The 230686-nt window shown below is 44.3% G+C and carries 191 protein-coding genes, 11 pseudogenes and 1 other annotated feature (2 of these 203 only partly in view); of the genes and pseudogenes, 155 read left to right on the forward strand and 47 right to left on the reverse strand.

Going from position 1 to position 230686, the window contains the following annotated elements; translation table 11 throughout:
- Nucleotides 1-554, reverse strand: the beginning of a protein-coding gene (locus tag ACFTRD_RS11840; RefSeq protein WP_379379979.1) for an MATE family efflux transporter. It extends 799 nt beyond the left edge of the window; 554 of the gene's 1353 nt are visible here — the first part of the coding sequence; its start codon is at nucleotides 552-554; its stop codon lies beyond the left edge, outside the window.
- A 180-nt stretch (nucleotides 555-734) separates the two neighbouring features.
- On the opposite strand from ACFTRD_RS11840, the gene ACFTRD_RS11845 reads away from it, so the two are divergent.
- The 11 genes and pseudogenes from ACFTRD_RS11845 to ACFTRD_RS11895 all read left to right on the forward strand — a co-directional run.
- On the forward strand, nucleotides 735-1427 hold the full coding sequence (locus ACFTRD_RS11845) for a TetR/AcrR family transcriptional regulator (RefSeq protein ID WP_379379981.1): 693 nt from the start codon (nucleotides 735-737) through the stop codon (nucleotides 1425-1427).
- 23 nt (nucleotides 1428-1450) lie between these two features.
- Nucleotides 1451-2341 carry an AraC family transcriptional regulator gene (locus ACFTRD_RS11850; protein ID WP_379379983.1) on the forward strand — a complete coding sequence of 297 codons (891 nt, stop codon included), beginning with the start codon at nucleotides 1451-1453 and terminating at the stop codon, nucleotides 2339-2341.
- A gap of 167 nt (nucleotides 2342-2508) precedes the next feature.
- Nucleotides 2509-3477, forward strand: coding sequence for a sugar phosphate isomerase/epimerase family protein (locus ACFTRD_RS11855; protein ID WP_379379985.1), 969 nt, complete (start codon nucleotides 2509-2511; stop codon nucleotides 3475-3477).
- Between the two features lie 18 nt (nucleotides 3478-3495).
- Nucleotides 3496-4560, forward strand: a complete 1065-nt coding sequence (locus ACFTRD_RS11860) for a Gfo/Idh/MocA family protein (RefSeq protein ID WP_379381328.1) — start codon at nucleotides 3496-3498, stop codon at nucleotides 4558-4560.
- A gap of 157 nt (nucleotides 4561-4717) precedes the next feature.
- Entirely contained in the window at nucleotides 4718-5644 is a 927-nt protein-coding gene (locus ACFTRD_RS11865; protein ID WP_379379987.1) for a helix-turn-helix transcriptional regulator, read from the forward strand.
- A 93-nt stretch (nucleotides 5645-5737) separates the two neighbouring features.
- Complete coding sequence (locus ACFTRD_RS11870; protein ID WP_379379989.1) at nucleotides 5738-7642, forward strand: class I mannose-6-phosphate isomerase; 1905 nt, start codon at nucleotides 5738-5740, stop codon at nucleotides 7640-7642.
- Entirely contained in the window at nucleotides 7639-8604 is a 966-nt protein-coding gene (locus tag ACFTRD_RS11875) for an ROK family protein (RefSeq protein ID WP_379379991.1), read from the forward strand. The genes ACFTRD_RS11870 and ACFTRD_RS11875 overlap by 4 nt, the downstream gene beginning before the upstream one ends.
- A gap of 25 nt (nucleotides 8605-8629) precedes the next feature.
- Nucleotides 8630-11146: a glycoside hydrolase family 38 N-terminal domain-containing protein gene (locus tag ACFTRD_RS11880; protein WP_379379993.1), complete on the forward strand. Its 2517-nt coding sequence runs from the start codon at nucleotides 8630-8632 to the stop codon at nucleotides 11144-11146.
- 143 nt (nucleotides 11147-11289) lie between these two features.
- Nucleotides 11290-11525 (forward strand) — a binding site (T-box leader).
- A gap of 49 nt (nucleotides 11526-11574) precedes the next feature.
- Complete coding sequence (locus tag ACFTRD_RS11885; RefSeq protein WP_379379995.1) at nucleotides 11575-12384, forward strand: GNAT family N-acetyltransferase; 810 nt, start codon at nucleotides 11575-11577, stop codon at nucleotides 12382-12384.
- A gap of 41 nt (nucleotides 12385-12425) precedes the next feature.
- Nucleotides 12426-12956, forward strand: a complete 531-nt coding sequence (locus tag ACFTRD_RS11890) for an AAA family ATPase (protein ID WP_379379997.1) — start codon at nucleotides 12426-12428, stop codon at nucleotides 12954-12956.
- A 47-nt stretch (nucleotides 12957-13003) separates the two neighbouring features.
- Nucleotides 13004-13135 (forward strand): annotated as a pseudogene (locus ACFTRD_RS11895) (RCC1-like domain-containing protein); the annotation flags it as partial.
- A 209-nt stretch (nucleotides 13136-13344) separates the two neighbouring features.
- On the opposite strand, the gene ACFTRD_RS11900 reads toward ACFTRD_RS11895, so the two are convergent.
- The gene (locus ACFTRD_RS11900) at nucleotides 13345-14214 is read right to left on the reverse strand and encodes a LysR family transcriptional regulator (RefSeq protein ID WP_379379999.1); all 870 of its coding nucleotides are present in this window, start codon (nucleotides 14212-14214) and stop codon (nucleotides 13345-13347) included.
- 133 nt (nucleotides 14215-14347) lie between these two features.
- Between ACFTRD_RS11900 and ACFTRD_RS11905 the strand changes: the two genes are divergently transcribed.
- Nucleotides 14348-15424 (forward strand): NAD(P)H-dependent flavin oxidoreductase, encoded by a 1077-nt coding sequence (locus ACFTRD_RS11905; RefSeq protein ID WP_379380001.1) that lies wholly within the window; start codon nucleotides 14348-14350, stop codon nucleotides 15422-15424.
- A 317-nt stretch (nucleotides 15425-15741) separates the two neighbouring features.
- Here the strand turns inward: ACFTRD_RS11905 and ACFTRD_RS11910 are convergent, their stop codons facing one another.
- Complete coding sequence (locus tag ACFTRD_RS11910) at nucleotides 15742-16266, reverse strand: DinB family protein (protein WP_379380003.1); 525 nt, start codon at nucleotides 16264-16266, stop codon at nucleotides 15742-15744.
- 170 nt (nucleotides 16267-16436) lie between these two features.
- Nucleotides 16437-18446: an ATP-dependent DNA helicase gene (locus ACFTRD_RS11915; protein ID WP_379380005.1), complete on the reverse strand. Its 2010-nt coding sequence runs from the start codon at nucleotides 18444-18446 to the stop codon at nucleotides 16437-16439.
- A 483-nt stretch (nucleotides 18447-18929) separates the two neighbouring features.
- On the opposite strand from ACFTRD_RS11915, the gene codB reads away from it, so the two are divergent.
- The 3 genes from codB (at nucleotide 18930) to ACFTRD_RS11930 (ending at nucleotide 22900) form a co-directional block, all read left to right on the forward strand.
- Nucleotides 18930-20207 (forward strand): cytosine permease, encoded by a 1278-nt coding sequence (codB, locus tag ACFTRD_RS11920; RefSeq protein WP_379380007.1) that lies wholly within the window; start codon nucleotides 18930-18932, stop codon nucleotides 20205-20207.
- On the forward strand, nucleotides 20176-21444 hold the full coding sequence (locus ACFTRD_RS11925; protein WP_379380009.1) for a cytosine deaminase: 1269 nt from the start codon (nucleotides 20176-20178) through the stop codon (nucleotides 21442-21444). Before codB ends, ACFTRD_RS11925 begins: the two co-directional genes overlap by 32 nt.
- A 217-nt stretch (nucleotides 21445-21661) precedes the next feature.
- Entirely contained in the window at nucleotides 21662-22900 is a 1239-nt protein-coding gene (locus ACFTRD_RS11930; protein WP_379380011.1) for a DUF418 domain-containing protein, read from the forward strand.
- A 742-nt stretch (nucleotides 22901-23642) separates the two neighbouring features.
- Here ACFTRD_RS11930 and pdxR read toward each other — a convergent pair.
- Nucleotides 23643-25133, reverse strand: coding sequence for a MocR-like pyridoxine biosynthesis transcription factor PdxR (gene pdxR, locus ACFTRD_RS11935; RefSeq protein WP_379380013.1), 1491 nt, complete (start codon nucleotides 25131-25133; stop codon nucleotides 23643-23645).
- Between the two features lie 132 nt (nucleotides 25134-25265).
- On the opposite strand from pdxR, the gene pdxS reads away from it, so the two are divergent.
- Nucleotides 25266-26150, forward strand: a complete 885-nt coding sequence (pdxS, locus tag ACFTRD_RS11940) for a pyridoxal 5'-phosphate synthase lyase subunit PdxS (protein ID WP_379381330.1) — start codon at nucleotides 25266-25268, stop codon at nucleotides 26148-26150.
- Between the two features lie 205 nt (nucleotides 26151-26355).
- Here pdxS and ACFTRD_RS11945 read toward each other — a convergent pair whose 3' ends face one another.
- Nucleotides 26356-27318, reverse strand: a complete 963-nt coding sequence (locus ACFTRD_RS11945; RefSeq protein ID WP_379380015.1) for a helix-turn-helix transcriptional regulator — start codon at nucleotides 27316-27318, stop codon at nucleotides 26356-26358.
- Between the two features lie 106 nt (nucleotides 27319-27424).
- On the opposite strand from ACFTRD_RS11945, the gene ACFTRD_RS11950 reads away from it, so the two are divergent.
- The 13 genes from ACFTRD_RS11950 to ACFTRD_RS12010 all read left to right on the forward strand — a co-directional run bounded on the left by ACFTRD_RS11950 (nucleotide 27425) and on the right by ACFTRD_RS12010 (nucleotide 40397).
- Nucleotides 27425-27904, forward strand: a complete 480-nt coding sequence (locus ACFTRD_RS11950; protein WP_379381332.1) for a GyrI-like domain-containing protein — start codon at nucleotides 27425-27427, stop codon at nucleotides 27902-27904.
- A gap of 17 nt (nucleotides 27905-27921) precedes the next feature.
- Nucleotides 27922-28386 carry a phage tail protein gene (locus tag ACFTRD_RS11955; RefSeq protein ID WP_379380017.1) on the forward strand — a complete coding sequence of 155 codons (465 nt, stop codon included), beginning with the start codon at nucleotides 27922-27924 and terminating at the stop codon, nucleotides 28384-28386.
- A 33-nt stretch (nucleotides 28387-28419) separates the two neighbouring features.
- Nucleotides 28420-28815, forward strand: a complete 396-nt coding sequence (locus ACFTRD_RS11960; protein WP_379380019.1) for a VOC family protein — start codon at nucleotides 28420-28422, stop codon at nucleotides 28813-28815.
- Nucleotides 28816-29072: 257 nt separating this feature from the next.
- Nucleotides 29073-29402 (forward strand): PadR family transcriptional regulator, encoded by a 330-nt coding sequence (locus ACFTRD_RS11965; RefSeq protein WP_053779376.1) that lies wholly within the window; start codon nucleotides 29073-29075, stop codon nucleotides 29400-29402.
- 14 nt (nucleotides 29403-29416) lie between these two features.
- Nucleotides 29417-30280: a pentapeptide repeat-containing protein gene (locus ACFTRD_RS11970; RefSeq protein WP_379380021.1), complete on the forward strand. Its 864-nt coding sequence runs from the start codon at nucleotides 29417-29419 to the stop codon at nucleotides 30278-30280.
- 12 nt (nucleotides 30281-30292) lie between these two features.
- Nucleotides 30293-31054: an ABC transporter ATP-binding protein gene (locus ACFTRD_RS11975; RefSeq protein ID WP_285075366.1), complete on the forward strand. Its 762-nt coding sequence runs from the start codon at nucleotides 30293-30295 to the stop codon at nucleotides 31052-31054.
- Nucleotides 31055-31831 (forward strand): ABC transporter permease, encoded by a 777-nt coding sequence (locus tag ACFTRD_RS11980; protein WP_379380024.1) that lies wholly within the window; start codon nucleotides 31055-31057, stop codon nucleotides 31829-31831.
- Nucleotides 31832-32085: 254 nt separating this feature from the next.
- On the forward strand, nucleotides 32086-32826 hold the full coding sequence (locus ACFTRD_RS11985) for a LytR/AlgR family response regulator transcription factor (protein ID WP_379380026.1): 741 nt from the start codon (nucleotides 32086-32088) through the stop codon (nucleotides 32824-32826).
- A gap of 1 nt (nucleotide 32827) precedes the next feature.
- On the forward strand, nucleotides 32828-34126 hold the full coding sequence (locus ACFTRD_RS11990; protein WP_379380028.1) for a GHKL domain-containing protein: 1299 nt from the start codon (nucleotides 32828-32830) through the stop codon (nucleotides 34124-34126).
- A 117-nt stretch (nucleotides 34127-34243) separates the two neighbouring features.
- On the forward strand, nucleotides 34244-36295 hold the full coding sequence (locus ACFTRD_RS11995) for a serine hydrolase domain-containing protein (protein WP_379380030.1): 2052 nt from the start codon (nucleotides 34244-34246) through the stop codon (nucleotides 36293-36295).
- A 324-nt stretch (nucleotides 36296-36619) separates the two neighbouring features.
- Nucleotides 36620-36757, forward strand: a complete 138-nt coding sequence (locus tag ACFTRD_RS12000) for a YjcZ family sporulation protein (RefSeq protein ID WP_379380032.1) — start codon at nucleotides 36620-36622, stop codon at nucleotides 36755-36757.
- Nucleotides 36758-37006: 249 nt separating this feature from the next.
- Nucleotides 37007-38629, forward strand: coding sequence for a helix-turn-helix domain-containing protein (locus ACFTRD_RS12005; RefSeq protein ID WP_379380034.1), 1623 nt, complete (start codon nucleotides 37007-37009; stop codon nucleotides 38627-38629).
- Nucleotides 38630-38651: 22 nt separating this feature from the next.
- Nucleotides 38652-40397, forward strand: a complete 1746-nt coding sequence (locus ACFTRD_RS12010; RefSeq protein ID WP_379380036.1) for a cache domain-containing sensor histidine kinase — start codon at nucleotides 38652-38654, stop codon at nucleotides 40395-40397.
- A gap of 70 nt (nucleotides 40398-40467) precedes the next feature.
- Here ACFTRD_RS12010 and ACFTRD_RS12015 read toward each other — a convergent pair whose 3' ends face one another.
- The 3 genes from ACFTRD_RS12015 to ACFTRD_RS12025 are packed head-to-tail and all read right to left on the reverse strand — an operon-like array spanning nucleotide 40468 to nucleotide 43899.
- Nucleotides 40468-41358: a carbohydrate ABC transporter permease gene (locus ACFTRD_RS12015; protein WP_379380038.1), complete on the reverse strand. Its 891-nt coding sequence runs from the start codon at nucleotides 41356-41358 to the stop codon at nucleotides 40468-40470.
- 14 nt (nucleotides 41359-41372) lie between these two features.
- Nucleotides 41373-42263 carry an ABC transporter permease gene (locus tag ACFTRD_RS12020; RefSeq protein ID WP_379380040.1) on the reverse strand — a complete coding sequence of 297 codons (891 nt, stop codon included), beginning with the start codon at nucleotides 42261-42263 and terminating at the stop codon, nucleotides 41373-41375.
- Between the two features lie 31 nt (nucleotides 42264-42294).
- Nucleotides 42295-43899 (reverse strand): type 2 periplasmic-binding domain-containing protein, encoded by a 1605-nt coding sequence (locus tag ACFTRD_RS12025; protein WP_379380042.1) that lies wholly within the window; start codon nucleotides 43897-43899, stop codon nucleotides 42295-42297.
- A gap of 277 nt (nucleotides 43900-44176) precedes the next feature.
- Here ACFTRD_RS12025 and ACFTRD_RS12030 point away from each other — a divergent pair, with 277 nt between their 5' ends.
- Nucleotides 44177-46459 carry a glycoside hydrolase family 3 N-terminal domain-containing protein gene (locus ACFTRD_RS12030; RefSeq protein WP_379380044.1) on the forward strand — a complete coding sequence of 761 codons (2283 nt, stop codon included), beginning with the start codon at nucleotides 44177-44179 and terminating at the stop codon, nucleotides 46457-46459.
- Between the two features lie 276 nt (nucleotides 46460-46735).
- Here the strand turns inward: ACFTRD_RS12030 and ACFTRD_RS12035 are convergent, their stop codons facing one another.
- The 3 genes from ACFTRD_RS12035 to ACFTRD_RS12045 form a co-directional block, all read right to left on the reverse strand.
- Nucleotides 46736-48016 carry a glycoside hydrolase family 27 protein gene (locus tag ACFTRD_RS12035; RefSeq protein ID WP_379380046.1) on the reverse strand — a complete coding sequence of 427 codons (1281 nt, stop codon included), beginning with the start codon at nucleotides 48014-48016 and terminating at the stop codon, nucleotides 46736-46738.
- Between the two features lie 109 nt (nucleotides 48017-48125).
- On the reverse strand, nucleotides 48126-49007 hold the full coding sequence (locus tag ACFTRD_RS12040; RefSeq protein WP_379380048.1) for an AraC family transcriptional regulator: 882 nt from the start codon (nucleotides 49005-49007) through the stop codon (nucleotides 48126-48128).
- 269 nt (nucleotides 49008-49276) lie between these two features.
- On the reverse strand, nucleotides 49277-50296 hold the full coding sequence (locus ACFTRD_RS12045; protein WP_379380050.1) for an alpha/beta fold hydrolase: 1020 nt from the start codon (nucleotides 50294-50296) through the stop codon (nucleotides 49277-49279).
- Between the two features lie 143 nt (nucleotides 50297-50439).
- Here ACFTRD_RS12045 and ACFTRD_RS12050 point away from each other — a divergent pair, with 143 nt between their 5' ends.
- On the forward strand, nucleotides 50440-51339 hold the full coding sequence (locus tag ACFTRD_RS12050; RefSeq protein ID WP_379380052.1) for a LysR family transcriptional regulator: 900 nt from the start codon (nucleotides 50440-50442) through the stop codon (nucleotides 51337-51339).
- 61 nt (nucleotides 51340-51400) lie between these two features.
- A complete protein-coding gene (locus ACFTRD_RS12055; protein ID WP_379380054.1) occupies nucleotides 51401-51772 on the forward strand; it encodes a winged helix-turn-helix transcriptional regulator in 372 nt (123 codons plus the stop codon).
- A 57-nt stretch (nucleotides 51773-51829) separates the two neighbouring features.
- Here the strand turns inward: ACFTRD_RS12055 and ACFTRD_RS12060 are convergent, their stop codons facing one another.
- Nucleotides 51830-52900 carry an SDR family oxidoreductase gene (locus tag ACFTRD_RS12060; RefSeq protein WP_379380056.1) on the reverse strand — a complete coding sequence of 357 codons (1071 nt, stop codon included), beginning with the start codon at nucleotides 52898-52900 and terminating at the stop codon, nucleotides 51830-51832.
- Between the two features lie 187 nt (nucleotides 52901-53087).
- Here ACFTRD_RS12060 and ACFTRD_RS12065 point away from each other — a divergent pair, with 187 nt between their 5' ends.
- Both ACFTRD_RS12065 and ACFTRD_RS12070 read left to right on the forward strand, forming a co-directional pair.
- Entirely contained in the window at nucleotides 53088-53216 is a 129-nt protein-coding gene (locus tag ACFTRD_RS12065; RefSeq protein ID WP_379380058.1) for a hypothetical protein, read from the forward strand.
- Between the two features lie 2 nt (nucleotides 53217-53218).
- Nucleotides 53219-53371, forward strand: coding sequence for a hypothetical protein (locus ACFTRD_RS12070; protein WP_379380060.1), 153 nt, complete (start codon nucleotides 53219-53221; stop codon nucleotides 53369-53371).
- A 53-nt stretch (nucleotides 53372-53424) separates the two neighbouring features.
- Here ACFTRD_RS12070 and ACFTRD_RS12075 read toward each other — a convergent pair whose 3' ends face one another.
- Nucleotides 53425-54324, reverse strand: coding sequence for a LysR family transcriptional regulator (locus ACFTRD_RS12075; RefSeq protein WP_379380062.1), 900 nt, complete (start codon nucleotides 54322-54324; stop codon nucleotides 53425-53427).
- Between the two features lie 158 nt (nucleotides 54325-54482).
- Between ACFTRD_RS12075 and ACFTRD_RS12080 the strand changes: the two genes are divergently transcribed.
- Genes ACFTRD_RS12080 through ACFTRD_RS12095 form a run of 4 tightly spaced genes read left to right on the forward strand, consistent with a single transcriptional unit; the run spans nucleotide 54483 to nucleotide 59078 of the window.
- Nucleotides 54483-55580: an ABC transporter substrate-binding protein gene (locus ACFTRD_RS12080; protein WP_379380064.1), complete on the forward strand. Its 1098-nt coding sequence runs from the start codon at nucleotides 54483-54485 to the stop codon at nucleotides 55578-55580.
- A gap of 10 nt (nucleotides 55581-55590) precedes the next feature.
- The gene (locus tag ACFTRD_RS12085) at nucleotides 55591-57375 is read left to right on the forward strand and encodes an ABC transporter permease (RefSeq protein ID WP_379380066.1); all 1785 of its coding nucleotides are present in this window, start codon (nucleotides 55591-55593) and stop codon (nucleotides 57373-57375) included.
- Complete coding sequence (locus ACFTRD_RS12090) at nucleotides 57359-58444, forward strand: ABC transporter ATP-binding protein (protein ID WP_379380068.1); 1086 nt, start codon at nucleotides 57359-57361, stop codon at nucleotides 58442-58444. Before ACFTRD_RS12085 ends, ACFTRD_RS12090 begins: the two co-directional genes overlap by 17 nt.
- Nucleotides 58437-59078 (forward strand): metallophosphoesterase, encoded by a 642-nt coding sequence (locus ACFTRD_RS12095; RefSeq protein ID WP_379380070.1) that lies wholly within the window; start codon nucleotides 58437-58439, stop codon nucleotides 59076-59078. Before ACFTRD_RS12090 ends, ACFTRD_RS12095 begins: the two co-directional genes overlap by 8 nt.
- Before the next feature lie 141 nt (nucleotides 59079-59219).
- On the opposite strand, the pseudogene ACFTRD_RS12100 reads toward ACFTRD_RS12095, so the two are convergent.
- Nucleotides 59220-59557, reverse strand: a pseudogene (locus tag ACFTRD_RS12100) (cupin domain-containing protein).
- Nucleotides 59558-59613: 56 nt separating this feature from the next.
- A complete protein-coding gene (locus ACFTRD_RS12105) occupies nucleotides 59614-60495 on the reverse strand; it encodes a helix-turn-helix transcriptional regulator (protein WP_379380072.1) in 882 nt (293 codons plus the stop codon).
- Between the two features lie 273 nt (nucleotides 60496-60768).
- Here ACFTRD_RS12105 and ACFTRD_RS12110 point away from each other — a divergent pair, with 273 nt between their 5' ends.
- From ACFTRD_RS12110 to ACFTRD_RS12145, 8 genes are read left to right on the forward strand one after another with little or no spacing between them, the layout of a single operon-like run.
- Nucleotides 60769-61320, forward strand: a complete 552-nt coding sequence (locus tag ACFTRD_RS12110) for a hypothetical protein (protein ID WP_379380074.1) — start codon at nucleotides 60769-60771, stop codon at nucleotides 61318-61320.
- Nucleotides 61230-62393: a CehA/McbA family metallohydrolase gene (locus ACFTRD_RS12115; RefSeq protein ID WP_379380076.1), complete on the forward strand. Its 1164-nt coding sequence runs from the start codon at nucleotides 61230-61232 to the stop codon at nucleotides 62391-62393. Before ACFTRD_RS12110 ends, ACFTRD_RS12115 begins: the two co-directional genes overlap by 91 nt.
- The gene (locus ACFTRD_RS12120; protein WP_379380078.1) at nucleotides 62390-63142 is read left to right on the forward strand and encodes a glycerophosphodiester phosphodiesterase; all 753 of its coding nucleotides are present in this window, start codon (nucleotides 62390-62392) and stop codon (nucleotides 63140-63142) included. Before ACFTRD_RS12115 ends, ACFTRD_RS12120 begins: the two co-directional genes overlap by 4 nt.
- A complete protein-coding gene (locus tag ACFTRD_RS12125; protein ID WP_379380080.1) occupies nucleotides 63127-64191 on the forward strand; it encodes a LacI family DNA-binding transcriptional regulator in 1065 nt (354 codons plus the stop codon). Before ACFTRD_RS12120 ends, ACFTRD_RS12125 begins: the two co-directional genes overlap by 16 nt.
- Nucleotides 64167-64991: an ABC transporter permease gene (locus ACFTRD_RS12130; RefSeq protein WP_379380082.1), complete on the forward strand. Its 825-nt coding sequence runs from the start codon at nucleotides 64167-64169 to the stop codon at nucleotides 64989-64991. Before ACFTRD_RS12125 ends, ACFTRD_RS12130 begins: the two co-directional genes overlap by 25 nt.
- A gap of 42 nt (nucleotides 64992-65033) precedes the next feature.
- Nucleotides 65034-66074, forward strand: coding sequence for an ABC transporter ATP-binding protein (locus tag ACFTRD_RS12135; RefSeq protein WP_379380084.1), 1041 nt, complete (start codon nucleotides 65034-65036; stop codon nucleotides 66072-66074).
- Nucleotides 66075-66088: 14 nt separating this feature from the next.
- On the forward strand, nucleotides 66089-67252 hold the full coding sequence (locus tag ACFTRD_RS12140) for an extracellular solute-binding protein (protein WP_192267231.1): 1164 nt from the start codon (nucleotides 66089-66091) through the stop codon (nucleotides 67250-67252).
- The gene (locus ACFTRD_RS12145) at nucleotides 67249-68088 is read left to right on the forward strand and encodes an ABC transporter permease (RefSeq protein ID WP_379380087.1); all 840 of its coding nucleotides are present in this window, start codon (nucleotides 67249-67251) and stop codon (nucleotides 68086-68088) included. The genes ACFTRD_RS12140 and ACFTRD_RS12145 overlap by 4 nt, the downstream gene beginning before the upstream one ends.
- 222 nt (nucleotides 68089-68310) lie before the next feature.
- On the opposite strand, the gene ACFTRD_RS12150 is transcribed toward ACFTRD_RS12145, so the two are convergent.
- A complete protein-coding gene (locus ACFTRD_RS12150) occupies nucleotides 68311-68670 on the reverse strand; it encodes a MerR family transcriptional regulator (RefSeq protein WP_379380089.1) in 360 nt (119 codons plus the stop codon).
- A gap of 102 nt (nucleotides 68671-68772) precedes the next feature.
- Here ACFTRD_RS12150 and ACFTRD_RS12155 point away from each other — a divergent pair, with 102 nt between their 5' ends.
- The 6 genes from ACFTRD_RS12155 to map (ACFTRD_RS12180) all read left to right on the forward strand — a co-directional run bounded on the left by ACFTRD_RS12155 (nucleotide 68773) and on the right by map (ACFTRD_RS12180) (nucleotide 73592).
- Nucleotides 68773-69483, forward strand: a complete 711-nt coding sequence (locus ACFTRD_RS12155; protein WP_379380092.1) for an SDR family NAD(P)-dependent oxidoreductase — start codon at nucleotides 68773-68775, stop codon at nucleotides 69481-69483.
- 189 nt (nucleotides 69484-69672) lie between these two features.
- Entirely contained in the window at nucleotides 69673-70026 is a 354-nt protein-coding gene (locus ACFTRD_RS12160) for a VOC family protein (protein ID WP_379380094.1), read from the forward strand.
- A 197-nt stretch (nucleotides 70027-70223) separates the two neighbouring features.
- On the forward strand, nucleotides 70224-70742 hold the full coding sequence (locus tag ACFTRD_RS12165; RefSeq protein ID WP_379380096.1) for a hypothetical protein: 519 nt from the start codon (nucleotides 70224-70226) through the stop codon (nucleotides 70740-70742).
- 300 nt (nucleotides 70743-71042) lie between these two features.
- Entirely contained in the window at nucleotides 71043-71783 is a 741-nt protein-coding gene (map, locus tag ACFTRD_RS12170) for a type I methionyl aminopeptidase (RefSeq protein ID WP_379380098.1), read from the forward strand.
- 341 nt (nucleotides 71784-72124) lie between these two features.
- A complete protein-coding gene (locus ACFTRD_RS12175) occupies nucleotides 72125-72820 on the forward strand; it encodes a TetR/AcrR family transcriptional regulator (protein ID WP_379380100.1) in 696 nt (231 codons plus the stop codon).
- A 25-nt stretch (nucleotides 72821-72845) separates the two neighbouring features.
- Nucleotides 72846-73592 carry a type I methionyl aminopeptidase gene (map, locus tag ACFTRD_RS12180; RefSeq protein ID WP_379380102.1) on the forward strand — a complete coding sequence of 249 codons (747 nt, stop codon included), beginning with the start codon at nucleotides 72846-72848 and terminating at the stop codon, nucleotides 73590-73592.
- A 301-nt stretch (nucleotides 73593-73893) separates the two neighbouring features.
- Here the strand turns inward: map (ACFTRD_RS12180) and ACFTRD_RS12185 are convergent, their stop codons facing one another.
- The 4 genes and pseudogenes from ACFTRD_RS12185 to ACFTRD_RS32555 form a co-directional block, all read right to left on the reverse strand.
- Nucleotides 73894-74367, reverse strand: coding sequence for a tyrosine-type recombinase/integrase (locus tag ACFTRD_RS12185; RefSeq protein ID WP_379380104.1), 474 nt, complete (start codon nucleotides 74365-74367; stop codon nucleotides 73894-73896).
- 29 nt (nucleotides 74368-74396) lie between these two features.
- Nucleotides 74397-75145 (reverse strand): annotated as a pseudogene (locus ACFTRD_RS12190) (Tn3 family transposase); the annotation flags it as partial.
- Nucleotides 75146-75190: 45 nt separating this feature from the next.
- Nucleotides 75191-75790, reverse strand: coding sequence for a DUF4158 domain-containing protein (locus tag ACFTRD_RS12195; RefSeq protein ID WP_483875043.1), 600 nt, complete (start codon nucleotides 75788-75790; stop codon nucleotides 75191-75193).
- A 171-nt stretch (nucleotides 75791-75961) separates the two neighbouring features.
- A pseudogene (locus ACFTRD_RS32555) lies at nucleotides 75962-76036 on the reverse strand (transposase); the annotation flags it as partial.
- A 152-nt stretch (nucleotides 76037-76188) separates the two neighbouring features.
- Between ACFTRD_RS32555 and aiiA the strand changes: the two are divergent.
- The 5 genes from aiiA to ACFTRD_RS12220 all read left to right on the forward strand — a co-directional run bounded on the left by aiiA (nucleotide 76189) and on the right by ACFTRD_RS12220 (nucleotide 80708).
- Entirely contained in the window at nucleotides 76189-76947 is a 759-nt protein-coding gene (gene aiiA / locus ACFTRD_RS12200; RefSeq protein WP_379380108.1) for a quorum-quenching N-acyl homoserine lactonase AiiA, read from the forward strand.
- Nucleotides 76948-76961: 14 nt separating this feature from the next.
- Nucleotides 76962-78284 carry an MFS transporter gene (locus tag ACFTRD_RS12205; RefSeq protein ID WP_379380110.1) on the forward strand — a complete coding sequence of 441 codons (1323 nt, stop codon included), beginning with the start codon at nucleotides 76962-76964 and terminating at the stop codon, nucleotides 78282-78284.
- Between the two features lie 45 nt (nucleotides 78285-78329).
- Nucleotides 78330-79718, forward strand: a complete 1389-nt coding sequence (locus ACFTRD_RS12210; protein WP_379380112.1) for an amidase — start codon at nucleotides 78330-78332, stop codon at nucleotides 79716-79718.
- 29 nt (nucleotides 79719-79747) lie between these two features.
- Nucleotides 79748-79939, forward strand: a complete 192-nt coding sequence (locus ACFTRD_RS12215; protein ID WP_379380114.1) for a hypothetical protein — start codon at nucleotides 79748-79750, stop codon at nucleotides 79937-79939.
- A 151-nt stretch (nucleotides 79940-80090) separates the two neighbouring features.
- A complete protein-coding gene (locus ACFTRD_RS12220) occupies nucleotides 80091-80708 on the forward strand; it encodes a TetR/AcrR family transcriptional regulator (RefSeq protein WP_379380116.1) in 618 nt (205 codons plus the stop codon).
- 85 nt (nucleotides 80709-80793) lie between these two features.
- Here ACFTRD_RS12220 and ACFTRD_RS12225 read toward each other — a convergent pair.
- A pseudogene (locus ACFTRD_RS12225) lies at nucleotides 80794-80991 on the reverse strand (sterol desaturase family protein); the annotation flags it as partial.
- 764 nt (nucleotides 80992-81755) lie between these two features.
- On the opposite strand from ACFTRD_RS12225, the pseudogene ACFTRD_RS12230 reads away from it, so the two are divergent.
- The 6 genes and pseudogenes from ACFTRD_RS12230 to ACFTRD_RS12260 all read left to right on the forward strand — a co-directional run.
- A pseudogene (locus ACFTRD_RS12230) lies at nucleotides 81756-82045 on the forward strand (N-acetyltransferase family protein); the annotation flags it as partial.
- 12 nt (nucleotides 82046-82057) lie between these two features.
- A complete protein-coding gene (locus tag ACFTRD_RS12235) occupies nucleotides 82058-82267 on the forward strand; it encodes a hypothetical protein (protein ID WP_379380118.1) in 210 nt (69 codons plus the stop codon).
- Nucleotides 82268-82472: 205 nt separating this feature from the next.
- Nucleotides 82473-83198 (forward strand): annotated as a pseudogene (locus tag ACFTRD_RS32560) (IS110 family transposase); the annotation flags it as partial.
- Nucleotides 83199-83332: 134 nt separating this feature from the next.
- On the forward strand, nucleotides 83333-83515 hold the full coding sequence (locus ACFTRD_RS12250) for a DUF4358 domain-containing protein (protein WP_379380122.1): 183 nt from the start codon (nucleotides 83333-83335) through the stop codon (nucleotides 83513-83515).
- A 452-nt stretch (nucleotides 83516-83967) separates the two neighbouring features.
- Entirely contained in the window at nucleotides 83968-84819 is an 852-nt protein-coding gene (locus tag ACFTRD_RS12255; protein ID WP_379380124.1) for an ROK family protein, read from the forward strand.
- Nucleotides 84820-84963: 144 nt separating this feature from the next.
- Nucleotides 84964-85536 carry a sugar O-acetyltransferase gene (locus ACFTRD_RS12260; protein ID WP_379380126.1) on the forward strand — a complete coding sequence of 191 codons (573 nt, stop codon included), beginning with the start codon at nucleotides 84964-84966 and terminating at the stop codon, nucleotides 85534-85536.
- 167 nt (nucleotides 85537-85703) lie between these two features.
- Here ACFTRD_RS12260 and ACFTRD_RS12265 read toward each other — a convergent pair whose 3' ends face one another.
- Entirely contained in the window at nucleotides 85704-86174 is a 471-nt protein-coding gene (locus tag ACFTRD_RS12265) for a ferritin family protein (RefSeq protein ID WP_379380128.1), read from the reverse strand.
- Between the two features lie 194 nt (nucleotides 86175-86368).
- On the opposite strand from ACFTRD_RS12265, the gene ACFTRD_RS12270 reads away from it, so the two are divergent.
- From ACFTRD_RS12270 to ACFTRD_RS12300, 7 genes are all read left to right on the forward strand, one after another.
- Nucleotides 86369-86935: a sigma-70 family RNA polymerase sigma factor gene (locus ACFTRD_RS12270; protein ID WP_379380130.1), complete on the forward strand. Its 567-nt coding sequence runs from the start codon at nucleotides 86369-86371 to the stop codon at nucleotides 86933-86935.
- On the forward strand, nucleotides 86925-87419 hold the full coding sequence (locus ACFTRD_RS12275) for a DUF3600 domain-containing protein (protein ID WP_379380132.1): 495 nt from the start codon (nucleotides 86925-86927) through the stop codon (nucleotides 87417-87419). Before ACFTRD_RS12270 ends, ACFTRD_RS12275 begins: the two co-directional genes overlap by 11 nt.
- 287 nt (nucleotides 87420-87706) lie before the next feature.
- On the forward strand, nucleotides 87707-88381 hold the full coding sequence (locus ACFTRD_RS12280) for a response regulator transcription factor (protein WP_379380134.1): 675 nt from the start codon (nucleotides 87707-87709) through the stop codon (nucleotides 88379-88381).
- A complete protein-coding gene (locus ACFTRD_RS12285) occupies nucleotides 88348-89460 on the forward strand; it encodes a HAMP domain-containing sensor histidine kinase (RefSeq protein WP_379380136.1) in 1113 nt (370 codons plus the stop codon). The genes ACFTRD_RS12280 and ACFTRD_RS12285 overlap by 34 nt, the downstream gene beginning before the upstream one ends.
- Nucleotides 89461-89511: 51 nt before the next feature.
- Nucleotides 89512-90972: a serine hydrolase domain-containing protein gene (locus ACFTRD_RS12290; protein WP_379380138.1), complete on the forward strand. Its 1461-nt coding sequence runs from the start codon at nucleotides 89512-89514 to the stop codon at nucleotides 90970-90972.
- A 216-nt stretch (nucleotides 90973-91188) separates the two neighbouring features.
- A complete protein-coding gene (gene bglS, locus ACFTRD_RS12295; protein WP_379381336.1) occupies nucleotides 91189-91902 on the forward strand; it encodes a beta-glucanase in 714 nt (237 codons plus the stop codon).
- Nucleotides 91903-92101: 199 nt separating this feature from the next.
- Nucleotides 92102-93790 carry an extracellular solute-binding protein gene (locus ACFTRD_RS12300; protein ID WP_379380140.1) on the forward strand — a complete coding sequence of 563 codons (1689 nt, stop codon included), beginning with the start codon at nucleotides 92102-92104 and terminating at the stop codon, nucleotides 93788-93790.
- Nucleotides 93791-93945: 155 nt separating this feature from the next.
- On the opposite strand, the gene ACFTRD_RS12305 is transcribed toward ACFTRD_RS12300, so the two are convergent.
- Both ACFTRD_RS12305 and ACFTRD_RS12310 read right to left on the reverse strand, forming a co-directional pair.
- Complete coding sequence (locus ACFTRD_RS12305; RefSeq protein ID WP_379380142.1) at nucleotides 93946-95586, reverse strand: response regulator; 1641 nt, start codon at nucleotides 95584-95586, stop codon at nucleotides 93946-93948.
- Nucleotides 95587-95596: 10 nt separating this feature from the next.
- Complete coding sequence (locus tag ACFTRD_RS12310) at nucleotides 95597-97306, reverse strand: sensor histidine kinase (RefSeq protein ID WP_379380144.1); 1710 nt, start codon at nucleotides 97304-97306, stop codon at nucleotides 95597-95599.
- A 146-nt stretch (nucleotides 97307-97452) separates the two neighbouring features.
- Between ACFTRD_RS12310 and ACFTRD_RS12315 the strand changes: the two genes are divergently transcribed.
- From ACFTRD_RS12315 to ACFTRD_RS12335, 5 genes are all read left to right on the forward strand, one after another.
- Entirely contained in the window at nucleotides 97453-98403 is a 951-nt protein-coding gene (locus ACFTRD_RS12315; RefSeq protein WP_379380146.1) for an ABC transporter permease, read from the forward strand.
- Nucleotides 98404-98418: 15 nt separating this feature from the next.
- Nucleotides 98419-99297, forward strand: coding sequence for a carbohydrate ABC transporter permease (locus ACFTRD_RS12320; protein ID WP_379380148.1), 879 nt, complete (start codon nucleotides 98419-98421; stop codon nucleotides 99295-99297).
- A 41-nt stretch (nucleotides 99298-99338) separates the two neighbouring features.
- Nucleotides 99339-103781 carry a carbohydrate binding domain-containing protein gene (locus tag ACFTRD_RS12325; protein WP_379380150.1) on the forward strand — a complete coding sequence of 1481 codons (4443 nt, stop codon included), beginning with the start codon at nucleotides 99339-99341 and terminating at the stop codon, nucleotides 103779-103781.
- A gap of 184 nt (nucleotides 103782-103965) precedes the next feature.
- Entirely contained in the window at nucleotides 103966-104460 is a 495-nt protein-coding gene (locus ACFTRD_RS12330) for an RNA polymerase sigma factor (protein ID WP_379380152.1), read from the forward strand.
- Nucleotides 104457-105437: a hypothetical protein gene (locus ACFTRD_RS12335; protein ID WP_379380154.1), complete on the forward strand. Its 981-nt coding sequence runs from the start codon at nucleotides 104457-104459 to the stop codon at nucleotides 105435-105437. The genes ACFTRD_RS12330 and ACFTRD_RS12335 overlap by 4 nt, the downstream gene beginning before the upstream one ends.
- A 370-nt stretch (nucleotides 105438-105807) precedes the next feature.
- Here ACFTRD_RS12335 and ACFTRD_RS12340 read toward each other — a convergent pair whose 3' ends face one another.
- The 5 genes from ACFTRD_RS12340 to arfA form a co-directional block, all read right to left on the reverse strand.
- Nucleotides 105808-106950: a sensor histidine kinase gene (locus ACFTRD_RS12340; protein WP_379380156.1), complete on the reverse strand. Its 1143-nt coding sequence runs from the start codon at nucleotides 106948-106950 to the stop codon at nucleotides 105808-105810.
- A complete protein-coding gene (locus ACFTRD_RS12345; RefSeq protein WP_379380158.1) occupies nucleotides 106943-107623 on the reverse strand; it encodes a response regulator in 681 nt (226 codons plus the stop codon). The genes ACFTRD_RS12340 and ACFTRD_RS12345 overlap by 8 nt, the downstream gene beginning before the upstream one ends.
- A 47-nt stretch (nucleotides 107624-107670) precedes the next feature.
- Nucleotides 107671-108237 carry a class I SAM-dependent methyltransferase gene (locus ACFTRD_RS12350; protein WP_379380160.1) on the reverse strand — a complete coding sequence of 189 codons (567 nt, stop codon included), beginning with the start codon at nucleotides 108235-108237 and terminating at the stop codon, nucleotides 107671-107673.
- 39 nt (nucleotides 108238-108276) lie between these two features.
- Complete coding sequence (locus ACFTRD_RS12355; protein WP_379380162.1) at nucleotides 108277-108780, reverse strand: DedA family protein; 504 nt, start codon at nucleotides 108778-108780, stop codon at nucleotides 108277-108279.
- A 339-nt stretch (nucleotides 108781-109119) separates the two neighbouring features.
- Nucleotides 109120-110613, reverse strand: coding sequence for an arabinosylfuranosidase ArfA (gene arfA, locus ACFTRD_RS12360; protein ID WP_379381338.1), 1494 nt, complete (start codon nucleotides 110611-110613; stop codon nucleotides 109120-109122).
- Nucleotides 110614-110816: 203 nt separating this feature from the next.
- Here arfA and ACFTRD_RS12365 point away from each other — a divergent pair, with 203 nt between their 5' ends.
- The 5 genes from ACFTRD_RS12365 to ACFTRD_RS12385 all read left to right on the forward strand — a co-directional run bounded on the left by ACFTRD_RS12365 (nucleotide 110817) and on the right by ACFTRD_RS12385 (nucleotide 118050).
- Nucleotides 110817-111737 (forward strand): ArsR/SmtB family transcription factor, encoded by a 921-nt coding sequence (locus ACFTRD_RS12365; RefSeq protein ID WP_379380164.1) that lies wholly within the window; start codon nucleotides 110817-110819, stop codon nucleotides 111735-111737.
- A 275-nt stretch (nucleotides 111738-112012) separates the two neighbouring features.
- Entirely contained in the window at nucleotides 112013-112861 is an 849-nt protein-coding gene (licT, locus tag ACFTRD_RS12370) for a BglG family transcription antiterminator LicT (protein WP_379380166.1), read from the forward strand.
- Nucleotides 112862-112999: 138 nt separating this feature from the next.
- Complete coding sequence (locus tag ACFTRD_RS12375) at nucleotides 113000-114922, forward strand: beta-glucoside-specific PTS transporter subunit IIABC (RefSeq protein WP_379380168.1); 1923 nt, start codon at nucleotides 113000-113002, stop codon at nucleotides 114920-114922.
- Between the two features lie 77 nt (nucleotides 114923-114999).
- Entirely contained in the window at nucleotides 115000-116469 is a 1470-nt protein-coding gene (locus tag ACFTRD_RS12380) for a glycoside hydrolase family 1 protein (RefSeq protein WP_379380170.1), read from the forward strand.
- Between the two features lie 282 nt (nucleotides 116470-116751).
- Nucleotides 116752-118050: an NCS2 family permease gene (locus tag ACFTRD_RS12385; RefSeq protein ID WP_379380172.1), complete on the forward strand. Its 1299-nt coding sequence runs from the start codon at nucleotides 116752-116754 to the stop codon at nucleotides 118048-118050.
- A gap of 54 nt (nucleotides 118051-118104) precedes the next feature.
- Here ACFTRD_RS12385 and ACFTRD_RS12390 read toward each other — a convergent pair whose 3' ends face one another.
- Entirely contained in the window at nucleotides 118105-118506 is a 402-nt protein-coding gene (locus tag ACFTRD_RS12390; protein WP_379380174.1) for a VOC family protein, read from the reverse strand.
- A 214-nt stretch (nucleotides 118507-118720) separates the two neighbouring features.
- On the opposite strand from ACFTRD_RS12390, the gene ACFTRD_RS12395 reads away from it, so the two are divergent.
- Both ACFTRD_RS12395 and ACFTRD_RS12400 read left to right on the forward strand, forming a co-directional pair.
- On the forward strand, nucleotides 118721-119440 hold the full coding sequence (locus ACFTRD_RS12395; RefSeq protein ID WP_379380176.1) for a class I SAM-dependent methyltransferase: 720 nt from the start codon (nucleotides 118721-118723) through the stop codon (nucleotides 119438-119440).
- Nucleotides 119441-119604: 164 nt separating this feature from the next.
- A complete protein-coding gene (locus tag ACFTRD_RS12400) occupies nucleotides 119605-120027 on the forward strand; it encodes a hypothetical protein (protein ID WP_379380178.1) in 423 nt (140 codons plus the stop codon).
- Between the two features lie 300 nt (nucleotides 120028-120327).
- Here the strand turns inward: ACFTRD_RS12400 and ACFTRD_RS12405 are convergent, their stop codons facing one another.
- Nucleotides 120328-121638 (reverse strand): amidohydrolase family protein, encoded by a 1311-nt coding sequence (locus ACFTRD_RS12405; protein WP_379380180.1) that lies wholly within the window; start codon nucleotides 121636-121638, stop codon nucleotides 120328-120330.
- Between the two features lie 156 nt (nucleotides 121639-121794).
- Here ACFTRD_RS12405 and ACFTRD_RS12410 point away from each other — a divergent pair, with 156 nt between their 5' ends.
- The gene (locus ACFTRD_RS12410; protein ID WP_379380182.1) at nucleotides 121795-122223 is read left to right on the forward strand and encodes a MarR family winged helix-turn-helix transcriptional regulator; all 429 of its coding nucleotides are present in this window, start codon (nucleotides 121795-121797) and stop codon (nucleotides 122221-122223) included.
- 431 nt (nucleotides 122224-122654) lie between these two features.
- Nucleotides 122655-123440 carry a glucose-1-dehydrogenase gene (locus tag ACFTRD_RS12415; RefSeq protein ID WP_379380184.1) on the forward strand — a complete coding sequence of 262 codons (786 nt, stop codon included), beginning with the start codon at nucleotides 122655-122657 and terminating at the stop codon, nucleotides 123438-123440.
- Nucleotides 123441-123690: 250 nt separating this feature from the next.
- On the opposite strand, the gene ACFTRD_RS12420 is transcribed toward ACFTRD_RS12415, so the two are convergent.
- Nucleotides 123691-124281: a TetR/AcrR family transcriptional regulator gene (locus tag ACFTRD_RS12420; protein ID WP_379380186.1), complete on the reverse strand. Its 591-nt coding sequence runs from the start codon at nucleotides 124279-124281 to the stop codon at nucleotides 123691-123693.
- A 192-nt stretch (nucleotides 124282-124473) separates the two neighbouring features.
- Here ACFTRD_RS12420 and ACFTRD_RS12425 point away from each other — a divergent pair, with 192 nt between their 5' ends.
- The 3 genes and pseudogenes from ACFTRD_RS12425 to ACFTRD_RS12435 all read left to right on the forward strand — a co-directional run bounded on the left by ACFTRD_RS12425 (nucleotide 124474) and on the right by ACFTRD_RS12435 (nucleotide 126902).
- Nucleotides 124474-125133 carry a nitroreductase family protein gene (locus tag ACFTRD_RS12425; protein WP_379380188.1) on the forward strand — a complete coding sequence of 220 codons (660 nt, stop codon included), beginning with the start codon at nucleotides 124474-124476 and terminating at the stop codon, nucleotides 125131-125133.
- A 440-nt stretch (nucleotides 125134-125573) separates the two neighbouring features.
- Nucleotides 125574-125792: an XRE family transcriptional regulator gene (locus tag ACFTRD_RS12430; RefSeq protein WP_192267278.1), complete on the forward strand. Its 219-nt coding sequence runs from the start codon at nucleotides 125574-125576 to the stop codon at nucleotides 125790-125792.
- Between the two features lie 499 nt (nucleotides 125793-126291).
- A pseudogene (locus ACFTRD_RS12435) lies at nucleotides 126292-126902 on the forward strand (GNAT family N-acetyltransferase).
- A gap of 232 nt (nucleotides 126903-127134) precedes the next feature.
- Here the strand turns inward: ACFTRD_RS12435 and ACFTRD_RS12440 are convergent.
- From ACFTRD_RS12440 to ACFTRD_RS12455, 4 genes are all read right to left on the reverse strand, one after another.
- Nucleotides 127135-127620, reverse strand: a complete 486-nt coding sequence (locus ACFTRD_RS12440; protein ID WP_379380190.1) for a hypothetical protein — start codon at nucleotides 127618-127620, stop codon at nucleotides 127135-127137.
- A 129-nt stretch (nucleotides 127621-127749) separates the two neighbouring features.
- Nucleotides 127750-128502: a MerR family transcriptional regulator gene (locus ACFTRD_RS12445; RefSeq protein WP_379380192.1), complete on the reverse strand. Its 753-nt coding sequence runs from the start codon at nucleotides 128500-128502 to the stop codon at nucleotides 127750-127752.
- A gap of 22 nt (nucleotides 128503-128524) precedes the next feature.
- A complete protein-coding gene (locus ACFTRD_RS12450; protein WP_379380194.1) occupies nucleotides 128525-129142 on the reverse strand; it encodes a CPBP family intramembrane glutamic endopeptidase in 618 nt (205 codons plus the stop codon).
- A gap of 535 nt (nucleotides 129143-129677) precedes the next feature.
- Nucleotides 129678-130484 (reverse strand): MerR family transcriptional regulator, encoded by an 807-nt coding sequence (locus ACFTRD_RS12455; protein ID WP_379380196.1) that lies wholly within the window; start codon nucleotides 130482-130484, stop codon nucleotides 129678-129680.
- 108 nt (nucleotides 130485-130592) lie between these two features.
- On the opposite strand from ACFTRD_RS12455, the gene ACFTRD_RS12460 reads away from it, so the two are divergent.
- The 12 genes from ACFTRD_RS12460 (at nucleotide 130593) to ACFTRD_RS12515 (ending at nucleotide 151662) form a co-directional block, all read left to right on the forward strand.
- Nucleotides 130593-131117, forward strand: coding sequence for a GNAT family N-acetyltransferase (locus tag ACFTRD_RS12460; RefSeq protein ID WP_379380198.1), 525 nt, complete (start codon nucleotides 130593-130595; stop codon nucleotides 131115-131117).
- 234 nt (nucleotides 131118-131351) lie between these two features.
- Nucleotides 131352-131477, forward strand: coding sequence for a hypothetical protein (locus ACFTRD_RS12465; protein WP_379380200.1), 126 nt, complete (start codon nucleotides 131352-131354; stop codon nucleotides 131475-131477).
- Between the two features lie 447 nt (nucleotides 131478-131924).
- Nucleotides 131925-132872 (forward strand): ABC transporter permease, encoded by a 948-nt coding sequence (locus tag ACFTRD_RS12470; protein ID WP_379380202.1) that lies wholly within the window; start codon nucleotides 131925-131927, stop codon nucleotides 132870-132872.
- A 13-nt stretch (nucleotides 132873-132885) separates the two neighbouring features.
- Complete coding sequence (locus ACFTRD_RS12475; RefSeq protein ID WP_379380204.1) at nucleotides 132886-133755, forward strand: carbohydrate ABC transporter permease; 870 nt, start codon at nucleotides 132886-132888, stop codon at nucleotides 133753-133755.
- 65 nt (nucleotides 133756-133820) lie between these two features.
- Nucleotides 133821-135407 carry an extracellular solute-binding protein gene (locus tag ACFTRD_RS12480; protein ID WP_379380206.1) on the forward strand — a complete coding sequence of 529 codons (1587 nt, stop codon included), beginning with the start codon at nucleotides 133821-133823 and terminating at the stop codon, nucleotides 135405-135407.
- Between the two features lie 91 nt (nucleotides 135408-135498).
- Nucleotides 135499-137238, forward strand: coding sequence for a sensor histidine kinase (locus ACFTRD_RS12485; protein WP_379380208.1), 1740 nt, complete (start codon nucleotides 135499-135501; stop codon nucleotides 137236-137238).
- Nucleotides 137238-138860 (forward strand): response regulator transcription factor, encoded by a 1623-nt coding sequence (locus ACFTRD_RS12490; RefSeq protein ID WP_379380210.1) that lies wholly within the window; start codon nucleotides 137238-137240, stop codon nucleotides 138858-138860. Before ACFTRD_RS12485 ends, ACFTRD_RS12490 begins: the two co-directional genes overlap by 1 nt.
- A gap of 99 nt (nucleotides 138861-138959) precedes the next feature.
- The gene (locus tag ACFTRD_RS12495) at nucleotides 138960-141176 is read left to right on the forward strand and encodes an FAD-dependent oxidoreductase (protein ID WP_379380212.1); all 2217 of its coding nucleotides are present in this window, start codon (nucleotides 138960-138962) and stop codon (nucleotides 141174-141176) included.
- A gap of 17 nt (nucleotides 141177-141193) precedes the next feature.
- Complete coding sequence (locus ACFTRD_RS12500) at nucleotides 141194-142402, forward strand: SGNH/GDSL hydrolase family protein (protein WP_379380214.1); 1209 nt, start codon at nucleotides 141194-141196, stop codon at nucleotides 142400-142402.
- A gap of 261 nt (nucleotides 142403-142663) precedes the next feature.
- Entirely contained in the window at nucleotides 142664-147256 is a 4593-nt protein-coding gene (locus tag ACFTRD_RS12505; protein ID WP_379380216.1) for a golvesin C-terminal-like domain-containing protein, read from the forward strand.
- Nucleotides 147257-148041: 785 nt separating this feature from the next.
- Nucleotides 148042-150330 (forward strand): preprotein translocase subunit SecA, encoded by a 2289-nt coding sequence (locus tag ACFTRD_RS12510; RefSeq protein ID WP_379380218.1) that lies wholly within the window; start codon nucleotides 148042-148044, stop codon nucleotides 150328-150330.
- 435 nt (nucleotides 150331-150765) lie between these two features.
- The gene (locus ACFTRD_RS12515; protein WP_379380220.1) at nucleotides 150766-151662 is read left to right on the forward strand and encodes a hypothetical protein; all 897 of its coding nucleotides are present in this window, start codon (nucleotides 150766-150768) and stop codon (nucleotides 151660-151662) included.
- Between the two features lie 347 nt (nucleotides 151663-152009).
- Here ACFTRD_RS12515 and ACFTRD_RS12520 read toward each other — a convergent pair whose 3' ends face one another.
- Both ACFTRD_RS12520 and ACFTRD_RS12525 read right to left on the reverse strand, forming a co-directional pair.
- Nucleotides 152010-152612, reverse strand: a complete 603-nt coding sequence (locus ACFTRD_RS12520) for a hypothetical protein (protein WP_379380222.1) — start codon at nucleotides 152610-152612, stop codon at nucleotides 152010-152012.
- Nucleotides 152613-152950: 338 nt separating this feature from the next.
- Nucleotides 152951-153793 (reverse strand): SPL family radical SAM protein, encoded by an 843-nt coding sequence (locus ACFTRD_RS12525; protein ID WP_379380224.1) that lies wholly within the window; start codon nucleotides 153791-153793, stop codon nucleotides 152951-152953.
- A 345-nt stretch (nucleotides 153794-154138) separates the two neighbouring features.
- Here ACFTRD_RS12525 and ACFTRD_RS12530 point away from each other — a divergent pair, with 345 nt between their 5' ends.
- The 6 genes and pseudogenes from ACFTRD_RS12530 to ACFTRD_RS12555 all read left to right on the forward strand — a co-directional run.
- Nucleotides 154139-154900 (forward strand): AraC family transcriptional regulator, encoded by a 762-nt coding sequence (locus ACFTRD_RS12530; protein WP_379380226.1) that lies wholly within the window; start codon nucleotides 154139-154141, stop codon nucleotides 154898-154900.
- A gap of 157 nt (nucleotides 154901-155057) precedes the next feature.
- Nucleotides 155058-156383, forward strand: coding sequence for a replication-associated recombination protein A (locus ACFTRD_RS12535; protein ID WP_379380228.1), 1326 nt, complete (start codon nucleotides 155058-155060; stop codon nucleotides 156381-156383).
- 24 nt (nucleotides 156384-156407) lie between these two features.
- The gene (locus ACFTRD_RS12540; protein WP_379380230.1) at nucleotides 156408-156749 is read left to right on the forward strand and encodes an MmcQ/YjbR family DNA-binding protein; all 342 of its coding nucleotides are present in this window, start codon (nucleotides 156408-156410) and stop codon (nucleotides 156747-156749) included.
- A 652-nt stretch (nucleotides 156750-157401) separates the two neighbouring features.
- Nucleotides 157402-158652 carry a multidrug effflux MFS transporter gene (locus ACFTRD_RS12545; RefSeq protein ID WP_379380232.1) on the forward strand — a complete coding sequence of 417 codons (1251 nt, stop codon included), beginning with the start codon at nucleotides 157402-157404 and terminating at the stop codon, nucleotides 158650-158652.
- Between the two features lie 333 nt (nucleotides 158653-158985).
- Entirely contained in the window at nucleotides 158986-159408 is a 423-nt protein-coding gene (locus tag ACFTRD_RS12550) for a MaoC family dehydratase (protein ID WP_379380234.1), read from the forward strand.
- A gap of 123 nt (nucleotides 159409-159531) precedes the next feature.
- Nucleotides 159532-159976 (forward strand): annotated as a pseudogene (locus ACFTRD_RS12555) (transposase domain-containing protein); the annotation flags it as partial.
- Nucleotides 159977-160290: 314 nt separating this feature from the next.
- Here the strand turns inward: ACFTRD_RS12555 and ACFTRD_RS12565 are convergent.
- Complete coding sequence (locus ACFTRD_RS12565) at nucleotides 160291-160470, reverse strand: H-type small acid-soluble spore protein (RefSeq protein WP_379380240.1); 180 nt, start codon at nucleotides 160468-160470, stop codon at nucleotides 160291-160293.
- Between the two features lie 11 nt (nucleotides 160471-160481).
- Nucleotides 160482-160652 (reverse strand): hypothetical protein, encoded by a 171-nt coding sequence (locus ACFTRD_RS12570; RefSeq protein WP_192267798.1) that lies wholly within the window; start codon nucleotides 160650-160652, stop codon nucleotides 160482-160484.
- A gap of 428 nt (nucleotides 160653-161080) precedes the next feature.
- Here ACFTRD_RS12570 and ACFTRD_RS12575 point away from each other — a divergent pair, with 428 nt between their 5' ends.
- Both ACFTRD_RS12575 and ACFTRD_RS12580 read left to right on the forward strand, forming a co-directional pair.
- Nucleotides 161081-161770, forward strand: coding sequence for a glycosyltransferase (locus ACFTRD_RS12575; RefSeq protein ID WP_379380243.1), 690 nt, complete (start codon nucleotides 161081-161083; stop codon nucleotides 161768-161770).
- Between the two features lie 89 nt (nucleotides 161771-161859).
- On the forward strand, nucleotides 161860-162630 hold the full coding sequence (locus tag ACFTRD_RS12580; RefSeq protein ID WP_379380245.1) for a hypothetical protein: 771 nt from the start codon (nucleotides 161860-161862) through the stop codon (nucleotides 162628-162630).
- A 976-nt stretch (nucleotides 162631-163606) separates the two neighbouring features.
- Here ACFTRD_RS12580 and ACFTRD_RS12585 read toward each other — a convergent pair.
- A complete protein-coding gene (locus tag ACFTRD_RS12585) occupies nucleotides 163607-166135 on the reverse strand; it encodes a helix-turn-helix domain-containing protein (protein ID WP_379380247.1) in 2529 nt (842 codons plus the stop codon).
- A gap of 130 nt (nucleotides 166136-166265) precedes the next feature.
- Here ACFTRD_RS12585 and ACFTRD_RS12590 point away from each other — a divergent pair, with 130 nt between their 5' ends.
- From ACFTRD_RS12590 to ACFTRD_RS12715, 26 genes and pseudogenes are all read left to right on the forward strand, one after another.
- Nucleotides 166266-166649 carry a tautomerase family protein gene (locus tag ACFTRD_RS12590; RefSeq protein WP_379380249.1) on the forward strand — a complete coding sequence of 128 codons (384 nt, stop codon included), beginning with the start codon at nucleotides 166266-166268 and terminating at the stop codon, nucleotides 166647-166649.
- A gap of 46 nt (nucleotides 166650-166695) precedes the next feature.
- Nucleotides 166696-167331 (forward strand): FMN-dependent NADH-azoreductase, encoded by a 636-nt coding sequence (locus ACFTRD_RS12595; RefSeq protein WP_379380251.1) that lies wholly within the window; start codon nucleotides 166696-166698, stop codon nucleotides 167329-167331.
- 124 nt (nucleotides 167332-167455) lie between these two features.
- A pseudogene (locus tag ACFTRD_RS12600) lies at nucleotides 167456-167674 on the forward strand (MFS transporter); the annotation flags it as partial.
- Between the two features lie 260 nt (nucleotides 167675-167934).
- Nucleotides 167935-168618: a metal-dependent hydrolase gene (locus ACFTRD_RS12605; RefSeq protein WP_379380253.1), complete on the forward strand. Its 684-nt coding sequence runs from the start codon at nucleotides 167935-167937 to the stop codon at nucleotides 168616-168618.
- 238 nt (nucleotides 168619-168856) lie between these two features.
- Complete coding sequence (locus ACFTRD_RS12610; protein ID WP_379380255.1) at nucleotides 168857-169102, forward strand: ABC transporter ATP-binding protein; 246 nt, start codon at nucleotides 168857-168859, stop codon at nucleotides 169100-169102.
- Between the two features lie 40 nt (nucleotides 169103-169142).
- Nucleotides 169143-169691 (forward strand): carboxymuconolactone decarboxylase family protein, encoded by a 549-nt coding sequence (locus ACFTRD_RS12615; RefSeq protein WP_379380257.1) that lies wholly within the window; start codon nucleotides 169143-169145, stop codon nucleotides 169689-169691.
- A 259-nt stretch (nucleotides 169692-169950) separates the two neighbouring features.
- Nucleotides 169951-170661 (forward strand): FadR/GntR family transcriptional regulator, encoded by a 711-nt coding sequence (locus ACFTRD_RS12620; RefSeq protein WP_379380259.1) that lies wholly within the window; start codon nucleotides 169951-169953, stop codon nucleotides 170659-170661.
- Between the two features lie 292 nt (nucleotides 170662-170953).
- Entirely contained in the window at nucleotides 170954-172300 is a 1347-nt protein-coding gene (locus ACFTRD_RS12625; protein ID WP_379380261.1) for an MFS transporter, read from the forward strand.
- Nucleotides 172301-172420: 120 nt separating this feature from the next.
- A complete protein-coding gene (locus ACFTRD_RS12630) occupies nucleotides 172421-173254 on the forward strand; it encodes a transketolase (protein WP_379380263.1) in 834 nt (277 codons plus the stop codon).
- Nucleotides 173254-174216 carry a transketolase family protein gene (locus ACFTRD_RS12635; RefSeq protein ID WP_379380265.1) on the forward strand — a complete coding sequence of 321 codons (963 nt, stop codon included), beginning with the start codon at nucleotides 173254-173256 and terminating at the stop codon, nucleotides 174214-174216. The genes ACFTRD_RS12630 and ACFTRD_RS12635 overlap by 1 nt, the downstream gene beginning before the upstream one ends.
- Nucleotides 174217-174300: 84 nt before the next feature.
- A complete protein-coding gene (locus ACFTRD_RS12640) occupies nucleotides 174301-175059 on the forward strand; it encodes an SDR family NAD(P)-dependent oxidoreductase (RefSeq protein ID WP_379380267.1) in 759 nt (252 codons plus the stop codon).
- 455 nt (nucleotides 175060-175514) lie between these two features.
- Nucleotides 175515-175661 carry a DUF3237 family protein gene (locus tag ACFTRD_RS12645; protein ID WP_379380269.1) on the forward strand — a complete coding sequence of 49 codons (147 nt, stop codon included), beginning with the start codon at nucleotides 175515-175517 and terminating at the stop codon, nucleotides 175659-175661.
- Nucleotides 175662-176183: 522 nt separating this feature from the next.
- Complete coding sequence (locus ACFTRD_RS12650) at nucleotides 176184-177755, forward strand: response regulator (RefSeq protein WP_379380271.1); 1572 nt, start codon at nucleotides 176184-176186, stop codon at nucleotides 177753-177755.
- Nucleotides 177752-179491: a sensor histidine kinase gene (locus tag ACFTRD_RS12655; RefSeq protein ID WP_379380273.1), complete on the forward strand. Its 1740-nt coding sequence runs from the start codon at nucleotides 177752-177754 to the stop codon at nucleotides 179489-179491. The genes ACFTRD_RS12650 and ACFTRD_RS12655 overlap by 4 nt, the downstream gene beginning before the upstream one ends.
- A gap of 120 nt (nucleotides 179492-179611) precedes the next feature.
- Nucleotides 179612-181273: an ABC transporter substrate-binding protein gene (locus tag ACFTRD_RS12660; protein WP_379380275.1), complete on the forward strand. Its 1662-nt coding sequence runs from the start codon at nucleotides 179612-179614 to the stop codon at nucleotides 181271-181273.
- Between the two features lie 43 nt (nucleotides 181274-181316).
- Complete coding sequence (locus tag ACFTRD_RS12665; RefSeq protein ID WP_379380277.1) at nucleotides 181317-182993, forward strand: ABC transporter substrate-binding protein; 1677 nt, start codon at nucleotides 181317-181319, stop codon at nucleotides 182991-182993.
- 136 nt (nucleotides 182994-183129) lie between these two features.
- Nucleotides 183130-184071 (forward strand): ABC transporter permease, encoded by a 942-nt coding sequence (locus ACFTRD_RS12670; protein ID WP_379381340.1) that lies wholly within the window; start codon nucleotides 183130-183132, stop codon nucleotides 184069-184071.
- A 15-nt stretch (nucleotides 184072-184086) separates the two neighbouring features.
- Nucleotides 184087-185007 (forward strand): carbohydrate ABC transporter permease, encoded by a 921-nt coding sequence (locus ACFTRD_RS12675; RefSeq protein WP_379380279.1) that lies wholly within the window; start codon nucleotides 184087-184089, stop codon nucleotides 185005-185007.
- Nucleotides 185008-185449: 442 nt separating this feature from the next.
- Nucleotides 185450-186733, forward strand: coding sequence for a carbohydrate-binding protein (locus ACFTRD_RS12680; RefSeq protein ID WP_379381342.1), 1284 nt, complete (start codon nucleotides 185450-185452; stop codon nucleotides 186731-186733).
- 445 nt (nucleotides 186734-187178) lie between these two features.
- Nucleotides 187179-188429: an MFS transporter gene (locus tag ACFTRD_RS12685; RefSeq protein ID WP_379380281.1), complete on the forward strand. Its 1251-nt coding sequence runs from the start codon at nucleotides 187179-187181 to the stop codon at nucleotides 188427-188429.
- A gap of 508 nt (nucleotides 188430-188937) precedes the next feature.
- Nucleotides 188938-189741 (forward strand): undecaprenyl-diphosphate phosphatase, encoded by an 804-nt coding sequence (locus ACFTRD_RS12690; protein ID WP_379380283.1) that lies wholly within the window; start codon nucleotides 188938-188940, stop codon nucleotides 189739-189741.
- 458 nt (nucleotides 189742-190199) lie between these two features.
- Nucleotides 190200-190970, forward strand: coding sequence for a helix-turn-helix domain-containing protein (locus ACFTRD_RS12695; RefSeq protein WP_379380285.1), 771 nt, complete (start codon nucleotides 190200-190202; stop codon nucleotides 190968-190970).
- A 20-nt stretch (nucleotides 190971-190990) separates the two neighbouring features.
- Nucleotides 190991-192019 carry an alpha/beta hydrolase family protein gene (locus tag ACFTRD_RS12700; protein ID WP_379380287.1) on the forward strand — a complete coding sequence of 343 codons (1029 nt, stop codon included), beginning with the start codon at nucleotides 190991-190993 and terminating at the stop codon, nucleotides 192017-192019.
- 39 nt (nucleotides 192020-192058) lie between these two features.
- Nucleotides 192059-193162, forward strand: a complete 1104-nt coding sequence (locus tag ACFTRD_RS12705) for a DUF418 domain-containing protein (protein ID WP_379380289.1) — start codon at nucleotides 192059-192061, stop codon at nucleotides 193160-193162.
- A 183-nt stretch (nucleotides 193163-193345) separates the two neighbouring features.
- Nucleotides 193346-193650: pseudogene (locus tag ACFTRD_RS12710) on the forward strand (EamA family transporter); the annotation flags it as partial.
- A 253-nt stretch (nucleotides 193651-193903) separates the two neighbouring features.
- Nucleotides 193904-195406 carry an alpha/beta hydrolase family protein gene (locus ACFTRD_RS12715; protein WP_379380291.1) on the forward strand — a complete coding sequence of 501 codons (1503 nt, stop codon included), beginning with the start codon at nucleotides 193904-193906 and terminating at the stop codon, nucleotides 195404-195406.
- A 64-nt stretch (nucleotides 195407-195470) separates the two neighbouring features.
- Here the strand turns inward: ACFTRD_RS12715 and ACFTRD_RS12720 are convergent, their stop codons facing one another.
- Nucleotides 195471-197369 (reverse strand): serine hydrolase domain-containing protein, encoded by a 1899-nt coding sequence (locus ACFTRD_RS12720; RefSeq protein WP_379380293.1) that lies wholly within the window; start codon nucleotides 197367-197369, stop codon nucleotides 195471-195473.
- A gap of 166 nt (nucleotides 197370-197535) precedes the next feature.
- Here ACFTRD_RS12720 and ACFTRD_RS12725 point away from each other — a divergent pair, with 166 nt between their 5' ends.
- Nucleotides 197536-198252, forward strand: coding sequence for a response regulator transcription factor (locus tag ACFTRD_RS12725; RefSeq protein WP_379380295.1), 717 nt, complete (start codon nucleotides 197536-197538; stop codon nucleotides 198250-198252).
- The gene (locus ACFTRD_RS12730; protein ID WP_379380297.1) at nucleotides 198249-199316 is read left to right on the forward strand and encodes a HAMP domain-containing sensor histidine kinase; all 1068 of its coding nucleotides are present in this window, start codon (nucleotides 198249-198251) and stop codon (nucleotides 199314-199316) included. The genes ACFTRD_RS12725 and ACFTRD_RS12730 overlap by 4 nt, the downstream gene beginning before the upstream one ends.
- Before the next feature lie 524 nt (nucleotides 199317-199840).
- Here ACFTRD_RS12730 and ACFTRD_RS12735 read toward each other — a convergent pair.
- The gene (locus ACFTRD_RS12735) at nucleotides 199841-200809 is read right to left on the reverse strand and encodes a ketopantoate reductase family protein (RefSeq protein WP_379380299.1); all 969 of its coding nucleotides are present in this window, start codon (nucleotides 200807-200809) and stop codon (nucleotides 199841-199843) included.
- Between the two features lie 70 nt (nucleotides 200810-200879).
- On the opposite strand from ACFTRD_RS12735, the gene ACFTRD_RS12740 reads away from it, so the two are divergent.
- From ACFTRD_RS12740 to ACFTRD_RS12790, 11 genes are all read left to right on the forward strand, one after another.
- Nucleotides 200880-201470 carry a TetR/AcrR family transcriptional regulator gene (locus tag ACFTRD_RS12740; RefSeq protein ID WP_379380301.1) on the forward strand — a complete coding sequence of 197 codons (591 nt, stop codon included), beginning with the start codon at nucleotides 200880-200882 and terminating at the stop codon, nucleotides 201468-201470.
- Nucleotides 201471-201588: 118 nt separating this feature from the next.
- Nucleotides 201589-202062: an HIT family protein gene (locus ACFTRD_RS12745; RefSeq protein WP_379380303.1), complete on the forward strand. Its 474-nt coding sequence runs from the start codon at nucleotides 201589-201591 to the stop codon at nucleotides 202060-202062.
- Nucleotides 202063-202220: 158 nt separating this feature from the next.
- The gene (locus ACFTRD_RS12750) at nucleotides 202221-202454 is read left to right on the forward strand and encodes a DUF3953 domain-containing protein (RefSeq protein ID WP_379381344.1); all 234 of its coding nucleotides are present in this window, start codon (nucleotides 202221-202223) and stop codon (nucleotides 202452-202454) included.
- A 265-nt stretch (nucleotides 202455-202719) separates the two neighbouring features.
- Nucleotides 202720-203634 carry a hypothetical protein gene (locus tag ACFTRD_RS12755; RefSeq protein ID WP_379380305.1) on the forward strand — a complete coding sequence of 305 codons (915 nt, stop codon included), beginning with the start codon at nucleotides 202720-202722 and terminating at the stop codon, nucleotides 203632-203634.
- 95 nt (nucleotides 203635-203729) lie between these two features.
- The gene (locus tag ACFTRD_RS12760) at nucleotides 203730-204068 is read left to right on the forward strand and encodes a VOC family protein (protein ID WP_379380307.1); all 339 of its coding nucleotides are present in this window, start codon (nucleotides 203730-203732) and stop codon (nucleotides 204066-204068) included.
- 105 nt (nucleotides 204069-204173) lie between these two features.
- Nucleotides 204174-204734 carry a helix-turn-helix domain-containing protein gene (locus tag ACFTRD_RS12765; protein ID WP_379380309.1) on the forward strand — a complete coding sequence of 187 codons (561 nt, stop codon included), beginning with the start codon at nucleotides 204174-204176 and terminating at the stop codon, nucleotides 204732-204734.
- 218 nt (nucleotides 204735-204952) lie between these two features.
- Nucleotides 204953-206197 carry a CynX/NimT family MFS transporter gene (locus ACFTRD_RS12770; protein WP_379380311.1) on the forward strand — a complete coding sequence of 415 codons (1245 nt, stop codon included), beginning with the start codon at nucleotides 204953-204955 and terminating at the stop codon, nucleotides 206195-206197.
- Nucleotides 206190-206621, forward strand: coding sequence for a universal stress protein (locus tag ACFTRD_RS12775; protein ID WP_379380313.1), 432 nt, complete (start codon nucleotides 206190-206192; stop codon nucleotides 206619-206621). Before ACFTRD_RS12770 ends, ACFTRD_RS12775 begins: the two co-directional genes overlap by 8 nt.
- 778 nt (nucleotides 206622-207399) lie before the next feature.
- Entirely contained in the window at nucleotides 207400-209331 is a 1932-nt protein-coding gene (locus ACFTRD_RS12780; RefSeq protein WP_379380315.1) for a fructose-1,6-bisphosphatase, read from the forward strand.
- A gap of 790 nt (nucleotides 209332-210121) precedes the next feature.
- Nucleotides 210122-210589, forward strand: a complete 468-nt coding sequence (locus ACFTRD_RS12785; protein WP_379380317.1) for an NUDIX domain-containing protein — start codon at nucleotides 210122-210124, stop codon at nucleotides 210587-210589.
- 188 nt (nucleotides 210590-210777) lie between these two features.
- On the forward strand, nucleotides 210778-211416 hold the full coding sequence (locus ACFTRD_RS12790; RefSeq protein ID WP_379380319.1) for a class D sortase: 639 nt from the start codon (nucleotides 210778-210780) through the stop codon (nucleotides 211414-211416).
- 257 nt (nucleotides 211417-211673) lie between these two features.
- On the opposite strand, the gene ACFTRD_RS12795 is transcribed toward ACFTRD_RS12790, so the two are convergent.
- Together ACFTRD_RS12795 and ACFTRD_RS12800 are read right to left on the reverse strand one after the other, a co-directional pair.
- Nucleotides 211674-214772 carry a hybrid sensor histidine kinase/response regulator gene (locus ACFTRD_RS12795; RefSeq protein WP_379380321.1) on the reverse strand — a complete coding sequence of 1033 codons (3099 nt, stop codon included), beginning with the start codon at nucleotides 214770-214772 and terminating at the stop codon, nucleotides 211674-211676.
- A gap of 129 nt (nucleotides 214773-214901) precedes the next feature.
- Entirely contained in the window at nucleotides 214902-216059 is a 1158-nt protein-coding gene (locus ACFTRD_RS12800; RefSeq protein ID WP_379380323.1) for a response regulator, read from the reverse strand.
- A 267-nt stretch (nucleotides 216060-216326) separates the two neighbouring features.
- On the opposite strand from ACFTRD_RS12800, the gene ACFTRD_RS12805 reads away from it, so the two are divergent.
- From ACFTRD_RS12805 to ACFTRD_RS12840, 8 genes are all read left to right on the forward strand, one after another.
- A complete protein-coding gene (locus tag ACFTRD_RS12805) occupies nucleotides 216327-218066 on the forward strand; it encodes an ABC-F family ATP-binding cassette domain-containing protein (protein ID WP_379380325.1) in 1740 nt (579 codons plus the stop codon).
- Nucleotides 218067-218457: 391 nt separating this feature from the next.
- A complete protein-coding gene (locus tag ACFTRD_RS12810; protein WP_379380327.1) occupies nucleotides 218458-218976 on the forward strand; it encodes a PadR family transcriptional regulator in 519 nt (172 codons plus the stop codon).
- A gap of 371 nt (nucleotides 218977-219347) precedes the next feature.
- Complete coding sequence (locus tag ACFTRD_RS12815; RefSeq protein WP_379380329.1) at nucleotides 219348-221165, forward strand: cache domain-containing sensor histidine kinase; 1818 nt, start codon at nucleotides 219348-219350, stop codon at nucleotides 221163-221165.
- A gap of 42 nt (nucleotides 221166-221207) precedes the next feature.
- On the forward strand, nucleotides 221208-222791 hold the full coding sequence (locus tag ACFTRD_RS12820; RefSeq protein ID WP_379380331.1) for a response regulator: 1584 nt from the start codon (nucleotides 221208-221210) through the stop codon (nucleotides 222789-222791).
- A 152-nt stretch (nucleotides 222792-222943) separates the two neighbouring features.
- Nucleotides 222944-223849 carry an ABC transporter permease gene (locus ACFTRD_RS12825; protein WP_379380333.1) on the forward strand — a complete coding sequence of 302 codons (906 nt, stop codon included), beginning with the start codon at nucleotides 222944-222946 and terminating at the stop codon, nucleotides 223847-223849.
- A gap of 2 nt (nucleotides 223850-223851) precedes the next feature.
- Nucleotides 223852-224721, forward strand: a complete 870-nt coding sequence (locus ACFTRD_RS12830; RefSeq protein ID WP_379380335.1) for a carbohydrate ABC transporter permease — start codon at nucleotides 223852-223854, stop codon at nucleotides 224719-224721.
- A gap of 64 nt (nucleotides 224722-224785) precedes the next feature.
- The gene (locus ACFTRD_RS12835; RefSeq protein WP_379380337.1) at nucleotides 224786-226354 is read left to right on the forward strand and encodes a type 2 periplasmic-binding domain-containing protein; all 1569 of its coding nucleotides are present in this window, start codon (nucleotides 224786-224788) and stop codon (nucleotides 226352-226354) included.
- Between the two features lie 115 nt (nucleotides 226355-226469).
- Entirely contained in the window at nucleotides 226470-229115 is a 2646-nt protein-coding gene (locus tag ACFTRD_RS12840) for a glycosylhydrolase-like jelly roll fold domain-containing protein (RefSeq protein ID WP_379380339.1), read from the forward strand.
- Between the two features lie 493 nt (nucleotides 229116-229608).
- On the opposite strand, the gene ACFTRD_RS12845 is transcribed toward ACFTRD_RS12840, so the two are convergent.
- Entirely contained in the window at nucleotides 229609-230166 is a 558-nt protein-coding gene (locus ACFTRD_RS12845) for a TetR/AcrR family transcriptional regulator (protein ID WP_379380341.1), read from the reverse strand.
- 142 nt (nucleotides 230167-230308) lie between these two features.
- On the opposite strand from ACFTRD_RS12845, the gene ACFTRD_RS12850 reads away from it, so the two are divergent.
- Nucleotides 230309-230686, forward strand: partial view of an acyl-CoA dehydrogenase family protein gene (locus tag ACFTRD_RS12850; protein WP_379380343.1) — the 5' portion only. The gene runs 888 nt beyond the window's last position; only the first 378 of its 1266 coding nucleotides appear in the window; it begins with the start codon at nucleotides 230309-230311; the stop codon falls past the right edge of the window.

Genomic DNA, 230686 nt, shown 5'->3' on the forward strand with positions numbered 1-230686 from the left:
AGCGCATCGAGAATAATATTCACGATAACACTGAGCATCATGCCGATCATTGACGTGATAGCTGCCCCCTCCGAGCGTACGATATTCTCCAGCGTGAAGAATAAGATCACGAATGGTGAACCGATAAGCATTATCGTGACATAGTCTTTCGTAAATCCGAAGGAGTCCGACGTTGCCCCCAGCCCATGAACAATAGGCTCAATCAAAGGGAGGCCAACAGCTATTACGATAAGTCCAAGAACTAAACTACTGTAAAAGGCAAATGAAGATACATGCTTCAGATCATCCACTTTTTTCTCACCCAGCAAACGAGAGATGAATGTGCCGCTGCCTATACCAATTAAGTTGCCCAGCGCCATAATGACCGCGAATAACGGCAAGGTCAGTGCAAGTGCAGTTAACATCGCCGTATTCCCCAGTGTACCAAGGAAATAGGCATTCAAGATGGAATAGATGACACTCATTGATGTGCCTAGCATCATTGGGACAGCAAAGTGAGCTACAGCTTTGGCGATCGGTGCTTTTTCAAAGTAATGGAGGTTTTCTGCTTCCATGTGGATCACTACTTTCTTCGTTTATTTTAGTCTTGAAATGAATTGTAATGATGGAATTCGAACGATATATCAACTCCCAATCTAACAGTGTTAGTTTGTGCCTTACAGTGTTAGATGGTATCATGAACCTATGAACCTGTAAAGATAAACTTACACTGTTAGATAAAAGGGCGGATATGAATGAAAAAACAACAGCCTCAGATTTCAGAAGATATGATTTTGGAAACCTCGTGGAAGCTTCTAGGGGAAGAAGGCATTGAAAAATTCAGCATGAGACGATTGGCCGATCGGCTTGGTATTCAGGCTCCCTCTCTGTATTGGTACTTTAAAAGCAAGCAGCATCTTTACCAGCATTTGGCCAACCAAATATCAAAAATAATTTTGGAAGAGTTCCAATCGGAGGGGGATTGGAAAGAGCAAATGTCGGGACTTGCGGTAACGATACGAAGTGTGCTCCGTCAGTACCCCTGTTCCACGCAGCTTATGATGCTCACACTGCCCCACGAGCCGGACATGATTCGTTTCACCAACCGCATGCTGCTCTGCATGGAATCGACGCCACTTGAGCAAGAGCAAAAGTTGCAAGCGGTTCTTACGCTTGTGAACTATGTTTTCTACTTCGTTCTGGACGGATATCAGCATCAACGTACAGTTTCCGTTATCTCTAAAGACCAGGGGGGGCTTTCCAGCGGGGAGATGATGCATCTTTTGGACTCCATGAGCGAGACGGAAGTGGGACTGTTCCGGAGAATGTATGGGAGCGGGCTATTTGAGAAGATGGGGACAGATGGGGCGTTTGAGTTCGGGTTGAAATTGATTCTGTTGGGGATTGAACAGGTGATAAAAGAGCGGGAGAAGTATGATGCAATATGATTAAATGAGGGGAGCTAGCGGAAATGAGTTTATATCTGGAAATCCCGGAACTTGACAAACGACTTCCGTTTCGGAGCTTTATTCACAAAGGGGATGTGCTTTGTTATCCTCACTGGCATAAGGAAATCGAAATTATTTATGTGACTCAAGGAAGCTTGGATCTGGGGATGAATGATAAGGTGATCCGCCTGAAGCAGGGGGAGGTTCAATTCATTAATGGCGGGGACGTCCACTTTTTTTTGTCATCCCCGGATAGCGAACGAATCGTTATTCAATTTGACCTGATTCTTTTCCAGGACGTATCCACACTAATTTACGATGACCGGTCGCTTCGAGACATCTTTACTGAGATGGAGCAATCAAGCTGGAACTGGCCTCATGAAACGGTAACCAAACTTATTCCTCTTCTTCAAAGCATAAGCACAGAAGATATCGAGCGCAAAGAGGGCTATGCTTATATGATCAAGGCCAAGCTTTATGAAATGTTGGCTTTTATTCTAAGAGAAATACCGAGGAGTATGGAGCAGCAACGGCACCAAAGTTCAGAGAATACCTTGACTCCGACCAAGGAGATGCTTATGAAACTGGAACGAATCTTTGAATATGTAGAAAATCATTATCAAGAATCAATTATCTTAAAGGATGTTGCCGACTATATAGGGTTCAGTCCTTATTATTTCACTAAGTTTTTCAAAAAGAATACGGGAATGACCTTTGTAACTTTTCTAAATGAATATAGAATTAATAAAGCCAAATGGATTTTGCTCAACGAAAACTATTCGATTACCGAAGTAGCTGAGGAGGCAGGTTTCAGTAGCGTAAAAACGTTTCATCACTTTTTTAAGGAAGCGACGGGCACATCGCCTTTAAAGTACCGCATGACAATATCCGGGAATAAAACAGCAAGAATATAGGAAGATAGTCTTTAATCAGACTTGTATGATAAGGGTGGAAACAAGTTGGGGGCTAGAGTACTTTGCATTTTTGATATCATCGGTAAAATGTGATCAGCTACTCAACTTTTTTACATATACCAAAACCAAAACAATTAAAGTTCATACAAAAAGAGAGGAATGTTACGATGAAACTGGGCGTTTTTGATCCGTTATTTTCTAATTTGTCGTTAGATGACATGCTGGATAAGTTAGTAGCTGCCGGTTTGGATGCCGTTGAGATCGGTTCCGGAGGCAACCCGGGAAATGCGCATTGTCCTACAGATGAATTGCTTGCGAGCGAAGAGAAACGAAAGGCTTATCTTGAGAAGTTTGAGCGACGCGGTTTGATCATCAGCGCTTTTAGTTGCCATAACAACCCGATTTCTCCAGATCCTGAGGAGGCCCGAGAAGGCGACGACATTTTGCGTAAATCAATCAAGCTGGCTTCACTCATGGGCGTACCTGTCGTTAATACATTCTCTGGTACTGCTGGAGACAGTGAGGATGCGAAAGCTCCAAACTGGCCCGTTATTCCATGGCCAACTGTATACAGCGATATTAAGAAATGGCAGTGGGAAAATAAGCTTATCCCCTATTGGAAGGAAATCGGTAAACTGGCTGAAGAGCATCATGTAAAAATAGGAATTGAACTACATGGCGGATTTTTATGCCATACACCCTATACGATTTTGAAATTACGAGAAGAGACCAGTGATGCAATTGGCGTAAATCTGGACCCTAGCCACTTATGGTGGCAAGGTATCGATCCGGTAGGTGCCATTAAAATATTGGGCAAAGCCGGCGCGATCCATCATTTTCATGCCAAAGACACTTATCTGGATCAGGATAACATTAACATGTACGGGTTGCTCGATATGCAACCATATGGGGATGTGCAAACTCGCTCCTGGACTTTTCGCTCTGTAGGCTGTGGTCATAGCCTGTCTGAATGGTCCGACATTATAAGCGCTTTGCGAACTTACGGGTATGACTATGTTATAAGCATCGAACATGAAGACCCCCTGATGTCTACTGAGGAAGGATTCAATCGTGCTGTTACCAACCTGCAATCTATCTTGATTCGCGAGCAGCCTCACGATATGTGGTGGGCCTAGTCAGAATAGGGAAGGATGATGAAAATGAATAACCAAGTCTATAATGTGGCAATTGTTGGATATGGAGGGATGGGCAGTTATCATGTCCAGTTGATTGAGCCTGTATCTCAGATTTCCGTAATCGGTGTATATGATACCGTTGAATATCGGATGGAATTGGGAAAGGAAGCCGGCTACAAAACTTATGAAAGTCTGGATGCCGTTCTGGCAGATGAGCTTGTGGACGTGGTCTTGATTGCTACGCCTAACGATGTTCATAAAGATATAGCGATCCAAGCCCTTCAAGCTGGTAAACATGTCATTTGTGAAAAACCGGTGACGATAACCAGTACGGATTTTAAGGATATCGTCAAGGTAGCGAATCAGGAGAATCGCGTGTTTACGGTGCATCAAAATCGTCGCTGGGATGAAGATTTCCGGATTGCCAAGGACATCATCGACAAGAAGACCTTGGGAGAACTGTTCCACCTGGAATCCCGGGTTCAGGGAGCCAATGGTATTCCTGGTGATTGGCGTCAACTGAAGGATTACGGTGGAGGTATGTTGTTGGATTGGGGCGTGCATTTGCTAGACCAATTGCTTCTGGTTACCGACAGCCAAATTGAAAGCGTGACAGCTACTCTAAGTTATATTTTGGGAACCGAAGTGGATGATGGATTTACCAGTTATATTACGTTTAAAGATGGCTTGACGGCACTTGTTGAGGTGGGAACGACCAACTATGTGAAGTTACCGAGATGGTACATCAAAGGAACGGAAGGTACGGCGGTTATTAGGGACTGGGATTTGAGCGGGGAGATCATCACCCGGAATCCGGATGTTGCTCATGTGGAGCCGAAACCCATCAAAGCAGGGCAGGGATTGACCAAGACGATGGCGCCGCCGTCCGAAGAGTCCACGCTAAAGTTTGCGATAGAGAAGCCGGATTTGAAACCGCAAAGCTTTTATGAAAATTTTGTCTCTGCAATCGAAGGGAAATCTGAACTTGCAATTAAGCATGATGAAGTTCTCAGAGTACTTGTGCTGATTGAGACCATTTTTGAGGCGGCAGAGACCAAAAGTGTGATCCATAGAAGTATATAACATGCTTTCTGTGTTTCCTTTGCGCACCTTCCCTGTCAAGTAGACAGTCTTAAAAAGCAGACTTGAACAACCTTATTTCGGTATTCAACCGGACTAAGGTTGTTTCGTTTTAGCGCTATGCAAACGTATAATGAGAGCTTGAAGGGAGAGGAACGCCATGACCATCGAAGCCAGCTTCCGCAGGGCCAATCACATATGCAATCGTTATATTACAAAAGTGGAGCAGTCAGGGCTTTCGTTGTCCATTTTATATTGGGGATTCATGCCTGATCATTTCGACAATGCCTTCCATCGGCATTCCTTTTTTGAAGCCTGTTATGTGGTAGACGGTGAAGGAAGCTACATAGAACAAAACCAGCATTATGTATTAAATAAAGGCACGGCCTTTCTATCTCTTCCAGGTGCTTGGCATCAAATTCGCAGCCAGACTGGTCTGACGCTTTGTTATGTTGCTTTTGAGCTCGATGAAGCCCACACAGATGGCTATTATACCGAATCCTTCCGTCGTCTTGCCGAGCTTGGGCAAAGCGTTGCCCAGTATGCGGATCTTACGGCGACGGGTCATTTATGGCAAGCGCTAATCGCTTCTGTTGACTTGCCCGGGGCAACTCTTCCTCTTGCTGCAAAACAAATTTCGGCTTCCTTGCTGTTATCCATAGCGGATTTGCACACTCCAGCCCCAACAAACTCGGCCGACACGGGAGAGCAACCCGTGGAATCGAATACGCTGTTCCGTCAGGCTAAACGTTATATTGATGATAATTTGATCAATGAGCTTACGCTTATGACGGTGTCAAGGCATCTCCATATTTCATCCCGTCACCTGACACGGTTGTTTCAGGAAAATCTGGGGCAGTCCTTCGTCCACTACATTCAGGAACGGCGCGTGCAGCATGCCGCATGGCTCTTGTTAAATGAGCAGACTCCCATCAAAGATATCGCCATCCAGTGCGGGTTCCAGTCTGTGCATTATTTTACCCGGGTTTTTACCCGTGAACGTGGTGTTTCCCCGGCGAAATTTCGCCGCATTCAGTTTGCTGAAGGCCGTTCTGGCAAAATGCACTATCCGCCTCAAATGTCCTGATTGTACAAAAACACAGCTTGATCCTTTAAAGACAGCACCTCCAACTCTCTATACAATAATGAACATAAATCGATATAGAGTTGGAGGAAAATCATGCCCCGAATAACCCCCTTGACCTTTCATACCAAGCCAGTCAATTTCATACAGCTTCCCATCAACCAAGAGACAGAATCAGGGATCTGGAATGGGTACGAAGAATGGCTTAATCACGTTTGGTCCGACTTCGTACGGAGTAATTCGCTTCCCTTTTATATGGTCATTGATGGTACGCACGGCGCCGCATTCAGCGAATGTCTGGAAAGTCTCCGGTCGCGCTGCCGCCGGGAAAACAGGCTTTTAATTGAATTAGATAGCACTGTTTATTTGAAACCTACAGCAGATTTGCTGAAGCAATTTCACCCTTATCTGACGGGAAACCGCACTTTTGGCGTTGTAGCCTCGGACGTAAGCGTTGAGGATTATTTCCGGCCACATGCTCAGGAAACGTGGTTCAGTGATGTGGAGCATCAGTTGCGGCTTTGTGAATCCGTTGAAAATGCAGAGGCCCAGTTGCCGATAGTCGATCAGTCCGCCCCCATCGTTGTGACCTTTGGACCTGGCTCTGGTTTTCTTTCGGCAGCATGGAGGGCGGCCGACGTTTCTCTTTTTTGTGACTTATCCAGAGAAGCTCAGCAGAACCTGCACCAGCAGGGGATGGGTTCCCTGGGATTAGGTCCTTGTCGGGATACGATCGAAACCTACAAACAGTCCTTGTTCCTGGAGTGGCCCGTCTGGGAGGAGTATCGGAAACGCCGTTTGTACGATGTGGACTACTATGTGGATACGAACAACTGGGAAAGGCCCGTTTTGGTCACCATCCCCATGCTGCGCCGACTTTTGGCTACGGCAGCTCGTCAGCCTTTTCGAGTAAAACCGTTTTTTGCTCCGGGGATTTGGGGCGGACAGTATTTGAAAAGGCTGTGCGGCCTGCCCCGGGAATGGAATAACTGCGCCTGGGGTTTTGAACCTGTCGCACCGGAGAACACTCTTCTAATCGGCTATCGGGATTTTATACTGGAACTTCCCTTTCCACTGCTCCTGTCAGCTCATCCTGAAGCAATTATGGGGAAGCGCAATGTCTGGCTGTTTGGGGACTACTTTCCGATCCGGTTTAATTATCTCGATACAATAGATGGGGACCATCTGTCTTTGCAGGTCCATCCCCGACAGGATTACATTGAGCAGACATTCAATGAAACGATGACGCAGCAGGAATCCTATTACATTATGGAGCAGAAGGAAGGGGCCAAACCTTTTGTGGGACTGGGTTTCACCGAAGGAACAACCGGGGAAGAGCTGCTTCAGGCGGTTGACTCTGCACATACTTCGGGAACACCGCTAAAGATCGCAGCATATGTGAACATTCTGGACGCGAATAAGGGCGATCTGTTCTTAATTCCGCCGGGAGTCGTACATTTTTCGGGCAAAAACAATCTGGTGCTGGAGATCTCTTCGACAACATGGTGGTATACCTTCAAAATTTACGACCATTTGCGGCTCGACAGAGACGGGCGTCCGCGGCCGATCAACGTCGATCATGCGAGACCCAACATGGAGGACCAATATGACACCTATTACGTTCAGGAACATTTGATAGCGGTTCCAAAGGAAGGTCGGATACAGGGAGCCAGCAGCGAAGAGCTGCTTGGTGAACGGGAGGATCTGCTTTTCCAGATAAAAAGATTAAAGCTGGACGGGGCGTGGATCGATGATACGGCTGGAGAATTTGTCATGTTCAACCTCGTAGAAGGCGACCGCGTGCGGCTCACTCCACTTGATAATGATGCAGCGGCCGTGGAATGGGGCTACGCAGAGGCGTATATCGTTCCTGCCTGCGTCGGATGTTTCCGTCTGGAGTCTGTGGGAGATCGCTCGTGTACCCTGATCCGGGCACAGGTTTCGCCAGAATGGAACATCCCCCTGCTCCCACATCACTGGAAATCTGGTGAGCGCGTATGAATACTGACGTCACCATTGCCATTGATGCCGGCGGCACTTTTTTGAAGGCTGGCGTCCTGAGGGGCGGGCATCTTCTGCCTCAACTCTATGTCAAAAAGTCGTCCCTATCCAATGGCAGCGCCTGCGAAATCGCCGCCAATCTGGCTGACGTGATCCAGAAGCTTGCCGCGGCCTACATTGCCCAGATGGAGTTGCTTAATTCAAATAAAGACAACGCGGCAAGCTACCCCAAATTTCATATCGGTTTTGCTTTCCCCGGCCCCTTTGAGTACGAAACAGGCGTTTCCCGTATCCAGGGATTGAATAAATACGATCAGCTATATGAACACAATATAAAAACGCTGCTGCGGCAAAAATTAATCACGCTTGCGGCAGAACGCTCCGCTCCAATATGGATGACACGCCTTGCCGCTGCAGACATTCGTTTTGGCAATGATGCCGTCATGTTCGCTTTGGGGGTCAGCAGGCTATTTCCAAAGGACCGATTAATTTGCCTTACCCTGGGAACTGGCCTCGGTTCCGCTTTTGTTGAGAACCGGTCCATGGTCAGCGGAAAATGGAACATTCCCGACTCAGGCATGTTGTATGCTGAGCAATACAAGGGAGATACCGTGGATGATTTGTTCGGAAGCCGAGGAATTTTGGCCTTGGCGGACAGCCTTGATGCTCGAAGGGAGGGTGAAGATGTATATCACCTGGCCATAGAGGCTCGAAGGGGGAATTCTTCCGCCGTCCAGGTATGGAAGCTTTACGGACAGAGACTCGGGGATATGCTGCGTCCGTACGTGGCAGCGTTCCGCCCATCATGTCTGATCCTGGGTGGACAGATTGCCGACACCCAAGATTTATTTGGCGGCACTCTTTTGGAAGCGCTTTTGCCCGAGAGGATCTCGCTGCATGTTGAGAAGCAAATGCAGGAACACGTGTTTCATGGGATTTCCCAGCTTGTAAACGGTACTTAATCCATCAGTGAAGGAGAAAATAAATATGACACTCGAACGACAAATCAAGCAGGCCGCCATCCCGACGCTTAAACGAAAATGGAAAATATACGTCATTCACCATTCCCATACCGACCTCGGTTATACCGACCGTCAGGAAAAGATTGAACAATATCATGTCGATTTTATCCGTCAGGCGCTGTGTATTGTTAATGATGCGCACAACTGTATAAACCCAAAGTGGAAAGGATTTCGCTGGACCTGTGAGACCTTCTGGGCTGTGGAACAATTCCTGAAGCAAGCTGGAGACGAGGAGAAAGTCGCATTTGCCGATGCCGTGAGGCGCGGTGATATCGAGCTGTCCGGCACATATCTGAATATGACCGAGTTACCCGACCTTCAGTTACTGAACAAAATACACAGCAAGGCTCAAACCTATGCTACCTCGATCGGTCACCAAATAGACAGCGCGATGACGGCGGATATCAATGGCTATAGCTGGGGATATGCCGACAGCCTGTTGGATAACGAAATCCGGCATTTATTCAGCTGCATACATACCCATCACGGTATGTATGCGTTGGGCCGCAAGCAGTCCCCTTTCTGGTGGGAAGCCCCAAGCGGGGAACGCCTGCTGGTCTGGAATGGAGACCACTACATGCTTGGCAACGAGCTCGGCTTCTGCCCCGGTGCGCTTGGCAAATACATGATTCGTGATGAATTCGGACATAGGCTTGTAGAACCGGGGGACATTCACGATCAAATCGCAAACATCCGCATCCACAGGTATTTGGCCGAGCTTGAGAGGGAACGGTATCCGTATGATTTCGTGCCGGTGATGCTGTCCGGACTGCCCACAGACAACGGATCGCCCAACAGCGCGATCATGGAATGGATCGATGCATGGAACCGCCAAAATGGAGGGGAAATTTCCGTGCAGATGACCACCTTGAGCGGTTTTTTTGCCCGGCTGAAAGAGGAAGGAACGGATGACTTACCCGTGCATAAAGGGGATTGGCCGGACTGGTGGTCGGACGGGGTAAGCTCCACGCCGATGCACACCCAGATTTACCGAGATGCACAGCGAACACTCCGCAAGGTGGAAAAGCTCGATCCCGAACAAAATAGCGTCAGTCTTCAGGAAATCGAGGCGGTGGAGCAGGCGCTTGCTCTGTATGCCGAACACACTTGGGGTTATCATTCCTCCGTTTTTGAACCGTGGCACAAAAATGTGCAGCTGCTCGAAGTCCGCAAGACGGCCCACGCCGCAGAGGCAAGCAGGCTTGCTTATCGCGCGCTGGATCAGGCACTGCTGGCCGATAACGCCGCCACCTTATACCCTGGGCGTCCTTACCGTTTCAAGGTTACGAACCTGTCGGAACTAGAGGTAACCGAGTTGGTTGAGCTGAAGCTCGAAGGATGGGAACCAGATGAGCTGTTGAACGGAGTGGAGGTGATCCGGGAAGACACAGGAGAGGTACTGATCCAACAGTCAACCCATCCGCAGACGATTATAGCGGAGCTTAAGCTTCAAGGGATGGAGAATTGCATACTGATCCTGCGCCCACTCCTGGTGGCGCAGCAGGGTCATTCTTCCTTAACGTCAACCTCCAATTCAAAGCTAATCGGCGCTGATCAGGTTTACGATATGGAGGATATGTATTCCTTAACTCCGGCTGGACTGCAAGCACCAATCTCCGTTTCCCAAAACGGGCTGGAGTCACCTTTTGCACGCTTGACTTGGTCGAAAGAGCGAGGCATCGTCTCGTGGATCGATAAGGAGACAGGGCAAGAATTACTGAAAGCGGATGATCCGTATGGCGCTTTCACACCTATCCATGAGGTGACGAATCCAGCAAACCCTGCCGATGCTTCTCAGGTGTGGAGTATCCGTTCAAAGATGGGGCGCAACCGTAAAGGGCTGAACGTGGAGCGTTCGGTTGGTCAGCTCATCTCCGTCCGCGCGGTGGAGAATGGACCGCTGTATGCTACCGTAGAGCTTGGCTATCAGCTAAAGGGCATCTCCTATTTTTCACTGTTCCTGCGGATATATGCCTGTCAAAACCGGCTGGACATTTCGGCACGGTTCCATAAAGAGAGCGTTTGGAATCCGGAGAACGTGTATCTGGCCCTGCCGTTTACCCCGGGAGGCACAGGACCAGTCACCCTATTTGCCGACAAGCCGGGCGGCCTCGTTCGCCCCTGGAAGGATCAGATTCCCGGAACCTGCCTGGACTATTTCTGTGTGCAGGCGGGCATTGCCTGGGAGGATAACGACCGCTGCCTTCTGCTTGCTGTTCCGGACACGCCGCTTGTGCAGTGGGGAACACTAGATTACGAATCCAGAAAGGTACACACCCAGCAATCGCCTGACGCCCAGCCGGAAGCCTATGCCTGGGTGATGACGAATTACTGGGAAACCAATTTTAAGGCAACCTTGGGTGGCTTCTATGAATTTCAATATCATATTTCGGTCGGCGACAGACTTTCGCCTGCCGACATGGCCGCCGCTCTGCAGGCGTTGAACGAACCATTTGTAGTTACTAGAGTCAATGAAAAATAAACTGAGCCGATGCACACTGCCCATGTAGATGAATAATAGACGGAAACACGTTTCCCATATAAAAAGTGGTTTCTTTAACCCGCTGTTCATAATAGTTGACAAAATATTCCTTAATCCAATATAGTAAATTTAATTAATTTCATTTAAATGCGATGAAGAGGACAAGTAGATATGGAAACGCCGTTCAGAGAACTGCCGGTTGGTGCGAGGCAGCGGATATCCTTATCAAAAATCGCCTCTGAGCAGGCCCCCGAACTAATAGTAGACGGGCCCGGGATTCTGCCGTTACCAAGAAGCATCGTTGTTGGGCGATGGCGAGTGGGTGTATTCATTCATACACCAATCAGGGTGGTAACGCGGAGATGACTCCGTCCCTTATGGGACGGAGTCTTTTTTGTGTTATATGGGTCAACCGAGGAGGAAATAAGATGCTGCAAAAATTGGATTCGAACGATCGAGTACTCAGTCAGAAAATGTTTTTAGCCAATGAAGTACAATACAATCTCTTTCATCGTATTTGCGAATCAAGAAACTCTAGATGCCTAAAAACAACGGATGAACAGATGATCTTTGCCCAATCAGAAGGCCAGAACGCTTGGTTATGGATTTCCAAAGAACTCGCAGAAGATAAAAAGCACAAAGTTTTCCAAGAACTCGTAGGATTACTCAACGGAACGGCATTGCCAGGTGTATCTGGAGATCCAGCGATGGTAGAACACTTTGCACAGGTGTATTCCGAGACAAATGATATTCAATACTTTTCTCATATGATCATGGAATCTTATTCTTGTTCAAAAGTAAAAAAACCACATAACGTACGCGGGACAATGCATCAAGCGAAGAAACATCATGTGGAGATCGTAGCAGCGTTTTTGGCTGGATTCTCAGAAGAAGCTTACGGGCTTTCAGTTGATCCGGATAGTCAGATTCCAGCAGCTGAGGAAATGATCAAGGCAGGGAATTTATATCTCTGGTATATAGATAGTCATCCTGTTTCAATGGCTAACATTGCACATCGTTCTCCTAGACATGCAAGAATTAACGCAGTCTACACTCCATCCGTCTTCCGTAAGAGAGGATTTGCAAGTGCAGTTGTGGCTGAAATATGTTCGGTCATTGAATCAGAGGGCTTACAGCCGATGTTGTATGCGGATTTGAAAAACCCAGATTCAAATAGGGTGTATCAGAACATAGGTTTTCAAGAAAAAGGAAAAGTTGTTGACATCAAATTCAAGTAGGATATTTTTGAGTTCCATACTATAGCAAGGAGGAAATTGCCATGGGAGAAGCGATTTACTTAATCACAGGTGTTATGGCTTCTGGAAAGTCAACGGTAGCCGAGCTGCTGGCTTCCAAGCTGGTAAAGGGTGTTCATCTGCGTGGCGATGTCTTCCGTCGCATGATTGTAACAGGACGTGAAGAAATGTCCGCTGAACCATCCGCTGAAGCAGTTCGTCAATTATATTTGCGTTACCGGTTAGCCGTAAATGCCGCAAAGACCTTTTATGAAAATGGTTTTTCTGTTGTATTGCAAGACAACTACTATGGAGCGGAGCTATCCTACATGATGGAGCAGTTAAAAGAGTACCCGATTCAGTTAGTTGTGCTGTGTCCCCATGTAGAGGTAATTAAAAAGCGTGAGCAATTAAGAGGCAAAGTCGGGTACACTGGCTTTACGGTAGAACATCTGTATTCATCGTTTATAAAGCAAACGCCAAAAATCGGGTTTTGGCTGGATAGTTCGGAGCAGTCACCAGAGCAATCGGTGGAAGATATTTTACTGCACTTTGGGAAAAATGAAGTTAATTAAAATCATTTATTGTCTCGGAGAAAAAAGACAGGAGGAGGACTGACAAGATGAAAAGGTGGTATAAAGATACCATTGCGGCGGGTCGTCGACATACCGTAGGTCTCATATCGGACGGCTCGGTGAGGGCCGTCGGTGATAATAAATATGGTCAGTGTGATGTAAGCGGCTGGCGCGGCATTCAACTGCCCGTCAATTAGTTATATGTATGCGTTAATCAGAGTTGGTTCATCCGAAACATATAAATCGAGGAGCACAAATATACTCCCGTTGAAAGTCGCTATTATAGCGGCTTTTTTTTCGCTAGTATTGGGGGTCTTTTCATTTAACACTTTGAGAGTTAGGAGACACGGCATCTGGATCAGATAAATAAATTATAAACAAAAGATCACTAGAGCATTTCTTTTTTGGTTTCTTCTAAAAAAGCAGATAGCGCCGGTGTAATGAGGGTGTCTTTTCGTTTAACAAACATAGTCGTTACTGAAGAATACTTCTCCGGTAAGGAGTGGCAGGTTACCTTGTCACGTACTTCATATTCCGCCATGATGGAATAAGGCAGTAAAGTAATGCCCATACCTGCACTAACACAAGCAATTATCGTTTCGAGGGTTCCAAATTCCATTAATTTCACAGGCAGTAATCCTTCTTCTTGTAGGATCGTGTTAAGCTTGGCACGGTATGAACATCCTTTGGGAAAAACCAGCATCGTATGATTTTGCAAATCATGAATGGATTGTATTAAAGAAGATTTTTTTGAAGTTACAAGGACTAGTCTCTCTTCGATGACTTTTTCTTGTATAAGATCTGGATGTTCAATCGGACCGCAAACAAAAGCCCCATGCAGTTCATAATGAAGAACTCCATGAAGCAGGCTTTCTGTGGGGCCTGTAACTAAAGAAAAATCCACCTTCGGATATTTCAAATGATATTGTGCGAAAACGGAAGGCAGCCGGACTGCTGCTGTTGTTTCCATAGAACCGATAACAAGAGGTCCTGCAGGAATGGAGCTGCTTCCTACTGCGGCTTTAGCTTCGTTAATGGTATTTAGAATCTTTTCGGCGTAGGTTACTAAAACTTGGCCAGAAGGAGTAAGCGTAACTCCCTTTTTGTGACGATAAAATAATATCGTCTGAAGATCCGCCTCTAACTGTTGAATTTTGTGAGTAACATTGGATTGAGCATAATTTAGTTTTTTCGCTGTTTTGGAAATACTTCCTTCATGAGCGGTTTGGATGAAAATCTCCAGCAACTGAATATCCAAGTTGACCCTCCTTTAGAAAACAAATATATCTGTAATCATGATATATAACATCTGATTTAAGGATTATACAAGATGGATAAACTCGATGTAAACTTAAGAAGAACCCAATCTACTGAATGAGGAGAACATATCGATGCCTATTCAATTAAACAGTAAGCTCTGTGAAAGCTTCAATATTCGTTATCCAATCGTTCTTGCGGGAATGGCGGGTATTGCAAGCATGATACCACTAGTCACTGCAGTTTCTAATGCAGGTGGGTTAGGTACTCTTGGCGCTGCGTATATGAGTCCTGAAGAACTAGGAAATGCTATACACGAGATCAAGAAACGGACTCACGCACCGTTTGCCATAAATATTTTTGCTCATGTTGGACCGGATCAATATATGAATTTTGATGCGGTAAACAGAGAGTTGACACCAATTCGAGAGTCTTTGGGTGTGAAGCAGCGTACTCAAGATGAAATACGTACACCCAATCATTTTGAGGAACAGTTTGACATCTTGCTGGACGAAAAAGTTCCGATCATTAGTACAACGTTTGGCTTGCTTTCCGAGTCTCATATGCAGAAGGCAAAATCGTTAGGCATCAAAATCATTAGTAAGGTCACAACGGTAGAGGAAGCTGTTCAAGCGGAGAAACGCGGATGTGACGTGATTGTTGCACAAGGCAGTGAAGCAGGAGGGCATCGGGGAACTTTTGATGTATCATCTCAGCCCAGTGGAGCAAATATCGGAACCATGGCACTTGTCCCGCAAATTGTAGATCACGTCCATATTCCTGTTCTTGCTGCTGGCGGAATTATGGATGGCAGAGGGCTCGTGGCTTCACTCGCTTTAGGAGCACAAGGTGTACAAATGGGGACTCGTTTTTTGACATCAGTTGAGTCTGGCGCACATGATGTATATAAACGTGCGTTACTTGAGAGCACGGAGGAAAGCACCGTAATTACAAAAGCATTTTCTGGACGGCCAGCGCGTGGAATAAAGAACGACTTTATACAACATTGGGAAGAATCCCGAATCAAGCCGCTAACATTCCCTACCCAAAATACATTAACGCGAGAGATTCGAAATGCTTCTGCGCGACAAAATAATCCGGAATATATGGCTCTCTGGGCAGGTCAGGGGACGAGAATGTTAACAGATAACCAATCTGCAGGCGATATCATTAATCAAATCGTAGAAGAGGCCAGAACAATCATTCAGTAACTTCCAATGCTGTCCTTTGGTTTTAAATGACCGTACGCGCTGGCGAATTCCATGTAAGGATCGTGGGGAACTCTCAACAATTTTGGCGACGAAATGACCTACCGAACGCAGCCGGCATTTGTGACCCTCAATAATTATTCCACGTTAACGTCGGAAAGGGATGCAGATTCAATAACTTTTGAGAAGTAAAGTATAAGGAATCGACTTAAGTGTTCATCTTCAGGAACGAAAAAAACTTTGATCCTTCAAAGAACGAAGGTTCAAAGTCTGTCCGGTAGCAAAACACGAATGAAATGTTAAAAAAGGCCGTGTCAATTTTATTTCACATTTACAGCATATCGATTGCGAAGAACAGACAGATGGTGCAGCTCATGTCCAACCAAAACATAGGCGATTGATCGAGCCGAAGCAGGGTTATCACTAACGATCCCTTTGCAAAGCCAAGCCTCCGGCGTGAGGCGACGGAGCATGAGAATGGTCGAGCGGCGTGTGACCGTATATTCTTCGTTTAAATCGGCCACGGTGTACGCATCGAAGGGATGGTTTTGCATAAGCACGTCCTGATCGTAGCCAGGATGATTCGCTTTGTCGCCTCTGGCGATGCGAAGCAGGCGGCTGCTCATGATGCGTTCGTTATCCATAAGGTGGCCAATGACCTCCTTCACGCTCCATTTGCCTTCGGCGTAACGATAATTTGCTTGCTCTTCTGTCATTGTAGAAAGCAACGTTTGTACGATGTTGGACTGGTGCTCCATCAGTTCAATGATGTTCCCTTCGGGAACAAGTTGAATGTACCTTTCATAATAAGCTGCATACTCCTCTGTAGTTGGTTTTTCAACCATGTCAATGCCTCCTTTGGTATTCATAGCTTGGAATTATATTGTAGCATAGGTGGATCTTGGAGGAACCCAAAAGAATTGAAGCCTTGCTTGCTGAAATGTAAATGGCTCTCCGTATTTTGGGTGAAAGGGCCATTTCATGTGAAATGTTTGTTCCATTTTCAAACCGTACGTCATATCCCCTTTTTTTGGACAAACTTCTTCAAAACCGAAAAATCCTCAGTCACTTTTTTGAACGGCAACGTTTCAAGCACCTGTTCCCGGTAATTTTTTTTAGCCGCGGCGCTGAGGCGGGAGTCAAGGATGCTGAATACGCCAAGGTCCGTTTCACTGCGAATCAAACGTCCGGTTCCTTGTCGTAACCGGAGAAGCATGTCCGGTACAAACACCTCCGTAAACGGATTCTCCGTTACAGCTGCCTTATATTCATAAATAGGATCCGACGGAACAGGAAAGGGCAGACGGAAAACAATGACTTGCGACAGATCGGGACCCTCGATATTCACACCTTCCCAGAATACACCGGTACTCAGGAGCACGCCTTTACTTTCCCGGAATTCGGCGATCACACCGTCCTGGGAAGATCCCTCTTTTTGAACATGAACAGCCCATGTATAGTCACTAGTCCCGGAAATCAATTTCTTATGAATGAACTTCATGTCATCCTTCGCTGAAAAAAGGACGATAGTTCTTCCTTGTGTTAAATTACAGAGTTGAACCATTTCTTGGTAGGCTGCTTCAAGATAAACTTCGCGCTGCTCATGATGGTAATGTGGAACCTTGCTGGAGATGTACATCATGGCATGGTTTGTATAGTCAAAAGGCGAGGATTTGCGATCCATAAAATCACCCTTATAACCAAGGGACTGCGTTAAATAAGAGTATTGTTCCTCCAGCGTTTCCCCGCCTTGGCACAGGGTTGCCGACGTTAGAATGACAGATGTCTTGCCGTTAAACAACGTGTATTTTAGAAACTGGCTTATATCTTTGGGACAGATGCTGATCATGGCTGCTCGCAGGGAATTGCTTGCCCACAAGAGATAGTTGTCTTCTATTCCAGCAAATACATTTAAGAGGGTAATAAGTCCGTTTATTGCTTCAAAAGCGTCATCAATCTCTCGCTCATGGCGGGATGTCAAAATGGAAAGTCGAAGACTGAGATCTTTCAAATCGTTCGCAACTTGTTTTAATGGTATTCCTTTGATCTCTGACACTTTTATACGGTCGCTATCCTGCTTGGCATGGTGGAGCAGATCAGCATTTATTTGTGTAAAGATACCTTCAACGCATCTTTTTATAAACTTGGATTGTGAGAGGAGACTCTTGTCTCCGGACTGCTTCGTGAGAAGCTGCACTGTGGTATCCAGAATGCGGAAAATCCCCCGAAAAGTGAACTCGAGCGTTCTTGCGTCTCGAACTTTTGCTTCCAGATTATGTGCTTCATCAATGACGATCAGAGCCGGCCGTTCCGAGATGATGCTCCTGGTTCCTTCTTTTTTCTTCATCAAATCCCGTATGAGTAGATCCTGGTTCACGATAATAAAATCAATCTCGTGAGCCTTTGCATTCAATTTTGCTCTCATATCGTAAAACAAGCATGCATTTTTATGAGGGCAGCGTTCAAATGTGCAATCATTCACGGAAACGTTGGACCACTCGGCATCACTAATTCCACCTTTAATATCTGCTCTTTCATCAATTTCATAATCTAAAACGCGCTGGGCAAGGGCAGACAGTGAAGAGTTCGGATCATCAGGCCTGGACAATTCCGCTGCTCTGCTTCGGCAGGCATACTGGCCCATTCCTTTTCCCACGACGGAGCGAACTGTTGTGAATCCGAGCCGGCTACCAATGACCCTTAAATCTTTATGTATCTGTTCCGAAAGCTGAATGGAGGATGTTGCAATAATGATTGGCTGCTGGGACATCTGATTAATGAGCAGACTGGGAATGAGATATCCAAAAGACTTGCCGATCCCCACCCCAGCTTCAATCATGGCGTTACGTCCGTTAATATAGGCATCCGTTATATCCAGAGACATATCCTGCTGCCCTATCCGTTCTCGAAGGCCAATCCGGGGAAACCGGTCATAAACCCGAAAGATGGCTTCAACCAAGGAGCGTTCGAGGTCCTTTTTCGGCTCACGCTGCTGTGATTTATAGAGTTCATTTAACCAATTCATGACGATCACCTCACTTTATGGATATTTTTAGTGAAACCATAATTATCTTTAAAGCTGCGATAACAGTCAAGTGTTCGCTTACAAGCGCAACAAAATGATGCGCTCACCATGAAGGCGAGTGCAGAGCAAATAAAGCGGTGGAACGTCACGTCTCCACAAGTGCAGTCCATAAGGCGGATGATTATATCACGCAAATAACCATTGGTGTCTCGATTGGATAATAATGACATTGACATCTACAGCTTTTTTCAAAATAATAGAGTGTAATTGAATACTGGTACCTTTAATTCAGTCCAGAGAGGCTGGCAAGGGCAGCGGATTTTTATAATCACGCGTGATTCGGGGCATATTCCGTCAGGGATGCTCTGCGTCTTCGCGCGGGTTATGATACAAAAAAGAGGCTACTTGTCAGTTTAAGACTTGACGAGTAGCCTCTTTTTTCTGCTTTTTGGTATCAGGACACTTTAAGTTGGAGGTATTCTGATGAGCACACAAGATCAAGAATTTTCATGGCAGGAAGTGCCAAAAACGCAGAGAAACCATTTTTGGAAGACGTTGTCCGTGATGTTGGGATTCACTTTCTTCTCGGCCAGCATGCTGGCCGGAGGAACGCTTGGCGTCAGCTTAACGTTTATGGAGTTCATTGGCATTGTGCTTGCGGGTAACTTGGTGCTGGGGATCTATACGGGAGCACTGGCACATATCGCGGCGAAAACAGGCTTGTCCACACACTTGCTGGCCAAATATGCTTTCGGTGAGAAAGGGTCGTATCTGCCATCGTTCCTGCTCGGCTTCACACAGGTCGGATGGTTCGGGGTAGGTGTGGCTATGTTCGCAATTCCGGTTGCCAAAGCGATGGATTGGAACGTGTACCTGCTGATTATTTTGTTTGGTCTTGCTATGACGGCATCTGCCATCTTCGGTATGAAGTCGCTCGTCATCTTGGGTTATATCGCGGTTCCGGCTATTGCCATTCTCGGCGGTTACTCCATGTTCGAAGGAGCAGGATCGCTGGGCGGTCTGCAAGGATTGCTCGAGTACACGCCAGCACAGTCGCTTACTGCAGCAGCGGCACTAACCATTTGTATCGGATCATTTATCAGCGGCGGAACGTTAACGCCTGACTTTGCCCGGTTTTCCCGTACGTCACGCCAGGCCGTTACCGCAACAGTCATTGCATTCTTCCTGGGTAACTCGCTCATGTTCCTGTTCGGTGCAGTCGGAGCCATGGCGTATAACCTGGCAGATATCTCAGAAGTCATGTTCCTGCAAGGTTTGATCATTCCTGCGATCATCGTCCTGGGACTGAATATCTGGACAACGAACGATAATGCCCTTTATGCTTCCGGACTGGGTTTTGCCAATATCACTAAAATTTCAAAAAAATTCTTCGTCATCGTCAACGGCATCGTGGGTACTATCTTTGCTATGTGGATGTACAACAACTTTGTTGGTTTCCTGAATGTGCTTGGCGCAGCCGTACCGTCCATCGGGGCCATCATCATTGCAGACTACTTCTTCGTGAAGCGCAGAAATTATAAAGCGTTTGCCGAGATGACTTTCAAGACGGTAAACTGGTTAGCGATGGTGGCTTGGGCTATCGGCGTGGCATTCGCCCAGTTGGCACCAGGAGTAACGCCATTAAATGCACTTGTCGGTACAGCGGTGGCCTACATCGTACTAATGCTGATCGTTTCTGCCAAAGAATCCAAAGAAAAGGGGAAAATAAATGATTATACAGAACGCGAAATTGCGGGGTAAAGAAGGTCTATGGAATATTGTCGTGAAGGACGAGAAGTTCGAACAAATTATACAGGAGCAGCAATCAACTGCAAGTGAGGAAGTACTTGATGTCAATGGTTCAATTGTACTGCCGCCGTTCATTGAGCCTCACATCCATCTGGACACAACGTTAACGGCTGGCGAACCGGAATGGAATCTGAGCGGTACGCTGTTCGAAGGTATCCAGCGCTGGTCGGAACGCAAGGCATTCCTGACGCATGAAGACGTTAAAACCCGCTCCAAAACAGCACTGAAATGGCAGATGGCGCAAGGAATCCAACATGTTCGGACACATGTGGACGTTACAGATCCAAGCTTGACGGCGGTCAAAGCGATGCTTGAAGTAAAAGAAGAAATGGCACCATACATCGACATCCAGCTTGTGGCTTTCCCACAGGAAGGTATTCACTCTTACCCAAACGGTGCAGAACTACTGGAAGAGTCACTGAAAATGGGCGTTGACGTGGTCGGCGGCATTCCGCACTTCGAATTCACAAGGGAATATGGCGTGGATTCGATGAAGGTTGCTTTTGACCTTGCTGAAAAATACGACCGTCTCATTGACATTCATTGCGATGAAATTGACGACGAGCAGTCGCGTTTCGTGGAAGTCGTTGCGAAGGAAGCCTACGAACGCGGACTGGGCTCCCGTACGACGGCAAGTCACACGACGGCGATGGGGTCATACAATGACGCATATACGTACAAATTATTCAGATTGCTGAAGATGGCTGACCTCAATTTCGTCTCCAATCCGTTGGTCAACATTCACCTGCAAGGTCGCTTCGACACATATCCAAAAAGAAGAGGTCTGACTCGCGTCAAAGAGCTGCAGGAAGCAGGGCTGAATGTATGTTTTGGTCACGATGACATCTTCGATCCATGGTATCCGCTGGGTACAGGTAACATGCTTCAAGTGCTACATATGGGAATTCACGCTTCGCAGCTGCTAGGTTACGATCAAATTGTGAATTCGGTTGATCTCATTACGAAGAACAGCGCAAGAACGTTGCACATCGAGGATGTATACGGCATTGAAGAAGGAAAGCCTGCCAACTTCATCGTTCTTGAAGCAGAGAACGAATATGAGGCTGTTCGCAAACAGGCTGGTGTACTCTACTCGTATAGAGCTGGCCGCAAAATTGCAGAAACGAAGCCGCGGGATACGTCCATCATTTTGGAGAGTGGTACAGAGAAGGTTACTTTCAATAAATAATGAAGAAAATATAACTCATTAAAAGTCGCTATTTTAGCGGCTTTTTTTATTTTAGAAGATGAGGTGGAAATAGAGGGAAATCAAATAGAGGACATGGTACAAACTGGGATGGCTTCGAATCAAGTACTGGAGTTCGCGACAGAGTTATAGTTGAAATTTTGGAAAGATTTAACGTATATTTAGGATTGATCTTTATGCTATAGACAGAGGTGATTGATTGAGCACATCAAAAAATCGCATCCAATTAATTGATGGACTGCGCGGATTCAGTCTGGCCGGTATCGTGCTGGCGAATATGCTGGCTTTCCAATACGGAATGTTCGGCCAGAGTAAACCCCAACTATTCGGGATCGGTGGTGTAAACCAGGCATTTCTCTCGTTTCTGCAGATCACTGTGGTAGGTAGTTTTATGCCGATCTTTGCATTCATGTTCGGCTTCGGTATGATCAAACTGTCAGAAAGCCTTCAATCGCGAGATTTACGACCAAAGTGTCATCTTGCTCGACGTTTTCTACTACTGTTTGGTATCGGATTGCTGCACATAACCTATCTTTGGGAAGGGGACATCCTATCCTTTTACGGTGTACTCGGTTTCTTTCTGCTGATGTTCCTGAATCGAAAGCCAAAAACGCTGCTCATTTGGGCAGTACTGCTACTTGTCGGAGCAGGGCTGCTTGGTTTGCCGGCATCCAATCCAATGAATCCGCTATCTATTGAATCCACTCATATGGATAACTACATCATTCAAAGTCAGGATGTATACGGTAATGGCAGCTACGAGGAGATTAGGGATTTCAGCAATAACGGCGATCCATTCGGTGGGGATTTGGATGTGTCATTTGCCTTGTTGGCCCTGGTATTAGCCCCGCTAATGACGGTACCGATGTTTCTGCTTGGTATGCACGCTGCCAGAATTGGCACGTTTAGCGATCCTCAGGCAATGAGACATATGTATTTACTTCGTGCCTCGTTGTTGATTCCAGTTGGTTTGATACTCAAAGCTTACAGTGTGTTAGCGCCACAATTTGGTGCGGAAGGTTGGCCCGGAATCGGAATCGGCGGGACGCTCGGGGGAATGTTGCTTGCACTCGGATACATTTACGCATTTGCACTGTTATACGCAGGAAGCCGCCGTTCTAGCCTGATGCGCAGGTTTGAGGCGGTCGGCCGTCTCTCACTGACGAATTACCTGATGCAGAGTGTCATCTGTACGACTATTTTTTATGGTTACGGTCTGGGTCTGTTTGGACGTGCTGGTGTATTCATTGGAGCAATTATTGCACTTGCTGTCTATGGTACTCAATTATGGCTCAGTCCGTTATATCTTAAGAAATTTAGCAGTGGACCAGTCGAGTATCTCCTTCGGATCTGGACATATCTGTCTTGGAAAGGACAGCCAAGACAGAAGAAAAGATCGAACACGAATTTGCAAGATAGTGCTCCTAGAGTGCACTGAGCATAAAACGTTGCTACAAATGCACAAAGAAGGCCTTTCTGTTAAAAGAAAGGTACCTTTGTGCCGTAGTAATCATCATCCAAAGCTAAACCCTAGAGTGTGTCTCAAAAACGCTATAAACGGAGATACATCCCGATATAGCATGTCTCAGGTTCCTTAGATTTCTGACAACTTGACCGCACGTGAACCACACATTTTGCACATTCAGAATGTAGCGAGTCTAATACATAAGCTAACTATTATAGTGCGGGCAGCGTTAAGGTATACGAAATGAAAGATGCAGCGTATACATCCAACTGTTTCCACTCGGACTTGAAAGGATCGTTATTGTGCTAAAAATAATTAATTTTCTTCTATTATTGCTGATCATTTGGGTAGCAATCCTGTATCCTTTTCGTTTTGCTTGGTTTGAAGGCTTAAAACAGATTCCTGAAGATCTTCATGGTGTTTATTTACTTTTCTTGTTCTTTGGATATCTTATATGTTCATCTGGTATGGGACTTATTGTTGGAAAGATGTGTTTTAAACGAAAAGAACAGTAAACGTTGGAGGAAACCTTTTGTATTCAGCTAGGAAGGCAATGGTTGTAACTTAGTGAGCGCATCAGACTAGCTGAAGTTGGAGGGAGGGGGAGAGGTCCTTTTCGCAGTTGCCTCTCAAATTCGGAAAACTTGAAAAGCTGGACAATACTCCCTCTTCCAAATGTTGATCTTCTTATACTGCATTTATGAGACGAGTGCCCTTACAATGCAGCTATGACGGCATTTTTTAATTTGAATACGCCTTCCTTTAATTGAACATCTGACAAATGTGCAAATGATAAATAGATACCATACTTCGTACCTTCAGACGTTGAACTGCTGACCTCTGAGTATACAACCCCTTCCGATCTAGCCGCTGCCCGAAAGACTTCAAAAGTGGTCGCATCACCTCGCCACCAGCCAAACACGTGCAGACCCGCTTCATTTTCCACCCAATCAAACCATGTTGAGAGTTGCTGGTTCAAAAGTTTGAGTAACAGATGAAATTTGCGACTGTATAAACGATTCATCCTACGCAGATGACGCTCATATTGGCCGCTTGTCATAAATGCTGCTAATGCCCGCTGCTCGATCAGATTGACGGGTCTTGGCTCGTATAATGCCTGTGCTTTTCTAAAGGTATCTGCCAAAGTGGGGGGGAGAACCACATAACCAAGCCGTACTTCTAAAGGCAATGTTTTCGTGAAGCTGCCGAGATAGATTACGCGTCCCGCTTTATCCAATGTTTTTAGCGGTTCAACATGCATTCCACGATATCGGAATTCACTATCATAATCATCCTCGACAATCATGGCATCCTGACGATGTGCCCAGTCCAGCAAAGTTTGTCTACGTTCAAGGCTGAGCATTTCGCCGGTAGGAAATTGTCGTGATGGCGTGACAAACAACATACGTGCTTCCCAGTTCTGGGGAACAACTCCCTGACCATCTAGATTGGCTTCAATCAACTGTGCACCCGCAGCCAAAATCGCTTGAGAAATCCCGACATAACAAGGACTTTCGGTTACTACATGATCCCCAGGATCTGCAAGTAATTGAGTGAGTAGAGCGATAGCTTGCATAGATCCTGCAGTCACTGCAATATGATCTGCATCGACTTGAATCCCTCGCATCCGCCGAAGATAGGCAGCAATGGCTTCTCGTAATTTCGGCTCCCCAGTTGAACTAACAAGAGCGGTGGTTGTTTCTATGTGATGCTCGCGATTCCGTATCTCTGCATACAATCGATTGTTCCATTCATCGTAAGGGAATTTGGAAAAATCAGGCTGGTATTTGCTAAAGTCAATGACTTCGTCACGCTCTATTCTGGAATCACTTGTTTGTGCATTTGTTTGTGAATTCCTTTGAGTTGTTTGCTGTTCAAACTGCTGAATACGATTCCCCCAAGCTGATAAGTGATGAGTGTAAGCTTTCACGGTGGATGCATCATTGCTTAAATCCAACTGATAAGCAACAAAGGTTCCTCTTCCATGCTCTGATTGAATGTAACCTTGAGCAGTCAACGTATCGTATACCTGATTTACTGTGCCTCGGGAAATGTGATACGTTGCAGCTAACTCTCTCGTAGATGGTAACTTTTCGCCATACACCAGATTACCTTCATGAATAGCGTCACGAATCGCATGATAGAGAGCCTTCATCTTGGTATATTTTCGGTTCAAATATGAACTGTAAGCTACATGAAATTGCATATGCCCTCCAGAAGTTAATTTTGAAGTGGTACAATAAAAACCGAAAATATTGGATCTTTTTAGTCGTCCATTTTCATTTTATACTAATTCATAGGATGAAGTGAAACAATAAATTTAATTAGGGGGAATACAATCATGCAAACAGGTACAGATCGTGTAAAAAGAGGAATGGCTGAGATGCAAAAGGGCGGCGTCATTATGGACGTCATGAATGCAGAACAAGCTAAAATTGCTGAAGCGTCAGGGGCAACAGCTGTTATGGCACTTGAACGGGTACCTTCCGATATTCGCGCAGCTGGTGGTGTAGCTCGTATGGCAGATCCAACCATCGTGGAAGAGGTTATGAAGGTTGTGTCTATTCCGGTTATGGCCAAGGCACGTATCGGTCATTACATAGAAGCCAAAGTGCTTGAATCTCTGGGTGTGGACTACCTGGATGAAAGTGAAGTTCTTACGCCTGCAGACGAAGTATTCCATATCGATAAACATGAGTTCACTGTACCATTTGTATGTGGAGCCAAAGATCTGGGAGAGGCTCTGCGTCGTATTGGCGAAGGCGCATCCATGATTCGTACAAAAGGTGAGCCAGGAACGGGGAACATTGTTGAGGCCGTTCGTCATATGCGTCTGATTAACAGCCAGATCCGCAAAGTGAAAAACATGTCCAAGGACGAGTTATACGCTGAAGCAAAAAATCTGGGCGTAGCTTATGAATTATTGCTCGATGTTCATGAAAATGGAAAACTTCCTGTTGTTAACTTTGCAGCAGGTGGTGTAGCCACTCCGGCAGACGCAGCACTAATGATGCATCTGGGAGCAGACGGTGTGTTTGTAGGGTCCGGTATTTTCAAATCGGATAACCCTGAGAAATTCGCTCGTGCAATCGTTGAAGCTACAACACATTACACGGATTACAAACTGATTGCCGAAGTATCCAAAAACTTGGGTGCACCTATGAAAGGGATTGAAATTTCTAAATTGTCTCCGGATGAGCGCATGTCCAACCGTGGATGGTAAGAGTGAACAGAACAGCGGTTTTAAAGTAGTGTTATGATTCTACACAGCGCTGTAAATGAGCGTTAAGCTTGAATAGAGTATAAATAGATATTAGACAAAGCCGATCAGTGGAGCAAATTGATCGGCTTTGTTGTTATTTTTGACAATAATGAATTGAAATGCAATATATGTGGAAAACAGAGAAGAGCGGGAAGCTGAACATTGTTTATGGGCAGAATAAGCTTAATCTCTCTTGTATACCGTTTAGGATTTCTTCCGGAATCTCCTTGACCTTGATATCTCCACCTAGAAAAAGCAACCAATTGGTTATTTCGGTTAATTCTTCTAAATGATAAACATTGATACATGTCTTTATAATCGCTGTGGTTTGGTAAGGATTCGTATAAGCAAGGGAACAGTTTAAAGGATGGTATTTTTTGAACTGAGCAATCGCTTTTGGACCAAGTTCAAGGACAAGGTTGATTACCTCTTCCTGCTTGCTTAGTTGTTCTAAAATCTTTTTCTTACTTACCCTTTTTTTCTTTGAGTATGGTTCTACTTGTGTGAGATTGTCGACGGATATAATCCGTCTCTTCTCATCCTCTAAGTCAAAGCCTTCAATTAGCCATAGACTTTTCTCACGATACAGGTGCAAAAGATAAATGGGATAAGACTTTATTTCCCGCTCTTCTTTGACAGTAACCAATAAATAACTCTCTAAAAGAAGAATTTGAATGAGTTTTTCCAACATAGGGTGGGGCAGGTCTGACAGATCAAGCAAGTCGGGATTATGAGGGTTAGTTCCTTCGAAGAGCAATATTTGATTTAAAAGAACCAGGTCATCCTGCTGATTTTCTGAGATGAGGCCCAATAATTTTTCTGTTAAAGACTGACGACTCTTCAGATAAGGGAGTTGTTGATTTCTGGTGGCCATAAAGGCGATAAACAGAGCTTTGATTTCATTATCAGTAAAGCGGACAGTGGGCAGGACAGAGTTATTCATGACAAAATAACCCCCGTCCCTCCCGACTTCAGCGACTAGCGGCATGCCCATGCCTTCGATTTCTTTAATATCACGAATAGCTGTCGAACGAGAGATGTTAAATTCTTGCATGATTTCAGAGATGGTAAAGTGGGCGCGGTTGTTGATATAGCGCATGATGATATTAATCCGTTCAACTTTTTTCATTGGGCCCCCTAAACAGTATCATATTTTGACATGATTTAAGGTTATTATAAACCCATCAAGTGAAAAGACAAATCAATTGATAAATTTAAAGAGGACGGTGTTCATGATGAGTAATTATAATTTTGAAGAAAAAGACAGCTTTATCGTTTTAGGAATTGGAACTGAGCTTAAGAGCCCCTACACAGACTTTGCTGGCATCAACAAAGAAAAGGCGGATTTTTGGTCGACTGTGAAACAAGATGGAAGCCTCGACACTTTAAAAGCACTAGCGACAAATGACTACATTTTTGCTGTGAACGAAGCGGTGAATAACAAGATGATGCATTATGCTGGCGTTATGACAGAAGCATCTCTGCCAGAAGCAACCCGAGTGATCCAATTCCCTAAGGGAGAATACCTGGTTGTTAAGGGTGAAGGGGAAACGGCTGAGGAGTTGAGTAATCATCTTACTGGCATTGCTTTTGGTCAAGTCCTGCCACAAGAAGAGAGTTATGCCTATGTTGGTGGGCCAAATGCAACGGTTGAGATGGGGCAGCGAAACGGCTTGGTATTTGGTGAAATGTGGATTCCAGTTGTTAGGAAATAACGAGAAGGAGGATGGAAATGTCGTATATCGTTGATTTTAAAAATGTGTCTACGGTTGGTTTGGAGTCTTCACCGGTAGCAGAGGCGCTTGCTGGTTTGCGTGCGAATGAAGCCCGTTACTTTATGAACAAATATAAACATGAATTTACGGTTGTATCAGCCAGCGAAAGTCAGGAGACCCTTGATTATGTGAAGCGAATTTTGAAAGAAGAACGTGATATTGAGTTTGCGGCCAAGCCTCTGGAAACGTCCTGTTTTCAAGTGGAGAATATACAATTTTCCTATGTCTTTTATGAAGATGGTCTTGGTCTCAATGTCATGTATACGGTTGATGACCCTAAGAAGCGGGCCGTTGGTTTTAAGCTTTCTGAGGGGATGGAGGTACCAAAGGAGTTAGAAGGGAAGTTTAAGTTTGCCAGACAGAAATCTAAACTAGCTGGAACCATTCGGGGGTCGTTTTTTGTAATTAAAGGAGCGTATTAAAGTAAACAAAAGTGTATGTGAAGGGGTATACCTATGAGGACATTAGGTTCAATGAATGTTGATGTTATAACGTTGTTTGTGGAGGACTTGCCTATGGTGAGGGCATTCTATCAAAACGTATTCGGATTGTCCGCTGTATATGAAGACGATGTTTCTGCCGTATTCAACTTCGGAAATATGAGTATTAATCTCCTGAATATTTCCGAAGCACACGGTCTGATCCATCCTGGAACAGTCGCAAGTCGAGAATCCGGATCTCGTTTCCAGTTTACCATCCGTGTGGAAGATGTGGATGCAGTGTGTAACGAATTGAAACCACATGGCGTTGCTCTGCTTAACGGTCCAGTGGATCGGCCTTGGGGAGTACGTACGGCCGCCTTCACAGATCCGGCAGGACATGTCTGGGAGATTGCGCAGCAATTGACTTAGAGATAATGTATGGACATTAACTTATATCCATAGCTGATCAGATGATGTATCTAATGTTGATTAACACGAGATAAGCCGACAAGAGCATACACGATCAAAAGCCGCATTGTTGCGGCTTTTTTGAGTTTTAACGCTATATGTTCTTGTCTAAATCGTACAGACAAACACAGAAGTGCATTCAACAGAGTATTATAATTAAAACACTACCTTGACAGTCATAGTAGTATATCGTATGATGCAGATGTGGAGGTGCTTACATGAGCGATAACAAAATCACATCCGACCTGCTGCGCGGCCATACCGACACAATGATTTTACGACTTTTATCCGAAGCTGACCGCTACGGCTATGAAATTGTCAAGCTGATTGGCCAGCGCTCAGGTGGAGAGTATGAATTAAAAGAAGCCACGATGTACTCCAGCGTACGCCGGCTTGAGGCCGACGGTGATATCGAGTGGTATTGGGGCGATGAATCTCAGGGCGGACGGCGTAAATATTTTAGGATTACCGAAAAGGGCAAAATGGCTTATGCCCGCAACAAAAGCAACTGGGAGTATGCAAAGCGCGTGCTTGAAAATTTATTATAAGGAGAGTTGATGTGATGAATGACAAATTGAACAACTATTTGAACGGCGTGTTCGCACCGTACGATGGGGTAAAAAGTGTTACAGAATTAAAGGCTGACCTGCTTTCCGATCTGCAAGAGCGTTTCCATGAACTTAAAGCCGAGGGCAAGGACAATGAAACTGCGTTTGAAATGACCATTGAAAGCATCGGCGACATTGAGCAAACGGTACAAGAGGTGGCTAACCTTTCCCGATCGCTGGAACGACAGGTGGTAACCAATTTAAGCGCGAGCAACCTGGTGAAGAGTGACTTTGCGGGTGTCATCGCGCATAAAGGGAAATTTGAAGGGAGTGCGTTACCGGGCTCTGACTTTACGGGTGCTGACTTGACTGGTAGCACATTTGCGAGCAGTGATGTCCGCGAAGCTATTTTTGACCAGGCCAATCTGACGGATTGCAACTTTTCCACCCTTGACCTATCGCATGCGAGCTTCCATAAGTCCATACTTGTACGAACCAATATCAGCAAATCGGGGCTGGACGGAGCAAAATTCAAAGATGTAAAACTGACCGACGTTAAGCTGACCATGAACGACCTCAGAAAAACCATCTTTGAAAACTGTATCTTTGATGGCGTGGAGTTCAAATCTTGCGATCTGGGAGGGGTGTGTTTTGACGGGCAAACCTTCATCGGCGTCAAGTTTGACAAATCGGCGCTAAACAACGTTACGTTTAAGGACGCGACCCTCAAAAATGTGTCTTTCCCTGTGTCCGTCCTCTCCAAGAAGTATTACCGTGCCATCAAAACCATCTGCTTTGATGGCGCAATGATGGATAAACTGACCTATGCCGCTCTTAAAGGCATGGATGCCGATTTGTCAAAGGTAACCGTTATTTAAGGAGGGGATAATATGCAAATCAAGTCGATTCAAGTGAGTGGGCTGCAAAAGTCCTACAAGCAGCTACAAGTCCTAAAGGGCGTAGACTTCGAGGTGGATAAGGGCAGTATTTTTGCCCTGCTTGGCTCCAACGGGGCGGGCAAGACAACGGTTGTCAAAATTCTCACCACGCTGCTCAAACCAGACAGCGGAACTGTCACCGTAAACGGATTCGACGTTGCATCCAAGCCCGACAATGTGCGACAGGAGATCAGTCTGACCGGGCAATTTGCCGCCGTGGATGAAATGCTGACCGGACGGGAAAATCTGATCATGATTGCCAAGTTGCGTTACCTCAAAAATCCGCGTCAGGTTGCAGACGATATGCTTACACGTTTTGGTTTGACTGAGGCTGCCGACCGCAGGGCGTCTACGTATTCAGGTGGTATGCGCCGCAGGCTCGACATCGCCTTGAGTCTCGTGGGGAAACCACAGATCGTTTTCCTCGACGAGCCGACCACTGGGCTTGACCCCGAGTCGCGCATCGAGGTTTGGAAGATTGTCCGGGAGCTTGCCGCCGGAGGTACGACGATATTTCTCACTACACAGTATTTGGAGGAGGCTGAGCAGCTTGCCGACCGAATTGCCATTTTGCACGAAGGCAGGATTATCGCGAATGGCACGCTCTCGGAGCTGAAAAAGCTGTTCCCACAAGCTAAGGTGGAGTATGTTGAAAAGCAGCCGTCATTAGAGGAGATATTCCTCGCAATCGTCGGTAAGAAGGAGGCCATGTAAATGGAAGCCGTAAAGAAACACTTTTTTAGCGATATGGGTGTTATGCTCGGGCGCTCCATGCGTCATATTACCCGCAGTATGGACACCATCGTCACGGTCACCGTCATGCCGATCGCAATGATGTTGCTGTTCGTCTATGTGTTAGGCGGCGCCATTCAAGCCGGAACGGATAACTATGTGAATTACCTGTTGCCCGGCATACTACTGATTGCGATTGCCAGCGGAGTATCCTACACGGCTTTCCGTTTGTTCACCGATGTACAACGGGGCATAATAGAGCGATTTCACACCATGCCGATTTCACGTTCCGCCGTTCTGTGGGGACATGTGCTGACCTCGCTGGTATCCAACGCCATTTCGGTCGTTGTCATCATTCTCGTAGCGCTTGTTATGGGCTTTCGTTCGTCGGCGGGGATTCTGCCATGGCTTGCGGTAACCGGCATACTCTTGCTGTTTACGCTGGCATTGACTTGGGTCGCAGCAATTGCAGGTCTGTCCGCTAAAACGGTGGATGGCGCAAGCGCCTTTTCCTACCCGATTATCTTCCTGCCATTTGTCAGCTCGGCCTTTGTGCCGACCGAGTCGATGCCATCGGTTGTTCGCGCCTTTGCCGAAAACCAGCCGGTGACGGCGATCGTGGAAGCCATTCGTGCGCTGCTGTCAGATCAGCCGGTTGGCAATGATATATGGATCGCTCTTGCGTGGTGTATTGGGATTTTGCTCGTAGCGTACTTTTTTGCAATGAGGATGTATAAAAAGGGAGTGCGAAATAACTAAGGAAGCATTTAAAAGAAAATGCCAAGCCGGGAGACATACTCGCAGTCTTGTGTTGAGTGGCAAAGAAACATTATCCCATTAAAAGTCGCTATTTTAGCGGCCTTTTTGTTTTATTGGGATACGTTTTTATGGGTCCAGCATTTTAGGGTCTGAATAATGCATTTCATCCCATATCCGCTCCGAAACCTATGATAAAATAGTATATTCGAGAGTGAAATTCAGAGTCGATGTCAAAGAAGGGCGGATGTTCCCACATGTTCAATGTTGCAATCTGTGATGACGAGGAGAAACAAAGAGAACTTGTAAAAATGATGCTGATCTCCTTATCCCTAAAAACGAATATTGATTTCCAAATTACATTATTTGCATCCGGTGAGCAGCTCGTCTCTCATTATAAAAACGTGGGGGACACGTTTCATGTTCTGATCATGGATGTGGAGATGAGTGGAATGGATGGAATCCAGACAGCCAAAGAAATTAGAAATATGAAGCATTTGGATGTGCAGATCATGTTTCTAACGAGCTATCCGGAGTATATGGTGGAGAGCTTTGATGTGGTTACCTTTCAATATTTAATCAAACCGATCCAGCCCCATGTCTTCGAGGAGAAAATGATTAAACTGTGCCAGTACTTTAAAGCGATGGATAAAAAGTATGTGATAATCAAGTCGGATTATGAAGAACTTCTGTTGAAATACGATGATATTCTCTGGATTGAGGTCATGAAGAGTTTAACGATCAAGAACAAATTAAAATTTGTGACTCAGGAGAATTCGCATGAGAGCAAAGGCATCCTTTCCAGTTATGCCACCGCCTTGAAAGACCATGGTTTCCTGCAGATTCATCGTTCAATTATCATCAACCTGTTGCATGTTCAGAAGTTTGCGGGTACCCAGGTCGTCATGTTAAATGGTACGGAATTGCCCATAGGCCGCTCCAAAGTCAAGGAAGTCAAAGATGCATATACCAAATATATGATCATGAGGATTCAGTGATATGGATATGTATGTAAACTTGTCTATTTTCGTCGTTCCTTTACTTATGGCATTCCAGGTGAATTTTTATTTCAATTCCGTGCTGGGCAAGTCCAGACAAAAGCCATACAGAGTAATTTATTTCATTGTATTTGTTGTACTGGGCTATTTCTATTTGGTATCTTCATTTTCACCTGTCGTTTCATCCGCTTTTGCATTGTTATTCATCTTCAGCCTGGCACAATCCTATGAGGTGGAATTCATAATAAAACTTGTTTTTACTATCCTCTATGCAGTACTGCTCACAACGGTAAATTACATTGCCGTATATATTATGAGTGCGATCGACTCCACGGATTATAGCATATGGGATCATTTCAACGTGGAATATCATTGGGTGTTCTCCAAAGTGATGCTGCTTGGTTGCAGTATCATGTTTATTGTTATCCAGATTGTTCGTTTGATTGCCAAACGGAGAAGTTTCGCTATGCATTATCGTTATTATTTCTTCTTTCTGATCGTACCCACCATTACGATCTATCAGATCAATGTGGCCTCGACTTATAGTGAAAAAAACATATATTACGTCGTCTCCGTGCTGGGCTCCCTTTTTCTCAATGTGTTCATTGTTTATGTATTCGATAATATGGTAGAAAAGGTTCAGCTCGCGAATGAAAATGCCCAGTTGCAGCGTCAGATGGATTATCAGGATGCCAATTATGAGAAGACGGTGCACAGTTTCAAAAATGTGAAAAGCATAATTCACGATATCAATCAGCAATTCCTATACATTGATGAATGTATTAAGCAAAACAAGCTGGATTCGGCAGGAGATCATATTAAACTCACATTGAATAAGATTGAAGGAGCATACCAGCGGGTGAACTCCGGCAATCTCGTCATCGATGCTCTTGTTACGAATACCATTGCTCTAGGGCAGGCAAACGGGATCAAAATCGATACCCGAATTCAGCTCCATTCACAACATGTCCTCATTGATCGATATGACCTGTGCGTTGTACTCGGTAACATGCTGGATAATGCCATCGAAGCTTCCAAGAAAGTAAGACATGCCGAAGACAGATATATCCTGATCGCGATTCATTCTACAGCGTCAGCACTTGTCATCCAGATTCTGAATCATGTGGAGCAAAAACTGGCTCACTTAAAGACGGAGAAGCCCAATCCGGAGTATCATGGGATCGGTCTGACCAATATATCGAGAATGTGCGAAAAGTATGGTGGACATATGAGTATTGAGAATCATCATCGAACATTCAATAACATGGTCGTGCTTCCTTTTGACATGAACAATCCCTGAACATACCGTTCAGGGATTGTTTTTTTCCGTTCACGGCTCATTATCGTTCTAAATGCCTCTTCCCGGATATGATGAATCCAATCATACAAGCAGCATCATAAGGGAGGAAGTTATTAAATGAAAAAATTAATCAGTATGTTATGCACGGCTGTGCTTGTGATCACACCGATGACACATGCCATGGCAGAGTCGAACAAGGGCTCAACGATTGAAGCTCAGGCCAACAAAATTGCCACAGAGATGGTGCAAAATTATGGGGTTACAGGACTGCAATATGCCATCATGGATGAAGGAAAGATCATTTTATCGGATAGTGTTGGCCTTCACGATAAGGCATCCCGGAAACCAGTCGACAAGGACACCATGTTTGGAATAGGTTCGGTTAGCAAAATGGTTGTCACGGCTGCCACCATGATCCTGGTCGATTCCGGCAAAGTAGATCTGGATCAGCCCCTGACTTCGTATATCAAAGACTTTGAAATGGCGGATGCCCGATATACTCAAATTACTCCGCGCATGCTGATGAACCATTCATCAGGGCTCTACGGCACACATTATGGGAACAGCATGTTGTTTAACGATAATGATACCCGCAATCATGATGAATTGTTGCTCAAACTAAAGTCAGAAAAGCTTAAATCCAAACCGGGAGCTTATTCTGTTTATTGCAATGATGGTTTCCAATTGCTTGAGATATTGGTTGAACGGGTGAGTGGATTAAGCTATAGCGAATATATCGCCAAGTTCATCAGCGATCCGTTACAGCTGGAAGCAACCAAGACACCACTCGATTCTTTTGATAGAGAACGATTATCTGAAACATATTGGCCTACGATTGAAACGAAACTCCCTATAGAAAATGCCAATATTATCGGTACAGGCGGTATCTATTCGACTGCAGAAGAATTGAGCCAATTCGCTGAAGTGTTGATGGGGAACAGACCCGACATTCTTTCCAAATCTTCGGCAGAATCCATGCAAAATCATGAATATCGTCATGGAATCTGGGTGCCTGAAGAGAGAAATACCTTCAATTACGGTCTTGGTTGGGATGCTGTTGCACTCGCACCGTTCAGCGATTACGGCATTACTGCACTTACCAAAGGTGGAGACACCATGTTGTATCATGCCTCGTTAATCACTATACCTGAACATGATATATCGATGGCCGTTCTTTCTTCTGGCGGATCTTCTATGTATAACCAGATGTTTGCCAGCAAAGTTCTGTTGGAGGTTCTGGAGGATCAGGGTATCATCGAGGAAATCAAGCCCGATCAAACGTTCTCAGCACCCGTCAAAGTGAAGATGCCGACCGAGCTGACTGCGTATTCCGGTCTTTATGGCACGGTAGGTACAACGCTGAATATAGACATTAAAAATAGCGAGTTCAAACTGCCGGCTTTGCAGGGAGGACTTATCCCGGAGCAGAGCTATGTGTACACAGGTGAAGGGAAATTTACGAGTCCCGATGGAAGTGTGGAGGTCCGTTTTGAGAAAGAACGTAACGACAAGGTGTATGTTAAAGTACAGTCAAATATAACGTTGCCTGGTTTAGGCCAAACGGTGATGAATACCTATGATTATCAAAAACTGGAACAAAATCCATTGGACGTAACAACGAAAGCAAAATGGGAAGCACGCAACGGCTCGAAATATTACGCGCTGGATGAAAAAATAACGTCGATCTTCTATCTGCTTCCTTCGATGCTGATCAAGAATCTGTCCGTCGATACGGAGAATGGATACACGAATGGCACAAAAGTCATTGATCCGAACAACGCAAAGAATGTGGTTGAGATTCCTGTTATGAATGGAAGAGATGCATTCGACTTGCAGCTCTACACAAAGAATGGAGCTGAAGTTTTGATTCAGGATGGACAGGAGTACATCGCTGAGGCTGCCATAACACCGATCTTTGCCGGCAAAACAGGAGTTACCACCATTCCGTCAAACGGGCAAGCCCGGTGGTATGCTATCGACTCCCGTTCGGCGAACAAATCGTTAACAGTTGATTCTCCGGAAAGCGGAGGGTATGCCGTGTATAACGATAAAGGTGAAGTGGTTCACTTTTCCGTAGCGACCAATCAACAATCGACACAGCTTCCAAAAGGTGGTTTTATCGTTTTTGGTGGTGAAGCCGGAGATAGCTTTAAAACCCACCTAAAGTAAATTGCTGCGTAGCTATTTAAAACAACCGACGCAAGAAAAGTGAGCTTATTCCACTTTCGTTAATACAAAAAAGAGCCCTTCCACTTCGTATTGAAGGGAGGGGCTTGTCGTGTTTTGAATATCCTCCAGTGGGTTGACTTCTCAAGCAGCACGAGATCGGCGAGCTTTCCTTTTTCTGCGGTGCCCAGTCCCTGCTCTCGCTGCAAATTAAGCGTTGCCGCCTGCGGGCAGATGAAGTCGATTATGCCCTTTTTTATTCACAGCCTTGTCAAATTAATCGAAACTGAATAATCTATCACATACCACAAAAGAGGGGGAAGAAGCATGAGTGAAGTAGGATATGGAAATGGAAGTGGAAATGTAGGAGGACTTGGTGGTGGATATGGTAGTTTCACGTCCATCGGTGCAATTCTGGTTCTCTTTATTTTGTTGGTTATCATCTCCAAAGCTTTCTTGGTTTAATATTTAGCTTGCAATTCGGGAAAAGAACATTGTTCTCTTCCAAGCCGCTAATATAGCGGCTTTTTCCATTTCATCTAATATGCATTTCACTCCTGATCATCTGTCGTTTCATCTACCATTGTTTTCTCTCCCAATACAAAGTATATGGTTGCCAAAGGCCCTAATATATGAGGTAATATTGGTTGATAAGAATGGGATTCAATGGTGTTTTGGAGAAAAGGACATGACTAATGAAAATTGGAGGATCGCATGTATAAACTGATGATCGTAGATGATGAATTACTCATGCGGGTTGGAATTCGTTCCATGCTGAGTTGGGAAGAGTACAATTTCCATGTAGTTGGTGAAGCGGGGAACGGAAAAGAAGCCTTGGACCTTGCGCTTGAAGTAAATCCCGATCTGATCATTACGGATATCAAGATGCCAATTATGGATGGGCTACAGCTTATACAAGAGGCTTCGATCGTACTGAACACCTGTAAGTATGTCATTCTTAGTAATTTTGACGAATTTCATTATGTGAAAGAGGCATTAAAACTGGGTGCCTCAGACTACTTGATTAAAAGCGAGATTACAGAAACCTCCCTTATCGATCTGCTGACCGCCATTGAACAGAAATTGCAGAGCGAACAGGTTAACCCGACAAAAATCCCCTCCATGGCATATGATTATTCAAAGAGTCTTAGACATCTAAAGGATAGCTTCTTTCAAGATGTTGTAAGCGGATTCATAAGTGAAAAGGATATAGTCACCAAAGCTGAAGAATTGCATTTGCGCATCAGATCGAATCAGCTGGTCGTCATCAAATTCATCGTAAACTATTACGAGGATGCAAAGAGCAAATATGTGGAAAAGGGAGAGAAATTACTCCGATTTTCCATTCTCAATATTATGGAAGAGATCATTCCGTCCAAATGGGAGAAGGAGATTTTCGTTGAAAGTTCGTCTGAGTATTGGATTATTGTCAATGTCTGTCCTGAGAGTGGATCAGTACACACCGATCTAAATAAACGATGTACTAAGCTTCTATCCTCCATGAAGGACTTTATGAATCTATCGCTTACCGCGGGTGTAAGTACAATCGTTTCCGGTTTCCATTGTATAAGAGCGGCATGCCAAGAAGCGGAATTCGCCCTAAGGCAGGGTTTCTTCACAGGCAGCAACCAGGTACTGTATTACGAGGACGTGATTCGAGCTCCAGCTCGGAAAGAAGTGAACGGAATGCTGAGCTCCCAGCAAGAACGGGATTTCCTCAAATTGTGGGTAAGTAAAGACTACAAAAAGGCAGAGGATTTCCTTGAAGGAATACGATCTAATCTGGAGACGCTGCTAGCGGATGAGAGCAGTATCCGTAAGCAGTATATTATGGTGATGGAAACCATACACTCCCATTTATCACGGGCTGCAGAAAGAGGGAAACCTTCTTTTAAGGAGAGATCCCCTTATGAAATCGTTCTGAAGGGAGAATATTGGGAGGATATTCACCAAGAAATGCTGGCTCATATTACGTATTACTTTAAAGCCGATTCCCAGATTATGCAGGAACGTACCTACACTGACCTCGCCATTGAGTTGATCGACAAGTATTACGCCGAGGATATTTCATTGCAAAGTGTAGCTAACCAAATTAATGTCAATCCCTCGTATCTCAGCCGATTGTTCAAGCAGGAGAAGGGAGAGAACTTTATCTCTTACTTGACACGAGTTCGGATCGAACATGCAAAGGCTTATCTGTTCAGCAGGGAATTGAGGGTGTATGAAATTGCAGATAAGGTTGGCTACCACAATTACACATATTTCAGTAAGATTTTCAAGAAATCTGTAGGGTATACTCCTGAGGAATATCGAGAACGGCAGCAGGGATCCATGTAATCCGTGAATAGAGGTGCATCTTATGAGGCGTCCCCAACTCTTTCGAATCCAGTACAAAATTATGATCATTTGTATAACCGTCATTATCCTTCCGGTATTTGTGATGACGATCAATTCGTATTACTCCTCTGAGCGGTTATTGGCACAGAATTACACGAAGCTGCTAGGCGATCTGGCCAAACAGACGAATATTCGCATTGACGAATTTCTAAAAGAGATCGAGAAAATCTCGCTGCTGGCCAGTAATGGACTAAGCAACAATCTATCTGCGACACATGAAGGAAGTTTTCCGATCCAGGATTTCCTGCGCGATGGGGACAAGCAGCATGAGATAGCTGCCTACAATATTTTGATGAATTATATCATGATGAAGGATCGCGTATTCTCGATCTACCTTTACAATTTGAACGGGGGGGAAGATCTGTTCGTCAGTCCTCACCAACCCATTGACCCTGACTTTAAAGTGGCAAACGAGTTGTGGTTTAAAAAGTTCATGCATGATCAAGATCGAACCATCACGTTGACAACCCGAATGGATGAGCAATTGGAGAATAAAATTCTGGCAGTCTCGCACGCTCGAAAAATCCATGATGTCGCTAGCGGGAAACTGCTTGGCGTGATCGTCGTCAGCATTGATATCAAATTCATCGAAATCGTTAATCGTAACCTGCAGGAAGGGCTGCGCTCCAGGTTCATGATCATTGATGAGAATGACAAGATTGTATATAACGTGAATGAGCGTTTGATCGGCACACTATTCCGGGACAACGTTCGCCCATCCGAAACAATGAATGTCGTGGTGACAAGTCCCCTTAGTCAGCAAAAATGGACAACATACTTATATATGCCTATGGATGAGCTGACTGCTGATGGCAAAATATTGGGCCGCAATCTGGTGACGTTGGCCATTGTCATGTTTCTTTTTGCTGCCATAATATCCATCTTTCTATCTCATGTCATCACAACCCCCATTAAGAAACTGCTGCGCAACATTGCCTTGGTCGAGAAGGGGCAGTTTGAACAAGTCGAATATATTCGCTCGCGAGACGAGATTGGACATTTATCCATTCGATTTAACAAGATGTCGCATGAATTGAAGCGTATGGTCGAGCGGATGCAGCAGGAAGAAATAGAGAAAGCCAAAGCCGAGATGCGTGCGCTCCATGACCAGATCAAGCCTCATTTCCTGTATAACACACTTGGGTCGGTGAAATGGATTGCATCCATGCAGCAAGCTGACAAAATCGTGGAAATGACAGATGCACTCATCTCGATGCTCCGTTATGCGACAAGATCCGATGGAACTCTCGTAACGATTCGTGAGGAGATCGATAATATAGCCAATTATGTGACCATTCAGAACGTCAGGTATTATGATTGTATTCAGATGAGATATGAAATTGAGGATCGACTGATGGGTTATCGTATGCCCAAAATGATCCTTCAGCCTCTAGTGGAGAATGCGATTTTTCATGGTCTGGCCGAACTCGAAGAAGACGGAGTCATTACCATTCGCATTCAACCGAGGGACAGTGATATTACGATCGAAGTCTGTGATAATGGAGTCGGTATGGATCATCATACGATCCAGAACGTTATGGAGAAAAAGCTCGAAGCAAGTTCCGGAACCACGGGAATCGGTCTGCAGAATGTGCAGAGGCGTATTCAACTTCATTTTGGCAGGTCCTATGGTATACAGATAGCTAGTCAAATGGGTGAAGGTACGATATTTACGATCTTGCTGCCTGCCATATCAGAAAACAAGTAGTATTGTTCTCTGGGGTAACAGAAGGGAATACAACACAAAGGCTTGCAGTCAATTCTGCAAGCCTTATGCTTTACCCCTTAACGCTACCGAGCACCAACCCTTTGGTAAAGTACTTCTGGAGGAACGGATACACGAGCAAAATTGGAATGGCCCCCAAGAACATTTGAGCAGCGCGTCCAGTTCTGGCATTCATCATGGATAGCAGTTGGGTATAATCGGATCCTGATTTCAGCATGATTTGTTCAAAGCTCTGCAGAAGGGTCTGCAAGTAGCTTTGCAATGGGTAATTCTCTGGATTGTTCATATAGATAATACCATCGAACCACGAATTCCAATGGGCGACGATACTAAATAAGCCGACAGTTGCAAGAGCGGGCTTGAGGAGCGGAAGTAAAATATGAAGCAATACCTGTACTGGCCCGGCACCGTCGATGATCGCTGATTCCTCGATTTCTTCTGGCAGCCCCCTAATGAAATTCATAAGAATAATCATACTGAATACGGGAAGAGCACCGGGCAGGATCAGAGACCAAATCGAATCAATCAGTCCCATTTTGACGACCACCAGATAGGTGGGGATTAAACCTCCACTAAACAACATGGTGACAATGAAAAATCCCATATAAATATTGCGCCCCATCAATTTCTGTTTCGATTTGGAAAGTGGATAGGCAGTCAGCACGATCAAAACAAGATTCACAAGCGTTCCGAGAACCGTTCGTTGGACAGCAACCCAGAGAGAGGAAAAGAACGACCCTCCAGTTAAAGCAAATTCGTAGGCTTTTGTCGTGAATTCAACCGGCCAGAACGTTACGCTACCGGCCGATACTGCCGAACTGCTGCTGAATGAAACAGCCAACAGGTTGATAAACGGGAGGATGCAGAGTAGAGAGATTAGAAGCAATATCGTGTAGTTTATGATATGAAACAACCGCCTGCTCATACTTTTATCATGAATCATATGACAGTCCCTCCCTAGAAGATACGATAGCCAGCTACTCTGTAGGCCAGGAAGTACGATACGGCCACCAGAACACTAGAAATGATGGATTTGAATAAACCGACTGCGGTTCCGATCGAATACTGTGCCTGCTGAATTCCCAGACGGTATACATAGGTGTCAATAATATCACCGGTCTGATACACGACAGGGGAGTACAGATTATAGATTTGGTCGAAGCCTGCGTTGAGGACGTTACCCAGTGATAACACCGTCATTAAGACAATCGTCGGCATAAGCAGGGGCAAAGTTATATAAATGGTCTGCTTCAATCGTTTGGCTCCGTCAATCACCGCTGCCTCGTAAAGTCCCGGATCGATGCTGGTTAGGGCTGCTAAGTAAACAACCGTGCCAAAGCCGAATCCCTTCCAGATGTCACTCACGATCATCGTCCATGGGAATATGGATGGTGTGCCAAGAAAGGAGATAGGCGCAATCCCGAATACGCCCAAAAATGTGTTGATGATGCCATCGGAGCTAAGTATATCCAGCATGATGCCGGCCATAATGACCCAAGAGAGAAAATTCGGTATATATACCAGAGTTTGAAATGTGCGTTTGACTCCACTATTCAGTACTTCGTTAAGCAATAATGCGAAAATAACGGGCACGATAATGCCACCGATAATCTTGAAGACAGACATGTACAGTGTATTCCAGATGGTTCTTACGAAATTCGGCTGATTAAATACATGGGTAAAATTATCCCATCCTACCCATGGTGAGTTGAAGCCAAGGCCTGGATTGTATTTCTGAAATGCAATAATAAGCCCGTAGAAAGGGATGTAACTGAAGATAAAGACCAAGACCAGGCTTGGGATCAACATTAGATGGTAAGGACTCTGCTGCTTCCATTTTCTCAGCATTCATATTCCTCCGTTCATGGCAACAGCATTTTTATTTCCCGTAGGCCTCATTGACTGCCTGTGTTGCGTCATCGCCCCCGGCTGCTCGCCAATTCTGGACGACTACATCGAAATAATCGATACTTTCGCTACCCATAATGATCTTGGTGAAGCCTTCTGTCAGGATATCATCCAAGGTTGTGCCGTAGCTCGACAGAATCTCTGGTGTAACACCCCATAGAGCCGTCTTTATATAGTTCTCACTGTCGAGCACTTTTTTGGCAAGACCATATGCATTTTTGGGAGCACCTTGTTGCAAATAATCACCGACTGCTCCTGGTGTTGCATTCTTCATGAACTCAACACTGTTGTTATATTTTTGCCACATTCCCGAAGTCGTGAGTCCACTGGTATCCTTGGATTGAAGGGCTGCTGATACAGCCTCAAACTGCTCGTAGTCGGAGTTCGGATTAAGTACACGGAACGCTCCGACAACATGAGCAATATCGTTGTCCAGCAAGGCAGACAGTGTTTCTGTGGATTCCTTGCCATTGCCTTCATCCACAATATAAGCATAGTCATTCAAAATCTTGATCACTTCTTGCGGGCTCTTGAATCCCTTTTTCATGACTATATAGTTGTTGTTGGCGAAGAAGATAGATTGTTTCGCTTCCTTTCCATCGATGGTCGGAATGATATAAGGGTAAAAGATCGCGTCCTTACCCAGATTGGATACCGTATCGACACCCGGATTATAACCCCACCACTGGTAATAAGGCTGCATGCCTACTTTGCCGGCTACGATATCCGCGTTCATTGCATTAAAGTCTTTGATTGCAAATTCCGGATCAATGATGCCTCGCTTGTACCATTCCGACCACTCAGCCAGTGCATTCTTCATCTCAGGCTGAACTGAGCCATACACCAGTTTTCCACTGTTATCCTCCATCCACATATCCGGATGTGCATTCCATGCAATGGCGAGCAAGTTGAGGTAATCCAACGTTTGATCTACCGCTATACCATAACCGCCGTGCTTTTCCATAAATTTTAATGCAATATTCTTGATGTCCTCCACAGATTTCGGATCCTGGAGACCCAGTTCTTCTTTCCAATCGTTCCGGATCCAGATGAAGTCTGGTTGTTCAATTAATCCCCAGTGCATCTGCGGTATACCGTACAGCTTACCGTCTTTCTTTCCAGACTCGTAACTGTCCGCATCTGCTTCCATGTAACCTTTGAGACGGTCTGACGCGTTTTGCTCAAAGACATCGGTAAGGTCCATCACCATATCCGCTTCGACCAACTGCCTCAATTGTGAAGGATTGACCCTGAACACGTCGGGAAGATCGCTGGATGCTATAGCCAAATTCAGTTTGGTTTCGTACTCATCGCTGACCCAATCTGTTTTGACATCGATATTAAACTTCTCCTTGTATCGCTTAGTCCACACATTGTTTGTGATATCATTGCCCTTTGGATATTTCGCAGAAGAGTATTCAGACGTTACCGTGTGAATGGTTGTTGTTCCGCCCTCGTTGGCATCCGAATCTGTATTGGTCGAACTTTGCTCGTTACTACTTCCATTTGCACAGGCTGCGAGTAATAAGGTCGACATACATAAAGACAACATCAAGGTTTTCGTTTTCTTTTTCATATTGCTCCCCCTTTTTCGCGATAGTTAATGGTGACTTGCTTAAAATATTGTAAACGAGAAAAGAAGCAGGTGATATAGACGTTATTGACGAGCAGCAGTAAGTTTTTTTACTTTCAATTCACTGGGGGAGAAACGAGAAAGGAGGATCATGCACTTATTTTACTTCGAACCTATCCTTTTTTTACTTACAGTGAGCTTGACTATAAAATAGGGAAACAAAGTGGGGCTTGGTTGCGTCTAATGATCGAAACACAGAACATCAACAGGAGTGAAACAGATGCATATCAAACGGATGACAATGATTGCTGCCGTTCTCGGTTCTATGCTCTTATGGGCAGGAAGTGCAGCTGCGGAAGAACGATTTGTCGATCTGCAGCATTCAAAATGGGCAGAAGACGGTATTTCATATATGGCAAAACGGGGAACTGTGGCTGGATACGGCAATGGGATATTTAAGCCTGAGGGGCTTGTAACCCGGGCACAAGCCGTCACGTTCATGGTGCGTGAGCTTTATCCTCAAGAGCTTCAGCTATCAGCGAAAGGAACAACATATTCGGATGTTCCGACAACCCATCCGTTTTATCGCGAGATCGCCATTGCTGCAAAGCATGGACTTGCCAGTGGGTTTCCTAACGGTACCTTCCAGCCGGATGCACCGATTAATCGCGCAGAGACTACGGCATTCCTAACACGCGCATATTCACTCGTGGAAGGAAGGCATCCCGTAAGTTTGACTGATACGGATAAACATTGGGCGGCAGCGCCTATTCGTATCATGAGCTCAAACGGATTGGTAGGCGGTTATTCGGATCGTACTTATCGCCCGGCTCGACCTGTCACACGAGCGGAATTTGCCGTATTCATGGCGCGAGTGATTCGCTTCGAACGTGATGCAGCCATTCAGGCACACGATTGGGATCAGCTCATTTCATATATGACCATCAGCGAGCAAGTCGGTCAGATGCTCATGCCTGACATCAGGCAATGGAACGGTAAAGTAACAACGACCATTAATGAAGGACTGAAGCACAGTATTCATAACCAAGATTTGGGCGGATTTATTCTTTTTGATAAAAATATTGTAGACGCTAGACAGGTTACAACGTTTACGCATGATCTGCAATTGGAAGCAGGCGACATTCCTTTGTTTCTTGGCATCGATCAAGAAGGTGGTGTTATTAAGCGAATTCCGGGCGGGACGAATCTGCCAGGTCAAATGGCGCTTGGGGCAACCGGAGATGCAGCGCTGGCTGAAGCGGCTGGACGGCTGACAGGGGAGGAGCTGAAAGCACTTGGGCTGCAGATTAACTTTGCACCAGTACTCGATATTAACAGCAACCCTGACAATCCGATTATCGGTATGCGATCATTTGGCTCGGATGCGGATTTGGTGACGCGGCTGGGCCTTGCAACGATCAAAGGGCTACGGCAATCGGGGATGATCGCCGCAGTCAAGCATTTCCCGGGGCATGGCGATACGACGGTAGATTCCCATCTTGGAATGCCGGTGCTAACTCATAACCGAGAGCGGCTTGATGCAGTGGAACTGAAACCTTTTCTAGCTGCGATCAATAATGGGGTAGATATGATCATGACCGCGCATATTGCTTTCCCTGCTGTAGACAACGAACATGTTACTTCACTCCACGACGGAAAAAGTGTGCCGATCCCTGCCACGTTATCCAAAAAGGTATTGACTGGGCTCCTCCGGGAAGAGATGGGGTACGAAGGTCTCATTATTTCGGATGCCTTCACCATGAACGCGATAGCAGAGCATTTTGGGGAAAATAAAGCGGTAGAACGCGCGGTTTCCGCTGGTGTGGATATCATCCTCATGCCGCAAGATTCGGCAGCTGCCCATCAAACCCTTGTGAACGCTGTTAAAAAAGGGACTATCTCGGAGGAAACCATCCACGCGTCCGTAAAGCGAATTTTGGAGATGAAATCAAAATATGGTTTGTTTGAACGCAGCGAGTCGATTGCAAGCAAGCTATCCAAGCTGGAGGTTGTGATCGGATCGGAGGCCCATCGCATGGTCGAACAGAGCATCGCAGAGCGAGCGGTCACCTTATTGGCAAGCCGTGAAGGTGTGAAACCAGATCCAATCCACCAAGGCGACCGGGTTGTTATTGTTGCAGCTGAAGAAGAACAGGGGAACCAACTAGAGAAGCAGCTGGTGCAAGCCGCAAAGAGCCAGTCGATAAAAACGGAGGTTACCGTTATGCGTCCAGGGAAGATGAATGAAACGCTCCAGGCGATGACTCATGCAGATTATGTTATCCTGGCTTCCTACCAATTCCGTAATGCAGCCAGTCAGTTCGGATGGACAGACTATCAAGCCTTAATTAATGAGTTGAACAGACGTAATCAGCGATACACGCTGTTATCGCTCGGTAATCCTTACGAGATGCTCCATCTACAGAACGTACGCTCAGGGCTTGCCGTGTACGGAAAGCAGGAGCCAAATACTTCAGCTGGAATTAACGTGCTTCTTGGGAAACGGGAAGCACGCGGCATGCTCCCAGTGAAAACGGATCAAGGTATCGTACCGATTAAGTGAAGCAGCAAGGGCGTTTATGCTATCGCCGTAGAACGTGTGAAAGAAAAAGCCAGAGTGTCCTTGAACAATTAAATGTAGTAGAGAACACTGGAGTACCCGGATATTTCCTCACTACAAATGAACACAAAGCAATGAAAGTCGCTATTCTAGCGGCTTTTTTGTCTTTCATAGCAAGAGCAACTCCACGATTCGCACGTACTGATTCATTCGAATTGTTAGCTGAAATAAAGAAAGAGATCTGTTCTGATAGAACAGATCTCTTGAAGCATTGTATGTTTAGACAAACTCATAGAGTCGCACACCATGCGGCGGTACAGTCACATGTAACAATGTCTCTCTGAACTCGGCTGGTTCTCCGCTCCACAGTTCAGTACCTTCGGTTATACCGCAGATTCCAATTTCCTCTATGTTCATATCCAGTGGAAGAGCGCTATCTCCAATGTTGAATACAGCAGCGTAAGTGGCCCCTTCAGCATGTTGAGCTGTCCATACTATAAGATCTCCTCGACGAACAGCTTCTCTGGCTCCAAAACTCTCTCGGTGCATGCGCAGAACTTCACGGTTGGTTAACAGCGACAGCGTCCAGTCATCGTTGTCTCGCAGTTCACCACCAAAGATGAGCGGGGAACGGAAAATACTCCACAGTGACATCATAGTCAACTGTTCATCAGGCGTAAACCGGGTCCAACGATCCGCTCCTCCGCCATCCACAGAACGAATACCGATGTGTCCCAAAGGCAGCATATCACAATCCGGCCAACAGCCTTTCCGGGGGACACCCTGCCATGTCCGGCAACGGTCAAACATATCCAGTAACAATGGCCAAAGGTCCCAGAAGTCGTCGGTGACACGCCACATGTTGGCATGTTCAGCGAAAAACGCAGAGGATTCTACCGGAGCTGGTCCTGGGGACAGACTCAACACCATTGGCCGGCCGGAGCGTTCAATGGCTTTAGAGATCATTTCAATCTCCGGGTGATGGGTATCGTATAGTCTTGAAGCGGCAATATCGTCTACCTTCACCAGATCAACGCCCCATTGAGCATACAGTTCAAAGAGGGAATCGTAATAAGCCTGTGCTCCTTCTTTAGTTGAATCCACACCGTACATATCCGTGTTCCATGGACAGATAGAGTTCGTATGGGCAATATCACGTGCAGTTGCGGCTGAGCCCAGGATCGGAGTAGCCGCGTGAACCGCTTGTCGCGGAATGCCGCGCATGATATGAATGCCAAATTGTAACCCAAGACTATGTACATAATCCGCTAACGGTTTAAACCCACGTCCTCCTGCGGCAGAAGGAAAACGGTTCTCCGCAGGCATAAGACGGGAATATTCATCCATGACCAGCGGAACAAATGGACGGTATTGCGAAGAATTTGCATGAGGTTCATACCATTGAATATCGACAGTAATATAGCTCCAGCCAAATTCTTTGAGATGTTCTGCCATATATTCCGCGTTACCACGGATTTCGTCTTCGGTTACGGCCGCGCCATAGCAATCCCAACTGTTCCAGCCAAGCGGTGGCGTTGATGCTGCAAGTGTATGATTCATGGTAATACTCCTTTACTGATTAATTATTGCTCTTACTAATTACATCATAGTATAGGAGTTTATTAATAATCCACTGTAATCTTGAAGGTAAAATAGCATAATATTGCGGTTAGTCGAAGAACAGCTTGCGATAAGCCAGGCTTTCTCCGCCACTGCGGAATTCACCCGGCGTAAGCCCGGTCAAACCGCGAAATGCCTTGATAAAATAGCTTCCGCTGGAGTAACCGACTCGTTCGGCGATGGCTTCAACGCTAAGGGACGTCCCTCGAAGCAGTTCCATAGCCTTTTCGGTACGTACGCGGGTCAGATAAGCTCCTGGTGTCAAGCCTGTGCTGGAGGAGAACCGACGGATAAAGTGATATTTTGATAGGGAAACATGCTCAGAAAGTTGATCAATACTGATCATCCTGGAATAGTTATGCTCTATAAATTCGGCTGCACGTTGTATGTTATACGACCAGCTTTCCCTGTTCCGTAGCGTTGTTTTTTGTAATCTGACCAGTTCTGTCATGAACTGATAAACGCAAGACGAAGCGATCAGAGGATCGGTGATCCGGCCTGCTGCCGCATCGGTCACAATCATCCGCAACAGCCGGACTGGTGTACAATCGATGGGGAGATAAGGAACTTCCCCCGCCTCACGATAGAACTTTTGCCAATGGGGCAGAATCAGCTTGGGCCGGAATAGCAGGAACAGGAACTCCCACGGTTCTTTCGATTCCGAGTCATAATAATAGCGATGCGGGCCTGGAATTTCGGCCAAAAAAGCCTGTCCTGTAGTGACATGGTGAATCTGGCCTTTCGACTCAAAAATACCTTCACCGGAGAGCGTATACTGGAATAACAGCAGGGGGCCATCCGTACGTTCCAGTCCATCCCAGTGATAAGTAGGGTCGGTTATCGAATCACATCCTGCTGCAAATAAAACGCATAGCTGGAGCTCCTTATCTTCGGCGAACCGAAAGCCATAGGTACCTCTGGGAATGTTCATAGATGTCCTCCTGATGATCGTAAATAGGCATACTGGTCAGAGTCATGATCGTTATTCTGCAACTATGGTACATAACAATAGAAGTTAACTTCATTATATGAAATAGGAGCAACTTGCTCAATTAAACCTTTTTGTACTACTTAAATTGGATTAGTGTGATAAGTGCAATAGCATTGTCTCCCTATACGCGCAATTTTGTTACCTTTTTTGTTATAAGGAGGGGGCCAGTTCTTTTGCCAAACTTCTGCCATTTCGATGTTAATGAACATTTATTCGTCTACACTATACGCCAACAATTGTCTCAGGCTGTCCTCAATATACTGATTATCAACGTTGTTCATACCGCGACCGGCAAAGTGTCCCCAGATCGAATCAATGGGACAAAACACAGCATTAGGCATCCGCTGAGCCTCGTATTCGTTATCGGCCGCCGTGCAAAAGAGGTCTGTGGTCCCGGGCATGATACACGCACGCGCTGTAATGCTCCGAAGGGCCTTATCGAAATTCCCGTTATACATCGGGTTAGCACTAATATCTGCGAATTGGCCTGTCCATAACATCGCCAACACATTGTGAGGGTCCATTTTCATAAACGCCTCTTCCCAGAACCCGGCTACGAAATCCGCCAATGAGTCATATCCAATCCCCCGATAAAGTTCCTCTCTGTAAAACGCCTGTGACAAACCCCATCCCGCATAGACACGGCCTACAGCCCGCAAGTCTGCAGAAGTTAAATTTTGTCGTTTGTTTGCATCGAAGAGGGAGGCAGCCATGAGGGGAGCGATTACCCCGTTCAGGACAACAAACGTATGAGGCCAAGTCTTCGCCATGCCGGCGATGGGCGCAATTCGTTCCACCATGTCTGGATAACTTGCTCCCCATTGAAATGCTTGAATGCCTCCCATGGACCATCCCACAACAAGTGCAATCTTCTGAATGCCGAATTTTTCGGTGACCAACCGATGTTGAAATGTAACGTTGTCATAGATTGTGACCTGCGGAAAGTGAGTTCGGTCAAATGGAGGCGGCGTATTGCTGGGAGACGAAGATAATCCGTTACCCAGCAGATTCGGAACGATAATGAAGTATCTTTGCGTGTCTAAGGCTGCGCCGTCGCCAATCAACCATTCATTCTGAATATGCTGATCTCCAAATGCGGTCGGATAGATGATGACATTATCCTTTTTTTCATTCAATGTTCCATACGTTTTATAAGCCAGAAAAGCGTTAGGTAACGTTACTCCGGATTGCAATGTCACATCACCCAAATTAAAAATTTCATAATCCATCTTATTTCTCTCCCTTCAAATGAAAACCACATCTGTGGCATGTGATTTCTTGTTGTCAGTATAGACCTGTGGTACTCTCAGTAAAAGTGAATAGAATTCAAAACTGTATTCAATAAAATTGAAAGTAAGAGGGTGACTGCAGGATGGAACTACGCCAACTGAAAACATTTCGCACAGTTGCAACCACATTAAATTTTACGCGGGCTGCGGAAGTGCTGAATTATGTTCCCTCGAACGTCACGATGCAAATCAAAGCATTGGAGGATGAACTTGGCGTTCGTCTTTTTGACCGCCTCGGCAAACAACTCGCGCTTACAAATGCGGGTATACGATTTTTAGCGCATGTCCAAGGCATTCTTAACCAGTTGGACGAAGCTCGCAGCATGGTTCTTGACGATGAGAATCTAAGCGGTACTCTGACCATCAGTGCCAATGAGGTTCTATGCGCTTATCGGCTTCCTGTTGTCTTTCATCTGTTTCGTTCGCGTCATCCGGGAGTGCGTCTCATTTTTCGTTCCGTTCCCAATCAACAACTTAAGCAAACGCTCTTTGATGGCACTGCGGATGTCGTCTTTATGTTGGATGAATCCATTCGTTCAGGCGGCCTGACCGTGGAACCGTTGGTAGAAGAAACGTTCCGCCTTTACGCTGCTCCGGACCATCCGCTCACGAAACGAAGGGTGCTGCAACTGGAGGATTTTCATAGCGAAGTGTTCCTGACAAATGAAAAGGGCTGTACGTACCGCACCATGTTTGACCGGGGATTCGAGAAAGAAGGTATGGACAGCATTACGTATTTGGAGTTTCAAAATGCTGAGGCTATTAAACAATGTGCTATAACGGGAATCGGCATCGCCTTTCTTCCTGAAATGACAGTAAAAGCTGAAGTTACACGGGGCGAGCTTGTTGCGCTTCCGTGGGAAATACCTGACTTGCATGTGCATACTCAGATGTTGTGGCACAAGGACAAATGGATCTCGCCAGTCATTTTATCTTTCATAGAGGCGGCCAGGGAAGTTATTGGTATGGAAGAACATCATTAAATTTTTGAATCCTGGAATATGATCAGAGCATATTGATATTGGAAAGGGAGAGGAATGTGGCATGCAGGAACCCATCAAAGTATATAACACTGCAGTCGAGGCTCTTCTTGAAGTAATTGGCGGCAAATGGAAGCCAGTTATTCTATTCCATCTTACTTTTGGTAAGAAACGTAATGGGGAATTGTTGAAGCTGATCCCCGCCATTACACAGAAGATGTTGACGCAGCAGCTAAATGAATTAATAGAGGCAGGGATCATCTTACGCATCTCACATCACCAAATTCCGCCAAAGGTGGAGTATGAATTAACGGAATATGGGTGGAGTTTGAAAGAGATTCTTCATCTCATGTGCAGATGGGGGGATATGCATGTGGAAAAAGTTTATGGTGATCGAGGGAAGATTCTATTCAAGCCGCCAAACTCAAATGATTGAAAAACAATAAGGCATAGCCGATTCCAGAGAGGAATCGGCCTTTTCATCATATTTTCATTACGGAATGATCTTCCGTTCTCTTAAATTTGTAAATATGTCCATAAACATCGCTTCTGTGTCAATGAATTCATGAAAGCCGAACCGGCGGGCTTTGGAACCATCTGCGAAAAAATCATAATCCCATGAGAAGACAAAGTCACCGAATGCCCATGAAGAGACGGACTCATAGGAATTATTCATTAAGCCATACTTCTCAATCATCGAATTCCACAGGATTTCTTTATCGGCCATTACGGTTGCAAGCGAAAGGGTTAGCGGAGGAGCTGTTTCCAATTCGAAAAAGTCAGCAATTTTGGGCCAGAGTTCATCCCAGCGAAAGAGATCACCGTTGGTAATGTTGAACGCCTGATTGGCACAGCGCGGATTCGTTGCTGCCCAGACGGTCGCCCGTGCAAGTAGCGATGCATCGGTCATCTCAAGCAAGGAATGGTAAGCTCCCGGTTTCCCGGGGAAGCGAAGCGGCAAGCCAAGCTCTTTAGAGATAGAAGCATACATTCCGATCACCATCGCAAGATTCATTGGATTACCAAGAGCAAATCCGCATACAACAGAAGGGCGCAGGGCTGACCAGGTCCAGCTGCTTGCTGGCTGGCGATCCTCAAGAAACCGCTGCTGATCCACATTGAATTCAGGCGGCATATGATAAGCATCCGTTTCCCTTGCAGGTGTTTTGAAGGGGCCTAGATGTGCGCCATACACTTTATAACCCTGCATCAGACTGATATGTTGCAGGTTGGGGGCGATTGGTTCAATTGTATTTACCACATGGACGAGCATCGCCAGGTTCGGCTCCACCAATTCGGCCCACGTCGGGCGATCCTGATAAGCAGCATAGAAAATATGAGTAACCGTCGTTAAATCGCTCAGTTTCGCTCGAGTATCCGCTTCGTTCAGTAAATCGGCAGATATATAACGTAAACCTGGAGCATCTTTCCCTCCGCGGCGAGATACCCCAATGATATCCCATTCGGGAAGGGTCATAAGATGATCAATTAGATTTCTTCCAATGACTCCTGCAGCACCGATGACAAGGGCAGTATATTGGGTAACAGATTGTTCGGGTTTCATTGGGCATTTCTCCTCTCTTCTTCTGTTCATTATTGTGACTCAGAACAAGAAAGATGAGAAGTACGCACCTTAAAGTTCCATACGAACTTAAAAGTAAGATATGGTTGTTATATGGGATTAGGGGAGTAAGGAGAAGCATCACTTCAAATGAAACGGTCGGCGATCAAATACGGCTGAAGCACTCGAAATGCAGGAGTGGGTAGTTTCTGGCCAATTGGCAAATGCCATTGGATTACAGGCCAGACAAGCCCCAGCCATTAATGATGTGAAAGATCTATTGGCAGACGGTTATGTTGGAATTCAGGATTTATTCTGAATATGGCTCAGGCTTACCGCAAATTTGCCGAAGATATCCAGAATGCAACATCCTTAACACCAGGGTTTGCGGATGCGGTCGAACTGCATCAGTTACTTGATGCAGTGGAAAAAGCAGAACAGACCGGTGAGCGTCAAGTTCTTGTCCCGAGTTGAGATGGGGCGTGGAATAAAGAACGACTTTATCCAGGAAAAGAGTGTTATGTTTATTATTTTATTCGTGAGTTGAAACTCTCAATCAGCATACGCCAAAAGAGATTCAGCGAAGGTGTAAGAAGCTTGTTACGGTGACGAACAGCATATATGGTCCTTACAGGGTTCCAATCAGGAATGGAGCAGGATTTCAATTCTCCCTTGACAAGTTCTTGAAGGATTGAAGCTTGGGACACCATCCCTATGCCCATGTTAAGACGTACCATTGATTTCAATGCTTCTGAACCTGACGATTCCATCACCTCTGTAAATTGAATATCATTGTTGGCAGCCCATTGATCGATAAGCTGGCGACTAGTAGAGCCTCTTTCATGAGCAATGATGGGGAGCCCTGCTAAATCTTTCGAGGTGATATTTGTTCGAGCAGCAAGGAAATGATCTGGATGAAAGATAATCACCAGATCATCTTTCATTAATGGCTCATAGATAAAATCAGTATCATCTGGCTCCGCAAGCGAAATGACTCCGACATCCAGGTCATAATGTTTAATCTTATCCAAGATTTGGGCTGCAGGCTTGACATCGATACTCAAAAAAAGTTGATGTTCTTGTCTGACTTTGGACAACAACTCAGGAAGGATATATGTAGCAGGGGTATGTGTACTTCCAATCCTCAAACGCCTGGAAGCTGTTCCCCTCTGTTCTTCAAGCGTGCGAAGCATCTCCTCGTTTAATGCAACCATTTGTGCAGCGTAATGATACAGTGATTTTCCAGCTTCAGTCAATTTGATGACATGATAGGTTTTCGTATGGAACAAAGCCACGCCGGCATCATCCTGAAGCTTGTTTAGATGGAACGTCACTGTAGGCTGCGTAATATTAAGTTTGTCCGCAACCAAATATAATTTCTGCATTTCCACAACATGTACAAACACTTTTAACTGCTGCAAGTTCATATGTAGGGCCTCCTCTTGTCCAAACATAGATAATATCTATCTTATTATATAATTCATTAATAATATTTAAAACAAGTTTAACTCTAGCATAATATGAATCTTCAAGATCCCCATTATGATGATTAAAGGCTTTAAAAATATTATCTAGGGGGATAAACATGAATTTTAGTTGGAGAAAACGTTTGAGTGGAATCAGTCTATTACTTGTATTGATCGTGGCAGGATGTGGTGGGGGAAACGTCACGGGCAGCAACACAACTTCGGGGGGATCCGAAACATCAACAACATCGTCCAAAGGGGAGAATGCCAGCTCTTCCAATGAAGATACGGGGGAGACCATTTATTTATATGGCAATGATTTTGTGGATATTGTAGCTCCTGAGTTTGCCAAGCAGACTGGCTTCAAAATTGAAGCGGTCCATTATGGTGGAGGAGAGGCGCTGGCCAAGATTGAAGCGGAACAGGGCAACCCCCAATGGGACGTAGTTATGATGGATGGTCACGGTTCCATTCGAAATCTTGCAGATCGAGGATTCCTCATGACGGATTGGGTTCCGGATAACATCGGAAACCTTAGCGATTATGGAGCATCGCTTATTCCTGAAGACCACGCTTATACGCCTATCACTATTCATGCTTCAGCTGTCATTGCATACAACACTAATCGTCTTACCAAAGAACAGGCACCCAAGTCATGGGATGACTTCTTCAAGTATGACGGCAATGCAGGCCAGGCTGATCCAGCGGTTGCAGCGCCTGCATATCCGCTCGTTTCTTCCCTGTTCCACCACTGGGGAATTTCCGATGCAGAGCAAAAGTATAGTCAAATGATGGATAAGGGCTTACGAGTATATCCCAAAAACGGACCTTTAGGAAGTGCTCTGGTTTCGGGAGAAATTGATATTGCCGCCCTGCAGGAAAGCAATGCTTATGACCTCAAGCTATCCGGAGAACCAGTGGATATTATTTGGCCGGAAGAAGGGGCCCCAGGAAGCCTAAGAGTCGCTGCGATCAGTAAACATACCAAAAACCCGGCTGCGGCAAAAGCCTTTATTGAATTTATGCTCAAACCCGAAACCCAACAAATGCTGGCCTCTCTGGACTCTTCCGACAGCTTCTTCACACCACTTGTGCAGGGCGTAGTACCTCGGAAAGACCGTGAGCTGAACCCAACATTCATGATTCCACCAGCCGTCTGGGCTGCGGAGCACGAAGTGGAAATTAAAACATGGTTTGCAGACCAAAACGTAAAATAAGGAATTATCTATGAAAAATTCAGGTACTCGTTGGGGATTGGGCATTGGAATTCTTTTATTCATCGTCATCTTTCTCCCGTTGCTGGCTGTTCTGTTAAATGCCTTTTTGCCTGGCATATTTTTTGGAAACATACATTTTCAGGGGTTCGGATTACTTGGCGAGATTTTTCAACGTCCGTTATGGCGTCAATCATTATTAAATTCGTTATGGCTAGGCCTTGGAACAGCCCTATTAGGAACTGTGTTCGGTACTTGCCTTGCCATGATGAGAGCACGTTGGCAGTATGCAACAGGACGTCTATTGGATGCAGGAGTATGGCTTTTACTCATTACACCCTCTTTCATGCTGGCACAAGGCTGGGTGCTTTTCGGAGGGGCCGATGGAATTGCAAGTCGTTTACTTGGCATGGAATGGTTAACATCGTTCTTATTTCAACCCGTTGGGCTAATGGTCATTATGGCTTTGAGCAAGTTCCCCTTGGCATATCTAGCAGTGCTCGCTTCAGCAGAATGGAGTGTTAGTTATTATGGACATGCTGCTCGCATGAACGGTGCAGGTCCTTGGACGGTATGGCGTACTGTAGAGCTTCCGCTTGCGGTACCATCGATCATCGCTGGAGCTACGCTTGTATTTATTGATACAGTAGGGGATTTTGGGCTGCCGGCGGCACTGTCGACAGTGTATCGTTTTCCAACGCTAACCTATTCAATTTATTCAGCGATCTATCAATCACCGGTCCGATTTGATATGGCCGGCGTGCTTGCTTTCTATTTAGTAGTTTTATTAAGCCTGGCGATGTTCATTCTTGTGATGAGTCTGCGCAAATCCAGATTTGATTTTCTGAGTGCTAAGGCAACCAAAAGCGTGAAAAGGAAACCCCAAAAAAGCTATTTAATTAATGCGATTACAATGGTTTCGATAGCAATAAGTATTGGCATTCCTTTAGGAAGCAGCTTGTGTGTGTCCATCATGAAAAGGATAGGCGAAGGCTTCACGCTTCAAAACTTAACAATGGATCATTATCTTTCACTCTTTTCCAAAGCTGCAGCAGATCATACCCAGCTCAATTTTATAGAAGGAATGGTCCATTCGCTCGCCATAGCTGCACTTGCAGCAGTACTCAGTATTATCATCGGTTTCATAGTCGCGTACGTGCTTACGTTTACCGAATCGAAGATGAAGGGGGGACTACAATTATTTTCTATCGTCTCTCTGGCCGTGCCGGGAATTGTTATGGGCATAGGTTATATCTTCGTCTGGAATCAGAAATGGCTTGAATACTTGCACCTGCATCTATATGGCACACCTGCCTTGCTTGTCATTGCAGTTATAGCGGGAGCTATTCCTTATGCCGTTCGCGTTCAATTGGGATCGTTCGGAACCATCTCGCCATCTGTATTAAATGCAGCAGCTGTACAAGGAGCCGGAACGGTTGGTCGAATGGTACATATCGTTCTGCCGTTGGTGCGCAGATCATTGCTTCTTGCGATGCTGGCTGCTTTTGGAACAAGTGTGTTCGATTTGGCTTTAGCTTCCATGTTGCAGCCAGCAAATTATGTTCTCATGCCAATCGTAATTGACCAAGCCTTTGAATTCGGCCGATACGGATACGCAACAGCAGCTACAGTTCTAAGTGGAATGACGTTACTTCTTCTCATCCTCCTGATTCAGTTTGCAGGGGAATGCATGTTTCGATGGAGTGACAATCGCCGAAGCAAGCGTACGGAGATGACCATTCCAGCAGAAAACCAACGAATAACACATGGAGGTTCATCATATGAATTCGATTCTTAAACTTGAGGGAATTCACAAGTCCTTTGACAAACAGGAGGTTCTTCGCCCCTTATCTTTTGCATTGAACCATGGCGAAAGAATCTGCATTCTCGGTCCTTCGGGATGTGGAAAGTCCACTTTGCTACAACTCGTCGCCGGGTTACTGAGAGTAGATGGGGGAGTAATCGAAATGGATGGCAAATGTGTGGATAGCTTGAAAGATTTTACGCCTCCAGAGAAGCGCCCGGTCAATATGGTGTTTCAGGATTACGCATTATGGCCGCATATGACAATTCGCCAAAACATTGAATATGGCATGAAACGATCCAAAACGGAATCAACTATGCGAAAACAAAGGCTTGATCACCTCCAAACCATGCTGCAATTGGAAGGTTTGCTGGATCGATTGCCATCCCAATGCTCAGGTGGACAGCAGCAGCGAATCGGGATGGCGCGCGCACTTGCAACAGAACCCTCCATCCTGCTGATGGATGAGCCGTTGTCTAATCTGGACGTGAAGCTGCGCACCGAAATGCGCAGCGAGCTGGCTTCCCTTTTGTCTGATCTTGAAACAACCGTGCTGTACGTTACTCATGACATGCTTGAGGCTTTTACGCTGGCGGATCGAATCATGGTTCTGAGAGACGGAGGAATCGATCAGTTCGCTGAACCCCATCAGCTATTCAATCGCCCAGCAACCCCTTGGGTTGCCCAGCTTATGGGTTATCACAACAAACTTTCCGGAAGCTATACCATACATAAATCGGTAGTTTTGGCAGAAGGTCAGTGCATTTCCGGGCAAATCATGAACCATGGAATGGCCGGTCAACGAGCAGTTGTTATGATTCACCCACAACATATAACAGTTGTTAGCGAGCCGGAGGATGGTGCTTTTAATCAACTTCAAGTTTGGGTAAAACAATCCATTTTTGAGGGCATTCATTGGAGGATCATTATGCAAACCAAGGATAATCAAAGTGTTCATGCTTTCAACACAGAATATATTGAACCCGGATCTGTGCGTTGGCTGCAGTTTCGTTCAGAGCAAACTATGATTTACCTAGGAGGAACAGAACCGGAAAATGGGTAGACTTCTCGCTGTGTCCGATATCCATGGATATGGACATCTTCTAAAAGAGCTTTTGAATGCTGCGGGATATCGCGCATATCGTGACCAATTGGTTTTGCTTGGGGATTATGTAAATAAAGGTCCCGACTCCTGGGGAACTCTGCAGTTGGTAGATGCTCTAACCCAACAAGGAGCGATTGCATTACAAGGGAACAATGAACGTAAGTGGTTGAAATGTATGCAAAATTCGGATTCAGTTAGTCCGGATAAAATTCAATTTTATCGGAACTTTCTGGATCGCCTGCCACTTTTCTTTATAAGTGAATCATACTTGTTTGTGCATGCCGGAATACGACCAGGTGTTCCTTTGGGCTTTCAGACGCCTGAAGATCTGACCGAAATTCGACAACCGTTTTTGGAAAGTCCAATGGACTCAAGGTATACTATCATTTTTGGTCATACGTCAACGTTCCGGTTTCACATCCCTCCGTGGCAGATATGGTCAGGCGATGGAAAATTAGGTATTGATACTGGGGCTGGTCACGGGCACTTCCTCACCCTCGTGGATCTTACGAATCAGGTACGTTGGTACGTTTCCGTTCAGCAACCTTTAAACATTCAGTTCGATTCTTTACTTGGAAATGAGTCTGTATAACTCAACAAGGCTGACGTAGATCGAGCAGTTATTTTACATTATCTAATGAATGCGTATCTGGGGGTACAAACGTTGGTAAGACAACAAGACCACTCTGGCTGAATGCTGAATGCCGAGTGGTCTTTAAGCTATTGTCTCACTTTATTCGGACTCAGTCTCACCAGTGCTTACTTCACTTTTGGCTCCATCAACATGATATGACATTCCTTTTCGGCGGAAGGTTTGATCTCCAGTCCCCTCGGGACAATAAACATCTCACCCTTGGAGATTTTCACTTGACCATCCCGAAAATCAATAATCATCTCCCCTTCGAGCACGAAAAATAACTTATCGGTTACTTCATGAACGTGCCATTCAAAATCACCAGCAATCTTAACGATCTTAAATTGATCATCATTCATTTCACCAATGAATTTCGGAGACCAAAGATCTTTTAAATTAGATAGTTCCTCACTCAGATTAATAGCTTGGTAATGGATCATAATCCCTCCTTGTTTTTGGACTAAAACGTCCGACATGATGTTTCCTTGGCTTTCTACCTATTAGTATACTGATTTAATTTTTGGGTTAGAATGGATGCCTGTTGAAGCTGGCATGGATTATTAATGAACTCCTGTCGATATTCAGTAGGAGGAAAATTAAATTGTTTCTTAAACACTCTACTAAAATAAAAGGGGTCTGCAATTCCAACCGTTTGTGCAATTTGCTGTACGGGCACATCGCTCGTAATTAACATTTTCTGTGCCGTGTGTAAACGGTATTTTAATATATACTCTGCTGGTCCCATGCCTGAATGACTTCTAAATACATAAGAAAGTCGATTTCGATTGACGTTATATTGTTCTGCGAGCGATGCTATCGTAAGGCTTTGGTGATAGTATTCATGAATATAATTAGATACCTGTTCGAATAGAGCATGTGATTCACTGCTACTTTGCCTATTCACAACACCTATTAAGGCTTCATTCAGTACATCGCGAAACAGCATTTCCGTCTGAAACATCGAAATGCCTCCACGCTGATTATACACATGCCAAAGCCGCATAATTAATTCGAGAAGACGAGGAGATTGTCCCGTTGATAATTCAAAATGCTGATGAGAAAAGCTTGAATCTTCTAATTCTGAGTTACATATTCGGTATAAAACAAGAATATATTCCCAGTGGGTGTTATCAAACACTTTTTTATCCAATTTCATTTTTGCACCACCATGCACCACTTTTCCTGGCGAAAGAATATAAGGCATTCCATTAAATAGAAATTGTATCTTGCCTGAAAGTGGGAACACAAATCCAGGAAAAGAATCTGTATAGTCAGCGTTAGGCACCCCTGGATTGGTAGCATACCGATATACTCCTTCTACTTGAAAAGGAATTTGTGCAAAATGCTCTGCTAACTGATTAACGTCAATTTTCACATGCGTACCTCAATTCAATCATAGTTTGCCGATAATCCTGGGATTAATCGTGTACACCTACATTATTGATAACGATTATCATTGTCAATATATTTAATAATAAGGGCTACGGAAAGGTGGATACCTCTCATATGCCAGTGCGATAACAATCTAGCGATAAAAAGATAAGATGGCCTGACTTCTTTTAATAGAAGCACGGCCTTTTTTGCATTTACAGAATATTAACACGATGCAAATACGGACCTGATTTTTCACCCGTAACATAAGGAGTAGATGTGGGAACGGTCCCACATTCAGCCAAAAGTGCATAACGTAAATGATGAAGATAACGGAAAAATGAAAGGTGGTGCGGCGCAAGTGAAGCTGCTGGATCTACAAGGATATGCATCTCCGGAGGATTCCAAAACGCATATCCGCATTCCTTTTGAGTTGGACGAGGGCTGTGGGAAGCTGAACCTGCGATTACAATATGCGCCGAAGACGCTAGAGAATCGGGAGAAGGCGGTACAGCTACTCAAGAATAGTTACGACCTATATATTTTGCCGGAAAATCGGAAATACGCAATGGAGAACGCCGATCGACATCTCCCCCTGAAAAATTTGATGACACTCTCCCTGGACGACGCGCGGGGATACCGAGGAGCGTGCCACCGCCAAGACGAGCTGCAGGAGCTGTTCGTATCAGAGCGAGAAGCTTCACCCGGCCTGATGGCGGGCGAACTGGTTCCTGGACCTTGGAGCGTCACACTCAGCCTGCATTGTATCGTGACGGATACCTGCGATTACCACCTGCAAATCTGGACGACGGAGGAGGACGCGATATGAAATGGCTCGCCTGCGAACTGCATACGCATACGCTGCACAGCGACGGCAGCCAAACACTGGAGGAGCTGGCGGCAGGAGCGGCCAATCTGGGCTTCGACGCCATCGCGCTGACCGATCACAACACGATGTCCGGCCTGATTGGCAAAGAAGAAATCGAGCGGGAATACGGACTGCGAATTATTCCCGGCATGGAGTGGACGACCTTTTACGGTCATATGGTGACGATAGGCTTGAGCGCTTTTGCCGACTGGCGTCAAGTAGATCGGGATAGAATCGATGCGGGTATTGAGGCCGTGCATCGGCTCGGCGGAATCGCCGGGCTTGCGCATCCGTTCCGCATCGGCAGTCCGGCCTGTACCGGTTGCTTCTGGGAATACGAAATCGAAAATTGGTCCGCCGTCGATTATATCGAAGTCTGGTCCGGCACGTTCCCTTCCATCCAGACGAACAATCGGCGGGCATTTGACCTGTGGACAGACAAGCTGAACGAAGGGTATCGGATAGCAGCCACTTCAGGCAGGGACTGGCACGCGCAGGGCGAGACGGACGAGCCAATCTCGGTCACGTATCTGGGCATTGAGGACGACGCAGTGGCAGAGAACGGGGATGCGGCAGCCCTGTCGATCCATGAAGAAACACTGATTCAGGCGCTGCGGGAAGGGCGCGCATCCGTAACGATAGGTCCTCTACTGACCTTGAAGCTGAACGCTGATGGTGCAGACTATCCAATCGGCTCCACGGTTCCATCGGTCGTCGAGAGACAGGAAGCCGCAGCCCAGCCGATCTTGGTGAACTTGACGCTGGACTTCTCGGTCCGCGCCGGACTGTGGTCGCTGCCGAAACAGATCTGCAGATTGAAGCTGTGCTCCAATCTGGGCGAGGAACTAAGCTTGGAAGTCCCCTCTTCATCGGACGGACAGATGATGCAGTTCGAAATCCAACTAACGCAGTCTGCTCCTGATATTCCCCGCAGGTGGATTCGCTCCGAGCTGTGGGGAACCGTACGGGGCGCTTATGTACGTGTCGCCTTTACCAACGCGATCTATTTCGAAGAAGGAGGGTACCCGCGATGAACAAATTCCCACTGATCACGGCCCATACCGGCTGCATGGGTCATCCCGATCATTCTTTCGAGTCGCTACAGGCGGCCCTGACACTTGGCGCGGATATTTATGAAGACGATATTCGGTTGACTCGGGACGGCGTACCGGTGCTTGCACACGACGACGATATTGCTTTGGCGGACGGCAGCCGCGGCAGCCTTGCAGAAATAACGCTGAAGGAGTTGAACGCCAGCATGTCGGCACCAATTCCGACCCTTCAGGATGTGCTTGAGCAGATCCGCGAAGCCGGTAAAATCATGAATCTCGATATCAAAACGGACAGCGCTCTGGAGCCCGTATCCGTCCTGGTTGAACGGATGGGTATGGCGGAGATGGTGTTCCTCAGTGGCTGCGAATACGGGATGGCGGTCAAAGCCGGTCGGTATGCTCCGCACATCCGCAGGCTGCTTAATGTGAACATTCAGAGCTTCCAAAGTCTGCGCTACGACGAGGCCATGTTTCAGGCATGTGCAGAAGGCCGCGAAGTCGGCTGCTTCGGGCTTAACGTGCCGTATCAGGTGGTGCGGCCAGAACTAGCGGAAGCCGTGCGGCGGTATGGTTTGGATCTCTACGTCTGGACGGTTAGGGAGGCGGACGACATGCGGCGACTTGCGCAGTGGGGCGTCAATTCGATAACAACCCGCGATCCGGGGAAGCTGATCGCCGTCCGGGGAGAAATGGAGTATGCAGAGGAGAATAGGGATTGGACAATAAGCTGAATCATAGTTTGCGGGAGCTGGCACAGCTCGCCGGCGTATCGAAATCGACTGCTTCTCGGGTCATCTCCGGAAACGGCTACGCGAGTCCCGAAGTTCGGGAACGCGTTCTCAAGGCGGTCGAGCAGCTTCGCTACAAGCCGAGCGCCGTCGCCCGGGCGATGGTCGCCAAGCGGACGCACAACATCGGAGTAATCGTTTTTCGCGACAGGCTGCCAATCGTGTCCCACACGCTGTATGGCAGAATCATCGACGAAATTCTGATGGCCGCTGAAGCGCTGGGCTACTCGATCTTCCTGAAAACCGACCGGGAGATGTCACTGCGCTCCACCGATTATATGCTGGAGCAGCGGGTCGATGGACTCATTCTGGTTAGCCGGCTGCAGAAAAATGTCATCGACTACGTCAAAAACTTCAATATTCCGTACCTGATGGTGAACGGATCGACGGAAGATCCGGATGTGGTGCATCTCGTGAGTAACGACGAAGCTGGCGGAGAACGGGCTGCAGAGCATCTGTACGCGTGCGGACATCGCAGATTCTTCATTATCGCCGGACCCGGAGAGCATCGGAGTCACTCGCTGCGACTGGGGGGCTTCCGCAAACGTCTGGAATCCCTCGGTATTTGTTCCGGCCAGGACGGATTTACCATCGTCGAGTCATCGGAATCCAGCTTCGATTCTGGCCGGAAGCTGATGGAGGCGCATTATGCGGCATTCCGGGAGGGACGATACAGCGCCCTGTTCAGCACCAATGACATGCTCGCACTGGGCGCCATGAAAGTGCTGCTGGAGCGCGGCGTCCGCATTCCGCAGGAAGTGTCTGTTATGGGTTATGACAATACCGAAGTGGCCGACATGTATCACCCGTCACTGACTACCGTCAGCGTGGATGCATCTGGAATCGGCCGAGACGCGGTATCCATTCTGGACCGTCTGATCAGCGGCGAGGGGAGCGTGCCGCACCTGATCGAATACGAAAGCGAAGTGATCGTTCGTCAATCGACGAATAGCAAGGAGGAAGAGACATGTTTTGGTACTGGAAACACGTAGGCCCGAGAAGAATTATTGAATTTGTGCTGCTGACCGTGTTCGCTGTTTTTTTTGCGGGTCCGTTGGTCAACCTGCTTGTGCTTGCCTTTAGCGAAAAATGGAATTATCCGGAAATTCTGCCCCAGGTATGGGGCTTCAAATGGTGGGAGTTCGTGCTGGCGAAGGACGATATCGTCTCGTCGATCTCGCTGTCGTTCCTCATTGCCACCCTGGTGACCCTGCTGTCCATCGTGGTCTGCATTCCAGCAGCGTACGCCTTTGCAAGACTCCAGTTTCCGCTGAAGCGGATGTTCCTGTTTTCGTTCCTGCTGACGCACGCCTTTCCGAAAATGGGCTTGTACGTCTCCATCGCGGTCCTTTTCTACCGAATCGGACTAATGAATACGCTGCTTGGCGTTGTGCTAATCCATATGATCAACGTGTTGATGTTCATGACCTGGATTCCAACCTCCGCTTTCCGTAACGTGCATCAAGCGCAGGAAGAATCGGCGCGGGACGTCGGGGCGAGCCCGTTCAAAGTGTTCCGCAGCATCACACTTCCAATGGCGATGCCGGGCATCCTGGTCGCTTCGATCTTCACGTTCCTCAATTCGCTCGACGAAGCGCAGGGGACGTTCCTGGTCGGCATTCCTGATTACAAAACGATGCCAATCGTCATGTACTCCATTATTTCCGACTTTCCGAGCAGTGCCGGGGCTGTATTCTCAATCATCCTGACGCTGCCGACCATCATCCTGCTGGTGGCAGCCCAGCGGCTGGTAAGCGCGGACGTGCTGGCGAGTGGTTTTCAAATGAAATAGAAATGTTTCGGTCTACATACCGGGGCAAAGGGAGGCAGAAGCATGCAGTTGTCTGTACGAGAGTTAGCCAAGCGCTACAAAACCGGTGACGGGGTCAGCGGCATCAACATTGATATCGAAAAAGGCGAGCTGGTCACCCTTCTGGGTCCTTCGGGGTGCGGGAAAACCACCGTGCTACGGAGCATCGGCGGTTTTCTCGAACCGGACTCCGGTGACATCTTGATCGAGGGTAAGAGTGTCATTCAACTTCCACCGGAGAAACGGCCGACCTCAATGGTGTTCCAGAGTTATAATCTGTGGTCGCATATGTCGGTATACGACAATCTGGCGTTCGGCCTGAAGATTCGCAAAATGCCGAAGGCGGAGATCCGCACGGCGGTCGAGGATGCGCTCAAGCTGGTCCGGCTGTCGGGCTTCGGGAAGAAGTATCCGGCCGAGCTTTCAGGCGGACAGCAGCAGCGGGTTGCGCTGGCTCGGTCCCTGCTGCTCAACCCGGCGGTACTGCTGTTGGACGAGCCTTTCTCGGCGCTGGACGCCAAGCTGCGGCACGAAATGCGCGAGGAGCTGCGTGAGATCCAAATGAAGACCGGACTCACGATGGTCTTCGTCACGCATGATCAGGAAGAAGCACTGTCGTTATCTGATCGTATTATTGTCATGAATCACGGGCACATCGAGCAGATTGCTCAGCCGCAGAAGATTTACGATGAGCCGGCTTCACTATATGTCGCCGGTTTTATCGGGAAAATGAATTTCCTGAAGGGGGTGGCGGAAGGGGAGAGTATACACATTGGAAATCTCCGCCTGCCGAACGAGAAGGGCTTAAGCGGCCAGGTGACGGCGGCGGTTCGCCCAGAAGACGTTCAGGTGAGTGGTACTACGATGGGTGAAGGTATTTTGGCAGGCAAGATCAAGCAGGTGATGATTCTGGGACATTACGCGGAAGTTACCGTGGAACTGCTAGATTTCGGCATCATACGTGCTTTTCTGAATAAGGAATTCGTTGAGCAGCTGCAGGTAGGAAAAGACGTCGGTATCTCGATAGCGAAAATGACCGGATTTCCGGTTGATGAATCGAACTGAGGAGGATGAATGATATGCGTTTGAAGAAGCCATTTGTATCATTGTTGACTGTTGTGGGATTGTCCATGTCACTGCTGGCTGGGTGTGGAAACGGAAGCGAGAATACAAGCAGCTCCACCGGGGGGAACGCTGCGGCATCAGGCGATCCGGTATCTTTTAACTTCTATTTTACTGGTTCGCAAAACGTCAAGGACCTATGGGATTCCCTGGAGCCGATGTTTGAGAAGCAGCATCCGGATATCGACGTGAATCTGGTCTACATCCCATCCGGTACCGGCGCTGAGCCGACCTACGACCGGATCGTGGCCGCTAAGAAGGCGGGCAAGGGCTCAGGAGGGATCGACCTGTACGAGGACGGCATCACCTCCGTCGCGCAGGGTACGAAGGATGGTATCTGGGCGCAACTGAATGAGAAGGACGTCCCGAACCTGAGCAAAGTCAACGCGGACACGATGAAGGATGTGGATAACTTCGCGATTCCGTATCGTTCGTCTGCCGTGGTTCTGGCCTATGACAGTAGCAAAATCTCTAATCCGCCAACTACACTGGACGAGCTGCTGAAGTGGATCAAAGCCAACCCCGAGCAGTTCGCCTATAACGACCCGTCTACGGGCGGTTCCGGAAGCTCGTTCGTTCAGACGATCGTCTATAAGGATCTGCCGGAAGAAGACATTCATAACTCCGATCCGGCAATCATGGAGAAGTGGGATAGCGGCTTCAGCACCATCAAAGAGCTTGGACCGTATGTCTACGGAAAGGGCATCTATCCGAAGAAAAACCAGGGCACGCTTGATTTGCTGATGAACGGCGAAGTATCCTTAATTCCGGCTTGGTCGGACATGGTGCTGCAGCAGCTGAACGAAGGCCTGCTGCCGGATACGATCAAGATGCAGCAGATTACGCCGGGCTTCAACGGCGGACCGACTTACCTGATGGTCAACCAGGAGTCGGACAAGAAGGAAGCGATCAACGAATTCCTGAATTTCGTTCTGTCTCCCGAAGCGCAGGAAGTCATTGTTGACAAAATGAACGGCTTCCCGGGCATTGAGCTCTCCAACATGTCTCAGGATATGCAGAATAAGTTCGACGGTGTAGCCGAAGGCTTCCGCACATTCAACATCGGGGATCTGGGCACAGAGATTAACAAACGCTGGCAGAGCGACGTTGCCGCGCAATGAGTAAGGAAACCAGACAGTCAATTACGGGTCTGGCGATGGTGCTCCCCTCCTTCGCCATCCTGTTGATCGTCGTCATTATCCCGATCATCCAATCCTTTATCATGAGCCTGAGCAACGGTTCGGGTGGATACGATCTGAGCCGCTATATGTATCTGTTCACGGATAAGGGGATGCAGAGCAATATCGTATTTACGCTTCGAGTGACCGCCATTACGTGTGTTGCGGTGATATTGGTCAGCTATACGCTGGCGATTTACATGCGCTTCAACCAGGGGCCAATAGTCAATCTGATTCGTAAAACGTACATGATCCCGCTGTTCATCCCTGGCGTCATTGCCACCTACGGCCTGATCAACCTGCTTGGCAACCACGGCTGGCTTGCCCGTATGCTTGAGGTGGTAGGAATCACGCTACCACGCATCATTTTTGACGAAAAAGGAATCATCATCGCGAACCTATGGTTCAACATTCCATTTACGACGATGCTGCTCAGTTCCGCATTGTCGGGCATTCCTTCGTCGATCATTGAGAGCGCAAAGGACGTGGGTGTTGGCAAACTGACACTGTTTACACGGTTTATTTTCCCGCTGTCTTACAAGACATTTCTTGTAGCCCTGACTTTTGTCTTCATGGGAGTCATTGGCTCGTTCACCGCGCCCTACCTAATCGGAGCCAACTCTCCGCAGATGCTGGGTGTCTCCATGCAGCAGGTGTTCAGCGTCTTCCAGGAGCGTGAACAAGCCGCGGCGATCGCGTTCTTCTCATTCCTTCTTTGCTCGGTACTGGGTGCTTTCTACATCCGGTCGATGGCAGAGGAGGAGAAGGCAAAGATTTAAACAGGGATGTAAACAGCACGCCAGAGTGATGAGAAGCATTTGGGAGGGTCGCGTCTTTTTGCGAATGTCTTGGACTCTCCACGAACTACCCCTCTGCTGTTGGAGTATTTTGATTGTGGAAGGTTTTGAAAAAGCTAAAGCGCTCCTTTATAGGGAGCGCTTTTTTTGATGAAAATACATGAACGTTGTATGAGAACGGTCCACAAACTCGGAAGGTTTATATTAATAATTTTCCCCACGATAATAACGCTCCAATTTTTTGTCCAAATGAACGAGCTGTGCCTTTTTCTCCTCGATATCTGCCAACAGCTTTTGCCTTTGATCTTGTATCAGTTTGGTTCTTTCCGGCAGGGTTGAGGTGCCTTCATTTACTTTGTCATAATACGTTTTGATGTCCTCCACACACATACCGGTTTCACGAAGACATTTGATAAATACCAGCCAATTCAGATCATCATCCGAATAAAGACGGTTATTCTGCTCGCTTCGCGCAGCAGGTTTCAGCAATCCTTTTCTTTCGTAAAAGCGGATCGCTCCGATCGTGATCTCGACTTTCTTTGCCACTTCTCCAATCGTTAACATGCTAACCCTCTTTTATCAAAATTTATTGTTGACCTACACTAAGTGTAGCATAGTAATTTATACATTGTTAATGAAAATCAAATTAGAGAAAGAAGGATTCGCATGAAAAAGACCGCTTTTGTAACAGGAGCCAATAAAGGAATCGGATTCGAAATCGTAAAGCAGTTAGGTCAAGCCGGCTGGAAAGTTGTCCTTGGCGCACGCAGCGCCGAACGGGGTGAAGCAGCTGTTTCCGAGTTAACTTCCATAGGGTTGGACATAGAATTTGTACAAATCGACATGGGTGAATTAAAAACCATCGAACAGGCAGCCACTGCGATTACCCAGAATTATCCGAACTTAACACTTCTAATCAACAATGCGGGTATGCCTGGTGCTTTCTCTCGTTCTTTTACCGATACCAAAGAGGAGGATCTGAGAAACGCTTTCGAAGTTAACTTTTTTGGAACCTTCCGTTTGAACCAGCGTCTGTTCCCGTTGATTAAAAACAACGAAGGCACAATCGTCAATGTCTCGACCGACATGGCTTCTCTGGATCATATGCAAAATGCAGGATTTGCTTTAAACGCATTCGATTATAACTCATCCAAAACCGCCAACAATGCCATGACCGTTTCGATGGCTTATGAACTGAAAAGCAGCAAAGCTCAAGTGTTTGCGGTAACGCCCGGATTCACAACAACAGATCTTAACGGTAATGCGGAAGGCGGCAAATCGAAAGAAGCCGCCGCTGCGATTATAGTGGGCTATGCAACAGATGGCAAACATCATAATGGTGAATTCTTGGATGAGAAAGGCATTTACGCCTGGTAAAATTAGTCCATATTGAAAACCGCACGCTTATAGATTAAGAAACAAGATGCAGCCGATCAGAACATGATTGGCTGCTTTTGTTCAACTTGCTAGCTGGAAGATTGAATAACGTGATGCCAGATGATAATGTAAAATAAAGGCGATTCTTCTGAATTGGGGAAGTATACTATTGGAATCGAGGGTCTCAACATGCGGGTAAAACGAATTGTTACCAATATTAATACGCAGAATACGTCGGCAGCAAAAAGCTTTTATCAGGAAGTGCTTGAACTTGATTTATTAATGGATCATGGTTGGATTGAGACATATGGCTTGCTCGGGGAGGAGAACGTTCAAATAAGTTTCGCTTCACAAGGCGGCTCCAATACACCTACGCCTGATCTTTCGATTGAAGTTGATGATGTCGATGAGGTGTTTGAACGCATGAGGAGTGCTGGATACACGATAGAATATGGTCCTGCAGATGAGCCTTGGGGAGTTCGTCGATTCTTTGTCCGCGATCCATTTGGTAAACTTATTAACATCCTTGCTCATAGACACTAGATCTGCGGTCGGAAGCCATTCCCCCTTCAGATCGGCTCAGCACCCCGATAGGGGGATGTATTGGAGGCGTTATATAGGTATCATTGTTTTTGATGAACTGACCTATAGTCAATACCGCACGGATGTCCCATTCGCACAGGCAAGCAGTCCAGTTATCGCGTAAACTGAAGTAAATCAGTGGAGCGAGGTGAAATTCAATGGCTAAAACCAACGAAATACGCCTAAAGGCAAAGCGGTATGAGGCCCGGCCCGTCTGCGTGACTCTTCATAGTGGTGAAACATACATCGGTTACATCACTGACGTGAATAATGGAGGCGTGGTGCTTTCCGGGGGAGGAAAAGTATCGCAAACGGTGAAAACTGGGGTCAGTTCCCGTCGTTCCAACCGAAAGGCTTTTTCAAGCAGCAAGGGTGGTCGTTCTCAGAACCGGAAAAGGGTGAATGGCACGCGCAAGTCGTATACTCGTTCGCGCCCCGTGCCGCGCGCACAGGTTTCATCCTTTCTGCCCATGATGGGGTCGCTGTTTGGCGGACTTGGCGGTGCAGCTTCGGTTGGGGGCATGCTTGGCGGCGGCATGCGGCTATTCGGCATGATCCAGCAATTTATGCCGGTAGTGAAAATGGGCTACGGCATGATTAAGTCCATTCATCCGTTTATGGGTGCCGTCAAAGGTCTGATGGCTCCGCCTAGTCAGGCCGAAGAGGAAGAGGCCTGATCCGATGTTTCAGCCCCTTTGAAGGCATAAGGGGCTTTCTTTTTTTTTGAAGGCAAGGATAAGGACTTGTTCCGATACCGATTACTTAATAAACAGACACCTTATTTCCACTAAGAGCAAACACAGCTCAACCTGTCTGTTAGATGTTCTTGGCCACGACGTTTATAAAAAAGTTGCGAAGCTTTGCACCTTTGGATATGATTATCTAATGGGATGTTTTTGTATCGAAAAGAAAAAGAACATCGAAAAGTGGATTATACAGGTCTTAATTGATGATAAAAGATAGTGAGGTCAGACAAAATGATTGCAAAAACAGAAGAAGACTTTAATGGTTTGAAGGAAATTGGCAAAATTGTCGCATCTATTAGAGATGAATTGGTACAAAGAACCATTCCTGGCATAACGACTAAAGAACTTGATGATATAGCCGGAGAGCTTTTTGAGAAAGAGGGCGCAGTTTCAGCCCCAAAAAGTGAATATAATTTTCCTGGCTATACTTGTATTAGTGTTAATGAAGAAGTGGCACATGGTATTCCCGGGAATCGGATTATTCAAGAAGGGGATCTAGTAAATATAGATGTTTCTGGTTCAAAAAACAGTTATTTCGCAGATACAGGGATTTCGTTTGTAGTAGGCGAAGGAGCGGAAGTGCTAACGAAAATATGCGCCGTGGTTAAACAAGCATTTGAGGCTGGGCTTAAGAAAGCAAAACCCGGTTCCAAAAAAAGTGGAATCGGAAAAGCGGTATTCCTAACAGCGAAACAGCATGAATTAACGGTTATTAAAAACCTTACAGGACATGGTGTTGGACGTGCAATACACGAAGCACCTGACCACATTTATAATTATAATGATACATCGGATGATGAGTTATTGAAGGAAGGTATGGTTATCGCATTCGAACCATTTATCTCGACCTTGGAAGAAGAAGTATTTCAAAAAGAGGACGGTTGGACCTTTGCTACAGAAAAAAGTTATGTAGCTCAATTGGAACATACCATAATTCTTACTAAAAATGGTCCGATTATTGTTACCCTTTAATGTCGAAGGACAAGAACATAATCCATGGAAAGTCGCTCTAGTAGCGACTTTTTTTGTTTTGTTATATCGGAGTACGTCGCTTCGGCTTGCTGAATAAAAACTGTTGTACGGTTGGAGAGCAGGAAATCTCTCTGATGTAGAGGTGTTGTAGAATAACTCAGGAATTAGTTTTATAACCTTGACAGAAACACTGTTCGTTACCGATGTGACGTTATTAAAAGGTTACTACGATGAGTTTTCCTTATAAGAAATAAAGATCGTACTGTCATGGCTTGTTATTTGCAAGCCGATGTTTTATATTGACATTATAGCAGGTCAAAAAAAAGAGGTGAACAGACGAGATGACTCCACGCACAAAAGAACAAAACGAAGAGATCCGGCTGCGACGTCTGGCACAAATCCGTAGAGCAGCTGCCGATGTGTTTTTGAAGAAGGGGCCCTTACTGGAAATTCGCGATGTAGCCGCACAGGCAGGACTCGGCTATGGTACGGTATATCATTATTACAGCAATAAGGGTGATTTACTCCACGATTTGCTGTGGGACGCGTTGGAGCGGGCATCGGGTTGGCTGGAGCAACCGCGTGCTTCGGCTTCGGGGGAGGCATCGGTGGATGGACATTTGGGATCGGTTGCCGCGGATTTCAAAAGCGGCAGCCGTGAAACGACCACTGGTTCAGTGCTGGGTCCCGTCGCCGTTGCCAGCGTCCGGCTGCTGCAGATTTGGGCGGAAGACCACGCCCTATATCTGCTGCATAAGCTGGCCATTGAGGGCTTTTCCTCGCTGCCTGAAGCTCGCTCGACCACACTCTCTGCCGCCTTTCACCAGGAGGTGATCGTGCCGTTTGCCACGCTGCTGGAAACCGGGCTTGCGGTGGATCATGCGGCCACTTCCAACGGAAACGCGGAAGCAGCGCTGTATCGGCTACAGCGCGCGGAAATGCTGCTGGCTGCATTGGTCGGCTGCGCCTCGCTTTCGCTTCGCCGCGGAAAGCTGCACGAGGAAGCCCGAGATATTGTCCTATTTTTAAAATTATAAATGGATAGGGAGCGTACAACCAAAGATGATCATTTTAAAATCACCTAGGGAAATCGAAGAGATGAAGCCGGCAAGCCAAATCGTTGCAGACTGTTACCGCAAGGTGACCAAACTGATCGAGCCTGGGATCACGACACGGGAAATCAATGACTTTGTTGCCAGACACATCACCAAGCTGGGCGGCAAGCAGTTTACGAAAGGCTATAACGGTTTCCCGGCCGAAACCTGCATTTCGATCAATGATGTGGTGGCTCACGGCATTCCGTCGAACCGGGCACTTATGGACGGTGACTTGGTAAAGCTCGACATCGTCGTGGAATATGGCGGCTGGTTCGGCGATTCGTGCATGAGTTATGCGGTGGGCAATGTTCGGCCGGAAGTGCAAAAATTAATGAAGGTGACCAAGGAATGCTTGGATCTGGGGATCGCCCAGGCGCTCCCCGGTGGGCGGCTCGGCGACATAACATCAGCGATTCAACAGCATGCGGAAGCAAACGGATTTTCGGTCGTACGCGATCTGTTGGCGCACGGGATCGGGCGTAGCCTGCACGAGGAGCCGAACTACGAGCATATCGGCGTAGCCGGTAAAGGTATTCGGTTAAAGGAAGGCATGGTGTTCACGATTGAACCGATGATCAATGAAGGTACGTTCCGCATCACGATCGACGATGATCAATGGACGGCGAGAACAGCTGACGGCAAGTTGTCGGCGCAATATGAGCATACAATCGCAATCACGTCGGACGGACCGCTGATTTTAACGGCCCAGTAAAGAATAGAGGCGAACGAAATCCGTGATCCGAGATGACCAAAAAGGAGGGGGAACTTACAATGCATTATGACGTAATTGTAATTTTAAGTGAGTTGATTATATCAGGGAAAACGGAACATAACATTTCCCCTTTTTCACTCCATCGGTTTTAATAAAGAATGGTCAAGAAACTTCTCGGCGCATGTCGAGGAGTTTTTGTTTTAGAAATTTTTAATCAATCAAATATCTATGGAGATGGCTTAGAACTTTGCCAGTTGGGGTAGTACCAGCGTCGCTGATACCACCCGCAAAGTAGCAGAAATTATATCGGGAACTTATTGATAACCTCGTTGTATTCAAACTGTGCATCGGTGATCGCCAACTTTGAATACACTTCCAGCGATTTACGGCTTTCGTGGCCGGAATATGGTTGTATGAGCGCGTCATCGATGCCCTGCTTTTTTAGCCAGGTCAACAGAAAGTGACGCAGCTTGAGCGGGGATAGGTTTTCAGTTAGCCCGGCTTCCTCGGAATATTTGGCCAAAATCTTACGGATTCCCCGATCCGTATATTTTTTCTTCAAGGAGGATTCAAATAAATAGACCGCCTGTTTCTTTTTCATTACATCGACGTGCATGGCCAGCAGCTCTTTAAAGGTCTGTGGGAAAGGAACAATCCGATCCTTGCTGCCCTTACCTTTATTAATCCGGATCTGGCAGTAATGAAAATCGATATCCGTCAGCTTGATGTTGATTAATTCACTGACGCGGACATCGGTATACATGAGTGTTTTCACGATCATCATGTCCTGAAAATTCTTTGCTCTGGGGTTAGTGCCTGGAAATCTTCTGGACTCATCAGTTCAAACCATTTCCTCTCTGATAAAATATTTTGAAACATGATTGTGTTGATGTATACCAAGCAGTTTTGTAACAAATGCAGGGATAAAACGGCCATTTCCTGATCTTCCATACGATTGGTCGCAATTTCTCCTCCTTTGCCATAGAAGATAAAGCTGTTGGCCGAGTTCCAGTTTTCTACAACATTTAACCCTTCGTTGATTTCGCGGCGCAGCTCTTCAGCGTGTAGGTAATTACAAAGGAAGATGGTTTTCACTGCCTTTCCCAGCTCTCCTAAAGCTTGATACGTAGGATGCTTCAGGTTATTCCGTGTGAATCGTTTCAGAATGGCTTCCGTTTCTGCGGTTCCCAAACGTAGAGCTGTAGCATATTTCACCATTTGCTCATACTGCTGTCGGATCAGCTCCCAGTTGATCGGGCGTGTCAGGACCGGTTGTAGATGGGGGTATGCATCTGTCATTCCTGCCTCTGGACGATACAGCTTTTGTGAATGGATCGCTTTTATCGCGGCATAAGATGAAAGCCCAGTAGGTGGCAAAAAGCAAAGGCTACTTCGCTTTGGCCGTGAGAATCCACATAGTTTTTCTCCACTTCCATATCGGTACAATGCCGGAGCAGCCCTTCGATCATGGTGGCAATCTCGGAAGAGGAACATGATTTAAGCTGAGAGTAGATGCAAGTCGAGTTTTTCTCCACATGCCAGTAAATCATGATCTTCGTCATCGGTTTCCAAATAGGAGATGCTTTCAATCAAGGAGTCTAACTTAAACAGGGTTGTGGAAGGTAGTTTTTGATAAATGGCTTGGAAAAAATTATCTTCAAAGGTGTGAATAGCGGATCGAATGAGTCGTTCGATCCGGTCTGGGGAGGAAGGACAATTTTTAACTCGCGGAATCGACCATATACATGTTCTTTGAGATGTTCAAATTCATGATCGTGGTAAAGGACGTGCTTGTTCAGCCAAACAATCATTTCCTGTGCATCCTGAATGGTACCCTCACGGAACCCAAAGAACTCCCGGATTTGTGTCCGATGGTACGTAATCGACCTACCGGACCAATCGTATTGGACATACAATTCTGGTAGGACATTGACTTGCTTGGCAATAAAATTGATGACTGCCTTTGAAACTTCGAATTTTTGACTGGGAAATCTGGCTTCACATTGAAAGAGTGAGTATCGGAACAGTTCAGATAGGATCAGTATAACTTTACTGGGAAAATGTACAAATAAACAGATAAAACACCCTAAGTTCCGTTTACTAAAACAAAGTCGGAACTTAGAGTGTAGTAGATGCTGATTCAAAGTAAGGCTTTGTGGATGCAACAAAATAATATTCAAGTAAAGTAGGAAATTCACTCCCAAAAGGCTGTTTGGACAAATCGATCCAGCAGACTTTTTGCTATTTTTGGGGAATCGTTTTTCCGCAAGGCGAACGGTGTCAAAAAGCTGACCGCTTGCCGCAATTCGACCGGCGATGTCAGGGGTAATCCCTTCCTTGTAAACCGGCTCTTCTTCGAGCAGTGTAAAGCTTGGGGATATGTCGATTCCGTAGAGTTGATTTAAGTGATCATGAATATCTCTAGTGGTCATGCCTTTCGCATAATATAGAAATGTTGACAAACATAAAAAATACCTTAGCAAAATGATCGGCCTTATTTTCTGATGACGAATTGACACCGGACAACTTGTCCGATATAATCAAAAAACAAAACGGACAAGTTGTCCGAATTTATAATATGAAGGGTGAAATTGGGATGTATGTCAAGAAGCTGTATTTTTTACCTGTAGGTGAATGTTTCCTAGATCAATCGGCAGTTAATCGAACCCTTGCCCCCGGAAAATTAGTCGGAATGCCTGTGTGGTCCTTTCTGTTGGAAACGACCAGCGGACCAATACTTATCGATACGGGAATGCCCGATGCTTTTATCAACAATCCGGATTACTACAAGGGGACTAGACGTGAAGGGCGCGTCGTCCCCAACATGTCAGAAGGCGATTCGATCGTGAATGTGTTAAAGCGTGTCGGTTATCGACCTGACGATATTCAGATGGTCATTAGCTCTCATTTACACTTGGATCATTCTGGGGGAAACGGGCATTTCCGCAATACGCCGATCCTTATTCAAAGGGCAGAGTATGATGCGGCCATAGGTAATGAGGATTACTCTCCTTTAGAGTGCAGGCTGCCCGATTTACAATATCAAATCATTGATGGTGACCATGAATTGATGCCGGGGGTTCAAATTTTCTTTACTCCAGGTCATTCCCCTGGCCATCAATCAGTCCTCGTCACAACGGAAAAGTCGGGTCCAGTGCTTCTGACGATTGATGTTGCTTATACTCGGGAGAACTTCGAGAGTAGCGTACCGTTCTTGACATTCGATCAAGAGATGGCTGCCAAATCGATTACTCGCATGCAGGAGTTGATTGAGGATGTTCGGCCGTCCTATGTTTTCTTGGGACACGATAGAGATCAAGCGCAAACATGCCACACCTTTCCTGACTTCCTGTAATGGAGGAATAGGCTATGGATACTCAATCAATGGCTTTATCCGGTAATGAGCGGAAATTAATGGGGACACTTTGCTTACTCATTATTTTCGGAAACATCAATATGACCATGTTTAACTTGGCTATACCGTCGATTTCCGCTGACTTTGCTCTGACCTCCTCGCAAGTAAGCTGGGTCATGGTCGGATATAGCATTTTGATGGCCATCGGCGCCGGTACTTACGGCAAGTTAACGGAGTCCTTTTCCTTCCGTCAGCTGTATGTCATTGGTTTAATCCTTTTTGCTTTCGGCTCTATGATCGGCTTCTTTGCAGCTTCATACTTGCAAGTCATTATTGGGAGATTAATGCAAGCAGCAGGGGCTTCGTCCATCTCGCCCCTGTCTTATGCGGCAGTAACCCTATATTTTAAGCCTGCCGTCAAGGGACGGGTACTGGGAACGTTGTCCGCCACAATTGCCTTTGCTTCCGGCTTCGGGCCTGTGTTCGGCGGTTTCGTGGAGCAATACTTTGGCTGGCGCGCTTTGTTCATCGTGTCCAGTCTAAGCCTATTTGTTATCCCTTTGGTATTCAAATATGTTCCAAGCAAGAAACACGACCGCAGTTCATTCGATATTCTCGGAGCTGTTTTGTTCTCCACCGGACTGGCGTTTGTATTGCTAGGGGTTACTAACTATTGGTTTATGCTCATTGCAGGAGCAGCAGTTCTTCTATGGTTCGGTACTCATATTCAGAAAAAAGAACATCCATTTATCGATGCATCTTTCATGAAAAATGTTCCTTACCGACGGATTCTAGGAATTGGATTTCTTACCTTCGTATGCAACACGGGGTTAACCTTTACTCTTCCTGTCATGATGAAGAATTCCTTTCATTTACCGACTAGCAAAATCGGTCTGCTGATGCTTCCAGGTGCCGCCTGTGCAGCCTTGCTCGGATCCCGGATCGGAGGTTGGACAGATCGTTTCGGAAGCTCTCGCGTGCTTGTCATATCGCAAAGTCTTGTCATCGGCGGATTTATACTACTGGGTGTATCCGTACATTTGCCGCCATGGATCGACGCTTTGTTGATCATTATGCTTATGATTGGATTTAACGGTGTCCTCACCTCTAGCAGCAATTTAGTTTCGACGACACTCCGTTCGGCTGAGCTGGGTGTGGGGATGGGTATTTTCACACTGGCCTATCTGCTAGGCGGAGCATTCGGCCCTGCGCTGGTCGGACGACTGATAGATCTAAAGATACCTTTTTCTGTTGTATATTTTACCATTGCCCTGTTGGCAATCCTGACATACTTATTCGCAAGAAAAACAAATCCTAGCGGAATCTATGGTAATTAGTTTGGTAGACGGACGACGTGTCCGAAAGATAGGGAGGATGAATAGATGAGTAAATTAAATTCCCAACTGTCCTTTGCTGCTATTCATGAGCTAGCCGATGGGATCCGGACAAGGAAAATATCCCCGGTAGAGATTACGGAACATGCACTTCATCGCATCGAACGTTTGAATCCGAAACTGAACGTTTTCGTTACCCAAACGGCCGAGCTGGCGGTTGAACAAGCGAAGCAAACGGAACGCGATATTATGCATGGTCGGTACAAAGGGCCCCTTCACGGGATTCCCATCGTTCATAAGGATCTATATTACACTAAAGGGATCCGAACAACTGCCGGTTCAAAAATACTAAACAGCTTCGTCCCCGATTACGATTCGACGGTTGCAACTAAGCTACATGAGGCTGGAACAGTTCTGCTAGGCAAAGTACAGACTCACGAGTTCGCTGCGGGATTGACAACAACTAGCCCGCACTTCGGTCCTTGCCTCAATCCGTGGAACACTGAACTTGTACCGGGAGGTTCAAGCGGCGGCTCGGCTTCTGCTTTGGCGGCTGGACTTACTTATCTGGGAACAGGCTCGGATACCGGAGGATCGATCCGCATACCCGCCGCATTGTGCGGCGTCGTAGGAATGAAGCCGACGTACGGTCGGGTCAGCCGGTATGGTATCATTCCAATGGCCTGGTCATTGGACCACTCGGGTCCGTTGACCCGAAGCGTCATGGATGCGTCCCTGTGCTTGGATGTGATGTCAGGCTTCGATCCGAAGGATGAATCGACGGTCGATCTGCCTGCGCCAGGTATCAAGATGTATCCGAATGGTCTCAGGGGTGTACGTATCGGATTGCCGACAAGCTACTATTACGAGGATTTGATGCCGGAAGTGGAAGCTGCGATGAAGGCCGCTATCAATAAATTCCGAGAACTGGGAGCGGAAATCATCGAAGTTAGCCTGCCCCTGATCAAACATGTTAAAAGCGCGACGATGGCCATTATGATGACGGAAATGTACTCGAACCACGAGAAGTGGCTTGAGACTGAATTCGAACAGTATGGACCCGACGTCCGAATGTTTCTTGAAAGCAGCAGAGATATTCCGGCTTCCATTTACCTCCAGTCTCAGCGGGCCCGGCAGCTAATTGTCAATGATTTTTTGAATGCATTGTCCGGAATCGACATCTTGTTGACGCCAGCAACACCTATCACTGCGCCGCGCGCAGATGATAGTGCTAGTGTATTCAGATTGAACTCACTTACGGTTCCTACCAATTTGACTGGCTTGCCTAGCCTGAGTATGCCTTGCGGTTTCTCACCTTCCGGTCTGCCGATTAATATGCAATTGATTGGCCGCCCCTTCGAAGAAGCGACAGTACTAGGTATCGGCAATACTTATGAAATGAATACTGAATGGCACAAGAGACATCCGGATTTGTAAGCCTGACTAAATTTGATGGAGGGTAATCTATGGAACAGAAGCAGCTTAACTCTGAAGTTAACAGGAAAGCATCGACCGAAACCGGATCAGATGCGACGAGCGGTAACAAAAAAGCGTACGAGCAGTTTATTCCTACGATCGCAAGTTTGAAGGAGCTGGACCTGACGAACATTGAACCGCATTTATCTCCAATTTACAAAAACCACTATACCAAGAAATAAAAAAGGTTCATCGTTCACCCGAATGAATGTATTTTTAATTTTTCACGAAATGTATTATAATATGATTAACGGACAACATGTCCCATACACAAAAACGGACATTTTGTCCGTTTTTCGCTTTAATTAACAGTTAAATTAATGCTAAAGGGAGATGTTTATAGTGAATTCAGAATCGCAATCTGCCTCGCTGAAAATTCCCAGAGAGGAGTTAAACCGAAGACGAATTTTGGCGTCTGCTAGAGAACTTTTTATCAAAAACGGTGTTGACAATGTCAATATGCATCAGATTGCGAAGACTGCTGGAGTAGGACAAGCAAGCCTATACCGCCGCTACTCGGATAAGGGTGATATATGTCAGGAGATCGCGTATGAAGAATACCAACCCCTGTTTGATGAAGTTCAAACATTTCTTGATCAATCCCCAGAAACCGCTCCCTTGGACCGGCTTTACCATGTAATCGTAAGATATGTTTCTTTTTTAGAGGCGAAAGTTCCTTGGCTCTGTGAGGTCAGTCGGGCCTCAACCGGGCATCGTCCGTTACAATCTCCGTTATGTCAATGGATGCGCAATATAAGCAGAAATCTGCTAAATGAGGCGGTTGAACGGGGAGACGTATCCGGGGTGGACATTCCATATACCATTGAAGCCCTGCTGGCCGTGCTTCACAATATCGATTACCATCTCCAAGATGAAGGCTTTACGAGCCAACGAGTTCTTGATGGTTTACAACGCATATTTATCGAAGGTTTAAAAGCTCATAGACATTAATTGAGGGGCTGGCCCAAAGCCACACAACATGCAGAACTACGCAGCTTACAATGACGAAGGAGAAGGCGTTGCCGCTATTCACTTTTCCCCGTTGCTCCAGATCACGCACAGTTGCACTTTTTTCCACGTCTTTTGGATCTCGAAATGTGCCCATAAGCACGTCGTACACAGGGTGCGTTACCCTGTACCAATAATGTTCGTTTTTAAAATGATGCCATAAGTGCACTTTTTTCATCCATTTTCCCCATGTTGTTATAGGCTGGATCGGACGATGCGCTACGTATCGTATATAATAGTAGTAACGATTGTAGGGTTACTTTATTACCCAACAGATACCAGTAATTCCTTTAACTCAGGAAAAACCGGCTTTTTATTGGACATTACGTACAAAATCCCCTGAAAGGGTACTCGATTTTATGTTTTGTTAATTCATACCTGCCTATGAACCTAAAAACAGTTCGGTGCCCGCGGCAGTCTGCGATCCAAGCAGCGCTTCCTAAATGAAGAAGCATTTGCGCACGCCGGGTTCCGGCCCCTAAACGCTCCAGAAGCCAGCCGAGAAAAGGCAAAACTGTAGAGCATGAAAACCAAGGCCGTGCAGGACGATGATATTGCCGCCCGTTCAGGACGATCATCCACAAGCCGGCCGCAAAGGCAATTGTCACCGACAAAAATGAATAGCTCAGAAGCGGCCGTTTAACCAAAAGGCTTCGGCGAAAAAAGGAACGGCAACAACGGTCGTCACGATAATAAGAACGAAGGATGCTAGTCCAAATACCATTCCCGCGATCATATCGAGGTTTGAACCAAGTTGCGTGAGCCGCAGGTTAATTCCTCGAAAATGTTGGATCGTCTCCACAGCGTATGAATATATGACGATCGGAACAAACAAAACACCCATCGGATGGTTATCCGCGCTCTTGTCTTAAAGCCAGACAGTGGCAGTAGCATGCAATCGACAACATGAATACGCCGATCGCTGCATCGAACGATAAGGCACTGGCGATGTCGCCTTACAGCGGTACAAAAAGGAAAATGCTAAACAACGAGATCGCAGGATGGGCATCTCTGAATCGATATTCTCATCGAGCTGCTTATGATGGTGTTGCCGATCTATCCATCTATATCGAACGCTCACACAGGGGAATAGGTATGGGAAAAGCTCTTCTCGAAATTAGAAGAAATCGCGAGATCCAACCATTTTCAAAAGATTGTATTTTCCACGTTCTCTTTTAACGGACTTGGTCAAAGACTATACAAAACAGCTGGTTATCGCGAGGTAGGCGTTTTCAAAAACCAGGGTATTGATGTTAATGGCGATGGAAAAGTTGCTTTGAGGAGGAGGAAGAATGAAAGTGAATCGGGGAAGTGTACTTAGTAAAGATTACTTTCACGCATACTTGAAGCATATTATGCTAGTCTTTCAATGTGATATTGATGATGCTAAGTCAAAAACAGTGAATCGACTTTTTCGTGGTAATTTAGAAGCTTATGGAAAAGATACACGTCAAAACTCGAAAAAGCGTATGGTGAACTCATCCAACAATAAAAGTAGTTAAGTTAATCAGTACATTTTAGGCATGCCAATTATGGCTGCCTTTTTTCATGTTTTCATGCAAGATTAGTATTATCTTTATTGACGAAATTGATGTCTGTTGACGTAAACATTACTCCATAAAAGGAGCCATTCCTGTAAAGAATGAATTTGGGGTTTGAATAAAAAAAGCACCTTCTGTAAACTGGGAAACGTTCCACCAAAGAACAATTACCCATACAGGAGGTACTCCACTAGCTGGCCTGACGAAACTCGTTTCGTGGATGAAGGAGATTCAACAGCAATACGCCAAGACGGACGTCATCTTGGGCATTGAGCCAACCGGACACTACTGGTTTCCACAGGCCGAATTTCTGCATCGAGAAAACATCAAAATGGTTATCGTAAATCCACATCACGTTAATAAAAGCAAAGAACTGGAAGACAATTCACCGACGAAGAATGATTACAAGGATGCTAGACTCATTGCCGATTTAGTTCGTAATGGCAAGTACAGCGAGCCTACATTGCCTACGAGCGTTTATGCCGACTCATGAACCTTCGAGAAAAGGTGATGGTGAATTTCGGTCAAGTCCAACGGCGTATCCAAAACTGGCTGGATCGCTTTTTTCCGGAGTACAGCCTGGTGTTTAAAGATTGGGAAGGCAAGGCCTCGCTTATCACACTTCGTGAATTTCCGACTCCGCAGAAGATCGTATTACTTGGCGCGAGTGCAATCGTGCACCGATGGAAGGAAGACGTGAAGCGAGCGATTGGCTCCAAACGCGCAGCGCAGCTCCGTCAAGCTGCCACCAACTCGATTGGGCTTACCGAAGGACTGACTGCAGCGAAAATCGAGCTTAGAACCTTACTGGAGCAGTATGGGTTATTTTTCGAGACAGCTTGAAGAAATCATGATGCAAGTGGAAGCATTGCTTGCACAAATCCCAGTTACTTTTTTGGACAATCTTATTAGGCGGGTTAACTGGATGCTCGAATACAGAAGAACCATACCTCGATTCATACAGCGGCAGAGGTTGGAGAACACATCAAACAAACAGTTCAGCTAGAAGAAATGAACCAAGGCGATATGACGAAGTTGCAAAAGCTCTACCAGATTGCTCCTGAACAGGTTGAAGATTTCGTTCTGTTCACTGCTTCTTCTAATGTGAAGGCAGATGAGCTTTTGGTACTGAAAGTAAAAGACATCAATCAGGTCGATGTTGTCAAAGAGAAGGTTCAGAAACGAATTGAGGCGCAAACCTTAGTTTAGAGATTATCGCCCGGAAACATCTCATCTCGTGAAAAAGCATGTTTGGAGGGTGAAGGACCAATTTATACTGTTCGCGGTCTCTGAAAAAAGTGATCAAATGGAACGGGCTTTTGAAGATTTTTTCCAATGATTACTTCGCGGGTGGTGTCAGCTACGCTGGTACTACCCCCAGTTGTGATCACTTGAACACAAAAGTGTAGACAACAAAAGGGATATACATTATGTTAATACTTAACGAAAGTGTTATCAAAAGTGGGTGGAGGTGAAAAACAATGGAACCTTTGATTAACAATACCATGCGTGTCAAAAAAATGAACCAGGAATTGGTACGAGAAGCGCTGAGAAACATGAGGCAGGGAACCAAATCCATGGTGGCAGAGACAACAGGTTTAAGTATAGCGACATGCCGTAATATACTCCATGAACTCCTTAGCACAGGTGAACTCATTGAGTTGGATTTGGAGGAATCGAATGGAGGCAGACCTGCGCAAATGTACATGTATAACGTGAACTTTGCAAATATCGCCTGCATTATTGTGAAAGCTGGAGTAACGGTTCATTCCCTAACGTACCGTGTCGTTAATCTGGCTGGTGAGTCATTAGAAGAAGGATATCAGGAAGTTGAACAAATGAATGAAGAATTGATTTATGAGTTAACTGACAAACTTATATTGAAATATCCCCGAATCAGAGCCTTGGGAATTGGCGTTCCAGGGGCAGTGCATCAAGGAGTGATTAATTCTTGTGATATTCCGAATCTAATACATGTCAATTTAGTTGCTCCCATTCATGAAAAGCATAAGGTTGAGGTTATTCTGGATAATGACATGAACCTAACGGTTTACGGACTTTATCAAAGACGGGGATACCATGAGAGAAAATCCCTTATCGTTACTACATTTATTGAAGGTTCTTTACCGGGGGCAGGGATCATGATTGATGGACACATTCACAGGGGAAATTCTCATTTTGCCGGAGAGATCGCCTTTCTTCCTTTTGAATTGTCTCATGCTGAACAGTTTAGGCTGCTTCATAATCGAGACACGTTCCATCCTTTAGCTGCCCGTGCAGTATCGAGTTTGATCGCTGTGATGAACCCGGAAACGATTGCTTTGACAGGTGATTTAATGAGCACGGGAGATGTTGAGTTAATTCGAAATGAATGTCTAAAGTATATTCCAGAGTTACATATGCCCCATTTAATATTGCTGGATAATCCAGATGAGGATTACATGTGTGGATTAATCAAAATGACACTGGAAAGCCTTTCTTATTCGCTGCAGCTAGTAGAGAAGAGGAGGTGAGGCTCACTTTGATATTTAACACAAATCATCCCAAAATTACGCGTAATGTCTTGCTTTTTCTCTTTATTTTACCTGGAATTTCTTCTGCATCTTGGGTCTTACTAAATGCCCTGATTCTTGTACTCAGAAAGGATAAAAACAACTATGAAAACAGAAAAACAAAAAATGATTGATGGAGAATTGTATAAGTCTTGGGATCCAGAACTTACACGTGACCGGGCATATGCCAGACAAATGACACGAATGTATAATCTGACCACTGAAACGGATGGTGAACGAAGAGTAGAAATACTTAGAAAATTGCTCGGATCTACAGGCGAACACTTAGGAATGGAACCCAATATTCGTTTTGACTACTGTTATAACATCCATGTGGGTGAACACTTTTATACTAACTTTGACTGCACAATTCTGGATGTATGTGAGGTTCGAATCGGTAATCATTGTATGTTTGGCCCAGGTGTCCATATATACACTGCTACACATCCGCTGGATCCCATGGAAAGAAATAAAGGACCGGAATATGGAAAGCCAGTAAACATCGGAAATAATGTATGGATCGGTGGTCGAGCAATCATCAATCCAGGTGTAACCATAGGTAATAATGTCGTCATTGCCTCTGGAGCAGTTGTAACTAAGGACGTTCCGGACAACATGGTAGTTGGTGGCAATCCGGCGAGAGTAATTAAACAAATCGAAGAGACTCATGCTGTATAAAGCTTTGATTAAATCCATGGTTCAACGATGTATTGTCCAATATTTATTTATTGAAATGAGGCATTAAGAAATTCCAGATTCACTTGGTTATGGCGGAGCAGTCTAAAACTGCTCCTTTTTATCTAGTCATACAATTCTTGATCCATTAAATTCCGCAATGCTAAACTTCATCGTGATAGATTAGATATTAATAAATTATTATACTTATCTGCGTGTTTTTGTTCGTCGATAATAATACCCCACAGGGTATCTTTATATATGCCCTGCGGGAGTCCAAACCAAATACTTCTGTACTTCTCAATTGCGGCTAATTCACCTTGAAAAGCTTTTTGTAATCCCAAAATATAAGATTCAACTGGCTCCGCTTTTTCATTGCTCGCTTCCATAATTTGTTGTCCTGTGAAATCCGTATACATTTGTCGAAACATTTGATTGTGCCCACGTTCATCATTTCTAATTCCTTCGATAATTTCGGCTTGATAAGAATTTGGGGCAAGTTTGATTAGAGAGTCGTAAAACAATTCATCGCTCCGTTCTCCTTGAACGGCCTCCTTAATCAATTCGATGGCTTCGATTGTGGATATGGCCCAAATGGGCGTAAAGGGGGATCTGTAGCAATAGGGATAAGTTAAATACATATAAAAAAACCTCCAACTTAAATAATAAGCCAATATATGCGCATGCGCCTATAAGCGTTACCCCTACATAAAAGGTGAAAATATATCGACAGTGGAAACAAAGAGGAATCATTGAGCAAAAGTTTATTCTCTTACTGAACCTTTTTCTCTACGGGAGCGAATTAAGGATTGTAACACGTTCAGGAGGGGCCCCTATGAATGATAAAGAGTTAATTCCGTGGCTTGAAAAAGCGGTGCAAGGCGACGAGTCGGCTTTTCAGCTTGTCTATCAGGCGACTCATCAAGACGTCTATCGTACAGTAGCTTTTCTCGTCTACAACAAACAGGAAATTGAGGATATTGTGAATGAAGTTTACATGCGCATGTGGCGGTCATTTCACAACTACGACCCGAATCGGCCGTTTCGGTTATGGTTGCACGGAATCACTGTCCGTCTTGTCCAGGATTGGAAACGAAAGACCTGGCGGCGAATGCGCCTCTTTGAACGAAACCGCCAGATGACTTGTGAACCACAGTTCGACTGGACGGACAAAGCTGTCCTGCAGTCTGAAACGCAGCATGAACTGTTCAGCCTTGTCCGCCAGTTGTCTTATAAACTACGTGTCGTCGTCATCCTGCGCTATTTTCACGACTATACTCTGGAAGAAATTGCAGACATGCTGCAGATTCCCGTGGGCACAGTGAAATCCAGACATCATCTTGCGCGGAAAGAACTCCGTAAACGATTCGAATTGACGGGAGGAGACGCGTATGTCCATTGACAAGGAGTTGCGTGAAGAGCTTCGCGAGGTGGCGGATTCGATGCATTGCCCACCCGAGTTGTATCGACGCGTCGAACAGTCCTATCAACATTATATGAATGATAAGAGAGGTAAATTATTGATGAAAAAACGCATGCTCGCAGGGATTGCCGCAGTAGCAATCCTGATTCCGTCTGCCGCCTTCGCTGCTTCCTATCTGGCCGATGATATTTTTGGTTCTTCTACGACCATTGAACAGCACGGTGGTACACAGGAAGAATATCAAGAGATTGAAGGTATGCTTCAAGCTGCCAAAGGTAAGCTCACGGAAGACGAATTCAAGGAATATATGGAACTAACCAAGCAGGTGGTGCAATTAAAGCTGAAGATTACTGATGAAAAAGGAGTCAAACATGAAGAGAAGTTGACCAAAGAAGAACAGCAGCAGTTTGAACAGCTTTCCTCCAAGCTGGCCCCGTACTTTGAGAAAATTAACAGCCATTAAAAGGAAGCGTTTCTGTATAATACCACAGCTCTTGTTTGGGGTGCTTGCACCTCAAGTGATTACGTTCTCAGCAGATGATTTTAATCCACCAATATTCCTCATTTAACGTATACTTCGGATCAATAAAAAGGGATCTGAAATTACAGATATAAGAATATATATCCTCCCTTAAATTACCAGTTTTTGTAACTGGTAATTTTTTTGTCTTGAGGAGCTTCTTCCTATCCATAATAAAGCATTCTTTATGCTATGCTTAATTCAAATACTTGAGATACAGGAGACAAAAAATGCCTAAAATATTGATCGTGGACGATGAAGCAGATCTTCGCAAGCTGCTGACCGATTATTTTGAAATCAACGGATATTCCGTCATGACGGCCAAGGACAGCCGGGAAGCGCTGAGGAAAGTGGAACAACAACCCGATCTCGTTTTGCTGGATATCAACATGCCTGAGCAGAACGGTCTTCAATTGTGTGAGAAAATCCGAGACTTTGTCACTTGCCCAATTTTATTTTTAACGGCTCGAATTGAAGATGCCGATAAAATAGCCGGATTTCGGGCTGGAGGCGATGACTATATCCTGAAACCTTTCAGCATTCGCGAACTGGGGGCCAGGGTCGAAGCGCATATACGCAGGGAACAGCGAATCCAAAGCAAATCCTCGGTGAAGTTTAACGACGATTTGGTTATTGACTATACGGCCCGGGAGCTTTATTACAGGGAAAGACGCATTCCTCTGGCCAAAAAGGAGTTCGACATTATCGAACTGCTGTCCATGCATCCCGGCATGGTGTTTGAAAAAGAACGCATGTACGACACGATATGGGGCATGGACAATCAAGGCGACAGCAGCGTGATCGCAGAGCATATCCGGCGTATTCGTTCCAAATTAAAGGAATACAGCTGTGATAACCGAATCGAGACCGTTTGGGGAGTCGGATACAAATGGCCAAGCTCATGAATAGGCTGCTGCTAAAGCGGTTTACCTTACTGCAATCTTTTATTCTGCTTTGCGTGGTCACGCTCATTGTTGTGCTGGCCGTCATAACCATGGAGTTTGCTTGGGCGGAGAGTCTGCGGCTGCGTTTCGGAGAGACGGATTGGGTACTGCCATCCCTGGTCACGGCGGTGCTGCTAACCGTGGCCGCTGGCATTGTCACCATGGCGGTTCTATTTTACAGATGGAAACTAAAACGTCCGCTGGAGCTATTAAAACAAGCATCCGAGAACATTTCGGCCAACGATCTAGGCTTCCGCATTTCCTATGACAGCCGGGACGAGATGGGCGAGCTGATTGCGGTATTTGAAAACATGCGCTCACAATTGGAGAAAAACGTAAAGACGCTCTGGCGGTCGGTTGAGGAGCGCAAGCAGATCAATGCAATTTTTGCCCATGACCTGAGAACACCCCTGTCGGTGTTGAAAGGAAACGCCGAGCTTCTCGCTACCTATCTGCCCGAGAAGAAGTTGTCGGAAGAAAAGGTGCTCGACTTAATTCATACCATGAACCTTCACATTCAGCGTCTGGAGAGCTATGCGGAGGCCATGAACTCCATTCAGAGGCTGGAGGATGTCCCGTTGAATTGCCAGTGGATGGATACCCTCTCATTGACTGCTTTGCTGGACGGCAGCGCCGAACAAATCGCAAGGCAGTTCGGTATACGCTTCGTCTCTTCCTTGGAATATGATAATGCCTCAATACATGTAGATCCCTATCTCGTCATGCAAATTTTCGAGAATATGGTAGCTAATGGGGTGAGATACGCAGCCAGTCAAGTGAACGTTCACTATGTCATTCAAGAAGGTACCATGAAGATTACCGTCTCAGACGACGGTCCAGGCTTCTCGAACGAAGCCCTATATAAAGCTATACTTCCTTTTTACCGAGGCGAGGTATGGGATGCGACCGAACATCGCGGGTTGGGACTTTACGTTTGCAAGGTGTTTTGCGTAAAACATGAAGGCAGTCTCCAGATTGCAAACGGAACTCACGGCGGCGGAAGCGTGACGGCAAGTATTGGGACCCAAGTTGATAAATAGTTGAAAATGATCTGATAACATCTCCTTATCTTGAATTCAAGGAGTGTTATTATGTTAAAACTGAACAAAAGAATGTATATCACAATTAGCTGCTTATTGTGGTTATGTAGCATGTGGGCAAACTCCGTTTCCGCCAATGAAGCCCGAGACAGGACAGAAGTCCTGCAGGACATCGACGATTATATGAATCGGAGCATGCAGGCCAATCACATCAAGGCTGCTTCACTGGCAATTGTCAATAACGTTGAGGTCTTTTACGCAAAAGGCTATGGGACATTCGCGGATGGGCAACAGGTTACAGGCGACACCCGGTTTCCCATTGCTTCGTTAAGCAAGTCCTTTACTGCATTGGCCGTTCTGCAGCTGGTGGACAAGGGTCTGATCGATCTGGATACTGCTTACGTTTCCTATTTTCCCGAGCTTTCTCCACAGGATCCTCGTGTTCATGACATCACGGTCCGTCATTTATTGAACCAGACCAGCGGTCTCAATGACAAAGTAAATCCCGATATGACGAGAACTCCGCAATTCCAAACCTTGCATGAGGCCAACCGATTATTAAACAAGGTTCAACTTGCCCATACCCCCGGAACCGCCTACAGCTATCATAATCCCAATTACGTGCTGCTGGCGAACCTCGTGGAAAGCGTCAGCGGGGAGCTCTTTTCGGATTACCTGAAAAAACATATTTTTGTACCGCTGGGAATGAACCATACCTTCAGTGTCAGTACAACACAGCAAATCAATGAGAACAAAATGATACCGCTAGGACATTACTTGAGTTTGGGACGTTCCATAGGTCAATCGGAACCACTTTGGTTCATAGACGGCCCTGCCGGTATCGTTTCAACCGCTGAAGACATGTCCCTATGGATGCTTGCCCAATTTCAGGGCCAACTCGTTTCCCCCGTGCTGATGAAACAATATCATGCAGCAGGAGATATTGGGCCGTACGGCATGGGCTGGCTTGCAAACCAAGATGAGTCCAGCGGTCGAACGATCTCCCATAGCGGCATTTTCTGGACATACAAGTCAGAAGAAGTGGTTTATTTGAACGAGCAGATGGGCATTGTGTTGATGTTTAATTCGGGTATAAACGCTTTTGTGAATTACTCCTCATTTATTAATGGGATTACAGATATCATGAGAGGGGAGAAGCCCGAAACCTCTTTTCTAAACGCCCGTAATCTGGAAACGTTCATGATTGTGCTGATCCTCGCTACACTTGCATGGGGAATGTTCGCTTATTTTCGCATCCGTCGGAGGAACAAACGCCTGACGATCAGCACATTAATTCTGATAACTGTCGGAAGACTGATCCCGATTCTGATTCTCTTGTCTCTGTCCCCGCTTGTAACGTTTGTCGGCGGAGGACGTGTGCTGCCTGCGTTCGGTATCTGGACTACCCTGTCGTCTCCAGTCATATGGCTTGTTGTATGGTCACTTGTGAATTTCGTGCATTTGGCTTGCTATTATTATGTCTACATTCAGAATACAAAAAAGCATTTATAAAGTAATTAAATGCAGATTTCTTTGCACAAAAATCTTTAAAAATGAATATCCATTCTTTAAAGTTTGCTATAGTTAGTCGGTCCACATCCATATAAAATGGAAACACCAACCATGTAAGCGCTATACAAGTAGGTTATGGCGAGAGGATTACCGGTTTTTCCGGCGGATCACTTGCCTCAACTCTTCCATGGTTGGAATCATTCATGGAGGTGTATGATGAAAAGGAAGTCTTGGTACACATTGGTGGTAACGGGTGTTGTTTCTTTGTTCTTTTCGGTAAGCGCTTTCGCAGGGTATGTGTTCTGGGAACCGTTAAGCTACTTCAACTCAAGTACGTGGCAAAAGGCAGATGGTTACTCTAACGGAGGAATGTTCAACTGTACCTGGAGGGCCAACAATGTTAATTTCACAAGTGATGGCAAACTCAAGCTGGGCTTGACCAGTTCTGCTCTCAACAAATTTGATTGCGGGGAATATCGCTCCACCAATAATTACGGGTACGGCTTGTACGAAGTCAGCATGAAACCTGCCAAGAACACAGGCATAGTCTCCTCCTTTTTTACGTACACCGGGCCTGCTCATGGCACACAATGGGATGAGATTGATATTGAATTTTTGGGAAAAGACACCACCAAAGTCCAGTTTAATTATTATACAAACGGGGTTGGTAATCATGAGAAGATTATCAATCTCGGCTTTGATGCATCACAAGGGTTTCACACCTATGCTTTCGACTGGCAGGCAGGGCATATCAAGTGGTACGTTGATGGCGTATTGAAACACACTGCAACCAGTAATATCCCGAAAACACCTGGTAAAATCATGATGAATGTATGGAATGGAACCGGGGTAGATAGCTGGTTAGGTCCCTATAACGGAGCGAATCCATTGTATGCAGAATACGACTGGGTTAAATATACGAGCAATTAATATACAGTCATCGCAAGCAGCCGTTTAACGGCTGCTTTTGTTTTGTGACAGCGCATAGTTGTATTTATTTAATATAGGTATTCAATTTCCAATATCCTAAATTAGTGCAATAAATGTTGCAAAATTAGTATGGGCATTAATATCATTCCTTCATTATTATTAATCTGTAAGCAACATTACATAGACTGGGGGAATTGAGTTGGACACAAGTAAAAAGAGACGAATAGGAAGTCTGGTATTGGTAGGTGTTTTGTCCCTGTCAGCGCTCCTGAGTGGATGCAGCAGCAATGGGGGGAGTAAAGAGGCAGAACCGACCACTCCAGCTAAAGCTTTGGAGCTTAAAGACGGGAAGTATGACCCTCCGGTGACGATTAGTTACTTGCGGCCTTGGGGGCCAGACGTCAAATTCAAACCAGGCGAAGACCAGGATAACAACGTTCATACCAAATGGGCCAAGGAAAAGCTTGGAATCGAACTGAAAAATCAGTGGATATCTCCATCCACCAACAATGCCTTCGAGACAAAGCTGCGTCTGTCCCTTGCATCCAATGCGGAGATGCCTGATATTATCTCGTATCGTGGAGAATTCAATCTGGTACGTGAATTGATTGAATCCGGAAAGTTTGTGGATGCAGGCGAGTTATTTGATACGTATGCGAGCGATACATGGAAAAGTGCTGTAAATGAAGATCCTTCGGTATGGTATCCATATATGCAGGATGGCAAACGAATTGGTATTCCTATTCTGGATTATGCCTATAACGGTGACCCAGTAATGTGGATTCGTGAGGATTGGCTGAAGAAATTCAATCTGAAAGCACCCCAAACATTGGATGAGCTTGAAGTAATCATGGAAACGTTTACGAATCAGGACCCGGATGGAAACGGAAAGAAGGATACGTATGGACTGACCATCGGCTTCAAGAACTGGCTGAACACATGGATGTCTGAAGCCGGATGGGTCTTTGGCGCATATGGTACGATGCCAAACCAATGGAATCTGACGAAAGAAGGAACGTTGGAATACGGTTCCGTGACACCAGGAGCGAAACAGGCGCTGGAAAGATTGCAAAACTGGATGGGCAAAGGCTACATACCGGAGGAAGCAGGCGTATATGATGAAACGAAGGCTGCCGAAGAATTCACTGCTGGCAAGGCAGGGATTGTGGTTGGCCCTCACTGGATGCCGTCTTGGCCGCTGGAGGATGTGAAGAAAAACAATCCAAACGCGGAATACAAGGCTTATCCTATTCCTTCCGGTCCTGACGGTCAGGCCGGCAGACACGGTACATCGAATGGAAATGGCGTAGTACTCATCAACAAGGACATGAAGAATCCGGAAGTCTTTTTCACTTATCAGAACGAACTCTTTGATCATTATGCTAACCCCAAAGAGGGTGATGAGTTTGAATTCGGATTTGCCGAAGGATATGATTGGGTTATGGTGGACGGAAAACCATCAACCGATGCAAGTCTAACAGGCGGTATTGCTCCCGAGAAATACACGTTGACCTTTGACGGAGCGCGGATTCCAAGTCTGAGCATGACTACATTGGCGAAGCTCGCAAGCGGTGAAGCTCCAACGACGCCTTTTGAGAGAAAAATCAAATCTGGCGTACCGACACCGATGCTTGATGCAGCCAAGATTGTTCTGGATCAAAAGGATATTGTTTTCAATCAGATGTTTACAGGCGCACCTACGATGACCATGCAGATGAACAATGACATTTTAACGAAGATGGAAAAAGACACCTTCTCCCAAATCATCTATGGCAAAACCTCTGTTGATGCGTTTGATTCATTTGTAGAAAAATGGAAATCCTCTGGTGGGGACCAAATTACCAAAGAAGTAAACGAATGGTACCAATCCGTGAAAAGCGGAAAATAACAATGGGTAGGTCGATGAATATATTATTGCGGCTCCAATATCAAAAAAGCATTGCGGGAGAAATTCTCCTGCAATGCTTTTTTGAACAAATGGGAAGGGGTAGGGTGCCAGAAAATAAGCTTTGAATCAAAGCTTTGAAACAAAGGCCAGTTCATTTATACAGGCAGTTTTTCCCGATATTCTTGTGGAGTAACATCATAGAATTTTTTGAATACACGGATGAAATAGGCGGTATTGTTGTAACCGACCAGTTCGGCGATCTCAAAAACTTTGGTTGTGGACGTACGTAAATAATATGCTGCCTTTTCCATTCTTAATCGGTAGACATATGCAGTAAGCGCTTCTCCGGTCTCCGCCTTATACACCTTGGACAAGTACACAGGATGCAGATGCACATGGTCGGCAATTGCAGGCAGCGACACGTCTGATGCCAAATGCAAATCCACAAAACTTTTAACGCTGCGAACAATGGTGCTGTGGTTGTCCTTCAGCTCTTGATCAGCGTCATCACGTATGTAATGGAGGGTACGGATAGACCATTCCTGTAATTGCTGGGCGGTAGAGTAAGTGGGAGCTTGAAAGTAGCGATAAGATTCCATTGGCAGTACAGCCGAGATCTGCTTGCCGTTTTTATGAATAATGTAGGCAAACGCACCAGCCAAGGCATAATACACTTCAATCGTTGACTCGGCGATATCATGCTGCTCGCCCGAATGCAGCAGTTCCTCAAAAATAACTTCGATTTTTTGATCAACATCCTCAAATCGTCCTGCTTCCAACAGGCTAATTAACGTTGGCGGCTTGTATAGGGATCTGATGGCAGGAAGAGGATGGATATCCGTTTCATCTGAAGCTGTCACGAACAAACCCTGAGTCTGTCCCATTCGTTTGCGCATAGACATAACCGCACGTTCATAAATCTCTTCTATTTCATAAGGGAATTTCCCCCAGTTGGACACGGAAATGGAGATTGCACCCTTCAAATACGACTGCACATTCGTTTGAATCTGAGCCGCATAATGCTCAAGCAACGTTTGAGGCTTCTCGTCCTTCTTAAGACTCATCTTGCTTGCAGGCTTCATCGTGACCAGGACAACAATGTAATCGTGAACATCCCGTGTATGCCAAATATGAAAATGACCCTGCATTACTTCGCTGATGATATTACAAATGGCATATTCCATCAAAGCAAGGTCGCTCTGTGCCATCTCGGACAGATGTTCCTCCATGCGAATGACCAGCATACCGAGATCCTCCCCGACGGAATAGGGTAGTTCCAGCAAATCAAGCTTCTCTGACAGCGTCTTCTGATCATAGATTTTCCCTGTCAGCAACTCATGCAGCATCGTGGATCTCAGCAATGGCAAATTATCCTGAAAGACGTGCAGGGCCCTTTGGTAAGAAGCAGCCGATTCCCATTTTTCCTTGATTCGGTTGACGACGCGCTGGACCGATTCGATGAGATCTTCATCACTAACAGGCTTCAGCAAATAATCAAAACTTTCCTGAGCAATCGCCTGCTTCGCATATTCAAAATCAGCGTGACCGGATAATAGAATAGTTTGCACATGCGGCCATTTTTCGTGGATGGCTGTAATAAGTGCAATACCTGACATCTCGGGCATGCGTATATCTGTGATAACAATGTCAATGTCGTGATTTTCCATGATTTCGAGCGCCACCGCTCCGGATAATGCTTCATGGACGGTGCCGATCCCGCAGCTTTCCCACGGAATCGTTTCGGCTAGCGTCTCCACAACTGAACGTTCATCATCCACAAGCAATAATTGCAGCAAGGTAGTTCACCTACTTATCTGTATTCTCGTGCCATATGATATTGACTTTAACGCCACCTAATGAAGAGTGATTATAGGCCAGTCCTGCCGCCTCACCATACATAAAGGACAATCGCTGATGTACATTCCAAGTACCGCAACCCATATCCTCATCGAGCGGTTTAAGCAGATCAGATTTCAGTTGATCCAACTGTTCATCAGTCATGCCAAGTCCGCTGTCTTCCACGGTAATGGTATACACATCGTCCTTGCAGTCGGCATAGATTCTGATCTCGCCATCCTCGGATCGGGGCTCAAGACCATGAATAATAGCGTTTTCAATGATCGGCTGAAGTGTCAATCTGGGCACTGTTTTATCTAAAATAGCATGGGGCACGTCAATTGTAAAATGCATTCGCTCCAGTCTAAGGGACTGAATCTCCAGATAATTTTTGACCATGGTCAACTCTTCACGAATGGTTGCCAGGTCTTTTTCAGACCTAGTTATGTACCGATAATATTCTCCCAGATTAAGTGCCATGGCAACTACAGCTTTTTCATTTTTCATCCTCGCCATATTTTTGATATAAAACAGGCAGTTATACAGGAAATGGGGATTGATCTGGGATTGCAGCTGTTTTAGCGTAGCTTCTCTACTTCTTAATTTCTCCTCGTATACATTTTCAATCAGCTCCTGAACTCGCTGCGCCATGATGTTGAAACGGGCAAACAGCAGGCTGAATTCATTGCGGGCCGTGTAATTCAGGCGAACGGAAAAGTCCCCGGTGGATAAGCGGTTCGTTCCTCTTACAAGTTGGAGAAGAGGGAGCTGCACGCTTCGATAGAGTGTATACAGAACTATAACGCTCATCACAATCAGAACAGCAATTGATGCATAGAAGAGATTTCGACTGCTTGTAATTGGCCTCAGGATTTGCTGCATCGGCACATAGTCCACATAATACCAGCCGAGGCTTTTGGATTGTATGTACGAGACATAATACTCCGTTTGATTCAGTGTGGTTGTGAATCCTCCATTGGCCTGCAACTTTGTATCTTTCAGCGAAGACTCGATGGCTTTCAGTGTATCCATTCCGGAGCTGTTGCTGATTAAGCCATAATCAGGATGAAACATGAATGGATCACCTTTGTTATTTAGTTTGTTTTGATTGAGCAGAGATACTAAATGGTGAACCGGAAAACTGATTTTGGTAATTAATTTCGCTTTATCAGGTTTGGCCATCGCAGTCGTCGGATCAGTCGTGTGCCAGATAAAATGATTGTCGGCATAGGTCCAGGATTGCGACAGCGGTTCTGTAAATTCATTATCTCTGTATGGAATGTAAGCATAATAATCGGTTGATATCACTTTTTTCATTCGGGGGAAGTACAGGGTAATGGTCGAATGCCATTTACTTGCTGCATTATACAGATTCATCTTCTCCAGAATGGCACTCCCCACTTTGACACGCTCATAAGGAACATCTTTATAGTCCGGGCGCTGATATTCCTGAATGCTGGAATCCTGTCCGATCGACATTCCGTAGAGAGACAATTGGTAAATGTTGGATTCTACAGAGTCGGCAAACGTTGATAGATGATTCATGGTGTTGTTCTGGATTTCATGTTCAATGACTCGCACACTTTCTCTGTTCGAGTAGGTGTAGAGGAACAGCACCAGAATAAGCAGCATCACAAATAACAACGTAATTTTGGTAAATACATTCAAACGGCTGAGCAAAGTGAAACCTCCCCAATCTCATTAAAATAGTGATATCGTTGTTGCAATATTAGGATATAGATTGCAAATTTCGATTGCTATAATTTTAATATACAAGTTCACGATGACTTGTAAAATACAAATTTATAGACATGGGGGATGTAGGGGTGAAGGAACATACTTTAGAAACGACGCACAAGCGGCGTCCTGCCAGGGTGAAGCAGCGCTGGAACATGCAAAGGAACTGGACCTTGCATATGATGCTCGTTCCGGCTGTATTGCTGGCACTGGTGTTTCAGTACATACCGATGGGTGGCATTGTGATTGCTTTCCAGGATTTTAAGCCATACCTTGGATTTTCAGAGTCTAAATGGGTAGGGTGGGATAATTTTAAATATTTGTTTTTATATCCCGATGTAGGTCAAGTGATCTGGAATACGCTGGTGATTGCTTTTTTCAAAATTGTTGCAGGGCTTCTTGCTCCGTTCTTGTTTGCCATTTTATTAAACGAAGTACGTCTGGTTGCATTTAAAAGAGTGAGTCAGACGCTTGTATATCTGCCGCATTTTCTATCATGGGTTATCCTCGGCGGAATTTTGCTCGATATTCTGTCACCGCAAGGGGGCATGGTCAACCAGCTGGTCGTTGCATTTGGAGGGGAGCCTATCTTTTTCCTTGGAGATGGAACGTGGTTCCGGATCACACTCATTGTCAGTGACGTCTGGAAGGAATTTGGTTTCGGGACAATTGTGTTCCTGGCTTCTCTATCAGGGATCAATCCTGCGCTTTATGAAGCGGCCGAAGTGGATGGGGCCAATCGGTTCAAACAAACGCTGCATATTACGATTCCGGCATTGATGCCAATTACGATTGTACTGATGACTCTTTCCATCGGCAATATTCTGAATGCCGGCTTTGATCAGGTATTCAATCTGTATAATCCACTCGTTTATGACAAAGGGGACATCATTGATACCTTTGTATATCGACTGGGGATTTTAAACGGGAAAATGAGTTTTGCCACAGCAGTAGGATTGTTTAAATCGGTTGTCGCTACAATTCTGATTGTCGTTTCGTATAGAATGGCTTACAAACTGGCCAATTATCGAGTTTTTTAGAGAGGAGAAAAGGGCTTGTATTACAAAACTAGAGGATATCGAATATTCAGCATCGTTAACTACACGTTTCTTGGTATTTTATCATTACTCTGCATTTTGCCTATCATTCATATATTAGCTGTTTCTTTCAGCAGTATGGCGCCCGCGTCCTCCAATCTGGTCAGCTTCTGGCCCATTGGTTTTACAACCGACGCTTATGTAAAAACGTTCGGAAATTCGAACTTTATTAACTCCCTTCTCGTATCTGTCAAGCGGACAGTAATTGCTACCGTCATCGGTATGGTCATCATGCTGATTACAGCTTTTCCGTTGTCAAAGGAAGATATCAGTTTCAAAGGGCGTTCATTGTACACCTGGTTTTTTGTTTTTACCATTTTGTTCAGCGGTGGATTGATTCCCAGTTATATTCTGATACAGAAGCTGGGTTTAATGAATACGATCTGGGCGCTTATTCTGCCGGGAGCTCTGTCGGTATGGAACGTCATTCTCATGATGAATTTCTTCCGGGGATTGCCCAAAGAACTTGAAGAAGCCGCCTATTTGGATGGGGCAGGCCATATCAAAACATTGATTCTGGTATACGTTCCATTATCGCTTCCGGCAATCGCTACACTATCCTTGTTCACCATGGTATATCAGTGGAATTCCTGGTTCGACGGCATGATCTACATGTCTGATATTAAAAATTATCCACTCGCTTCCCTGCTCCAAACGATCATTGTTCAGCAGGATCTCAGCAAAATTAATGTGGATCCTTCTATGCTGGAGAATATCTCGCAGCGAACGGTACGCGCAGCACAAATTTTTATCGGTGCACTTCCAATTCTGCTTGTCTATCCATTTCTGCAACGCTTTTTTGTCAAAGGTATCGTTATTGGGGCAGTTAAAGAGTAGAACAGCAAGGCACTAAAAACAGAGCTGAGGGAGGATGTAAGATGAGAAGAGGATTAGCAAGTATGGTTGCAGGGTGTTTAGTGGCTTCACTCGTTTTGCCAGCATTCGCTGGAGCAGAACGTTTACAGGGACAAGTGGGGACGGGGGACTTGCAGGCGAAAAGCCTGCAATCCTCTGTTCCGTATAAAGACCTCACGGGACACTGGTCACAATCTGCTGTTATGCGGATGCAAGAGCTGGCTTTACTGCAAGGGTACACAGACGGTACGTTCAAGCCAAATCAGGTGATTAGCCGGGCTGAATTTGTTTCGATTCTGGATCGGGTTTTTGGCTTTGCAGGCGGACCGTCCAAATCATTTGCAGACATGGCAACAGAAGCTTGGTTTTATGATGCGCTGACACGTGCAAACGCTTCCGGGATTATACAGGGAACAGATCCTGACCATCTGTCTCCTGATGAGCCGATAACCCGACAGGATGCAGCGGTCATGGTGGATCGTGCATTCCAGCTTTCGACGGATACCGAAAAGGAAAGCGAACTGTTGAAGTTTCATGATGCGGATAATGTCTCCAGTTACGCTAAGAAAGCGCTTACTTATCTGGCGAGTGAACATATTATGAAAGGATACCAAGGCAAATTAAATCCCAAATCCCCGATAACACGCGCAGAAACGGCAGGGCTTTTGTCCGCCATGATTGCGAATGTCGAAGCCTCTCCTGGTACATATGAGTCCCGGGTGGATGGCAACTTGATTGTACGAGCATCCAATATTACCTTGAAAAATACAGTTGTGAATGGGAACTTGCTGCTTGCAGGGGGAATTGGGGATGGCTCCGTTGTGCTTCAGGGGGTCACTGTAACTGGAAGTGTCATAGTGAAAGGTGGAGGCAGTCATTCGATAGACATCACCAACTCCAAGCTTAATCGCATCGTCATTGACAAACGCGGGGAACCTGTCCGAGTTGCCATTTCGGAGAAAAGCAATATTCAAGCTATGATTGTCATGCAGAAAGCCATCGTAGAGTTGTCTGAAAATAGCTTGATCGATTCCCTGACCGTTCTTCAGAAAGCGCATCAGACCCGGATTGATACGAAGGGTAAAATTAAAAATCTAAGTGTGGATGCGAGCGATGTTGTGATCAATGGCGAGAAAGTAAAATCAGGATTGCGCACATCCATGACGGGAGAAGAGGAACAAGCCACTACATCTCAGCCTGGCAGTTCAACGAATGCGGGCAATGCCCCAATACAATCTGCTCCGGGCGGACAAACGCCAACAACACCAAGTAATCCGTCGGGTGAAAAACCGATTCCTGCAACAACGATTCCCCATGATCAATGGGATCTTGTCTGGAATGATGAATTCAACGGTTCGGCCATTGATTCTTCCAAATGGACGGTGCAGGATACCGGACTGGTCTACAACAATGAGTTGCAGTACTATAGTCCAGATAATACGCGCATTGTAAAGGATCAAAATCGAAGTGTGCTGCAAATTGAAGCGAAACGCGACCAGAAGAACGGTAAAGATTACACCTCTGGCAAACTGATTTCCATGGGGAAAGGCGACTGGACCTACGGCAAGGTGGTTGTACGTGCGAAGATTCCTGTAGAAAAGGGCATGTGGCCAGCCATATGGATGATGCCGACAGATGAAGCGCATTATGGAGGATGGCCTGCTTCTGGAGAAATTGACATTATGGAGCTAATCGGTGGGAAAGAGAGCAGCAACAAGGTATATAGCACATTGCATTATGACGCTGTGAAGCCTGATGGTTCTCATGGACACAATCAGGGCAGCCTCACGCTCCCGGAAGGACAATCCTTTGCTGACGATTATCATGATTTCCAGGTGGAGTGGCTTCCAGGCATGATTCGTTTCTATGTGGATGGCAAGCTGCATCATGAAGTGACCAACTGGCAGACAAAGGCTGCGGGTCAGCCGGAATATTATACATTTCCAGCACCATTTGATCGTCCATTTTATCTGATTCTGAATTTGGCAGTTGGGGGAGACTGGCCGGGGGCGCCGGAAAGCGTTTTTACTTCTGAAGCGATGAATGTTGATTTTGTGCGTGTCTACTCATACAAAAATTTAAACCAATGGCCTGATGTTACTACGAATCCAATTGAGCCTGAATCACAACGTGAACCACAAGCCGATGGAAATCAGATCTATAATGATCAGTTTACGGAAGGTTCTGCTTCCAACGGTGTTCCTCTTCAATGGCAGTTCATTACAAACGCCGGGGGAGCCGGTGAGGTCACCGTTGTTGAAGATGAGCAGAAAGGGGAAGCGGCTAAGGTAAGCATTGCGCAAGCCGGAACTGAGAATTATTCGGTTCAGCTCACACAGATGCCGATTTACGTCAAGAAAAACAAAAAATACAAGATACAGTTTGACGCCAAAGCATCGGCTGACCGTACGATCCGTTCCAAAGTGACCCAATTTGAAAAAAGCTGGACGAATTATTCAGGTGAACATTCCTTTGACCTGACGACAGATTGGAAATCGTACGAATATACATTCAACATGCGGGATGGCTCCGATAATAATGCCAGATTCGAGTTTAATTTAGGAATGAATGACAAAACCGTTCTGATTGCCAATGCTCGACTGATCGAGATCGGGGAGGCTGATCCGTTGATTGCGGAGCGCAAAGCACTGCCTGATGGCAATTTCATCTTCAATGGAACGTTTGATCAAGGCAAGGAACGTCTGGGATTCTGGTCCAGCAGCATTCAGGAAAGTGCTGCAGCCAAGATTAGTGTAAATAACTTTTCGAAATTCCCGATCATGGAGCGCCAACTGGTTGTTGATGTGACACAAACGAATGGTGATCCTGAGCAGGTTGTGGTAGCCCAGCCGGATATGAAGCTTGAGGCGAATACAACATACGGCTTCTCCTTTGATGCTAAGGCTGATACCCCACGGAGCATGAACATGGATCTGATCAGCGCTGACGGACATTCCGTTCAGGTCCATCAGGGCCAGAATCTTCAGCTTGGACAGGAGATGAAGACGTATACCGGAGAAATCATGATTGGCGAGGGCGTGTCCGCCGTAAATGCTGAGCTTAGACTATTGTTCGGAAGCTCCAAGGGCACAGCTTATGTAGACAATGTTCGTCTGACGAAACGCGGCAAACCTGTATCGGTCAATGGCTACGCACACGTGCCTGCAACCGAAGCATGGAATATGCAAGGCTTGCAGCTGGAGAATTCCGACGAAGGAGGCAAGCATGTTAGCTACATGGATAAAGGTGATCTGCTGCAATACAAGATCGATGTAGCGAACGACGGCGTTTACGCCCTGTCTGCCCGTATGGGAAGTGGAAAAAGCGATTCTAGCGTTCGTTTCAGCATCAAAGACGAACAAGGGATCATTGTTGCACAATCGGATCTCAATCTCGGGGATACAGGTGGATGGCAGAGCTACAAAACAGTATACTTCCCGGCAGTTTCCTTGGCGGCAGGAAAGCAATATTATATTGATTTTGAAGGCGAGAATTATAATACTCGCTGGGCGGATATTTCACAGAATAAAGTTCAAAATGGAGAACTTGCAGCAGACGGCAATCATTGGGATCTGATCCCGAATGTTCTGACAGCAACATATGCAGAGAATGCCGGCATGACGATTGAATTGCCGGACACAAACACGAATTGGTGGGATGCCTTGCTGCAACAAAGCCAGATCGGTCTTGAGGCAGGCAAAACGTATCGGCTTACATTTGAAGCATCGGCATCCAGTCCCAAAAAAATGCAAGCCGTTGTGTCGCAGAGCTCAGGAGAATTCAAGAAGTATATGGATCAGGAAGTAGAGCTAACCGATAGCAAACAGCAGTATGCATATACATTTACCATGGGCGATACCGCGGATGCCGCAGCAGTGCTTGCATTTGGCTTGGGTTCTCCGGCAGCCGGCCCACATAACATTTCTATCCAAAACGTGCTGTTATTTGAGGTTAATCAGAACGCAGAACAAGGGGGGCAACCTGTACATGTCAACCTGATCCCGAATGGCGACTTTGCAAAAGGTAGCGAAAGCTGGTTTAAACACGCGGATGGAAACGCCGAAGATCTTGTGATTAACGTAGCGAACCAGCAGCTGAAAGCCCAGATCGGTCAAGCAGGGAACAATCCGTGGGATCGACAGGTTATTAATGAAGGCTTTGGGATGCAACAGGGTTATAAATATAAACTTACTTTCAATGCCAAAGCGGATAAACCACGTAAAATGGGCATTGGCATCGGCTGGGTCGACGTTCCAGCAGGCTACGCTTGGCACGGATTCTTTGGAGAGCGAGTGGACCTGTCCACAGAGGAACAGGAGTATACCTACACGTTCGAAGCAACTGAACCAAGCTATACGAACAGCCGAATTGTGTTTGACATGGGTAACATTGCTGGAGCCCTAGACGGTAACACAACGATTACGTTGTCTAATGTTAGTTTGATTAATATGGGGCTTGCCAAATAACCTATGACCCTATTTGATTAAAAGTATCATTAGGAGTACGATATAAAACTCAAACTAAAGAATAGAAAGCTATTTCGGGGGACATCCACAGTCCTGTGGAATAGCTTTTTATTTTTTATAAAACAAAATGTGACCAAATGCCGTCCGTAAAAGTGTTAAGGATATAAAGGAGGGCAAAACAACCATGCAGCCATCAGTGCCCAAGCCGAGCGATCATGTGATGAACATCTATGAGACATACGCAGATACGCTGTTCCGGATTGCCATGGTGCACCTCGGCAGACGAGAGGATGCGGAGGAAGCGACTCAGGATACCTTCATCAAACTTATTGAAAAAGCCCCCACGTTCAACGATGCAGAGCATCAAAAAGCATGGTTGATTCGGGTAATCACCAATCATTGTAAATCCTTGTTAGGCAGAGGCTGGCGCAAACGGGAAGTCAAGCTGGAGGGTGTAGAGCCGCTCATGACGGATAACCCCGAAGATCAGGCTTTGATTGAGCTGGTGCTGTCATTGCCTGTGAAGTATAGAGCGGTGGTTCATCTATATTACTACGAAGATTATCCAATCCGAGCAATCAGCGAGATTCTGCAGATTAGTGAGTCAGCGGTAAAGATGCGTTTACAGCGGGGAAGACAGCTGTTAAAACTGGAGCTTGAAGGGGAGGAGCACCCATGAACGAAGAACAATTCAAACAACAGTACAAGAAAGCGGTGGATCATATGAAAACAGACGATCAAATGAAAAAACGGGTAGAGCAACGGCTGAATACACAGCATCAACAACCTAAACGCCAGCGCAAACCGCTATATATCGCAGCAAGCGTCGTTGTAGCTGCAAGCATAGGGCTTGCTGCACCAAACGTATGGCAGCAATGGAATAACCCGATAGTACCTGAGACAGAAGTGGCAACGAATGGGACAAATACTCCGAACGGATCATATGATCCGGTTGTCATTCCGAAGACCGAATTGCCGAATGCGAAGGGCAAGGGTGTCATGGCTGACATGATGCAACTGGTGGTCTATCAGGGTAACGTCTACACGCAATCGGCTACATCGCTTGAAGGTGCAGATGTGCTTGCCTTGCGCGGGGAGAAGCTCGGGACCACGACCGGAGGCATCGATGAGTTCAGCAAACAGGATGAGTACAAGGAACTGGCTTCCAATATTGGCGAGGCAGATATCTTTGCGGTAAATGGTTACGGCACAGATTTTCGCATTATGTCCTATACCGAGATCGACGGGCAAGTGTATGCCCAGTTGTTCGACAAGACTAACGATATGACAATCAGCAGAGGTGCTGACCTGATTGGCAAGTTGAATATTGAAGGCCACATCACTTCGGCAAAATGGGAGACCTTTGATAGCTGGAACAACGGATTGCAACAAATGCGACAGCTACCGGCAGACAAATCCCTTAACAACTTCATCTCGGCGATATATGAGGCGAAACCGATCGCAACGAGCCCTGAACTGGAAGAAAGTCTTTACAGTAAGGAAGATCGCAAGATGATCTACCTGACGCTGGAAGACAAAACCCAGGTTTCATTGTTTCTGTTTGGTGAAGGTTTGGTACGTTACGGCAATGTACCGGCATTTCTTAAAGTTGATCAAGGTGCCTTCCAATCCTTCTGGAACAGCCTGAGCGAATAAAACAAAACCAACCAAGATTGAAGAATACTAACTTCCGATCCTGAGCCGCTAATGATAAGGGCTCTTTTCGTTTTCTTCATCTTTATCTCCGTTCTTGCGACAGGTGTAGACAATATATTCTTTTCAACAAATAGGAGGCATTGGAATGGAACAGGTAGTCAGGATATTCGGCATACAGTTGCGGAAGCTGGTAAATGTGCTGACATGAGTCTTGTGATGGCACCTGTTCCGGGACCAAGCTCTACGATTTTTTGAATTTCATTCCATCGGACAGACTGGATTATTTTTTGTTGCCAGAAGTTTGGAGCTGGGCAGAATACTACCCACTCGTTTTGGATTTTTCAGAAAAGCTTGCAGAAAAAGAGATGATTTAGATCTGTTCACTGATATGTCCTCCCTTGTTGTATGACTGGACCTTGGAAGGCAAATTTAACTGAAACGTAAATACGTTATGGATATGCTGAAGTGTTAAGCTGCCTTGATGTAACTCTGCAATATTCCTCGCGATGGAGAGGCCCAGGCCAGACCCCGTTTGTATGCCTTCGCTGCTCCTTGAATAATCAACCTTATAAAATCGCTCAAACAGCTTATCTTTCTGTTCATTCGTAAGAGGTGTTCCTTTATTCTCTATCTCAATCGTAATATGTTCAGGGTGCCTGTTCATTCGAATGTAAATTGTTCCTGGCTTCAATGAATATTTGAGGGCGTTCATTAGGAGATTATCGATGGCACGTGCAATCTTATCACTGTCCATGAATGCCATGACCGGATAATCGCCGATATTTTTCTCGATATGAATGCCATTCTCCAGGGCCAAGGGCTCGAATTCAAATAATAACTGGTCCAAAAGTTGAAATAAATCAATCCTCTTTAGATTTAACTGGGTATCGACAGAGGTAAGCCGTGTATATTCGAATAGATCATCCAGCAATTTTTTCAGATGCGTTGCTTTGTTGTGCGCGTTTTCTACGAACCGGGTATATTCCGCTTTATCTTGAAAGGAATCTGTTCTCAGAAGCTCAATATAGCCAATAATACTTGTCAGTGGTGTACGCAGATCATGTGAAATACCTGTGATCATATCCATCTTGGATTTCTCCAATTCACGTTCCTTCACAATCTGTCGTTGTAATTGTTCAGTCATGTGATTGATGTTGGACGCGACTCGTCCCAATTCATCCTGACGATTAACGGATACCCGGTAGTTCAGGTTCCCTTCAGATATGAGCTGAAGTCCTTGCTCCAATGAGATCAGATCTCTTACAATTTTCCGAGTAGATATCAAAAAAGTAAACGTAAAGATCAAGATAAATATGGGTGTCAGCACATAAGGGAAGATGTTGAGAAGCCATCGCCACTCCAGCCCTTCACTGATTTTCGAAAAAATCGTTATAAGGATATTATTGATCAATACAGAGCCAACAATTGAAATGATAAAACTAATCACCATTCGATTGAGAATATGAAGCTGTATTTTTTTCGTCTGTTTCGATTGGCCTGATGGTTTACTCAATTTTATATCCAACTCCCCACACGGTCTTAATATATTGTGGTTCTCTTGGATTCATTTCCAGCTTCTCCCGCAGATTACGAATATGGACCATTACCGTATTATCCGAGTACCCATAGGGTTCTTTCCATACGGTTTCGTAAATCTTTTCTGAACTAAATACTTGTCCGGGATGACTGGACAGCAGAACCAGAATGGAAAACTCCAGAGGTGTTAGTGGAATGTCGTTCTCTTTCAGCTTCACGGAATGTTTACTTGTATCAATAGCCAGGTCCCTAATCAAAATGAGTGAATTGAATTCTGCTTTTCCAATTAAAGATTGACGCCGAAGTTGAGCCTTAACACGAGCCAGTAATTCTAACGGATTGAACGGTTTAACCATATAATCATCGGCTCCCGTTGTGAGGCCAGTAATTTTGTCAATGTCCTCTTCCTTGGCAGATAGCATAATAATGGGAGCAGACGAGATTTCTCTTATTTTCAAACAGGCTTTGATTCCGTCCATAATCGGCATCATGACATCCAGAATTACGAGGTGAATCAGGGTTGTTTGTATGACACGCAGTGCTTCTTCTCCATTGGCTGCTTCAATGACGTGATATCCTTCGTTACGCAAATAGACATGGATGACGTCCCGAATATCGGGTTCATCATCGACAACGAGTACAGTATGCATTAATCAACGCTCCTTTAATCTATGTGTAAACGATAACCGAAGAATGTTTAAATTGTTTCCTTTTTGCGACAGACATAAACAAACGCAGGAGGGACGTTCAAAGGCTCAAAATCAATTGTTTCAATGATAAAATGTTCGGATAACAGCTTTTTCATCTGAAGTGAATATTGAAAGGCGATGAATAATCCTCCAGGTTGCAATGCCTTATAGATCTGATCTACCAAGGTATTTCTTAATTCAGGCTCAAAGTTGAAGAATGGCAATCCGCTAAAAATAAAATCCAGCTGCTGAACGCCTTCTTGCTTCATGGATTCTACTAAGTGAGCAGCATTCGGATAACAGGAGAAGCTCGGGTATGCGACCTTCAGATTATTTCTCATGATCTCATCCATCTCAAATAATAACACTTTCGTTGAATCCTGTACTTGTTGACGAATACGCTGAGTGATGGCCCCGGTGCCTGCACCCAATTCGGCGACAGCTTTAGCTTCGGGCCATGGTGCGTGACCAACCATTCTGCTGGCTAGAAATCGGGAACTGGGGATGATACTACCTACATTTTTGGGATTGTGCAGAAAGCTTTTTAGAAATAATATCGTTTCATTGGAATTCATGGTTCTACCTCCGTGGGATAAGTATGATGTCAAAATGGATTAAAACTGAAATAAATGAAGTGCAGATAGAAGGGGATATCCCAAATAGGTGCCTGCTATAAAATAAGTTATGGTCCACAATAAAGCGCTGGAATAGGAAACAAGAGCAAATTTTCTAAATTGCACACTGCTTATTCCAATCACCAATGGAAGAACATATCGCAAGATGGGAATAAACAAACACACACACATCGCCCAATTGCCGTATTGGTCCAATAACCGTTCAGCCTTGATGAATTGCTTATTATGTTGAAATCTGCATTTTAACTTTGGCCCAAAAAATGATCCTGCAAAATAAGCAATCGTAATGGCCGTTAAAAGTCCCGATAAAATACACAAGTATGTGATCCAGCAGTTGATAACACCGGTGTGACTCAGAATGGCTCCGCTGATAATCGTGATCTCGTTTGGAATCGGTATTCCGAAAGGCCCCAGGGAGAAGGCAAAATAAAAAATCAGATAGCCATACTGGTTAAACAGTTCCAAAATCGTATTACTGATCATTGTTTTACCTCCTCTCTTGTCGATATTTAAATCATAATGAAAAAAACTGAGGAATTAATGCGTATAAATCTGAAGAAAAACTAAAGATTACATAAATAAAGCCAAACAAGTACGTTCAAAAAAAGCCTTGCCACTTGGATGGCAAGACTTATAGTTCCGGCAAGTATAGTCCTTTATAAGTGAGAGCAGTGATTGTACACGTTTAAAAATGATGAACATCATCAAAAAGACCTCCAGTCTCGTTAGAAGACTGAAGGTCTTTTCGATATGTGTTACTGCCGTGTACTTGCGTTTCGGCAATTCATTGCTGTATCAATGCAGTTATCTGATCTGTTTGACTCAAGCCTGCTTGGTTTTAAGTCGAATAACGTTCCACGATGCTTTGTTCAAAACGGATTGGACTTTACCCTGATCCAACTTCGTATGTCCGCCGTTGTGCGGAACTACATTATTGGGATTGGACTTGGTGTTGACGGCTTTCAGATCAGGATTCTCGAGTACAATATGCTCGATGAAGGTAGTTTCCCCGAAGGAACGCAGATCTACATTGAGTTCCATCTGTTCGTCGAGATGTCTATTGACCGCGAAGATGGTGATCATGCCATTCTCTTCATCATGAACACTGATGGCTTCCAGATAAGGCACATCCGTGAAGTCTTTGGAATCATATTTTGGTGAAGAGACAATGGAATGAAGCACAGTCCCACGTCCGAAGTTGGATGCATGCATAAACGGGAAATACGTCGTCTGGAACCAGATCGCTCCGTTATTTTCCGTCATGATTGGTGCAATTGTGTTAATCAGCTGCGCAAGACAAGCCATTTTCACACGGTCCGCATGCTTGAGCAAAGTAATCAGATAACAGCCCACTGCTAGTGCATCTTCATGAGTATACACATCTTCAAACTCTGGAGGTGCAATCTGCCAGCGTTCTTCCATACGACTTGTGCCGATTGAGTTCCAGACATTCCATTCGTCCAGGGAAAGCATCAATTTCTTTTTGCTGCGTTTTTTGGCTTGCACATAATCACAGATCGAGGCAACGCTGTCGATAAATTGATCCAGATCCAGCGATGTAGCCAGGAAATTGTATGTGTTGTCTTTGTTATTGTTGTAGTATGCGTGCAGGGACAGGTAATCCACATTCTCGTAGGAGAGATCGAGGACTGTCGCTTCCCATTCCGCAAATGTACTCATGCCACGGCTGGAGCTGCCGCACGCCACAAGCTCGATGTCCGGGTCAACCCATTTCATCGCTTTGGCCGTTTCGTTGGCAATACGTCCGTACTCATGTGCGGTCATCGCACCGATCTGCCAAGGTCCGTCCATTTCATTACCCAGGCACCATGTTTTGAACTTATGCGGGTCTTTGTAGCCGTGAGAGATACGCAGATCACTCCAGTATGTGCCGGACGGATGGTTGCAGTATTCCACCAGATTTCTTGCAGCGTCGATACCTCTTGTACCAAGGTTGACTGCCATCATGACTTCGGTTCCGACGAGCTTGGCCCAATCCGCGAATTCGTTAGTGCCGACCGCATTGGTTTCAATCGTCCACCAGGCCAGCTCAAGTCTGCGTTTCCGTTCTGCTACCGGGCCAACACCGTCTTCCCAATTGTAACCGGATACGAAATTCCCGCCAGGGTAACGGATAATGGGTACGTTCAGTGCTTTAATGGCTTCAATCGCGTCCTGACGAAAACCTTGTTCATCCGCTGTCGGATGACCCGGATCGTAGATGCCACCATAAACGGCACGTCCCAAATGTTCAACGAAGGAACCGTAAAGCCGCGGATCAACTTCGGCGACCTGAAAATCTTTATCGATAAGCATTTTGGATGTAAGCAAAATGAAAACCTCCATAGAATTAATTAGTGGGATTAAACATGACTGTCAAATCGAATTGAATTCGCTTAAAAGCAAAATCAAAATATTGATTTGTTATCTAATGTGTATCATAATGCCAATATAGGAGCAAGTTTATTTTATAGGGTTCGCTAAATAACGAATTCAAAAACAGAAAGGACGCGGAATCCATGATGCTTGGTACGGATGCATCTTCACTGATCATATACGAGGCGCTTGCAAGCGAAGCGCGTTTAAATATCGTTCGTCTCTTGCTGCAAAACCGGGAAATGCATATCAACGCGCTTGCCCAAGAGCTTTATCTGAGCAAAGCCATCGTGAGTACTCATGTAAGCAAGCTGCAAAAGGCCGGGATTGTAGGCAGCCGAATGAAGCGGGAGAACGGTGGAACATATAAATATTGTTATATTCTGCAAGAGTTCATGATGATTAATCTGTCACCGGAACCAAGCGATGTATCATTTCACGAGGTGTCCATTCCGGTAGGGCAATACACAGATTACGAAGCGTGGCCAACTTGCGGCATAGCGACGACAACCCGGATGATCGGACAATATGATACGCCGGCCTGTTTCATGGACCCGGACCGGGTCCATGCCGGAATACTCTGGTTAGCACGCGGATTCCTCGAATATAAAATCCCTAATTATCTGTATAAAGATCAGGAACTAAGGGAGATTGAAATCTCACTGGAGCTTGGTTCGGAGGCTCCGCAAGTCAATGAAAACTGGCCGTCGGACATCCGTTTCTCTCTTAACGGTCACCACCTCGGAACCTGGACAAGTCCCGGTGACTTTGGCGACCGCAAGGGCAAACTTACACCGCAATGGTGGAAATCCGACGTCAACCAATATGGTGTGCTGAAAGTGCTGCGTATCAATCGGGAAGGTGCCTTTATCGACGGCCAACGCATCTCGGATGTCCGCATTCATGATCTGGATCTCCACTCGGCCACATATTGGACCTTTGGATTAAGTCCGGAAGAAGGAGTGCCGGGGCGGGGCGGACTTACGCTGTTCGGGAAGGGCTTCGGTAACTACGATCAGGATATCCTGATCCGATATTATTATGATGCCCCGTATCCTCAATAACAGAAGGCAATGAAAAGGAGATTCTTAATCTTTTTGATCTCAAGAATAGGATGTACGTTTTATGTCAATCCAAATAAAGACAGGAGATTTGGAAGTGTATAACTATTCCAGAACAATGGTATTGACAACGATTACATAGCTGGTTTAGAATACAGCTAATAAGGAGTGTCACTGATTCGATCAGGCACCACCACAGTCTGGAATTCACAAGTTTGTTTAAGCTTGTGTTCTGGACAATGGTGGTGCTTTTTGCATATTAGGGGGGTGAACACATCATGAGGTTCAAAAAATCGCTTAACAACAACATCGCCCTGGCGGAAGACGCCGAAGGCTGCGAGGTCATTGTGATTGGGACAGGAGTTGGCTTCAAAAAAGCAAAGGGGCAGTGGATTGAACGGGACCAGATTCAAAAAACGTTCAGAATCGGATCGAATGACAAGTACCAGCGATTGGAGCAGTTTTTCAACGATATACCGCTGCACGTCATTGATATTACCGATCAGATCATTGAAGCAGGACAGACTATCATTGGAAAAAAGCTGAATGACTCCATCCTGTTAACGCTTGCTGATCATATTCACTTTGCCCTGGATCGCTATAATAGCGGCGTGGAGATAGGAAATCCGCTACACTGGGATATCCGCCATCTGTATCCTGCGGAATATCGCATTGGAGAATACGCCGTGGAACGAATCAACGAAGCTTTTCAAGTATCCTTGCCTTCTAGCGAAGCAAGCTCGGTTGCCCTTCATTTTGTGAATTCGCAGTTCGATTCCGGCAGCATGAACCAAACGATCAAAATCACTAAAATCATTAACGACATCCTGGAGATCATGTCCCATCATTTTGGGATTGCATTGGATCAGGAATCAGTGAACTATTCCAGATTCATCACTCATTTGCGCTACTTCATCGTCCGCCAAATGAATCGGGAGGTACTATCGTTCAAGGATCAGCATTTCTTGTATGACGTGCTATCGGAAAGGTACCCTTCAAGCTTCCAATGTGCGCAAAAAATAAAGGAGTTTATGGAACGGCAGCATGAGTTCACGATTACTCCTGATGAGATGGTTTACCTAATGATTCACATCGAGAGAGTGACGTCGCATTCCGATGCGGACTGAACATCACGTTTGAATAAGAATTGAATATGGAGTGTTACTGATTCGATCAGGCACCACCAAATGTTACCGACTCTGCACATGCAGCGGACCGGTTTAGCATTTGGTTTTTTTTTCGCCAAAAACAGAGGAGGAATCAGCATGAACCACAGGGATCTGTCCACGGAGATCATCCAATTAACAGGAGGAGAAGAAAACATCATCCAGGCCTGGCACTGCATCACCAGACTCCGCTTCAATGTTAAGGATGAGAAGAAGGTTCAACTGGAGCAGATTAAGAAACTGAATGGTGTCCTGGGTGCCCAGTTTCAGAACGATCAATTCCAGGTCGTCATCGGAAATAACGTCGCTGCGGTATATGAGGAATTGGAGGGTCAACTGAAGCAGGGCACCTCTACGGAGCATGACAAACAGGCTCCGCGCTCCAGAGGCATCAACGCCGTTTTGGATACCATCTCGGGCATATTCACACCGATTCTGCCAGCTATTGTAGGCACTGGTATGCTCAAAGGAATTCTGGCATTGCTGCTGACTTTGGGAGTGTTGCACGAAAATAGCGGCGAATATCAGGTGCTGGCGTCCATCGGTAATGCTGCCTTCTATTTTCTGCCTTTCCTGTTAGCCGTATCGTCCGCTCGCAAATTTAAGGTGAACGAGTATATCGCTCTGACGCTTGCAGGCACACTGTTATATCCGACCATTCTGGATGCTTTCAATGCCAATCATCTTGAACCGATTCGTTTCCTTTCGCTCCCGGTGTCGATCGTGAATTACACGCAGTCCGTCATACCGATTATTCTGGGTGTGTGGTTGCTTAGCTACGTGTATCGCTGGGTAGACAAGGTTATTCCAGGGCCGGTAAAAGTCATTTTTACATCGATGATTGTTCTGGTCATTACGGTTCCGGTTCTGTTGATTGCCATCGGCCCGTTAGGTACTTACATCGGCACTTATTTGGAAATGGGTACATCGTGGCTCTTCACCCATTCCGGTCCTTTGACGGGAATTATCCTTGGCGGTTTGATGCCATTAATCGTCATGACGGGGATGCACTATGCATTTTTCCCGGGCACACTGCAAAATTTGAGCAAACTTGGTTATGATGTGCTTTTGTTACCCATCAACCTCGTCACAAACATGAGTCAGGCTGGCGCGGTAATGGCGGTGTTTCTCAAAACGAAAAACCCCAACATGAAGTCGATTGCACTGTCGAGTGGCATTTCCGCTTTACTGGGCATTACGGAACCTGCGTTGTACGGAGTTACGCTAAAGTTGAAAAAACCGTTCTACGCTTCGCTCGTTGGTGGAGCCGCAGGCGGTGGGTTTATAACAGCAGTTGGCCTGAAATGTTTTGGCTTTGCTGTTCCCGGATTGCTGTCACTGCCGTTATACATCGACCCGAAGGGTGGGATGTCGAACTTCTGGTATGCGTTAATTGGAGTCGCCATTAGTTTCGTCGTTTCGTTCATCTTGACTTTGATGCTGAAATGGGATGATTCCGAGCCACAGCCCTCGGTATCGTTAAACTCCCCACCGATGGAAGTGAAACCTGAAACCTCGCCGAAGGAAAACGAATTGCCAGTCACGGTTCGTTCCATCGAAGAGAAGAAAGGCGAGGTACAGAGTCCACTTACCGGAGAACTTGTTCCACTTGCAGAGCTCCCAGACAAAACATTTGCGGACGAGCTGACAGGTAAAGGGATTGCAATCAGACCGACAGAAGGCAAAGTGACCTCACCTTTTGACGGAACAGTCACGATGGTGGCCAAAAGCAAACATGCCATTATGCTTCAATCCACGGACGGGATTGATATACTCATCCACGTCGGACTAAATACGGTCTCGCTCAAAGGGAAGTTCTTTGATGTCAAAGTGGTGGCGGGACAAGAAGTCCGCTCGGGTGAAATACTCGTTGAATTCGATTTGGAGAATATCAAGGCTGTAGGACTGGACATCGTTTCACCCGTCATTGTGGCGAATACGCCGGATTATCTGGATGTTGTGCCAGTACATGTGAAGGGGGTGATTTCAATGAATGAATTGCTTCTTGTCACCGTTCGCTAAATGTTTTTTTACATTTATTCATATGAAGTAATCTTAATTTTAAACTCAAACTATCATATAAAAGGAGCATAACCATCATGACAAAACAAGAAAATAAACAAGTATTCCCAGCAGACTTTTTGTGGGGGGGCGCTACAGCAGCCAATCAGTTGGAGGGAGCATTTGATGCTGACGGGAAAGGGTTGTCCACTTCGGACATGGCTCCATTCGTACCCAAGGAACTTCGCAATGGCAAGGATTTTACCTTTGATGTCAATTCCGTTGAGCTTGAGGAGTTTTTGAGAGGAAACACAGATGTATATTTCCCAAAACGCAACGGAGTAGATTTCTATCATCGTTATAAAGAAGACATTGCCTTGTTCGCCGAGATGGGATTCAAAGTATTACGGATCTCTATGGCATGGACACGCATTTTCCCTACAGGGGAAGAAGAGGTTCCTAATGAAGCGGGTCTGGCGTTCTATGACAATGTGCTGGATGAGCTTTTGAAGCATAACATCGAACCGCTCGTGACCATCTCCCATTACGAAATGCCTGTACATCTCACTCAGAAATACAATGGTTGGGAAGACCGCAGGCTCATTGACCTGTATTTGAAATTCGCCAACACCCTGTTTGACCGTTATAAAGACAAAGTGAAATACTGGATTACGTTTAATGAAATGAATATGATCCTTACAAGCCTGTATACGGGTGGCGGTATCCTTGAGGATAAAATCAAAGGCAGCAAAGAGCAGGTTGCTTACCAAGCGACGCATCACCAGTTTGTAGCGAGCGCACTGGCTGTAAAAAGCGGTAAAGAGAAGATGCCAAACGCCCAAATCGGCTGCATGATTTGCCGTCTGGAAACGTACGCCGCATCAAGCAAACCTGAGGACGTTCTGCAAACGCTGAAGGAAGATCAGATGAATCTGTTCTATCCAGAGGTTCAGGCACGAGGTGAATACCCGTCCTACATGAAGAGATATTTTGAGGAGAACAGAATCGAGCTGGTGAAGGAACCTGAGGATGATGCAATTATTAAGAATAACACGGTCGATTTTATTGCATTCAGCTATTACATGACCTACATCGGAAAATACGACCCCAATGACAACAGCAATTCCGGTATGCTGGTTAGTCAAGTGAAAAACCCTCACCTGGAAGTTACTGAATGGGGTTGGCCAATCGATCCAATCGGTCTTCGTGTTGCACTGAACCGTTTGTACGACCGTTATCGGATGCCTTTATTTATCGTTGAGAACGGTCTTGGTGCTACCGACAAGCTGGAGGAAGATGGCTCCATTCATGACACCTACCGGATTGACTATCTGCGTCGGCACATCGAGCAAATGAGAGAAGCCGTAGCGGATGGTGTGGATTTGATGGGCTTCACAAGCTGGGGACCTATCGACATTATTAGCTGTTCCACATCCGAAATGGGTAAACGTTATGGCTTCATTTATGTAGATCAAGACAATGCCGGGAACGGTACGCTGCAAAGATACCGCAAAGACTCGTTTGACTGGTATAAACAAGTTATTGAGAGTAATGGGCTAATTTTGTAACAAGCATAAAAACGAATGAATAATTAATATCATATCTGTATAGTTCGTAATTAACTGTGAACAAATCGGTTATTTCGTTGACAATGAATGTTATATTTATTAAAATACGAAATGGACATCAGGTTGAACAGATATGAGTATCCATATTTTTGGTTTAAGAAGCTTAGCTGTTAAATCCTAATGACGAATATAGGAGCGATATTATCACAATCCTATATTCGATTAGGATTTTTTTGTTTTTAGCTTTGGAGAATAATTTGAAGGTTGGAGGCTATCTTTACCATGGACAATTGGTTCAAACTAAAAGAACGAGGCACGAGCGTTTCAACAGAAATCATCGCAGGGATCACGACATTCTTCACGATGGTATACATCGTTATCGTAAATCCAGGAATACTCAGCAGCACGGGAATGGACTTTAACGGAGTATTCATTGCTACGGTGCTGGCAAGTATTGTGGCGACTCTGATTATGGGGATATGGTCCAATTATCCGATCGTCTTGGCGCCCGGTATGGGTCTGAATGCATTCTTTGCCTATAGCGTAGTCGCCGGGTATGGCGTTTCTTGGCAGGTTGCACTGGGAGCCGTATTTATAGCAGGGATTTTGTTTATTATTTTATCGCTTACTTCATTTCGTTACATGTTGCTTGATGCCATTCCTGCAAGCTTAAAACATGCCATAACAGCAGGGATTGGACTCTTTATCACAACGGTAGGCTTGCAAAATTCCGGGATTATTGCCGATTCAGAATCGAATTTGATAACTCTCGGGAACTTGGCAGAGCCGATGACTTACCTGACCCTTATCGGATTGATTATTACGGTTGTGCTTATGGCTTATAATGTGAAAGGTTATCTGTTCATCGGAATGGTGATTACAGCGATACTTGCCTGGATCTTGGGTCTATTTCAAATGCCGGAATCAATTGCATCCATGCCGCAGGGCATTACGACAACGGCTTTCCAACTGGATTTGGCAGGCGTATTCTCCAATGGCTTGTATACGATCATATTTACTTTCCTGTTGATCACGCTGTTTGATACGACGGGTACGATGCTCGGCGTTGCTGAACAAGCAGGGCTGCTGAAGGACGGTAAATTTCCGCGCTCACGCGGTGCCCTATTGGCAGATGCTGTAGGGACTACCACTGGCGCTTTGCTCGGAACGAGTCCAACCTCGGCTTACATCGAGTCCAGCACAGGGGTGGCTGCGGGAGGAAGAACCGGACTGACGGCAGTAACGGTTAGTGTACTGCTTGCTCTTACTTTGTTCTTCACACCTATCGTGAGTGTGATATCAGGAATACCGGCGATCACTTCTCCGGCACTGATCATTGTAGGGTACTTTATGATTAACGTAATCAGCAAAATCAATTGGAAGGATCTCGAAGAAGCATTTCCTGCCTTCCTGATTATCATACTCACTCCGTTAACTCACAGCATTGCAACAGGAATCGGCGTAGGATTTATCTTCTATCCTGTACTCAAGCTGCTCCGCGGAAAAGGCAAGGATGTTCACCCGATATTCTACATTTTTGCGGTGTTGTTCTTCATTCAGCTTGTATTCCTCGACCACTAAGAACTGTTAAGAAACTGTCTAATCAATGGGGCTTTTGAAAAGCCCCTTTTCATATTAGCGTTTCGGCATTTTGCTCTCATCCATGTACAGCAGGTTCCAGCGGTGTCCGTCCAGGTCGGCAAATCCAGCTCCGTACATCCAGCCGTCCATTTCACTCGGCTTGCCAAAGATCTTTCCTCCGGCAAACTCCACTTTCTGAATAAAGGCATCTACTTCTTCTCTGCTTTCAGCGCCAATGGAAAATATTACTTCTGCGCTATGGGAGGTATCTGCGATTTTTGAACCTGTAAATTTCTCAAACGCCGCATCCGGGAACAGCAGAATCGTTGTTTGGCCTATGACAAGCTTGGATCTCTCGTTACCAACACTCACCGCATGGAATCCAATCTCATTGAAAAAGGCAGTTGACCTCTCAACATCTTTGACCGGCAGGTTAATCCAAATTTCCTGTGACATGGCTGTAGCCTCCTGGAATATATTTTAACTATTTTTACTATACTCTAATTCTCGCAGCAGAAGCGAAATCTTATAAAAGAAACTGAAAGGAAGCCATATTCACATCAATGAACAAAACCTTTGACACTTGTTTATGGAAACATTTATTATAGCTTTAGTATTTTTTGTTTTATTCCTATAGTAAATGCCATTAGAAAGTAGGTAGACATTACATATGATTCCATTAGTATATGACCAGATTAACCATTGGGGAAGAGACGATGAATTTTTCTTAGCACTGCTAAAGAAATTAAATGTAGAATCTATAGCGGACCTAGGCTGTGGAACAGGGAGGTGGACTACTCATCTTGCTCAAAACGGTTATATCATCACGGCTATAGACCCTAATGAAGAAGCGATTGATGTGGCAAAAAGTAAAGATCATCCAGGCAATGTAAATTGGATTGTAGGTGATAGTACAGATTTACCATTCAATACGTATGACGCGGTGATCATGACAGCCAATGTTGCACAGGTGTTTCTTACAGATGATAGTTGGGAGCAAGTCATTTCAGATGTCATTCAATCCCTAAAAGTTGGAGGTCACTTTATCTTTGATACAAGAAACCCTTTGGCAAAAGTATGGAAAGAGTGGGAGATGGACAAGACTCCTGACTTAGCAAAAGACAGACTTAGTGGAGATTCTCTAGAAATCTATACCGAATATGAAGGGTTTGAGGGAGATGTTTACACTTTCTATGAAATTATAAAAAATACAAAGACAGACGAAGTCCTGATTCATGAAAAAATGCAGATAAGGTTTCGAACTCAAGAAGAATATGATAAGTCGTTAAAACAAATCGGATTTACACAAATTGAAACGTATGGTGATTGGGAATTTAAGCAAGCGAATTCTTCTGAAAATAAATCGTTTATTTATCATTGTGTGAAATAGAGCAGCATGGGGCTCCACTCGAACCTTAACGAGGCTAATCGCTGGTGGGGGTGCACTTCTTCTATTTTAGTAGGAATGCCCCATTATTTTTTTATGTTTACTGTCCAAGCAAACAAGTTACCTATGAATATATTATATTATCTTCGTGATAAGGAGGTAACACCATGACAACATTTCTGGATGCGAGAACATCGCAAAATGCAAGTTTGGCAAACTCGATCGCTATACCCATCCTGGTAATTAACACACCACAATTGTTTGGTCAGATTGGTTTGCTAACAGCAGGGGCTGGAGCTAACCCTAGAGTGCAGTTAAAAGGAACCGTTTCTGTAACATTACCGCTGGCTCTTGTTGGGGTTACTATAACGATTGTACGCGGTACGCTGGCAACAGATCCTGTGATCTATTCGGCAACGTCCACATTTAGTTTGAGCGTGCTTGCACCTCAAGTGATTACGTTCTCAGCAGATGATTTTAATCCACCCATTACTCCTCAATTGACGTATACTGCTTTTATCAGTTCTAACTTGCTTGGTACAATCCGTGTAGGACCTGAGAACTTCGATGGATTTGTTGTATCGGACTAATACAAAAGATCTGAAATTATAGAAACAAGAAGATATTCACCTTTATTATACCAGTTTTTATACTGGTATTTTTTGTCTATTTCCGTTCAGTCTGGCGGCAATGAATGCTTCCAAGGAAACTATTGATATTCTACTAAAACAAAATATGGAGGCGCTATACCTCAATAAAATCAAAAAGGCAGTCGATCAATGTGATCGCCTGCCTTCTTGGGTTATGACTCGTTTATAGAACTTCGAAAACGATGAGCATCGACTTGAAATAAACAATTCGAATTCATTGTACAGGGAAATCGAATGTGATTAATCCAGTTGCTGCAGCCCATTGAACCACACCGATTTTATCGACAAGGTATCTGAAATATGAGTGGTTGGATCACCGTCTACAAGAATAAGATCAGCGCGCGCACCTTCGGTAATACGACCGCGGTCGTGAAGACCAAAGCAACGAGCCGGTTTGGCAGTAGCCGACTGAAGAGCTTCGATCGGAGTGAACCCGGCCTTCACCAGCAGCTGCATTTCGTGGTGGACACTGGCACCATGAGCAAGGCCGCCAAGATTCGGAACGGGAACCGGCGCAACATCCGTCCCTACCAGAATATCAACTCCGGCTCGGTGAAGATCCATCACATTCTGAAAGCTGTTCTCCATATTACCTTGCGGAAACGTATTGAAGCTTGAGTTCAAAATATCGATCCAGTCTGGACTTAACTTGGAATGAACACGTGGATCATTCGCCAATTCCGATGCCGGATTTCCTATAATCGATGAATTCAACACCAAGCACGGTATAACAAAAGCGCCTGAACCCGCTATGGACTTCACTAAGTCGGATGTGTACTCGGGTCTGTCGATAAATAAATGGCCTAAACCGTCGACTCCAAAATCGATAGCTTCTTGCGATGAAAGAGCCGTCAAGACGTGGGCAATGACCAGCTTATCCAACTTGTGGGCTTCTTTCACGGCTGTTTTTAAAATCTCGTCACTTAGTACAGGCAGGCCAGGTGCCCCCATGACCGTTCCTTCTTCAATCATGACCTTAATATAGTCGGCTCCATTTTCCACCTGGGTATGCACATGCTTAATCGCTTCTTCCGCTGTTGTCACTTGCGGTATTTCTTCGTGATCGTGAGCGTATGCAGCCAACATTGCTTCCCGATCTTCCTCGGATAACTTCTCTAGCTCCTTCAATACGAATTCCGGTATTTCATCTCCATCGGGCAGTAACTCATCTGGGTGTCCACCCGGAGCGCTGATCGCTGTGCCGGCAGAACGGACATCAGCGACGTCATTTACATTTTTCAACTGAATCTCGCGACCTCTTTGAGTAAAATCGCCGTTCATTTCGAGTTCGGTTGTAACGCCGAATTTTAAGGCATCTCGTAATCCTCCGATCGAGGTGTGGACATGTGCATCAATCAGACCAGGCAGTAGAGTCGCATTTTCTCCATCGATAATCGTTGCATCTGCCGGAAGATCTCCGCCCACTGAAATAATGGAATCCCCTTTAATGACAATATGTCTGGGAGCAATAATTTGATCTCCATCAAAAATACGTACATTTGTAATCGCCGTAACTTGTTCTAACGCATGATTTTGAATGACCTTCTCCATGTGAATTCCTCCAAGTGTTTGTTGTTTAACAATTAGAATATTAACTGTTAGTTTCCTAACTGTCAACAAACTAATTTTAATTTGACAAGCATGTAGGATCACCGTATAGTTAGGTTACTTACAATTAGATTTCTAACAATGACAGGGAGGTCAATCATGAAGTCCCCAAAGGATACACTTTATCTGGATTTGTTTCAGATTATTGGTCTCAAGTTAAAGAAGAGAGCAGACGAGAGTATAAAGGAGCTGGGGTTAAACGCTCAACAAGGGAAAGTGATCGACTATATTTATCAGAACCAAGATAATCATATTATTCAAAAGGATCTTGCAGATCGGTTTCATCTACGTGGGGCCAGTATCACCAGCATGCTTCAAGGTCTAGAGCAAAAAGGGTTCATCGAGCGCAAAATTCCTACCAATAATGAACGGCAAAAAAATATATATGTATTGCCAAAAGCGATTGAACTGATTGAAGACTTTCAAGAATCATTCCAAAAGGTGGAGGAAGAAATCGTTCAAGTCCTTACCGACGAGGAGAAGCAAGTTTTAAAGAAATTGTTGATCAAAATCAATGAGCGCATATGAAAAAGGTGAATTCTATCCATTTTTGGAGACTTCTTCAAACGAATAGGTGCCTTTCACAACTAGTAGAACGAAAGATGTCCAAATAAGGTTTATGATGGGAACGAACGTTTTTTGCTATGATCAAAATTGATTTGATGTCAAAGGAAGAGATTCTAGCCCATTGAAAGTCGTCATCTTTAACGGTTTTTTTCGTATTATCAGGTCAGCCGGCACTTAGTGGTTGGCCTTTTTTGTGGTTGTTTTACGCTGAGGTGCGTGAGTTATGTAGGTTTGGGAAACAAAGCATTAATGGAGTGACTGAATATGAATATAAATGATGATACTAGGATCGTGGTCAACTCCCCTGGACTGGTCAGATCATGTTTATGGCGGAACGAATTGGTTAATGTAACTTTGAACATATCAGTCCATGCAGACAGGAGGTACTTAGGATGTATACGGATCTTCAAGGACAGACAGTTGTCATTACGGGAGCTGCTACCGGCCTGGGAGAAGCAATGGCACTGCGTTTTGGTAAGGAAAAAGCAAATGTTTTGATCAATTACTACAGTAGTAATCAGAACATACAGCCCCTCATTGAAAAAATCAAATCGTACGGTGGGCAGGCCATTGGAGTAAAGGGAGATGTCTCCAAGGAAGAGGACGTAAAGGAGCTGGTGCAGGCGGCGCATGAACATTTTGGCTCCCTGGATATTATGATCAACAATGCCGGCATTGAGAACGAGGTTCCGTCAGAGGAGCTGAGTTTGAAAGACTGGAAACGGGTCATTGATGTGAATCTAACCGGAGCGTTCCTCGGTTCAAAGGAGGCCGTGAATTACATGCTGGAGCATGATATCAAAGGCCAAATCATCAATATTTCCAGTGTACATGAAGTTATCCCATGGCCGCATTTCCTTCATTATGCCGCGAGCAAGGGCGGGGTCAAGATGATGACTGAGACGCTAGCACTGGAGTTTGCGCCAAAGGGAATTCGTGTGAACAGCATCGCACCGGGTGCAATCAACACACCCATTAACGCAGTTAAATTCGCCAATCCCAAACTGCGGACATCGGTTGAGGATTTGGTGCCGCTCGGTTACATCGGAAAGCCGGAAGAAGTTGCAGCGGCTGCCGTATGGCTCTCCTCTTCGGAATCCAGCTATGTTACAGGTATTACCCTGTTCGTTGATGGAGGCATGACAAAATATCCTTCCTTTCAGGGCGGCCGTGGGTAAGCGACAGACTCAAACGAAGCATACGCAGACCGAGCAGCAGTTGAAATGTTAAAAACCAGCCTACTATGTATTTTTAATAGGGGCTGGTTTTTTTTGTTACTTGATGAAGGGAAGAAACTACATAAACAAAAAAAATGAATCGCATGACCATTTTGATAAACATTGGCTTGATGCAATTCATGATGAAGTTTGTAGGAAAGGGTAAGGATTTGAGGAGAAGCAAGTTGTCCCTTAAAATGTATCCCATGTGCTATCCGAGGAGTTCTTTGGCTCCGTTCATCATTAAGGGCATTGTCTGTTTAACGAATGATTCCGCACTTAATTGACACCCTTCATTGTTCCAAACGTAAGCGGCCCCATACATCCCCCAACTTAACATGATAGAAGATGTATTTATTAATAAGTACGCGTTTGGACTTGATAGCATCTTGTCTTTATCTATAAAGGATAGGAGAATCGATTGGATTTTTTCCTTTATTTGAATTTCGAATACAGATCCAAGCGATGTATACCTTCTTTTGCACATCGTGCTTAAACCCTCGTGAAAATCGCATACACCCAGAAAAACACTCTGAATGGTTTCTTCATTTAATACTTCGTGACCGTTTATTCTGCGATTTATGATTGTCATGAATGATTCCATTAATTTTGCTTCCAGAATCTCAAATTTATCGACAAAGTGCGCATAAAAAGTCGCTCTGTTAACCGTTGCACGCTCTGCAATATCCCTAACGGTTATCGATTCAAAATCTTTTTCTTGAGTTAATGAAGCAAAGGCGTCCTGAAGGAGTCGCCGTGTACGTTTCACACGAGGATCAGCATCATTTTTTTTAATTGTCATCGTTAAGATCCCCCCCCTAATAAAACGACATTATAGAAGTTGTGTTGTCTATCCAACGGTTTATGTTTATTGATGATTGCGTACCATTCGGTTGGTATTATACCATATAAATACAACAAGTGTTGTTCAAACTACTTATGTTGTATTGAAAGAAAATAAAGAATGCTGCTTTTCAAAAGGGAGGAAAGAAACATGCCGGTTTCACAACCATCTGTAACAATGGGGCATCAACTTTTTTTTGATGTTATTGGAGAACGCCGTTCGGTTCGTAGTTATAATGCCGAAGCCAAGATTTCGCGGGAGGAATTGACCGACATATTGCGACAAGCCACGTTGGCTCCTTCAGCCGCTAATCTGCAGCCATGGCGTTTTCTCGTTATCGATTCGCCGGAGCTGAAGCAGAAGCTGCTTCCAATCGCATTCAATCAACAGCAAGTCGTCGAGGCTTCGGCAGTCATTGCGGTACTCGGAGATTTGGAGTGTTATACATTGGCCGAGAAAATCTATGGAATGGCTGTCGAAGCGGGTTACATGCCTGCAGAAACAGCTAAATCGTTCGTGGAACGCTATACTGGGATGTATTCGAGCATGCCACCCGAGGCTATCCACGAAAAAGTGTATACCGACGGGGGGCTAGTATCGATGCAGCTCATGCTTGTCGCCCGTGCTAAAGGCTACGACACGGTATCGATGGGCGGCTATGACAAACAAAAGTTCAAGGAAGCTTTCCGCATATCAGAACGCTATATTCCGATTATGTTAATCGCCATTGGCAAGGCTGCGAAGCCCGGACATCCGACGGTGAGGTTGGCAGTTGATGATGTAGCTTTCTTTAACGAAATGCCTAACTAATAACAAAATGTAAAAGACCCTGGCGCCCGCATAAACAACGGCAAACTATGGTCTTTTACAGGTTAAGCCCTCACGGAGGATACTCCCACATCTACGTTATACAGGGAGGACTTATGGGGAGAATGGTTTGACTATAAAAATGAACCAATCGATACTTTCATTGATACTAATTGAAACACTTCACAATCACTTTATCACGTTACTTCGTTCATTAAGCACAATTGAATCCTCAAAACAATTTCTAAGTCCTACTCATGGAATCATGAGCTTAGATGTTGCAAAAATCAACTTAAAAATCGAATGAGTGGGTTGTCTAGTTAACAAAAGGGGCAGGCGTATGAGGAACTTCTTCGTTATGGCTCCCTTTATAAAGTATACTCATGCTGGCAATGGACAACCCTTAAGGTAAAATACGATATTACGCGGGAGGTCTTCGAGCCTTGAAGTTTGAATTAGGACGTTGCTTACTGAATGAACGATTGATGGAGTCCGGAAAGTCAGCGGAATGGCTGGCTAAAGACTTGCTTTTTAAACCGGAACGAGTCTACGACTTTATCGAAAACAAAAGAGTGATGCCACTCAAAATTGCCATATCGATCGCCGATTCTATCGGTTGTGATGTTCGTGCCTTGTATGAATTAATTCCGAACGATAACTAAATTACATCAAGGAGGCAGCCTGCCAAGTGAACTGCACCCCATTTGTTAGACTAAAGAATGGAGGTGCAGTTTATGAATCAGGCTGCTCTTTTATTGGGGACGCGACGGATCGACCTGCGAGGAATCTTGGGGAAATGGGTTCGTTCAACATACACTTGAGCATAGAACTATACATATACTAGCAAACTCTCCCGTGATAACTTTTCACAGGAATTTATTCTTTGCATGACAGTTGTCATATTGACTATAGAAGGTGAACGGATTAACATTTAATTCAATGATAGTTAAAGCTATCAAATTGTATAAAAAAGTATCAACCCAATGAACTTAATGAGCAAAATACATTGTCGTGAAGGAGGACAAACATGTTGATCAAACGCTCTATGGGTACGATCACTTTCTCTAAAATCGGTGAAATCCACATTACAGTTGAAGGATTCACTCTTTCTTCCGAACCTTTAAATTTCAAATCAGTCCGATGAACAGGAGCATCAATAAGATGACAACAATTTCAATCGACAAAGCCAGTTCTTATTCGTTACTCGGAGCCAAGCTTCATGTAATGGCAATTGGCAAGATGGCTCACTCCATCGCAGGTTCAAATAATCAGAACGTAGTCGATGCTGCATTCAGAAAATTATGGCAGACGAAAAACAATCGTTTTAGTCATCAGTACGCATATGAAGCAAAATTAGGAGAGAAAACCTATGGAATGATCTCTCATGTTTGCCAGTCACAGTTCTCGATCAGTTGACCGGGTCTACGATGAAACAATTGTTTTTGCTTAGAAAAATGGGACTCGTTTTGTACAATTTGGTTCGCCCAATGGGGTTATTTTCCACCTTAACACTAAAAGAAGGATTTCAAGGTGAATTTCATATTGCTTCACTGGCAACGATGCCTGAAAGCAGAGGCATGGGTATAGGTTCCCAGCTTATTCATTTCGCTGAGGAGGAAGCTATTTCACAAGGTTATGCATTCAGTTCCTTAACAGTGAAAAAGGAGAATCATCTGGCAGCTAGATTATATGGAAAACTCGGCTATGAAATTACCTCAGAAATTAATAAACCCACGATGTCGTTATACAGAATGGTCAAGAAACTGAAATGATTTGATGATTTGTTGAATCCCAAACCTGTGCTGCATTTGGTCTGTTGTATGGTTGGAGCAGACGAGTCATTGAATTTTTGAATTGCAGATGTCGATTTGTATATGGGAAATACCAAAAGATCTCTTCACTAGTGAAGAGATCTTTTGGTGTACAACAACTTTTAAAAAAAATCACATTACATAATATAACGGATGAGAGCGTGAATCCACTTGCAAGGCACTGTTATGGTGTCTAATGTCCACCTGTATTGGAAGCCCAGACAGGATACCAGCCCAAGGCCGGATTTTCATTGTTGTACAGTACCAGATTGCCGTCAGTTTGCATGATCAACACATTGCCTCTAAGATTGGCTGGCACATTGTCTGCTCCATACCATGCCTTAGCCCACGCCAGGTTATCCGATGTCCAATAAGGTGTGTTTTGCGGATCGGATATGACCAACTTGCCGCTGAAATAATTAATCTGGAGTTTATGTATTCTCGTGTCTTTAGTCTTTGAGTTCCATATCATCGTGCGAGACTTGACGTCCCAGATCTGCGCATCACCATAATTATCAAATTGAAACGAAAACCTGTTATTGTTTGACACTAACCCTCCACCAGCGACATTATACATTGTGTCATAAATCAGCCGATCTCCACTCGCAGCGGAAGTCACAGGGGAAAATGGAATCAAAAACATGAGCATGGCAAAACAAGATAAAAAGACTTTTTTCATATAACATCCTCTTTTCCTGAATCTGTTTTAAGTTCCTCGTCAAATATATCATATATTTTTCTTTTATGGATAAAAATTCAACAAAATACAAGGAACCATACTGGATCGGGAAGAAGAAGGGGATTCGGTTCAATCCTTTCTAGAAGAATTCTTCTTAATATTTAATACCTCAAATGCTTCTTTTAAAAAATCCATGGTATGCTTAGGCACCAGCGACTCATAGGGTTTTACGTTTTTATACAGTTCTTCGTTATTTACCTCGTCATTGAAAATCAGATTACGTACTGGAGTATCTGTTAATATGCCATGCAACTGCTGCTGTATGACAGGATGATCTGGTTTAAGATCGTTTACGATAGCTCGATGGACAAGCAATAACAAATTGTATAGTTGTCCATCCAAGTACGTTTGCTTCGAGATATCCTCTGGAAACACCTTATCAATAATATCTTTAGAGAAGTACTTTTGAAGCAGTTTTTTTTGAGCCTCCTCAACACGCATGGAATTCATAAGCAGCATGAGTATTTCTGAGTTTGATTCATGGAGTTGATCTTGCTCGGTTAACCATTTTATTCGTTCAATTAATGCTAAAGAACAATCAATTGCTTCTCTCCTCTGTTGAAGGGATTGTTCTTGAACTCTAATTATTTCATTGAAAGAATATTTCGGATCTTCCAAACAGGTTTTAATTTCGTTTAATGAAAGACCCAGACTTTGCAATAATTGAATTTCATGAAGCCTTTTAAAATCCTCATTGATATATACATAATGGTCATTTTCATTTTTTTGTGAGGGCACTAAAATTCCAAGTTGTCGATAATGTCGTAACGTACGAACCGTTGTGTCTGCTAGCTTTGCAAATTTACTCACCGTTAATCTCATCTAATTTCCTCTTTTCAAGAAATCATTTTTTGTATTTTTTCGCCAGAATAATTCCAATAGAAGTATTATAAATTCCATGGGCAAGCATTGGCGGGATTAACGACCCGGTAAAATAAAAGAGTAGTGCAAAAATCAACCCATTTACAAACACACCTATAAGGATACCGGTTGCACCTTTATATTGTGGAACATGTATTACCCAAAATAGAAAAGTGCTTATTAGAATGACTAGCCAATCCACTATTAAAGAGTATCCAATAAATAATCCGATCAGGACACCTCTAAAAAAGAATTCTTCAAATACACCACCACCTATTGCAGATACAGCTACACCACTTGGTTTGATCATTATTTTTTTAATCATATCTGATCCTTCGGTTTTTGGTAGTTCTGTTCTTGTTTTGAAGAATGTAACTAAAACAATAGTGGTTATAAACAAACCAGAAATAAGACCTATGATGATTGCAGATATAATACTAATTTCGTTTGGTATAAATAAGGAAGCTATAAAAGGTAACATTTCTCCCCGTTTAACTATTCCAATAATAACCAATCCAATAAAAAGAAATGCTGTTAGTGTTAGTGATGCTCTCAACAGTATTTTGTACTGTTCCTTTGCCTTTGCCTTTGTTACAGTCATAATTAAAACTCCTTTTATCTAATTTTTTTCATTATAGATTGTGACGTAGCGTCCCCCGCAACATTTGCTTTTTGTTCAGAAAAAAAAGTTCTTATCCCAAACGGAGGGCAAGAACTTTGTCTAATATCTGATTAGGTGTAAAAAATGATGAATATAATTACGGTTACGGGCAATTCTAACCTCTAGAAATTAAAGAAGAAGATGAGGAGGGATAGTTATGATCCATAAGCCAGCTTTATTGATTATAGATGTGCAAACCGGATCTTTCATGAATCCTCTCTTTATTCATAACAGTGAAAAATTATTAACCACCCTATAATTATTCTAACGGGGACGAGAATTATATAAAGAAACAACAAGATGCTGCCGCGAAAATATACGGCAGCATCGTTACGCTAAATGGATTGCATATTCAGCAATAATTAATCTTTACCAATTATGAGGGATACTATCGGAGACTCATAGCAATTGAATCGCAGGTGAAGATATAGAGTACATACTTGATGATTTAGAAAGTTTCCATTCTTTAAAATTACTAACTGATTCTTACTTGTATTTGTGTTAAATATTCATCTTCAATTGTGGTTTCTCGATTGTCAATTTCGTAGATTTCAAAAGGATTGCCTAGCAACTGCAAGTTGTTGTCCTTTGCATAATTAATTACTTCAAATATTTTTTGAGAAGTTTGATGATAACCTCCGCGGTAATAAAAAGTCAGATAATCTCCTTCAAGAAGAATATAATCATATTCTTTTTCATTTTGATCCAAAATAAAAAACACAGAGTCAAATATTATTGGCTTATTTACAATCATTTCATCAACTTTCACGGAAGACGCATAGATTTGATTAGCAAAATCAAAGATCCTATTCTCGTGCTTGGAATGAAGCTTTTTAATGGCAAAGTCCATTTCTTCATCTCTGGTTATTCGCAAATTAAGCTGAAGACATGGGCGATCCGGAAACTTCACTACTTTGAATTCGCCAGTTTTTATTTCCGAATTGGCCGATATAACGTTTACCCTTTCATTAATCATTTTCCCTCTTTGTTGCAGTTTGTTAATTCGCTCCTGTATAAGCCTTTGTTCTTCATATAGAATTTCCAAGGTCTTATCAAGGCTGTGGTTATCCAGATAATCTTTGATTTGTTGCATAGAGAAATCAAGTAACCGTAGATCCCTTATTATATTCAATTTGCTAATGTCCTTAAGGCTATAAATTCGATAATTATTCTTTTCACGTTGTGGTTCTAAGACACCTAATTCTTCATAATAGCGTAACGAATCGACGCTAATTCCATATAGTTTTGATATTTCACTTATTTTGTAATAGTCTTTCAACACCTCTACACCTCTATTAAATGAATGTAGTATGAATAATCATGTTTGACCTTGGTATCATACCAGAGTTTAAAGTAGTTATACAAACAATAACAATTGGGAGTGAGCAATGTGATTTCAAGAAAAACATTTGATCAAATTTATAAAATAATGGAGGAATCATTTCCAACTACAGAATTCGGGACCTATTCAGATCAAAAGGAGTTATTAAAGGATCCGACTTACCACTTATTAATTGAGCATAATGATAACGACGACGTGATTGCCTTTCTCGCCAGCAGAGAATTCGAGACATTCAGATTCATTGAGCATATTTCTGTGGCACCATCGTTCCGTGGTGGAGGTATAGGAAAAAGTTTGGTGGAGCGATTTATTAGGCAATCTACTTCACCAATTGTTTTAGAAATCGAGCCCCCTGAGACTGAGATACAACAAAAAAGGGTCTTGTTTTATGAACGACTCGGTTTTCGATTGAATAAGTACAATCACATCCAGCCTCCCCTTCGGGAAAATCAGGATACACTACTGTTAAACATCATGAGCAACCCAGAGTTGTTGACTGACTCACAATACGAAAAAATTAAGAAGAAGCTGTATCAGGAAGTTTATAAGGTTTCCACTACGTACCCTAATTAATAAATTTCCTAGGAGGGGAATAACCCCATCGTTCTACTGAGAGAGATGAAATCAGGCGAGAGAAGAATTTTCACCCTTTAGTTCCAGTTATACCGCTATCCCGCTCTCGTCAGCTGCCCAAACGTTTCACGGGAAAAACCTCTTTGGGGCGATGGACCCTGTATAACAAGCGAAGCTAAGGGTTTGGAACCATCGTGGAAAGGCCGGCGAAATTCAAGACAAGGAGTAAGGAAGTTGGAACCTGTTGTCGGTGTGGATGTGGCGAAAGGTTCGAGTGTGGTGCAGGCGTTTAGGAAACGAAATGAGCCGTTTGGCAAAGCTGTAGACATCATGCATGAAAAGAGTGGATTTGAACAATAGCGGCGATGTAAAGCCCCACCGGACTTGGGAAGAGACGTTTACGGAACTACAGAATTTGACCCGGCAGAATGAATTCGTTACAGGAATCTTTATACAGGCGAAACTGAACAGCAGAGCGCTACTCGAGCAAGTGTTTCCAAGGTGTCGCACTTCATATTACAATCCGTCAGTCAACCCCAGAACAAAGAGCAATGTTATTGTTGGTTTTTAATGTTATAAACACTTGTCGAGAGACAAGACATGACCCGTTGAAAGTTGCTAAAGTCACTATATTAGCGGCTTTTTTTATATTTTCGCGGTACAAGCTTTTGTCCCACTTGCCGGGATGAGCTGGTGGAACGATTTAAGACACTTCCTTAATATCTTATAAGAAATTCTTGAAATTTCAGAAATTTATCCGACAGGGGGGTGCTAATATACAAATACAAACGAAGAAGAGGTGATGATATGCAAGCGAAATTGACAGCGGACGCCATTCCCCTCTCCAAAAAGCGGAAGTCATGGATAAGGACAATACAAAAGTATAAAGTGATGTATGCTCTCTTATTGCCGGCCTTGATTTACTTTGCCGTATTTAAATACATTCCTATGGCGGGAATCCTTATTGCTTTTAAAAACTACAACCTGGCTTTGGGAGTATGGGATAGCCCGTGGGTGGGATTTAAGAATTTTACGGACTTTATGAACGGCGTTTATTTCTGGGACATCATGAAAAATACGATTGTTATATCGCTGTATAAGCTATTGTTCGGTTTCTCCGCTCCCATCTTACTTGCTTTACTGCTCAATGAAGTTCATACCCAATGGTTTAAGAAAATCGTACAAACCATTACTTATTTACCCCACTTTCTGTCTTGGGTCATTGTATATGGATTGATGGTAGCATTATTAGCCCCAGGTGATGGCCTTTTTAATATGATTTTGAAGGAAAGTGGTTTTCAGCCCATCTCATTTCTAACGGAGCCTGCTTGGGGAAGACTGCTGGTCATCGCATCTGAAATATGGAAGGACATTGGATGGGGAGCGATACTGTACCTCGCCGCATTAGCAGGTATTGATCCAAGCTTATATGAAGCGGCTCGAATGGATGGCGCTTCCAAATGGAGACAGCTCTGGCATATCACTTTACCAGGCATTCGAGGAGTCATTATTCTGATGCTGATCCTCAAATTGAGCCATATTCTGGATGCTGGATTTGACCAAATATTCATGTTTGCCAACACCTTTAACCAGGAGAAGATCGACATTATCGACACATGGGTATACCGTGAAGGGTTGGAGCGTCTTAAGATTGGCTTGGCTACTGCTGTAGGATTGTTTAAAGCTGTCATTGGATTTGGTTTAGTTTTGGCAGCGAATAAGCTCGCCAAAAAATTCGATGGGCAAATTTGGTGAGGTGGTTTTTAAAATGATCAATTTGACAATCGGGGAAAAAGTCTGGCAATCCGTCGTTTATGTAATTCTTATTTTTTTATCACTACTTTGTTTACTGCCCTTTCTATATGTGATTGCCGTCTCAGTGACGCCAGAATCAGAAGTATTAAGAAGAGGGATTGTTATTATACCAGAATCTTTTACCTTTCTGGCCTATAAAGAAGTATTCGTTTCTCATGGTATCTGGCAGGCGTATAAAATTACGTTGTTTCGAACGATTGTAGGGACTGCGTTAAATGTATTTTTTACAGTAATCGCGGCATACCCGTTATCCAAAAAATATTTGCCGGGACGCAGTCCATTTTTACTATTTATTGTGTTTACCATGATGTTCAGCGGAGGGTTAATTCCGACTTATCTGCTAATTCGCTCTCTGGGGTTGCTAAACAGTCCGTGGGTATTAATTATTCCAAACCTCATTAGTGCATTTAATCTGGTGATCATTAAAGGCTTTTTCGAGCAATTGCCTGGTGAAATCGAGGAATCAGCAAGAGTTGACGGTGCAAGTGAACTTCAGTCGTTATGGCGGATCATTTTACCACTGTCTTTGCCCGTCATTTCCACCATTTCTTTATTTTACGCAGTGGGGCATTGGAACAGTTATTTCGATGCCATTGTTTATATCAATGATTCCAACTTCATGCCGCTTCAAGTATTCTTACGCAACATCCTGCTTAACGTCGCAACACAAAGCGCTGAGTCGCTCGCCAATTCCGGAATTGTAAGTACGTTCGCTGTGCAGATGGCTACCGTTGTTGTGACTACGGTTCCGATTTTGATTGTTTACCCATTTTTACAAAAGCATTTTACCAAAGGTGTGCTCTTGGGATCCGTTAAAGGTTAAAAGGTGTTCCAACCTAACTTATTACGGGGAAACCGTGATAATATACAAGCAAAGGAGAGGACAATATGCAGCGTAAGAAGATTTCATATGCTATTCTGTCGGCAATCTTAGGACTGGGAACGCTACTGTCAGGATGTGGAGGAAACGAAGAGGTTACATCAACAGCTTCTAGTCATTCGCAAGGGCAGTCTGGTCAGTTTGAAACCAAAATGAAAATTTCGATGTTTAACCAAGGTACTTTCAATGCTGCTGCTCCAATCCCTCCACGGGATGAAGATATTCAACGCCAGATGTTGGAGAAAGAGCTGAACATCGACTTGGATATGATGATTCCTCAAGCTGGGCAAGCAACAACCAAACTGAATACGCTCATTGCTGGTGGAGATATTCCAGATTTGATCTTCTTAAAGAGCCGGGCTGATCTCGCTCAATATTATGACCAAGGCGTTCTTGCAGATTTGACACCGTATCTGGATCAATTCCCTGAATTGCAGAAACGATTTGGCGACGACTCCTGGGAGGCAATGTCCTATCAAGGAAAAACGATCGGAGTTCCAGGCTATGATAATGTTAACGGTATCAGCCGAAGCTTCTTCATCCGCAACGATTGGCTGAAAAAGCTGAATATGGATGTGCCAACGACACCTGATGAGCTGTTCGAAGTTATGAAAGCCTTTACAGAGCAAGACCCGGACGGTAATGGCAAAAACGATACGTACGGATTCATCGGCGGTATGAATAAAGAAGGCAATCTGCAAACTTACGGCTTTGATAGCTTGATGTGGATGTTTGGCGTCAATCCTCCTTCGGCCGTTGAAATAAAAGATAATGAACCGATATTCCTATTTATCGATCCCAAAATGAAAGAGGCGCTTGCTTACATTAACAAAATGATGGCAGCTAAAGTGGTAGACCCAGACTGGGTGACGATGAATTCGCCTGATCTGTTGGACCAAAAGATGTTTAAGGGTAAAGTTGGCTTCATGATCAGAGATGCCCGCAGGCTGGAGCCGGATTATCAGCAGAAAATGAAAGAAATTAGCGGCGAGGTGCCGGAATGGATTGTCATTCCTCCGATGAAAGGTCCCTACGGTGATCAAATTGTAGAGAGAAAATCGTTCCAAGGCAATTCATGGGCTATTTCTGCGAAAGCGGATAAGGACAAAATCATTCGAATCTTGTCCATGCTGAATTATCTCTTTACGGACGAAGAAGCCTATCCGAACTTTGCATACGGAATTAAAGGTATTCATTGGGATGTGGTGGACGGCAAAATCAAAAATAAAACCTCCGAGTTATCGAAAGAAATGAAAGAGAAGTATCTGTGGGTCGATCATTATAGAATGCCGCGCCGTGGTGATGATGCGGAGTACTTCAGCTTCCAGAATCCGAAGACGGCGGAGGCATTCAAGAATAATCAGCAATATGTGGGGCCAACGTTGCCCGGAAATTTATTGACCCCAGACCCCGGCGATACCTTGGATGCTGACCGCCAACGTTTCATTAATGAAAGCTTGGTTAAATTTATGACGGGCAAAGATCCTCTTTCCAACTGGGACAATTTCCTCCAAACCTTGGATACCAAGTTTGACATGCAGAAATATAAGGATTCAGCAATCAAGCAATTTAAAGAAGCCGGCCTTATCAAGTAAAATATAAACGAAGAGAGTGGCTATTCGTAGCCCTCTCTTTATTGTCATATGCTATTCTTAGTTTACTACGGAAGTAAAAGGAAGATGATCGATGCGAAGAAGATTCAGCTTGCCTTTAAAATTATTTTTTATCGTATTTGCATTTGTATTAAGCTGCATCATCTTGATAAGTCAATTATCTTATCGCTATGTCCAAAAGGAAATACGAACCAATGACCTTTATTACACCAACCAAATACTTGAAAAGGTAGACCAGTATTTCACCGTTAATTTTTCCTCCTTCCAGACGATCCTGTTCTCGGTCGAAACATCAGTGAAAGCCAATATTGAGAATACGGAAGTGATCAAAAAGCAATTAAGAGAGCTCTATGAACTCAACAGTAATTACGTCAGTAATATTTATTTGATCAAAAGCGATTTATCCATTCTGGGCGGAAGTACAGCTACCCGGATATTCGATGAACCTTTATCTGAAAGAGAACCTTTGTTTGATGCGGCTGAGAAGAACAGAAGGACCACCTTTGTTAGTGAACCTTACAAATCGAAGTATTCCGGCTGGACCGTTACGATGGTTCGATATCTGAACAGTGCTCCGTTTCCTATGGCCATTGCGGTTGATTTGGATCTAAATGCCATTGAAGAAACCTTGTTCAAGATTAATAAACAAGAACAAATGAATCTGGCTCTAATTACCGCGTCAGGTAAAATCATTGCCGGATTCTCTGGAAATAAAGGACTACTGAATATTCAAGATCATACGTTTTCAATCGGGGAAATGTCAGCGGAACAAATCCTGGATACGACAGAAACAAGCCTTCAACTGCATACCAAGGATGGCATTCCGGTCTCCCTTCTGAAAAAACCGACGGAGAAATTCAACTGGACCATCATCTCGATCAACGATGAATCACGCTTGAAATCAGCTTTGTCCAGATTGGAAACCTATTATATTGAGCTTCTAGCTGCGGGTTTTCTGTTAAGTTCGTTCATTTCTTTTTTGGTTGCCAAATATATAAGAAAACCACTCTATACGCTCAAAACAAAAATGAAGCAGGTGGAGCAAGGTTTCCTCACAACGACAATAACGATTAATCGAAACGATGAGTTTGGAGATCTTTCACGAGCATTCGATCGGATGCTGCAGCAAATTGTGGAACTGATTCGGCGAGCGGAGCTTCATAATGAACTTGAGCGAAAGCTGGAAATCCAGGTGCTACAGTCTCAAATCAATCCTCATTTTCTGTATAATACACTTGGTTCGATCAGCAATGTTATACGTCTCGGCCAAATAGAGAAAGTAGATGTGGTGATTGCATCGCTCATTTCATTATTGGAATACGGGATAGACGATGCCTCAGAGAAGGTTTCCCTACGCCAGGAATTACGAAATGTAGCGGACTATATCGAGATCCAGAACATTCGGTATAACCGAAACTTCCACTTGATTGAAAATATCGAAGCAGGATTAATGGATTTTCCGGTTTTTCGAATGCTGCTGCAGCCTCTTGTGGAGAATAGCATCTTCCATGGTTATAACGGAGGGGGAATTGAGGGACCTATTACGATTCATGCGTACAGGGAAGACGGTATCGTCATCATAGAAGTTGTTGATCAAGGCGAGGGAATTCCAGCTGATAGATTAAAGCATATTTTAATCTCAGAACCGAGTGAAATGGAAGTGAAAAGGAAAAGAATCGGGCTGAATAATATTCATGGCCGAATAAGACTTCACTACGGAGACCAATTCGGACTGCAAATCATTAGCATACCTAAGGAGATAACCCGTGTACGCGCTTTATTCCCCTCAGAATTACAAAAAGGAGATGCATAATGATGAGAGACTATACCTGCTTCATTGTTGACGATGAAGACCTGATCATACAAAGATTGGAATTGTTTTTTAGTGAGCTCTCTCATAGGGATAAGCGATTTGTTCTAGTGGGAAAAGCAAATAATGGGTTGAATGGGATCGAGGAGATCATAAAACTTAAACCGGATATTGTCATATCCGATATCGTTATGCCGCGAATGGACGGAATCTCCATGATTGAGCAGCTCAAGGCTGAGCTCCCCCATACCCAGTACATACTTTTGACCGCCTATTCATCCTTTGAATACGCCCAGCGAGCTATTCAAGCCAACGTATTGGAGTACATCGTAAAGGTTCCGCTAAGGGAAGCGGATTTGGATCGAGCTTTGAATAAGGCAGCCGGAATTTTAAATGAGTTTAAGAAAAAAGAAGCGGAATTCCAATCGTTAAACGTATCCGTGCTTGAAAATAAATATAGAGTCCGCAAGCAATTTTTTAACGAACTGATCAGAGGCGAAATTCCTTCTCATCGGGCATCAGATTTTGCCAATCGCATGCAGTTTCATTTCTTTCAAGCCAACTATTGCTGCTTCATCGTTGAAATGAATACGTATGAAAGTTTCCGAAACGAATACTCAGCCGCTGATCAAAACATCTTGAAATATGCGATTACGAATGTAATTGAAGAGACGGTGATGAATGGTGGCAGCGGCGTAGCTGCGGATCTGTCCGATAATCGTTTTATTGGTTTTTTATCCTGGGAAAATAACCGCAGTGATATGGAAACGGAATATGCTTGCCAATCCTTGGGAGTGCAGATCGTCTCCCACTTACATCAATATTTGAATCAAAGGGTATCCGTCGCTTTTGGAGGTCCGTACCGAGGTTGGGAATCGATCAAACAAGCGTATACGGAAGCTAAAAATGTGAGTGAGGATTTCTATTACCATACAGAGAAAGTCGTAAAAACACCCATGCATCGGTTCCAATACCATAATGACAAAAAAGCAGACTTTCAGCAGAAGCTGGCTGATTTTCTGGTATGGGTGAAAAGGAAGATTTCCAAGGAAGAGCTGGACAATGCAATCGCCGATCTGAACCAATTTGTTACGGACCATAAAATCCACAAGTCCATCATGGCACCGATGATTAGAGACTTATACAGGGACATTACCAAGAAGTTTAAATCGGGGAACAAGCTGTACACGGAAGCAGCAGAATTCCCCATGGAATTTATGGCATTTCAGGAGCAGCTCGCCTATATTGGCGACTTCACGTTCGAATACGTACACGCGGGTCAACTATTACATCGTGCAGAAATCATGAGTGCTATGCATTTTATAGAGAAAAACCTGAAACAGCGTTTAACGCTGGAGGCTATTGCTGAGGAAGTGAATTTGGCACCATCCTATTTTAGCAGTTTATTCAAAAAAACAATGAACGAAGGCGTGATCAGCTACATCAATCGAAAAAAAATCCAACTAGCTCTCGAACTATTAAATGCTAAGGATTATTCTTTATTGGAATTGTGCGAAGAAGTAGGCATCGTCAATGAAGGTTACTTTTGCAAACTATTTAAAGAATATACGGGAGATACGCCCAAGCAATACCGGATAAAAATGACACGGTACGAATCCAAATAAGGATGCAAAAAAGTTATGATTTTTTCGCGAAATCCTGTAAAAAAAAGAGGACCAAAACCATTACCATGATAGAAGCATCTAATCATGGAGGTTATCAAAATGGAGCTTATGAAAGCAGATGTAACCGTCGTAGGCGGAGGTATTGCTGGGATATGCGCTGCCATTGCTGCCGCACGCCAAGGGCTGCAAGTTTCACTTATTAATGATCGGCCGGTTCTTGGGGGAAACGCGAGCAGCGAGGTCAGGGTTCATATCAACGGGTCGGCATATCTCGGAAACAGTCCATCCTATTATGCACGCGAGGGCGGGTTGGTGGAAGAACTCAAGCTGAAGATCTTTCATTATAATCCGTTATATAACAAGAAGCTTATGCTCTCGCTCTCGGATACGGTCATGCTCGACATGGTTTATGATGAGCCTAACATTTCTCTATTCCTGAATACATGTGTGCATGAAACGGTCATGGAGAACGGGAGAATCAAATGGGTGGAAGGCCTTCAATTGGCTTCCGAAAGAAAATTTCGTTTTGAAAGCCAAACCTACATCGATTGCTCCGGCGATGGAATTGTTGGATACCAAGCAGGGGCTCACTTCCGATGGGGAAGAGAGGCGAAGCATGAATACAACGAGGAGTTAGCTCCTGAAGTGGCGGATCATTACACCATGGGTGATACGATTCTGTTTCAAGCCCGTGACGTAAACTATCCCGTTCCATACAAAAGACCAGGCTTTGCATATGACATTACGAAGTTGGCCTTTTTCGATAGTATCAGAAAAGGCTTAAACCATCGGTCTTTTCCAAGGAAAATCAACGGGCTTGGCGGATTATGGTGGCTGGAATACGGCGGACATATGGATATTATCAAGAATAATGAAGACATCGCATTGGAACTGCGGAAATTGGTGTACGGGATATGGGATTATATCAAAAATAGTGGCGAGTTTGATGATGTGGACAATCTCATCTTGGATTATGTATGCCCGATTCCGGGAAAGCGGGAGTCGAGGCGGTTTATAGGGGAGCACATGCTGTCTCAGAACGATCTTACAACAAAGCCTCATTTCGAAGATGCGGTATCCGTCGGAGGCTGGTATATGGATCTGCATGCGAATAAAGGCATTTACGATGAGGGGCCGGCTACAGCATGGAATTTCGTGCCGGGATTGTATAATATCCCTTTCCGCAGCTTATTTTCACGCAATATTCCTAATCTGATGTTCGCTGGTCGTAATATAAGCGCTACCCATGTGGCTTTTGGATCGACAAGGGTCATGGCAACTTGCGGTTGTATGGGGCAGGCGGTAGGAACGGCTGCTGCGTTATGCTTGAAATACGAGGCAGACCCTTCGACCATCGTCAAAGCCCATATGGGTGAGCTTCAGGTGCAGCTGCTTCGAGACGGGCAAACGATTGTAGGGCTTCAAGAGCAGTTGGATCCTTATTTCGCTGAAGGATTAACAATTCGTGCCTCGTCTCAGCGAAGCTATGAACATCTTCATCCAACCGAAGAGATATCCTTGGACAAAGCGTTATGTTTGGTCTTGCCGATTCAGACATCTGTGGCTGAAAGTGTGCGAATCAACATTAAAAATAGATCCGAGCATTCGGAAACGTTGCAAGTGAAGCTGTTTGGCGGGGAACGGAAGGAAAACTATATTCCCACCAACGAGCTGAAAGACTACCCTTTGATTATTCCAGGTGGTCTTGATGACTGGATTACGCTGGACCTGGGCTGCGAGAAACCGGCTGATGACAAAATCTACATCGTTTTGGAAGGCCCGGCGAGTCTTGCCGTACACGGAAATGAAGAGAAGTTGACAGGAGCAGTCAGCTTCCAATATAGACCAGAAGTACCTTCCAGGCTGAAGAAGCTTAATAAGAGCATTTGCTTCAAAGACCTAGTGCCATCCCAAAATATGTATAGCCCTGAGAATGTCATCAACGGCTTCTCCAGACCTTATGGTCTGCCGAACAGCTGGATTTCTGAACGTACAGAAGGACAGGAATGGTTGGAATTTGGTTTTGCAAGCCCCAAGAATCTGAATGAAATCCATCTTGTTTTCAATTCGCAGCTGAATTTGGAGCATTTCGACGATCCGATTGAGCCACTTATCCAGGATTATGATGTGACCTTAACCTTAGAAGACGGAACTGAGAGTCAAATGAATATCCGTGGGAATTATCTTTCCTTGAATAAACATCAGGTGAATACAAAAGGGGTAACCCGAATTCGGCTTGATTTCAGTGCTACGTATGGTTCTCCTTATTATGAAGTGTTTGCTGTAAAATTTTTTGCTTCTAAAAACGCTAAGTGAGGTCGGGTGAAGTCGCGATGAAGGAATTTTTCCCTCGAAGAGGGCTCCCTAATGTCATTCACAAGTTGGAAAATGGGGAAACCGTAACTATTGTCTATTTCGGCGGCAGTAATACACGTTCTAAAGGATACAGAGTTATGACGGCAGAATGGCTTCGAGGGCAATATCCCAATGCGGATATCCACACTGTAAATGCAGGCATTGATGGGACAGGATCGGACCTCGGCTGCGCCCGTTTGGAGACAGATGTACTGAGTCATCAGCCTGATCTCGTATTTGTTGAATTTGTTGGAAACGATGGGGGAGTTCCCGAATCCAAGGCGCGAATCGAAGGAATTGTCCGACAGATCCGCAAGCGGAGCCGTTTTACCGATATTCTTTTCGTATATACGGTTAAGGAGCGGGATTTGACCTCATTTCAATCCGGCAAATACCAGAAGGGAGCTCTTATGCAAGAGGAAGTCGCCGACTATTACGGCATTCCTTCGATTCATCTGGGTGTAGCGGTCTGTCAATTGGTTTCGGATGGAAAGCTTATTTTTACCTCAGAGCCAGCCGTGTCCATTCCCGGAGCCATTATTTTTACGCATGATTCGATCCATCCAACGATTCCCGAAGGACACCAGATTTACACGGACACTATCACCCGGTCGTTTGAGAAAATCAGAGAACTTCGAGATCACGTGGGAAAGGTCGAACAACACTTGCCACAGGAACCTTTGATCCTGGCCAATCCTTGGGAGTATGCAACCATGCTGCCACTGGATATTTTTACTCATTTTTCCTCAGGGTGGACTTACATGACCCCAGATGATTTTCCTTTAGTGCGCGAGTACGATTGGTTGTTCCCCGGTCTATGGCGAGCAGTCGATCCTGGAGAGACGATCACAGTGGAGTTTGAGGGAACCCACATCGGATTATTCGATATCGGGGGGCCGGATTCAGGCAGATTGAAGGTAACGGTGGATGGAGGGGAGCCCTTTCTTATCGATCGCTTCACACCTTATAACGATCATAATCGTAATCAGTATGTTTTCTTGCCAGAGCTATCCAATGGGAAACATACAGTTCGTTTCGAAATCGATCACGAGAAGACAGACAAACGGGCCGTGTTTGAGGCAAGTGGCAATGCACGGAGTATGGAGCATGTTCGGCAACATCCCGCTTGGTATGATCAAACGGTCATTCAGCTTGGAAAGTTGCTGCTGGTGCAGCCTCCATTATAATGGATTGGTCCACTTGGAAGACCTACATTCTATCTGACTGCAACTGAGCAATCAATGAGGATGTAGGTTTCTTTTTTACTTAAAATCGTATAAGAAATTCTTAAAATGAAAGAAATTTCACGGTGATGTGACATGCTAATATAAAAACGACAGAGCGGGATTAGCCAAAAGGATAAGGTTAATTGCATTTTTGCGATCGACTGAGCAAAGGAATATCATTTTTTGGAAGCGTTATCATTAAGAAGAGAGGCTGTGATTTGTATGATCCAAAGGAAGCTGTTTTTCTTCATCGTTTTCATGTTGACGATAGTAATTCCTTTCAGCCTGGTCGGAATAAGGACCGCTTATGCGGAAACCTTACCGTATCAGACGATTATCATCGATGACGGGAGCATCACGATCAATGATGTTGTGACACCTGATGCGGGTAACGCGAATAACGGGTTCTCCGCTCCTTATTGGACCACAAGCGCAGGAGTGAAGGGATACAATAATTCCAGTTCCAAATATACGGATGCCGTAGGCAGAAGTATCACATGGAATCCACGCTTGGAAGCAGGGACGGCGAGAATATCATTCTATAAGCTTGATTGGGCAGATAAAGCAGATAGTAATGTAAAAATTGAGATTGTTCATAACGGGATTACAGATGTCATGTTTATGGATCTTAGACCTTCGTCGGGTCCATCGGCCGGATGGGTGGATTTGGGGGAGTATGAATTCAGTGGTGATGATACCGAATTTGTCAGGCTGACTCGAACACAACCTACGACGGGCACGATTATTACTCGGGCCGATGCAGTCAAGTTCGAAGGGAATATCCAGCAGCAAGCACCGCCGTTGCCCCCGCTGCGGAGCCGCACATTAGCTAATCTCAGTTACACGGAAAAAGGAAGCATCGAAAATGCAGACTATAAGGCGACCTTCTATGAGGCAGCATGGGATGGGGGCAAATCCATCGTTCGTGACATGTTCTACAAGAACACGGACACGGGAAACTGGGTGCCGATCAATACTGTGGCGGAAAGACTTGAGGAGCAATGGGTTTTATTGGATGGGAATGCGGGGAGCCGAACCAATTACTACGATACCATGAACAAACGCTGGATTACATTCGACGGGATCACTTTTCCCGACAACCACACGGCGGTATTAACTGATTCCTCTCATGGAAGTGATTACGATTTTGAAGTGAACTGGTCCATGGCAGGGGATAAACCAGATGTTTCCTTCGCCTTCACGCCTCGCCGTGATGGCAATTATGTGATCGGATATCAGTCCTTTACAACAGAGCTGATCTCCGGCGTCAATGAAGTGTTAAATGGATTTAGGTCGCATGCAAAAATGGTAGGTACGGTGGAATCAACAAGCTTGAGGGAGCTGAGCGCCCCGATGAGTCTGGTTGAGAAGAATGACGGTTCAGGGAATCCTTTGACATATGGGGTATTTGTAGCATCGGAAGAGCTTCCGGTTGAATTTGAACCGACGGGAGGCGTTACGAAACAACGGCTTGGCATGAGCCTTGTCAACAACGAAGGCAGCGTGCAGCCCATCCTGTATGCTCCTCAATTAGGGACTTATTCGCAAATGACCGCGGAAAACACCTATCAATTCCATATGGGTTTAATCGCTCAAAAAAGCAATCTGTATGAGTCCTACGCGGATATTCTTCGTAATGAGTACGGTTATTCTGCATACCGGGAAAATGTCTCGAACCTGTCGCTTACTGACGCGATGTTCAATATGATCGATCTGCTTAAGATAGAGCCGCAAGGGGATGACTCTGTTGATTATGTCCCGTCACCCAGCGGGTGGTGGAGCCGTGCCAAGGGCTTTATTGATATCGAAAACGAGGATAGCGTTCGAACAAGTTCGAATGCGGTTCTTCTGGGAGCTTACTATTTGACCGGGGATGACCAGCTTTACGATAAGAGAGCATTGCCGTCCGTCCAATATGGCGTATCGCGAAATGGTATCGGATGGTCGCCGACGCAGAAGAACGTATACGGCGTGCCTTCGTTATGGAAAATGGCCACCCTGCCGTTCGATGTTTCAAGCGTAGCCGCTGTCAATCAGATGATGGGAACTTCGGCAGGAATTGGGGCGATGGCACAGGAGGAGTACCTCATGCGTGACCCTGATCAGAAAGACCGGGGGCCTGTCATTCAGCCCCTGATGATGTATCGTATGACGGGAGAGGCACAGTATCTACAGGCTGCCAAGGATGCAGCAGACAACTATATCTTGCAGCATATCGATACGCCTGCATCTGTGAATGTGAGTAAAAATGAGTTCATTTATTATTATAGCAAGCTGTGGATGGAGATCCTGGAGCTTTATGAGGAAACGCAGGATCCCAAATACTTGAATGCCGCTTATAAGGAAGCTAAACGGTATGCAACCATGTTCGTTGCTCGTCCGGTTCCGGAAGGTAACGTTACGATTCCGCAGCCTGAGACGTATAATTACGCGGAGTCGTTCCATTGGCCAGAAAGCGGTAAATTTCAATATCCTAGGCTCAAGCTTCCAGAAGATATAGCCGGAGGCGTTCAAGCGGATCGTTGGCTTGTTTCACCGAGCGGATTGACGTTCGAAGCAGGAAGTACAACCGGCTATTATCGGATGAATGCTCAGGAAGCTCCATTCATGCTGAGATTGTCGCTCTATACAGGGGATAAACTGCTGCAGGATATTGCTCATAATGCGGTTATTGGTCGATATTCCAGTTATCCAGGTTATTACTATAAAGGTTTCGCCGTTAGCCAACTTGAACCGGACTTTCCTCTGGAAGGCCCTAGCGGGGCTACATCCATCTATTATCACCACATCCCGGGGCAGCTCGGGCAAACGATGGATTATTTGATTAGCGAACAATCATTGAAGTCGAATGAGAGTATTTCATTTCCTTCGGTATTCGAAACAAATTTTTTATGGTTCAAATATCACCTCTATGGGAATAAACCGGGCCAATTTTATGGTAATTCCGACGTTTGGCTCTGGATGCCCAAAGGAATTATCCAGACTAACGACCCTCAATTGAACTGGATAACAGGAGAGAGCGGGGATAAATTCTACATCGGGTTAAGCAACGTATCGTCAGAAGAAGTTCAGACTTCAATCGAATTGAATGAACAAATCATTGGGTTCAACCCGACACAAGATTATACCGTAACGATCATCCGCGATAATGGCACACCAGAACAAACGGTTATGAGTGGCGGAATCATTCAGGCCACGGTTTCAAGCAAGGGAATCACCGCTATCATTGTAGAAGGACTCAACATTGATGTGCCGCTGCATCAGGTCAGAACTGCTGATCCATCGGATGCAAGCTATTTCTTCGATACCCACAGTCCAATCGATGCGGTTAAAGGCATGTTGATCGTTAAGCCCGACGAAACGGTTTATGATGCTTATGTGCAGGCCAAAACGACAAAACCAGCGACAATCCATTATTCCTTGGATGGCGGAGCTACGTATACGACCATCCCGGATACGATCTATCCGATGGAATGGTCGGTACGGGTGAACGATTTATCCCAAACCTTCACGTATTATGTGGAATCGGAAGGGAAACAGACCCGCAAACGGACACTCTATCTGCCTGATCAGGTAACGGAAACTCCAGTCCAACCCGATGATGGGCAGGATGGTTCATCTATCATTGTGGATAATACAGAGGCGGAGACAGAAGGTGTTTGGATAAGGGATACGACGGCTAACGACTATTACTATGATAACTATGTGTATGCCAAATCGACAGCCAGCACAGCGACAAGCAAAATGAAATGGCGGCCGGAGCTGCCGGAAAGTGTTACTTACAGTGTGTATTACAAGCTTCCGCAGATAACAGCTGCGACTGAAAATTGGGCAACGAATGCCTCATTTACCGTTTATTATAGCGGGGGCTCCGAAACAGTTACCGTTGATGAGACAACGGCCAATGGTACTTGGGTACACCTAGGTGACTATCCTTTTGCTGCAGGCGATAGTGGCTACGTGGAACTAACCAATAAGGCCAATAAATCAAGGGTAGTAGCCGATGCGATCATGTGGGTGGATTCGAACAGGATACCGCAATTGGAATCGGCGGTGATCCTGTCCGATCGGAACGAGCTGCAAATGACTCAAAACGCACAACTGAGCGTAACCGGCTATTTGGATAACGGTTTGATCGGTGATCTGTCACAGGCCAATGTGCAGTATTTCGTTGACCGTACGGATCTGGCTGAAGTGGATAGCAGCGGTAGGTTAACCCTTCTAAATCTCGATGCGGCAACGGATCACATTGAGGTATGGGCCACGGTCACGATTGACGGAGTGACCTTAACAACTCCTTCTTTGTCCATAACGATCAAGGACCTAACGGTTATCGTCGACAGTACAAATACAACGGGGTTGTACACGACAGAAGGGTCTTGGAACCAAAGCAATCTAGCTGGATACAAAATTGGGGTTAAGTCGCGTTACACTACAGTACAAGGATCATCAGCAACGTGGAAAGGCCAGTTTCCGGAGGGGAAATATACGGTCTCCATCTTCAAGCTCGTCCATACGACGGCAAACGATAATCATGTCAAAGTGGAAGTGAAGCATAAGACGGGTACCGAGGTCACGTATATCGATGCAACGGTCGGCTCATCAGGTTGGGTTAATCTGGGCACGTTCGACTTTACGGGAGACGGCAGTGAGTATGTTCGCTTAACCAGGGAGACTCCAACAACAGTAGACCCACCAACGCTTCCTGCCGATATGATCTATACGAGGGTCGATGCAGTTAAGTTCGAACGACATTCCGTTAGTCCGGAGCTGCTTGCAAATGAGGAGCCAGGAAAACCGGCACTTTCCGAATAATAGCGGTGTTGAGGTGGCAAATACACAATTTTCGGGAAAAGCTTCTGGCATTTATCAAGAGTACATGAATGGAAGTGGAATAACGGTAAGTGATGTTATACAAATGATTGTAAAATAACCCTAAGAGCTGAGTGGATGAGAACGATCCATTCGGCTTTTTTTGTCAAGGGATAAGAACTTGTTTCGACCACCGATTACCATAATCATAATACTCCCGCTAATTCAATCTACCTGCTCGGAAGAGGCAGCAATTTGCAAGCCATGTTACCCCAAATAAGAATGGAACTCCGGAAGACGACCCAAGAGGAAAAGATTATTTTTCTGGGGCATTGCTATCCGCGGATATGCGAATTTATTTGTTTCAAGATTTTGAGATAATATGGAAACTTCCTCCAAGCAATTGCGTATGTAAAGCCATATCTAAAAATAAGAAAATGATAGGCAATAAGTTGGGAGATGAAATCTGATTCACTGGCTGAATAGTTATAGATAAAGAAGGAGAAGAACGTTTGCCAAGATAGGCATTATCGTAATGTTACTTGGTTATACTTCGCTTTACGTTCAGGTAGCCTTTGTCTGTCCTGGAATACAATCTAATAGGACAAGCTTTTTGTAAGAAAGCTTCATTGAAGTATAAACCTATCACCGGGTTTCCCGTCTGAAAAAGGGAATTGGGGAAACAACGATCGAAAGATGTACTGCACTCGCTAGTGGCTAGTGTGATTTATTAATGCGGTTTTCATAACTATAGAATCGGGCATTTCTACAGAGGAGGGATCAAACCAATGAATTTAGTTGGCAAGTTGATGCGAGAATTCAAAGACCGCGATATCCGTCAGCAGTTGAAAAGCTATCGAGACAAAGTGGAACTCATCAGGAATCGGAATTTGGAGACTTGGGATGATCAGCGGCTTCAAGAGAAATCTCTCCGCCTGAAAGATGAAGCAAAAAGGGGCACGCCTTTGGATGAGCTGCTTGTCGATGCCTATGCGTTGGTGTGCGAGGCAGCGAAGAGAAAACTCGGATTACAGCCTTACGATGTGCAGATCATGGCTGCCATCGCTCTGCATGAGAGGATTTTGATCGAGCAGCATACGGGTGAAGGAAAAACACTCTCTGCTGTAATGCCTGCATATCTAAATGCGCTGACCGGCCAAGGCGTTCATGTGCTGACTTTTAACGATTATTTGGCAAATCGAGATGCCGAGTGGATGGGCCCGATCTATCGTTTTCTCGGGTTAAGCGTAAATTCGGTGCAAGCGGGTATGAGCCTGTTCGAGAAACAGGAAGCGTACGCCAAGGATATAACCTATGTGACAGCTAAAGAAGCGGGCTTTGATTATTTGCGCGACACGATTGCACTAAACGAAGCTGATATGGTGCATCGTCCTTTCCACTATGTCATCGTTGACGAAGCGGATTCACTGCTTCTCGACGAAGCGCGGGTACCGCTAGTCATTAGCGGAGAATCGGGCTCTTCCAAGAGCGACGACATTCGTTTCGCAGAAGTGGCTCGGCAGCTCGAACAAGTAGAGCATTACGAATTCGACGAGTTCCAGCGGAACGTTTACTTGAATGAAGCAGGCGCTGCGAAGGTGGAGTCGCTGCTCGGATGCGGCAATTTGTACGATAGCCATAATAGTCATTTGTTAACGTCATTAAATTGCGCGCTGCATGTGGAAACGTTATTAAAGAAAGATGTCGATTACATCGTCCGAGACGGTAAAATCGAGTTAATTGATGAATATACTGGCCGCGTGGCGGAGAACAGGTATTTGCCGGACGGGCTGCAAAATGCGCTTGTTGCCAAAGAAGGGCTACAGTGGAAGGCAGGCGGCAAAATTCTCGGGACGATTACCATCCAACACTTCATTAGCCTGTATCCGGGAATTTGCGGAATGACGGCTACGGCGCACGCTTCAGCAATGGAATTCGAAAATATCTATGCGCTGCAGGTCGTGCCAATTCCGCCGAACCAGCCAAACATACGGATCGACCACCCGCATCGGATTTACACCCATAAAGAAGCCAAACTTAAGGCGCTTGTACAAGAAATTTCGTCTGTCCATGCGATGGGACGTCCGATTCTCATAGGTACGTCTAGCGTCGAGGAGTCAGACAAGCTGGCGGAAGCGCTGGCGAGCGCCAACGTACATTGCCATGTTCTGAATGCGAAAAACGACGTAAAAGAAGCCGAAATCATTGCTAAAGCGGGAGAAATCGGTGCCGTAACGGTGTCTACGAATATGGCAGGACGGGGAGTCGACATTCGGCTCGGCGGTGGCAACCGCGAGCAGGCAGAAGTAGTCGCCAAGCTGGGAGGATTATACGTGATGGGTACGCATGTGAACGAAAGCGTGAGGATTGACGACCAGCTGCGCGGGCGTGCCGGCCGCCAGGGTGACCCGGGAGCTTCCGTATTTTTCGTAAGCTTGGAAGACGAGTTGATGCTTCAGTTTGGCATCCATAAAGCGGTTCGCACTCCTAGGCAGGATGGGGCTCTCGAGGAGTCGTTGCTCCGCAGTAAAATCGAGCATATTCAGCGCGTTATTATGGGCCAAAACTTCGATATCCACCAGGAACTGAACAGTTATTCGGATATGGTGGAGGATCAGAGGCGAATTCTATACGCGGAGCGGCTCCGAGTTTTGAAAGGCGAGCAGCCGATGAGCCCTTCGGAGCAGCGGGTACGGCTTTTCTATATCGACGAGTTCTGGGCTGAACATCTGGCATACGTTTCTTACCTTCGCGAAAGCATCCACTTGGAAAGCATTGCCAGCCGAAATCCAATCGACGAATTCCATACGCAAATCACCCAGGCCTACGAGAAAATTCCAGCTAACATCAATAAGGAGTCTACGAATATGCTTCTAAGACTTGGAGGTTCAAACGATCCAGCGGAGTGGGAAAAGCTCGGTCTGAAAAGCCCTGCTTCCACCCGGACCTATATTATCAACGATCAGTACAGCCAGAATAAGCGTAGCTCATGGACCGGAACGACCGTATTGGCTTTTTGGGGCAGCAAGATTTTGAGGTTGGTACTGTGGCCCGTATATAGGATGTCAAAATATTGATGCAGAGTAGCCTTTTTCAAGGATAATCGAAAAAACAGGGCCAGGCGAGGAGACATTGATCATGAAACGAGTGGATTCGAACAATTCGAGGCGATACCAACGTAGCTGTCACCAGGGGCAAAGCAGATGGAAATGTTGCAGAATGGTTTCGCCAGTTGTGCTGCACCACAACCAGGATTGGGGCATATGAAGATGCGGTTTATTTACGATTCCGAGAACAGAGAAATAGGGCATAACGCGTTTTGTAAGTGCTTATCTTCGTTAACTAAGAAGGGCATTTGACAGTGGGATGTAGTGTAAATATCTGGTATGATATAGCTAAAAAATTATGGATGTGAAGGTGTGTATGGCTAAATATTCTCAGCGTCAATGCGAACGAAAAATAGTTGATCGACCCGGCCGTTCCGCGGGGACTCCCTCTGGAGGGCCATGCCGATGAGGGATGCTGCGGAGGGTCAGCAGAAGTACGGGCAGCAGGAGCACATCGAGACGCTGCCACTATTCTCCACCATGGACAAGGGCGGACGGATGACGGAGCTCCGGCCGGGACGTCGCGTCGGACGCGCGGCTCCGCTGCTGCCGTGGTTGCTCGCAGCCGCTGCACTGTGGGCTCTGACAGGCTCCGTGCCGTTCGGCGCCCTGCTCGGCCTAGCGCCGACAACGTCGATCAGCATGCTCCTCGGTCATCCGGTCACGGTGAGCGTCGCTGTGGTGCTGCTGTACGTCGCGATCACTGCGACCGTCACACTGTACTCGCGAGCGATCGAGCAGTTCGGACAGATCAGGGTCGCTGGCCTGTTTGCGTCGCTCGCGGTCACAGGAGGGTTCGTCGCAGCCGCGGGAGTCCTGCTGCTGTGGATGCTGACAAGTGATCCGTCGCGATCCTTTGACCTCGAGGCCATCGCGACGTCGCCGACGATCCCGCCAGAGCTTGGCGCTGTCGTCGGGGCCAGTTTTGCCCTCTGGGCCACCATTGCGCTCCTGCGGTTGCTCGGCTCAATCGCCCATGCCCGGCGACGTCAGGCTGACATCGAGCGCCTCCGCATTGAGGGCTCGTTATTCACCGGGACGCTAACCGCCGTGAGCTTCGAGAACAGCTGGCTCTTCGATCTCCCAATATTCACGGTCGAGGTAGGTTACATCGTCGACGGTGCTCCTCGTGTCGTCTCTGCACACATGCGCACCAGGGCCGACCGCGTCCCCGTCGTCGGCTCGCGTATGCTCGTGCTGACCGATAATCGCGGAACCAGCTACATGGAGCTGGACCCGTCCAATGGAGCAGCAGGATTCGAGCCGGACGCGAGGAAGTACGCCGCATCGGACCAAGGATGAAACGTATACGGAGCTACAGCATTTGACAAGGCAGCATGAGTTCGTCACGGGAATCTTTATGCAGGCGAGGCTGAACAGTAGATGCTTTACTGGAGGAAGTGCTTGGTCATTGGAGAGAGCCATTCTAGTTCGTCTCAAAGCAAGGCCCTGCTAAGATAAATGTCTAACTGAAGTTTACAATTTTTCCTACCCGGCTGTCCCTTAACTGTCAAAAGTTAAGTAGACGGCCGGGCGGTCAAGGGGAGCATAAGTTTTTCTTCGAGGGAGAAGAGCACACAGAAAAGAAAAATTGAAGTTTTTGTTAGGTGTGATCACGATCGGGAGTTCACTTCAAACCTCTTTCATTTTTATATTTGTTTCAATTGTTTAATCATAGCAGTCCAAATTCTTAGACCAGTCACCCATAGGGTCAGAGCCGAACTGAAACCGATAAAAGTAGATGTCGCAATCAGGGATACATGGTTAACAGTAGCATTTATTGGTAAGAAGAAAGTAATCACGCCTAAAATACAGAGTGTTATACCTGTACCATAATAAAAATTTTCTCGAAACAATCGAGCTAAAGGAAAAAAGTGGATACCGACAATGATTGCCATGACAGGAAAAAAGACTTCAAAATAATTAATCATGTTACATATTACACTTGCGATAAAGATAGCAAGCCCTTCCAGACCAAAGACCCAACCAAATTTTCGATTTATGTTTCTCCTCTGTTCTATCTCTTCTGGTGTTGCAGCATGGTTCATATTACGAGCTTTACCAAAAAGAGATATCGCTCCGCTAAGTAAGATTAATGTCACAATACCTGAAAGAACAAGGGACCAAGGATCTCCAAGTCCATGTGAACCAATAATACCAATGGATGCCCAAAGAGCCCCAAAAAAAGTCATGAACATCACACCATTTGCAGCACCAAAGACCGCAGCTTTCGGTAATTTTACTATACTCATTAGTTCACGACTCCTTGATCGAATTTATATTTGTACTTATATAACCATCCTTCCTCCTTATTGTCTAGTTTTTTAATTGTTCAGTTCCATTCTTGGACGAGAGGATAGGGAACATGTCGTGTTAATCACTTCTTACCTATTTGCATTACAAGAAGACAAACGCCAAACTAGCAAATAGGCAAAAAGTACACTTCGGAAGAACAGGGCAACCACTAACAACCAGGGATCACGCACTTGGTCGGTTTAAGTTTGCTGTTTCAAAATCATTTTCTGTAAAATTCAACTGTTCATTCTCCTTTATCTTCCTATACCTTAAAAGTAGGACAGGACCCGCCTATTCACAATACTTTTCCTTTTAAGGGATAAACCATATCGGAAGAAATGAAAATCATTTTTCCCGGAAAAAACTTTTTAAAATACTTTTCGACTCTAAGATGAATATCCAATTGATACCATCCAGACAACTCGTTCTCTTTAAATAAAAATGGCATGCCTAAGCGCTCGGAACGTTTCCCCCTTGTTCCATCTCCAATGTTAAGGGTGTCGATGTAGATGCGATCAACGATGTACTCCAGTGCTTTAGGGAAATCTGGAGTGAATGGAAGTACCGGCGAAATAGAAGCTTGGGTAGCGATGCCCACGTTATTCACTTCTTTTAATGCCTTCAAACGCAACTTAATCCCCGGAGCATGGGGAGCGAACAAGCTTTTCATATCTTCCCGATCTGTTTCTATAGTCATGGAGACAAGGACCTCACATTTTTGATTTAGTTCAAGTAATAAATTAAGATCCCTTACAACAAGAGGACTTCGTGTTTGTATCTGAAGGAAATCTGGAGGGTGTTGGACCATTTCCTCCAAAATAGAGCGTGTTAACTCCGTCTTCCGTTCCAGTGGCTGATAGGGATCTGTTGCAGTAGACATAAAGAGATTAATGGGTTTATTTCTTCGACGGAGACTTACCACTTCATTCCTGTAATTAACGGCAGCATTTGTTTTGATGCTTACCCATTCTCCCCAGGGAGTATCGCTGTACCTTTGGATGGGCATTTCTCTAACGTAGCAATACCTACATCCAAAAGCACAACCACTATAAGGATTTAACGAATGTGTGAAACCAACAGTGGAATCTCCTTTCATTTCAGTTAAGATTTTTTTTGCTGTTATGCTATTAACCTGCATGTTACCCTCCCTTATTTTGGGTGCTGATACTCAAATAAATTCAAGAGCAATCGGATCAATCACTTTCTACGCACATTATTACCGGTTTTGTTTCGTCCCCATATTATGATATGATCATTTTAGGTCATTTAACAGATTCAATGAAGGCAAAAACGCGAAAATAATTGACACTTTACGGACATTTTGATTTTACAAATACTCTTAAAGGAGGTTCGTGTAATCGTTCATCCATTCAAACAGGAAAATAATATAAGGCCTCTTAAATATAAACCCGTGTTTTCTCATCCATACGATCTGGAGATTTTCAGTGTATCTTCTCTCAAAAAGCGAACTCCAGAGGATCGTATGCAAATCACTTATCGTTATGAATTTTATATGCTCATTTGTATCACCGAAGGAACGTGTACTCAATGGATCGATTTTGAGCCCATCCCTTGTAAGGAAGGAACATTGATAGCAGTAACACCTGGACAAGTCCATAATTTTGGACACGATGAGAACTGGGAAGGATGGGTTATTCTATTCCGCGAAGAATTTCTTCTTCCTACTTCACTTACGATGAATGAACTGAATTTTATGATGGATATCGAAAGAACGCCTAATCATTTAACTTTAAATAATGCAGAGCTGCATCGAGCGATCACATTAATAGAGCAAATGATTCAAGACTCTATAATTCAAGGAGCCAAAGAGGATGTTCATATGTTGTTACGCTATCAGCTTTATGCATTCGTAACTTGGCTCAACATTATTCATAAGCAAAAAAAATTTCCTTCTACTTCTCAGGTCTCAAAAAAGTTTTTGAAATTTCAAGAATTAGTGGAGAAAAATTATGCCCAATTAAATCATGTTAGTGACTATGCTGCCCTTTTAAATTGCACAGAAAAAACTTTAACACGGGTTACAGTCGCAGCTGTAGGAATAAGTGCTAAAGCTTTTATTTCTGCTCGAATAAGTCTTGAAGCTAAGCGTTTATTAATGCATACAGATTACTTGATTAGCGACATTGCAGAAAGGCTTAACTTTCAGGAAACTACTCACTTTAGTAAATTTTTCAAACGGGAAACTGGCTACACTCCTGTAGAATTCCGAAAGCAGAACCTTTGATTTATGTATAATCATTCCCCTTAAATTGAATTTTTCGAGGTGGTATCTATTCTTATCATGCCGAAAGTACATGGTTGGGGAACACATCAAAAGGACTTGGTTTAACCATTATAGAGTTTTAAGGGAACACATTTGTTCTACAAAAGGGAGTGATACAGTGATACAAGGAACATTATTTGATAATGAACATGATCGACCATTGGCTAATCGTGTGCGTCCTCAATCGTTGGAAGACTTTATGGGCCAAAAACATTTACTTGGCCCTGGAAAAGTTCTGCAAGATATGATTAAAAATGATCAAGTGTCTTCTATGATATTTTGGGGTCCTCCAGGTGTTGGCAAAACAACGCTAGCTAAAATCATTGCCAATCAAACCAAGTCTAAGTTTATTGATTTTAGTGCTGTAACTAGCGGTATTAAAGATATCCGAAATGTAATGAAGGAAGCTGAGGGAAACAGGCAATTAGGGGAGAAAACCCTCCTATTCATCGATGAAATTCATCGCTTCAATAAAGCACAACAGGATGCTTTTCTTCCGTATGTGGAAAAAGGAAGCATTATTCTCATCGGCGCGACAACCGAAAATCCATCGTTTGAAGTTAACTCAGCCTTACTATCTCGGAGCAAAGTATTTGTCCTTCATCAATTAAGCAGTGAAGATATTGTTGAGTTGTTAGAAAAAGCGATTTTGGATCCTAAAGGATACGGAGATCAAAAGATCGGTTTTGAAGACGGCGTACTATCTGCTATTGCAGAATATTCAAATGGCGATGCCAGGGTGGCATTAAACACCTTAGAAATGGCTGTGCTAAATGGAGAGAAACAAGGTGAAGCTATTGAAATTAGCAAAGAAGGGCTGCTTCAAATTATTCATCGAAAATCACTATTGTACGACAAAGATGGAGAAGAACACTACAATATCATTTCAGCATTGCATAAATCCATGCGAAATAGTGATGTGAATGCATCTATTTATTGGTTGTCTCGAATGTTGGAATCAGGTGAAGATCCTTTATTTATCGCTCGTAGGCTAGTCAGGTTTGCAAGTGAGGACGTGGGTTTGGCAGACAATAGGGCATTGGAAATCACTGTTTCGGTATTCCAGGCATGTCAATTTATAGGGATGCCTGAGTGTGATGTTCATCTAACACAAGCCGTTATTTATCTGACCCTGGCTCCCAAATCAAATTCAGCTTACTTGGCCTACCGTTATGCGAAAAAAGACGCCTTACATTCCATGAGTGAGCCTGTTCCTTTGCAACTTCGGAACGCTCCAACGAAGCTTATGAAAGAGCTGAATTATGGCAAAGGGTATCAGTATGCCCATGACACAGAAGAAAAGCTAACAAGGATGCAGACCATGCCAGAGTCCCTGATCGGACGCGAATATTATCATCCAACAACACAGGGATCTGAATCTAAAATTAAACAAAGGATGGAAGAAATTGCAGCATGGTACAAGCAAAACAACAATCATGAATAACTTAACAGATAGGAGAAGACCAAAATGAAATTAGACGAAATCGTAGAATACTGTTTGTCTTATCCAGTCTCATATGAGGATCATCCTTTTGGAGAGGGTTGGACAGCCATACGCCACAAAGGAAACGAGAAGATCTTTGCGTTAATATTTGAAAAAGATGATCATCTTTGCGTTAACTTGAAATGTGATCCTGATCGCTCTGATTTCCTTCGAAACGCATTTGAAGAAGTTAAGCCCGGATATCATATGAGTAAAGAACATTGGAATACAATCATCCTGGATGGAAACCTTCCGGAGGATGATCTTCACGATATGGTAAAACATAGTTTTGACCTGACGAAACCCAAACGTAAAGTGAAAAAATAACTTATATAGATACGTAATTCCATGTAGGAACAATGGAATGTGTGTTTCTCCAGGTGGGAAATTAACATGAACTAGTCTGTTTCTGTTTAAACGTCGATAGTGTTGTTGAGGGACAAGAACAGGGACCGATTACCGATTAGGCAGGTACCACGGATTTGTACGTGTATACTCAGATGCTGTGGCATAAAGACAAATGGATTTCACCAAACATCCATTCGTTCATCGAGGCTGTCAGGGAGGTTATGTTGCGGGTGCATCGAGTGGAATTGGAGAGGTTTCGGCAAGACTGGTGAAATATCTCATCGATAAACGAAATGAAGTGTCGATTCCAAGAGGGTTGATAAATTCTTATTAGCCTGCGTTAAATAAATGATTTGACATACAGTTAACTCTATGTCTTATACTTCGAATAGGCTTGTAGAGTGAGAACTAAAATGTAAATGCTCAGGCTAAGTTTATGGGAATATACTTTATTGAAAGTAAGTTCAAAAGGAGGGGAAAGTCTGGAATTCACCTATCGCTCAAGGTACACACTTTTAGTAGAAATCGCATATGTCTTTCAGTACTGAAGTTATTGTGGCAATGTGCATATTGACTGGGGTCTACATTCAAATAAATTAAATTATGTAATGAATTGGAGATTTAATCAACAATGATAAAGAGCAATAATTGGAATGTATTTGGCCTGGCGTTGTTGCTGGGTTTATTTTCAACATTAGGCCCATTTACTATTGATATGTATTTACCGGCTTTTCCTGAGATTGCAGAAAATTTCAATACAAACGCGTCACTTGTTCAGTTTAGTCTGACTGCCTGTTTATTAGGACTAGGTATGGGACAACTGGTTATGGGTCCTTTGAGTGATGCTTATGGTAGACGTAAACCGTTGTTAATCTCCATGACAGCCTATATTATTTGTTCCGTGGCGTGCGCTTATGCTCCTAATATCGGGCTATTGATTTTGTTTCGTTTCACTCAAGGATTTTCGGCTTCAGCAGGGATTGTCATTTCTCGCGCGATAGCTAGGGACCTATACAGTGGACATGAACTCACTAAATTTTTCTCTTTGCTTCTGCTTGTAGGGAATTTGGGGCCTTTGGCAGCACCGATCGCAGGAAGTGGCATTCTTTCATTCACGACATGGATTGGTGTGTTTATCTCACTTGCTTGTTTGGGGATTTTCTTATTAATAATGACAAAATGGGGTTTAAAGGAGACAAATCCACCTGAACGACGTGTGACTCCCAACTTCAAATACCAGTTGGGGAGTTACAGAAAGCTTTTACGTGACCGCAAGTTTGTTGGCTACATGCTGTCACAGGGAATCATGACGGCTGGGGTCTTTGCATATGTAGCAGGAACACCATTTATTTACCAAAATATCTATGGAGTCACACCAACTGTATTTGCTATATTGTTTGCTTCGAACGGGATAAGTTTGATCATCGGTTCCCAAATCGTGGGTCGGTTGTCACAACGTATCCCTGAGCAGACCCTCCTATTATCTGGACTGTGGCTTGCTTTAGTGGCAAGCGTGGCGGCCTTGGTGGTAACTGCAGTTCATGGCCCGCTGTTCGCTTTAGTCATTCCATTGTTCTTCTTTGTTTGCTCTATAGGCATTACTTCTACTGCGGCATTTCCACTTGCCATGGAGAGTCAAGCTAAGATGGCTGGAAGTGCAGCAGCATTACTCGGAGTTGTTCCTTTTCTTTTAGGTGCGTTGGTCGCTCCTCTGGTCGGTATCGCAGGGGAAGACACTGCCGTCCCGTTAGGACTCACTTTATTACTTACCAGTATCATTGCGATTCTGACTTACTTCCTACTAGTTAAGAACATCTCGCGTCACACACCTCAACATGCTCAGTCTGATCCTTCTTTTAACTCAGAAAGGGTTGATGTATAGGATCATTAGAGAAGGGTGACCATGCAGGTTTTCTATCAGAAGATTCATTTTTTCTCTTTTGAAGGAGCAGCATTTTGATGACTTTAAATCTTTAAGAACATGGTTTTGAATGAAAACACAATATAAGCGGACAATTTCTCACAAAACTGGTACTGCAGTTTCGTGAGAATTTTTCTAATCATAAGTTAGTACCAAGTACTATGATTAGGTGTTATAATTGAGATATAAATATTAATTAATGAATCATAAAAATAGTTTCAGCGATCTTAACCATTGAAAATTTAAGAAACATATTCACTCAACCCATAATCTTCAGTAAGGGAGTTTTTATTTATGAAATTCAATGATTTTTTTGTTGGACAGACCTTTAAAACAAAGTTCTTAGAAATGAGTAAAGAGGACATTATGAGATTTGCATCCGAGTTTGACCCGCAATATATGCATTTGGATGAAGATAAAGCAAAAAAGGGACGCTTTAATGGGATCATTGCTTCTGGGGTTCATACCTTAGCTGTTACATTTAAACTATGGATTGAAACAGGCAGCTATGGCGATGATGTAATTGCTGGAACCGCATTCAATAATATCAAATTTATTAAACCAGTATATCCAGGAGACATATTGAATGCCCATGTTGAAGTTATTGAAGTAAAAGAGAAAAATGACACAGGACTCGTTACAGTGAGGTTTTCGACTTTCAATAACAACGAGGAACTGGTTTTTACAGGGGACTTATCAGCTTTGGTTCAGAAGTAGACCTTGATGAGGAAAATGACTGTAACACCTTTGAAGAGGTCCTTGCTGGATTGAAAGGACCTCTTCGATTTTGGTGATTGGGAACTTCATGTGGGGACGAACTTAGCAAGCGACATGTTTATTATGAAAACGGAACCGGAATCCCTTACCCTGGAACAATTCCAGCAGCAAAATGCTCAGCTGGAGAAACAAAATGCCGAATTGTCGGCCAACTCAACTGGTACGAAGAACAGTTCCGGCTTGCTCAGAAGAAGCGTTTCGGTGCTTCCAGCGAGAAGACGCACCCAGATCAACTGGAGTTGAATCTGTTTAACGAAGCGGAAGTGACCGCTGAGCCTGAGCCGGAGAACGAACAGATTAATTACGAGCGCCGGAAAACGAGTGGCAAGCGTGAAACGGATCTCTCGAAGCTACCTGTCGAAACCGTGACGTATGCCCTTGACGAAGGCGAGCAAATCTGCGGCTGCTGCAGCGGGCGCTACATGAAATGACGACGGAGACTCGTCGTGAGATCGCGGTGGTACCACCGCAGGTCAAGGTGGTACAGCATGTGCGGCAGATGTATGCTGTACCTGTTTGAGGAGTTGCCACAGCTGACTGACTTGCAAGAGCCGGAAGCATTAACAGCGTTCATGCCATGGTCTCCTCAGCTTCCGGACACCTGTCGTATGCACTAATCTGTATTCATCTTACACTGGTCCCATCCTAAACTAGGTGGGGTCTATTTGATGCTCACGCCAGGCTAGCGTCTTTAGGCGCAGTTTGGCAACAAGGGGTTATATCCCAAGAGCAAACCACCCGTTGGACGGGTGGTCATGATTGTAGGCAAAAAGTTTTACGGCTGCACTATAAAAGGTGGGAGTGCTCCTCATCCGCCTTATTCTAAGGATGTTCAGTCAGACTGGATAAAGGAACTGTTAATTCCTGCTCCGAGTTTCCGATCAGATAGATCCGAGCTGTTTCATCCTCATTGACATGCTGGATAAAGATAGGGTTATCGTTGTAAGTTACATTTTTCATAATGGCCGATTCAGAAATTTCAATCGCTCTTTGTTTGTTCATGAGAATTCTCCTTATTCTGAAAGCTCATTCGATTGATCCATATGACTGTGAGTGGCCTTTTTTATTTCTTGGTCGAGTTTCGATTGTCCCTGAATTTCTGCGGCAGTCTCCATCTGATTGTTCAGCTGCTGCTCGATCTGTCCTATTCCATGTGCTTCTTGTTGCTGTTTGCTCTTAGCCAAAACGATCCCTCCATGTAGTGATCAAATCTTTAAAATCCCTGCATCACTACATTGCACCAAACAGTAAGAGCTTATGCAAAATTTTTCTCGTAAATCTGATCAGCAAGATCGAATGGAGGGTAGGTCACATCGGTAAACCATTTCGTATTGGATGCCGTAAAGTTGAAACCTTTAGTGGACTTTTTACACACTGTCTACACTTTTGGTGGGATATTCATCTTATACTCTATCAAGATCAGTTCAAGTGTCCGTTACGTCTTGCTTAGTTACTCATACATTATAGAGTCGGCAGAATTGGATGAAGACAGTAAGCTCGTTGAGACGGGCATGGATTGCGAGGTTTAGAGATTCAACGTCATGACTTGTCTGTTTTCTGAAAGTTGTCCTTGCCACACCACAGATGATAGATTTTATGAGGAGGCGAAATTATGACAAGAAAAGTCGTGATCGAGATTAATTTCAACAACTATGGTTTTGACCCGCTGCGTCTGACAAGAGAATGGCTGGAGCGAAGAATGGACATTTTTCGCAGGTTTACGCTGAACTGCCTCAAGGCGCAGACGAATCAGGATTTCCTGACCGTAGTGAAGCTCTCGAAGGAATCTGGAGAGTTGATGCAGGAAATTTTGGCAGAGCAGGAACCTTTGCCGGCCAATATCCGTTTCGGAACGCATATCGAGAGCGTTCGTGCCATACTTGCCTTTGCGGAAGGACATGAAGACATTTACATTGCCAGACTGGATTCGGATGACCTGTACCATAGAACGTTTGTTCAGCAGCTATATAACGTGCAGCCAAAGACAGAGACGATGGCACTAATCAACCAGAATGGGTATCTGTGGGACAGCGTCAATAATGAGATGGCACCGACGTTTCATCGTTCACCGCAATTCTATGTGTATCTGTATAAAACGGAGCAATACGCCTCAGGATACCGCGTCAAATTACCGGGGAGAGGCACCCATGGAAATGTCATTGATCTGCCACATGAGTTGCTGCCTCCACGCAATTATATCAATGTTGTTCATTCCAGTAACACCTCGGTCAAAAAGGTTCCACCTAAAGACCGGCTGAGTGGAGACGAGATTGAACAAGTATTAAGGGAATTCATGATCTGACCAAGGGCGTTCTTGATAGATTCAGGGCAAACGAGGAGGCACAGGTTAATACGTAGACCATCCCTGAACGTCAAAGGAGGGCTAAGAGAATGTCTAAGGAAAAAAAGATTATTGTAGAAATGCTCTTTAATAACTGGGGAGCGACAGCGGATCGACTGACCAAGCGCTGGATAGAATACAGAATAGATCTATTCATGAAATATGCACTCAAGAGCCTGCTCCTTCAATCTTCTCAGGAGTTTACCTGCTACGTGCTGTATGATCCGAAGTCTGAGAAGCTCATACAAGGGGCCCTAAAAAAATATCCTCCCCTTCCTTCCAATATCTGTTTTGTTACACCTATAGACTACCAAGCTCATGTCATCCAAGATATTGAAGAGTTCAAATATTTGTACCGCGTCTATCTGTCCAGTGACGATATGTACCACAAAGATTTTATAAAAAAGCTGCATGCCTATAAACCCCAAAAAGACACGGTAGCCCTGGTACCGCAATACGGTTACATCTACGACTCGGTACAAAACCGACTGGGTAAATTTTTTTTCTGGCTTCCCAGCTACGGTGTAACACTTGTCAATGTGAATGAGTATTTGAGAGAACAAGCGGCCCGTTATAGTTGGCGCGATGCATTTAAGGTTCCCAGGGAATTCATTAATATCAAAGAACCAATCTGGATCAATCATATTCATGGACAGAATACAGGAACAACTTTTGACAATGTACTGACATGGAAAATAGTAAATATTCATGATGCTTGTACGTTGGAGCCTTGGAATAACAGTAAGCAACCTAGAGCTGTTTTCGGTCCTGAAATCACAAATCCAGGTGAGATCGAACAGATACTGAATAACTTTTTCTAAATATGTGTTCCTTTTCCCAATGTCATAATTACGGCTCATACGATAATCATTCCATAATTTCACGTAAGTTCTGCTCCGATTGCCGAAATGGTAAAGAACTTGTTCTGATTAGTGTAACCTATCTGCATAACTAATCCCCCGGTGAATCTCTACCGGGGGATTAGTTATGCGTCTTAGTCTAAATTATGATTTAGTTAAACATTAAAGATGTTGGATGAATGATAGATGTCATAATGGGAGTTAGTCACTTAATCCGAGTATGCAGCAGCATTAAAACTCTCCATACCTTACGGATACCACTATTCTTAATCCCACTGTCTGGAAATTTGTTACTGTGTCAGCTTTTCTATGGGATATATCATTTACGATGCTTCTAAAGGACTACGAAGGTAACGAAATCCTGGAGGAATTACCGATTGTAACGAGGAGAGTTTGGATGTTAATAACATTAGTTATCATGATCGGACCTCTATACTATGGGCTGTTCAGATATTCTTTTTTATGAATGGTCAGGTAATCCCAACGTTAACCGTGTTTCTGGTAACCGTTCGGCGAGAGAGGACCCATTGCGGAGGATGCGATACTGCAACCATTTGTCTCTTTGATGAACATTGGAATCACAGCCCTTTTCAATCTTCTACGGTAATTCTAAGTCAAATTAGTGATGAGCATAAGTGGCTATTCGTCCATATTTATGAGACGCCGCATTTTGATTGAACTAACGGGAAGGATAGTTTAAGATTATTCACACTGAATCTAGTCACGATGCATTGCTTTATTTCAGCTTTTTGACATTATTCGTCATTATAGCAACTGCAATGCTCCCAGAAACGGGGCCTAAAGGCAAAAAGAAAATCGCATCCTAATAACAAACAAGCGCCTGGTCTCTCCGAATGCGAAGAGATCAGGCGCTTGTTTTGGTTATAGCAATCAAACAAATGGATTGCAGGCGACAACTTATTCGAAGTAGTGCTATCTAAATCTCCAATGCATATGCAAGGGCTTGAGATCGAGACATTCCTCTGCCTTTGTTCCACCACTCATGCAACTCCTGATCTGCCAAAGCATGCTGAAGTGCGAGTACAGTCTCTTGGTGCTCCGCAGGGAAATTCGGCGTGCTTTCCCCGTCAAGGCTTTGGCGACCTTTCTCTGCGGCTCCGAGAAGCAGTGCAGCCTCGGAGAAGGCATCCTTGGCACATAGTGCGATGCCCAATCCCTCTATACCACGAGAAAGAACCCAAGATCCTCTGTAGATCTGGCTCGCTGCGATACATTTTTTGAAATATTCAATCGACACAGCAAGTTCTCCGAGTTTCAAGGAAGAGTATCCCAGACACTCGTACGGACCGGATACTTCCCATTGGTCCTGAACCGATTCAAAGAATTGAACGCTCTCTTTCAGGAGTAATGAAGCTTCGTAATATTGCTTTTGCTCCAAACGGAGCTTCCCCCAGGCATGTAACGATGATGCCAAGTTCCATAAATCACCCGAGGTTCTCGCCATCTCAACGCTCTGCTGCACGAGCGGCTCGGCTTCTTGCATGCGATTCAGTTTGATGTGGAGAAATGCGAGCAGCCGAAGGGAAGAGGCCAAGAGAGAGGCTTCTCTCAGATCGCGGGCGAGATCCGCGCTGCGGGTCGCCGCAGCCATTGCACCTTCCATATTTCCCTGTATGAATTGTATGACGCCTTGTCCATGCAAGGCTTTGGCGCAATCGGCGTCTGGCGAACCAGCATTCACATCGCTGTCCAAAAAGCGGTCTAGCCAGAACAGTCCTTCTTTCAGCCTGCCCTCATGAAGCCAAAACCAATACAGATTGGACACCATATGTAGTCCGAACGAACGAGCTTGCGGATTGGCATAAGACCATTGAAGAGCCGAGCGTAGATTGGTATATTCCCGTCTCACTTCTTCAATACACGCCTCGCGCTCGCGGGTCCTGAACTTGGGTTCCGCACGGAGCAGGCATTGACTGTAATACCGTAGATGGCGCTCGTAGAGCGCTTGACGCTTACATTCTTCGGATTCATCCCGCAGCTTCCCGCTTGCATATTCCTTAATGGATTCCAACATGAAATAACGGACGAAGCAATAGTCTTCGCCAATCTCGTTGGAAACGAGAGATTTGTTGACCAGGCCGGACAACAGATCAAGCATATCCTCCCCAGTGATGCGATCTTCCCGATCAGGCATTCCAGGCTCACAGATACAGATTTCTTCCGCTGCCTCCAACGTGAACCCTCCCGAAAATACACTGAGCCGCCTGAGCAGCAGTCGTTCCTTGCCGGTCAACAGATTGTAGCTCCAGTCAATCGTGGATTTCAGCGTCTGTTGCCGGGGTGCAGCTGTTCGCTTCCCGGCAGTCAACAATGTCAACAAGTTGGCCAGACGTTCTTCAATCTGTTGCAATGTCAGAATGTTCATCCGGGCAACAGCAAGTTCAATGGCCAACGGGATTCCCTCCACCCTTTTGCAGATGGCGCCAACAAGTCTGAGTTTTGGCAACGTAGGCTGAAATTGGGGCGCCGCAATACGCGCCCGCTCCAAAAACAGTTGCACGGCTTCGAATCCCATAATCTCCTGTTCGGTGAGATCATGCAGTGAATGCTCATCAGGGGGAAAAGACAATGGGGGAATTCGGTAGACAGATTCTCCAGAGATATTGAGCGGCTCCCGGGTAGTTGCGAGAATGGTCAATCCCGGTGCAGCCGCCAGAAGCAACTCGGCCAGAGATGTACTGGCATCGATGACATGTTCGCAGTTGTCGAAAATGAACAACATGCTTTGGCTGGAGACAGCATCCAGCACGGCTTGAAGGTCTGTCCGGTTCGCCTGATTATGCAGCCCCAGCGTGGATAAGAGCAACTGACCCAAATCATCCCGTTCAATTATGTCGCCGAATTCGAACATCCAGACCCCTTGCGGATATTTGTCGGAAAGGACTGAAGCCACCTCAACGGCTAGAGACGTTTTACCGATTCCTCCGGGCCCTACGATCGAAACCAGGGCGTGCACGCTTAACCGTTCCGTCAGTTCTACTTTGGATTGATTCCGCCCAACGAAGAGAGAAGGAAGTTTCGGTAATCGGTTTGCTACCTTAATTGAAGTCAATGGCTTATCATGGATTGGTTCCGGTTCCATTTCTTCCATGGTAACCAACGTTTCGAACCAGGCAACGTCAAAGTCTGGAAACTCCCGATGGGTAGCTGAACGTGCTTCCGAAAAGCGTTTTACAGCAAGCCATAGTTCCTCCGCCTCCTGACGCGGTTCGCCTTCCAGAAAAAGTCTTTCTTCCCAAAATACCTGAATTATTCGTTTGAGATTACCTACGCTGGGAAGCCGATCTCCGTTTTCCCATTGCTGTACCGTTCGCGGATCAACGCCAACACGCTTGGCCAGATCCACTTGCCGCATCCTTTTGGATAAGCCGTTTCTAGCAGGTCTGGAACGAATTTTTTTGATCCATTCATGAGGCCAATCTTTCGAAAATTTCCCGTCTTCCATATGATCACCTGAATTTCATATTCTGAGCTACTGTGACACGAACAAACACGAACTCATATACATTCGTGTTCTGGATTCTAGCAGATAAAATAAAGCATATCAACAAAAACAAAACAAGGAGGTAACTCACATGCCATTAACACGCATCGTTACATTGAAAGGCCGCTCAAGTGAAGAGAAATCCCAAATCGGTGAAGTTGTTTTGCAAACGATCGTAGATAAACTGCACGTACCTGCAAACGATCGTTTTCTGATCATTGAAGAACTGGATCGCGAAAATTTCAGTTTTGATCCGAATTGCCTGGATATCGAAAGAAGTGACGGTTTCCTCATTGTTCAAATTACATTGAACGCCGGTCGTTCTGACGAAGTGAAGAAAGAGTTCTACGCGGCACTTGCCGAGCAGCTGAATCAGAAGAGTGGCATCCGAAAAGAAGATGTATTCATCAATCTGATTGAGGTTACCAAAGAAAACTGGTCATATGGCAACGGTCTTGCCCCATTCATCGCATAAATACACAACTTACAAAAATTCGTATAAACGAGAGGAAGATATAATCATGTCAACACTTCTATACATTACAGCTCACCCAGGTAACCCTGAAGCATCGTATAGCCTTTCCGTCGGAGAACAATTTGTACAAGCTTACCAAGAAAGCAACCCTGGAGACAAGGTTGTGCATGTAGATCTGTATGAACGTGACATTCCCCAGATTGATGCTGACGTATTTAGCGCTTGGGGCACACTGCAAACCGGTGGTGCGTTTGATCAATTGACAGCTGTGCAACAACAAAAGATTACTCAATTGAATAACTTGCTTGAAGAATTCGTAGCAGCAGATAAATATGTGTTCGTCACTCCAATGTGGAACTTCTCTTATCCTCCTGTAGTGAAAGCGTACATCGATTCCTTCTGTGTTAGAGCAAAAACGTTCAAATACACCGAAAATGGTCCTGTCGGATTGCTTGAAAATAAAAAAGCATTCCATATCCAGGCTACTGGCGGTGTTTACTCAGAAGGTCCTGTAGCAGATCGGGAGAACGCCAGCCGTCACTTGAAAACGGTCCTGAATTTCGTAGGTATTACAGACTTCGACAACCTGTTCGTGGAAGGAATCTCCACAGCAGGAGAACGCGCTCCACAGATCAAAGCAGATGCTATTGAAAAAGCCCGTAACGTAGCTCAAAACTTCTAATCCCCAATTAAATCCAGGTAGCATAAGCTGCACAATATTTGCCCATCAAAAGCTTGCTGGATTGCCAGCTTTTGATGGGCATGTTTATGAAATCTCGAATCTGTTGCCACACCCGTTAAGCGGAACAATCTGGTCTTTTATTGCACTGAGATTTATTCAGGGACTTGCAGGAAGCTTCGGTTTCATTTCCAGATCGATGGCGAGGGATCTCTCCTCAGGCTTTGAATTGACCCGGTTTTTCTCACTTTTGATGCTGGTCAATGGCGCAGGTCCAATATTTGCACCGATTGCGGGAGGACTGCTTATGCGTGTGACTTCCTGGCAGGGTGTTTTTGTGGCCTTAAGGGGTTTTGTACTTTGCTCGCAAATTACAGGTAGACTGTCTAGTAGAATTAGCGGACATACTCTTTTCGTCAGCAGAATTACATTGGCAACCATCAGCGGCGTCATACTATTCGTAGTGTTATTGAGTGGTGGTGGACAATCTGCTATACCTATGGGGACCGTCATCGCATGTTATCCAATATCGCCGCAGTTGTCTGTTACATTGCGTTAATCCGTAGAAACATGGCAAAATCGACAAATTAAGAGGAGGAACTATTAGTGAAAGTATCTTATCATGGACATTCTGTTGTGAAAATTGAGACAAACGGAAAGACCATTCTGATTGATCCGTTTATTACAGGCAACTCAAACACGGACCTGGATGCAGCTACTGTGAAAGCGGATGTAATCCTGTTAACCCACGGACATGGGGATCATGTGGGGGATACAGTTGACATTGCGAAGCGCAACGATGCACTGGTGATTGCATCTCCAGAACTCGCTGACATGTTAGGGTGGGAGCACGTTCGAACTCATCCGATGAGCATTGGCGGAGCGTACACATTTGACTTTGGAAAAGTGAAAATAACTCAAGCCTTCCATAGTTCAAGTTATGTCAATCCGGAGACCAAAACGATTATATATACAGGGATGCCTACCGGAATTCTATTCACAGCTGAAGGCAAAACCGTATACCATGCAGGGGATACAGGTTTATTTTACGATATGAAAGTGATTGGAGAACGTAACGATATTGATCTGGCTTTTCTGCCGATTGGAGATAACCATACGATGGGACCTGAAGACGCTGCGCTTGCGACAGATTGGCTTCAAGCAAAACAAGCCGTACCCATTCACTTCAATACGTTCCGGTTTATTAAGCAAGATCCACAGTCCTTTGTCTCACTTCTCCCGATCGGGGTAGGCAAAGTGCTTGAACCTGGCGAGGGAATTGAACTCTAAGTCTATGGTCTGTAACCCAATGAAGAACATATGAAAAGCCGCTTTTTAGTGGCTTTTTCGTGTGTCGTTTCAAATACATACATATGATCGTGAATAATGATTCTGAAACCGCTAACAACGTTATATTCCCAGCTCTAATTCGACATATTACGTGCTCAAAATCCATTTTGTGACATTGACAGAAAGATGCCAAAGGCATTGCCAGTTCCGGAGGAATGAGGCAACCTCGGCGCTGGATATGACGATTCAGGCACAAATCCTGGACTTGTTGAAAACTCTTCAACAGCAGAAAGGACTTTCCTATCTGTTTATTGCCCACGGTCTTGAAGTGATATACAGCATTTCACACCACGTGATGGTTATGAAAGCTGGTGAAGTTGTAGAAGAAGGCGAGACCAGACGTATTTTTCATGATCCAGAGCATGATTATACACGGTCATTAATTCAGGCAATCCCGAGAATCGAGATTCCGCAATTCGAATGAACCGTATTAGAATCCAATGATCCAAGAGGAGGAAAACAATATGAGCAGTGTAGTACCTGCATTACAATACGAAGAAATGTCTCAAGAAGCGAAGGATTTCGTCGATGCGCGAATCAAAAGCGGCAGTCGTGTAACCAATATGGTCAGAACGTTGCTATATTCCATGCCATCTTTTGAAGCTATGGAATTCTATCCGGTGCGCAATGAGCTGCAAAAGATCATTGGTAGCCGTGCCATTTATTTTTATTGTTATGCGATCTCGACTGAGAACGAATGTCTCGTCTGCTCCACCTATCATGCGAAGCTCCTGCGGGATCTGAACATCAGTTTCAATGAGTTCGAATTCACCGAAATTGAAAAAGTACTGATTGATTATGGACGTGGATTGGTGAACAATCTGAATACGATTGATACATCCATATACGACAGATTAAGAAGTGAATTCAGTTCGGAGGAGATTGTACTCATCACTACAGTTGGTTGCAAAATGATCGCATCCAACATTTTTAACGAAGCGATGAAGGTTGATCTGGATGAATATCTGTTCGAAGTGGAGTTTGACAAAAACATACTGCCAGACAAGTCTTAAATTCAAGGTTTCAAGTAGCTTTGGAGCCACCCAAACATGATCGCTTCATCGCGATCATGTTTTTTTTGAATTTGCTGACCAGCCGTGCAATCCGAACTGCCATCACATCATCACACTTGAATTGCGTGTAAAAACGTTGTATTTGTGCTTAATCTGATCACATTTGTCTAATAATCATGTTGTCTAACAAGATTCTAATTTATATAATGTTTATTGATATCGTTTTAGTGATCAGGAGTCATGAATTCAGCAGAAGGAAGTGATTTCAATACAATTTAATCGCGTATCAAGTAACAAATTGTACATTCAGATTTACGATCAGATTCTCTCTGAAATACAATCAGGCACGTTCCAGATTGGAGACAAGCTGCCCACAGAACGGGAGTTATGCGCGCAATTCGGCGTAAGTCGTGCTCCGATCAGACAAGCACTGAGTGCCTTGGAGATGAAAGGTTACATCTACTCCAGACAGGGTGAGGGTGTCTACGTCAAAAGCACCATGCCTCAAGAAGAAGCGTTCACCGATGAGTCTTTCATCAACTCCGTATCCCCGGAGGATATTGTTGAAGCCAGAATGAACATCGAACCACTTATTGCCCGTATGGCAGCTCAAAGGGCTACGGCCGACGAGATTCAGCAGCTTCGAGAGACCATCAAACAGATGGAAGCAGAGACAGCCAGGGGACATTATGTTCCCGAGACCGATGAGCGCTTGCATATGGAGATTGCCCGAGCTTCACACAATGATCTGTTTATTCAGTTCATGACCGTAATTACCCAAGCGATGAAGCAACAGGAGATGTGGAGATTTATCCGGGATCGTACGGTTACCCGTCCGGATTACCGCGATACGAACTTCAGCGAACATAAGGAAATTATTGACGCGATTGAGCAGAAGCAGGAAGATAAGGCTGCCAGGCTGATGACACAGCACATGCAGAATCTATTTAACCGCTATTGGAAAGATTAACGATAATCCCTATGCATTCCTTCAGCATAGGGATTATTTTCCAATTTCAAAATACAAGATTTAAAGAATACGTGTTGACAATTAAAAAACAAGTTGTTATATTCAGAACAGATCAACTTAGGATACAAGTTAACAAGATTACAAATAAGCAGGAGGTGTATACGTTTACAAGCACTTGGAAACGCTCTATTTAGAAAATGATGCCCGAATAAGACGGCATTAATTTTTAAATTGGAATTGTAAGCGTTTAATATGGCAATGGCTTTGCATCATTTATTGGGAGGATTTTCATATGGATCTACATCAACTCGAGAAGTCCACTGTTCGTAAAGTAACTATGCGATTGATTCCCTTCTTGTTCTTATGCTTTGCAATTTCAATTCTGGATCGGGTGAATATCGGCTTTGCCGCTTTAAGAATGAATGAGGATCTCGGATTTTCCGAGGCTGTGTACGGCTTTGGAGCAGGGGTTTTCTTTTTAGGATATTTTTTGCTTGAGGTACCCGGCAGTGCAATGATGACCAAGATAGGTGCCAGACGGTGGATCAGTCGGATCATGGTTTCATGGGGTATCATCGCAATTGTGATGGCGTTCATTCAAACTCCGATCCAATTTTATACTGTTCGATTTTTACTCGGTGTAGCCGAAGCCAGTTTTTATCCATGTATGGTACATTATTTGAGCGGTTTCTATCAATCCAAGCATCACGCAAAAGCCATTGCAGGATTCATGATTGCCATTCCGGCAGCGAATGCGATTGGATCTCCATTATCAACATTCCTGCTACAAATTGATTGGTTGGGACTCGCCGGTTGGCAGTGGTTGTTCATTTTGGAAGCGATACCAGCAATTATTCTCGGTGTTGTATGTTACTTCTATTTGACGGATCGTATTGAAGATGCAACATGGTTGACAGGTGCAGAGAAGACCTGGTTACTGGATGTTACACGTAAAGAGGCGCTGGAAAAGCAGAAAGTCAAAAAGCCCACGTTTCTCGAAGTATTGCGTGACAAGGACGTTCTCATTCTAGCTCTGGGTTACTTCTTCTGGATGTTTGGATATTATGGCATCAACATGTTTTTGCCGACGATTTCGAGAGGATTGACCGAGTCAACGGGCTGGTCCCTACAGAGTATTGGATGGTTGCTAGGATTCATGTATCTCTGTGCGATGGTTGTCATGTATCTGGTCGGTAAAAGTTCAGACAGACAGAATGAACGCAAATTCCACGTTGCTGGATGCTTGATCGTTAGTGCAACTGCGATGATTGCCAGTGTGTACGTTGCAGAAACCAGTCTGATCGGTGCGTTTGTACTCCTGACGATTAGTCTGTGTGGAGCATTTGGAGCCTACTCACCTTTCTGGGCAATACCACCATCCTTCCTTACTGGTGCAGCTGCAGGTGGCGCAATTGCACTAATCAACAGTATCGGTAATCTGGGTGGATTCTTTGGACCCTATTTTGTTGGGTTCATCAACGATTTGACCGGCAGTCACAATCTCGGACTGACGGTGTTGGGAATAAGCATGATTATAAGCGCAACTATTATCGTTTTCCTTGTGAAGCAATCAGGTAAAAGTCACAAAGTGAATCCAGGACGTCCCTTAGATCAAGCAAATTCAAGCAAGTTGGGCTGATCACAACAATTAAACGGGTATACAGCATCATTTAACTGCTCGTTTTTTTGCCTAAACTTAGGATACAAGTGAACAACATGATAACTTAACAGATCAAAATTTTAAAACGAGGTGAGCAAAATGACGAAACTCAGCGTCGAAGAGCTTAAACAGAAAGCAATAGAACTTAGACAATCCGCCATAACGATGATCTATGAAGCGCAGTCAGGGCATCCTGGAGGCTCACTGTCCGCAGCAGATATTGTAACCGCTCTATATTTCAATGAAATGAACATTGATCCTGCCAATCCCAAATGGGAAGAGCGTGACCGCTTTGTTTTATCCAAAGGGCATGTATGTCCGATTCAATACGCAGCTTTGCTTCATCGCGGCTTCGTTCCTTTCGAGAACATACACACACTTCGACAATACGGTTCTCCATTCCAGGGACATCCCGACATGAAAAAATGCCCAGGCATTGACATCTCGACAGGTTCTCTGGGTCAAGGACTTTCCTGCGCAGTAGGTATGGCTATAGCGGGCAAAAGGGATGAGAAATCATATCGGGTATTCGCCATGCTGGGGGATGGTGAATGTCAGGAAGGTCAAATATGGGAAGCTGCTCAGACTGCTAATAAATATCAGTTGGATAACTTGATTGTGTTTGTTGATGACAACAACTTGCAGATTGACGGAACTTGCGATGAAATCATGCCTAATCTGGACCTGGAAGTGAAATTCAAAGCTTTCGGATTCGACACCCGAAGAATCGACGGCCATGACATGCAGCAGATTGTAGATACACTGGATGAAATCCGAAATCTGGAGCATGGCAAGCCCATTTGTATCGTATGCAATACGGTCAAAGGCAGAGGTGTTTCATTTATGGAGGATGTATGTGGCTGGCATGGTGCTGCTCCGAAGGAAGCAGAGTATCTGCAGGCTTTGGAAGAAATTGCGGGAGGTCTAAAATAATGAGCACACAAAAAACGAACGTAGCTGAGAAAAGAATAGCGACGCGTGACGGTTTTGGACATGAGATTGTGGAACTTGGCAAAAAGAACAAGAACATTTATGTGGTAGATATTGATATTGGCAAGTCATGCAAAACAACGGAGTTTGCCAATCAGTTTCCGAATCAACATATCAATGTCGGTATTGCTGAGCAAAACGCGGCTGGACTTGCAGCCGGCTTGGCGACGACAGGTAAAATCCCGTTTATCAGCACCTATGCAGTATTCGGATCACTGCGCATGGCAGAACAGATTCGTCAGGAAGTCTGCTATCCGTTCCTGAACGTCAAAATTGCATGCTCTCATGGCGGATTGACTCCAGCCAACGACGGAGGAAGTCATCAGGCCATTGAAGATATGGGCGTACTTCGCTCCATTCCAAACATGACGGTTATTATGGGTGCAGATTACGCATCCACTCGCAAACTTGTTGCAAAAGCGGCAGAATATTACGGCCCTGTATATCTTCGTTTTACACGTGATACGATTCCGGTCATCTATGATGAAGACGAAGAATTTGAGATTGGAAAGGCTAAGGCACTGAAGGAAGGCAAGGATATTGCCATCATTGCCAACGGTGATACCGTTCATCTGGCCTTGAAAGCTTCTGAATTATTAGAGAATGAGGGCGTTTCCGTCACTTTACTCGATATGCATACCATTAAACCACTGGATCGACAGGCTGTCGTTGACTGCTTGAGTACCGGACGCATCATCACAGTAGAAGATCATAACATCCTGAATGGCCTGGGAAGTGCAGTTAGTGAGGTGGTTGCTGAGGAAGGTGGCGCCATTGTTCGCAGAATCGGGGTACAGGACCAATTCGGCGAATCCGCACCATACGAAAAGCTGCTTGAATTGAATGGGATTACAGTAGAGAACATCGTTCAGACTGCGCAAACCATGTTAAAGGACATCCGTTAAAACATTCACTACACCGTCGATGCAGCCAAGGGTCGGATCATACTATTATTCCACAATCATACCAATCATAAGGAGTGTCTATACATGTTTGAATTAAATAATAGAGTAGCTATCGTCACAGGGAGCGGATCAAAACGCGGAATCGGGCGTACGATTGCAATGACTTTAGCCAAACAAGGTGCAAAACTGGTTATCGCCGATATTAATCAGGAGGGAATTCAGGAGACCGTTGATGCCATCCGTGCCGAAGGTGGAGAAGCGATCGGGGTAGAGTTGAACGTAACTAGCCAAGAATCGAATCGTGAAATGGTTACAAAAGTACTGAATGAATATGGAAGAATTGATATTCTGGTGAATAATGCGGGGATATCCCAAAAGGCCACTGTTGAGGAAATGACACTTGAGGACGTTACTCGTGTCTTCAACGTAAATATGTTCGGATTGTTCTTGTGCTCACAGGCAGTGCTGGAGCCGATGAAAAAGCAACATTATGGACGAATTATTAGTCTCTCTTCCGTATCTGCCAAACGGGGGGGCGGTGTCTTTGGCGGAGCTCACTATTCTGCTTCCAAGGCTGCTGTGCTGGGATTCTCCAAAAACCTTGCCCGCGAGGTAGCGGCAGATGGAATTACGGTAAACTGTATTGCACCTGGACTCGTGAATACGGACATTTGGAAATCACTTGATCAAGAGACAGCCAGTGGTGTGATCGCGAGTATTCCGATGGGACGCCCAGGCGAAACAGAAGAGATTGCTTCAGCTATCGCTTTCCTGGCATCAAGCGAAGCTTCCTATATTACCGGAGAGGAAATCGACGTTAACGGCGGCTCTCATATGGATTAATGCAATATTTGTCCAGCTTGAAGGTTCATCTAAAGAAATATTATTAGAAATTATTATTGAACTTGCTAAGGTAAATGACCCTTCTGTTATATTGGCGGAAGGGTCATTCGCTTATTGTTAAAAACTTTAATTCTGAAGAGAGAGCAGGACTTATACGTTCAGAGACGGCCGTAAAATCGCGAAATCGAAGCCGCGGGACATATCCTTGATGCATTACATTCTTCATTCGATTATTTGTGAAAGTGACCTTCTCCGAACCGCCTTCAAAAATGATAGAACCAATATCCCGGATGACTGAATTGAACTTGTTAGAGGATCATTTTCTTCTGCCGAGTCATTTTAGCTTAACTGCTTATCGACCTTCTGATGATCGAAATGTACGGGTGCTAGGGGAGAGATCATACAGGGCAATCCTGCGAAATTTACTTCGAAAATAACGGGACTTTCAACAAAAAATGAAAACGGATTCATTTCGTACTTCCCCCAAAATCATTACAAATAGCAAAGCTTTGTCTTTTTTGAATAACGATATATTCGTTGGTGAAGGACGTTCGACGAAGCGAGGAGTAGATATTAAAATATACAGAGCATTGATTTCGTGAAAATCTAAGCATGTTTGCAAAGATGGTTACGTAAACTGTTCTGTTGAATTGGAGCTCTGCTATTTCTAGCAGAACTTTTTTATTGGGCAGATTGTTATCCTAATTTGCGGTAGTATGCTTTACCCAAGACATGGACTAAAACTTTAGCCAAGGAAAAACATCCTCCTAAGACATTCATATAAACGAAGGAACACTTAGTCTTTTCACGCAATAAATATAACAGTTTGTGCAATGAAATGGCAGATGGGAACTTATAAAATGAAACTATCTAAACATTTTCGGATTAATTTGCAAACGTTTTCGAAATGGGCATATACAACGCGATTGGAGATTGGAGGAAATGATGGAACTGATCTTCACCGCACGTAGCAGATTACATCCAAGACATGCGTTTTGGAGGGCGACCTGAGTCTCCAGGATTTTACTATCGTGGGACAGAGTTCGACTCTAAACTATACTTGATCGCCGATAGGAGAAGATACTGCCGTCGGTTTATTTTCGTTTGGAAAAGGGGACGAATCGATGTTAAAAGTATTGCTAGTAGACGACGAAATATATGTTCGTAAGGGAATGCATGAATTAATTGGCTGGGATGAACTTGATATGGAGATTGTGGGAGAAGCGGAGAACGGACTTGAAGCGCTGAAGATGGTTGAATGCCTGCAACCAGACGTGGTTATTACGGATATTCGGATGCCGATCCTCGACGGGTTGGAGCTTATACGAGCAGTGGATGAATTGCCTCATGTGGAACCGGTGTTCATTATCATTAGTGGTTATCATGACTTCAAGTATGCACAACAGGCCATCAGATATGGGGTTCATGATTACATCCTGAAACCTGTTGATGATGAAGAAATGACGACTACATTGCAAAAGCTGGCTAACATGATTTATAAGAAAAGAAAAAATCTGCTCTTGGCTGAGGGACAGGCCAGCAGTATCATACTGGAAGATATCATCAAAGGCAATGTGCGGAGGGAAGATGAATATCGGTATGCCGAGGTCATGGGGATAAATCGACATTCCGGTATACTGTATGCTCTTATTGAACTTCAGATGGGATCACACGAAAAAAAAGTCAGCGGAAAAAATTTGCGTGAAGCTCTGCATTCTCAAGAGGATCTTTCCTCTAATATGTTCGTTATCGAGCAGCAACATGGCAGATTCGACCTGTTGCTTGTTATGAACGAACACGAGAATGAGGGCTCAGGACTTAGGGAAAGGCTGGATCGAATTCACATGGCGCTGACCGAGCGACTTAATGTGGATATCGGTCTTTACGCAGGTGGGCTTGTAAAAGAGATTAGCTGTGTACCGCAGTCTTATCAGGAGGCGGAAGAAGCGGCCAAGCATAAATTTGCAGAAAATGGTGGTGCCGTGCTGTATACAGAGATCAAGGATAAACAGCTTTATGTTTTCAATGTGAATCAGGATGATGTTGATCAATTAATCTTGAGCTTGGAAGAGCGAAAGCAACATGCTTACCATACGATTGTGGATGACATGTTCCAGTCGTTTCGTGTACGTCGATTCACCCCACAAGCTGTTTCAAGTTCTCTTCTGCGTTGCATAACAGGCATCCTAGCTGTGGCGAAAGAAATGGGCGGCAATGATGAAGGGTTGCAGCGGTTGAAGGAACTGGCGGAACAAAGTTACGTAGGTTGGAATTTGCGGCTCATGAAGGACTCTTTTCTAATAGCACTAGAGGAAGCCGAAGGATACATTTCCCGCTTGCGGATGGAGCAATCCAAAGGGGACATCAACAAGATCAAACGATATATTGATGCACATTATACCGAGAATATCAGTCTCAAAAGCATCGCTGCGCTCTTCTTTATGAATCCTGTCTATCTTGGACGATTGTTTCGTAAAAGCTACAGCCTCTATTTCAATGAATATCTGCTAAGTCTCCGTATTCAAGAAGCGAAGAAATTACTGCGGCAGACGGATATGAGGATGTACGAGGTTGCTGCGCGCGTAGGATTTCAGAATACAGATTATTTTGTAACCCAGTTTGAGAAGCTGGTCAAGCTGTCCCCTACAGAATATCGCAACGTACTGAATGGAACTGAGCAGCGAGGGACGCGATGAGAAAATGGAACCTGAACTATATGAAGCTTCGGGACAAGCTGCTGCTTATGTATGTCCTTTCCGTGTTCATTCCGATCGTTGTCACCAATGTGGTGTTCTACAATGTCACGGCTGCCAATATTCGCAGTCAGAAAACCCGTGATGCAGGAATGGCTTTGAACAATCTGAAGAATGAACTGCGAGTAAATATCGACCAGGGTGTTGGCTTGTCCTATTCCTTATATGCTGATCCTGTGTTTAATGCCACGCTTACCCGTGAGTTTAATAGTCAATTCGAGTATATTGAAGCCTACAATTCGTATTTACAAGGTGAATTCTCAGGTCAGATGAATCAGGGAATCCGTTGGTATCAAGTATACACAGATAATCCCACCATTTTGTCCTCTGGTTATATTGAACGTTTAAGTGACGCAATTCGCAACTCGGATTGGTACATTCAGTCTCAGTCCTACTCAGCTCCTTATCCCGCGCTAATCGTTGCTGATCAGACGCTGAGCCTGGTTCAACGACTCAACAACCTGAATACAGGCGGCATAGAGCAACTACTTAAAATTGACCTAAACATGGATCTGATCAAACAACACTTCCATAACAGCGGTTTTGACGGAAAAGTGTATCTGGTTGATCCTGGCGGACATATCCAATTTACAAACGATCTGACAGCAGAAGAATCACCGGTGGAGCAGCTGTTTAGTGATATTCAATTTCCGAACAAAACGATTCAGTTTGAGCGTACGTATACAGGCATTAATTATCTGGAGGGCTGGTCATTGCAAGGGGTCATGGATGAAGAAATTGTCTTGCAGGAAGTTCGAAAATCCCGGTCCTTCGTTGTTTGGCTTGCTTGTATTAATTTTGTCTTGCCTTCCATCATCATTGCCGCCATGTCAAGGTCGCTCCACGTCAGACTGGTACGGATTCTTAAACATATGAAAAAAGTAAAAACACAGAATTTTCAAACGATTCCCCCTGAAGATGCAAGGGATGAAATTGGTCAACTCACGATGGAATTCAACCGGATGACCGAAACGATTCATAATTTGATCAATGAGGTATATGTGGCAGACATCCAGAAGAAGGACCTGGAATTAAAGCAACAGCAAGCACAGCTTCATGCACTCCATAGTCAGATCAATCCGCATTTTTTGTTCAATACCCTCGAATCCATTCGGATGAGAAGCCTGATCAAAGGTGAGAAGGAAACAGCTAAAATCGTTCATAACATGGCCAAAATGTTTCGCAAATCGATCAGTTGGAATCAGAATGATGTCACGGTAAAGGAAGAGCTGGAGCTCATCGAGAGTTTTTTGCAAATCCAGAAATACCGTTTCGGAGAAAAGCTCCAATATAGCATTGTGGCTGACCCTGCCGCACTTATGTACCGTGTCCCTAAGATGGTTATCCTTCCATTTGTTGAAAATGCAAGTATTCATGGTATTGAGTCATCTCCGGGTGAAGGCATGATCCAACTTCAAGTTTCTGTTGAAGCTGATGAACTCATGATCAGATTGGAGGATAACGGTATAGGCATGTCACCATCCAGACTAGAAGAGTTACTCAGCTACCTGGATCAAAACACCGATATGGGAGAGCATGTCGGCATGAAGAATGCGTATAGTCGCTTAAAACTTTGTTATAAGGATCGCTTTTCATTCATGATCCAGACATGGGAAGGAAAAGGAACGCATGTACAGATAAAGCTACCGCTTGACCAGAAGGCAATGCAGCACGAGTGAAGCGACGAATATACTTTTCAAAGTAGGAGGTACACTTTCATGGGTAACATTGAAAGCGCTATCTTGTTATATTGAATAGGCTTACAAACAAAAAGAATATTTTAAGGGGGAAACAGTTGAATGTTTAGAAAAAAAGCACTTGTAACAGGTCTGGCCATCTTACTGGCCGCAACGCTTGCGGGTTGCAACAAAGCCAATCCGGAAGCCGCCTCTCCCGACAGTAACGACAACACCCCGGTCACATTCAAATATTTCACGTTCGGCGCGGGGAAGAAGGATGTTCTGGCAAGCAGTACGACCATTGGCCAAAAGCTACAGGAACAAACTGGGGTTGACTGGAAGATGGAGTATCTGGTTGGCGATAGTGCTACCAAGGCAGGTGTGATGATCGCGAGTGGCGACTATCCCGATATTATCGACTCCAGCGGAGAAATGGCCAAGCTGATGGATGCAGGTGCCTTTATACCGCTGGATGAGCTGATTGAAGAATATGGGCCTAACATCAAGCGAGTATATGGTCCCTATATGGACAAATTCAGACAGGAAGATGGGAATATTTATTATTTCCCATACACAGCCAACATCGATTATATTTCGGAGCCCAATTTCCAGACTGGCTTCTATATTCAGCGTGCTGTACTGAAAGAGTTCAACTACCCCAAGATCAAGACGCTGGACGAATATTTTGATCTGATTGAACAATACAAGCAAAAGTATCCGCAAATCGATGGGAGGGAGACCATCGGCTTCGCAACACTAGCGGGTGAGCCTAGCAGCTTCTTCACGCTGCAAAATCCCGCGATGCATCTGGCAGGTTATCCAAATGATGGCAGCGTCATGGTGGATATGCAGAGCCATGAGGCCAAACTGGTGGCCGGGTCTGATTATCAGAAACAATGGATGCAAAAGCTGAACGAGGTTAACGCACAGGGGATGCTCGATCCTGAATCCTTTACGATGAACCGGGATCAGTATCTGGCAAAACTGACGTCCGGACGTGTTCTGGGATACTTCAGTTATTCGTGGCAGGTCGGCGACGCAACGAACAACCTCAAGAAAGCTGGTATTGACGACAAGCGTTACGTTGCACTGCCCATTGTATTTGACAACGATGTCAAAGATCAGTACATCGACCCGCCAGGCTTCGTGAACAATTATGGTATCGGTATTACCGTAAATGCAAAAGATCCGGTTCGGATTATTAAATATTTTGATAATCTGCTCAAGGAAGAAAACCAGATTCTGGTTCAATGGGGCATTAAAGATCAGACGTACAGTGTAAATGATCAGGGACGATACTATTACAAGGATGATAACCAGCGTAAATACCACGAAGATCCAGAGTTAAGCCAAAAATTCGGCTTTGACTATTTCAACTACAGCTGGCCTCGCTACGGCAACAATTCATTGCTGGAGGATGGTAATGCCTATGGAGCGGGCAATCAACCTGAGGTGGCTACCTTTAGTTATACCGACGGTGACAAGCTTCTGCTCGAAAAATACGGTGTAGAGACATTTGCAGAATTATTCAGTACACCGGATGAGCGTCCTTGGTCTCCTGCCTGGTCCATTGCGCTGGAGCAAGGCTCTCCTGAACAGATGTTTATCACTAAAGCGGATGACCTACAGAAGAAATACTTGCCCAAAATGATTATGGATTCTCCTTCAGTTTTCGAAAATACATGGAATGAATATATGAGTCAACTGAATCAACTGGACAAGAAAACATATGAAGATACGATAACACAGGCAGTGAAAGATCGTGTAGCAGGAAAATGGTAAAGAAAATCCAGTCTGGGCCAAAATTGAATGGGGGAATTTTCACATGTTGAAACCAAAAATTAAAACGGCTGGTTTGGCCGTATTGCTGACAGCCTTGCTGGCCGGGTGCAGTCAGAACAATTCATCCCCAGCACCTTCAGCGTCAAATGATGATGAAAACAGTCCAGTGACATTCTCGTATTACATGTTCTCCCCAGGCAAGAAGGATACACTGGCAAGTGAAACAAGGATTGGTAAGGAATTGCAAGAGCAGACGGGTGTGGACTGGAAAATGGAGTACCTTGTAGGTGATAGTGCCACTAAAGCTGGTGTCATGATTGCCAGTGGAGATTATCCCGATGTCATCAGCTCCAGTGGTGAAATGTCCAAGTTATTGGATGCCGGAGCCTATATCCCACTGGATGATCTGATTGAGGAATACGGACCGAATATCAAAAGGGTATACGGACCTTATCTGGATAAAATGAAAAATTCAGTAGATGGAAAAATATATGCATTGCCTTACACGGCTAATCAGGGCGAGTATTCCGGTAATCCAAATGTAGGCGGAGGGGCGTTCTGGATTCAGCGTTCTGTACTCAAGGAATTTAACTATCCCAAAATCACCACATTGGATGAATACTTTGATCTGATTCAGGATTACAAGGAAAAGCATCCGACTGTAGATGGTGCGGAGACCATCGGGTTCGTTTCACTTGCGGGTGTGGCCAATAACTTCTTCACCTTGCAGAATCCAGCGATGCATCTGGCCGGATATCCGAACGATGGAAGCGTCATGGTGGATATGAAAACCCATGAAGCGAAAGTAGTTGCAGGGACTGATTCTCAGAAAAGATGGGTTCAGAAGTTAAATGAAATCAATGCTGAAGGCATGCTTGATCCGGAATCTTTCACGATGAACAAAGATCAATATTTGGCAAAGCTGACCTCAGGCCGTGTTCTCGGTTACTTCAATTACGGCTGGCAGGTTGGAGACGCGACCAAAAACTTACTTGCAGCAGGTATTGATGAGAAACGTTATGCGCCGCTTCCTATTGTGTTTGATGAAGGAATCAAGGATCAATATATTGATCCTCCAGGCTTCGTCAACAACTATGCAACTGGCATCTCGGTGAATGCCAAAGATCCGGTTCGTATTATCAAATACTTCGATAATTTGCTCGAAGAAGAGAATCAGATTTTAGTGCAATGGGGTATTAAGGACGAAACGTATAGTGTCGATGAAAAAGGCCGGTTCTATTTTGCCAATGAGGATCAGCGTAAAGCCCATGACGATCTGGAACTGAGCCGCCAATTCGGGTTTACTTACTTCGGAACAGACTGGCCGCGTTATGGTGGTGAATCCACCCTTTCAGACGGTAACGCTTACGGTCCGGGTAACCAGCCTGAGGTAGCCTATGCGTCATATACAGAGGGAGACAAAAAGTTCCTGGAAGCCTACGGCATCCAAACATTTAGTGAATTATTTAACAAACCGGAAGAGCGTCCATGGTTCCCGGCATGGTCCATCGCGTTGGAGCAAGGATCACCTGAGCAAATCTTCATCACCAAATCGGATGATCTGCAACGTAAATATTTGCCGGAAATGATTTTGGGATCACCATCCAATTTCGACAAGCTGTGGGATGCCTACATGGCGGAATTAAACAAATTGGAGAAGAAAGGGTATGAAGAGACCATTACCAAAATCGTTCAGGATCGTGTTGCAGGAAAATGGTAATGTGAACGCTTGAACACAAACTGTTACATGCATGGGGGAGTCGAAAAACCAAGATATCAGGCAACCTCCCGTATGAATAACAGAATAGGAAAGGAGTAGGTTCACCGTGGAGAAACCAAATGTTGCCCTAAACTCGATGCCTCCTGCCTCGGGACCAAAAGGAAATAAAACAAATTCATTTTTCAAACGACTTGTGCAGCAACGAACGCTTGCCTGGATGTGTATTCCTTTTGTCGTGTGGGCCTTTATTTTCAAGTACCTGCCGTTATGGGGATGGACCATGGCTTTTCAGAATTTCAAACCGGCAAGATCCTTCTCGGATCAGCAATGGGTAGGCTGGCACCATTTCAGTATATTGTTTGAGGACAATACTTTCTACCGGGTGCTGCGAAATACGCTGGTGATGAGTTCTATCAAACTGGTGCTTGGATTTGTTACGGCGATCACACTTGCTCTTCTATTGAATGAGCTGAAAAATGTAATTTTTAAACGCTTTGTGCAAACCGTCAGTTATCTGCCTCACTTTATTTCGTGGGTTGTCGCTTCCAGCATTGTACTGACTGTCCTGTCACCGGACGGAATTATCAATCTGCTACTTACGAAGCTTCACCTGATTGATAGTCCGATATTGTGGATGGGGAAAGGTGAGTATTTCTGGGGTATTCTGGGGGCAACCGAGGTGTGGAAAGATGTCGGCTGGAACACCATTATCTATTTGGCGGCAATTACAGCCATTGATCCAGCGCAATATGAAGCTGCCGAAATCGACGGAGCCAGTCGTTTCAAACGGATGTTATACATCACACTGCCAGGCTTAAAACCGGTTATTGTGATCTTGTTGATCATGAACATGGGAAGTATCCTGGAATCCGGATTTGAACCGCAATATCTGCTGGGTAACGGGATGAATATGGACTATTCGGAGAACCTGGACATCTTTGTACTGAAATATGGTTTGGGGATGGGGAACTTTTCCTTAGGTACAGCAGCAGGCATATTCAAAACCGTAGTCAGCTTCATCTTCCTTTTCTCCGCGAACTTTATAGCGAAAAAAATGGGAGAAAGCAGATTATTCTAAAAGGAGGCCTATGCCATGCGAACAGGAAAAACATCCCGCTTGCGGAATAGCAGTGCTGGAGATCGTGCGTTTGATGCATTCAACATTATATTCATGGTGTGCCTAATGGTTGTTACCATCTATCCCTTCATTAATATGATTGCTGTGTCCTTTAATAATGCCAATGATGCCATCCGGGGTGGAATTTATTTATGGCCGCGGGTATGGACGCTGGATAATTACAAATATATTTTTGGCGAATCAGATATCTATCACGCGACTCTGATCTCGGCGCTGCGTACGGTAATTGGGACTGTGGTATCTGTCTTCTGTACAGCGATGTTAGCTTATACAGTCAGTCGTCAAGAGTTTGTGCTTCGCAAGTTTGTTACGATGTTTTTTGTATTCACGATGTACTTCAGTGGGGGTCTGATTCCGAGCTATCTGCTGATTCGTGACATCGGATTGATCGGTTCCTTCTGGGTATATATCATTCCGGGTGTAATTGGTGTCTTCAATATGATCGTTATCCGTTCCTTTATTGAAGGTCTTCCTGAAGGCATTCTGGAGTCAGCCCGCATTGACGGAGCAGGGGAATTCACGACATTTATCCGCGTTGTCCTGCCGCTAACGATACCCGCAATGGCTACCGTATCACTCTTTGTGGCCGTGGGACAATGGAACTCCTGGTTCGATGTATTCCTGTACAACTCCTCCAATAAAGAATTAAGTACTCTGCAATACGAATTGATGAAGATTCTGCAAACCTCGACGACATCAGCGACTGCATCAGCAAGTGATGCTTATCAGTCTGCCGAGAGCAGCGGAACAGCGGTTACGCCTACGTCTATTCGAGCCACGATGACCATTATTGCAAGTGTTCCAATATTGATGGTATATCCGTTCTTGCAGAAATACTTTGTACAAGGTATGACAATTGGCGGTGTGAAGGGATAAGTAGATGAAAAAATAATGAGCCGATTTCCAAATTTTGAATTAGGAGATGAAAACCTTGAATCTACTCATTAAAAAATCGCTGTGTATCATGCTTGCCACTGTGACGGCGTTGCCCCTGTTTTTTGTACCTGCTTCCTCAACGGTTTTTGCGGCCAATGATGTTGTAGTAGATGTGTCATCATCCAAGCAATTGATTCGAGGTTTTGGTGGAATGAATCACACCGGTTGGATTGGTGACCTTACGGAAGCACAGAGAGAAACTGCTTTTGGAAATGGGGACAATCAATTAGGGTTCTCGGTGTTGCGGATTCCTATTGATGAGAACAAAAGCAATTGGCATAGAGAAGTGCAAACGGCCAAGAAAGCGATTGAACTCGGAGCAATCGTATTCGCATCTCCATGGAATCCTCCGAGTGACATGACAGAGATCTTTACGCTTGGTATGCCTTCTGGCAACGGTACAACATATGAAGCGGAGACGAGCGCAACGCTAACTGATGCTGTAGTGGAAAATTCGAATGCGGGTTACACCGGAACCGGATACGTGAGCTTTCAGAATTCCATTGGCTCGGCAATTCAATGGAATACCATTCTGATCGGTAGTACAGGCACCAAAAATGTTAAAATCCGCTATGCATTGCCATCCGGAACACGAAATCTGGATGTGTATGTAAATGGCACTAAAGCGCTCAGTAATGTGCCATTTGAAGCAACAGGTAGCGGGACAACTTGGAAGGAAAAATCGGTTCAAGTCCCCATGGTGAATGGAACCAGTACGTTGAAGCTGGTGACAACGGGAACCGGAGGGCCGAACATAGATAATGTCAACATGACTGCATTTTTTCAGGACACACAGGCTAAACGGCTTAGACATGATAAATACGATGACTATGCGCAATATTTGAATGAATTTGATGAATACATGAAGAGTAATGGCGTTGATTTATACGCAATTTCGGTTCAAAATGAGCCGGACTACGCCCATGACTGGACATGGTGGACTCCCGAGGAGCTTTTACGTTTTATGAAAGAAAATGCGAGTACGATTAATAACAGGGTCATTGCTCCAGAATCATTCTCGTACGTGAAACAAATGTCGGACTTACTTCTGAATGATCCGGAAGCCCTCTCGAATCTGGATATTCTTGGAGCACATACGTACGGAACACGGTTCAGTGATTTTCCTTATCCGCTGTATGAACAAAAGGGAGCCGGCAAAGAGCTGTGGATGACAGAAGTGTACTATCCAAACAGTGAGACCAACTCTGCAGATCGCTGGCCGGAGGCACTTGATGTGGCGGAGCACATGTATAATGCGATGGTTGAAGGTGATTTCCAGGCCTACGTATGGTGGTACATCCGGAGAAATTATGGTCCAATTAAAGACGATGGAACCATCAGCAAGCGCGGATACAGCATGGCACATTACTCCAAATTTGTCCGTCCAGGTTATGTAAGGGTGGATGCAACCAAAAATCCAGTATCCCAGGTATTTATCTCTGCCTACAAAGGTGAAAATAAAGTGGTTATTGTTGCTGTCAATAAAAACACCTCAGCAGTAAGCCAACAGTTTACCCTACAGAATGGGACAGCTTCGACTGTATCCTCATGGGTAACCGATGGTACTCAGAATTTGGCAGCAGGGACGGCAATTAGTGCATCCGGCAATGGATTTACGGCCAACCTTCCTGCCCAAAGCGTAACCACTTTTGTAGTCGAACAGTAATATTTGATTGGGCAACAGGATATCCCAAATTTAGAGCCCGTTATTCTCTCGAATGCTCCGAAGAGAGAAAAGCGGGCTTGTTGTGTTTGCATTTTCTCTTCAGCATAAACCGTTAACGACCAATTCTTCCCCTGTAATGGCTTCTGGAGATCGAATATGGTTAACCTAGTTGCTGCGAACGATTGAACCAGCAGCTGCATTTCGTGGTGGACACTGGCCCCATGATCAAGGCCGCCAAGGTTCGGAACGGGAACCCGCGCGAACTGGCAGTCGGAGGAGCCACGAGGAACCGTCAGGAAACGGTTAGTTTTGGGAGACGCACTCTGAAATTTCAGTCTTTAGTAGGAGGTGAACAATGGTGAAATCCGTATAATTAAGAATTGAAAGGAGAGTCATATCTTACTCAAAATGGACATCTTTATAGACAAATTGGAGGTTGAAAAGATTGAATAGGCACGAAAACAGCACCAATGCACCAAGCCTGTTTCGCAATCGCTTCCTACAGACGATTTTATTATCAAGCGTACTCTTGCAGGTTGGTATCTGGGTACGTAATTTCGCTATTCTCCTGTACGTTGCGGATAGAACAAACAATGATCCATACGCCATTTCGTTAATCAGTGTAGCAGAATTCGCACCAATTTTTGTTTTTTCGTTCATTGGAGGTACATTTGCCGACCGCTGGCGGCCGAAGCGAACGATGATCTGGTGCGATTTATTATCCGCGGTATCGGTATTCGTTGTACTTTTGACCATACATTACGGTTCTTGGCACTCCGTCTACCTTGTCGCATTCATCTCGGCTATTCTTTCGCAGTTCTCTCAACCTTCAAGCATGCGATTGTTTAAGTATCATGTGCCCGAAGAACAGCTACAGCAAGGGATGGCTTTATTCCAATCGCTGATGGCCATCTTCATGGTGCTTGGTCCTATGTTCGGAACCTTCGTTTACAGCACATTTGGCCTTGAAATATCGATCGCTGTCATGGGCGTGGTTTTTCTGCTCTCCGCACTCGTTCTTATTCGTCTGCCAGAGGATAATATGCGAGCTCAAACTGTCGCTGTAAAAGGGCAGTTCCGTAAAGAATTTATTGAAGGTTTCCGCTATGTTTGGCAAAGCCAAGTTCTGCGGATGCTCGGACTTGCGTTTATTCTCGCGGGACTCGCTGTTGGCGTAGCCCAAGCGCTCAACCTGTTTATCGTAACGGAGCGGCTGGGCAGGAGTGAGGAGTTCCTGCAATATCTGCTGATGGTAAATGGTGCAGCTATGCTGATTGGTGGCGGAATCGTAGCCGTCTTCGCCAAGCGGGTTCCGCCCCAGATTCTTCTCGCGATAGGTATGATCGCAGGCGCAGTCTGCACAGCCATTGTAGGGTATTCGACAAGCGTTCCGCTCACCCTGACCGTTCAATTTTTGAATGGACTTGTTTTCCCTTGCATTCATATTGGGATCAGCACGATGATTCTGAAATGGTCAGAGGCTTCAATTGTCGGCCGAGTGAATGGGGTTCTGAATCCGATGTTCGTTGGCATGATGGTCGTTTCCATGTCTTTCGCTGGAGCGTTAAAGGATTCCTTTTCGCTGGGTACGATCTATGGCGGTGCAGGATTATTATTTCTTCTCGGCGCACTGGTCATGGTTCCGATCATGAACCAAAAAGCGCCGGATAACGCACATATTGCACAGGAGACATAATTTCACGATATCTATAAAATTTAATGAAGAAGAGCCGGCCATGAGAATGTGACGGTTCTTCTTCATTCCCTGGGGTTAACCTTAGGCTATCTGATTCTTCGAAGGAAGCGTGGAAATCGGTTACTGAGGTCGCTCAGAGACATGCTTGTTGAATTTTTTGTGCGTTAAAACTGGTTTAAATTCGTAATTCTACAGGAGGATAAACAGTGGATTGGGAGAAAATCAGACAAACCTTGACATGCCCAGATTGCCCGGGAAGCGAGATCAAGATTGCACATAGCTTTAACGAGGGTGGCATCTATTCGAGCGAGGGCTGAAGGCGAGATGCTGGTAAACTTTTATGAGCCTACCGGGAGAACAGATGAGTTGCTTCCTACAAAATGAAAAAAGTGACAATTATGTCATTCTGAATAGAATTTTGTTATGTGAATCGATGGGGATATGTGGATGTCCCCCTTATACTGGGAAATGTTAAACAAGTTTATTTCCGAAAAGGGGACATCCACTGATGACAGATGTAATTAAAGCAATAATACTTGGCATAATAGAGGGCTTAACTGAATTTTTACCGGTATCGTCTACTGGACATCTTATTTTAGCAGGCAATTTGCTTAGCTTTGATGGAGACGCTGCGATAACTTTTAAAATTGTTATACAGCTGGGTGCAGTGATGGCGGTTCTAATTCTTTATTGGAAAAGGTATTTGCAGATTGGGGCTAATCTGATTAGAATGGATTTTTCCCAGAGTAAAGGATTAAGTGTAATTCATATGATTTTGGCTATGTTGCCAGCATTAATCGTATATCTTCTCTTCAAGGATACAATAAAAAGCCAATTATTCGGCCCAACTCCCGTCTTGATCGGTCTAGTTGCGGGTGGCTTATTGATGATTATCGCAGCACGGAGTAGAAGAACCGAAACCGCTGATACGATGGATGGGATTAATTATAAACAAGCTCTTGGGATTGGCCTGTTCCAATGTTTGGCCTTGTGGCCGGGATTTTCGAGATCAGGTTCGACGATTTCAGGTGGTCTTTTGCTTGGGACTAGCCAAAAAGCGGCCGCAGACTTTACGTTCCTAATTTCCGTGCCTGTTATGTTTGGGGCAAGCTTGTTGGATTTGTACGATAGTCGCTATTTACTGAATACTGACGATATCATTCTAATGTTGATTGGCTTTACGACGTCCTTTCTTGTGGCGATGATTGCAGTAGTGACGTTCATTAAACTAATTAAGCGACTCCGATTGGAATGGTTTGCAATATACCGTTTTGTCTTAGCAGCTCTGTTCTATTTAATCGTCATGTATTAAATGATTTTTTTGGATTATTAAAGAAATATCCCCGCTATCATTAGGCTAACGGAAGTTGATCCAACTAAACAATAAGAAACGAATACAAAGATAAATAAAGAGCTGCCGAATGATCAAGCAGCTCTTTTCTTTTTGTGAAATAACTTGAATAATTTGAAAATGAAGTATTTAAGAACGGAAAAGCCTATGATTAAGTTTCGAAAGGAACCTTCTATTTTGACGCTTGATGGAATTTTTACAATTAAAGTCTTTTTACGCGACAAAAACATCGTTCTATGCAAAGCCGCTTTATTAGCGGCTTTTTTATTTGCAAAGTTCCTGATGGCTGATGACAAGAAATTTGCACTTGTTAAACTGAACAGGTTTTATGGAAGTTTATTCATATTTGTGACTTGACCTTAGGTCAGGCCTAAGGTATAAGCTTAGTTCATATTCATGGAGATTGGGGAGGAAAATAGATGAAAATGGAAATTACGATTAGCGAGCTTGCGAAACTGATGGGCGTGTCCGTCCATCAAATTCGTTATTTCGAGGAAAAAGGTATATTGTTCCCGTCTTATATCGATGAAAATCAATATCGGATGTATGGCATCAACGAGATCTACCGATTGGCACATATTTTGCTCCTGCGTAAAGTCGGGTTGTCCGTACAAGCCATCAGGGATTGGAGCGAAGAAGGTACACCGGATGACATGCATGGATTGCTTGTACAGTCGGTTTCCAAAATGGAAGCCGAGATTGCCAAGCTGCGAACCTTAAGTGGCTTTATCGGTAAGGTGCTAAATGAGAATGAGCGTTATGGACAGGAGACTGCTTCCTTCGAGGTTATTCAACGCAATCAGCTTGTCCTATCTTCATGGTTTGAAACGGACATTGAAAGCGAACTGAATGCTCGAATGTTGGCTCAGCAGGGTCATGCATTGCCAGAGTTATTTGAAGCGGACATTCATTACGTGTATGAGGGAGGCCAACGTGTAAGGCTGTGCACGGAAGTCCAAGACAAGGAAGGAGACACGGTTCTGCCAGCTGGCGAGTATTTATCTTATCGGTTCTCGATACAAGGCGAGGAAGGCTTAGAGCAACACTTCAATCCATTTCATGCCTTCGCCGATCGCAGCTCTCTTATTCTAACCGGACCACGAATTCTTGTAGAAAAGTCGTACCTGTCTCTATTTACCCAAGAAAGCATATATTACGAACTGCTTGCGCGTGTTGTTAGGCATACTTAAGAAGAAGGGTGTAGTGAAACGTGAAAAAGAAATGGGGAATTTCAATCCTGATCGTCCTGCTGTTGGTGGGCGTGACAGGCGCCTATATTTTACAACAAAACAGTTTCGATATGGACGAACGAACCGTGGAAATCGATACCCCTCAAGGTAAACTGACGGGGGTATTAACGTTACCCGAGAATTATAGCGGGAAGGTTGGTCTAGTGTTGTTCATTCATGGAGATGGCCCGATTGATGCGACACATGATGACGGGTATAAACCGCTCTGGGAACGGCTGGCTGCCCTTGGCTATGCTTCACTTTCGCTGGACAAGAGGGGCATCGGAGGATCGGAAGGCAACTGGCTGGACCAGAGTATGGATGATCGTGTGGAGGAAGCAGAGCAGGCATTGGCTTGGGCGAGGCAGCAACCCGCAATTGATGCGAATCGCATAGGCGTATGGGGTGCAAGCCAGGCAGGATGGGTTATTCCCAAACTAGCCGGTAAAGAGCGGTTAGCATTTAGTATTCTTGTCTCTCCGGCAATCAACTGGCTGTCGCAGGGAGAGTACAACACGCGCAGTCAAATGGCGAAGGAAGGACGATCTTTAGATGAGATTGAGAAACAGGTGAACGATGATAACCGAATTAAAAATCTGCTAAAGGCAGGCAGCTCTTATGAGGAATATATAAGCGTTGCGGGCCAAAAAGATGCCATGTCGAGGGAACGCTGGAAGTTCGTAAGCCAGAACTATATTGCCGATGCTACAAATGATATTGAAAATTTTAGCTCCCCGGTTCTGCTTATGCTCGGTGACCACGATATTAACGTAGATGTGAAAGAAACAGAGACGGTTTACAGGGCACATGTATCACCATCCGAATTACTGCGAGTCAAAGTGCTTCCTGACACGGAGCACTCCATGCTCACCACTTCGACGGCCGATTCTCCGACGCGTGCGTTACTGATCAGCTTGTTTGCGCCGAGGAACATTACCGCGAAGGGGTACATGGATGAAATCGCTGATTTTCTGCAAAATATTCATCCACTTCAAGAGGTGACACCCTAAAGTATGACGTTATAGGTATGGCTACCGGGAGGGAAAGACATGAAACAGAGAGCATCGAACGGAAGAATTGTCGGCCTGGATTTGGCAAGAGCCCTAGCCATCTTTGGCATGATCATAGTCAATTATAAGCTGGCCATGGGAGCACAGGATGCAGGACCCTATTGGTTGAGGACGGCAACGGGGATTTTTGAGGGAAGGGCTTCTGCTCTATTCGTAATTCTTGCGGGAATTGGAGTGTCACTCATGACGGCTCGGGCTAGGGCTTCGGGAGAAGAGCAGACGTTGAAGGCAAATCGGAAAACGTTATATCGCAGGGCAGCATTTCTGTTCCTCGCCGGGATATTTCTGCTGGAAATCGGCTGGAGTGCGGACATCCTGCACTACTACGCCGTGTTCATTGCACTATCAGCGTTATTGCTCCAGTCCTCAAACAAAAGGTTGCTTGCCTGGATTATATTTATTCTTATAACAACGGTATTTCAATTGATATTTCTCGATTACAGTTACGGTTGGTCTGAAGATTACCACGAATATGTCAAGCTGTGGACATGGTCCGGATTTGTACGCAACCTGCTGTTTAACGGATTTCATCCGTTATTCCCATGGTTGGCATTTTTTTTGCTAGGGTTATGGCTTGGCCGGAAGGAGTGGTTGAAACGAAAAGAAGCAAGATCTCGCTTGCTTGTAATTTCCGCAAGTATTGCGCTATTGACGGAAGTCGGTTCTCGCTTTATTGTTCGAGAATTCACGCCGGTTTTAGGGCCTGAAGGGGCTCAGTCGCTATTCGGCAGCAAACCGATGCCCCCAAACCTGATCTATGTCGGTGCCGCCGCCGCATCTGCGCTTGCTGTGCTAGTGCTATGCATTCAAGTCGCCGAGCGATGGAAAGAAAGTAAATGGGTTCAAGCGCTGATCAGCACGGGGCAACTCTCCCTTACGCATTATGTAGCCCACGTCGTCATTGGGCTTGCCCCGCTTCAATGGATTGGCATGCTAGAGAATGGCAGTGTCGTATTTTCAACGATCTATGCTTTCCTCTTTTATATTACTGCGATTGCCATATCGTTACATTGGAAGAAACGGTATGGTCGTGGACCACTGGAACTATTAATGCGAAGTTGGGATGAAAGCAATAGGGCCTGAGCAAAAGCTTATCGCGATTACCGATCAGAAAGTGTGATAAAGTTAGCTAAAGAGAATTGGTGTAAAAAGAAGAGGGGGACTTCAAATGCAATCGGTGTACGTATTGTCGGGACTAGCTCTACAATATGTTATATCCGCTCACGCCATTATTTATCTTGGTCTTTTGCCTCTCTCCACAGGTTACTCTCATTTCTTTACCTGCCTCAATCTTGGGGTGATATCCGCGTTTCGTCATTCGTTAGTTTTGCTTATGTCTCGCTTTTAGTATGTATATTGGCTTCGTATTTTGGTATCGTGGCCTTGCGCAAGGGGGAATAGCAGGAGTTGGGCAGTTGCAGCTTTTCCAGCCATTTTTTGGCTTGTTACTCTCGGCTCTCATTCTACATGAGTCAGTTGGATGGCAAAACAAGAGAGAAACTGATCGAACGTGGTCGGCTAATCTGGTTCGCAGGACAAGAACAATGTTCCATTCAAAGTCGCTGTTATAGCGGCTTTTTTATTTTAAGGACCAAGTTCTTGTCCCAAGCCGAGGTCAAAAACATGGTGTCATTCCATTTAAATGGTGATCTAAATATGCACCGGCTCGTATGCTCAATTCCACGGTTTTACGGGTCCTCCAATACCGCAAGGTCGAATTACAAACTTGTAAGGTAGATGTAAGGCAAATCGATAGCTTAGGCCAGCCTGGCAGAATAAGATTGGAACAAACGAAAATAGAATTTTTTTAAAAGGAGAATCGAGATGAGGCTGTTTGAACTGTTGCTTTTTTTATCAAACATCGGCTTGTTTGCATTAACAGTCCTATTAAAAAAAGGACGGCGTAGAATTCCGGTATTCGTTGCAAGCGGGATCGCCACACTTTTACTGGTCATTCATTGGACGGTGGAAGGATACAGAGTTCAGCTATTTTTCACATATTGCATAACGATCATTTTTTTAGCCATCTCAGGTTATAGCTATTTTAAAAAAACCGACCAAAAAAAAATCCCACGATTCATGTTGGGTTCAGCGTATACCGCAATAGCGATAATGCTGGTCGTAACAGCGGGTCTCATGTATGTTTTTCCTGTATTTAAACTACCTGAACCGACAGGCAAATTTAAGGTAGGAACGCAAACTTTTCATTTCGTGGATACAAAAAGGGAAGAGATGTTTGACGAAGCCAGAGATGGTAAGAGAGAATTGATAGTTCAGGTATGGTATCCGGCTCAAGCTGGGACTGGCAATTACGCTCCCCTTATTCCCGATACCCGGATTTTACCTTATATGGCCGCGAACTATGGCCTTCCCGGCTTTACTTTTCAACACCTGAAGTACATATCCAGTCATGCTTATACTGGAGCCCAAGTCTCTTCGGCACAGACTTCATACCCGCTGATCCTTGCGAATCCCGGCAACATCTCTTCCAGGTTCTTCCACACGTCACAAGCCGAAAATCTCGCGAGTCACGGATATATCGTGGCAGTGATCGATCACACCTACAATACCTTTGCAACCGAGTTTCCGGACGGTCGAATCACAACCAGCACAACCAACGACTTATTCTCGCCTGACCAGGATTACCGGACGAGTAGAGAAAGTCGCGACAAGTTGGGAAAAATTCTAACCGACGATGTGGCGTTTGCGCTGGACCAATTCGAGCTCATCCAATCGGGGCAGATTCCAAGTCATCTAAAAGGGAGGATGGACCTCGGTCATGTTGGGGTGTTCGGTCATTCCATCGGCGGAGCGACGGCCTATGATGCTTCTTACGATCCACGAATCGCGGTTGGAATAGACCTTGATGGAGGGCTTTATCGTCTGCGTGACAGAGAGGGTCTGCGAAAGCCGTTTTTGTTCATCAACTCGGAAAGCTATTTCGAAAAATTAAAAATGGTGGTGGATAACCGGGTCTACACGGATGCAGAGATTAACCGTATGGGCTCAACAAGAGAGTGGGAGGATCAAGTAACGGAAGATAAAAAGTTGGAGCTTGAACGGATGCGCGAAACGGTCGAAGAGGGGGGACAAGTTCTCTATATCGAAAATACCGAGCATTTGAATTTTGCCGATGTACAATTCATTTCTCCGATTTTCAATATGTTGGGCATTACAGGAAAGATCGCACCCGAAAGAGCGAACTCCGTTATTAATGCCTATATGCTGGATTTCTTCGATATGTATCTGAAAAATCAAGGCGGAATCTTAATGAAAGGACCGGATAGCCGTTTTCCGGAGGTGAAGTTCGTAACCCCGCTATTATAAATTACGGAACAGGCTACCGGTTCCAGCCCACTGCTTGCGTTCGTGCAAACAGGTATACCCAGTTTTAAGAGTAATGAATCGAGAGCATGTTCCAATAGAACAAAAACAAGTCATAGAGCAGGCATAGAATGACCGTCATCGCAGAGAAGCATGCTCGTAACTGCTGCTTCCCGGTACCGGATTTCCGAAAACGGAATGTCCGGACACCCAAAATAACAGCCCCAGCGAGCGCAAGTAAGGGAAGAGAGGAGAATCCCCAGGCATACCAAGTTGGATAACCACGAGCGAAAACTTCCGAATTTCCATACAGGAATTGTCCGATCAAATAGACGGTTTGCAGGGATGCAATCCAGGCCACAGGTCCGGGAAAGGGCTGCTTCTTTCTCTTGATGAAACGCAGCAAATATTGCAGGATGCCGATTATGCACACAAGAATCCAGAACAGGCCTACAACAACATAAGTAACAAAGAAGGTGGCCGGATGTAACCACCATGGCGGTTTTTCAAGGATGGTTACACCTTGTGTAAAGGTTAACTTCCAGAATCCGTTCTCTTGGTGAAACGAAAGGGTGTCCTCGCGGACTTGATCCTGAAACAAGCCTTCGCTTATGGGGATATAGACTCTGCTCTCGGTTTCTCCGCTTCCGCCTGGAAAGACCCCCTTAACGACCAGAGCATCTCCCGAACTCTTGACCTGATAATCCTTTGCTCCAAGCCATCGAAACCATTTTCCCCATCCATGTTGAGGTCCAAGGTTCATTGTATACATTCGTTCATATTGCTGTAAATTGTCCGCCGGAGCATCGCTGTGTCGTACATCATGATCATCGCCTTCCGAAAGTAAACCAGTGATGGCTGCCGTTACCTTATCATGGACGGAGATGCCCTCTGAAGTTGCATTGCTGATCACAAGGATCCCGCTCTTCCTGGAAGGAATCAATTCCATCTTTGCTGAGAAGCCATCAATATCGCCCGTATGCCACAGTGTCAGCAGGCCGCTCTTCGTCCGGGTGCGATAAAATCCGTAGCCCAAACCCTCCAGATCCGGATGCTCCGAGAAATGTCGTGAATGCATGGCTTCAACCGAGTCGGAGCTGAGAATACGATTATCCTGATAACGGCCTTCGTTCAGATGAGCAATCATATAATGCGCCCATTCCGAGGGGACTACGCTTATGCCTCCCGCGCCTGGCATATTGACATAGGAGTAGGGAACTTGCTTGTACTCCCCATTCAGATACGTGTAAGAACGGGCCATGTCGACTGACTCCGTCGCATTGAGGGCAGCGCTTGGCATATCCAGAGGCTCAAACACATGGCGGGACAGATAATCATCCAGCGATCTGCCGCTCACCTTTTCCAAGACATAGGCTGCAAGTCCGAATCCGGCATTACTGTATGCATATTCCTTGCCAGGCGTGCGGACAGGTGGCTGCTCACGGATGTATCGTTTCAGGAATTCTCCTAAAGGAACAGTCTTGGATGGTGAAGCGGCGGCGATACCGTATAAAGCTTCATCCAGCCCGGCGGTATGGGTCAGCAGATGCTGCAAGGTAACGGGATGCTGTTGATACAAAGGGATCTGGAATGAAGAGAGGTAGGAGTTTACGTCCTCTTCCATAGACAATTTCCCTTGTTCTTCTAACTGCATAATTGCCGTTGCTGTCAAGCTCTTAGTCAGTGAGCCGACTGGCATGATGGTTCGTTCCGGATCTATTGGGATTTTTCGATCGATGTCCGCATAGCCGTACCCTTTTTTGAAAATAATCTTGTCCCCCATTGTTACAACAACGGCTACACCAGGGATATGATCCTTCGTCATCGCCTCGTTTACAATAGAATCCAGGGTTTGTTCCAGTTGGGCTGACCGGAGCGATTCATCGGCAGCAACCACACTGGTGAATTCCCCCATTGCATTCAAGATAAGAAAGATCAGAGTGAATAATGCGCACCTAAGCTTCATTCCATACACCTCCTGATAGTGATGTGCATTACTATTGATTACAATAACGCAGCTAACTTACATCAATCTGTCCCCATTCTTAAATTAGTCTTAAATGGAAACCCAAACGCTGATCGGCGTGTTACACTAGGGGCATATATATAATGTTGAATTGGAGGGCCGGTTTGTGTTAAGAACAGTGTTGCTAGTTGATGATAACCGCGAGATCGTAGAACTGCTGGGGGTATTTCTTGCTAAGGAAGGCATACGGATCGTGGAAGCCTATAACGGCGCGGAGGCGTGGGCATGCATGCGGCGGGAAAAAATCGACCTTGCCGTGCTGGATATTATGATGCCGGAGCTGGATGGAATGCAGTTATTGCAATTGTTGCGTACGGAGTATAAGCTGCCAGTCATTATATTGTCAGCCAAAAATCAGGATGAAGACAAAATTAGGGGGTTGCAATTGGGCGCAGATGATTTTATATCCAAACCCTTCAATCCATTGGAGGCAGTAGCAAGGATTCAGGCGATGCTGCGCCGCAGCTATGATTTTAATGAGACAACCAAAACTGAGCTTGACCAGCCTAAAGATACGGTTTTCGGGGATCTGAGCCTGAGCCACCTTGATTACATACTGCGAAAGAACGGAGTCGAGATTCCCCTGACCGCGATTGAATACAAACTGCTCGCCACGTTAATGCAATCTCCCGGACGTGTTTTTACCAAAAAACAGCTGTTTGAGCAAGTGTGGTCGGATTATTATTACGAGGATGCCAATACGGTCATGGTTCATATATCCAGACTGAGAGATAAAATCGAGGAATCTCCCAAGCAGCCATTCTATATTCAAACGATCCGTGGACTTGGATACAAGTTCGCCAAGAAGGGGGATATCCGGTGAACAGAAACAAGTTATTTTATGCTTTGTTCAAGTCCTATGTATTTTTTGCTGCTTCGTTCGGTGTAGTCGCTCTGACCTTCCTCGTTCTGGTAATGGATATGAATAGCCGGACCATTGAAGTAAACGTACTGCAGTTACTTCTGTTCCTGGTGCTGCTTGGCACATGCAGTCTTTTGTATGCACTTTGGACAGCCAAACGGTTTACCGGACCGTTGGAGCAGATTGCATCTGCCATACAGCGGATGGAGGAGGGCAAATATAGTGAGCGTCTAAACATTACTGCTAGCTATGAGTTTTCTGTCATTCAGCAACGCTTTAATGATATGGCAGAATCGCTTGAGCAGTCGGAAGCGGAGAATCGAAGACTCCAGGATGGCAAGCGGCGAATGCTGGCCGATCTTTCTCATGATCTGAAGACGCCGATCACCACGATTCTGGGGTATGCCAAGGCACTGGAGGTAGGAATATTCGAACATGAGAAAAAAAAGGAGAGGTGTCTGCAGCTGATCTTTAACAAAGCGACACATGTAACAGAGCTGATCGATCAGATTTTCAATCTATCCAAGCTGGATCGGCCAGATTATTCTCTTGTAACGGAACAAGTGGATATTGCCGAATTGTTGAGGGAAATCGCTGCTGATTATTATGAGCCATTCGAAGAGAAACATTTCCAGATGGAGGTGGACATTCCTGCAGAGGAAGTCATGACGGAGTGTGATACGAGTCTGATGCGCAGGGCAATAATTAATCTGTTGTCTAACGCTCTGCAGCATAACCCTCCAGGTACGCAAGTTACCATTCAGCTTAAGAAATCGGAGCAGCGGCTCTCTCTAGTAATTGCGGATAATGGTGTGGGTATCCCTGATGAGTTAAAGAAAATCGTGTTTGATCCCTTTGTCCGAGGGGACGTCACTCGGCGAGAGGATGGGGGCTCTGGTCTAGGATTGGCCATTGCCAAGCAAATTGCAGAGCTGCACGGCGGTGACCTCCATCTGTATAACGCCCAAGACGGGACTAAATTTGAGTTGGTTCTTGGAAGTTCCAGTGCTCCAAACAAAGAATAGTTCTAAAGAAAGCGGGTTTGAACCGGATCGTAACTTTGTTTACTCCGACCTCCTTTGGTACATAGGACTTTCGACTGAACTACCAGTAAACACTACCACAACAGAAGAGTATACTATAGATTCTAATTAAAGTTAAAAAAATTCTATATTCGTTCTCAAATACAATCAATTGATTGTATTTATTTTTACTTTTTTTCTTGGAGAGGAATGATGAGAATGGAAATAATACGCAATGTTGGAGCGAAGAATGATAACCACTGTTCGAAGGAATACAAAAAGAGATCATGATAGAAGGATTTCAACACTGAAAACCAGGGGGATTTTTGCTATGCCAGCCAAGAAAGTCAAATGAAAAAAGGATCAACCAGAACGAACTGGTTGATCCTCATAATACGAGTATTATGAGGATGACCGGGACTATAAATTTACTTACACCGTGGATCATATCTTTACAGAAAATCGCCCTGTAATGAATAAGGAGGTTCAACAAAAAGATCTTCTTGTAACTAGTACCTTTTCATTAATTAAATGTTGGACAGCTTTTTATGGAGGTGCTCATCCAATAACAGGATTTCTGCTTTTCTGCTAATCGCCTTATTTCCAAGCTTGACATCAATTACAAAGTCATCGCTCAGCATCTGGCGGTACTGTGAAATAATCTCCTTCTCTGGCAAGTCTCCCAATGATTTCGTTTCGGCCGGAATTACCGGAATTCCAGCTTGCTCTACCAGACGGATATTCTGCTTAATGTCTGCAGCGAGCTTGCTAAGAATTCTTTCACTTCTTGCTGTCTCCGGATCCACCATCCCGTCATCAGTATAGAAATGTTTGTTGACTGCAGCGAGCGCAGCATGTGAAACATGGAAGGCATGCATGTCTACTAGTATTTCATACTTCAAATCTGCAGTTTCAAGCAATCCGGCAAGTTCTTTGACTCTTTCAGACACCTGTCCGTTTATTTCACCAAAATACGTTTTGGAACCAAACTGCGCATGCAGCACATCTCCTTTGAGATCACCGCCTGCCCCGGGGAATGCCGGAAGCAACCGGTCACCCACGATTTCAAGCCAGGACTCATACCCGACAGTATTGATCAAGGTCACTATGGTTGTACTCTGATTTTGCCTGATCTCAGACAGGGTAGCCTCTGCCTGATCATAACGTACAGGAACAAAGATGAAATCATAGATGTCGTTGTCAGCAAGCTTGCTGATCGTCTTGACGGATAGCTGTCTTATCGTTCCATCGTCATGGTACCTAAGCCCATTTCTTCGAAGAGTTTCCAGCCGCTTTCTCCTTGCAAGCATGGTAACGTCCACCCCCGACTGTGCAAATCTGAGCGCATATAAACTGCCGATCACACCGGCCCCAACTATCAAAATTCTGCGTGGGTTTATGTTCAACCTGAATCCTTCCTTCCTGCAAATAAGTGATGAGTTGTCTAAGCGACAGCTGTTGGTTACAATAATAGAACGCTGTTCTTCTGAGTACAACCACCAGATGTGGTGAAAAGCTGCTTAAACAACGGATTAGGAACTTTGATGGTTTTGGAGGGAGAATCATATGGTAAATCAGGAAGATCCAAGGGTTAAGCGCACACGGCAGTTAATAAGGAACTCCTTTAGAGATTTGCTGCAGAAAAAAGGATTTGATGCCATGACCATAAAAGATATCGCCCAAAAGGCTACGATTAACCGTGCCACCTTTTATGCTCATTATGAGGATAAATATGCGCTGCTTGAAGAAATCACAGAACATTTTTTTCTCGGGATGATTCCCGAAGAAGTGATAAATGCGGATGAGTTTACAGATGAAATATGTGAACAGCTGATCCTGCTGACGCATCAGTACATCCTAGATTTTTATCGAAATTGCAGAATGGATTCCAAATCGATTGCTTCGCTCGTGGATGAGAAGATCAAGAGGATGCTGCAGCAAATCATAGAAGACATATTCTCAAAAGGGGAGAAGCACCTGCTACCAGATGCCCAGCATACAAAGATTATTTCGGCGATAACAGGATCAGCGATTTATGGCGCTGCACATTCTTGGCTAAATGTTGGGGGGAATAATCAAACCGGGGGTCTTACAGACCTTGTCCTTCCCTTTGTAATGAACGGTCTGAAGGGGTATCGCAATTACGGTGATGCGTAGAAGAATTTATATTATAAAATATGGTTATTAAGCTAATCGGGCAAAATAATGCAACGAACAGAAATTGCCTGCGTCTAATAGTGGATTGGAAAAATTTGAAAGGAGTTGGATGAGAAAGATGGCAGCATCATTTTCACATAGGCCCGAAGGATACGAATGTCCATTTTGTCATATTTGGGGTATCGAGCAACCTAATCAGGGGACAAAACAAAGGGATATCGACTATCAGAATGAAAAGGTAACGGCATTTATAGCGAGCAAATGGTGGCCAAACAATAAAGGACATGTTCTTGTTGTTCCTAATCAACATTTCGAGAACATCTTTGAACTCCCTGCGAATTACGCTGTTGAAATTCACCGTGCGGCTCAGCTTACAGCATTTGCAATGAAAAGTACATATGGATGTGATGGGATTTCTACGCGACAACATAATGAGCCAGCAGGCAATCAAGACGTGTGGCATTATCATCTCCATGTTTACCCTAGATATGTGAATGATCAACTTTATCTGTCAAAGGGTTCTCCGTCCGATCCAGATGAACGCTCTTTCTATGCTGATAAGTTGCGTTCTTGGATAAAGGAAAACATTTAAGGTCTAGGAGGAGCGTCTGATAACCATAGTAGGAGATGAGCCTGAGATTACGTGGGCGGGCTTTCAACATCCAGCAAGTAATGGTTTGGTATAAAAAATTTCTGCATACTAAAGCAAGAAATGAGCGTTAAACCTTAAAGGGGGAATAAGCTTTGTTAATGTTTTTGCGGATACTATTTTCAATTATCACAGTAGCAATAGCAGGTTATGGAATAATATCAAATAATTTTGATTTTCAACCATTTATGATTCTAGCTTTAGGGTTATCAATATTAGTGATGGGGCTACAAGAATTCAAGCAAAATAAAAAGCGGCAAGGCTGGTTAATGATGATCGTATTTACATTTTCTCTATTCGTATCTATACGAGGTATTATGTTGTTTTTGGAGTAGTTGCTGAAGGACAAGAACATAATCCCATTGAAAGTCGCTAATTTAGCGGCTTTTTTTCTTTTATCGGTATAAGTTCGTGTCCCGAGCCAGGACAAGAACTTGTACCGATTGCCGATTAGATAAGCAACTAATTTTCACTGCTCTAATTTATGTTAAGTTCCTTTCTTATAGAAAGGATTCTTAATAGTAATGGTGTATCCATTTTACAATGCATTGTTATAGTACTCTTTGAATACTATTTCCACTAAGGAGTGAAGGAAAAGTAATGAAAGCCAAAGTACTACAAAAGACAAAAGTGATTATATCAATGGTAACGTTGCTAGGAGGAACCTTGCATACAGGTATTGGTCAAAATAATTATATCTATGCTGCAGATGATACTGCGCCATCTGTCATGGTTGAAGATTTTGAAGATGGAATCTCAGATGTGAAGTTTAATCCTAAACGTATGTATGATGCAACACTACACCTGGAAGACAACAAGAAGCATGTAAGAAATGGACAATATTCGGCTAGAATTGATTACGATATGATTGGTATCGTAGATAACCCCTCTCAAATTGAAGTAGGGTATAAAACAGGGAATATCCCAGTAACAGGTTACCCTACTAAAGTAGGCATGTGGGTGTATGGGAACAAGGAAGGGCATTTGCTAACAACAAAATTTAGAGATCAAGGCGGATCTTCTTTCCAGGCTGAATTTTATGATGAAATTCAAACCGGTATAGACTGGTCTGGTTGGAAATATATCGAGGCGGATGTTCCGCAGGGTAAACCAGACCCGATTGTCCTTGAATTGTTTTTCCAATTGAAACAATCGAATATGAGCAAAAAAAATAAGGGCTCTATTTGGGTAGATGATATTACCTTCATCTATGAGGAAATGGATGAGGATAAAGACGTTCCAAACATTAAACCTATAGCCCCCGTTGAGAATGAAGCATTAAACGCTCCACTTGATGAATTAAAGGTCGAGCTGACCGATAACGGATCAGGTTTGGATTTGGATACATTATCTGTTCTTTTGGATGGAACGGATATTACGGATGACGTGCACTATTCTCCAGATACAAATGTATTAACCTATCCAGGGAAATATATGGATGGCGGTTATCATGAGCTTTTTATTGAAGTGAGGGATAAGGTTGGTAAGAACAAAAATAAAACGACTTTTCATTGAAGTAACGGACCGAATAGTTCCATTATGTGGTATTATTTGGATTGAAGATAAAGCTCTACGGAGGACGTACAAATTATGTAGGAAAGGGTGTAATTATGAAATTAAATCATCTGAACCTAACAGTTACTGATGTTCCAGCTGCTCGCGAGTTTTTAGAGACTTATTTTGGTATGAAATGTGAAGGTACGAGAGGAAACGCATTTGCAGTTATGCTTGATGATGAAGGCTTTATTCTCACTCTAATGAAGGGTAAAAACGTACTCTATCCAGTGACTTTTCATATCGGATTTCCCCAACCGACCGAACAAGAGGTTGACAGGATATATAGCCTTTTGAAAGACAATGGCTTCGAAGTAGAAGCACCTAAGCATGCACACGGCTATACTTTTTATGTTGAAGCCCCTGGTGGATTTACTGTTGAAGTCTTGTGTTAATCTCTAGGTTTGAGTGATTTTCACCATCAATTACTAATCGTATGGAAAAGAATCTAGATAGACGATATACTAGCTATAACTGTTTTTTGTTGAGGTGAATTTCAAATGGATGAAGTCGATGAATCAAAACAATTTGTATTACAAATTGGCGGTGCCTTGAAAAGGTACAGAAAAGAAAAAAACATGAGCTTAGATGACTTAGCCGAATTAACGGGCGTAAGCAAACTTACTCTTGGGAATATCGAACGTGGCGAGACCAATCCAACTTTGGCGATTATATGGAAAATTTCTAAAGGCATATCTTTACCGCTATTGGCTTTGTTCAAATCAGAAGACCCTGTTAGTTTGTATCGAGCAGGCGAAGGACTGCGATTTTCTAATGATCAAAAAAATTGGATCATTGAACCAGTCTTTAAAAGCAACGATATTGAAATGTGTCGGGCTTACTTACAGCCAAATAGCTCGTATTACCCTGAAGGTCATCATGTGAATACAACAGAAATTGCGACAGTAATGACTGGTTCCATTGAAATTCAAGTCAATGAAGAGATTTACACATTGAATCAATATGATACGATCAGTTTTCGTGCAGATTGTCCTCACTCTTATACCAATCATACGAATAGCGAAACAGTGCTCCATATCTCCTTAAAGTATGGTTTCTAAAAATCGAAAATTCTACTTATGCTACAACTCCGAATTCCATGACGGGAATTCAGAGTTGTATTTTTGTTTTTAGACGATTTTAATTATATCATAAAATACTTATTGTAAAAAATAATATACTATAATATACTTTTGTTGTCCGCGCGGATGTTATGGATCGTTTTTTCAATCAGCAAGAAACAAACAATACGTATGAATTCAGAAAGGAGAATTAAAGAATGCCGAACAAACAAAATAAAAAAACCGTACCATCCTCTATAGGGTTTATCATTCTCGGCATTATTGTTATTGCAGCTAATTTACGTACTCCCTTAACCTCGGTCGGGCCTTTAGTGAGTCTCATAAGGGATGACGTTCAAATTTCAAATACATTAGCAGGCCTCATAACAACGCTACCCTTGCTTGCCTTTGCTTTATTATCACCTCTAGTACCCACATTAGGACGAAAATATGGGGTTGAACGCATCATTTTGATTGCACTACTATTTCTGACTGTTGGTATTGTAATACGTTCTTTATCTGGCGCAGCTAATCTGTATATAGGGACTGCAATTCTTGGATTCGCAATTGCCGTATGTAATGTATTATTGCCAAGTATAATCAAAAGGGATTTTCCAAATAAAATTGGTTCCATGACAGGTCTTTACTCCATTTCAATGAGTTTATGTGGAGCAATCGCATCAGGAATCAGTGTACCGCTAGCCGTGAACGCAGGTCTCAAATGGCAGGGAGCATTGGGCATATGGGGGATTCTAAGCTTCGTATCGATCCTCTGTTGGTTACCCCAATTAAGAAATCAAACGAACCAAATTGCCACGACGAGTCAACAGAAGGCCAGCAACGATGTGAATGTTTGGCGATCCCCTCTTGCTTGGCAAGTAACCTTGTTTATGGGTATACAATCCATGGTTTTCTATGTGTTGATCGCATGGTTGCCCGAAATTTTAAAGCAGCAAGGAATTGACTCCAACCAATCAGGATGGTACCTCTCGCTCATGCAGTTAGCCATGCTTCCCTTTACCTTTCTTGTCCCTGTTATTGCTGGGCGTATGTCTAGCCAACGTTTGTTAGTGGTCATCACAACCACTTTGCTTTTGACGGGAACGCTCGGACTTCTTTACGGAAGTTCCGATATCATATTGTTGTGGATCATCATACTCGGAATTGGCGGAGGCTTCGCCTTTAGTTTGTCCATGATGTTTTTTGGATTACGTACTGAAAATGCGCATCAAGCAGCCGAACTATCTGGCATGGCGCAATCGATCGGATATCTTCTTGCCGCAGTCGGTCCTGCTCTTATAGGATATCTGCATGATGCGACAAATAGTTGGAAACTGCCACTTTTCATTCTGCTTGGCGCTTCGGTCTTACTCTTTTTAGTCGGTATAGGAGCAGCAAGAAACCGTTTTGTAGGTAGCCGAGATAGATACGAGCTGCACGGAAAGGACGATAAATATGTTTGACAACATTATTGTGGCCATTGATAAAGCTGAAATAACGAACAAACTCCTCGATGTAACCGTTGAAATAGCCAGAAACAAACAAACTCAAGTTACCTTGATTAATGTCAGCCAGGAATATGTATCGAATGGCATGACATATGTACCAGAGAATTTCTTGGAAGAAATATTGAACGAAATGGAGAAAGCGAGTTTGGAACTATTACAACAAGCCAAATCAAAATTAGAATCTGCGGGGATTAACCCGAAAAAAGTTCATCTTAAGGGAGACCCTGCACATGAAATATTAAATTATGCAAGGGATACTGAGCAGCAACTTATTATTATTGGAAGTCGTGGACTAAGCGGCATAAAAGAAATGATGCTTGGAAGTGTCAGCCACAAGGTTTCACAGCTATCAAACTGCCCAGTCCTCATTGTGCATTAACTCCTTCGGGAACTGCAGAGATGATGATGGATGGTTACACTAACGGGGAACACTAGTTGTTGAATCAATAGTCTAAAACCTCCTACCTGAAGCAAACTATAATTATGCTCTAGTAGGGGGGTTATTATGTCGCGGGACAAGAACATATTCCCATTGAAGTCGCTATTTTAGCGGCTTTTTTATTTATCGGTACAAGTTCTTGTACCGATTGCCGAAATGGACAAGAATATGAAAGGGAGTAGACACATTATAAATATGATATAAAGGGATAACAAGTATAACAACTCAGGTATAATGGACTCAGAGGGTATTAAGGGGGAAGTCCGTGACAATTACAGATTTATTTATACATAGCATGTGAGAGTGATATTATTCTAAACTAGATTGGCAGGGCTGCTGGGCGGATGGACAAATTTTAACCAAGAACAAGGTTGAGTGCTGGATCTATGATGTTACATTAGCCAAAGATATTGTAGAATTAGGTGCAGCTTTACGTGATAAGAGGTTGAAGAACCCTATTACGTCGAAAATAATTTCTCACCAAGTGATGCGTCTGTAAGCCTGGACAGATTGTGGTCAGGCTAGCGTCTTTAGGCGAAGTTTGGCAACAGGGGGTTATACCATGATGGGGGAAGGCGATGCTGATATCACCACATAAATAATTTTACTTTTATTGTTAACCATACAGGTGAAGAGGTTGGCATTCCGAAAGACCAATATTCCGTATGTAAAAAATAATCATTTATAGAGCAGATTAAAATGAAGGGGGACATCTGTTATGGATGAGCAGTTTCTAGATTTATTGGCCGAGAAATATGATACGGAAGAAAAAGTCATAACAGAGATCATCAACCTTGAAGCGATCTCCAATCTTCCCAAGGGAACTGAACATTATGTCAGTGATTTGCATGGGGAGTTTCATGCTTTTCAGCATGTACTAAGAAACGGTTCGGGTAATGTAAAGGAGAAAATCAAGGATTTATTCCGTGAGGTTTGGACGGATGATGAAATAAATGATTTTGCGGCTTTAGTTTATTATCCGGAAGAAAAAATACAGCTGGTTAAAGCGGACCTGTGCAATAAACAAGCCTTGAACCGGTGGTATAGACAAACGATTGAACAATTGCTTAAGCTCATTTCTTATGCCTCTTCCAAATATACGCGCTCGAAATTGCGTAAAGCTCTGCCGGAGCAGTTTATATATGTTGTAGAAGAGCTTCTATACAAAACGGATTCGACCAACAATAAGGATCCTTATTATGAGGAAATATACCGGCAAATTATCTCCTTGGGCCAGGCGGACAAGCTCATTATCGGCCTTGCTTATACGACCCAGCGCCTAGTGGTTGACCATCTTCATGTAGTTGGAGATATCTATGACCGGGGGCCGGACCCCGATAAAATCATGGACACGCTAATCAACTATCATTCTGTAGACATTCAGTGGGGGAACCATGATGTCCTGTGGATCGGCGCCTATGCGGGTTCCATGGTCTGTCTTGCGAATATTATCCGGATCGGCGCCAGATACGACAATCTGGACATCATCGAAGACGTATACGGAATCAATCTTCGCCCACTGCTAAACTTGGCGGAGAAATACTATGATGACAATCCGGCCTTCAGACCCAAGCTGCAGTCCGACCATAACGGTTCGGAGCAGGAAATCCTGCAGATTACCAAAATTCATCAAGCTATTGCTATGATCCAGTTTAAGCTTGAAATCCCGATTATCAAGAGACGCCCATACTTTAATATGTCTGAAAGACTTTTGCTTGAGCAGATTGATTACAACAAAAATGAAATCAAAATCGGCGAAAAAACGTACCCGCTGGAAAACACCTGTTTCAGAGCCGTAAATCCGCAGCAGCCTGAACAATTGCTGGAGGAAGAACAGGAGGTGATGGAAAAGCTGCTGTTTTCCGTGCAGCATTCCGAAAAGCTGGCCAAGCATATGAATTTTCTTATGAAAAAGGGCAGCCTTTATTTAAAATACAACGGAAATTTGTTAATTCACGGCTGTATTCCTTTGGATGAAAAAGGAAACATGGAAGAAATGCAGATTGAAGACAAGACGTATTCGGGCCGTCAGCTGCTCGATGTTTTTGAATATTACTTACGTTACTCCTTTGCGCATCCGGAAGAGACAGATGATCTAGCGACAGATATGGTATGGTACATCTGGACAGGGGAATGTTCCTCGCTCTTTGGAAAGAGAGAAATGACCACCTTTGAACGGTACTTTATCCAGGATAAAGAAACCCATAAGGAGAGAAAGAACCCTTACTACTATTTACGTGAAAATGAGGAGATCTGCCGGAAAATCCTGCTGGAGTTTGATTTGAATCCGGATCATGGACATATCATTAACGGTCACACGCCAGTTAAAGAAATTAGTGGAGAGAACCCCATTAAAGCCAACGGGAAAATGGTCGTCATTGACGGCGGTTTTTCCAAAGCCTATCAATCTACAACGGGCATCGCAGGATATACTTTGTTGTTTAATTCCTTTGGCATGCAGCTCGTCGCCCATCAGAAATTTAATTCAAAAGAAGATGTGTTATGCAACGGAACGGACGTATTGTCTATAAAAAGACTGGTGGATAAAGAACTGGAACGGAAACTGGTGAGGGAAACCAATGTTGGGGAGAAGCTGCTGCAGAAAATCTCAAATTTGAAGGACCTCCTGGAATATCGCTACATGAAATAAAAAAATACTAAAAGACAAAAAGCCCCCCACTCGAGGGAGGCTTTTAAGTTCTACTTAAAAAATGGCGAAGGATAGCGAGAAGCAGGTATTGGTCCAATTGGCCGCCGACGGTGCAATATCAAAATAAGCGGCAATATCCGGCAATGATACGTTAAACATGGTTTCATTCATAACGCTGAAGAACGTTAAAATGGCCAGCCAAAGTATAAATCGTAACGGATGAACTTCATTTCGATGTAGCACTTGCATATAACCCTTTAAGATGAAGGGGAATAGCAGTTTATAGGGTCAATTATGCGTGTTCCCCTAATTGACAAGAACATACACTGATTCAACTCCGCGCATAGCGCGGTTTTTTGTTTTAAGTATGCAAGACTTGAAACAAGAACTTGAATTTTTTGTCTCACCGTTTTGTCAGATGCCAGGATATATAGCGAGGAAGCCAAGAATGTATTCTCGACCGGCTAGTTGTAGTCTGCGATGACTGTTAAGCTATACCAGCTAATCTATGTTCAGAATTTGTTGAGACAAATATGCTAACATAACGTTTAGCGCATTGAACTTGAAGCTAAGAAAAAATTTTTTAAAGTTTTGATCTTCTACTATGAGGGAGAGGGTAATCAAATCAAACCTAAAACATGAAGATTACCAACTCAAAATTACCAAGTCGAGTTCAGAATAATGAATTCATAATGAGATCCCTTGCTTCGCCTGGTTTTGTTATTTGAAGGACCATTAGATCACAATTATAACGATGTAAATTAATTTACTATAGGAGATAAAAGATAAGATGGAGAGAAAGATAAGAAATTCCGTAAAGGCATTAATAATTCAAGATGGAAAAATGTTAGCGATTAAGATAGATGATGATGGTGATGCTTTTTATATAATGCCTGGTGGAAGCCAAAATGCAGGGGAGACATTAACCGCAGCTGTTAAGCGTGAAGCTTTAGAAGAACTTGGAGTAGATATCGTTCCTAAATCATTGGAATTTGTAATTGAAGGTGTATACGGTGAAGCATTTCATCGTGTAGATTTTGTCTTTTTGTGCGAACACACAGAACCAATTGATAATTCTACTTTGCATGGCGTCAAACATCAGGTGAGGTACGAATGGCTTGATATTGAAAATCTTATCGAACAACCGTTATTTCCCTCGAAATTACGAAAGCAAATTGTGCAATTATTCAAAGGAGACAAAAAAGAGATGTATTTAGGAAACGAGGAACCTGGTAATCCGGAATATTTTGATGGATAAAGCGATTTGAACTTATCCGTTAAGGAATCGAGCTCAGCCTGTTTTAATATTCTTACTGACAGCATAAGCCTTCCATGATTCTTTGGATACATAAGGGCCAATCAGCAAAAGCATGTTCAGTTTTTGTATATGTGCTTCAGATAATATAAATGCTAAAACGATTTGTCTAATAACAAAGGAGCTATTACATGAAGAGGATATATTCTTTACTCATTTTCCTAGGAGTTTCCTTTATCATTTACCCTTTTTTACAGGAAAAGTATTATGACTGGCAACAAGTCAAGGTTATGGATGATTTAGAGATGCTTCAATCAGATTTGACTAAAGTCAATCACACCTTTGAGAAAGCTAATCAGGATCCTATCTCCATGGAATCCGAAATAGAGGATGCAGACGTGCAGCAGGATGTTTCTCCGGGTGCTGTTGGAATCATTGAAATTGATAAGATTGATATTCGTTTACCGATCCTAGAAGATGCAACGGCAGACAATATGAAGGTAACTGCAGCGCATCTTGTGGAAACGTCACCCATTGGTGAGGAAGGTAACGCGGCAATAGCAGCTCATCGGGCACATAAAAAAGGGCGTTTATTTAACCGCTTGGGCGAGCTTGAGATTGGGGACCAAATTGAAGTAACTCTGACAGACCAATCAAAAACCGTATACGTCGTGGATAAGATATCTGTCGTAGAACCAACGGATTTATCCGTACTTGAAGACCCGCATCTGGGAAAGGTACTTACATTAATTACATGTGATCCCCTTATTAATCCAACACATCGGTTAATTGTGAGGGCGGTCATAGATAAAGAACATACTAAAGTGTGATGGAATGTGAAATTTCAATAAAAACACCACTGGTATTTCACAGGGGGGGATCAGAGACCCTATGTGATACTCGTGGCCATTGAAAAAGTCTCCTGAAGGTAATACTGAAGGCGAAGAGTTTAACGGTGAATTTGAAACAAATATTGAAGCTCATGGACAGTAAAAATAAGGAATAGGGCGAGAACTGAGATCATCTAAGAAATTTAGAAAGAAGGAGCCACATGTAATCATGCTCGCTCCTTCTTTTTATACTTTTCTTATGAGTTCGGTACGATAAATGAAACCGTAGTTCCTTCACCAGGTATACTTTGAATCATTAAGCCTTGTCCATAAATTTTTTTAAGGCGTCGATCCGTATTCGTTAATCCCACACCGGATGTCCCAGCTTTTTTCTTGCCATCTAATAGGGAAGACAGCTTTGTCTCATCCATACCAACTCCGTTATCATGTATAATGATCTTGATGTAATCCTCTTCTTTCGAAGCCGATAGGGTTAGCTTTCCTCCACTTGTACGGTTCAATATTCCGTGACGAATTGCATTTTCTACGATAGGCTGGATTGTTAGTGGCGGAAGTTTTGCATCCAAATGATCGGGCAGATTCCATTCCACTTCCAATCGTTCTCCAAATCGTTCCTTTTCGATATATAAGTACGCTCGTAGTAAGTCAAGTTCATGGGACAGGGGTACCAGACGCTCTAAATTCTTCGAATTAAAACTTCCCTTTAAGTAGTCACCAAATGCTTCGAGCAATGTAATCATGCGATCTGGATCTAATAGACTAAGCGAAGCAATGGAATTGATTGTATTAAACAAAAAGTGAGGCTGAATCTGAGCTTGGAGCCATGCAGCTTCCATGCGTAATTGCTCGTCAACGGATTGTTTAAAATGGATTAATGCGCGAATTCTTGACTGTAGCTCTAACATTTCAACCGGTTTTGTTAAATAATCATTAGCACCCGCAAGAAAGCCAGTATGAATATCTTCCGGTCTGATTCTTGCCGTCAATAGCAGTACAGGCAGCTCGAAAATAGTAAATTTCTTACGTATCATTTCAGTAAGCTCGTAACCGGACATTTCCGGCATCATGACATCCGTTACAACCAGATCCCACTGTTTATGGCTAATTTGTTTAAGGGCCTTCTGAGCACTATTTACGGCGGTAACCTCATAGTTGTCCAGCTCCAGCAATGACTTTATTACCTTCAAATTGATGGTATCATCATCCACTAAAAGGATAGCCCCCGTGACATTATCTACCTTATATCTATTCTCTGAAGAAACAGCTTCTTCCATATTTACGTTCATCGCGTTTGGTACGAACTGAACAGAATGCCCCGCTATCACTTCACCGTTCTTTAAACCTTTTATAGCTGGTATGGCCTCTGCAAGAGGTAGGGAAAATGTGAAGACAGATCCTTGTCCAAGCACAGATTTAAGCTCCAATGTTCCGCCATGAAGTTCTACTAATTTTTTGCATATGCTGAGTCCTAGACCTAAGCCGCTACCTTGAGAAGTTATGCTGGAATCAGCTTGTTCATATGGGGAGAATATTTTTTGTTGCATTTCTTCGTTAATCCCAATTCCCGTATCCATAATATGGACATAAACAACTTCATTCTGGGTCTCCGCACGAAGGGAAACACTGCCTTCCTTCGTATATTTCAAAGCATTGTGAACTAAGTTGAACATAATTTGGGCAAGTCGGTTTTCGTCAGCTGCTACGTTAGGCAATGAATCATGAATCTCGTTCTGTAGCTTTACGTTCTTATTCACCGTCATATAGTTCAGCATATGGACTACTCCCTTTGCCACTGCAGGTAAAGAGACACTTGTTGTATCTAGCGTAATCCGGCCTTCTTTAAGAAGGGTAATATCAATCAAGTCATTGAGCAGATGTGACATGCGTTGCCCAACTTTAGTAATTAGCATCAAATCTTCATGATCAGGTGCATCTAGCTTACTACTCCTTCGAATAATAATCGATTGAGCCATATTAATGATCGCATGGAGCGGATTCCGAAGCTCATGTGACGTATTAGCGAGAAACTCATCTTTTTGCTTGTCCACTTTTTTGAGCTCTTCCGCTTGTTTTTCAGCACGTATTGCAGTTTTAGTGAAGCGCACAAACCAAAAGGAGGCAAAAACAACAAAAGCTACAATAAGATCAATAGGGTAATAAGGCAGATCTTTATTAAACCAGGACTTAAATAATCCGCTGAATACCATATTGAACGAAACGGCAATTCCGGCAAGTAGGATAGAAATAGCTGCTTCTTGACCTGTCCTGACGGCCTGTCTTGAAATAATAGGTACAAGTAAGATAGCTGAGATCATAAAAACACCTAGAATCTTAGACGTGTAATCCAGCCAACCTATAGGAAAGAAAAGAGTAGTCGTTGCATATGAGTAAAAGAAAATAGAAAAAATAAAAATCAGTTTCTTAAAACTATGTACAGTCAGCAGGTGATTTGTACACAATACTAGACAGTATGAAAGGGCAGAGTATCCAATAATTCTCATGCGTATTGCCCATTCAAAATTAATCGGGAACCACTGAAGCAGCATTTTGTCATCATCCATTAACGTAGCAATCAAGGCAAATAGAATAATTCCGGCAAAATAAAAGAGCTCTTTCTTTCGGTGACCGACGAAAAGCAGGATAACGATATATAACATATGAAGCAGCAGAATAATGCAGACTAGCAATTGCATATTCTCGCTAAAATGTTTTTCATTCACGACAGAATATGGAGTTCCAAACTTTATGGATTGAATAATTCCACCTTCGTTATGATAGTGAAAATTACTGACATGAATGACTATATCCATTGTGGACTGCTCCACTGTAAAGTTACCTGTATAGGGTACAACCTTGGAGATCGTTCCAATCGAAGTTTCATCAGGATGGCCTGATTCGTATAAAAGGCTTCCATTAATATATAAGCGATAAGCAGTCTTTATTTCAGGAATATGAATGCCATAGGACGTATTTGATGTAGGCAAAAGTACGCGAAGTCGATAAGTTCCGAAATCGGACTCTGGACTCGTATCATTAAAAGTACCAGGAACCTTTGTTGAATTCGCAAAATGTAATGTGTCATTAAAGGATGTGCCGGGAGGAATGAAGGTATCCGGGTAAAAGTCCCATTGCCCGCTCAATGTGACCGTCTGTTGATCATCAAATTTCCAGTGAGATAAATCAAGTACCCCCTGAGCTGCATGGGGCTGACTGGGAGAGGAGAACTCCGTATACCATGCCAGCCTCATACTGATTAAAGCTGCTAAGTAAATGAGGATAAGCCAAGCCATCCTGTGTTTTGATATGTTTTTCTTAATATGAAAGAATGATGGCAACGTTAACAATCCTTTTTTATACTTTATAGTGGGGCTTATAAAAATACTGCTTATTATTGTTAAAGACAAACAATTTCGGTTTTATTGCTTTGAAATCTCCCTTCAAGGAATAGAAGGAGACACACGAATTTAAAATGCTGATTTTAAGGTGAGTTGTTTCTTTCTCCATTCCTTAACCCATAGTTGAATATCGTTTCCTGGGAGAATATCGTATTCCTCTTTTAGTTGTGTCGTAAGTTCTTGGTAACACTCAAGAGTTTTTTGTGGTTCGCTCATCTTGTCATACAGCTTCATTAAGGCAAATGAAGACTTTTCCTCCATTGGATATAGATGGCGTATTTGTAAATATGCTGTCAAAGCATCGTTAAATCTCTGCTGATCCTCATACCACTGGCCTAAGCGTAAAGCCGTATTTAGCCATAATTGTTTAAGTCTTTGCCTTTCTCCCTCGGCCCACCAATAATCGTATTCCTGCAAATAATCACCTGTATAGCTGCTCATCTTCTCAAGATAAAGCGCTAAATTCTCTGAAATATCAATAGTCTGTGAAGAGTCATCCCATACTGCTACGTCCAAAATAATATTATCTAGCTCCAACAGATAACCTTCATTTGCACTCTTTATCTGAAATCTTTTTTCATAGGGGGTAAGACTTTTACGAATATGGTAAATCGTTGTATACAGTTGTGAGTATGCCTTGTTTAAATCTATATTGCTCCATAGCAAGTCCACGATAAATGATTTACGAACTAGCTGTCCTCTGTGCTGAAGTAGATACAGGAAAAGTTCCTGTGCTCTGGATGTTCTCCATTGCATTAACGAAAATTGACCAGGTGATTGCGGCTCCTCTATCATGACTTGTCTGAACATTGTCATCCTAAGGGGTTGATGTGGATGTGGGTCAGGGTTATTAAAACTGACTCTGTTCTTGCTCAATATCCGATTCATCGTTTTGGACAACCGATCAAAACGGACCGGTTTTACAATGTAATCCATGGCGTTTAATTCGAAGGCTTCCACAGCGTACTCTTGATAGGCTGTAACAAATACCACCATCAGACCAGGATGATCCTCCAACAATCGTTCTGCTAGTTCAATACCATTTATCTCAGGTAACTCAATATCAATAAACGCGATATCCACTTTAGTATGTTTTACTATAGCCATGGCATCATAGGGGTTTGTGAATTTACCAATAATTTCAAGGCTAAAGTTATCCATCTTCATTAATTGAAGCTCCAAATAAGACAACGCTAAAAGTTCATCGTCAATAAGAATAGCTTTCATTTATAAATACTCCTTGTATAGAGTTTATTTAGTATATCAATTTTATCACGGATGTTGAAAAATGGAATAAAAACTCGAAGTATGCAATGGTTGATTCTGAAAATCGTCCAACAACCCACCTTTCTAAAGAAAGTATTAGAATTTCGAAGTGAGGGTAAGGACTACAAATGGATTGAACTTGGCGGTAAACAGTGTTACTCTAAAAGTCTATGTTCGACAATACATTTAATAATAGTCACCATTTTAGTTGTAAAGAAAGGTAACACTATGATAAAAGTTGAAAACTTATCCTTTTCATTTCCGCAAAAAGAACTATATAAAAACATTTCATTTACGTTTGAAGATGGGCAACATTGCGCTTTTATCGGGACGAGTGGCAGTGGGAAAAGTACGTTGATCGATATACTGTTGGACCCGGAAAGATATTTGTTCGAGGGCAAGTTAGAGATAGACCCGGAATGCAGAATCGGGTATGTCAGTCAGTTCTTGCAAGTCGACAAAACGAAAGAAATGACCGTCTTTGAATATATCGGAGAAGAATTTATTAAGATACAAGATGAAATCACATCGATTTATGCTGAAATGGAAACCACATCGGATATGGATTCGTTGCTGGAAAAGGTTCAATTCGCTTTAGACGCATTCGATTCGATGGATGGGGATAATTTCGAAAACACCATTAATAAGCAGCTAAACCTGGCCAACCTCATGAAGCTCAAAGATCTTAGTATATCCGACGTGAGTGGTGGGGAATTCAAACTTATTCAAGTGATGAAGGAAATGCTTAAGCGTCCAGACTTAATGATTATGGACGAACCCGATGTATTTTTGGACTTTGAAAACCTAAATGCGCTTAAAAAACTTATTAATTCCCACAAGGGAATGCTGCTAGTTGTTACGCACAACCGATATCTATTGAATCATTGTTTCAACAAAATTATACACCTTGAAAACACGGAGATCCAAGAGTTTGATGGGCGATATATTGATTATAACTTCTCGCTGCTTCAGACTAAGATCGAGCTGCAAGAAATCGCGGTTGCTGAAGCTGAAGAAATTGAGAGATACGATCACATCATCGACAATCTTAGAGAGATCGCCACGTATAATTCGGAAGCCTCCAGAGGCAGAGCGTTAAAAGCCAGAGTCAAGTTTCAAGAGAGATTGGAAGCACGTCGAATAAAAGAGCCATTTGTCGATATTAAGCAGCCGAATATCAGTTTTGGTATTGATAATGAACTTGAAGACACCACTGTTGTTAATGTCAATAATTATAGCGTTGCCTTTGACGAGTTGCTTTTAGACAATGTTAACTTTGAGATAAACTCTACAGATAAAGTAGCCATTATCGGTTCAAACGGTACCGGTAAAACGACTTTACTCCGAGAAATCTTTAAAAATAATCATGCTTCAATTGAAATGAATACGGATGTCAAAGTGGCTTATTTATCTCAGGTCCAAGGCGAAATGCTAAAGGATTCCAATACAATACTAGATGAATTCATCGATGCTGGGTTTAAAACATATGATGAGATTAGATCGTATATTTCAAACTATGGCTTTGAAGGAGAAATCCTTAATCAAAAGATAGAATCTTTATCTGGTGGAGAAAAAAACATGCTTCAATTAGCTAAAGTTTCTGCCAGTAAAGCAAACGTATTGCTTCTTGATGAACCGACAAGCCATTTAGACACCTATACACAAATAGCACTGGAGAAAGCCATTGAGGACTATAAAGGTGCGATTCTCATGATTTCTCATGATTTCTATTCTGTTGTAAATGGTATGGATTATGTTTTAATCATTGACGATAAGACGATTAGAAAAATGAGTATGCCAGAATTTAGACAGATGATTTATGCGAGCCATTTTAATAGAGACTATTTAGAAACTGAACAAAAGAAAAAATCAGTTGAAATGAAAATAGAATTGGCTTTAAAAGATACTAATTTTGAATCCGCAAAAGGTTTGGTTGATGAGCTAGAAGAGCTAATTAAGTTGCTTTAAGTCAGTTACAGCGAATAGGGCTAAAGTGAATTATTCCGAGTTCAACGATGAAACATGATGATGGTGGGATAGTTTCCATAAAAAGACACTGATGATAGAATATCAGTGTCTTTTTATTGCATTGATTTCTTGATAGCACAAGAACTTGGTTCCATTTAAAGTCGCTGTCTCTGCTATACAGCAGCCGTTCTTCAAAGATTAATCTTAACCAATGTCTATCCTACAATGTTTTTCTGAATCGCTTTGATTTTCTCCTCAGTAAAGACGCCGGATTGAAGTAAATCTAAAATGGAAAGGACTCTTCCACTAGAACCCCAACTACTGCAATGTCTGGGTTTAGGAGGAAACTGAAATAGCAAATCGATCAGGGAGAGCCAACACCAAGTTTGCTGTGTTAGGCATACTCTCCTTGGGACCACATACCCGTTACGATATAAAACAGCATATGGAACAAAGTACAAGTTATTTTTGGAATGAGAATTATGGGCAGATCTACCCCAGTTTGGCTGAACTACTTGATAATTCAGATATTGATATGGAAATTATTCATCAAGACGGAAAACCTGATAAAAAACTATACAGAATAACAGATCAAGGGAGACAGACATTATCTCAATGGTTATCTCAACCAACAGATTATGTCGTAGATCTTAAAAAGAACGAGTTATTATTACGAGTTTTTTTTGGTAGTAATTCTTCGCCAGAGATGATCATCATGCACATCGAGGAGTATCAACGTAAACTTGAAGAAAGTTTAAGAGTGTTCGAAGAACTGGAAAAATGGCTTCTTAATATGGATCACAAGGATAAAAATCATAAATATTGGATGATTACAAATCAATATGGAAAAAATCATTTCACCAGTTTAATCCAATGGTGTGAAAATAGTATTGTCATTCTTAAATCATGATCAGCGTTGGGTATTAATGCACTAGCTAATAATCATGGAATGGACGATCCGATAATTTTCTCGTCATATGGAGAAAATACGGGTCAAAGATTAGTGCCTATATTTAGAATAGAATAAAAACAAAAAGTACTTACTAGAGGCCGATATTATTCCCTCATGGTAGACAGTGAAAAAAGAGGTCATGTTACAATGAACTCGCCACTGGAACCGGAGGGGATTTTTGTATCTCAGCAGTCCAGTTACTGCTGAGGGACTCATACAATCTCCCGCTACTTTCATTGAAAACTCTTTACAAGATATAGAAAATGGATGTAAAGTTAACGGAATTACTGAGGATATTAATAAAGATTACAATAAAGGAAGGGCTACGTATGAATCGTAACAACTGGATAAGAAAGTTACATACTTGGATTAAAAATATGAGATTTCAACATAAGTTAATGTTAAGTTACCTGCTGGCATGTATCATTCCAGTTTTAATTGTAAGCGCATTCATATTTCACCGATCCGCTAAGGAGCTTGAAGATTCATCTCAAGAATTTGCTTCTTTGTATACGTCACAAATCAAATCTTCCTTAAACGAATTTATTAAGGAATATGATAAGATCACGAAATCAGTACTAATTGACAACGAATTGATCTACAAACTCGGAGAAGAGTCGAATATGCCTATGAACGAGGTTGTGAATCAAAGGGTAGCCGTCCAGCAACTACTCATGAGGGTTGCATTGCTTAAATCCGAGATCAGCACTGTAATGTTGATCAGCCGAGACAACAGTGTTTACCAATATACAAATACAACAAGCAGAGTGGATGACAACACACTGTTATCACAGGATTGGTATAATAAGCTCCGAAACTGGGAGCAGACTTTCTTTATAAGTGGCTTACATGATCGTTCCTATTATGAGGATAAGGGAGCGGGAGCCGTCGTGACGGTGGGAAGAGTTCTTTATAATTCCAAGGGAGCATATGCCGGTATTCTTTTAATTGATTTGGATCCATTCACATTGCTCCAGCTTGAGCATGAATTCATCCAGGCGCGGGATAAGTATGGCATAAGTGTGATTATAGGCAATAGCCGAAGAGAAACCGTTTACCATTCTGACGCAGCCAGTGGTCAAATAACCTGGGAGCAATTGCTCAAAACGGATTCTGATGTCCGTTGGAGTATGGGAAGCAAAGATCACATTATTTTAACGGAAGTCACATCCCAGGGAGAACTGTTCATCAAAACCGAAATCCCACGTTCTAAATTGCTACAAAAAATCAATCGAATTAAAGCTCTGACCGTAGTTGTTATCTTGATGGGCTGCCTGATTATCTTCCTGATCTCGCTTTGGTTAAGCTATACAATTACGAGACCAATCAAGGCACTTAGAAGAAGCATGAAGCAAGCAGAAGTCGGTCAATATCTCCCGATAGAGAAAGATCAGACCACCGATGAGATCGGAAGTTTGGTATACAGCTACAATAAAATGATCATCACAATCAAAACTTTGATTGAGGATGTGTACGTTGCGGAGATCAAGCAGCGTCAAGCCAAATTTCTTGCTCTTCAAAATCAAATTAACCCCCATATGTTATACAACACCCTTGAATCCATTCGTATGAAGGCTATAGTGAAGGATGATGATGAAACTGCAGAAATGATTAAAATTCTGGCTCGTATGTTTCGGTTAACCTTAGGAAAAGAAAGAAGTCATCATTCTGTAAAGCATGAACTGGAGTACACCGCCAATTATTTGGAACTTCAGAATATCCGATTCGATAACATGTTCCAATTGGTTGTCAATATTCCAGATGAAATGCTTGATTGCAGCATGATCCCCTTGGTATTTCAGCCTATAGTAGAAAATAGCATTAACCATGGTTTTGAAACCTACAGCCGGACGTTGACTATCGAGATCGAAGGGAGTTGGACAGTCAAAGGAGACATTTTGTTCCGAATTTCGGACAACGGAATCGGGATGTCTATAGATAAACAGACAGAGTTGTGTTCTCTCCTGGAAAACACTACTTCGAACAAGTTTAAGCTTGAAGAGGCAGATGAATTGCGGGGGAACGGTCTAGGTCTGACAAATATAGCCGAACGAATCAAACTTCACTATGGAGATCAGTATTATGTCACTGTTTTTCCAGGTGTCGAGAACGGAATGACAGTTGAAATATTGATTCCTAAAATTTAAAGTTCAGTCTAGTTAGCTCTAAAGTGGGAGAGGGTGACATGTATGAAAATCATCTTAGTGGATGACGAGAAGGGAATTTTGGAGGGGCTCAAAAAAATAATAAACCGATACATTCCTGAATGTGAAGTCGTTGGAGCAGCTCACAATGGAATAGATGGGTTCAATATTATTCAAAAGTGGCAACCGGACATTGTTATTACAGATATACGGATGCCTCAGGCCGATGGATTGGAAATGATCAAAAGGTTAAAAGACCTAGATATTCAGAGCAAGTTCATTTTGCTAAGCGGATATGCGGATTTTGAATACGCTCGAACAGGTATGAAGCTAGGCGTGAATTTTTACATCAACAAACCTGTTGAAGAATGCGAGCTACGGGAGTGTGTATGTCAGGTCATGGAGGAGATCCGTTCAGAGAGAATGAAATTACAGGAAATAGACAACTTGAAGCAGGAGTTCCATAGTCGCATCCAAGAAGATGCCTTGCGAGATGTACTCGATCTAGGTAATGATCACCTGGAACTTGTTGAAGAGCTGCTTCGGGTCAACCACATTCCTATGAAGAATTCAAGGTATGCGTCTATCTTGATCGAAATGAATGGTAACGTTGATTTTCTGAGGGAGTATGGATTTGATCCTGTATTTCGACGTATTGATCTGATCTTAAGAAAGTATGATGGCGTGTATCGGTTTCGTTATTCAGGCGCACAAGTTGCGGTGGTTCTCACTCATGGTGCTGCATTTGAGTTAGCAGAACTGGTTCGCGCGATACATCGCCTTAAAGAGGTCTTGACTCGCGAACTGAAGCTTTCCATCATCATTGGAGTCGGGACAGTACAGGACCGCCCCGTGGGAATCAGCCATTCTTTTGAAGAAGCGCGGAATGCACTAAGTTACAAATTGATTAAGGGAGCAGAGGGCGTCATTCCTTTCTCCGAGATCATGAATCTTTCGGAAAGAAGTAAACTTGTTCCCGAAGAAATCATCACCGACTTGGAAGCCGCGATCGACAACATGGATGAACAAGAATGTGTAGCCATTATTCATCAGATTTTTGGACGGATACAAGATGAACACAGTATTAGTCCTGCAGATCTCCAGCTGCAGTGCTTAAACATTCTTTTATTGAGCATTCGGAAAATGTCTATTCAACAACTGCAGCAGAACGAATTGTTGGGCCGCCATATTTTGTCTTTGGAGGGCATTTCGCGGTTCGAGACTCTCGCGTATTTAGAGGCGTGGATGGTACAAGTCATCCGTGGAATTATTGCTTTTAAGCTGGAACATCATATTCCCAAAAAGAAGGACATGATTTCGGAAATCAAGGATTATGTCACAGACCACTATAACGAACCGATCAGCCTTGCTGAAGTAGCTGCTCGTTTTTTCATCAATCCGTATTATCTAAGCCAGTATTTCAAACAAAAGACAGGTGAGACGTATTTGAATTTTTTGACCCAAATCCGAATTAGTAAAGCTAAGGAATTGTTGGAGGGGACCGATTTGAAAATTTACGAAATTTGCCATGAGATAGGTTATTCGGATCCGCAGCATTTTGCGCGGATGTTCGAAAAACTGACAGGTTGTAAACCTAGAGAATACCGAAAAAAACTTACAAGCTATTAAAAGAAATGGCCACTTCCCATTGGAGTGGTTTTTTATTTCACTTAAAAAACACATGTTTTAACTTAAAAATGCCCAATTGAGTAAGGGGTAATCGGCTTGTATAGTTATATTTGTAAGCGGATTCAAAAATAGAATGTTAGGGGGGAGATAAGTTGAACGTTTTTTCGTTTCATCGAATAAAGGTGTATTGGCCGCTATATGTGATGGCCATTCCGGGTATCATTTTTCTCATTGTATTTAAATTCATTCCGCTGGGCGGTGCTGTAATCGCTTTTAAGGATTATTCGGTTTTTCAAGGGTTTGTTGATAGCCCGTGGGTAGGTCTCAAGCATTTTAGAGCTCTGATCGACCATCCTGATTTTGTTCGTGTGTTTGGAAACACGCTGTTTTTAGGCTTTCTCAAACTTGTCCTAGTATTTCCCGTCCCTGTATTACTTGCGCTAATGATTAACGAGATTCGAAAATCAGCACTAAAAAAAGGAATCCAAACTGCGCTGTACATTCCGCACTTTTTGTCTTGGGTTATCGTTGGCGGAATTCTGTTTGATTTCTTTTCATTGAGTGGATTGTTCAACATCATCATCGGGTGGTTTGGCTTTGAACCTGTGCTAGCCATGCAGGAGAGTGCGTACTTCAGGCCCATTTATGCGATTTCGTCCATATGGAGAGATGCCGGATGGGGAACAGTGGTGTATATGGCCGCTATTAGCGCTATTGACCCACAACTCTACGAATCCGCGATGATCGATGGTGCATCCAAGATAAGACAAATCCGTCATATCACATTTCCGCTTCTTTTACCTACTATACTTGTACTCTTCCTGCTTGAAATCGGGAATTTCCTGGATCTCGGATTCGATCAAGTGTTTAACATGCTTACCCCGATGACGTACAGTGTTGGAGATATCTTGGACACGTATGTATTCCGGACAGGCATTCAGCAAGCGCAGTATAGCTTCGCGACTGCAGTCGGGCTATTTCAATCTGTAATTGGACTTATTCTGGTGTTTGTTTTTAATAAATTGTCCAAAAAAGTGTCAGATGGGGGGCTATGGTAGAGATGGTTGAAGCGAGAGGAGAAAAAGTATTTGTTACTGCAGTTACCGTTTTTCTCATTTTGTTTTCTATTGCGGCCATAATCCCGCTTCTGTCCGTGATCTCCACATCACTTAGTTCCAAAAGTGCAGTGGATATGAATCTGGTGACCCTATGGCCCAAACAATTTACATTTGACTCCTGGCTGTATATTATTGATCGTCCAGATTTGTGGAGATCATTTTTTCTGACAGTTGGAACCACAGTTATTGGGACGATTTTGGCACTTCTGATGACAGCCTTGTTCGCGTACCCGCTGTCGAAGTCGGAGTTCCGCTGGGGGGCCGTGATAATGATATGCGTTGTAATTGCAATGATCTTTAAAGCGCCCATCGTGCCATATTTTCTGACCGTCCGAAGTATTGGTCTTTATGATAATCCACTGGTTTTGATCTTGCCTCATATTCTGAATCCATTTAATTTAATCATCATGAGAACTTTTTTCAAACAATTTCCAAAAGAACTGGAGGAAGCGGCCTTTCTGGAGGGTTGCGGCTATTTCCGAATGCTGTTTCATTTCGTACTTCCGCTATCCAAGGCCGTAATGGCTACCTTAGCTTTGTTCTACGGTGTGGTGCTGTGGAATCAGTTCCAGCATCCACTTTTCTTCCTGCAGGATACAAACTGGTTTCCGCTTCAGATCAAAATTCGACAGTTCATCACCGACGACAGCGTTATGATGGCTGGGGCCGCATCAACGGTTGACCTTAACTACAACGAGCGGACATTGAGAGCAGCGACTGTCATTTTTGCCATCGTACCGATCATCATCGTTTATCCATTTTTACAAAAATATTTTGTCAAAGGAGCCATGCTCGGCTCCGTAAAAGGTTAGCACAATCTTAGTGAAGATACATGGGACGTCTGTAAATTTAACGGTGATTAAAGGAGGAAATAACATGATTTTTAAAAGGATCGGATTAATGTTGGCCGCAGGTGTCCTTGCCATAAGTACGATAACCGGTTGTAACTCTGCTGGTGATTCTTCCACTTCAAGTCAGAATTCCTCCACCAATAAAGACGGTACTGTCGACATTGAAGTATGGGGAACGAACATTGGATATAAGCCGATCACCAAAGGCAGCAAGTTATATGAATTTTATAAGGAAAAGCTTGGCGTGGGTGTTATTCATCCATACGTGGAATGGAACGGGGGCACCAACTATCTGAATCAGCTAAACTTGAAGATCGCCGCTAATGAAATGCCGGACTTATTCATACCTCAGCAAGGAATTGAAGACAGTCTGGCTAAAAATGGTGCGATTGCCGATCTGACTGAACTGTTGCCTAAATATGCACCACATGTATGGGAAGCGATTCCGCAGGAGATGTGGGATGTAGTCAAGGCGAACGATCCTACCGGTCAGGGGAAAGTCTATTATATTCCGGGTGTCGTGGAATACGGGAGATACGCTGGTATGATCCGCCAGGATTGGCTCGACAAACTGGGTCTGACGATGCCAAAGACCCAAGACCAGTATGTAAAAGTGCTTGAAGCCTTCCGGGACCAAGATCCAAACGGCAATGGTCAGAAGGATGAGATACCAACTGGAGGCAGGGAGCAAGCACGATGGATGGATCATCTATTCGCCATGTACGGGGTAGCTATGTTTGAAGGATATCCCGAGTGGGACATTTATGATGGTGAGCTGACTTATTCCGCGGTGACTCCGAATATGAAATCGGCCTTGGAGTTCACGGCTAAACTGTACAAGGAAGGACTAATCGACAAGGAGTCACTTCTGAACACGAAGGATAAGTGGGATGGCAAAATTCAGTCCGATAAGGTAGGTAATTATTTTCACTGGGTAGAACATGGAAATATGGTTCTCGAAAATCTAAACAACAACACGGGCGTGAAGGCTAACTTTACCGTGCTCCCTGTACCGGAAGTCGAGGGCTATGAAGGATTCTACACCATGAAAAGATTCGCTCCTCCGCAGTGGGTCATCAAGAACAATAAGGATGAGAACAAACTGATGGCCACTCTAAAGCTGCTGAACAACATGTATGACAAAAAGAACTGGAAAGATCTCTTCCTAGGCGTGGAAGGCATGCATTATACGATGAAAGATGGCAAAGCCGTCAAACTGCCAGATGATAAGAGCAGTCAGGAAAATCAAATTCTTAATCCTTATTCCACTCTAGCTACACTTGATTTTACTATCGATCTTTTCAATAGTACTTCATCCGAAGACAGTAAATGGGCAATTGATCAGGTCACACGAAACATGCAGGAAGCGCAAAAATATGCAAAAGTCATTGCTGGAGACGGTATGCCAGCCAGCGTATACGATAGTTTCCCGGATATTAACAATCGTACACTCTACGTTGAATATGCAACCAAAATCATTCTGGGACAATATCCGATCAGCAAATTTGATGAGTTTGTAGATAAATGGAATAAATCAGGTGGCGAAGAGGTTACGAAACGGGCTAGAGAATGGTATACGAAAGTGCAGAAATAATGGATCAATCAAAACTTATATCCGCCCGCTACTGATTTGAAACGGGCGGATATAAGTTTCAGTTAGGGCTATTAGACATCATCTGATTGAAATAGAGCCGAAACAGGAGGGAATCATGAGAAATCGTTTAATGGAGGTTCTTGAGGGTAAGGAACATAACTATATCCTTCCTTTTCTTTGGCAGCATGGAGAGGAAGAACAGGTAATTCGGGAAGAGATGGCCCGTGTATATGAATCAGGCATTGGGGCCGTGTGCATCGAAGCACGTCCACATCCTGATTTTCTTGGACCGAAATGGTGGTCGGATATGGATATCATTATGGATGAAGCTCGAAAGCGTGACATGAAGGTGTGGTTACTTGATGACGATCATTTCCCAACGGGACATGCGGCAGGCAAAGTGAAAGAAGCGCCTGAAGAGCTTCATCGGATGTTTTTGGGTGAACGTTATATCGATATGATCGGGCCAGCCCAAGGAGCATCTTTTTTGCTAGATACTTTGCTCATGACTGGGCTTCGACCTACCGTATCCCTTAAACAAAACGCAAGTGGTCACAACAAACTTGTTTCCGTTGTGGCTGTTCGCCGAAATCCATCCGATGGAAAATTGCTTCCTGAATGTGTCGACATAACAGAACTTGTGCATAATGGCACCCTTTATTGGGATATCCCTGAAGGATATTGGCGTATGTTTATTATTTCGGAAAATAGAGATGGCGGCAGCAAGGCACAGGAAGACCATCTGAACCCGCTAGATCGGGATTCGGTTCATATTTTGCTCGATGTGGTTTATGAGGCTGTTTATAAACGTTACAAGGCAGACTTCGGGAAGACCTTTGCTGGATTTTTTTCGGACGAACCCGGATTTTACAATGATAAAACAACGTTTGACTTTGATTCGAAACCCGGTAAACAAGGAGTACTACTCCCTTGGAGCAATGAAGTACACGCTTTGCTTGAGCAGGCGTTGGGTGAGGATTACAGAAAGCACCTGTATCTACTTTGGCAGGATGTGGGTGAACAATCCAGTATCGTACGGTACGCTTATATGAATATCGTTAGCAAGCTATACGCGGACAACTTCTGCAATCAAATTGGAGCTTGGTGCAGAGCTCGAGGGGTCGAATATATCGGACATGTACTTGAAGATAATAACGTCCATGCAAGATTAGGCCCCGGCGCGGGACACTTTTTTCGCTCCCTCTGGGGACAAGATATGTCGGGGATTGATGTAGTACTATGGCAGATTGTGCCTGGCTTCGATGAATTAAGTTTCCGCACGACATCAGGGGAGACAGATAGTGAATTCTTCCACTATGGCCTGGCTAAGCTTGGTGTATCCCTTGGGCATATTGATCCAAAAAAACAAGGACGGACGATGTGCGAATTGTATGGAGCCTATGGTTGGACAGAAGGGTTGAAGCTGATGAAGTGGCTGACCGACCATATGCTGGTCCGCGGTGTTAACTACTTCGTACCACATGCCTTTACTCAAAAATCGTTCCCGGATCCGGACTGTCCGCCGCATATGTATGCAGGTGGGAAAAATCCTCAGTATCGTTATTATAAGTATTTAAATCAATATATGAATCGGATAAGTCACCTGATTTCAGGAGGAAGACATGTGGCATCTGCTGGTGTCTTGTATCATGCGGAAGCTGAATGGGCGGGGAAATCGATGTATTTTCATAAGCCCGTAAAGGCTTTGATGCAACGTCAAATTGATTGCGACATTCTTCCTATCGATGTTCTTTTGGAAGGGGCCAGTGTGATCGACGGCAGACTGCATGTTACCCAGGAGGATTTCAGCTGCCTGATCGTACCTTATTCAGAAGCTCTTCCTGCAGCGATGCTCCAGCGTTTAGTCCAGTTTGCCGAACAAGGACTTGCCATTCGCTTCATTGATGGGCTGCCAGCACGATCAAGCGAAGGTATTGACGTTCCCGATGACCTTATACGACTTGCCAATCACATGAACGTTAAAGTTCTATCCCTGGACAACTTGGTACAAGATCTTATCGGAGAAGGACATTTTGATATTCAAGTTGATACGTTTCAACCTTATCTACGAAACTATCACTATGTTCATAACGAGTTGAATGTTTTCATGTTTTTCAACGAAAGTCCATTTGAAATTATACACACAAAGGTTGTTTTGCCTGTACAAGGTGAATTGTATACCTATGATGCATTTCTTAACCGTTTGAACAGCTTGAATACAATAGAGAAGGATTCGAAGTGGGTATCACTTGTCCTTAACCCCTTTGAATCCATTATCCTGATTCACGGAAAGAATCTTGAATGTTATGCCGTAAGCTCGCTGTGTATCGAGGGGGAAGACACAATGGATCTGGAAGCTGAATGGACGGTTTCTATCTCAAATGCTGAATACTATCCTCACTTTGTGGAATGGGGCATATTAAGTACACTAATTAATATGAGTTTACCTGATCATCTACCTCACTTCTCCGGAACATTTCGTTATGAAGCGGAATTTGAATGGAAGGAATTGGCGACTCAAGTGCTTTTAGATCTCGGCGAGGTATTTGAAACGGCAGAAGTGTGGCTAAATGGTGAGCATGTTGGAGTTCGGATCTGTCCACCTTATCGGTTTGAGATTACGGATCTCATTAAGAAGGGGATAAACAAAATGACCATCGAAGTTACAAATACATTGGTAAAAGATCAGCGAGATTTTCTTTCATCGTTTGCCCAGCAGGAGCCTAGCGGACTTATTGGACCTGTTAAAATTCTAACTTAATTTTAAAACAGACTGGAGTACTTACAATAATGATATCAAGGACCAATAATATGTATCCATTAAAAGTCGCTAATTTAGCGGCTTTTTGGATTCAGAAATTCAAATCCTTCGTTAGTCTCTACATAAAAATTATCAGTATACAATTCACATATTTGTCCGTATAAAATGAGAGGAATTACGAGGAATATTTCTGAATATACACATTTATCCATAGACTGTGATTCATCACTGATCAATAGATAAGATGTATAACATTCTAATAATTTCAATCTGGCATAGAAAAGATTTCTTATTAATGTGTGGCGTATATTGGCCATATTAAGTTCTTTATGTGGGTTTCTTTAACGCAACCGGAAGCATTAGTTTGTCATGAGTCCCAAATAAAATAGTAGCCAGCCGACTATAGTCGACCGGCTTTTTGTTAAGCTAATTGGGCAGGGTGGTTCCAATTAGCACCCTATATTCACGTGCTTATTATTTGTAAAAAACGAGATTATTCCGCGAAATCCCATTCTGAAAAGATATTCATCTTTTTATATAAATCTTCCTCATCCATAGATATGTTGTTCTTAATCCACCAATTTAAAACGCCAAGAACTGCTCCAATGTAAGCCTCTATTTTAATTTGTATTTCTATGGAATCTACTTCAATGGAGCGATGCTCAACCAAGTACCTCTTCATACCTGCTCCCATATCTTTCCGTAACAAATTCCTTAAAGAATCTCTTTCTTCAAATAGAAGTTGTGAAAATAAAGTTTTATGTTTCGCTGCAATAGAAAACAATTCCCGAAAATTATCAGATGGAGAAAGGGATACCTCGGCGAAGTTCTTAAATTCTTCCTCGGCAATTTGACGCACGGCACATGAAAGTAAATCAAATTTATCCTGAAAATGCGTATAGAACGTAGTCCGGTGCACCATTGCTAAATCACAAATTTGCTTCACTGTTATCTGTTCAAATGAGTGTTTTCCCATTAGATCAAATAGAGCATTGTGCAGGAGCTTATGGGTTCTTCTGACTCTAAGGTCTTCCGTTGTTTTATTAACCATGACAGATTCCTCTCTGTGTATCGTTTTTCGACATTTTGGCGTTTTTATCGGTTGATGACGCTCATTATACAGCATATTATTTATTCTACAAACACGTTTTAAATATACACGTGTATAATTAAAAACAAGGAGCGATATATGAATGGCTAACTTAAGTAAAGAACATCAACTCACCGTACTTGAACAGCAATTACTAAACAACGCTACAGAGCTAGTTCCCTACCTTCAAAAATTCGGAATGATTATTGATGAAGAAAGACATATTCCTGAAGAGGTTATTCAACAAGTTTCGGATGCTGGTCTGTTTAAACTTGGCACACCAAAAGAGTACGGAGGTCACGAGGTTAGTATCCGGGCCATGGTTGAAATTATTTCCGAGGTAGCCAAGGGGAACGGCTCTGTTGGCTGGGTCGTTCAAATCATAAATGGAAACAACTATACAGCTTCATTATCTTTACCGCCCCACGTATTAGATTCGCTCTTCGGACAGGAAGAGGAGGTGCGTTTTTGTTCCGTCTTG

Origin of the sequence: Paenibacillus sp. NPDC056933, from assembly GCF_042674385.1 — a bacterium.
In the GTDB taxonomy this organism is placed as follows: Bacteria; Bacillota; Bacilli; order Paenibacillales; family Paenibacillaceae; genus Paenibacillus.

Excerpts from the sequence above, each read along its gene's own strand:
- ACFTRD_RS11845 (WP_379379981.1), top strand. The coding sequence starts at position 735 with ATGAAAAAACAACAGCCTCAGATTTCAGAAGATATGATTTTGGAAACC.
- ACFTRD_RS11850 (WP_379379983.1), top strand. The coding sequence starts at position 1,451 with ATGAGTTTATATCTGGAAATCCCGGAACTTGACAAACGACTTCCGTTT.
- ACFTRD_RS11855 (WP_379379985.1), top strand. The coding sequence starts at position 2,509 with ATGAAACTGGGCGTTTTTGATCCGTTATTTTCTAATTTGTCGTTAGAT.
- ACFTRD_RS11860 (WP_379381328.1), top strand. The coding sequence starts at position 3,496 with ATGAAAATGAATAACCAAGTCTATAATGTGGCAATTGTTGGATATGGA.
- ACFTRD_RS11865 (WP_379379987.1), top strand. The coding sequence starts at position 4,718 with ATGACCATCGAAGCCAGCTTCCGCAGGGCCAATCACATATGCAATCGT.
- ACFTRD_RS11870 (WP_379379989.1), top strand. The coding sequence starts at position 5,738 with ATGCCCCGAATAACCCCCTTGACCTTTCATACCAAGCCAGTCAATTTC.
- ACFTRD_RS11875 (WP_379379991.1), top strand. The coding sequence starts at position 7,639 with ATGAATACTGACGTCACCATTGCCATTGATGCCGGCGGCACTTTTTTG.
- ACFTRD_RS11880 (WP_379379993.1), top strand. The coding sequence starts at position 8,630 with ATGACACTCGAACGACAAATCAAGCAGGCCGCCATCCCGACGCTTAAA.
- ACFTRD_RS11885 (WP_379379995.1), top strand. The coding sequence starts at position 11,575 with ATGCTGCAAAAATTGGATTCGAACGATCGAGTACTCAGTCAGAAAATG.
- ACFTRD_RS11890 (WP_379379997.1), top strand. The coding sequence starts at position 12,426 with ATGGGAGAAGCGATTTACTTAATCACAGGTGTTATGGCTTCTGGAAAG.
- ACFTRD_RS11905 (WP_379380001.1), top strand. The coding sequence starts at position 14,348 with ATGCCTATTCAATTAAACAGTAAGCTCTGTGAAAGCTTCAATATTCGT.
- ACFTRD_RS11910 (WP_379380003.1), bottom strand. The coding sequence starts at position 16,266 with ATGGTTGAAAAACCAACTACAGAGGAGTATGCAGCTTATTATGAAAGG.
- ACFTRD_RS11915 (WP_379380005.1), bottom strand. The coding sequence starts at position 18,446 with ATGAATTGGTTAAATGAACTCTATAAATCACAGCAGCGTGAGCCGAAA.
- codB (WP_379380007.1), top strand. The coding sequence starts at position 18,930 with ATGAGCACACAAGATCAAGAATTTTCATGGCAGGAAGTGCCAAAAACG.
- ACFTRD_RS11925 (WP_379380009.1), top strand. The coding sequence starts at position 20,176 with ATGATTATACAGAACGCGAAATTGCGGGGTAAAGAAGGTCTATGGAAT.
- pdxR (WP_379380013.1), bottom strand. The coding sequence starts at position 25,133 with ATGCAATTTCATGTAGCTTACAGTTCATATTTGAACCGAAAATATACC.
- ACFTRD_RS11945 (WP_379380015.1), bottom strand. The coding sequence starts at position 27,318 with ATGAAAAAAGTTGAACGGATTAATATCATCATGCGCTATATCAACAAC.
- ACFTRD_RS11950 (WP_379381332.1), top strand. The coding sequence starts at position 27,425 with ATGAGTAATTATAATTTTGAAGAAAAAGACAGCTTTATCGTTTTAGGA.
- ACFTRD_RS11955 (WP_379380017.1), top strand. The coding sequence starts at position 27,922 with ATGTCGTATATCGTTGATTTTAAAAATGTGTCTACGGTTGGTTTGGAG.
- ACFTRD_RS11960 (WP_379380019.1), top strand. The coding sequence starts at position 28,420 with ATGAGGACATTAGGTTCAATGAATGTTGATGTTATAACGTTGTTTGTG.
- ACFTRD_RS11965 (WP_053779376.1), top strand. The coding sequence starts at position 29,073 with ATGAGCGATAACAAAATCACATCCGACCTGCTGCGCGGCCATACCGAC.
- ACFTRD_RS11970 (WP_379380021.1), top strand. The coding sequence starts at position 29,417 with ATGAATGACAAATTGAACAACTATTTGAACGGCGTGTTCGCACCGTAC.
- ACFTRD_RS11975 (WP_285075366.1), top strand. The coding sequence starts at position 30,293 with ATGCAAATCAAGTCGATTCAAGTGAGTGGGCTGCAAAAGTCCTACAAG.
- ACFTRD_RS11980 (WP_379380024.1), top strand. The coding sequence starts at position 31,055 with ATGGAAGCCGTAAAGAAACACTTTTTTAGCGATATGGGTGTTATGCTC.
- ACFTRD_RS11985 (WP_379380026.1), top strand. The coding sequence starts at position 32,086 with ATGTTCAATGTTGCAATCTGTGATGACGAGGAGAAACAAAGAGAACTT.
- ACFTRD_RS11990 (WP_379380028.1), top strand. The coding sequence starts at position 32,828 with ATGGATATGTATGTAAACTTGTCTATTTTCGTCGTTCCTTTACTTATG.
- ACFTRD_RS11995 (WP_379380030.1), top strand. The coding sequence starts at position 34,244 with ATGAAAAAATTAATCAGTATGTTATGCACGGCTGTGCTTGTGATCACA.
- ACFTRD_RS12000 (WP_379380032.1), top strand. The coding sequence starts at position 36,620 with ATGAGTGAAGTAGGATATGGAAATGGAAGTGGAAATGTAGGAGGACTT.
- ACFTRD_RS12005 (WP_379380034.1), top strand. The coding sequence starts at position 37,007 with ATGTATAAACTGATGATCGTAGATGATGAATTACTCATGCGGGTTGGA.
- ACFTRD_RS12010 (WP_379380036.1), top strand. The coding sequence starts at position 38,652 with ATGAGGCGTCCCCAACTCTTTCGAATCCAGTACAAAATTATGATCATT.
- ACFTRD_RS12015 (WP_379380038.1), bottom strand. The coding sequence starts at position 41,358 with ATGATTCATGATAAAAGTATGAGCAGGCGGTTGTTTCATATCATAAAC.
- ACFTRD_RS12020 (WP_379380040.1), bottom strand. The coding sequence starts at position 42,263 with ATGCTGAGAAAATGGAAGCAGCAGAGTCCTTACCATCTAATGTTGATC.
- ACFTRD_RS12025 (WP_379380042.1), bottom strand. The coding sequence starts at position 43,899 with ATGAAAAAGAAAACGAAAACCTTGATGTTGTCTTTATGTATGTCGACC.
- ACFTRD_RS12030 (WP_379380044.1), top strand. The coding sequence starts at position 44,177 with ATGCATATCAAACGGATGACAATGATTGCTGCCGTTCTCGGTTCTATG.
- ACFTRD_RS12035 (WP_379380046.1), bottom strand. The coding sequence starts at position 48,016 with ATGAATCATACACTTGCAGCATCAACGCCACCGCTTGGCTGGAACAGT.
- ACFTRD_RS12040 (WP_379380048.1), bottom strand. The coding sequence starts at position 49,007 with ATGAACATTCCCAGAGGTACCTATGGCTTTCGGTTCGCCGAAGATAAG.
- ACFTRD_RS12045 (WP_379380050.1), bottom strand. The coding sequence starts at position 50,296 with ATGGATTATGAAATTTTTAATTTGGGTGATGTGACATTGCAATCCGGA.
- ACFTRD_RS12050 (WP_379380052.1), top strand. The coding sequence starts at position 50,440 with ATGGAACTACGCCAACTGAAAACATTTCGCACAGTTGCAACCACATTA.
- ACFTRD_RS12055 (WP_379380054.1), top strand. The coding sequence starts at position 51,401 with ATGCAGGAACCCATCAAAGTATATAACACTGCAGTCGAGGCTCTTCTT.
- ACFTRD_RS12060 (WP_379380056.1), bottom strand. The coding sequence starts at position 52,900 with ATGAAACCCGAACAATCTGTTACCCAATATACTGCCCTTGTCATCGGT.
- ACFTRD_RS12065 (WP_379380058.1), top strand. The coding sequence starts at position 53,088 with ATGCAGGAGTGGGTAGTTTCTGGCCAATTGGCAAATGCCATTGGATTA.
- ACFTRD_RS12070 (WP_379380060.1), top strand. The coding sequence starts at position 53,219 with ATGGCTCAGGCTTACCGCAAATTTGCCGAAGATATCCAGAATGCAACA.
- ACFTRD_RS12075 (WP_379380062.1), bottom strand. The coding sequence starts at position 54,324 with ATGAACTTGCAGCAGTTAAAAGTGTTTGTACATGTTGTGGAAATGCAG.
- ACFTRD_RS12080 (WP_379380064.1), top strand. The coding sequence starts at position 54,483 with ATGAATTTTAGTTGGAGAAAACGTTTGAGTGGAATCAGTCTATTACTT.
- ACFTRD_RS12085 (WP_379380066.1), top strand. The coding sequence starts at position 55,591 with ATGAAAAATTCAGGTACTCGTTGGGGATTGGGCATTGGAATTCTTTTA.
- ACFTRD_RS12090 (WP_379380068.1), top strand. The coding sequence starts at position 57,359 with ATGAATTCGATTCTTAAACTTGAGGGAATTCACAAGTCCTTTGACAAA.
- ACFTRD_RS12095 (WP_379380070.1), top strand. The coding sequence starts at position 58,437 with ATGGGTAGACTTCTCGCTGTGTCCGATATCCATGGATATGGACATCTT.
- ACFTRD_RS12110 (WP_379380074.1), top strand. The coding sequence starts at position 60,769 with ATGTGGGAACGGTCCCACATTCAGCCAAAAGTGCATAACGTAAATGAT.
- ACFTRD_RS12120 (WP_379380078.1), top strand. The coding sequence starts at position 62,390 with ATGAACAAATTCCCACTGATCACGGCCCATACCGGCTGCATGGGTCAT.
- ACFTRD_RS12130 (WP_379380082.1), top strand. The coding sequence starts at position 64,167 with ATGTTTTGGTACTGGAAACACGTAGGCCCGAGAAGAATTATTGAATTT.
- ACFTRD_RS12135 (WP_379380084.1), top strand. The coding sequence starts at position 65,034 with ATGCAGTTGTCTGTACGAGAGTTAGCCAAGCGCTACAAAACCGGTGAC.
- ACFTRD_RS12140 (WP_192267231.1), top strand. The coding sequence starts at position 66,089 with ATGCGTTTGAAGAAGCCATTTGTATCATTGTTGACTGTTGTGGGATTG.
- ACFTRD_RS12145 (WP_379380087.1), top strand. The coding sequence starts at position 67,249 with ATGAGTAAGGAAACCAGACAGTCAATTACGGGTCTGGCGATGGTGCTC.
- ACFTRD_RS12150 (WP_379380089.1), bottom strand. The coding sequence starts at position 68,670 with ATGTTAACGATTGGAGAAGTGGCAAAGAAAGTCGAGATCACGATCGGA.
- ACFTRD_RS12155 (WP_379380092.1), top strand. The coding sequence starts at position 68,773 with ATGAAAAAGACCGCTTTTGTAACAGGAGCCAATAAAGGAATCGGATTC.
- ACFTRD_RS12160 (WP_379380094.1), top strand. The coding sequence starts at position 69,673 with ATGCGGGTAAAACGAATTGTTACCAATATTAATACGCAGAATACGTCG.
- ACFTRD_RS12165 (WP_379380096.1), top strand. The coding sequence starts at position 70,224 with ATGGCTAAAACCAACGAAATACGCCTAAAGGCAAAGCGGTATGAGGCC.
- map (WP_379380098.1), top strand. The coding sequence starts at position 71,043 with ATGATTGCAAAAACAGAAGAAGACTTTAATGGTTTGAAGGAAATTGGC.
- ACFTRD_RS12175 (WP_379380100.1), top strand. The coding sequence starts at position 72,125 with ATGACTCCACGCACAAAAGAACAAAACGAAGAGATCCGGCTGCGACGT.
- map (WP_379380102.1), top strand. The coding sequence starts at position 72,846 with ATGATCATTTTAAAATCACCTAGGGAAATCGAAGAGATGAAGCCGGCA.
- aiiA (WP_379380108.1), top strand. The coding sequence starts at position 76,189 with ATGTATGTCAAGAAGCTGTATTTTTTACCTGTAGGTGAATGTTTCCTA.
- ACFTRD_RS12205 (WP_379380110.1), top strand. The coding sequence starts at position 76,962 with ATGGATACTCAATCAATGGCTTTATCCGGTAATGAGCGGAAATTAATG.
- ACFTRD_RS12210 (WP_379380112.1), top strand. The coding sequence starts at position 78,330 with ATGAGTAAATTAAATTCCCAACTGTCCTTTGCTGCTATTCATGAGCTA.
- ACFTRD_RS12215 (WP_379380114.1), top strand. The coding sequence starts at position 79,748 with ATGGAACAGAAGCAGCTTAACTCTGAAGTTAACAGGAAAGCATCGACC.
- ACFTRD_RS12220 (WP_379380116.1), top strand. The coding sequence starts at position 80,091 with ATGTTTATAGTGAATTCAGAATCGCAATCTGCCTCGCTGAAAATTCCC.
- ACFTRD_RS12235 (WP_379380118.1), top strand. The coding sequence starts at position 82,058 with ATGAAAGTGAATCGGGGAAGTGTACTTAGTAAAGATTACTTTCACGCA.
- ACFTRD_RS12250 (WP_379380122.1), top strand. The coding sequence starts at position 83,333 with ATGACGAAGTTGCAAAAGCTCTACCAGATTGCTCCTGAACAGGTTGAA.
- ACFTRD_RS12260 (WP_379380126.1), top strand. The coding sequence starts at position 84,964 with ATGAAAACAGAAAAACAAAAAATGATTGATGGAGAATTGTATAAGTCT.
- ACFTRD_RS12265 (WP_379380128.1), bottom strand. The coding sequence starts at position 86,174 with ATGTATTTAACTTATCCCTATTGCTACAGATCCCCCTTTACGCCCATT.
- ACFTRD_RS12270 (WP_379380130.1), top strand. The coding sequence starts at position 86,369 with ATGAATGATAAAGAGTTAATTCCGTGGCTTGAAAAAGCGGTGCAAGGC.
- ACFTRD_RS12275 (WP_379380132.1), top strand. The coding sequence starts at position 86,925 with ATGTCCATTGACAAGGAGTTGCGTGAAGAGCTTCGCGAGGTGGCGGAT.
- ACFTRD_RS12280 (WP_379380134.1), top strand. The coding sequence starts at position 87,707 with ATGCCTAAAATATTGATCGTGGACGATGAAGCAGATCTTCGCAAGCTG.
- ACFTRD_RS12290 (WP_379380138.1), top strand. The coding sequence starts at position 89,512 with ATGTTAAAACTGAACAAAAGAATGTATATCACAATTAGCTGCTTATTG.
- bglS (WP_379381336.1), top strand. The coding sequence starts at position 91,189 with ATGAAAAGGAAGTCTTGGTACACATTGGTGGTAACGGGTGTTGTTTCT.
- ACFTRD_RS12325 (WP_379380150.1), top strand. The coding sequence starts at position 99,339 with ATGAGAAGAGGATTAGCAAGTATGGTTGCAGGGTGTTTAGTGGCTTCA.
- ACFTRD_RS12330 (WP_379380152.1), top strand. The coding sequence starts at position 103,966 with ATGCAGCCATCAGTGCCCAAGCCGAGCGATCATGTGATGAACATCTAT.
- ACFTRD_RS12335 (WP_379380154.1), top strand. The coding sequence starts at position 104,457 with ATGAACGAAGAACAATTCAAACAACAGTACAAGAAAGCGGTGGATCAT.
- ACFTRD_RS12345 (WP_379380158.1), bottom strand. The coding sequence starts at position 107,623 with ATGCATACTGTACTCGTTGTCGATGATGAACCCGATATTCGGGACGTC.
- ACFTRD_RS12350 (WP_379380160.1), bottom strand. The coding sequence starts at position 108,237 with ATGAATTCCAATGAAACGATATTATTTCTAAAAAGCTTTCTGCACAAT.
- ACFTRD_RS12355 (WP_379380162.1), bottom strand. The coding sequence starts at position 108,780 with ATGATCAGTAATACGATTTTGGAACTGTTTAACCAGTATGGCTATCTG.
- arfA (WP_379381338.1), bottom strand. The coding sequence starts at position 110,613 with ATGCTTATCGATAAAGATTTTCAGGTCGCCGAAGTTGATCCGCGGCTT.
- ACFTRD_RS12365 (WP_379380164.1), top strand. The coding sequence starts at position 110,817 with ATGATGCTTGGTACGGATGCATCTTCACTGATCATATACGAGGCGCTT.
- licT (WP_379380166.1), top strand. The coding sequence starts at position 112,013 with ATGAGGTTCAAAAAATCGCTTAACAACAACATCGCCCTGGCGGAAGAC.
- ACFTRD_RS12375 (WP_379380168.1), top strand. The coding sequence starts at position 113,000 with ATGAACCACAGGGATCTGTCCACGGAGATCATCCAATTAACAGGAGGA.
- ACFTRD_RS12380 (WP_379380170.1), top strand. The coding sequence starts at position 115,000 with ATGACAAAACAAGAAAATAAACAAGTATTCCCAGCAGACTTTTTGTGG.
- ACFTRD_RS12385 (WP_379380172.1), top strand. The coding sequence starts at position 116,752 with ATGGACAATTGGTTCAAACTAAAAGAACGAGGCACGAGCGTTTCAACA.
- ACFTRD_RS12390 (WP_379380174.1), bottom strand. The coding sequence starts at position 118,506 with ATGTCACAGGAAATTTGGATTAACCTGCCGGTCAAAGATGTTGAGAGG.
- ACFTRD_RS12395 (WP_379380176.1), top strand. The coding sequence starts at position 118,721 with ATGATTCCATTAGTATATGACCAGATTAACCATTGGGGAAGAGACGAT.
- ACFTRD_RS12400 (WP_379380178.1), top strand. The coding sequence starts at position 119,605 with ATGACAACATTTCTGGATGCGAGAACATCGCAAAATGCAAGTTTGGCA.
- ACFTRD_RS12405 (WP_379380180.1), bottom strand. The coding sequence starts at position 121,638 with ATGGAGAAGGTCATTCAAAATCATGCGTTAGAACAAGTTACGGCGATT.
- ACFTRD_RS12410 (WP_379380182.1), top strand. The coding sequence starts at position 121,795 with ATGAAGTCCCCAAAGGATACACTTTATCTGGATTTGTTTCAGATTATT.
- ACFTRD_RS12415 (WP_379380184.1), top strand. The coding sequence starts at position 122,655 with ATGTATACGGATCTTCAAGGACAGACAGTTGTCATTACGGGAGCTGCT.
- ACFTRD_RS12420 (WP_379380186.1), bottom strand. The coding sequence starts at position 124,281 with ATGACAATTAAAAAAAATGATGCTGATCCTCGTGTGAAACGTACACGG.
- ACFTRD_RS12425 (WP_379380188.1), top strand. The coding sequence starts at position 124,474 with ATGCCGGTTTCACAACCATCTGTAACAATGGGGCATCAACTTTTTTTT.
- ACFTRD_RS12440 (WP_379380190.1), bottom strand. The coding sequence starts at position 127,620 with ATGAAAAAAGTCTTTTTATCTTGTTTTGCCATGCTCATGTTTTTGATT.
- ACFTRD_RS12445 (WP_379380192.1), bottom strand. The coding sequence starts at position 128,502 with ATGAGATTAACGGTGAGTAAATTTGCAAAGCTAGCAGACACAACGGTT.
- ACFTRD_RS12450 (WP_379380194.1), bottom strand. The coding sequence starts at position 129,142 with ATGACTGTAACAAAGGCAAAGGCAAAGGAACAGTACAAAATACTGTTG.
- ACFTRD_RS12470 (WP_379380202.1), top strand. The coding sequence starts at position 131,925 with ATGCAAGCGAAATTGACAGCGGACGCCATTCCCCTCTCCAAAAAGCGG.
- ACFTRD_RS12475 (WP_379380204.1), top strand. The coding sequence starts at position 132,886 with ATGATCAATTTGACAATCGGGGAAAAAGTCTGGCAATCCGTCGTTTAT.
- ACFTRD_RS12480 (WP_379380206.1), top strand. The coding sequence starts at position 133,821 with ATGCAGCGTAAGAAGATTTCATATGCTATTCTGTCGGCAATCTTAGGA.
- ACFTRD_RS12485 (WP_379380208.1), top strand. The coding sequence starts at position 135,499 with ATGCGAAGAAGATTCAGCTTGCCTTTAAAATTATTTTTTATCGTATTT.
- ACFTRD_RS12490 (WP_379380210.1), top strand. The coding sequence starts at position 137,238 with ATGATGAGAGACTATACCTGCTTCATTGTTGACGATGAAGACCTGATC.
- ACFTRD_RS12495 (WP_379380212.1), top strand. The coding sequence starts at position 138,960 with ATGGAGCTTATGAAAGCAGATGTAACCGTCGTAGGCGGAGGTATTGCT.
- ACFTRD_RS12500 (WP_379380214.1), top strand. The coding sequence starts at position 141,194 with ATGAAGGAATTTTTCCCTCGAAGAGGGCTCCCTAATGTCATTCACAAG.
- ACFTRD_RS12505 (WP_379380216.1), top strand. The coding sequence starts at position 142,664 with ATGATCCAAAGGAAGCTGTTTTTCTTCATCGTTTTCATGTTGACGATA.
- ACFTRD_RS12510 (WP_379380218.1), top strand. The coding sequence starts at position 148,042 with ATGAATTTAGTTGGCAAGTTGATGCGAGAATTCAAAGACCGCGATATC.
- ACFTRD_RS12515 (WP_379380220.1), top strand. The coding sequence starts at position 150,766 with ATGAGGGATGCTGCGGAGGGTCAGCAGAAGTACGGGCAGCAGGAGCAC.
- ACFTRD_RS12520 (WP_379380222.1), bottom strand. The coding sequence starts at position 152,612 with ATGAGTATAGTAAAATTACCGAAAGCTGCGGTCTTTGGTGCTGCAAAT.
- ACFTRD_RS12525 (WP_379380224.1), bottom strand. The coding sequence starts at position 153,793 with ATGCAGGTTAATAGCATAACAGCAAAAAAAATCTTAACTGAAATGAAA.
- ACFTRD_RS12530 (WP_379380226.1), top strand. The coding sequence starts at position 154,139 with ATGCAAATCACTTATCGTTATGAATTTTATATGCTCATTTGTATCACC.
- ACFTRD_RS12540 (WP_379380230.1), top strand. The coding sequence starts at position 156,408 with ATGAAATTAGACGAAATCGTAGAATACTGTTTGTCTTATCCAGTCTCA.
- ACFTRD_RS12545 (WP_379380232.1), top strand. The coding sequence starts at position 157,402 with ATGATAAAGAGCAATAATTGGAATGTATTTGGCCTGGCGTTGTTGCTG.
- ACFTRD_RS12550 (WP_379380234.1), top strand. The coding sequence starts at position 158,986 with ATGAAATTCAATGATTTTTTTGTTGGACAGACCTTTAAAACAAAGTTC.
- ACFTRD_RS12565 (WP_379380240.1), bottom strand. The coding sequence starts at position 160,470 with ATGAACAAACAAAGAGCGATTGAAATTTCTGAATCGGCCATTATGAAA.
- ACFTRD_RS12575 (WP_379380243.1), top strand. The coding sequence starts at position 161,081 with ATGACAAGAAAAGTCGTGATCGAGATTAATTTCAACAACTATGGTTTT.
- ACFTRD_RS12580 (WP_379380245.1), top strand. The coding sequence starts at position 161,860 with ATGTCTAAGGAAAAAAAGATTATTGTAGAAATGCTCTTTAATAACTGG.
- ACFTRD_RS12585 (WP_379380247.1), bottom strand. The coding sequence starts at position 166,135 with ATGGAAGACGGGAAATTTTCGAAAGATTGGCCTCATGAATGGATCAAA.
- ACFTRD_RS12590 (WP_379380249.1), top strand. The coding sequence starts at position 166,266 with ATGCCATTAACACGCATCGTTACATTGAAAGGCCGCTCAAGTGAAGAG.
- ACFTRD_RS12595 (WP_379380251.1), top strand. The coding sequence starts at position 166,696 with ATGTCAACACTTCTATACATTACAGCTCACCCAGGTAACCCTGAAGCA.
- ACFTRD_RS12610 (WP_379380255.1), top strand. The coding sequence starts at position 168,857 with ATGACGATTCAGGCACAAATCCTGGACTTGTTGAAAACTCTTCAACAG.
- ACFTRD_RS12615 (WP_379380257.1), top strand. The coding sequence starts at position 169,143 with ATGAGCAGTGTAGTACCTGCATTACAATACGAAGAAATGTCTCAAGAA.
- ACFTRD_RS12625 (WP_379380261.1), top strand. The coding sequence starts at position 170,954 with ATGGATCTACATCAACTCGAGAAGTCCACTGTTCGTAAAGTAACTATG.
- ACFTRD_RS12630 (WP_379380263.1), top strand. The coding sequence starts at position 172,421 with ATGACGAAACTCAGCGTCGAAGAGCTTAAACAGAAAGCAATAGAACTT.
- ACFTRD_RS12635 (WP_379380265.1), top strand. The coding sequence starts at position 173,254 with ATGAGCACACAAAAAACGAACGTAGCTGAGAAAAGAATAGCGACGCGT.
- ACFTRD_RS12640 (WP_379380267.1), top strand. The coding sequence starts at position 174,301 with ATGTTTGAATTAAATAATAGAGTAGCTATCGTCACAGGGAGCGGATCA.
- ACFTRD_RS12645 (WP_379380269.1), top strand. The coding sequence starts at position 175,515 with ATGAAAACGGATTCATTTCGTACTTCCCCCAAAATCATTACAAATAGC.
- ACFTRD_RS12650 (WP_379380271.1), top strand. The coding sequence starts at position 176,184 with ATGTTAAAAGTATTGCTAGTAGACGACGAAATATATGTTCGTAAGGGA.
- ACFTRD_RS12655 (WP_379380273.1), top strand. The coding sequence starts at position 177,752 with ATGAGAAAATGGAACCTGAACTATATGAAGCTTCGGGACAAGCTGCTG.
- ACFTRD_RS12660 (WP_379380275.1), top strand. The coding sequence starts at position 179,612 with ATGTTTAGAAAAAAAGCACTTGTAACAGGTCTGGCCATCTTACTGGCC.
- ACFTRD_RS12665 (WP_379380277.1), top strand. The coding sequence starts at position 181,317 with ATGTTGAAACCAAAAATTAAAACGGCTGGTTTGGCCGTATTGCTGACA.
- ACFTRD_RS12670 (WP_379381340.1), top strand. The coding sequence starts at position 183,130 with ATGCCTCCTGCCTCGGGACCAAAAGGAAATAAAACAAATTCATTTTTC.
- ACFTRD_RS12675 (WP_379380279.1), top strand. The coding sequence starts at position 184,087 with ATGCGAACAGGAAAAACATCCCGCTTGCGGAATAGCAGTGCTGGAGAT.
- ACFTRD_RS12680 (WP_379381342.1), top strand. The coding sequence starts at position 185,450 with ATGCCTTCTGGCAACGGTACAACATATGAAGCGGAGACGAGCGCAACG.
- ACFTRD_RS12690 (WP_379380283.1), top strand. The coding sequence starts at position 188,938 with ATGACAGATGTAATTAAAGCAATAATACTTGGCATAATAGAGGGCTTA.
- ACFTRD_RS12695 (WP_379380285.1), top strand. The coding sequence starts at position 190,200 with ATGAAAATGGAAATTACGATTAGCGAGCTTGCGAAACTGATGGGCGTG.
- ACFTRD_RS12705 (WP_379380289.1), top strand. The coding sequence starts at position 192,059 with ATGAAACAGAGAGCATCGAACGGAAGAATTGTCGGCCTGGATTTGGCA.
- ACFTRD_RS12715 (WP_379380291.1), top strand. The coding sequence starts at position 193,904 with ATGAGGCTGTTTGAACTGTTGCTTTTTTTATCAAACATCGGCTTGTTT.
- ACFTRD_RS12720 (WP_379380293.1), bottom strand. The coding sequence starts at position 197,369 with ATGAAGCTTAGGTGCGCATTATTCACTCTGATCTTTCTTATCTTGAAT.
- ACFTRD_RS12740 (WP_379380301.1), top strand. The coding sequence starts at position 200,880 with ATGGTAAATCAGGAAGATCCAAGGGTTAAGCGCACACGGCAGTTAATA.
- ACFTRD_RS12745 (WP_379380303.1), top strand. The coding sequence starts at position 201,589 with ATGGCAGCATCATTTTCACATAGGCCCGAAGGATACGAATGTCCATTT.
- ACFTRD_RS12750 (WP_379381344.1), top strand. The coding sequence starts at position 202,221 with ATGTTTTTGCGGATACTATTTTCAATTATCACAGTAGCAATAGCAGGT.
- ACFTRD_RS12755 (WP_379380305.1), top strand. The coding sequence starts at position 202,720 with ATGAAAGCCAAAGTACTACAAAAGACAAAAGTGATTATATCAATGGTA.
- ACFTRD_RS12760 (WP_379380307.1), top strand. The coding sequence starts at position 203,730 with ATGAAATTAAATCATCTGAACCTAACAGTTACTGATGTTCCAGCTGCT.
- ACFTRD_RS12765 (WP_379380309.1), top strand. The coding sequence starts at position 204,174 with ATGGATGAAGTCGATGAATCAAAACAATTTGTATTACAAATTGGCGGT.
- ACFTRD_RS12770 (WP_379380311.1), top strand. The coding sequence starts at position 204,953 with ATGCCGAACAAACAAAATAAAAAAACCGTACCATCCTCTATAGGGTTT.
- ACFTRD_RS12775 (WP_379380313.1), top strand. The coding sequence starts at position 206,190 with ATGTTTGACAACATTATTGTGGCCATTGATAAAGCTGAAATAACGAAC.
- ACFTRD_RS12780 (WP_379380315.1), top strand. The coding sequence starts at position 207,400 with ATGGATGAGCAGTTTCTAGATTTATTGGCCGAGAAATATGATACGGAA.
- ACFTRD_RS12785 (WP_379380317.1), top strand. The coding sequence starts at position 210,122 with ATGGAGAGAAAGATAAGAAATTCCGTAAAGGCATTAATAATTCAAGAT.
- ACFTRD_RS12790 (WP_379380319.1), top strand. The coding sequence starts at position 210,778 with ATGAAGAGGATATATTCTTTACTCATTTTCCTAGGAGTTTCCTTTATC.
- ACFTRD_RS12800 (WP_379380323.1), bottom strand. The coding sequence starts at position 216,059 with ATGAAAGCTATTCTTATTGACGATGAACTTTTAGCGTTGTCTTATTTG.
- ACFTRD_RS12805 (WP_379380325.1), top strand. The coding sequence starts at position 216,327 with ATGATAAAAGTTGAAAACTTATCCTTTTCATTTCCGCAAAAAGAACTA.
- ACFTRD_RS12815 (WP_379380329.1), top strand. The coding sequence starts at position 219,348 with ATGAATCGTAACAACTGGATAAGAAAGTTACATACTTGGATTAAAAAT.
- ACFTRD_RS12820 (WP_379380331.1), top strand. The coding sequence starts at position 221,208 with ATGAAAATCATCTTAGTGGATGACGAGAAGGGAATTTTGGAGGGGCTC.
- ACFTRD_RS12830 (WP_379380335.1), top strand. The coding sequence starts at position 223,852 with ATGGTTGAAGCGAGAGGAGAAAAAGTATTTGTTACTGCAGTTACCGTT.
- ACFTRD_RS12835 (WP_379380337.1), top strand. The coding sequence starts at position 224,786 with ATGATTTTTAAAAGGATCGGATTAATGTTGGCCGCAGGTGTCCTTGCC.
- ACFTRD_RS12840 (WP_379380339.1), top strand. The coding sequence starts at position 226,470 with ATGAGAAATCGTTTAATGGAGGTTCTTGAGGGTAAGGAACATAACTAT.
- ACFTRD_RS12845 (WP_379380341.1), bottom strand. The coding sequence starts at position 230,166 with ATGGTTAATAAAACAACGGAAGACCTTAGAGTCAGAAGAACCCATAAG.